At 48.0% G+C, this 208,968-nt stretch carries 217 protein-coding genes and 10 tRNA genes (1 of these 227 cut by a window edge); 94 read left to right on the top strand and 133 right to left on the bottom strand.

All coding sequences use genetic code 11. From position 1 onward, the window contains the following. The first annotated feature begins 4 nt into the window (after positions 1–4). Together ACMHKJ_RS09180 and ACMHKJ_RS09175 are read left to right on the top strand one after the other, a co-directional pair. Positions 5–256 (top strand): excisionase, encoded by a 252-nt coding sequence (locus ACMHKJ_RS09180; RefSeq protein ID WP_413493324.1) that lies wholly within the window; start codon positions 5–7, stop codon positions 254–256. Beyond that, positions 231–1,364 carry a phage integrase Arm DNA-binding domain-containing protein gene (locus ACMHKJ_RS09175; protein WP_413493309.1) on the top strand — a complete coding sequence of 378 codons (1,134 nt, stop codon included), beginning with the start codon at positions 231–233 and terminating at the stop codon, positions 1,362–1,364. Before ACMHKJ_RS09180 ends, ACMHKJ_RS09175 begins: the two co-directional genes overlap by 26 nt. A 121-nt stretch (positions 1,365–1,485) precedes the next feature. Here the strand turns inward: ACMHKJ_RS09175 and icd are convergent, their stop codons facing one another. Beyond that, complete coding sequence (icd, locus tag ACMHKJ_RS09170; protein ID WP_067426547.1) at positions 1,486–2,739, bottom strand: NADP-dependent isocitrate dehydrogenase; 1,254 nt, start codon at positions 2,737–2,739, stop codon at positions 1,486–1,488. A gap of 139 nt (positions 2,740–2,878) precedes the next feature. Here icd and rluE point away from each other — a divergent pair, with 139 nt between their 5' ends. The 8 genes from rluE (at position 2,879) to ACMHKJ_RS09130 (ending at position 10,802) form a co-directional block, all read left to right on the top strand. Then, positions 2,879–3,520: a 23S rRNA pseudouridine(2457) synthase RluE gene (gene rluE, locus ACMHKJ_RS09165; protein WP_067361192.1), complete on the top strand. Its 642-nt coding sequence runs from the start codon at positions 2,879–2,881 to the stop codon at positions 3,518–3,520. After that, positions 3,510–3,971 (top strand): NUDIX domain-containing protein, encoded by a 462-nt coding sequence (locus ACMHKJ_RS09160; protein WP_413493307.1) that lies wholly within the window; start codon positions 3,510–3,512, stop codon positions 3,969–3,971. The genes rluE and ACMHKJ_RS09160 overlap by 11 nt, the downstream gene beginning before the upstream one ends. A gap of 157 nt (positions 3,972–4,128) precedes the next feature. Then, the gene (gene mnmA / locus ACMHKJ_RS09155; RefSeq protein ID WP_413493305.1) at positions 4,129–5,232 is read left to right on the top strand and encodes a tRNA 2-thiouridine(34) synthase MnmA; all 1,104 of its coding nucleotides are present in this window, start codon (positions 4,129–4,131) and stop codon (positions 5,230–5,232) included. Positions 5,233–5,234: 2 nt separating this feature from the next. Beyond that, complete coding sequence (hflD, locus tag ACMHKJ_RS09150; RefSeq protein WP_413493303.1) at positions 5,235–5,864, top strand: high frequency lysogenization protein HflD; 630 nt, start codon at positions 5,235–5,237, stop codon at positions 5,862–5,864. A 21-nt stretch (positions 5,865–5,885) separates the two neighbouring features. After that, a complete protein-coding gene (gene purB / locus ACMHKJ_RS09145) occupies positions 5,886–7,253 on the top strand; it encodes an adenylosuccinate lyase (protein ID WP_413493301.1) in 1,368 nt (455 codons plus the stop codon). 177 nt (positions 7,254–7,430) lie between these two features. After that, complete coding sequence (gene phoP, locus ACMHKJ_RS09140; RefSeq protein ID WP_067361179.1) at positions 7,431–8,105, top strand: two-component system response regulator PhoP; 675 nt, start codon at positions 7,431–7,433, stop codon at positions 8,103–8,105. 23 nt (positions 8,106–8,128) lie between these two features. Further along, positions 8,129–9,595, top strand: a complete 1,467-nt coding sequence (gene phoQ, locus ACMHKJ_RS09135; RefSeq protein ID WP_413493298.1) for a two-component system sensor histidine kinase PhoQ — start codon at positions 8,129–8,131, stop codon at positions 9,593–9,595. 85 nt (positions 9,596–9,680) lie between these two features. After that, positions 9,681–10,802: a ribosomal protein uL16 3-hydroxylase gene (locus ACMHKJ_RS09130; protein ID WP_413493296.1), complete on the top strand. Its 1,122-nt coding sequence runs from the start codon at positions 9,681–9,683 to the stop codon at positions 10,800–10,802. A gap of 75 nt (positions 10,803–10,877) precedes the next feature. Here the strand turns inward: ACMHKJ_RS09130 and ACMHKJ_RS09125 are convergent, their stop codons facing one another. The 9 genes from ACMHKJ_RS09125 to lolC all read right to left on the bottom strand — a co-directional run bounded on the left by ACMHKJ_RS09125 (position 10,878) and on the right by lolC (position 21,294). Continuing rightward, positions 10,878–11,906, bottom strand: a complete 1,029-nt coding sequence (locus ACMHKJ_RS09125) for a fimbrial protein (protein ID WP_413493294.1) — start codon at positions 11,904–11,906, stop codon at positions 10,878–10,880. A 10-nt stretch (positions 11,907–11,916) separates the two neighbouring features. Then, on the bottom strand, positions 11,917–14,340 hold the full coding sequence (locus ACMHKJ_RS09120) for a fimbria/pilus outer membrane usher protein (RefSeq protein ID WP_413493293.1): 2,424 nt from the start codon (positions 14,338–14,340) through the stop codon (positions 11,917–11,919). Positions 14,341–14,388: 48 nt separating this feature from the next. Continuing rightward, entirely contained in the window at positions 14,389–15,057 is a 669-nt protein-coding gene (locus ACMHKJ_RS09115; RefSeq protein ID WP_413493292.1) for a fimbrial biogenesis chaperone, read from the bottom strand. Between the two features lie 46 nt (positions 15,058–15,103). Beyond that, positions 15,104–15,658, bottom strand: coding sequence for a fimbrial protein (locus tag ACMHKJ_RS09110; protein ID WP_413493290.1), 555 nt, complete (start codon positions 15,656–15,658; stop codon positions 15,104–15,106). Between the two features lie 272 nt (positions 15,659–15,930). Continuing rightward, a complete protein-coding gene (gene pepT, locus ACMHKJ_RS09105; RefSeq protein ID WP_413493288.1) occupies positions 15,931–17,166 on the bottom strand; it encodes a peptidase T in 1,236 nt (411 codons plus the stop codon). 51 nt (positions 17,167–17,217) lie between these two features. Beyond that, positions 17,218–18,066, bottom strand: a complete 849-nt coding sequence (cobB, locus tag ACMHKJ_RS09100; RefSeq protein ID WP_413493322.1) for a Sir2 family NAD+-dependent deacetylase — start codon at positions 18,064–18,066, stop codon at positions 17,218–17,220. Between the two features lie 93 nt (positions 18,067–18,159). Then, positions 18,160–19,407: a lipoprotein-releasing ABC transporter permease subunit LolE gene (lolE, locus tag ACMHKJ_RS09095; RefSeq protein WP_413493287.1), complete on the bottom strand. Its 1,248-nt coding sequence runs from the start codon at positions 19,405–19,407 to the stop codon at positions 18,160–18,162. Then, positions 19,404–20,099, bottom strand: a complete 696-nt coding sequence (lolD, locus tag ACMHKJ_RS09090) for a lipoprotein-releasing ABC transporter ATP-binding protein LolD (RefSeq protein ID WP_413493285.1) — start codon at positions 20,097–20,099, stop codon at positions 19,404–19,406. The genes lolE and lolD overlap by 4 nt, the downstream gene beginning before the upstream one ends. Then, entirely contained in the window at positions 20,092–21,294 is a 1,203-nt protein-coding gene (gene lolC, locus ACMHKJ_RS09085) for a lipoprotein-releasing ABC transporter permease subunit LolC (RefSeq protein ID WP_413493283.1), read from the bottom strand. Before lolC ends, lolD begins: the two co-directional genes overlap by 8 nt. A gap of 363 nt (positions 21,295–21,657) precedes the next feature. Here lolC and mfd point away from each other — a divergent pair, with 363 nt between their 5' ends. Both mfd and ACMHKJ_RS09075 read left to right on the top strand, forming a co-directional pair. After that, positions 21,658–25,098, top strand: a complete 3,441-nt coding sequence (gene mfd, locus ACMHKJ_RS09080; protein WP_413493282.1) for a transcription-repair coupling factor — start codon at positions 21,658–21,660, stop codon at positions 25,096–25,098. A 167-nt stretch (positions 25,099–25,265) separates the two neighbouring features. Then, positions 25,266–26,435, top strand: coding sequence for a pyridoxal phosphate-dependent aminotransferase (locus ACMHKJ_RS09075; RefSeq protein ID WP_413493280.1), 1,170 nt, complete (start codon positions 25,266–25,268; stop codon positions 26,433–26,435). 206 nt (positions 26,436–26,641) lie between these two features. Here the strand turns inward: ACMHKJ_RS09075 and ACMHKJ_RS09070 are convergent, their stop codons facing one another. The 20 genes from ACMHKJ_RS09070 to yceD form a co-directional block, all read right to left on the bottom strand. After that, on the bottom strand, positions 26,642–26,983 hold the full coding sequence (locus tag ACMHKJ_RS09070) for a UmoD (protein WP_413493278.1): 342 nt from the start codon (positions 26,981–26,983) through the stop codon (positions 26,642–26,644). A 646-nt stretch (positions 26,984–27,629) separates the two neighbouring features. Further along, entirely contained in the window at positions 27,630–28,934 is a 1,305-nt protein-coding gene (locus ACMHKJ_RS09065; RefSeq protein ID WP_413493277.1) for an NAD(P)/FAD-dependent oxidoreductase, read from the bottom strand. A 472-nt stretch (positions 28,935–29,406) separates the two neighbouring features. Then, positions 29,407–29,955, bottom strand: a complete 549-nt coding sequence (ycfP, locus tag ACMHKJ_RS09060; protein WP_413493276.1) for an alpha/beta hydrolase YcfP — start codon at positions 29,953–29,955, stop codon at positions 29,407–29,409. Next, entirely contained in the window at positions 29,952–30,974 is a 1,023-nt protein-coding gene (nagZ, locus tag ACMHKJ_RS09055) for a beta-N-acetylhexosaminidase (RefSeq protein ID WP_413493275.1), read from the bottom strand. The genes ycfP and nagZ overlap by 4 nt, the downstream gene beginning before the upstream one ends. A 21-nt stretch (positions 30,975–30,995) precedes the next feature. Beyond that, positions 30,996–31,838: a phosphotransferase gene (locus ACMHKJ_RS09050; RefSeq protein WP_413493273.1), complete on the bottom strand. Its 843-nt coding sequence runs from the start codon at positions 31,836–31,838 to the stop codon at positions 30,996–30,998. Then, positions 31,828–32,412 (bottom strand): penicillin-binding protein activator LpoB, encoded by a 585-nt coding sequence (gene lpoB, locus ACMHKJ_RS09045; protein WP_413493320.1) that lies wholly within the window; start codon positions 32,410–32,412, stop codon positions 31,828–31,830. The genes ACMHKJ_RS09050 and lpoB overlap by 11 nt, the downstream gene beginning before the upstream one ends. 22 nt (positions 32,413–32,434) lie before the next feature. Then, positions 32,435–32,785, bottom strand: a complete 351-nt coding sequence (hinT, locus tag ACMHKJ_RS09040) for a purine nucleoside phosphoramidase (RefSeq protein ID WP_413493271.1) — start codon at positions 32,783–32,785, stop codon at positions 32,435–32,437. Between the two features lie 53 nt (positions 32,786–32,838). Next, on the bottom strand, positions 32,839–33,618 hold the full coding sequence (locus ACMHKJ_RS09035) for a metal-dependent hydrolase (RefSeq protein ID WP_413493269.1): 780 nt from the start codon (positions 33,616–33,618) through the stop codon (positions 32,839–32,841). A gap of 7 nt (positions 33,619–33,625) precedes the next feature. Further along, positions 33,626–34,627, bottom strand: a complete 1,002-nt coding sequence (holB, locus tag ACMHKJ_RS09030; protein WP_413493267.1) for a DNA polymerase III subunit delta' — start codon at positions 34,625–34,627, stop codon at positions 33,626–33,628. Then, the gene (tmk, locus tag ACMHKJ_RS09025) at positions 34,627–35,271 is read right to left on the bottom strand and encodes a dTMP kinase (protein WP_413493265.1); all 645 of its coding nucleotides are present in this window, start codon (positions 35,269–35,271) and stop codon (positions 34,627–34,629) included. The genes holB and tmk overlap by 1 nt, the downstream gene beginning before the upstream one ends. Next, positions 35,268–36,290 (bottom strand): endolytic transglycosylase MltG, encoded by a 1,023-nt coding sequence (mltG, locus tag ACMHKJ_RS09020; protein ID WP_413493263.1) that lies wholly within the window; start codon positions 36,288–36,290, stop codon positions 35,268–35,270. The genes tmk and mltG overlap by 4 nt, the downstream gene beginning before the upstream one ends. A gap of 20 nt (positions 36,291–36,310) precedes the next feature. Beyond that, entirely contained in the window at positions 36,311–37,150 is an 840-nt protein-coding gene (pabC, locus tag ACMHKJ_RS09015; protein WP_413493261.1) for an aminodeoxychorismate lyase, read from the bottom strand. Between the two features lie 249 nt (positions 37,151–37,399). Continuing rightward, positions 37,400–38,644 (bottom strand): beta-ketoacyl-ACP synthase II, encoded by a 1,245-nt coding sequence (fabF, locus tag ACMHKJ_RS09010; RefSeq protein ID WP_413493259.1) that lies wholly within the window; start codon positions 38,642–38,644, stop codon positions 37,400–37,402. A gap of 77 nt (positions 38,645–38,721) precedes the next feature. Beyond that, positions 38,722–38,961, bottom strand: a complete 240-nt coding sequence (gene acpP / locus ACMHKJ_RS09005) for an acyl carrier protein (protein ID WP_413493257.1) — start codon at positions 38,959–38,961, stop codon at positions 38,722–38,724. A gap of 155 nt (positions 38,962–39,116) precedes the next feature. Then, entirely contained in the window at positions 39,117–39,851 is a 735-nt protein-coding gene (gene fabG, locus ACMHKJ_RS09000; RefSeq protein ID WP_413493255.1) for a 3-oxoacyl-ACP reductase FabG, read from the bottom strand. Positions 39,852–39,858: 7 nt separating this feature from the next. After that, positions 39,859–40,791 carry an ACP S-malonyltransferase gene (gene fabD / locus ACMHKJ_RS08995; RefSeq protein ID WP_413493253.1) on the bottom strand — a complete coding sequence of 311 codons (933 nt, stop codon included), beginning with the start codon at positions 40,789–40,791 and terminating at the stop codon, positions 39,859–39,861. A 19-nt stretch (positions 40,792–40,810) separates the two neighbouring features. Continuing rightward, positions 40,811–41,764: a beta-ketoacyl-ACP synthase III gene (locus ACMHKJ_RS08990; RefSeq protein ID WP_067361107.1), complete on the bottom strand. Its 954-nt coding sequence runs from the start codon at positions 41,762–41,764 to the stop codon at positions 40,811–40,813. A gap of 5 nt (positions 41,765–41,769) precedes the next feature. Beyond that, complete coding sequence (gene plsX / locus ACMHKJ_RS08985) at positions 41,770–42,816, bottom strand: phosphate acyltransferase PlsX (RefSeq protein WP_413493251.1); 1,047 nt, start codon at positions 42,814–42,816, stop codon at positions 41,770–41,772. A gap of 27 nt (positions 42,817–42,843) precedes the next feature. Beyond that, positions 42,844–43,014, bottom strand: coding sequence for a 50S ribosomal protein L32 (gene rpmF, locus ACMHKJ_RS08980; RefSeq protein WP_074401108.1), 171 nt, complete (start codon positions 43,012–43,014; stop codon positions 42,844–42,846). Between the two features lie 12 nt (positions 43,015–43,026). Continuing rightward, on the bottom strand, positions 43,027–43,551 hold the full coding sequence (yceD, locus tag ACMHKJ_RS08975) for a 23S rRNA accumulation protein YceD (protein WP_067361101.1): 525 nt from the start codon (positions 43,549–43,551) through the stop codon (positions 43,027–43,029). A gap of 156 nt (positions 43,552–43,707) precedes the next feature. Here yceD and ACMHKJ_RS08970 point away from each other — a divergent pair, with 156 nt between their 5' ends. Both ACMHKJ_RS08970 and ACMHKJ_RS08965 read left to right on the top strand, forming a co-directional pair. Beyond that, positions 43,708–44,298, top strand: coding sequence for a Maf family protein (locus ACMHKJ_RS08970; RefSeq protein WP_413493249.1), 591 nt, complete (start codon positions 43,708–43,710; stop codon positions 44,296–44,298). Positions 44,299–44,339: 41 nt separating this feature from the next. After that, positions 44,340–44,675 (top strand): hypothetical protein, encoded by a 336-nt coding sequence (locus ACMHKJ_RS08965; protein ID WP_413493247.1) that lies wholly within the window; start codon positions 44,340–44,342, stop codon positions 44,673–44,675. Positions 44,676–44,789: 114 nt separating this feature from the next. On the opposite strand, the gene rluC is transcribed toward ACMHKJ_RS08965, so the two are convergent. Further along, positions 44,790–45,749: a 23S rRNA pseudouridine(955/2504/2580) synthase RluC gene (gene rluC / locus ACMHKJ_RS08960; RefSeq protein WP_413493245.1), complete on the bottom strand. Its 960-nt coding sequence runs from the start codon at positions 45,747–45,749 to the stop codon at positions 44,790–44,792. A gap of 533 nt (positions 45,750–46,282) precedes the next feature. Here rluC and rne point away from each other — a divergent pair. Further along, positions 46,283–49,486 (top strand): ribonuclease E, encoded by a 3,204-nt coding sequence (rne, locus tag ACMHKJ_RS08955; protein WP_413493242.1) that lies wholly within the window; start codon positions 46,283–46,285, stop codon positions 49,484–49,486. Positions 49,487–49,604: 118 nt separating this feature from the next. Here the strand turns inward: rne and tmaR are convergent, their stop codons facing one another. Next, the gene (gene tmaR, locus ACMHKJ_RS08950; protein ID WP_067361089.1) at positions 49,605–49,931 is read right to left on the bottom strand and encodes a PTS system regulator TmaR; all 327 of its coding nucleotides are present in this window, start codon (positions 49,929–49,931) and stop codon (positions 49,605–49,607) included. A 288-nt stretch (positions 49,932–50,219) separates the two neighbouring features. On the opposite strand from tmaR, the gene sbcB reads away from it, so the two are divergent. Beyond that, positions 50,220–51,638, top strand: coding sequence for an exodeoxyribonuclease I (gene sbcB, locus ACMHKJ_RS08945; RefSeq protein WP_413493240.1), 1,419 nt, complete (start codon positions 50,220–50,222; stop codon positions 51,636–51,638). A gap of 141 nt (positions 51,639–51,779) precedes the next feature. Here sbcB and ACMHKJ_RS08940 read toward each other — a convergent pair whose 3' ends face one another. From ACMHKJ_RS08940 to yieE, 10 genes are all read right to left on the bottom strand, one after another. After that, a complete protein-coding gene (locus tag ACMHKJ_RS08940; RefSeq protein WP_067361083.1) occupies positions 51,780–52,073 on the bottom strand; it encodes a hypothetical protein in 294 nt (97 codons plus the stop codon). Between the two features lie 135 nt (positions 52,074–52,208). Next, the gene (dld, locus tag ACMHKJ_RS08935; protein WP_413493239.1) at positions 52,209–53,954 is read right to left on the bottom strand and encodes a D-lactate dehydrogenase; all 1,746 of its coding nucleotides are present in this window, start codon (positions 53,952–53,954) and stop codon (positions 52,209–52,211) included. 113 nt (positions 53,955–54,067) lie between these two features. Then, a complete protein-coding gene (locus tag ACMHKJ_RS08930; protein ID WP_413493237.1) occupies positions 54,068–54,853 on the bottom strand; it encodes a sulfite exporter TauE/SafE family protein in 786 nt (261 codons plus the stop codon). 181 nt (positions 54,854–55,034) lie between these two features. Then, the gene (locus ACMHKJ_RS08925) at positions 55,035–56,414 is read right to left on the bottom strand and encodes an APC family permease (protein ID WP_413493236.1); all 1,380 of its coding nucleotides are present in this window, start codon (positions 56,412–56,414) and stop codon (positions 55,035–55,037) included. A 660-nt stretch (positions 56,415–57,074) separates the two neighbouring features. Then, positions 57,075–59,048, bottom strand: coding sequence for a ligand-gated channel protein (locus ACMHKJ_RS08920; RefSeq protein WP_413493234.1), 1,974 nt, complete (start codon positions 59,046–59,048; stop codon positions 57,075–57,077). A 393-nt stretch (positions 59,049–59,441) separates the two neighbouring features. Further along, on the bottom strand, positions 59,442–60,257 hold the full coding sequence (locus ACMHKJ_RS08915; protein ID WP_413493232.1) for an ABC transporter ATP-binding protein: 816 nt from the start codon (positions 60,255–60,257) through the stop codon (positions 59,442–59,444). A gap of 1 nt (position 60,258) precedes the next feature. Continuing rightward, positions 60,259–61,356, bottom strand: coding sequence for a FecCD family ABC transporter permease (locus ACMHKJ_RS08910; RefSeq protein WP_413493230.1), 1,098 nt, complete (start codon positions 61,354–61,356; stop codon positions 60,259–60,261). A gap of 27 nt (positions 61,357–61,383) precedes the next feature. Then, entirely contained in the window at positions 61,384–62,508 is a 1,125-nt protein-coding gene (locus tag ACMHKJ_RS08905) for an ABC transporter substrate-binding protein (RefSeq protein ID WP_413493228.1), read from the bottom strand. Positions 62,509–62,800: 292 nt separating this feature from the next. Further along, a complete protein-coding gene (locus tag ACMHKJ_RS08900; protein ID WP_413493226.1) occupies positions 62,801–64,300 on the bottom strand; it encodes an amino acid permease in 1,500 nt (499 codons plus the stop codon). A gap of 174 nt (positions 64,301–64,474) precedes the next feature. Beyond that, positions 64,475–65,341 (bottom strand): DNA-binding transcriptional regulator YeiE, encoded by an 867-nt coding sequence (gene yieE / locus ACMHKJ_RS08895; RefSeq protein ID WP_413493224.1) that lies wholly within the window; start codon positions 65,339–65,341, stop codon positions 64,475–64,477. Between the two features lie 180 nt (positions 65,342–65,521). Here yieE and ACMHKJ_RS08890 point away from each other — a divergent pair, with 180 nt between their 5' ends. Together ACMHKJ_RS08890 and nfo are read left to right on the top strand one after the other, a co-directional pair. Next, the gene (locus ACMHKJ_RS08890; RefSeq protein WP_413493222.1) at positions 65,522–66,610 is read left to right on the top strand and encodes a YeiH family protein; all 1,089 of its coding nucleotides are present in this window, start codon (positions 65,522–65,524) and stop codon (positions 66,608–66,610) included. Between the two features lie 91 nt (positions 66,611–66,701). After that, on the top strand, positions 66,702–67,544 hold the full coding sequence (gene nfo, locus ACMHKJ_RS08885; RefSeq protein WP_413493220.1) for a deoxyribonuclease IV: 843 nt from the start codon (positions 66,702–66,704) through the stop codon (positions 67,542–67,544). A 6-nt stretch (positions 67,545–67,550) separates the two neighbouring features. On the opposite strand, the gene fruK is transcribed toward nfo, so the two are convergent. Further along, on the bottom strand, positions 67,551–68,486 hold the full coding sequence (gene fruK, locus ACMHKJ_RS08880) for a 1-phosphofructokinase (RefSeq protein ID WP_413493219.1): 936 nt from the start codon (positions 68,484–68,486) through the stop codon (positions 67,551–67,553). A gap of 238 nt (positions 68,487–68,724) precedes the next feature. On the opposite strand from fruK, the gene ACMHKJ_RS08875 reads away from it, so the two are divergent. From ACMHKJ_RS08875 to yeiP, 3 genes are all read left to right on the top strand, one after another. Further along, on the top strand, positions 68,725–69,147 hold the full coding sequence (locus tag ACMHKJ_RS08875) for a nucleotide triphosphate diphosphatase NUDT15 (protein WP_413493217.1): 423 nt from the start codon (positions 68,725–68,727) through the stop codon (positions 69,145–69,147). A 176-nt stretch (positions 69,148–69,323) separates the two neighbouring features. Then, a complete protein-coding gene (gene mtr, locus ACMHKJ_RS08870) occupies positions 69,324–70,571 on the top strand; it encodes a tryptophan permease (protein ID WP_413493215.1) in 1,248 nt (415 codons plus the stop codon). Positions 70,572–70,823: 252 nt separating this feature from the next. Further along, positions 70,824–71,396, top strand: a complete 573-nt coding sequence (yeiP, locus tag ACMHKJ_RS08865; protein WP_413493214.1) for an elongation factor P-like protein YeiP — start codon at positions 70,824–70,826, stop codon at positions 71,394–71,396. Between the two features lie 94 nt (positions 71,397–71,490). On the opposite strand, the gene ACMHKJ_RS08860 is transcribed toward yeiP, so the two are convergent. After that, positions 71,491–71,844 (bottom strand): type 1 fimbrial protein, encoded by a 354-nt coding sequence (locus tag ACMHKJ_RS08860; RefSeq protein ID WP_413493212.1) that lies wholly within the window; start codon positions 71,842–71,844, stop codon positions 71,491–71,493. A gap of 165 nt (positions 71,845–72,009) precedes the next feature. Then, entirely contained in the window at positions 72,010–72,339 is a 330-nt protein-coding gene (locus tag ACMHKJ_RS08855) for a type 1 fimbrial protein (RefSeq protein ID WP_413493210.1), read from the bottom strand. A 366-nt stretch (positions 72,340–72,705) separates the two neighbouring features. Between ACMHKJ_RS08855 and ACMHKJ_RS08850 the strand changes: the two genes are divergently transcribed. After that, positions 72,706–73,425, top strand: coding sequence for a phosphatase PAP2 family protein (locus ACMHKJ_RS08850; RefSeq protein WP_413493208.1), 720 nt, complete (start codon positions 72,706–72,708; stop codon positions 73,423–73,425). A gap of 328 nt (positions 73,426–73,753) precedes the next feature. After that, on the top strand, positions 73,754–74,308 hold the full coding sequence (gene mepS / locus ACMHKJ_RS08845) for a bifunctional murein DD-endopeptidase/murein LD-carboxypeptidase (RefSeq protein WP_413493206.1): 555 nt from the start codon (positions 73,754–73,756) through the stop codon (positions 74,306–74,308). A 123-nt stretch (positions 74,309–74,431) separates the two neighbouring features. Here the strand turns inward: mepS and ACMHKJ_RS08840 are convergent, their stop codons facing one another. The 3 genes from ACMHKJ_RS08840 to rsuA all read right to left on the bottom strand — a co-directional run bounded on the left by ACMHKJ_RS08840 (position 74,432) and on the right by rsuA (position 77,265). Then, a complete protein-coding gene (locus ACMHKJ_RS08840) occupies positions 74,432–74,776 on the bottom strand; it encodes a YejG family protein (protein WP_413493204.1) in 345 nt (114 codons plus the stop codon). A gap of 514 nt (positions 74,777–75,290) precedes the next feature. Continuing rightward, positions 75,291–76,475 carry a Bcr/CflA family multidrug efflux MFS transporter gene (locus ACMHKJ_RS08835; RefSeq protein WP_413493202.1) on the bottom strand — a complete coding sequence of 395 codons (1,185 nt, stop codon included), beginning with the start codon at positions 76,473–76,475 and terminating at the stop codon, positions 75,291–75,293. A gap of 94 nt (positions 76,476–76,569) precedes the next feature. Then, complete coding sequence (gene rsuA, locus ACMHKJ_RS08830) at positions 76,570–77,265, bottom strand: 16S rRNA pseudouridine(516) synthase RsuA (protein ID WP_413493200.1); 696 nt, start codon at positions 77,263–77,265, stop codon at positions 76,570–76,572. Positions 77,266–77,478: 213 nt separating this feature from the next. On the opposite strand from rsuA, the gene ACMHKJ_RS08825 reads away from it, so the two are divergent. Together ACMHKJ_RS08825 and rplY are read left to right on the top strand one after the other, a co-directional pair. Continuing rightward, positions 77,479–79,239, top strand: a complete 1,761-nt coding sequence (locus tag ACMHKJ_RS08825) for a DEAD/DEAH box helicase (RefSeq protein ID WP_413493198.1) — start codon at positions 77,479–77,481, stop codon at positions 79,237–79,239. 173 nt (positions 79,240–79,412) lie between these two features. Further along, positions 79,413–79,694, top strand: a complete 282-nt coding sequence (gene rplY / locus ACMHKJ_RS08820) for a 50S ribosomal protein L25 (protein ID WP_413493196.1) — start codon at positions 79,413–79,415, stop codon at positions 79,692–79,694. A 172-nt stretch (positions 79,695–79,866) separates the two neighbouring features. On the opposite strand, the gene ACMHKJ_RS08815 is transcribed toward rplY, so the two are convergent. Together ACMHKJ_RS08815 and ACMHKJ_RS08810 are read right to left on the bottom strand one after the other, a co-directional pair. Continuing rightward, positions 79,867–80,850 carry a phage integrase gene (locus ACMHKJ_RS08815; protein WP_413493194.1) on the bottom strand — a complete coding sequence of 328 codons (984 nt, stop codon included), beginning with the start codon at positions 80,848–80,850 and terminating at the stop codon, positions 79,867–79,869. A gap of 66 nt (positions 80,851–80,916) precedes the next feature. After that, positions 80,917–81,216: a helix-turn-helix transcriptional regulator gene (locus ACMHKJ_RS08810; protein ID WP_413493192.1), complete on the bottom strand. Its 300-nt coding sequence runs from the start codon at positions 81,214–81,216 to the stop codon at positions 80,917–80,919. Positions 81,217–81,318: 102 nt separating this feature from the next. Between ACMHKJ_RS08810 and ACMHKJ_RS08805 the strand changes: the two genes are divergently transcribed. The 10 genes from ACMHKJ_RS08805 (at position 81,319) to ACMHKJ_RS08760 (ending at position 87,311) form a co-directional block, all read left to right on the top strand. Continuing rightward, positions 81,319–81,615, top strand: a complete 297-nt coding sequence (locus ACMHKJ_RS08805; RefSeq protein ID WP_094761787.1) for a Cox family DNA-binding protein — start codon at positions 81,319–81,321, stop codon at positions 81,613–81,615. 8 nt (positions 81,616–81,623) lie between these two features. After that, positions 81,624–81,821 (top strand): hypothetical protein, encoded by a 198-nt coding sequence (locus tag ACMHKJ_RS08800; RefSeq protein WP_413493189.1) that lies wholly within the window; start codon positions 81,624–81,626, stop codon positions 81,819–81,821. Between the two features lie 12 nt (positions 81,822–81,833). Then, positions 81,834–82,229: a DUF5347 family protein gene (locus tag ACMHKJ_RS08795; RefSeq protein WP_413493187.1), complete on the top strand. Its 396-nt coding sequence runs from the start codon at positions 81,834–81,836 to the stop codon at positions 82,227–82,229. 70 nt (positions 82,230–82,299) lie between these two features. After that, positions 82,300–82,521: a hypothetical protein gene (locus ACMHKJ_RS08790; RefSeq protein WP_413493185.1), complete on the top strand. Its 222-nt coding sequence runs from the start codon at positions 82,300–82,302 to the stop codon at positions 82,519–82,521. Next, positions 82,514–82,735 carry a TraR/DksA family transcriptional regulator gene (locus tag ACMHKJ_RS08785; protein ID WP_413493184.1) on the top strand — a complete coding sequence of 74 codons (222 nt, stop codon included), beginning with the start codon at positions 82,514–82,516 and terminating at the stop codon, positions 82,733–82,735. Before ACMHKJ_RS08790 ends, ACMHKJ_RS08785 begins: the two co-directional genes overlap by 8 nt. 147 nt (positions 82,736–82,882) lie before the next feature. Then, positions 82,883–83,701 carry a DNA adenine methylase gene (locus tag ACMHKJ_RS08780; RefSeq protein ID WP_413493183.1) on the top strand — a complete coding sequence of 273 codons (819 nt, stop codon included), beginning with the start codon at positions 82,883–82,885 and terminating at the stop codon, positions 83,699–83,701. Continuing rightward, complete coding sequence (locus ACMHKJ_RS08775; RefSeq protein WP_413493182.1) at positions 83,698–84,018, top strand: DUF5405 family protein; 321 nt, start codon at positions 83,698–83,700, stop codon at positions 84,016–84,018. The genes ACMHKJ_RS08780 and ACMHKJ_RS08775 overlap by 4 nt, the downstream gene beginning before the upstream one ends. Beyond that, positions 84,018–86,330 carry a replication endonuclease gene (locus ACMHKJ_RS08770; RefSeq protein WP_413493180.1) on the top strand — a complete coding sequence of 771 codons (2,313 nt, stop codon included), beginning with the start codon at positions 84,018–84,020 and terminating at the stop codon, positions 86,328–86,330. The genes ACMHKJ_RS08775 and ACMHKJ_RS08770 overlap by 1 nt, the downstream gene beginning before the upstream one ends. Then, positions 86,320–87,000, top strand: coding sequence for a terminase large subunit domain-containing protein (locus ACMHKJ_RS08765; protein WP_413493179.1), 681 nt, complete (start codon positions 86,320–86,322; stop codon positions 86,998–87,000). The genes ACMHKJ_RS08770 and ACMHKJ_RS08765 overlap by 11 nt, the downstream gene beginning before the upstream one ends. Further along, positions 86,997–87,311, top strand: coding sequence for a hypothetical protein (locus ACMHKJ_RS08760; RefSeq protein WP_413493177.1), 315 nt, complete (start codon positions 86,997–86,999; stop codon positions 87,309–87,311). The genes ACMHKJ_RS08765 and ACMHKJ_RS08760 overlap by 4 nt, the downstream gene beginning before the upstream one ends. Before the next feature lie 492 nt (positions 87,312–87,803). On the opposite strand, the gene ACMHKJ_RS08755 is transcribed toward ACMHKJ_RS08760, so the two are convergent. Continuing rightward, the gene (locus tag ACMHKJ_RS08755) at positions 87,804–88,829 is read right to left on the bottom strand and encodes a phage portal protein (RefSeq protein ID WP_413493175.1); all 1,026 of its coding nucleotides are present in this window, start codon (positions 88,827–88,829) and stop codon (positions 87,804–87,806) included. After that, positions 88,829–90,586, bottom strand: a complete 1,758-nt coding sequence (locus ACMHKJ_RS08750; protein ID WP_413493173.1) for a terminase ATPase subunit family protein — start codon at positions 90,584–90,586, stop codon at positions 88,829–88,831. Before ACMHKJ_RS08750 ends, ACMHKJ_RS08755 begins: the two co-directional genes overlap by 1 nt. A 144-nt stretch (positions 90,587–90,730) precedes the next feature. On the opposite strand from ACMHKJ_RS08750, the gene ACMHKJ_RS08745 reads away from it, so the two are divergent. The 16 genes from ACMHKJ_RS08745 (at position 90,731) to ACMHKJ_RS08670 (ending at position 100,809) form a co-directional block, all read left to right on the top strand. Then, positions 90,731–91,570, top strand: coding sequence for a GPO family capsid scaffolding protein (locus ACMHKJ_RS08745; protein WP_413493171.1), 840 nt, complete (start codon positions 90,731–90,733; stop codon positions 91,568–91,570). 30 nt (positions 91,571–91,600) lie between these two features. Continuing rightward, on the top strand, positions 91,601–92,665 hold the full coding sequence (locus ACMHKJ_RS08740) for a phage major capsid protein, P2 family (RefSeq protein ID WP_413493169.1): 1,065 nt from the start codon (positions 91,601–91,603) through the stop codon (positions 92,663–92,665). Then, positions 92,665–93,378: a phage terminase small subunit gene (gene gpM / locus ACMHKJ_RS08735; protein WP_413493167.1), complete on the top strand. Its 714-nt coding sequence runs from the start codon at positions 92,665–92,667 to the stop codon at positions 93,376–93,378. Before ACMHKJ_RS08740 ends, gpM begins: the two co-directional genes overlap by 1 nt. A gap of 46 nt (positions 93,379–93,424) precedes the next feature. Continuing rightward, on the top strand, positions 93,425–93,889 hold the full coding sequence (locus ACMHKJ_RS08730) for a head completion/stabilization protein (RefSeq protein WP_413493165.1): 465 nt from the start codon (positions 93,425–93,427) through the stop codon (positions 93,887–93,889). After that, complete coding sequence (locus ACMHKJ_RS08725) at positions 93,886–94,089, top strand: tail protein X (protein ID WP_413493163.1); 204 nt, start codon at positions 93,886–93,888, stop codon at positions 94,087–94,089. Before ACMHKJ_RS08730 ends, ACMHKJ_RS08725 begins: the two co-directional genes overlap by 4 nt. A gap of 26 nt (positions 94,090–94,115) precedes the next feature. Next, the gene (locus ACMHKJ_RS08720; protein WP_413493161.1) at positions 94,116–94,430 is read left to right on the top strand and encodes a phage holin, lambda family; all 315 of its coding nucleotides are present in this window, start codon (positions 94,116–94,118) and stop codon (positions 94,428–94,430) included. Next, the gene (locus ACMHKJ_RS08715; protein WP_413493159.1) at positions 94,427–94,834 is read left to right on the top strand and encodes a structural protein; all 408 of its coding nucleotides are present in this window, start codon (positions 94,427–94,429) and stop codon (positions 94,832–94,834) included. The genes ACMHKJ_RS08720 and ACMHKJ_RS08715 overlap by 4 nt, the downstream gene beginning before the upstream one ends. Further along, the gene (locus ACMHKJ_RS08710) at positions 94,831–95,379 is read left to right on the top strand and encodes a DUF2570 domain-containing protein (RefSeq protein ID WP_413493157.1); all 549 of its coding nucleotides are present in this window, start codon (positions 94,831–94,833) and stop codon (positions 95,377–95,379) included. Before ACMHKJ_RS08715 ends, ACMHKJ_RS08710 begins: the two co-directional genes overlap by 4 nt. Next, positions 95,357–95,800 (top strand): phage tail protein, encoded by a 444-nt coding sequence (locus ACMHKJ_RS08705; protein ID WP_413493156.1) that lies wholly within the window; start codon positions 95,357–95,359, stop codon positions 95,798–95,800. Before ACMHKJ_RS08710 ends, ACMHKJ_RS08705 begins: the two co-directional genes overlap by 23 nt. Beyond that, on the top strand, positions 95,781–96,398 hold the full coding sequence (locus ACMHKJ_RS08700; RefSeq protein ID WP_413493154.1) for a phage virion morphogenesis protein: 618 nt from the start codon (positions 95,781–95,783) through the stop codon (positions 96,396–96,398). Before ACMHKJ_RS08705 ends, ACMHKJ_RS08700 begins: the two co-directional genes overlap by 20 nt. Before the next feature lie 70 nt (positions 96,399–96,468). Then, complete coding sequence (locus ACMHKJ_RS08695) at positions 96,469–97,107, top strand: phage baseplate assembly protein V (RefSeq protein WP_413493152.1); 639 nt, start codon at positions 96,469–96,471, stop codon at positions 97,105–97,107. Continuing rightward, positions 97,104–97,445 carry a GPW/gp25 family protein gene (locus tag ACMHKJ_RS08690; RefSeq protein ID WP_413493150.1) on the top strand — a complete coding sequence of 114 codons (342 nt, stop codon included), beginning with the start codon at positions 97,104–97,106 and terminating at the stop codon, positions 97,443–97,445. Before ACMHKJ_RS08695 ends, ACMHKJ_RS08690 begins: the two co-directional genes overlap by 4 nt. Before the next feature lie 2 nt (positions 97,446–97,447). Next, a complete protein-coding gene (locus tag ACMHKJ_RS08685; RefSeq protein WP_413493148.1) occupies positions 97,448–98,356 on the top strand; it encodes a baseplate assembly protein in 909 nt (302 codons plus the stop codon). Next, entirely contained in the window at positions 98,349–98,957 is a 609-nt protein-coding gene (locus ACMHKJ_RS08680) for a phage tail protein I (protein ID WP_413493146.1), read from the top strand. Before ACMHKJ_RS08685 ends, ACMHKJ_RS08680 begins: the two co-directional genes overlap by 8 nt. Next, positions 98,954–100,459, top strand: coding sequence for a phage tail protein (locus ACMHKJ_RS08675; RefSeq protein ID WP_413493144.1), 1,506 nt, complete (start codon positions 98,954–98,956; stop codon positions 100,457–100,459). Before ACMHKJ_RS08680 ends, ACMHKJ_RS08675 begins: the two co-directional genes overlap by 4 nt. After that, positions 100,456–100,809 carry a tail fiber assembly protein gene (locus tag ACMHKJ_RS08670; RefSeq protein WP_413493142.1) on the top strand — a complete coding sequence of 118 codons (354 nt, stop codon included), beginning with the start codon at positions 100,456–100,458 and terminating at the stop codon, positions 100,807–100,809. The genes ACMHKJ_RS08675 and ACMHKJ_RS08670 overlap by 4 nt, the downstream gene beginning before the upstream one ends. Here the strand turns inward: ACMHKJ_RS08670 and ACMHKJ_RS08665 are convergent. Together ACMHKJ_RS08665 and ACMHKJ_RS08660 are read right to left on the bottom strand one after the other, a co-directional pair. Next, complete coding sequence (locus tag ACMHKJ_RS08665) at positions 100,793–101,242, bottom strand: tail fiber assembly protein (RefSeq protein ID WP_413493141.1); 450 nt, start codon at positions 101,240–101,242, stop codon at positions 100,793–100,795. The genes ACMHKJ_RS08670 and ACMHKJ_RS08665 overlap by 17 nt on opposite strands. A gap of 2 nt (positions 101,243–101,244) precedes the next feature. Further along, a complete protein-coding gene (locus ACMHKJ_RS08660) occupies positions 101,245–101,997 on the bottom strand; it encodes a hypothetical protein (protein ID WP_413493139.1) in 753 nt (250 codons plus the stop codon). 164 nt (positions 101,998–102,161) lie between these two features. Between ACMHKJ_RS08660 and ACMHKJ_RS08655 the strand changes: the two genes are divergently transcribed. From ACMHKJ_RS08655 to ACMHKJ_RS08615, 9 genes are all read left to right on the top strand, one after another. Beyond that, positions 102,162–102,722, top strand: coding sequence for a recombinase family protein (locus ACMHKJ_RS08655; RefSeq protein WP_413493137.1), 561 nt, complete (start codon positions 102,162–102,164; stop codon positions 102,720–102,722). 149 nt (positions 102,723–102,871) lie between these two features. Next, on the top strand, positions 102,872–104,044 hold the full coding sequence (locus tag ACMHKJ_RS08650) for a phage tail sheath protein (protein ID WP_413493135.1): 1,173 nt from the start codon (positions 102,872–102,874) through the stop codon (positions 104,042–104,044). Between the two features lie 2 nt (positions 104,045–104,046). Beyond that, positions 104,047–104,562, top strand: a complete 516-nt coding sequence (locus ACMHKJ_RS08645) for a phage major tail tube protein (RefSeq protein WP_413493133.1) — start codon at positions 104,047–104,049, stop codon at positions 104,560–104,562. Positions 104,563–104,577: 15 nt separating this feature from the next. Beyond that, complete coding sequence (locus tag ACMHKJ_RS08640) at positions 104,578–104,886, top strand: phage tail assembly protein (RefSeq protein ID WP_413493131.1); 309 nt, start codon at positions 104,578–104,580, stop codon at positions 104,884–104,886. An 11-nt stretch (positions 104,887–104,897) separates the two neighbouring features. Continuing rightward, a complete protein-coding gene (locus ACMHKJ_RS08635; protein WP_413493129.1) occupies positions 104,898–105,020 on the top strand; it encodes a GpE family phage tail protein in 123 nt (40 codons plus the stop codon). Then, positions 105,013–107,868 (top strand): phage tail tape measure protein, encoded by a 2,856-nt coding sequence (locus ACMHKJ_RS08630; protein ID WP_413493127.1) that lies wholly within the window; start codon positions 105,013–105,015, stop codon positions 107,866–107,868. Before ACMHKJ_RS08635 ends, ACMHKJ_RS08630 begins: the two co-directional genes overlap by 8 nt. Before the next feature lie 8 nt (positions 107,869–107,876). Then, entirely contained in the window at positions 107,877–108,359 is a 483-nt protein-coding gene (locus ACMHKJ_RS08625) for a phage tail protein (protein WP_413493319.1), read from the top strand. After that, on the top strand, positions 108,356–109,465 hold the full coding sequence (locus ACMHKJ_RS08620) for a phage late control D family protein (RefSeq protein ID WP_413493126.1): 1,110 nt from the start codon (positions 108,356–108,358) through the stop codon (positions 109,463–109,465). The genes ACMHKJ_RS08625 and ACMHKJ_RS08620 overlap by 4 nt, the downstream gene beginning before the upstream one ends. A gap of 83 nt (positions 109,466–109,548) precedes the next feature. Further along, complete coding sequence (locus ACMHKJ_RS08615) at positions 109,549–109,767, top strand: ogr/Delta-like zinc finger family protein (protein WP_094762059.1); 219 nt, start codon at positions 109,549–109,551, stop codon at positions 109,765–109,767. A 48-nt stretch (positions 109,768–109,815) separates the two neighbouring features. Here ACMHKJ_RS08615 and ACMHKJ_RS08610 read toward each other — a convergent pair whose 3' ends face one another. Together ACMHKJ_RS08610 and yejK are read right to left on the bottom strand one after the other, a co-directional pair. Then, the gene (locus ACMHKJ_RS08610; protein WP_413493124.1) at positions 109,816–110,577 is read right to left on the bottom strand and encodes a hypothetical protein; all 762 of its coding nucleotides are present in this window, start codon (positions 110,575–110,577) and stop codon (positions 109,816–109,818) included. A gap of 217 nt (positions 110,578–110,794) precedes the next feature. Then, positions 110,795–111,799: a nucleoid-associated protein YejK gene (gene yejK, locus ACMHKJ_RS08605; RefSeq protein WP_067402843.1), complete on the bottom strand. Its 1,005-nt coding sequence runs from the start codon at positions 111,797–111,799 to the stop codon at positions 110,795–110,797. Positions 111,800–112,031: 232 nt separating this feature from the next. Here yejK and ACMHKJ_RS08600 point away from each other — a divergent pair, with 232 nt between their 5' ends. After that, the gene (locus ACMHKJ_RS08600; protein WP_067426415.1) at positions 112,032–112,259 is read left to right on the top strand and encodes a YejL family protein; all 228 of its coding nucleotides are present in this window, start codon (positions 112,032–112,034) and stop codon (positions 112,257–112,259) included. A gap of 27 nt (positions 112,260–112,286) precedes the next feature. After that, positions 112,287–114,047, top strand: a complete 1,761-nt coding sequence (gene yejM / locus ACMHKJ_RS08595) for an LPS biosynthesis-modulating metalloenzyme YejM (RefSeq protein ID WP_413493122.1) — start codon at positions 112,287–112,289, stop codon at positions 114,045–114,047. Between the two features lie 180 nt (positions 114,048–114,227). Here yejM and lpxL read toward each other — a convergent pair whose 3' ends face one another. Both lpxL and ACMHKJ_RS08585 read right to left on the bottom strand, forming a co-directional pair. Continuing rightward, positions 114,228–115,157, bottom strand: a complete 930-nt coding sequence (lpxL, locus tag ACMHKJ_RS08590; protein ID WP_413493120.1) for an LpxL/LpxP family Kdo(2)-lipid IV(A) lauroyl/palmitoleoyl acyltransferase — start codon at positions 115,155–115,157, stop codon at positions 114,228–114,230. Positions 115,158–115,363: 206 nt separating this feature from the next. Beyond that, entirely contained in the window at positions 115,364–116,116 is a 753-nt protein-coding gene (locus ACMHKJ_RS08585; protein ID WP_413493118.1) for a TSUP family transporter, read from the bottom strand. A gap of 209 nt (positions 116,117–116,325) precedes the next feature. Between ACMHKJ_RS08585 and ACMHKJ_RS08580 the strand changes: the two genes are divergently transcribed. Continuing rightward, complete coding sequence (locus tag ACMHKJ_RS08580; RefSeq protein ID WP_413493116.1) at positions 116,326–117,003, top strand: DUF1345 domain-containing protein; 678 nt, start codon at positions 116,326–116,328, stop codon at positions 117,001–117,003. 23 nt (positions 117,004–117,026) lie between these two features. Then, positions 117,027–117,581 carry a DedA family protein gene (locus tag ACMHKJ_RS08575; protein ID WP_413493114.1) on the top strand — a complete coding sequence of 185 codons (555 nt, stop codon included), beginning with the start codon at positions 117,027–117,029 and terminating at the stop codon, positions 117,579–117,581. On the opposite strand, the gene ACMHKJ_RS08570 is transcribed toward ACMHKJ_RS08575, so the two are convergent. The 3 genes from ACMHKJ_RS08570 to ACMHKJ_RS08560 form a co-directional block, all read right to left on the bottom strand. Further along, positions 117,578–118,312 carry a class I SAM-dependent methyltransferase gene (locus ACMHKJ_RS08570; protein WP_413493112.1) on the bottom strand — a complete coding sequence of 245 codons (735 nt, stop codon included), beginning with the start codon at positions 118,310–118,312 and terminating at the stop codon, positions 117,578–117,580. The genes ACMHKJ_RS08575 and ACMHKJ_RS08570 overlap by 4 nt on opposite strands. A gap of 103 nt (positions 118,313–118,415) precedes the next feature. Further along, on the bottom strand, positions 118,416–118,628 hold the full coding sequence (cspE, locus tag ACMHKJ_RS08565; RefSeq protein ID WP_067360990.1) for a transcription antiterminator/RNA stability regulator CspE: 213 nt from the start codon (positions 118,626–118,628) through the stop codon (positions 118,416–118,418). A gap of 271 nt (positions 118,629–118,899) precedes the next feature. Further along, complete coding sequence (locus tag ACMHKJ_RS08560) at positions 118,900–119,742, bottom strand: nickel/cobalt efflux protein RcnA (RefSeq protein ID WP_413493110.1); 843 nt, start codon at positions 119,740–119,742, stop codon at positions 118,900–118,902. Positions 119,743–119,883: 141 nt separating this feature from the next. On the opposite strand from ACMHKJ_RS08560, the gene rcnR reads away from it, so the two are divergent. After that, positions 119,884–120,156: a Ni(II)/Co(II)-binding transcriptional repressor RcnR gene (gene rcnR / locus ACMHKJ_RS08555; protein WP_067402867.1), complete on the top strand. Its 273-nt coding sequence runs from the start codon at positions 119,884–119,886 to the stop codon at positions 120,154–120,156. A 223-nt stretch (positions 120,157–120,379) separates the two neighbouring features. Here rcnR and ACMHKJ_RS08550 read toward each other — a convergent pair whose 3' ends face one another. Continuing rightward, positions 120,380–121,039, bottom strand: coding sequence for a hypothetical protein (locus ACMHKJ_RS08550; RefSeq protein WP_413493109.1), 660 nt, complete (start codon positions 121,037–121,039; stop codon positions 120,380–120,382). Positions 121,040–121,413: 374 nt separating this feature from the next. On the opposite strand from ACMHKJ_RS08550, the gene ACMHKJ_RS08545 reads away from it, so the two are divergent. From ACMHKJ_RS08545 to ACMHKJ_RS08525, 5 genes are all read left to right on the top strand, one after another. Next, positions 121,414–121,818, top strand: coding sequence for a RidA family protein (locus ACMHKJ_RS08545; RefSeq protein ID WP_413493108.1), 405 nt, complete (start codon positions 121,414–121,416; stop codon positions 121,816–121,818). A gap of 81 nt (positions 121,819–121,899) precedes the next feature. Continuing rightward, complete coding sequence (ydeE, locus tag ACMHKJ_RS08540) at positions 121,900–123,072, top strand: efflux MFS transporter YdeE (RefSeq protein ID WP_413493317.1); 1,173 nt, start codon at positions 121,900–121,902, stop codon at positions 123,070–123,072. Positions 123,073–123,221: 149 nt separating this feature from the next. Further along, entirely contained in the window at positions 123,222–124,247 is a 1,026-nt protein-coding gene (locus ACMHKJ_RS08535; protein ID WP_413493106.1) for a methyltransferase, read from the top strand. An 83-nt stretch (positions 124,248–124,330) separates the two neighbouring features. Then, positions 124,331–125,677 carry a B12-binding domain-containing radical SAM protein gene (locus ACMHKJ_RS08530; protein WP_413493104.1) on the top strand — a complete coding sequence of 449 codons (1,347 nt, stop codon included), beginning with the start codon at positions 124,331–124,333 and terminating at the stop codon, positions 125,675–125,677. A gap of 38 nt (positions 125,678–125,715) precedes the next feature. Beyond that, entirely contained in the window at positions 125,716–126,597 is an 882-nt protein-coding gene (locus tag ACMHKJ_RS08525; protein ID WP_413493102.1) for a fatty acid desaturase family protein, read from the top strand. 177 nt (positions 126,598–126,774) lie between these two features. Here ACMHKJ_RS08525 and ACMHKJ_RS08520 read toward each other — a convergent pair whose 3' ends face one another. From ACMHKJ_RS08520 to ACMHKJ_RS08480, 9 genes are read right to left on the bottom strand one after another with little or no spacing between them, the layout of a single operon-like run. Then, a complete protein-coding gene (locus tag ACMHKJ_RS08520) occupies positions 126,775–127,404 on the bottom strand; it encodes a YybH family protein (RefSeq protein ID WP_413493100.1) in 630 nt (209 codons plus the stop codon). Then, a complete protein-coding gene (locus ACMHKJ_RS08515; protein WP_413493098.1) occupies positions 127,401–128,015 on the bottom strand; it encodes a phosphatase PAP2 family protein in 615 nt (204 codons plus the stop codon). Before ACMHKJ_RS08515 ends, ACMHKJ_RS08520 begins: the two co-directional genes overlap by 4 nt. An 18-nt stretch (positions 128,016–128,033) precedes the next feature. Next, positions 128,034–129,377, bottom strand: coding sequence for a B12-binding domain-containing radical SAM protein (locus ACMHKJ_RS08510; RefSeq protein WP_413493096.1), 1,344 nt, complete (start codon positions 129,375–129,377; stop codon positions 128,034–128,036). Further along, positions 129,374–130,765 carry a B12-binding domain-containing radical SAM protein gene (locus tag ACMHKJ_RS08505; protein WP_413493094.1) on the bottom strand — a complete coding sequence of 464 codons (1,392 nt, stop codon included), beginning with the start codon at positions 130,763–130,765 and terminating at the stop codon, positions 129,374–129,376. Before ACMHKJ_RS08505 ends, ACMHKJ_RS08510 begins: the two co-directional genes overlap by 4 nt. Then, positions 130,681–131,709 carry a GNAT family protein gene (locus ACMHKJ_RS08500; protein ID WP_413493093.1) on the bottom strand — a complete coding sequence of 343 codons (1,029 nt, stop codon included), beginning with the start codon at positions 131,707–131,709 and terminating at the stop codon, positions 130,681–130,683. The genes ACMHKJ_RS08505 and ACMHKJ_RS08500 overlap by 85 nt, the downstream gene beginning before the upstream one ends. Further along, complete coding sequence (locus ACMHKJ_RS08495) at positions 131,706–133,052, bottom strand: B12-binding domain-containing radical SAM protein (protein ID WP_413493092.1); 1,347 nt, start codon at positions 133,050–133,052, stop codon at positions 131,706–131,708. The genes ACMHKJ_RS08500 and ACMHKJ_RS08495 overlap by 4 nt, the downstream gene beginning before the upstream one ends. Beyond that, positions 133,052–134,446: a B12-binding domain-containing radical SAM protein gene (locus ACMHKJ_RS08490; RefSeq protein ID WP_413493090.1), complete on the bottom strand. Its 1,395-nt coding sequence runs from the start codon at positions 134,444–134,446 to the stop codon at positions 133,052–133,054. The genes ACMHKJ_RS08495 and ACMHKJ_RS08490 overlap by 1 nt, the downstream gene beginning before the upstream one ends. After that, the gene (locus ACMHKJ_RS08485) at positions 134,443–135,993 is read right to left on the bottom strand and encodes a GH3 family acyl-acid amido synthetase (RefSeq protein ID WP_413493088.1); all 1,551 of its coding nucleotides are present in this window, start codon (positions 135,991–135,993) and stop codon (positions 134,443–134,445) included. The genes ACMHKJ_RS08490 and ACMHKJ_RS08485 overlap by 4 nt, the downstream gene beginning before the upstream one ends. Beyond that, positions 135,986–136,705, bottom strand: coding sequence for a hypothetical protein (locus ACMHKJ_RS08480; protein ID WP_413493087.1), 720 nt, complete (start codon positions 136,703–136,705; stop codon positions 135,986–135,988). Before ACMHKJ_RS08480 ends, ACMHKJ_RS08485 begins: the two co-directional genes overlap by 8 nt. A 446-nt stretch (positions 136,706–137,151) precedes the next feature. On the opposite strand from ACMHKJ_RS08480, the gene ACMHKJ_RS08475 reads away from it, so the two are divergent. After that, positions 137,152–139,332 (top strand): hypothetical protein, encoded by a 2,181-nt coding sequence (locus ACMHKJ_RS08475; protein WP_413493085.1) that lies wholly within the window; start codon positions 137,152–137,154, stop codon positions 139,330–139,332. A gap of 163 nt (positions 139,333–139,495) precedes the next feature. Here the strand turns inward: ACMHKJ_RS08475 and cas6f are convergent, their stop codons facing one another. The 8 genes from cas6f to ACMHKJ_RS08435 form a co-directional block, all read right to left on the bottom strand. Next, positions 139,496–140,122 carry a type I-F CRISPR-associated endoribonuclease Cas6/Csy4 gene (gene cas6f / locus ACMHKJ_RS08470; protein ID WP_413493083.1) on the bottom strand — a complete coding sequence of 209 codons (627 nt, stop codon included), beginning with the start codon at positions 140,120–140,122 and terminating at the stop codon, positions 139,496–139,498. 8 nt (positions 140,123–140,130) lie between these two features. Continuing rightward, entirely contained in the window at positions 140,131–141,153 is a 1,023-nt protein-coding gene (gene csy3, locus ACMHKJ_RS08465) for a type I-F CRISPR-associated protein Csy3 (protein ID WP_413493082.1), read from the bottom strand. Further along, a complete protein-coding gene (gene csy2 / locus ACMHKJ_RS08460) occupies positions 141,153–142,064 on the bottom strand; it encodes a type I-F CRISPR-associated protein Csy2 (protein ID WP_413493080.1) in 912 nt (303 codons plus the stop codon). Before csy2 ends, csy3 begins: the two co-directional genes overlap by 1 nt. After that, positions 142,054–142,929: a type I-F CRISPR-associated protein Csy1 gene (locus ACMHKJ_RS08455; protein ID WP_413493078.1), complete on the bottom strand. Its 876-nt coding sequence runs from the start codon at positions 142,927–142,929 to the stop codon at positions 142,054–142,056. The genes csy2 and ACMHKJ_RS08455 overlap by 11 nt, the downstream gene beginning before the upstream one ends. Before the next feature lie 243 nt (positions 142,930–143,172). After that, positions 143,173–143,544, bottom strand: coding sequence for a CopM family metallochaperone (copM, locus tag ACMHKJ_RS08450; RefSeq protein WP_413493315.1), 372 nt, complete (start codon positions 143,542–143,544; stop codon positions 143,173–143,175). A gap of 172 nt (positions 143,545–143,716) precedes the next feature. Then, on the bottom strand, positions 143,717–143,884 hold the full coding sequence (locus ACMHKJ_RS08445) for a hypothetical protein (RefSeq protein ID WP_413493076.1): 168 nt from the start codon (positions 143,882–143,884) through the stop codon (positions 143,717–143,719). Between the two features lie 202 nt (positions 143,885–144,086). Continuing rightward, positions 144,087–144,527 carry a hypothetical protein gene (locus ACMHKJ_RS08440; RefSeq protein ID WP_413493074.1) on the bottom strand — a complete coding sequence of 147 codons (441 nt, stop codon included), beginning with the start codon at positions 144,525–144,527 and terminating at the stop codon, positions 144,087–144,089. A 258-nt stretch (positions 144,528–144,785) separates the two neighbouring features. Next, complete coding sequence (locus tag ACMHKJ_RS08435; RefSeq protein WP_067364521.1) at positions 144,786–145,169, bottom strand: hypothetical protein; 384 nt, start codon at positions 145,167–145,169, stop codon at positions 144,786–144,788. 332 nt (positions 145,170–145,501) lie between these two features. Between ACMHKJ_RS08435 and ACMHKJ_RS08430 the strand changes: the two genes are divergently transcribed. Next, positions 145,502–145,945, top strand: coding sequence for a hypothetical protein (locus ACMHKJ_RS08430; protein ID WP_413493072.1), 444 nt, complete (start codon positions 145,502–145,504; stop codon positions 145,943–145,945). Between the two features lie 250 nt (positions 145,946–146,195). Here the strand turns inward: ACMHKJ_RS08430 and ACMHKJ_RS08425 are convergent, their stop codons facing one another. Further along, a complete protein-coding gene (locus tag ACMHKJ_RS08425; protein WP_413493070.1) occupies positions 146,196–146,639 on the bottom strand; it encodes a universal stress protein in 444 nt (147 codons plus the stop codon). 468 nt (positions 146,640–147,107) lie between these two features. On the opposite strand from ACMHKJ_RS08425, the gene ACMHKJ_RS08420 reads away from it, so the two are divergent. Then, positions 147,108–147,317 (top strand): helix-turn-helix domain-containing protein, encoded by a 210-nt coding sequence (locus ACMHKJ_RS08420; protein WP_413493068.1) that lies wholly within the window; start codon positions 147,108–147,110, stop codon positions 147,315–147,317. 59 nt (positions 147,318–147,376) lie between these two features. Next, on the top strand, positions 147,377–147,520 hold the full coding sequence (locus tag ACMHKJ_RS08415) for a hypothetical protein (protein WP_413493066.1): 144 nt from the start codon (positions 147,377–147,379) through the stop codon (positions 147,518–147,520). A gap of 1,071 nt (positions 147,521–148,591) precedes the next feature. On the opposite strand, the gene ACMHKJ_RS08410 is transcribed toward ACMHKJ_RS08415, so the two are convergent. The 14 genes from ACMHKJ_RS08410 to ACMHKJ_RS08345 form a co-directional block, all read right to left on the bottom strand. Beyond that, positions 148,592–149,764, bottom strand: coding sequence for a hypothetical protein (locus ACMHKJ_RS08410; RefSeq protein ID WP_413493064.1), 1,173 nt, complete (start codon positions 149,762–149,764; stop codon positions 148,592–148,594). A 14-nt stretch (positions 149,765–149,778) separates the two neighbouring features. Further along, the gene (locus ACMHKJ_RS08405; RefSeq protein ID WP_413493063.1) at positions 149,779–150,981 is read right to left on the bottom strand and encodes a nucleoid-associated protein; all 1,203 of its coding nucleotides are present in this window, start codon (positions 150,979–150,981) and stop codon (positions 149,779–149,781) included. Between the two features lie 344 nt (positions 150,982–151,325). After that, a complete protein-coding gene (locus tag ACMHKJ_RS08400; RefSeq protein WP_413493061.1) occupies positions 151,326–151,601 on the bottom strand; it encodes a hypothetical protein in 276 nt (91 codons plus the stop codon). A 94-nt stretch (positions 151,602–151,695) separates the two neighbouring features. Further along, a complete protein-coding gene (locus ACMHKJ_RS08395) occupies positions 151,696–152,271 on the bottom strand; it encodes a hypothetical protein (RefSeq protein WP_413493059.1) in 576 nt (191 codons plus the stop codon). Between the two features lie 302 nt (positions 152,272–152,573). After that, positions 152,574–153,167, bottom strand: coding sequence for a hypothetical protein (locus ACMHKJ_RS08390; protein WP_413493057.1), 594 nt, complete (start codon positions 153,165–153,167; stop codon positions 152,574–152,576). Positions 153,168–153,181: 14 nt separating this feature from the next. Continuing rightward, positions 153,182–153,853 (bottom strand): hypothetical protein, encoded by a 672-nt coding sequence (locus ACMHKJ_RS08385; RefSeq protein ID WP_413493055.1) that lies wholly within the window; start codon positions 153,851–153,853, stop codon positions 153,182–153,184. Between the two features lie 2 nt (positions 153,854–153,855). Next, a complete protein-coding gene (locus tag ACMHKJ_RS08380; RefSeq protein ID WP_413493053.1) occupies positions 153,856–154,020 on the bottom strand; it encodes a hypothetical protein in 165 nt (54 codons plus the stop codon). A 311-nt stretch (positions 154,021–154,331) separates the two neighbouring features. Beyond that, positions 154,332–154,670 carry a hypothetical protein gene (locus ACMHKJ_RS08375; RefSeq protein WP_413493052.1) on the bottom strand — a complete coding sequence of 113 codons (339 nt, stop codon included), beginning with the start codon at positions 154,668–154,670 and terminating at the stop codon, positions 154,332–154,334. Between the two features lie 188 nt (positions 154,671–154,858). Then, positions 154,859–155,176 (bottom strand): hypothetical protein, encoded by a 318-nt coding sequence (locus tag ACMHKJ_RS08370; protein ID WP_413493050.1) that lies wholly within the window; start codon positions 155,174–155,176, stop codon positions 154,859–154,861. A gap of 320 nt (positions 155,177–155,496) precedes the next feature. Continuing rightward, a complete protein-coding gene (locus tag ACMHKJ_RS08365; RefSeq protein ID WP_413493048.1) occupies positions 155,497–158,190 on the bottom strand; it encodes a DUF927 domain-containing protein in 2,694 nt (897 codons plus the stop codon). Beyond that, positions 158,177–158,503 (bottom strand): hypothetical protein, encoded by a 327-nt coding sequence (locus ACMHKJ_RS08360; protein WP_413493047.1) that lies wholly within the window; start codon positions 158,501–158,503, stop codon positions 158,177–158,179. Before ACMHKJ_RS08360 ends, ACMHKJ_RS08365 begins: the two co-directional genes overlap by 14 nt. Positions 158,504–158,505: 2 nt before the next feature. Next, complete coding sequence (locus ACMHKJ_RS08355) at positions 158,506–158,694, bottom strand: hypothetical protein (protein ID WP_413493046.1); 189 nt, start codon at positions 158,692–158,694, stop codon at positions 158,506–158,508. Continuing rightward, the gene (locus ACMHKJ_RS08350) at positions 158,691–158,879 is read right to left on the bottom strand and encodes a hypothetical protein (RefSeq protein WP_413493044.1); all 189 of its coding nucleotides are present in this window, start codon (positions 158,877–158,879) and stop codon (positions 158,691–158,693) included. Before ACMHKJ_RS08350 ends, ACMHKJ_RS08355 begins: the two co-directional genes overlap by 4 nt. After that, the gene (locus ACMHKJ_RS08345) at positions 158,872–159,054 is read right to left on the bottom strand and encodes a host cell division inhibitor Icd-like protein (RefSeq protein ID WP_413493042.1); all 183 of its coding nucleotides are present in this window, start codon (positions 159,052–159,054) and stop codon (positions 158,872–158,874) included. Before ACMHKJ_RS08345 ends, ACMHKJ_RS08350 begins: the two co-directional genes overlap by 8 nt. Positions 159,055–159,235: 181 nt before the next feature. Here ACMHKJ_RS08345 and ACMHKJ_RS08340 point away from each other — a divergent pair, with 181 nt between their 5' ends. Together ACMHKJ_RS08340 and ACMHKJ_RS08335 are read left to right on the top strand one after the other, a co-directional pair. Then, positions 159,236–159,457, top strand: a complete 222-nt coding sequence (locus ACMHKJ_RS08340) for a YlcI/YnfO family protein (RefSeq protein ID WP_413493040.1) — start codon at positions 159,236–159,238, stop codon at positions 159,455–159,457. A 39-nt stretch (positions 159,458–159,496) separates the two neighbouring features. After that, positions 159,497–159,838 (top strand): hypothetical protein, encoded by a 342-nt coding sequence (locus ACMHKJ_RS08335; protein ID WP_413493038.1) that lies wholly within the window; start codon positions 159,497–159,499, stop codon positions 159,836–159,838. Between the two features lie 292 nt (positions 159,839–160,130). Here the strand turns inward: ACMHKJ_RS08335 and ACMHKJ_RS08330 are convergent, their stop codons facing one another. The 14 genes from ACMHKJ_RS08330 to tdcB all read right to left on the bottom strand — a co-directional run bounded on the left by ACMHKJ_RS08330 (position 160,131) and on the right by tdcB (position 171,247). Next, positions 160,131–160,832: a hypothetical protein gene (locus tag ACMHKJ_RS08330; RefSeq protein ID WP_413493036.1), complete on the bottom strand. Its 702-nt coding sequence runs from the start codon at positions 160,830–160,832 to the stop codon at positions 160,131–160,133. A gap of 137 nt (positions 160,833–160,969) precedes the next feature. Beyond that, entirely contained in the window at positions 160,970–161,248 is a 279-nt protein-coding gene (locus ACMHKJ_RS08325; RefSeq protein ID WP_413493034.1) for a helix-turn-helix transcriptional regulator, read from the bottom strand. Further along, entirely contained in the window at positions 161,248–161,466 is a 219-nt protein-coding gene (locus ACMHKJ_RS08320) for a helix-turn-helix transcriptional regulator (RefSeq protein ID WP_413493032.1), read from the bottom strand. Before ACMHKJ_RS08320 ends, ACMHKJ_RS08325 begins: the two co-directional genes overlap by 1 nt. Positions 161,467–161,582: 116 nt before the next feature. Continuing rightward, positions 161,583–162,602 (bottom strand): hypothetical protein, encoded by a 1,020-nt coding sequence (locus ACMHKJ_RS08315; RefSeq protein ID WP_413493031.1) that lies wholly within the window; start codon positions 162,600–162,602, stop codon positions 161,583–161,585. 131 nt (positions 162,603–162,733) lie between these two features. Next, positions 162,734–164,005, bottom strand: a complete 1,272-nt coding sequence (locus ACMHKJ_RS08310; RefSeq protein WP_413493029.1) for a tyrosine-type recombinase/integrase — start codon at positions 164,003–164,005, stop codon at positions 162,734–162,736. Positions 164,006–164,169: 164 nt separating this feature from the next. Then, positions 164,170–164,256, bottom strand: a tRNA-Leu gene (locus ACMHKJ_RS08305). Between the two features lie 5 nt (positions 164,257–164,261). Next, positions 164,262–164,335: transfer RNA gene (locus ACMHKJ_RS08300), tRNA-Cys, on the bottom strand. Positions 164,336–164,365: 30 nt separating this feature from the next. Beyond that, a tRNA-Gly gene (locus ACMHKJ_RS08295) sits at positions 164,366–164,441 on the bottom strand. Between the two features lie 141 nt (positions 164,442–164,582). Beyond that, positions 164,583–165,131: a CDP-diacylglycerol--glycerol-3-phosphate 3-phosphatidyltransferase gene (pgsA, locus tag ACMHKJ_RS08290; RefSeq protein WP_067360922.1), complete on the bottom strand. Its 549-nt coding sequence runs from the start codon at positions 165,129–165,131 to the stop codon at positions 164,583–164,585. A gap of 210 nt (positions 165,132–165,341) precedes the next feature. After that, on the bottom strand, positions 165,342–167,189 hold the full coding sequence (gene uvrC / locus ACMHKJ_RS08285) for an excinuclease ABC subunit UvrC (RefSeq protein ID WP_413493027.1): 1,848 nt from the start codon (positions 167,187–167,189) through the stop codon (positions 165,342–165,344). A gap of 16 nt (positions 167,190–167,205) precedes the next feature. After that, positions 167,206–167,916: a response regulator gene (locus ACMHKJ_RS08280; protein WP_413482878.1), complete on the bottom strand. Its 711-nt coding sequence runs from the start codon at positions 167,914–167,916 to the stop codon at positions 167,206–167,208. A 206-nt stretch (positions 167,917–168,122) separates the two neighbouring features. Further along, positions 168,123–168,743 carry a nitroreductase family protein gene (locus ACMHKJ_RS08275; RefSeq protein WP_413493025.1) on the bottom strand — a complete coding sequence of 207 codons (621 nt, stop codon included), beginning with the start codon at positions 168,741–168,743 and terminating at the stop codon, positions 168,123–168,125. Positions 168,744–168,899: 156 nt separating this feature from the next. Continuing rightward, entirely contained in the window at positions 168,900–170,228 is a 1,329-nt protein-coding gene (gene tdcC / locus ACMHKJ_RS08270) for a threonine/serine transporter TdcC (protein WP_413493023.1), read from the bottom strand. 32 nt (positions 170,229–170,260) lie between these two features. Next, positions 170,261–171,247, bottom strand: coding sequence for a bifunctional threonine ammonia-lyase/L-serine ammonia-lyase TdcB (gene tdcB / locus ACMHKJ_RS08265; protein ID WP_413493021.1), 987 nt, complete (start codon positions 171,245–171,247; stop codon positions 170,261–170,263). Positions 171,248–172,579: 1,332 nt separating this feature from the next. Between tdcB and fabG (ACMHKJ_RS08260) the strand changes: the two genes are divergently transcribed. Continuing rightward, the gene (gene fabG / locus ACMHKJ_RS08260; protein ID WP_413493019.1) at positions 172,580–173,335 is read left to right on the top strand and encodes a 3-oxoacyl-ACP reductase FabG; all 756 of its coding nucleotides are present in this window, start codon (positions 172,580–172,582) and stop codon (positions 173,333–173,335) included. Here the strand turns inward: fabG (ACMHKJ_RS08260) and ACMHKJ_RS08255 are convergent. From ACMHKJ_RS08255 to ACMHKJ_RS08225, 7 genes are all read right to left on the bottom strand, one after another. After that, positions 173,315–174,481 carry an ATP-grasp domain-containing protein gene (locus ACMHKJ_RS08255; protein WP_413493017.1) on the bottom strand — a complete coding sequence of 389 codons (1,167 nt, stop codon included), beginning with the start codon at positions 174,479–174,481 and terminating at the stop codon, positions 173,315–173,317. The two genes, fabG (ACMHKJ_RS08260) and ACMHKJ_RS08255, sit on opposite strands and share 21 nt — an antisense overlap. Continuing rightward, positions 174,478–175,620, bottom strand: a complete 1,143-nt coding sequence (locus ACMHKJ_RS08250) for a hypothetical protein (RefSeq protein ID WP_413493015.1) — start codon at positions 175,618–175,620, stop codon at positions 174,478–174,480. The genes ACMHKJ_RS08255 and ACMHKJ_RS08250 overlap by 4 nt, the downstream gene beginning before the upstream one ends. Positions 175,621–175,635: 15 nt before the next feature. Beyond that, positions 175,636–176,943 carry an iron uptake transporter deferrochelatase/peroxidase subunit gene (gene efeB, locus ACMHKJ_RS08245; protein WP_413493013.1) on the bottom strand — a complete coding sequence of 436 codons (1,308 nt, stop codon included), beginning with the start codon at positions 176,941–176,943 and terminating at the stop codon, positions 175,636–175,638. Beyond that, the gene (locus ACMHKJ_RS08240) at positions 176,940–177,842 is read right to left on the bottom strand and encodes an EfeM/EfeO family lipoprotein (protein WP_413493011.1); all 903 of its coding nucleotides are present in this window, start codon (positions 177,840–177,842) and stop codon (positions 176,940–176,942) included. The genes efeB and ACMHKJ_RS08240 overlap by 4 nt, the downstream gene beginning before the upstream one ends. Continuing rightward, positions 177,832–178,671, bottom strand: coding sequence for an FTR1 family iron permease (locus ACMHKJ_RS08235; protein WP_413493009.1), 840 nt, complete (start codon positions 178,669–178,671; stop codon positions 177,832–177,834). The genes ACMHKJ_RS08240 and ACMHKJ_RS08235 overlap by 11 nt, the downstream gene beginning before the upstream one ends. A gap of 23 nt (positions 178,672–178,694) precedes the next feature. Further along, positions 178,695–179,006, bottom strand: a complete 312-nt coding sequence (locus ACMHKJ_RS08230; RefSeq protein WP_412779013.1) for a cupredoxin domain-containing protein — start codon at positions 179,004–179,006, stop codon at positions 178,695–178,697. Positions 179,007–179,116: 110 nt separating this feature from the next. Further along, positions 179,117–179,671 carry an iron transporter gene (locus ACMHKJ_RS08225; RefSeq protein ID WP_413493007.1) on the bottom strand — a complete coding sequence of 185 codons (555 nt, stop codon included), beginning with the start codon at positions 179,669–179,671 and terminating at the stop codon, positions 179,117–179,119. A gap of 281 nt (positions 179,672–179,952) precedes the next feature. Between ACMHKJ_RS08225 and ACMHKJ_RS08220 the strand changes: the two genes are divergently transcribed. Next, a complete protein-coding gene (locus tag ACMHKJ_RS08220) occupies positions 179,953–180,192 on the top strand; it encodes a hypothetical protein (RefSeq protein ID WP_413493006.1) in 240 nt (79 codons plus the stop codon). A 7-nt stretch (positions 180,193–180,199) separates the two neighbouring features. Here the strand turns inward: ACMHKJ_RS08220 and ACMHKJ_RS08215 are convergent, their stop codons facing one another. Next, positions 180,200–180,718, bottom strand: a complete 519-nt coding sequence (locus tag ACMHKJ_RS08215) for a YgjV family protein (protein WP_413493004.1) — start codon at positions 180,716–180,718, stop codon at positions 180,200–180,202. A gap of 571 nt (positions 180,719–181,289) precedes the next feature. On the opposite strand from ACMHKJ_RS08215, the gene ACMHKJ_RS08210 reads away from it, so the two are divergent. Then, entirely contained in the window at positions 181,290–181,754 is a 465-nt protein-coding gene (locus ACMHKJ_RS08210; RefSeq protein ID WP_413493003.1) for an HIT family protein, read from the top strand. A 60-nt stretch (positions 181,755–181,814) separates the two neighbouring features. Here the strand turns inward: ACMHKJ_RS08210 and ACMHKJ_RS08205 are convergent, their stop codons facing one another. From ACMHKJ_RS08205 to ACMHKJ_RS08180, 6 genes are all read right to left on the bottom strand, one after another. Continuing rightward, positions 181,815–182,921 carry a hypothetical protein gene (locus tag ACMHKJ_RS08205; protein ID WP_413493001.1) on the bottom strand — a complete coding sequence of 369 codons (1,107 nt, stop codon included), beginning with the start codon at positions 182,919–182,921 and terminating at the stop codon, positions 181,815–181,817. A gap of 236 nt (positions 182,922–183,157) precedes the next feature. Beyond that, positions 183,158–183,233: transfer RNA gene (locus ACMHKJ_RS08200), tRNA-Lys, on the bottom strand. Between the two features lie 36 nt (positions 183,234–183,269). Next, a tRNA-Lys gene (locus tag ACMHKJ_RS08195) sits at positions 183,270–183,345 on the bottom strand. Positions 183,346–183,376: 31 nt separating this feature from the next. After that, a tRNA-Val gene (locus tag ACMHKJ_RS08190) sits at positions 183,377–183,452 on the bottom strand. A 46-nt stretch (positions 183,453–183,498) separates the two neighbouring features. After that, positions 183,499–183,574 (bottom strand) — tRNA-Val (locus ACMHKJ_RS08185). 65 nt (positions 183,575–183,639) lie between these two features. Then, positions 183,640–183,715 (bottom strand) — tRNA-Val (locus ACMHKJ_RS08180). A gap of 342 nt (positions 183,716–184,057) precedes the next feature. Here ACMHKJ_RS08180 and gltX point away from each other — a divergent pair. The 3 genes from gltX to ACMHKJ_RS08165 all read left to right on the top strand — a co-directional run bounded on the left by gltX (position 184,058) and on the right by ACMHKJ_RS08165 (position 185,859). Next, positions 184,058–185,473 (top strand): glutamate--tRNA ligase, encoded by a 1,416-nt coding sequence (gene gltX / locus ACMHKJ_RS08175; protein WP_413492999.1) that lies wholly within the window; start codon positions 184,058–184,060, stop codon positions 185,471–185,473. 195 nt (positions 185,474–185,668) lie between these two features. Continuing rightward, positions 185,669–185,744: transfer RNA gene (locus ACMHKJ_RS08170), tRNA-Ala, on the top strand. A 39-nt stretch (positions 185,745–185,783) separates the two neighbouring features. Beyond that, positions 185,784–185,859: transfer RNA gene (locus ACMHKJ_RS08165), tRNA-Ala, on the top strand. Positions 185,860–185,955: 96 nt separating this feature from the next. Here ACMHKJ_RS08165 and ACMHKJ_RS08160 read toward each other — a convergent pair. After that, positions 185,956–186,708 (bottom strand): SDR family NAD(P)-dependent oxidoreductase, encoded by a 753-nt coding sequence (locus ACMHKJ_RS08160; RefSeq protein WP_413492998.1) that lies wholly within the window; start codon positions 186,706–186,708, stop codon positions 185,956–185,958. Positions 186,709–186,831: 123 nt separating this feature from the next. On the opposite strand from ACMHKJ_RS08160, the gene ACMHKJ_RS08155 reads away from it, so the two are divergent. Beyond that, the gene (locus ACMHKJ_RS08155; protein WP_413492996.1) at positions 186,832–187,254 is read left to right on the top strand and encodes a MarR family winged helix-turn-helix transcriptional regulator; all 423 of its coding nucleotides are present in this window, start codon (positions 186,832–186,834) and stop codon (positions 187,252–187,254) included. Here the strand turns inward: ACMHKJ_RS08155 and ACMHKJ_RS08150 are convergent. The 3 genes from ACMHKJ_RS08150 to zipA all read right to left on the bottom strand — a co-directional run bounded on the left by ACMHKJ_RS08150 (position 187,248) and on the right by zipA (position 190,641). Beyond that, on the bottom strand, positions 187,248–187,469 hold the full coding sequence (locus tag ACMHKJ_RS08150) for a DUF3820 family protein (protein WP_067360868.1): 222 nt from the start codon (positions 187,467–187,469) through the stop codon (positions 187,248–187,250). The two genes, ACMHKJ_RS08155 and ACMHKJ_RS08150, sit on opposite strands and share 7 nt — an antisense overlap. Before the next feature lie 73 nt (positions 187,470–187,542). After that, positions 187,543–189,573, bottom strand: a complete 2,031-nt coding sequence (ligA, locus tag ACMHKJ_RS08145; RefSeq protein WP_413492994.1) for an NAD-dependent DNA ligase LigA — start codon at positions 189,571–189,573, stop codon at positions 187,543–187,545. A gap of 99 nt (positions 189,574–189,672) precedes the next feature. Next, positions 189,673–190,641, bottom strand: coding sequence for a cell division protein ZipA (gene zipA, locus ACMHKJ_RS08140; protein WP_413493314.1), 969 nt, complete (start codon positions 190,639–190,641; stop codon positions 189,673–189,675). 233 nt (positions 190,642–190,874) lie between these two features. Between zipA and cysZ the strand changes: the two genes are divergently transcribed. The 7 genes from cysZ (at position 190,875) to uspF (ending at position 197,232) form a co-directional block, all read left to right on the top strand. Next, positions 190,875–191,627 carry a sulfate transporter CysZ gene (gene cysZ / locus ACMHKJ_RS08135; RefSeq protein ID WP_413492992.1) on the top strand — a complete coding sequence of 251 codons (753 nt, stop codon included), beginning with the start codon at positions 190,875–190,877 and terminating at the stop codon, positions 191,625–191,627. A 218-nt stretch (positions 191,628–191,845) separates the two neighbouring features. Beyond that, the gene (gene cysK / locus ACMHKJ_RS08130) at positions 191,846–192,802 is read left to right on the top strand and encodes a cysteine synthase A (protein WP_067360859.1); all 957 of its coding nucleotides are present in this window, start codon (positions 191,846–191,848) and stop codon (positions 192,800–192,802) included. A gap of 283 nt (positions 192,803–193,085) precedes the next feature. After that, the gene (gene ptsH, locus ACMHKJ_RS08125; protein ID WP_067360856.1) at positions 193,086–193,343 is read left to right on the top strand and encodes a phosphocarrier protein Hpr; all 258 of its coding nucleotides are present in this window, start codon (positions 193,086–193,088) and stop codon (positions 193,341–193,343) included. A 123-nt stretch (positions 193,344–193,466) separates the two neighbouring features. Continuing rightward, complete coding sequence (gene ptsI / locus ACMHKJ_RS08120) at positions 193,467–195,191, top strand: phosphoenolpyruvate-protein phosphotransferase PtsI (RefSeq protein WP_413492990.1); 1,725 nt, start codon at positions 193,467–193,469, stop codon at positions 195,189–195,191. A gap of 101 nt (positions 195,192–195,292) precedes the next feature. Continuing rightward, on the top strand, positions 195,293–195,802 hold the full coding sequence (gene crr, locus ACMHKJ_RS08115; RefSeq protein WP_067404936.1) for a PTS glucose transporter subunit IIA: 510 nt from the start codon (positions 195,293–195,295) through the stop codon (positions 195,800–195,802). 354 nt (positions 195,803–196,156) lie between these two features. Next, positions 196,157–196,504 carry a DUF3024 domain-containing protein gene (locus ACMHKJ_RS08110; RefSeq protein WP_413492988.1) on the top strand — a complete coding sequence of 116 codons (348 nt, stop codon included), beginning with the start codon at positions 196,157–196,159 and terminating at the stop codon, positions 196,502–196,504. A 293-nt stretch (positions 196,505–196,797) separates the two neighbouring features. Next, positions 196,798–197,232, top strand: coding sequence for a universal stress protein UspF (uspF, locus tag ACMHKJ_RS08105; protein ID WP_067404930.1), 435 nt, complete (start codon positions 196,798–196,800; stop codon positions 197,230–197,232). Positions 197,233–197,292: 60 nt separating this feature from the next. On the opposite strand, the gene ACMHKJ_RS08100 is transcribed toward uspF, so the two are convergent. The 3 genes from ACMHKJ_RS08100 to ACMHKJ_RS08090 all read right to left on the bottom strand — a co-directional run bounded on the left by ACMHKJ_RS08100 (position 197,293) and on the right by ACMHKJ_RS08090 (position 200,393). Then, the gene (locus tag ACMHKJ_RS08100) at positions 197,293–198,231 is read right to left on the bottom strand and encodes an alpha/beta hydrolase (RefSeq protein WP_413492986.1); all 939 of its coding nucleotides are present in this window, start codon (positions 198,229–198,231) and stop codon (positions 197,293–197,295) included. Positions 198,232–198,359: 128 nt separating this feature from the next. Then, positions 198,360–199,118: a GNAT family N-acetyltransferase gene (locus ACMHKJ_RS08095; protein WP_413492985.1), complete on the bottom strand. Its 759-nt coding sequence runs from the start codon at positions 199,116–199,118 to the stop codon at positions 198,360–198,362. 99 nt (positions 199,119–199,217) lie between these two features. Further along, the gene (locus tag ACMHKJ_RS08090; RefSeq protein WP_413492983.1) at positions 199,218–200,393 is read right to left on the bottom strand and encodes a benzoate/H(+) symporter BenE family transporter; all 1,176 of its coding nucleotides are present in this window, start codon (positions 200,391–200,393) and stop codon (positions 199,218–199,220) included. Between the two features lie 93 nt (positions 200,394–200,486). Between ACMHKJ_RS08090 and ACMHKJ_RS08085 the strand changes: the two genes are divergently transcribed. Then, positions 200,487–201,059 carry a helix-turn-helix domain-containing protein gene (locus tag ACMHKJ_RS08085; protein WP_413492981.1) on the top strand — a complete coding sequence of 191 codons (573 nt, stop codon included), beginning with the start codon at positions 200,487–200,489 and terminating at the stop codon, positions 201,057–201,059. Positions 201,060–201,123: 64 nt separating this feature from the next. On the opposite strand, the gene ACMHKJ_RS08080 is transcribed toward ACMHKJ_RS08085, so the two are convergent. Genes ACMHKJ_RS08080 through ACMHKJ_RS08070 form a run of 3 tightly spaced genes read right to left on the bottom strand, consistent with a single transcriptional unit; the run spans position 201,124 to position 204,997 of the window. Then, complete coding sequence (locus ACMHKJ_RS08080) at positions 201,124–202,719, bottom strand: UxaA family hydrolase (RefSeq protein WP_413492979.1); 1,596 nt, start codon at positions 202,717–202,719, stop codon at positions 201,124–201,126. Positions 202,720–202,768: 49 nt separating this feature from the next. After that, positions 202,769–204,055 carry an MFS transporter gene (locus ACMHKJ_RS08075; RefSeq protein WP_413492977.1) on the bottom strand — a complete coding sequence of 429 codons (1,287 nt, stop codon included), beginning with the start codon at positions 204,053–204,055 and terminating at the stop codon, positions 202,769–202,771. A gap of 39 nt (positions 204,056–204,094) precedes the next feature. Further along, positions 204,095–204,997, bottom strand: coding sequence for a dihydrodipicolinate synthase family protein (locus ACMHKJ_RS08070; RefSeq protein ID WP_413493313.1), 903 nt, complete (start codon positions 204,995–204,997; stop codon positions 204,095–204,097). 319 nt (positions 204,998–205,316) lie between these two features. Between ACMHKJ_RS08070 and ACMHKJ_RS08065 the strand changes: the two genes are divergently transcribed. Continuing rightward, positions 205,317–206,096: an IclR family transcriptional regulator gene (locus ACMHKJ_RS08065; protein WP_413492975.1), complete on the top strand. Its 780-nt coding sequence runs from the start codon at positions 205,317–205,319 to the stop codon at positions 206,094–206,096. 550 nt (positions 206,097–206,646) lie between these two features. On the opposite strand, the gene ACMHKJ_RS08060 is transcribed toward ACMHKJ_RS08065, so the two are convergent. Then, a complete protein-coding gene (locus ACMHKJ_RS08060; RefSeq protein WP_413492973.1) occupies positions 206,647–207,618 on the bottom strand; it encodes an alpha/beta fold hydrolase in 972 nt (323 codons plus the stop codon). Between the two features lie 244 nt (positions 207,619–207,862). Here ACMHKJ_RS08060 and ACMHKJ_RS08055 point away from each other — a divergent pair, with 244 nt between their 5' ends. Beyond that, a complete protein-coding gene (locus tag ACMHKJ_RS08055) occupies positions 207,863–208,471 on the top strand; it encodes a TetR/AcrR family transcriptional regulator (protein WP_413492971.1) in 609 nt (202 codons plus the stop codon). A 31-nt stretch (positions 208,472–208,502) separates the two neighbouring features. Continuing rightward, a protein-coding gene (locus ACMHKJ_RS08050) for an SGNH/GDSL hydrolase family protein (RefSeq protein WP_413492969.1) crosses the window boundary here: on the top strand, positions 208,503–208,968 show its beginning. Its footprint extends 716 nt past the window's final position; only the first 466 of its 1,182 coding nucleotides appear in the window; it begins with the start codon at positions 208,503–208,505; the stop codon falls past the right edge of the window.

Genomic DNA, 208,968 nt, shown 5'->3' with positions numbered 1-208,968 from the left:
GAAAATGTCAAGAATGGTAGATCTTGAAGAGTGGGCAAAACACGAGTTTGGTGATGAGGCACCGAGCAGGCGAACATTACACAAATACGCCAAATCTCACATGATGGTGCCACCTGCATTAAAGGTTGGCAAAAAGTGGATGGTGGATCGTAATGCGCGCTATGTCGGTATTATTTCAATGCCTCAATTGCCGGGCGGATCTAGTGATAAGTTAAGAAGGATTTTGTCCGATGGCTGCAAGACCGCGTTCCCATAATATTATTGTTCCTAACCTTTATTGCAAACTGGATAAACGGAACGATAAGGCTTACTGGCAATATAAGCACCCACTTACAGGAAAATTTCACAGCCTGGGTACCGATGAAAAAGAAGCGAAAGAAGTCGCTATCCAGGCTAATACCATTATTGCAGAACAACAAACAAAGCAAATACTGAGCATTAATGATCGCCTGTCGGGTATTAAAAATGCAAGGCATGGAATTAGTGTAAATATTTGGCTCGATAAGTATATGGATATTCAAAATGAACGGGTTCGCGAAGGTGAATTAAAACAAAACTCACTGAAGCAAAAAAACAAGCCGGTTAATTTATTCAGACAACATTGCGGCATGCTGAAGCTCAAGGATATTACCGCACTTGAAATAGCTGAAATAACAGATCAGGTAAAAGCTGCCGGTCATAACAGAATGGCTCAGGTTGTACGGCTGGTACTTATCGATGTTTTTAAAGAGGCGCAGCATGCCGGGCATGTCCCTCCCGGATGTAACCCTGCGCTGGCAACAAGACAGCCACGAAATCGAATAAAGCGGGAGCGGCTTTCACTGGAAGAATGGCAGTCAATATTTAACCAGGCAGATCAGCACCCGCATTATCTGAAATGCGGAATGTTACTGGCACTTGTCACTGGTCAGCGTATTGGTGATATTTCCAATATGAAATTTTCCGATGTGTGGGATGACATGCTCCACATTGAGCAGGAGAAAACAGGGGCAAGGCTGGCGATCCCCCTTTCATTAAGATGCCATGCTGTAGATATGTCATTGCGTCAGGTTATCGCTTTCTGCCGGGATCGGGTTGTCAGTAAATACATGGTTCATTATCAACACACAACATCGCAGGCACAAAAAGGAGAACAGGTCACAGCTAATACGCTCACCACGACATTCAAGAAAGCCAGAGATAAATGCGGAATAGAATGGAGTGAAGGAACCGCACCGACATTTCATGAGCAACGATCATTATCAGAGCGACTGTATCGGGATCAGGGTATCGATACACAGAAATTACTGGGACATAAATCAAGGAAAATGACAGATAAGTACAATGACGACCGGGGAAAGGACTGGCAAATTATCGCCGTATAATCGCCCAGAATTTAACCGGTTTTGGGGAAGAGTTTTGGGGATGTTTTGGGGAAGAATTTCATTGGTTAAAAAAAGAACGGGAACCAATCAGTTCCCGTTAACTGTTTCACAGCATGCTTAATTACATATGCTTGATAATCGCATCACCAAACTCTGAGCATTTCAGCAGTTTAGCGCCGTCCATCAAGCGTTCAAAATCATAAGTGACGGTCTTGGCCGCAATCGCGCCCTCAGTTCCCTTAATGATTAAGTCAGCCGCTTCGAACCAGCCCATGTGACGCAGCATCATCTCTGCGGAGAGAATAACGGAGCCCGGATTTACTTTATCCTGACCTGCGTATTTCGGCGCAGTGCCGTGAGTTGCTTCAAACAGCGCGCATTCGTCACCGATATTCGCACCCGGTGCGATACCGATACCACCGACCTGAGCTGCCAGGGCATCAGAGATATAGTCACCGTTCAGGTTCATACAGGCGATAACATCATATTCAGCCGGACGCAGCAGGATCTGTTGCAGGAATGCATCTGCGATTACATCCTTAATGACGATTTTTTTGCCGGTTTTCGGGTTTTTCACACTTAACCACGGACCGCCGTCCAGCAATTCTCCGCCGAACTCTTCACGCGCCAGTTCATAACCCCAGTCTTTGAAAGCACCTTCGGTGAACTTCATAATGTTGCCTTTATGAACCAGTGTGACTGAATCACGGTCGTTATCAATCGCGTAATTCATTGCTGCGCGCACCAGGCGTTTTGTGCCGGCTTCAGAGCATGGCTTGATGCCGATACCGCACTCCTGAGGGAAGCGGATTTTCGTCACGCCCATTTCATCCTGCAGGAATTTAATCACTTTATCCGCTTCCGCAGAACCGGCTTTCCACTCAATACCCGCATAGATATCTTCCGCATTTTCGCGGAAAATGACCATATCAGTCAGTTCAGGTTGTTTTACCGGGCTTGGTGTACCTTTATAGTAACGAACCGGACGCAGGCAGACGTAGAGATCCAGAATCTGGCGCAGAGCCACGTTAAGGGAGCGGATGCCGCCACCGACCGGGGTGGTAAGCGGGCCTTTGATAGCCACGCGGTATTCACGGATTAAATCGAGTGTTTCATCCGGCAGCCAGACATCGCTGCCATACAGTTTTGTGGATTTCTCACCGGTGTAGATTTCCATCCAGGAGATTTCACGTTTGCCGCCGTAGGCTTTTTTCACAGCAGCATCAACAACTTTAATCATCACAGGCGTAACATCGACCCCGATTCCGTCCCCTTCAATAAACGGGATAACCGGATTTTCCGGAACGATTAACTTGCCTTTTGCGTCAATGGTAATTTTAGCACCTTTAGCCGGAACAACTACTTTGCTTTCCATCAACCTCTCCTTTATGTAAGCGCAATGTTTTGTTAATTTTTTGTAATAGCACTGTCAATACTACTTGAATAATTGCATCACGCAAATCCTAACTGTTTTAAGCTATAATGTAAGTCTCATTTTTTATAAAAAAGATATCATGGCCGCGAAAACACCTAACACCCGACCTACAGACAAAAAACATTCACATCCGGCGGCACAGCGCCTGCTGAATAAACCTGCCCGCAAACGGGGTCCGCGCAAAATGGTTTTGTTTAACAAACCGTTTGATGTGTTACCTCAGTTTACTGATGAAGCCGGGCGCAGCACACTGAAAGATTATATTCCGATTCAGGATATTTATGCCGCAGGGCGCCTGGACCGTGACAGCGAAGGATTGCTTATCCTGACCAACGACGGCGTATTACAGTCCGGGCTGACAAGACCGGATAGTAAAGCCGTGAAAGTCTATTATGTCCAGGTGGAAGGTGTGCCGGATGCCGCTGCACTGAAAAAACTGCGCGAGGGCGTGACGCTTAATGACGGAAAAACCCTCCCGGCAGGTGCAGAAATTACAGAAGAACCCGCCTGGCTGTGGCCGCGTAATCCGCCCATCCGCGAGCGCAAATCTATCCCCGTCACCTGGCTGAAACTGACACTGAAAGAGGGTCGTAACCGCCAGGTCCGCCGGATGACCGCGCATATAGGACACCCGACACTGCGCCTTATCCGCTGGCAGATTGGCGATTATACCCTTGATACACTCAAACCCGGCGACTGGAGAAGTGTGAATGACATTTAAGCCCCATATTACCGTCGCCTGCATGGTCACCGCAGGTGATAAATTTCTGGTGGTGGAAGAGGCGGTAAAGGGTAAGCCGACCTGGAATCAGCCCGCCGGACATCTGGAAGCCGGTGAATCCCTGCTTGCAGCGGCGCAGCGCGAACTGTATGAAGAGACAGGGATTAGCGCCACACCGGATGCCCTGCTGAAAGTTCATCAGTGGGTTGCACCGGACGGCACGCCGTTTATCCGTTTTCTGTTCCGGGTTCCGCTGGAAACACAACGTGAAACCTGTCCGCAGGACAGGGATATTGATTGCTGTCACTGGGTCAGTGCTGATGAAATTATTAACAGCCCGATCCTGCGCTCGCCGCTGGTTAAAGAGAGTATGTTTGCCTTCTTTGCTGCCGAGCCGCTGCCGTTATCCGTGCTGGCCACGTTCGGTGATATCAGCGAAAGCTATCCGTAAAAATGCCCGGTGAAAAAAACACAGATTGTCCTGACCTGATGATGCGCCGCCCGGCGTATCATGGTAAAGTATGGCGCTTGTTTTTTTCCCCCGGGTACGTCTTTGCACTGCGCCTTTTTGCGTGTGCAGAGCTTCCCAATCGCCGCGAGATCAGCTCATGTCAGATAACAGCCAGAAAAAAGTCATCGTCGGTATGTCCGGTGGTGTGGATTCCTCCGTCTCAGCCTACTTACTGCAACAGCAGGGATATCAGGTGACCGGGCTGTTTATGAAGAACTGGGAAGAGGATGATGATACAGAGTACTGCTCAGCCGCTGCCGACCTTGCCGATGCGCAGGCGGTGTGTGATAAACTGGGTATTGAACTGCTGACTGTCAATTTCGCTGCAGAATACTGGGATAATGTATTTGAGCTTTTCCTGGAAGAGTATAAAGCCGGGCGCACACCAAACCCGGATATTCTCTGTAATAAAGAGATTAAATTCAAAGCTTTCCTGGAATATGCCGCAGAAGATCTTGGTGCCGACTATATCGCCACCGGTCACTATGTCCGCCGCCGTGATATTAACGGCACAACGCAGTTATTACGCGGGCTGGACGGTAACAAAGATCAAAGCTATTTCCTTTATACATTAAGTCATGACCAGGTGGCTCAGAGCCTGTTCCCGGTCGGCGAACTGGAAAAACCGGAAGTCCGCCGTATTGCGGAAGAATTAGATCTTATCACGGCAAAGAAAAAAGACTCCACCGGCATCTGTTTTATCGGGGAGCGCAAATTCCGTGATTTTCTCGCCCGTTATTTACCGGCAAAACCCGGTCCGATTATCACGGTGGACGGGCAGGAAATCGGTCAGCATGACGGACTGATGTACCACACTCTCGGACAGCGCAAAGGGTTACGCATCGGCGGTACGCGTGACGGCTCAGAAGAACCCTGGTATGTCGTTGATAAAGATGTTGAAAACAATTTACTGATTGTTGCCCAGGGTCATGAACACCCGCGTCTGATGTCTGTCGGGCTGATTGCACAACAACTGGACTGGGTATCACGGGAGCCGCTGGTGCAACCGGTGCGCTGTGTTGTCAAAACACGTTACCGCCAGGAAGATATTCCCTGTACTGTTACCCCCCTCGGTGAAGATAAAATCAGTGTCCGGTTTGATATCCCGGTCGCGGCAGTCACACCGGGCCAGTCTGCTGTTTTCTACCAGGATGAAGTCTGCCTGGGCGGCGGGATCATTGAAGCGCGAATTACGGAGTAACTGTGGCTAAAAATTACGATGACATTACCCTCGCTCTGGCGGGTATCTGCCAGGCCGCACGTCTGGTTCAGCAACTGGCGCATGAAGGTCAGGCAGATAATGATGCCGTTGATGTGATGATCCAAAGTATCATCAATAATAATCCGTCATCCGTGGCAGATGTTTACGGTAACAATCCCCAAAACCTGCGGATTGGTCTTGAGGCCTTTGCCGGGATGTTTAATATGACCGGCGCGCAGGGCATAAATACAGAGATGACCCGCTATATGCTGGGAATTATGCTGCTCGAACGCCGCCTGTATAAAACCCCCGGTGCCATGAATGACCTGGGTAAACGTATTGATAATCTTGAACATCAGCGCGACCATTTCGGGCTGTCACAGGAAGCCATGCTTAACACCATTGCCGGTATTTATGTGGATAACATCAGCCCGCTCGGCCCCCGCATTCAGGTTACCGGCTCACCGGAAATCCTGCGCAACAGCCTGGTTCAGGCCAAAGTCCGCTCTCTGTTACTGAGCGGGATCCGCAGCGCGGTACTCTGGCGTCAGACAGGCGGAAACCGCTTACAACTGCTGTTTTCCCGTTCACGTCTCGTGGACACGGCTAAAAAAATTCTCGCTCAACACTAAAATTATCCGGAGTTGCAACCCATGGAATTATCCTCACTTACCGCCGTTTCTCCCGTCGATGGCCGCTACGGTGACAAAACACGCGCCCTGCGCGATATCTTCAGTGAATATGGTTTACTGAAATTCCGTGTACAGGTCGAAGTACGTTGGTTACAAAAACTGGCAGCGTGTGCAGACATTCGTGAAGTTCCGGCTTTTGACCGCGACGCAATCGCTTACCTTGATGAAATTGTCGCAAATTTTAGTGAAAAAGACGCAATGCGCATCAAAGAGATTGAGCGCACCACTAATCACGATGTCAAAGCGGTTGAATATTTTCTGAAAGAAAAAGCGGAAGCAGTGCCTGCGCTGCATGCAGTATCCGAATTTATTCACTTTGCCTGCACATCTGAAGATATTAATAACCTCTCTCACGCCCTGATGCTCAGCACCGCGCGCGAAACTATTCTTCTGCCTGCATGGCGTCAGTTGATTGATACCATTAAAACCATGGCCGCCGGTTACCGTGATTTACCGCTGCTTTCCCGCACCCACGGGCAACCGGCAACACCAAGTACAGTCGGCAAAGAGTTCGCCAATGTCGCTTACCGGATGGAACGCCAGTACCATCAGTTGCAGCAGGTTGAGATCCTCGGGAAACTCAATGGTGCCGTCGGTAACTATAATGCGCACTTATCGGCGTATCCGGATGTGGACTGGCACCGTTTCAGCGAAGCCTTTGTCACCTCGCTGGGCATTCAGTGGAACCCGTACACCACACAAATTGAGCCGCACGACTATATCGCAGAATACTTTGATTGTGTTGCCCGCTTTAACACCATCCTGATCGACTTTAACCGTGATGTCTGGGGCTATGTTGCCCTGAATCACTTTAAGCAGAAAACAATTGCCGGTGAAATCGGCTCTTCCACCATGCCGCATAAAGTCAACCCGATTGATTTTGAAAACTCAGAAGGCAACCTGGGTCTTGCGAATGCGATATTGGGTCACCTGGCAGCAAAACTGCCGGTTTCCCGCTGGCAGCGCGATCTGACTGACTCCACTGTGCTGCGCAACTTAGGCGTGGGCATTGGTTACGCATTAATCGCGTATCAGTCGGCGCAAAAAGGTCTGAGCAAACTGGAAGTTAATGAACAGCACCTGCGCGATGAACTGGATCAAAACTGGGAAGTGCTTGCAGAGCCGATTCAGACAGTGATGCGCCGGTACGGCATTGAAAAACCATATGAAAAACTCAAAGAGCTGACCCGTGGCAAGCGCGTGAATGCGCAGGCGATGCAGGTATTTATCGATGGTCTGGATCTGCCGGATGCAGAAAAGGCGCGCCTGAAAACCATGACGCCGGAAAATTATATCGGGGATGCTACCCGCTTAGTTGATGAGTTATAGTTGGTTAACTAACAACTAATTAAATTACACAAGAGGCAGAGAATATCTGCCTCTTTTTTTATGATTAATCGCATATCCCGCGTATTATTTGGCGTACATATTCCACTTCATTCAGGTAAACTGTTACAATTCACGTCAGTTTTCTATCGGAATATCTGTATTTGTAAGGGATTGTGTATGCGCGTACTTATTGTTGAAGATAACAACTTACTTCGTCATCACCTGATGGTTCAGATCCGTGAACTCGGGCATCAGGTGGACGCTGCGGAAGATTCAAAAGAAGCAGATTATTTCCTTCAGGAAAGTCAGCCGGATATCGCGGTGGTTGATCTCGGGTTGCCCGGTGAAGATGGCATGACCATGATCGCCCGCTGGCGTCAGCAGCAGGTTAAAATCCCGATAATGGTGCTTACCGCCCGCGAAAGCTGGCAGGAGAAAGTCGCTGCCCTCAATGCCGGTGCGGATGATTATGTGACAAAACCCTTTCAGCTTGAAGAAATCGTTGCCCGGATGCAGGCATTAATGCGCCGTAACAGCGGGCTTGCCTCACAGCAACTGGAATTGGGTATTTTTACTATTGATCTCTCCCGTAAAGAATTTCTGGTCGGTGATAATGCGGTCAAACTGACTGCGTTTGAATACACTATTATTGAAACACTGATGCGCGATAATGGTAAAGTGGTCAGTAAAGATTCCCTGATGCGCCAGCTCTACCCGGATGCCGAATTGCGTGAAAGCCACACCATTGATGTCCTGATGGGGCGGCTGCGTAAAAAAATCCTGGTCTTTACCGACGTGGATGCCATCGTCACTGTCCGTGGTCAGGGTTATCGTTTCGACGCCAAAGCATAAATTACGCCACTGAGGTAATTCGCATGACAATGCGAACCAAAAGTCCGTTCTCTCTGCGGACCCGGTTTTTACTGGCAACCTTCGCTGTGATCCTGGCGATGACCCTGTCTTACGGGGCGGTTGCCATTGTCGGTTATCTGGTCAGTTTTGATAAAACCACCTATACCATGCTGCGTAGCCAGAGCAATCTGTTCTACAGCCTGTCACAGTGGGAAGACGGAAAGCTCAATATCCGCTTTCCGCCGAACTTCACTCTCAATTCCCCCTCCGTTGTACTGATTTATGATAAAAATCAGAACCTGCTCTGGCGTCAGCATAAGATTGATGCACTTGAAAAAGCTATCCCGCCCAAATGGCTGACTAAAGAGGGTCTGTATGATCTGAATACCTCTCTTGAAGCCACCAAAGCGATTTTGGTTAATACCCCGCTGTTTTCCACAGCAGATATCCGCATCAATGATCTGGATGAAGATAATGACGGGCGCATGATCCATTCCGTCTCTGTCAGCCGTTACGGCGAAACCAATAATCTGCCGCCGCTGACCATCGTGGTCGTGGATACCATTCCGCAGGATTTACAGAAAACCTTCCAGGTATGGGAATGGTTCGGATATGTGGTTCTCGCTAACCTTTTTTTGCTCACCCCGCTTATCTGGCTGGCGGCACACTGGAGCCTGCGGCCTATTAATGCCCTCAGCGGACAGATAAGCGCACTGGAAAAAGGCGAGCGGGATGATTTGGATGAACAACCGCCCAGCGAACTGCGCGGATTGGTGCGCAACCTGAATCTGCTGCTGCACAACGAACGTGAGCGCTATACGCGCTATCAGCGGACATTGTCCGATCTGACGCACAGCCTGAAAACCCCGCTGGCGGTATTACAGAGCACGCTGCGCTCCCTGCGCAGCGGAAAAGACATGACAATTGATACCGCTGAACCGATTATGCTTGAGCAGATCGGGCGGATTTCACAGCAGGTCGGCTATTATCTGCATCGCGCAAATATCGGCGGTGACAACACGTTGCTGATGCGTGAAATTTCCTCCGTCCCTGCCCTGATTGACAGCCTGGCAAGTGCCTTATCCAAAGTTTATCAGCGCAAAGGTGTTGATATTACTGTCGATATTCCGCCTGATATCACCTGGCTGGGTCAGAAAAATGACTTTATGGAAGTGATGGGCAATATTATGGAGAATGCCTGCAAATATTGCCTTGAATTTGTGGAAGTGACCGCCCAATGGCATCATGATGCAGTGATCCTGATTGTCGATGATGATGGTTTGGGTGTGCCGGAAGATAAGCGGGAGCTGATTTTCCGCCGGGGACAGCGGGCAGATACCCTGCGTCCGGGTCAGGGACTGGGGCTTGCTATCGTAACAGATATTCTGGAGCAATATGACGGCGGTGCGGTCGTGACCGACAGTCCGCTGGGTGGTGCCCGTATTACCATCACATTCCGCCGTCAGGCTCATGATGAGAGTGACGACTGACACCGGTTTTTTGTTCTTTCTTTCACTATAGTTATGCAACATACTCCGTTATCTGGTTGTTTTTTTTCTCATTGAGGGCGTAACCATGGATTATGAACTGAATTTAGATTGGCAGTCCTTTATGGAAAGCCACTGGCAAAAACGCCCTTTACTGATAAAAGGCGGCTTTCGCAACTTCCGTGATACCATTTCTCCGGATGAACTGGCGGGACTTGCGATGGAAGATGATGTCAGCAGCCGCATGGTTACCCGCTTCGATGGAAAATGGGATGTGCGCCACGGCCCGTTTCAGGATTTTGACGACTTAGGCGAAAAAGACTGGTCAATCCTGGTGCAGGCAGTAAATCACTGGCATTTCCCGTCCGCCGCCTTAATGAAACCTTTCCGCTGCCTGTCTGACTGGCGTGCCGATGACCTGATGATCTCTTATTCTGTGCCGGGCGGCGGTGTGGGTCCTCATCTTGATCAGTATGATGTTTTTATTATTCAGGGACAAGGACGCCGCCACTGGCGTGTCGGGGAAAAAATCCCGATGAAACAACACTGTCCGCACCCTGATCTACTCCAGGTAGCTCCATTCGATGCCATTATTGATGATGAAATGGTACCGGGTGATATTCTTTATATTCCGCCGGGATTCCCGCATGAGGGCTATGCGATTGAGGAGTCACTGAACTACTCTGTCGGCTTCCGCGCCCCGAATGCCCGTGAATTATTCAGTGGTTTTGCCGATTATGTGATTGCGAACGATCTCGGCAGCTATCGCTACAGTGATCCGGATCTTTCTTTCCGCGACAATCCGGCGCTTATCCAGCAGGGTGAGTTAACCAAACTTCACCGCATGATGCAGGATTTGCTGGATCAACCCGCTGTTTTCCGTCAGTGGTTCGGGGAATACATCTCCCAGTCCCGCCATGAGCTGGATCTGGCACAACCGGAGCCGCCGTATACGCCGGAAGATATTCAGGCGCTGATGGCTCAGGGCGAATCCCTGTTCCGCCTTAACGGTCTGCGGGTTCTGCGCGTTGGCGACACTTGTTTTGTCAACGGCGAAGAGCTGAAAACACCACATATTGAAGCCGCAGATGTACTCTGTCAGTATGACGAAGTCACCGCAGATATGCTGGGCGATGCCTTACATGATCCGCAGTTTGTTATTTTACTGACTGCGCTGATTAATAGCGGCTACTGGTATTTTGATGACTAATCATTCACATGATTAACTGACCGTAAAACGCCACGATTTCGTGGCGTTTTTTATTACCAATAGCGGTAAAAAATGTTACAGATAGCGGATAGTATAATGAAGAACAGACTCTGCCATGCCGGGCTCGATTATATCCCGGGTCTGCACAAACGCAGCCTGTAACCGGATTTGTGCACTCTGCGCCGTCACCCGGTCAAACGATATCCACTCATTGAATTTCACCGGAGCACCCTGCCGGGTTACCCGGATACCAATACCTTTTGCGCTATTTTTAATCCGGTTAAGTTTCAGTGTACCGGGTACATTCCCTGCATCAAAATGCGCACCAGATAGCATAATATCTGCACCGTACACGTTACTGCACTGTAATCCGATAATCACATCCCTCACGCTTCTCTGTGCGACAGATCCTTTTCCGCTAAAATCTGTCCGCGATACACTGCCCAAATCAACCTCCCGGGTCGTTGCAATATCGATATCACACGCCCGCCTGCGGATCTTAACACCGGAAAAATTGACATAGGGTTCTCTTATCACAGAATACCATTCACCATCCTCCATCAGGGTCAGTTTTGCAATCTGTGCCGCCGGTATTTTACTCCCGGGGATAACACCTGTTTTGTGCAATGTCACCGCCACTCGCCCCCAGTAACGGAGCTCACCTTTTACACGGCGATCGCGGCAAATAATTTTATCTATATCAGTACCCTGGCTATCACGTCCGTCAATATAGAACGTGTCTGCCGGACAGCCCGGGTAGTTAATTTCACCACCCAGACTATAGCCAATCCCTTCTGACAGGTAAAAAACCGAATGCCCCTCCGCTGTTGTTCCGATTTTTTCACCGAATGCAGCGATACCAAATGATACCGCCGTTTCTTCTGTGAAAATACAGTGATAGCCCTGCGCCACTCCCGAATAAAAGGGGCCGGCTATCCGAGCCATTAACGGTAATTGCTCACTGATCTCAGCAAAATGTATATCCGGGGTCAGCATAATTTCAGGCTCGGGTGTGGTACAGGCGGCCTTTGCGTATACGGGGATGATGCTCAGCATCACACAAATAATACCTATTCTTCCGCCATATATAATATCTTTAATCATTCAATAATCCTCACTGACACAGTAACGTCATTGTGACAAGCCACTGGTTTTCAGGGGGTACCGCAATGTCCGATTCACACTGCTGTGCAGGACTATCTCCCCATTTCACCTGCAATAATCCGCTGTCAGGTAAACCGCTCAGATACACTTCCCCGTCATCACCGGCGATCCCGCTTACCGTACTGCCATCGGCTCTTTTTACCTGCACAGAAGCACCGAAAGGTACACTACCGGTTCTTGTTTTCAGGGCATAAATCACACGATGCCCTTTCTGAACATCAAACCGGACCGGGACTATCGCGCCCTTTGACGGAATAATTTGCTGAACCGGCTCTGCTATATCAACATTTTCCGGTAATGTTTCCGGATCAATACGAACCGTATTCTGATTATAATTATTCAGTTGCGGGATAATACTGAATCCGCGACTATCAGTGGATGCCGCGTTAGCATTCATCAAACTGATATTTCCAACACCATCCATATCCACCAGCGCGTTACTTTCCCCCAGCGGCCGCGACAACGTTAGCCCCTTGCGGTGAATGACGACGCCACCCTGAATTCCGCCATTCCAGATATTATGATTGCCATCGCTACTGAAACTACCTTGTAAATCAGCTGTATCATGACGCCAGCGAAGTTCGCCGCCACGACGGTGAGTGCCCGTTTGATGCTGATAGCCATGATGTAATGTATAGCTCAGGCGGTAATCATCACCTGCGGTACCACTTACCGACGTTTGTGTACCGGAACCAGCAGCCTGATGATAATAATAAAAATGGCTGCGCAGGCGCTGTCCGCCAAATTCCAGCGGAACCGAAAATGAGATCGATATGCGGTTATCCGCGCGCTGATAAGCACCACTCTTGCGATACTGGTAATTCACACCGTAACCGACATAGCGAAAATTACCGTAATAACCCGTATCCCATACCCGGTCTGATGCGCGGTAATACTCGCGCTTGCGGGGCTGATAGGGTATCCGCTCACTGTAACGGTAACCAAGAGAAAGACTTCCCCATCCGGCAAGGAACTGCTGAAACTGACCGGACCATTGCCGCCCGGCGGATACCGCGCACAATTCTGAACCATTGCTGTCAGATACCCTGACGGTTTCACCTGCCCGCAGATACAGAGACGATCCCGTCTGCCAAATTGCTTTCTGATAGTTAATACGGTAGCGCTGATAACGAGCCCCTGCCTGCTGATACGTCAGCCAGTCCAGTGAAATTCCGCCCGCTGCTCCCATATTTATGCCCGCGCCCATTGCTCCGCTTACCGCGCGGCGGGCGGCATATCCGCCACCGTACAGTGTCAGAAACGAATTAATACCGTATGCCACGGTTCCCTGCATAAAATACGTATCCGATCCATCTTTGCGCCGGGTGTGTTTTCCGGCATCCAGCGTGTATTTTATCCTGCCTTCACGCAGCATCACAGGTACATAAGCGCCGGGCTGAAAATAGTGCTGAACAGTACCATCAGATTCCTCAATCAGCACTTCAAGATCAGCGCCCTGAAGACCGTCATACAGATTGTTTATCTCAAATTCTCCGCCGGGTAGCGACACCTGACGCAGTACCATATCCTGTTGTTTTATCGTCAGTTGTGCACTGTGCGCAGTTATTCCTCTGATGACAGGCGCATAGCCTTGTCTGTCCTGCGGGTGCATGGCTTCCCGGCTGACAAGGCGAATCCCGGTATAAGCCCTGCTGTCAAATACCGGATCGCTGCTGTACAGTTCACCAAGCTGCAACTCTCCCTTCAGCGGTGCAATAGCGCGATATCCCCAGGTCCGTTGTGACTGCCATGACTGTTTCTCCTTTGTTTTATCCAGGTAGTCCTGATGTCTGAAGCGCCAGGCGCCATGGTTAAAACCACTGCGCAACGACAAAGATTGCCGGGTATCACGATAGTGTCGATCCCGCGTATGAAGTATCCGGTAATCATAATCAAGTAAAAATGCGGTTATACCGTGATCCCACAACGCAGCATCACTGGTCCGCTGAGCCGCTGTCATAAAAAAACGCTGCGGGATAATAATATCCAGTGATTGCTGCGCAGCATCGAATGTGACCTTTAGCGCACTTACCCACTGAGTGATATCATCAATCGGAGCTGAATCATCCGCACGCTCAAATTCAGGTGCGGCATCGGTACGCAATCCCCACATCAACCACTGCTTGCGGGAAACATGCGGTAGTAATTGTTTTTTCACCGGATGATAGCGAAACTCAATCCACAGCCCGGGTTGTGCCTGCCGGTTGACTGATACAGAAACAAAATAGCGTCCTTCCGTCTGAAACTGCCGCTCACTTAACTGCTGAAACTGTGAAATATCGATAAGCGGATCCGTACTGCCGATCCCCAAAGCCGCCGGATTGAAATAGGGTTTACTGACTGCGCTGACAGAATATAGGCAGGACGTAATCATTAATGTAAGACAGCATTTTTTAAAATACATATATTCGCAGTTATTTTTTTATTTACTGAAAATCACCGGCCTGCTGACGATTCCGCCCAGATCACCAATGTAGTTAATAACGATACTATCTTTATCATGAATAATATTAGTTGAAATAATTAGTGTTTCAAAAGGCGGGATCATATCGGATACTGAATATTCCTTTTCATTTATTTCAATACTTTTCACTGTTATATAGTAAGGTGTTTGATTAATTACTTTTATTTCCCTGCCGACTATTTCATATCTTATATGACTGAAATCAGGCTCTGTTAATCCTGTCGGTCGATAAAATAATTTAAACTTAGAGTTAATAATAACCTGTAGTTTATTCTCAGTATCAACCTCCGTAGCAGGAATACCACGAACATTCAGCCAGAACAAGGTTTCTCTGTCAGTCTTGAAATCCGATTTTCTCAGTGAAATACGTAGCAGGCTTTTTCTATTTCCATCAAGCTGAAATATAACGGGTGTGATAATAAACCCTTTTGTTTTATTTATGCCATCCTCATCCTCAACCCGGGACTGAATTAAATAAGGGCGCTTATCATCTGTGTTTTCAACCGGAACGGTGATCATTTGTTTATTCTGAGGATAAATAAACCGGGTTCCGCCAACGACAATTCCGGCATAGGTCTGGCTGCATATCATCCATAACGTAATAACATAAATAATATTTTTTATCATAAAAATCATCTGATATAGCAAGGGGCAAATACCCCCTTGCTGTTGATTAATTATAGGTAACTGTATAATTGACCGTCGCGTTTGCTTTCCCCGGCGTTGCCAGACCGGTTGACTGGTAGTTAGCAGCATAATCCAGGGAATAATCACGGGAATCATGACGTAACGGAATATTGCGGCTACCACCTGCCGGTGTAACGGCTTCGCCATCTTTTGTTTTAATTGCTATGCCAATCTTACCCGCACTTTGATCATCAGCATCCAGTGCAAAAATAGCATTATTTCCTGCATGTGGCGAACCCGCCATTTGGATGGTTAATGCATTCATAGACAGGGAACAATTTTTTATATCAATAGTAAACTCAACAGGTGCTGTGCTGCTGCCATTTTCCTTTAAAACAGCAACGGAATGCGTACCCAATTCGACTTCCTGATCTTTTTGCGTAATATCACAACTTGAGTCCGTGATATTTCCTTTAAAATGAAAATCACCACTGATAACATCCGGTCCTTCGGCCTCCGGAATTATATCATTAACAGCAAATGCATTAGCTGAGAATAAAAATAAAGCTGAAATAATAAACTTACCTTTTAAATCAAACATCAACATTACACCTTATATATTTGGATACGTTATTAATACAAACCGAAGCAATGTACTTTCTGATAGGTTACATTCCGAACAGATTAACAGGCGGCACAATATACCAGTAAAAAATAAACATTTTTAAAACAAAAAAACAATAGTGAGTAATAAAATAAATTACGCTATCAGAAATAATTATAATATTATTAATTTAGAATTAATTTAATAAAAAAACCACCTGATAGCAGGTGGTTTTTTTATTAACGTATTAAATCAAAAATATAATTGATTTATTTATTTTTCATATCCAGAGCGGTTAGTTCTGCAATCCGCATAATAACCGAGACCGCCTGCTCCATACCTTCCAATGAAATAAACTCATGTTTACTGTGGAAATTATAGCCACCGGTAAACAGGTTCGGGCAAGGTAAGCCACGGTAAGAGAGCTGTGCGCCATCAGTACCGCCGCGGATAGGTTTGATATCCGGCTCAATATCACAGTCAATCATTGCCTGCTTGGCAAGCTCAATGACGTGCGGGTGTTTCACCACATGGTCACGCATATTGTAATAGCTGTCGTCAATGGTCAGCTCAATATAGCAGTCCGGATGCAGTCCGTTGCCGATTTTTTCAGCAATGACAATCATGTTATTTTTGCGTTTTTCAAAGTTATTACGATCAAAATCCCGGATGATATAATTCATCTCAGCGCGTTCAACCGTGCCTTTGATACTTTGCAGATGGTAAAACCCTTCATAACCCTCAGTATGCTCAGGGGTTTCTTCCGGCGGTAATTCATTATGAATACGGGTTGCCAGTGAGAGCGCATTGACCATCACCCCTTTCGCACTACCGGGATGAACATTATTCCCCTCAATACGGATAGAGACCGCCGCCGCATTAAAGTTTTCATATTCCAGCTCACCAACACCACCGCCATCCACGGTATATGCCCACTGAGCACCGAATTTTTTCAGATCCACATATTGAGCACCACGCCCGATTTCTTCATCCGGCGTGAAACCAATGCGGATATCACCGTGCGGAATATCACTGTTTTTCAGGCGGACCATTGCGGTGATGATTTCCGCAATACCTGCTTTATCATCTGCGCCGAGCAGGGTTTTACCATCCGTCATGATCAGGGTTTTACCCAGCATGGTGTGCAGAACCGGAAACATCACCGGTGACAGTACTTCATCACCGATACCGAGTGCGATATCACCGCCACGGTAGTTTTCCAGAACCTGAGGATTCACATTGCGCCCGGAGAAATCCGGTGATGTATCAAGGTGGGATATAAAACCGATAACCGGCACCTGCCAGTCAATATTTGATGGTAATGAGGCCATCACACAGCCTTTATCATCCAGTGAGACATCTGATAGTCCCAGCATTTTCAGTTCTTTTTCCAGAGCACGCGCCAACCTGAATTGACCGTCACTGCTTGGTGTCAATTTGCCTGAAGGCTTAGACTGGGTGTCAAACGAGACATACCCGAAAAAGCGCTCTAATAACTTATCCATGAGTTCCCCCGATAACTTTGTTTTCTTATTATCAGGGAAACATAGATTGAGTTATTGAGACAAATCAGATTTAGTGTCGTTAATCCGTGTAATCAGACTGCGGACATACTCATCCACCACCCGGCTTGCCTCTCCGTAATGACATTCTTCAAATTCACTCTGCACCCGGCTCGGCTCCAGGTTCAGCTCCACCGTGTGTGCGCCGCATAACCGGGCTTCATGAACAAAACCGGCTGCGGGATAAACATGCCCGGATGTGCCGACAGCAATAAAAATATCCGCGTCACTCAGCGCCTGATAAATGTCATCCATGCCAAACGGCATTTCACCAAACCAGACAATGTGAGGGCGCAGCGGTGACGGGAACTGGCAGCAGTGGCAACGCTCATCCACCGTGAGGTCACCGGTTCGTGACTGAACCTGTCCGGACATAGTGCAGCGGATTTTCAGCAATTCGCCGTGCATATGGATAACCCGCTCACTGCCTGCGCGTTCATGCAGATTATCAATATTTTGTGTCACCAACAGAAAGTTATCCCCCAGTTCCTGCTCCAGCGCAGCCAGCGCCAGATGTGCGGCATTTGGCGCAATAGCCGGGGACTGCAACTGCCGGCGGCGATCATTATAAAATTGCTGAACCAGACGCGGATCACGGGCATACCCTTCCGGAGTCGCCACATCTTCGATGTTGTGCTCTTCCCACAGCCCGTCTTCTGAGCGGAAAGTACGGATACCGGACTCTGCGGAAATCCCCGCACCGGTCAGTACCACCACTTTCGGTTTAAACCTGCCCATTTCTCCGGCTTTCCATTTATCACGATAGAAAAAGCGTAAGTGAAAACGCAGACGCAACATCCGCCGCTGTTTACGTAACTTTCTTAATCTGTGTGTTCTGCGCATAATCCGGCCTTTGTTCATCAATATCCCTGTTCAGGGTAATCCATTTGTTGTACGGATCCAACGTCATTACTTATTCTGCGGTATTCTGCGGTTTTACTGTCCGCTCAGAATACGGGCAGGCTCCAACCGGCAGGCACGTCGTGCCGGATACCAGCTCGCAATCAGACTCAGCACAATCGTTGTAAATACCACATATACAAGATCCGTCAGTTGCAGTTGTGACGGCAGAAAATCAATAAAATAGACATCCCCGGATAAGAGTTTATGTCCGGTCAGGTATTCCACACCACGGATAATCGGTGTCAGGTTCAGTGCCGCCAATGTACCGAGTATTGCGCCGCTGAGACAGCCGACCATCCCGGTCATCAGTCCGTACCAGAGAAAAATAGCGCGGATCAGACCGTCTTTTGCACCTAACGTGCGCAAAATGGCAATATCACTGCTTTTGTCTTTTACTGCAATAATCAGGGTGGAAACAATATTAAAGCACGCCACGCCGATAACGAGGATCATCGCCAGATACATAATACTGCGAACCATTTGTATATCGCTGTACATATAACCGTATTCATTGATCCAGCTTTTGTAATACACATGTTCGCGGCTGGCTTCAGCGGCCTGTAACACAATCGCATCCGCTTTAAATACATCATTTACCCGGATTTCAATACCCGTGACGCCGTCACCATAATCCAGATATTGCTGTGCATCCTGTAACGGGATCAGTGCCAGGCGGTGATCGAGCATGCCACTGAGACGAAAAATACCCGCAACCTGTAAACGGATACGTTTCGGCTGTAACAGGCGCTCGCTGCTGTCATTATTCGGGATCATGATAGTCAGCCATTCCCCCGGTTTGACACCGAGCGTCTTCGCCGCACCATCACCGAGGATTATCTGATTCTGACCTGCCCTGAAATCCGCCCAGGCATTATCTGCAACAAAATCCGCCAGCCCGCTGACTTTCGGCTGTGTCTGCGGATCAACCCCCATCAGCTGCATTGCCTGAAGTTTTGTGCCTTTTTCAGCAAGCCCGGTAAACTCAATATAGGGACTCGCCGCCACGACGCCCGGGGTCTTTTGTATACGCAATAAGCTTTGCGCCCAGTTGCTAAACGGCTGTTCAACAGTGGAAATCTGCCCCTGCGGCACAACAGACAGCACGCGGTTTTCCAGCTCGCGCTCAAACCCGTTCATCGCGCTCAATCCGATAATCAGTACCGCCACGCCCAGCGTTATTCCGAGGGTCGAAATAACCGAGATAAATGATACCATTCCCGCCCGTTTCCGCCCTTTACTGAAGCGCAGCGCAGTCAGTAATGACAGCGGTAATGCATTCATACCACCGTCTCCGGCTGCGGATTAAGTATCCCGTCACGCATCTCCATCTGCCGTCCCATTTTATGCGCCAGCGCCAGATCGTGTGTGACCACCAAAAACGCAGTTCCGAGGGTTTTATTCAGCCCGGAGAGCAGGTCAAAAATACTTTGCGCATTGCGCTGATCAAGATTACCCGTAGGTTCATCTGCCAGCACCAGAGACGGTTTGTTGACCAGCGCACGCGCGATAGCCACGCGCTGGCGCTCACCACCGGAAAGCTCAGACGGCCGGTGCAGCGCACGCTGCGCCACGCCGGTATTTTCCAGCATTTCATACGCCTGTTTCAGCGCCTTGTCTCTTGCCATACCGCTTATCAGCAGCGGCATTGCCACGTTTTCCTGTGCGGTAAAATCCGGCAGCAGATGATGAAACTGATAAATAAAGCCCATTTCTTCATTGCGCAGTGCCGCCAGCGCATTCTGACTCATTGATGAGAGTGACGTTCCGTTGAAAATCACCTCACCGGACGTCGGTGAATCCAGCCCGCCCAGCAAATGCAACAATGTACTTTTCCCGGAACCGGAACTGCCGACAATCGCCAGCATATCACCACGTTTCAGCTCAAAATCAACCTGTTTCAGGACATCTGTTTCTACCACACCCTCGTGGTAGGATTTGCATAACTGACGACATGCCAGTAATAACTCACTCATAACGTAAAGCCTCCGCGGGTTGTACCGCTGCCGCCCGCCACGCAGGCCAGAGTGTGGATAATAAAGAGATAAGCATTGCCGCCGCGCCAATAGTCACCACGCGCAACGGCTCAATTACCGTCGGCAACGCGATACCTTTCGGGATAAGCCCCATCAGCGGCATCAGAACATTCAGTTGCGAAGAGAGCAGAACTCCCAGAAGCATACCGATTACGGAACCGAGTATCCCCGCACCTGCGCCCTGAATGATAAAAATCAGCATTATTTTACCGCGCGTCATGCCCAGTGTTTTCAGGATCGCAACCTCGGTTTGTTTCTCCATAACCAGCAGCGCCAGTGATGTAACAATATTAAATGCCGCCACGGCGATAATCAGACCGAGCAACAGCCCCATCATATTTTTTTCCATGCGCACCGCCTGGAAAAATTCGCCTTTCTGAACGCGCCAGTCTGTCCAGGTCAGCCCGTCCGGTAAAGTCTGCTGACTGAGCGTGTCGACCATCAGTGGCTGTGACAAATACAGCCGCCAGCCGGTGATCTGCCCCGGCGCATAACGCATCAGGCGTGCGGCATCATCCTGATTCATCAGGATTTGATTTTTATCGGACTCGCTGCCCGAGGAAAAAATCCCCGCCACGGTAAATAACCGCTGGCTGGGAATGCGACCCATCGGCGTCAGTTGTGAGACATTCGGCACCAGAACACGGACAGTATCCCCGCGTTTCAGTCCCATTTTTACCGCCACGCCCTCGCCCAGCACCACATGGTACTGCCCTGCCGCCAGTTCAGACGCCCGGGTGTTGACCAGGTGTGCCATCAGTGGCTCCGTTCCCTGCGGATCAACCCCGGTTACCGTGGCTATTCCGACATTTCCCCTGCTTTGCAGCACGACATCGCCGGTGACAATCGGCGCAGTCTGTACCACATCGCGCAGCCCTGAGAGCTGAGAAACCGGATGCACCTGCGGGTCCAGCGCACCTGACGGGGTGGTTATCACCGCCTGCGGCATAAAATCAAGAATACTTTGTTGCAGTGAACGCTCGAACCCGTTCATCACTGATGTAACGGTGATCAGCGCCGCGACCCCTAATGTGATACCGATTGCGGAAAGCAGAGAGACAAAACGGGCGAAACGATCGCCGCCCCGTCCCCGCATATAACGCAGACCGATTAAAAATGAGACAGACTGAAACATGAAATCTGAACGCCCCTGTTGCCAAAGCGAAGTGTTCAGGGATAATAAAGGCTCCGATAGATGAATGGAACCACCCACGTCCGTTTACAGTGGTTTTTTTTCATTTATACCCTTATTCATTCAAACCGCAGGTTCGTTGGCTGCACTCAGCTAGCCGGGTCACATACTGATGTATGCTCCCCGGCAATCGGAGCTTGCCGCCTTCCTGCATCTTGAATGACGTTGGGTATATGGTCAGCGTGTTGCCGGTGAAAACGCCACAAATAAGGTAATACGGTGGGATTATATTATTCAGAATTATTATCTTTTACAGGGCAGGTATCTGTTGCCTGCCCGGAAAACCGAAGCCTGATGGAAAACTGAATGTCGCTGAAAACACGTTATGAACTTCCGCTCCGTGCCGCAGACACCCGCCAGCTCGGTGAAATGACCGGTGCTGCCTGCGCCGTTGAAAGTGCGGCAATTATTGACCGTCACACAGGGCCCGTTATCCTGATTACCCGCGATATGCAGAATGCACTGCGCCTGCGGGATGAAATCCGCCAGTTTACCGCGCTGCCGGCAGAAACCCTCGCCGACTGGGAAACGCTGCCTTATGACAGTTTTTCTCCGCACCAGGAAATTATCTCCAACCGGCTGTCGACGTTATACCGCCTGCCGACTCTGGAGAAAGGCGCACTTATTCTGCCGGTAAATACCCTGATGCAGAAAGTGTGTCCGCCTGAATTTCTCACCGCCCATGCGCTGGTGATGGCGAAAGGCGAAAAATTATCGCGGGACAAACTGCGCGATGAACTGGTTCAGGGTGGCTACCGCAGTGTAGAGCAGGTGCTGGAGCATGGTGAATTTGCTATCCGTGGCGCATTGCTGGATCTCTTTCCGATGGGCAGCGAGCTGCCGTTCCGGATTGATTTTTTTGATGATGAAATTGACAGCCTGCGCACATTTGATGTCGATACCCAGCGCACGCTGGATGAAGTCGATGCTATTAATCTGCTGCCCGCCCACGAATTTCCGACAGACAAAGAAGCCATTGAGCTGTTCCGCAGCCAGTGGCGGGAAACTTTTGAGGTGCGCCGCGACCCGGAGCATATCTATCAGCAGGTCAGCAAAAATACTCTGCCTGCCGGTATTGAATACTGGCAGCCGCTGTTTTTCAGCACGCCGCTGGTGTCTCTCTTTGATTATCTGCCGGGAAATGCCCTGCTGGTTACACAAGATCTGCAATCTCACGCCGAACGCTTCAGCCTGGATGTAAACCAGCGCTTTGAAAGCCGTGGCGTAGATCCGATGCGCCCGCTGCTGCCACCGGCACAGCTCTGGCTGACAACGGATGAACTGAACCGGCATCTGAAAGCATTCCCGCGCCTGCAACTCAATAATGAAAAATTACCGGCCAAAGCTGCGAATACCAATCTGGGCTATGCACCACTGCCGGATATTAAAGTCAATTCGCAGCTGAAATCCCCTCTTGACCCGCTGCGCCGCTTCCTGGAAACCTTTGAGGGCGCGGTTATTTTTTCCGTGGAAAGTGAAGGCCGCCGGGAAAGTGTTCAGGAACTGCTGGCACGGATCAAAATAAAACCGACAGAAATCCGTCACCTGCAGGATGCCGCAGCTCCCGGTGTTTATGTGATGGTCGGTGCGGCGGAGCATGGCTTTATTGATAATGTCCTGCAACGCGCCCTGATTTGTGAAAGTGACATGCTCGGCGAGCGGGTGGTACGCCGCCGTCAGGATCAGCGCCGTACCATCAATACCGATACCCTGATCCGCAACCTGGCGGAACTGCGTCCCGGTCAGCCGGTGGTGCATCTGGAGCACGGTGTCGGGCGCTATCAGGGCTTAACCACCCTCGAAGCGGGCGGCATCAAAGCGGAATATCTTATCCTTACCTATGCCGGTGAAGACAAACTGTATGTCCCGGTTTCGTCTCTGCATCTTATCAGCCGTTACGCGGGCGGTGCTGATGACAGTGCGCCGCTGCATAAACTCGGCGGGGAAGCCTGGAGCAAAGCCCGCCAGAAAGCCGCAGAAAAAGTACGGGATGTCGCAGCACAGTTGCTGGACATTTATGCTCAACGCGCTATCAAACCCGGTTTTGCCTTTAAGCATGACCGCGAACAATACATCGAATTTTGCCAGGCATTTCCGTTTGAAACCACAGTCGATCAGGAACAGGCGATTAATGCTGTATTGAGTGATATGTGCCAGCCGGTGGCAATGGACAGACTGGTGTGCGGCGATGTCGGCTTCGGTAAAACAGAAGTTGCCATGCGCGCCGCGTTTCTGGCGGTCAATAACCATAAACAGGTCGCCGTTCTGGTGCCGACCACCCTGCTGGCACAACAGCATTATGATAACTTCCGTGACCGCTTTGCCAACTGGCCGGTACGGATTGAAGTGCTCTCCCGGTTCCGCAGCGCCAAAGAGCAGCAACAGGTACTGGAAGCCACACAGGAAGGTAAAGTCGATATTATTATCGGCACTCATAAACTGTTGCAAAGTGATGTGCACTGGCACGACCTCGGATTGCTGGTGGTTGATGAAGAGCACCGCTTTGGTGTCCGCCATAAAGAGCGCATCAAAGCCATGCGTGCCGATGTTGATATTCTGACACTGACCGCCACGCCTATCCCGCGCACGCTGAATATGGCCATGAGCGGTATGCGCGACCTTTCGATTATCGCTACCCCGCCGGCGCGGCGTCTGGCAGTAAAAACCTTTGTCCGCCAGTATGATGAACTGGTTGTGCGTGAAGCTATCCTGCGTGAAGTGCTGCGCGGCGGGCAGGTTTATTATCTCTACAATGATGTGGAGAATATCGAAAAAACCCGTGACCGCCTTGCAGAACTGGTACCGGAAGCCCGCATTGCGGTAGGCCACGGGCAGATGCGTGAGCGCGAGCTGGAACGCGTAATGACCGATTTCCACCACCAGCGTTTTAATGTGCTGGTATGCACCACGATTATTGAAACCGGTATCGATATTCCCAGCGCAAATACCATTATCATTGAACGCGCGGATCATTTCGGGCTGGCGCAATTGCACCAGTTACGCGGCCGGGTCGGGCGCTCACATCACCAGGCCTACGCTTACCTGCTGACGCCACACCCGAAATCAATGACAACGGATGCCCATAAACGCCTTGAAGCTATCGCATCGCTGGAAGATCTCGGCGCCGGGTTTGCGCTCGCCACACATGATCTGGAGATCCGCGGTGCCGGGGAATTACTGGGTGATGACCAGAGCGGGCAGATGGCCAGCATCGGCTTCACACTGTATATGGAGCTGCTGGAAAGCGCAGTTGAATCACTGAAAAACGGGCGCGAGCCGTCACTGGAAGATCTCACCCAAAACCAGACAGATGTTGAACTGCGGATGCCCGCCCTCCTGCCGGATGATTACCTGCCGGATGTGAATATGCGCCTCTCCTTCTATAAGCGAATTGCCAGCGCCCTCAGTGATACCGAGCTGACAGAGCTTAAAATTGAGCTGATTGACCGCTTCGGATTACTGCCGGATGCTGCCCGCAACTTACTGGCGGCGGCACAGTTACGTTTACTGGCACAACAACTGGGTATTAAACGGATTGAGGCTCAGGAGAAAGGTGGCTTTATTGAGTTCAGTGAGAAAAACTATGTTGATCCCGGCTACCTTATCGGATTACTGCAAAATAATCCGAAACAGTACCGGCTGGATGGCCCGGCAAAACTGAAATTTATCTGTGACCTGAGCTCACGCCCAAAACGCATTGAGTTTATCACTGAGTTACTAACTGCCTTTTCTGCTCATACTGCATAAATTTTCTTATAGTAAAATACAGAAAACACCCCTAATACACGCCGGCTTTCCTGCCGGCGTTTTTATAAATGAATAAAAAGTCATTTATTAAGAATAATAATTTGTAAATTAATCATAACATCGGTTAGTATTTGCCTGCACATAATTAAAAAAACAGGGTAAATACTATGGATCGTCGTTTGTTTCTCAAATCAACCGGGATTGTTCTCGGCGGTTTAAGTGCCGCCTCGCTGGTTAGTCACAGCTATGCCACCACAGATGCGGTAAACACGGCAGTGCCTGCGGCTCCGCTCAGTGAAAAAAATCCGCTACTGCTGAACTTTAATGAAAATTCACTGGGTATGTCAGCAAATGCCCGCCGCGCAATTGTTGAGTCACTGCCGACTGCATTCCGTTATCCGGATGCAGCCCGCGAAGCGCTGGTTGAGCAAATTGCTGCACACTACTCTCTGACGCCGGAGCACATCAGTTTAGGAAATGGTTCATCAGAAACCATTCAGGCTGCCGTGCAGATGCTGGTCGCGAATGCACAGAAAAAACAGCAGCAGGTACAATTAATTGTACCTGACCCGACGTTTAATTATGCTGAGCTGTATGCACAACCGCTGGGTGTCAATATTGTTAAAGTTCCGCTGAAAGCCGATCTCTCTTTTGATCTGACCGCGATGCAGGCAATTGCTGATAATTTTGCCGGGCACTCAATCATTTATATCTGTAACCCGAATAACCCGACAGCCATGATAACCCCGGCGTCGGCCTTAGCGGCATGGATCAAAAACGCGCCTTTACAGCAAAATTTTATTATTGATGAAGCCTATGCTGAGTTTGTTTCCGACCCGGAATTTAAAAGTGCGGTAGAATGGGTTTCTGCCGGAAAACCTAATATCATCGTAACCCGGACATTTTCAAAAATATTTGCGCTGGCGGGATTGCGTATCGGATACGGTATTGCCGTACCGGAAGTAACAGAACAGATTAATAACTTCAATTCTATCGATAATACAAATATAGCAGGTACCGTTGCCGCGTTGGCATCAATTAACGACACGTCGTTTATTGACTATAGCCGTAAATCAACAGACGTTTCACGGGAAATTGTTATAGCTGCACTGACTGAATTAAATCTGGCTTACGCGCCTTCACAGGCTAATTTTATCTTTCATCAGGTGAACGGTGATGTAAAAACCTATCAGCAGCGAATGAAAGAGAATCATATTATGGTAGGACGTGAATTCCCGCCTGTGATTGGCAGAAGCCGCCTGACATTAGGTACGCCGGAAGAAATGTTACAGTTTGTTTCTGTATTAAAGCAATTTCGCCTGAAAGGCTGGATTTAATTATAATCTAAATTAAATTAAAAGTGACTTATACCCTTATTCATTCAAACCGCAGGTTTGTTGGCTGCTCTCAGATATCCGGGTCACATAGTTTATCTATGGTTCCCGGATATCTTCCCTTACCGCCTGCCTGCAACTTTAATGACGTTGGGTAAATACCGGTTTATGATATAAACCGGTATTTTCTTTTTTGTTTATTATTCAGTTTATTTCCTGTCGATCAATCCGGGCAAAATGATCAGGCGCCCGGTGTTATCAACCGGCATCGCATCCCCGGGGTTATAATTAATCCTGACTTTACCGACCGTATTATTAATCTTATACACCACGTCGTACCCGACTATCCTGTGCTCATAGGTAAAGGCCTCTGTACAGGAGCGATAAGCCGCGCCGCCGTACAGACGCGGGGGTTTAAGCAGCACTTCATACAGCAGATACGGCGTGCAGGTTTCCGACGTCGGATGAATAATATCCAGATGTTCAGGCTTAAACGGCCCCGGCATCGGTACCAGGTCGCAATATTCATGGCGCACGGGTACCGTCGCCATAATCGCCTCAGAGGACAAGACCTCGGCAATAGCAGGGCGTTTATTTTTAACGGTAGCGGAGAAAATAATCACAACAAAAATGACAATAAGAAGGAATAATCCTCTTACTGTAATCCACGTTACTGATTTTTGTTTATGTTTATTCATTGTCAACGTATATAAATATCTAGCCGTGGTTATTAGGATAATTCCTATATATCAACAGGTCATTCTTCAGCTTTTCAACTATAGTGTTATATTCTCATAGCCCTGCTAAATAAAAGTTAAATAATAATGAAATGATAAAATTTATTGTCTTATTTATTAATTCAATTTAACTCACGGCGCACTGACAATGATCAACAATGATTAATAAATAGTAGTATCTTCTCTATTTTGTCAAATACCACAAGAATTATCTGTTAGTTATTGTGCTAAATAATATCTTCATGCTCAACGGTAAATGTATATTTACCGGTATGCCCTGTAAAAAGGCAAAACTGAATACCCCTTTTTTTAACATGCCTTTAATTATTCTATTTTTCGCCTGTCTGCTGCCTTTCTTATCTGCCGGTCAATTAAATCAGGGTGTGTGATTATTTCAGCGATACACGGTCCGGAAAGGTAAAAATAACGCCCGCAGGCGTTATTTTTCACATAATTAACATTAATGTAATTTAAGTCTCGGACGGATAATCCGGTTTATTCCCCCGACCAGCATCATCAGCCCGGTTTTAATATAGCCGTGTAATGCTATCTGATGCATACGATACAGTGAAATATACATAATGCGGGCAATGCGCCCCTCAATCATCATATTTCCCCGCATCAGGTTCCCCATCAAACTGCCGACAGTACTGAAGCGGGAAAGCGATATCAGCGAGCCGTGATCTTTAAACACATAATCCTTCAGCGGCTTATTATTGAGTACCGCGAGGATATTGTGATAGCAACGGGTCGCCATCTGATGGGCAGACTGAGCGCGCGGTGGCACAAAACCACCCTCTTTTTTCGGACAGGATGAGCAGTCACCGATAGCAAAAATAGCATCATCATGTGTTGTCTGTAATGTCGGCTTCACAACTAACTGATTGATGCGGTTAGTTTCCAGTCCGCCGATATCTTTCAGGAAATCAGGTGCTTTAATACCGGCAGCCCAGACCATCAGACTTGCGGTAATGTGCTCACCCTCTTTGGTATTCAGCCCTGATTCATCCGCACTGGTAACCATCGTCTGCGTCATCACACGGACACCCAGCTTGCTCAGTTCCTGATGCGCGGCACCGGCGATTTTCGGCGGCAGTGCAGGCAGAATACGTTCACCGGCTTCCACCAGCGTCACATTCAGTGCATCGGTATTCAGACCTTTAAACCCGTAGCTGTGCAATTGCTCAACGGCATTGTACAGCTCTGCCGATAACTCAACGCCCGTTGCCCCGCCACCGACAATGGCGATATTCACTTTATCGCCCTCGCCGTGGCTGGCTGAATACTTCAGAAACAGATTCAGCATCTCATTATGGAAGCGTTTCGCTTGTGTCGGGCTGTCCAGGAAAATACAGTTATCCCTTATACCCGGCGTGCCAAAGTCGTTTGAGGTGCTTCCCAGCGCCATAACGAGGATGTCATAGTCCAGGTCGCGCTCAGGCACAAGCAGTTCACCGTTGTTATCACGGATTTCGGCCAGGGTTACCTTTTTATTGTCACGATCAAGGCCTGTCATTGCACCCAGCTGGAAATTAAAATAATGGTTACGGGCATGCGCCAGATAGCTCAGTGCATCCACACCATCGTCCAGAGAGCCGGTCGCGACCTCATGCAGAAGAGGCTTCCATAAATGGCTGCTGTTGCGATCGACTAAGGTGATTTCCGCTTTTTTCTTCTTACCGAGTTTACGGCCGAGCTGTGTTGCCAGTTCCAGGCCGCCCGCGCCACCGCCGATAATCACAATTTTCGTATTAGGTGTAGTCATAACATCCTCTGAAAAATAATCTAACGTTACCTTACGGCTTTCCAAAAAAACCGTAAGATAACATCAGATAAAACTGAATCGTGTCACATCATGGTATAGCACAACCGGTAATTTGGTCATACCAAAATTGATCGTTATCAAATTTTGGGTAATCCGGTGACAAAATGCAAACATTATTTTAAAAACAGCAAGACTATTTTACTTTTGGTTTACCTTTCTGAAAATCGTCAATCAACAGATTAACTATCCCTTGCCGGAAAGATAAACGGGGAGACCAAAAAAGCCTGTAATCTTGCTGATTCAGAAAAAGAACATATTGATGTAACGCAATCATCGTAATGATACGTAAGCCGGAGAGAGGAAACAGTGCAGAAATGAGACGCGGATCGTGTCAGTTAAAGTGCCGGAAATAAAACGATGCGGTCAACGTATCCGCATCGTTTTATGTTGCCGGTTATCAGCCGGCAACGGATCAATTCTTTTTAAACGCCGTTTTAAAGGCTTTTATCTCTTGCAGGTGATGAGAGAGATCCTTGAATTTATGGCTCTGTGTCTCATCCCAGATGACATTATAGAATGGTGAGAGCGTATCAGACGTCCGTTGGTTATCCAGCGCCTCATCATTGCGGGATAAAATCACCAGGCAGTTCTGCTTGTTCAGGTCACGGAAATCTGAAATACACTTCGTCATGATGTCGAGGTACTCTTCCGGTCTGTCGATTTTGCCTTCCATATTTTCATACGGAAACAGATTCGGGTTAATCATCACCTGACGGATACCGCACAAATAACCAACTCGCTCAGCCCAGAAACCTCCCAGTCCCACGCCGGTTATAATGGCGGGACCATTGCTCTGTTTCACGGCTTTATCCACTTCTGTCAGCAGATATTTCATGTCATAACGCGGATGAAGCGTGCTGTAACTGATAAAACGGACATCCGGATCAGCAAATTGCAGCTGCATCACTTTCTCATGATTGCCCGGGCTGGTTGAATCAAATCCATGAAGGTAAATAATCATGCTTGCTCCTGCCATTGTTCATGTAATGCGGATAAGGTTTTGTTTGCCTGCTGCCAGCGATCGCTGCGCTGTAATTCAGTTAAATCATAACCTTTCCCGCGATGATACAACTTATCAATACGTTGTGCCGTGATAACCGGCAAATTATCAAGGATTGATACCGCGCCATTGCGGTTATTACACACCAGGATCATGTCACAGCCCGCATCCAGCGACGCCTGTCCGCGCTCTGCATAACTGCCCATAATCGCCGCCCCTTCCATGGACAAGTCATCTGAGAAAATAACACCATCAAAACCGAGTTGCTGACGCAGGACAGATTTAAGCCAGTACGGCGAGCCGCTGGCCGGGCGGTCATCAATCTGTGTATAAATAACATGCGCGGGCATAACCGCATCCAACAGACCGCGCTGAATAAACTCACGAAAAATCGCCATATCTTTGCCACGGATAAGTACCGGATCTCTGTCATCACGTGGTGTTTCTTTGTGCGAGTCCGCACTGACCGCGCCGTGTCCCGGAAAATGCTTACCGGTACTCGACATTCCTGCATTGCGCATACCGCGTACAAAGCGCTCTGCCATTTGTGCGGCAATTTCACCGTCTTCATGGAACGCCCGCGTACCGATAGCCGCACTGCCGTGCCCCAAATCAAGCACCGGTGCAAAGCTGATATCAATATCCATAGCGATCATTTCTGCTGCCATCAGCCAGCCGGCATCTTCTGCCAGTGCCGCGCCGGTCAGCAGATCATTAAACTGCGCAAAAGATTGTGCCGCAGGCAGATGCGTAAACCCGTCTTTAAAGCGCTGAACACGCCCGCCCTCCTGATCAACTGCAATGACCAGGCGATTGTCACGGGTTGCTTCGCGGATTTGCCGGGTCAGCTCACGCAGTTGCGCGGTATCGTGAAAATTGCGGGCGAACAGAATCAGTCCGCCGACAGAGGGGTGTCGCAGGATCTCACGCTCTTCGCTGTCCAGCTCATACCCTTCAACATCTAACATTACAGGTCCCATGACGATAATACCCCTTTGTATTTATCTGATCCCGAGCGCTGTCATCAGTGGCGCTGAGTGTTGCAGAAACTGCGGATCGCCGGTGTGTGCCCAGCGACCCTCAAACCACATTAACATCATATAATCTGTCCGGCGCTGCCAGCGGCGGGTTTGCAGCAGCACACGCTGCGGACAGTGATAACCTGAATAATAACGCAGAAAAGTGTTAATTAACGTCAATGACCAGTTGTTTGCACGAAAAAGTGTCGCGAGGGACAGACCGATATCCGTATCGGCGGCATACTCCCAGTCAATCAGACTGAGCTTGTTGTCGGAGATAATGAGATTGCCCGGATGGATATCCATGTGCGCAGGCGCAAGTTTCAGCGGATGTGGCTCCGGTAAGTGCATAAATTCGCGGTGAACCGCCCGCCAGCGCGGTGTGAGACGGCGTTTATCCATCTGCTGATAATGGTGCTGCACCTGTGCTTTCAGCGCCAGCCGGTAACCCGTTAACGGCTCTGCATGCAGACGACTGATAAGTGTTGCCAGTTGCGGTATAAAATCAGCGGACACCATACGGTCCGGCGCAAGTGTGTCGCCACCGACCCTGTGCAATAACAACCAGCCATGACTGTAGCCCGCCACATGCGGGACAAATCCGCTGTAACGCAGACGGGAAAGAATACACGCTTCTTTCCGGCGGCTGACGCCCGGACCCGCACTGTGTGCGACCGGCGCGCGCCCGATAAGACGAATACCGGCTTGTTCAATACTGACACTTCCCTGCGTCAGCCCGGTCAGCGGGCGGATAACCCAACCCGCTGCGGGCAGCGCAGGAAAATGATCACGCAGGCACTGCAATAATCCGCAGTTACTGCTCAAGCACCGCGTCCTTACCGGACCAGATAATTTCGCCGCTGACGACAGACATCAGCTGCATTTCCATCTGGCGGGCTTCCCTCGTGCCGGTGACCACGCTGTATAATACATATTGCGCATTCAGATAACGGGCAAGGCCGATAGCTTTACTGCGCAGTGTCAGCGTATCGTTATCATCCATCCCGAGAACAGACATCGCGCTGGTGACGGCACCGGCAGGGATAACCGTCAGTACGCCGGTTTTATTAATACTGTTCATCAGTGCGCCGGTCGCCACATTGGTTTGCAGACTGCTGTTGGTTTTATTACCGATTTTATTGACCAGCAGTGTGCCGCCCTGTGTCAGACCGTCACTTTTCACCATCTGATTAACCAATGGTGTAATACTTTGTTCCCACTCGATTTTTTTCATTTTCGGCGGAACCGGCACAGTATCTGTCGGCGGCGGTGGTGGTGGCGTGGTGTCAACCGGTGGCGGAGTTACCGTATCAACCGGTGCCGGCGGTGTCACCGGCGCAAGAGACGGACACCCGGCAAGCAGCCAGACGGAGGCAATCACACACAAAAGACGCTTCATCACAATTCTCCTGTTTTGCCGGTTATTTCGCTAACATCGGACCCAGGTGCTGACCACCGACCAGGTGCATGTGAATATGATACACTTCCTGCCCGCCGTGGCGGTTACAGTTCATAATCAGGCGGTAGCCGTCATCCGCAATACCTTCCTGCTGTGCAATTTTTGCCGCCACTGTGATCATGTGCCCAAGAACCTGTTCATCCGCTGCCGTAACATCATTCACAGTAGGAATAAGATGGTTGGGAATAATCAGAATATGCGTCGGTGCCTGCGGAGAAATATCACGGAATGCCGTGACGCTGTCATCCTGATAAACAATGTCAGACGGAATTTCATGACGGATAATTTTACTGAAAATGGTTTCTTCGGACATAATCTGCTCCTGTGATAATTGGGCATATAATTCTGCCGCATCAGTATCCGGGTTTAGCGGACAGATACCTGAAACAAACGACAGAAGTTGTCAGTGGTGATTTCAGCAAGCGCTTCAACGCTCACCCCTTTTAATACAGCCATATATTCCGCCACATCGCGTACATAGGCAGGCTGGTTCTCTTTGCCCCGGAACGGAACAGGTGCCAGATAAGGCGAATCTGTTTCCACCAGAATGCGATCCAGCGGGACAATGCGCGCCGCTTCCCGGATTTGTTCTGCATTACGGAAGGTCAGAATACCGGAAAATGAGATGTAAAAACCCTCATCCAGCAGTGCTGTCGCGGTCTCTTTGTCTTCGGTAAAACAGTGTAACACGCCGCCACAATCACCAGCCTGTTCTTCGCGGATAATCGCGAGAGTGTCCTCACGCGCGTCACGGGTATGCACTATCACTGGTTTGTTCAGTTCACGTCCGACGCGGATATGCTCACGGAATACATCGCGCTGCAATGCCGCATTTTCTTTCTGATAGTAATAATCAAGCCCGGTTTCGCCCAGTGCGAGTACACGCGGATCTGCTGCCAGTTCACGCAGCAGGGTGAAATCATACGGCTCATCCAGATTCAGCGGGTGAATACCACAGGAGAACGCGACATTATCGCGCTCACCAATCAGCTCACGCATTTTTGTGTAGCCGGGCAGAGTGGTTGCCACAGCGAGGGCATAATGCACATCACGCAGTGCTGCTTTTTGCAGTACATCATCCACATTTTCATGCAGTTTTTCGTAATCCAGACAATCAAGGTGGCAATGGGAATCGACTAAAAACATAATAAACTCATTGGGTTGATAAAGGTGACGCAGAAAACAGCGTTTCCTGATGTAATAATTGTTCCACCAGCAGCAACTCATGGTTGATGCCGGTAACAGTCAGCAGACGGTGGCGGCAGGTCAGCCAGCTGTCAGCCGCTGCCAGTAAATGCGCACTACTGTAACGCCCCGCCAACAAAGCGATAAGTGTGGATTGATCCTGATTAAGACAGGCGGGAGCCATATTTTGCTGATACTTGACCGCATCCATCAGCAATGTAACCAGCCAGTTGATACGTTTCTCCGGCTCCTGATGGTTAACAGCAGACAGCAGTGATAAAAAATCACCACTGTTTACCGCCTGTAAAAGCTGAGCAAACAGTGTCTGCCGGGCTGCCCAGTCAGGTGTCGTCAGTAAGTCCCGCGCGGCTGCCGGGGCATTGTGACAAAGGTTCAGCGCCGTTTGCCTGTCTGTGGCATCCGACTGCGGCAGTTCCCGTTGCAGCCATTGCAGCCCTGATGCGACCGGCGGCGTTGCCAGATGATACGCAAAACAGCGGCTGCGCAGTGTCGGCAGTAACAGATCATGGCGCGGGCTTTGTAATACAAACCAGGTATTGTCCGTCGGTTCTTCGAGGGTTTTCAGCAGCGCATTGGCAGCCGCTTCTGTCAGCAGCTCCGCCTGCGGAATATGTACCAGTTTTGCGCCGCTCAGTTGTGAACGGTCATACAATTTTTCAGTGATTGTGCGTACCGCATCAACCCCCAGCGAGCTTTTGCCTTTTTCCGGCTGCAACAGATAAAAATCGGGATGTGTGCCCGCCAGCATCAGTTTGCAACTGTGGCATTCCCCGCAGCTTTTGATACCTTCCGGACGCTGACACATACGCAGACGTGTCAGTGCATACGCCAGTTCATCAGTCCCGGTACCCGCAATGCCGTACAGCAACAGCGCATGGTGCCCCTGCCCGGAGAGCCATGCCGTCGCCAGTTGACGGTAAACAGGATTGAGCCACGGATACCAGTTCATTACACCTCTTTTTGCTTCTGCTGTGAGAGCCAGTGCTGTAATGCGCTACGGATAGATTGATGCACGTTATCCATTGATTGCGATGCATCAATCGTCACAATACGCGGATCAGCTGCTGCCAATTCCAGATAACGCGCCCTGGTACGCCGGAAGAAGTCCAGAGACTCCTGCTCGATTCTGTCCAGCTCACCCCGGCTGCGCGCACGCGCCAGACCAATTTCCGGCGGCAGGTCGAGATACAGGGTGAAATCCGGATAAAAATCCCCCAGCACAGTGTCACGCAGTGATGCCATCAGTTTACGGTCAATACCGCGTCCGCCGCCCTGATAGGCCTGAGATGAGAGATCATGACGATCGCCGATAACCCACTGCCCGCGCGCCAGCGCCGGTTTAATGACATTATCAGTCAGTTGAATACGCGCGGCGTATAACATCAGTACTTCCGCTTTGTCCGTAACGGTTTCTCCGTCAATACCCTCTTTAATCAGCGTACGCAGTTTTTCTGCCAGCGGCGTACCGCCCGGTTCGCGGGTATACACCAGGTCCGTAATGCCCTGCTCATGCAAGGTATCCACAATCGCCTGGCGCGCAGTGGTTTTTCCTGCGCCTTCAAGCCCTTCAATTACAATAAATTTGCCCGTCATTGTTTTTTTAGTCCGCTGCGGTAATCAGCAACTGCGCGGTTGTGATCCCGTAATTTTGAAGTAAATACGTGCCCGCCTTTGCCGTCTGCAACAAAGAAGAGGTAATCAGTGGTATCCGGTTTTGCCGCTGCATCCAGTGATGCACTGCCCGGCATGGCAATCGGTGTCGGCGGCATACCATCTATCTGATAGGTGTTATAAGGGGTAACGCGCGTGAGGTCGCTGCGGTAAATCGTTCCCTGATAACGCTCGCCCATACCGTAAATAACCGTCGGATCTGTTTGCAGGCGCATTTTCAGGCGCAGACGGTTCATAAAGACAGACGCCACTTTTTTGCGCTCGCCATCCACCCCTGTCTCTTTTTCAATCAATGAGGCCATGATCAGCATTTCATAAGGCGTAGCGTAGGGTAAATCAGTATTTCGGGTTTTCCAGGCAACAGCCAGCCGGGTGTCCATCTGCTGATGCGCCCGTTTCAGAATGTCCGCATCTTCCGTACCGGCGGTATAGAGGTAGGTATCCGGATAAAAACGCCCTTCCGGATTGCTGCCCGCCGGTAATCCCAGCATATCAGTCAGTTTATCAGCCGGAAGATCCGCCAGGGTTTGTTTAAGATACGGCGCGTCCGCCAGGATTTTCTGCCAGTCTGACAGCTTGCTGCCCTCGACAAAACGGATACTGAACTGGGCTTCTTTACCGCTGACAAACAAACGCAGCATGTCGCGGACGGTCATGTCCGGCGTCAGGCGGTAAGTCCCTGCTTTAATTTTTGCCAGCTCCGGCTCCAGTTGCAGCAACCAGCCGTAATTCGGAGACTCCGGAATAATTGCGTTTTCCGCCAGTTTTTTCTCCAGTGCAACACGTCCGGTTCCGGGAGAAACGGTAAAAATAGTTTCTTCTTTAACTATGATTTTTTGTTCTGAGAAAGCTTCAGTCTGATGATAAAAATAGTACGCCACACCGCCCGCAATTGCGACCAGTGTTAAAAGAGTGACAAGAATAATCCGTGTTTTTTTCATCAGTAATATACTCTGTGTGATCAGGCTGATGCCGCCGTACAATGGGGCTGAAGATATATAAATAATGAACGGGATGTGTAATACCGGTGATTATCACCATCAAAGCGGATATCGTTAACCGGCATAACCGGCATTAATGCATTACACATAATTACTTCGTCGGCACCTGTCAGTACCTGCGGATAACGCGCCGTTTCATAACAACGGTAAGGACTGTCTTTCAGCACCTCTAAAATGTGCGCCCGCATAATCCCCGCCACACCGGCGTTTGCCAGTGACGGTGTAAAAACGTCATCACCACAACGCCAGAACAGATTGGCACTACACCCTTCCGTCAGAATGCCCGACACATCCGTGACAATGGCTTCGTCAGCCTGCTGCTGCGCCACATACTGACGGATAAGCACCTGTTCCAGCCGGTTGAGATGTTTAAAACCGGCAAGATAAGGATTGATGCCAAGCGATACAGGGCTTTTCACCACAGACAGCCCGGTTTCCCGCAGGGTCGGATAATTGTCCGGATACGCCGTGAGGATAAGGATCACAACCGGGGGTGTTTCCGCCCGTAAATAGCCGCGCCCCTGCTCTCCGGCACTGATAATTACTTTGAGTACCGCATCCGCGCAACCTTGAGCCGCCTGCATGACCCATGAGGTCAGAAGCGTATCATCCACATCCGCCAGACCCAGCCTTGCCGTACTCTCGTGCAGACGTTGCAGATGGCGGGCCAGCAACACAGGTTTGCCGTCCGCAATACGCATGGTGGTAAAACAGCCGTCACCGAACTGCACACTGCGATCAGCAATAGCGATAGTGTCGCACGGTACACCATTGACCAGGTATTTTGTCTGTTGTGTCATAGCCAACTTATTGTTTTACCGCTTATTATATAACCGGAACTTTGCATCCGAACAGAACTGTATCATATACCCTTATTCATTCAAACTGCAGGTTCGTTGGCTGTACCCAGATAGCCGCCTGCCTGCATCCTGAATGACGTTGGGTATAGTACAATGGTGGTTTTTGTGCAAAATACCGCTGATATAGTTCAGGCTCTGTGTGACAGGCAAAAAAAAACGCCAACCGGCGCTTTTTTCTGACGGAATATCTTACATCTTACGGAAAATCAGGGAACCGTTGGTGCCGCCGAAACCGAAAGAATTACAGAGTACATATTCCATACCTTCCACTTTGCGGGCTTTACCAGGCACAAAGTCGAGTTTGCAGACTGCATCATCCTGATTATCCAGGTTGATGGTCGGCGGAACAATCTGGTCACGCAGGGACAGAATCGTAAAAATCGACTCAACCGCACCTGCCGCACCCAGTAAATGCCCGGTCATGGATTTGGTGGAGCTGACCAGAACAGATGTTCCTTTGCCAAATACCGCTTCAACGGCACGGGCTTCCGCCACATCACCCGCAGAGGTTGATGTGCCGTGTGCATTAATATAGCCAATCTGGTCTGCGGACAATTTCGCATCCTGCAACGCGTTAGCCATCGCCAGCGCAGCACCTTCACCGTTTTCCGGTGGTGATGTCATGTGATAAGCATCGCTGCTCATCCCGAAACCAACCAGTTCCGCATAAATTTTCGCACCGCGCTTTTTCGCGTGTTCATACTCTTCCAGCACCAGCATTCCGGCACCATCACCCAGTACGAATCCGTCGCGATCTTTGTCCCACGGACGGCTTGCCGTCTGCGGATTGTCATTATTGGTGGACAATGCACGGGCAGCACCAAATCCTGCAACACCTAATGGTGTGCTGGCTTTTTCAGTTCCGCCTGCGACCATCACATCTGCATCACCGTACGCGATAATCCGCGCCGCATGACCGATATTATGAACACCGGACGTACAGGCTGTGGCAATCGAGATACTCGGGCCACGCAGACCATAGATAATGCTCAGATGTCCTGCGACCATATTAATAATCGTCGACGGCACAAAAAACGGGCTGACTTTGCGCGGTCCGCCATGACTAAGAGAATTGCAGTTTTCTTCAATCAGTCCGAGACCACCAATACCAGAACCAATCGCAGCACCGATACGCGTTGCATTGGCTTCTGTTACTTCAATTCCGGAGTCGGTCATTGCCTGAATACCGGCAGCAACACCATATTGAATAAAGAGATCCATTTTCCGTGCATCTTTGCGCGAAATATTGAATTCTTCGTGATTGAAGTCTTTCACCATACCGGCGAACTTTGTCGCATGGTTTGTGGTGTCAAAATGTTCAATCAGGCTGATACCACTCTGTCCGGCACATACAGCATCCCATGATGATTCAACTGTATTACCGACAGGAGATAACATGCCCAGTCCGGTCACGACTACACGACGCTCAGACACGCTGATCCTCCAGGGAGGGAAAATAAAAGGAATAAATAACATAGGCGGTCGGGTGACCGCCTGGATATGAGGTTTGCTTATTTAACTTCGTTATTAGTAACGTAGTCAATAGCAGCCTGTACAGTTGTGATTTTTTCTGCTTCTTCGTCTGGGATTTCGATGTCGAACTCTTCTTCCAGAGCCATCACCAGCTCAACTGTGTCGAGAGAATCAGCGCCTAAGTCATCAACGAATGAAGCTTCGTTTTTTACTTCTTCCTCTTTAACACCCAGTTGTTCAACGGTGATTTTCTTAACACGTTCTTCGATAGCGCTCATACTATTAAATTTCCTATCAAAACTCGCTATATGCGATGGTTTTCGTAGTTTATAAAATACAGGAAAAGATGCAACCCAATCCCGGCTGGTCTGACCAAATAATTACTTATTTTTGTGTATTTCCACACAAAATAAGCAAATGGTCAGCTCAAACATTAAATCATGTACATGCCACCATTGACATGCAATGTCTCGCCTGTAATGTAAGCCGCTTCATCAGAAGCTAAGAAGGCTACAGCACTGGCAATCTCGTTAGCATCACCTAAACGGTTCGCAGGAACCTGAGATAAAATGCCTGCGCGCTGGTCTTCTGTCAATGCACGGGTCATATCAGTTTCGATAAAACCTGGTGCAACAACATTGACGGTGATACCGCGCGACGCGATTTCACGGGCGAGTGATTTGCTAAAACCAATCAGCCCGGCTTTCGCCGCCGCATAGTTAGCCTGTCCCGCGTTCCCCATCGTTCCGACAACAGAACCGATGGTGATAATACGACCATAACGTTTTTTCATCATGGCACGCATAACCGCTTTGGACAGACGGAAGATTGATGAAAGATTAGTGTCCAGGATATCCTGCCACTCATCCTCTTTCATACGCATCAGCAGGTTGTCACGCGTGATACCTGCATTATTAACCAAAATATCGATTTCGCCAAATTCCGCACGAATTTTTTCTAATACCTGGTCAATGGATGCGCTGTCCGTCACGTTCAGGGCAAAACCTTTACCCTTTGCGCCTAAGTATTCACTGATAGCAGCCGCACCGCTTTCGCTGGTTGCTGTACCAATGACTGTTGCACCGAGTGCAACTAATTTTTCCGCGATTGCACGGCCTATTCCGCGGCTTGCACCGGTAACAAGGGCAATTTTTCCTTCAAAGCTCATCTCAGCCTCAGCGATTTTCAAGAGCTGTCGTTAATGATGCCATATCATTGACAGCGGATGATGTTAATGTTTTCACAATACGCTTGGTCAGTCCTGTCAGAACTTTACCCGGGCCTGCTTCCAGCAGATCTTCAACATCCTGTGCGGACATAAACTCAACAGTTTCTGTCCAGCGGACCGGATTGAAAAGCTGACGGACTAATGCATCACGAATTGCGTCGGCGGATGTCTCTATCTTAACATCAACATTGTTCACAACCGAAAAGTTTGGTGAATTAAATGTGATATTTTTTAGCGCAACGGCTAATTTTTCAGCAGCGGGCTGCATTAATGCACAATGTGACGGTACACTGACCGATAATGGCAGCGCACGTTTTGCACCGGCTTCTTTACATAATGCAGCAGCACGTTCAACTGCGTCTTTTTCACCGGCGATAACAACCTGTCCCGGTGAGTTAAAGTTAACCGGGGAAACAACCTGCCCCTGAGCCGCTTCTTCACACGCGCTGGCAATGGCGTCATTATCCAGGCCGATGATCGCGTACATTGCGCCGACCCCGGCCGGGACCGCTTCCTGCATCAGGCGTCCGCGTAATTCGACCAGTTTGATGGCTTCTTTAAAATCAATCACCCCGGCACACACCAGCGCGGAATATTCACCTAAGCTGTGACCCGCCATCAGTGCCGGCATCGCGCCGTTATTTTCCTGCCAGACACGCCAGACAGCAACAGAGGCTGCTAACAGTGCAGGCTGCGTCTGCCAGGTTTTATTCAGTTCATCTTCAGGCCCGTTCTGCACGAGTGCCCATAAATCATAGCCCAGTTCAGCTGATGCTTCGGCAAATGTTGCCTGAACGACCGGAAAGTGTGCAGCCAGTTCAGCCAGCATACCCACAGACTGAGAGCCCTGACCGGGAAATACCATTGCGTATACAGACATGAATTATCTTCCTGAAAAATTAAAAACGAATTAGAGCAGAACCCCAGGCAAAACCGCCGCCGAAGGCCTCAATCAGAATCAGCTGACCGCGTTTAATGCGCCCGTCACGGACGGCTTCATCAAAGGCTGTCGGAACAGAGGCAGCGGATGTGTTTCCGTGACGATCAAGCGTCACAACCACTTTATCCATGCCCATGTTTAATTTTTTCGCGGTCGCCGTAATAATACGCAGATTTGCCTGATGCGGCACCAGCCAGTCTAATTCTGATTTATCAATATTATTAGCTGTCAGTGCTTCTTCCACTACATTCGCCAGTTCGCGAACCGCCACACGGAACACTTCGTTACCTGCCATTGTCAGGTACGCAGGTTTCTCACTATCTTTGCGATCTTTATTCGGTAATGTCAGCAAGTCGCCGTAACGGCCGTCAGCATGTAAATGGGTGGATAAAATGCCCGGCTCTTCTGAGGCTTCCACCACAAATGCACCTGCACCATCACCAAAAAGGATAACCGTTCCGCGATCCTGCGGGTCCAGTGTTTTTGCCAGCACATCTGAGCCAATCACCAGCGCTTTTTTCGCCATACCGGTTTTAATAAACTGATCAACTACGCTGATGGCGTAGCTGAAACCGGCGCAGGCCGCTGCCACATCAAATGAAATGCAGGTATCAATACCCAGCAGATGCTGAATTTCACAGGCCGCACTCGGGAAGCCATGTGTTGATGAAGTGGTGCCCACAACGATAAGATCAATATCATTTACCGGAATTCCGGCCATATCCAGTGCATTCAGCGCGGCCTGGTGACCCATTGTGACAACGGTTTCATCATCGCCGGCCAGACGGCGCTCGCGGATACCTGTACGGGAAACAATCCATTCATCAGATGTGTCGACCATTTTTTCCAGATCTGCATTAGAACGGATCTGCGCAGGAAGATAGCTCCCGGTTCCTAATATTTTTGTATACATAGTAGTTAATTACTCTTGGATGATGCCATAGCGAGACGTGCAGCTATCCGTTCAGGGACTTGCTTTTCAACCGTCTGTACCGCAAGTGCGATAGCTGCGTTGAATGCATTTATATTCGCGGCACCATGACTTTTAATCACAATACCACGTAATCCTAACAGAGAAGCACCGTTATACTGGTCGGGGTTCAGGTGACTGAAACGTTTATTCAGCCATTTGGTGACCACTTTCTTCACGACTTTCTTAACAATTTTATACAACCGGGATGAAGATTTGCCTTCATTCTGCGATTTAAACATAGAAAGGATCACACGTATAACCCCTTCCATTGTTTTGAGGGTAACATTACCCGCGAAGCCGTCACACACCAGAACATCCGTTTTACCGGTCAGCAGTTCATTGCCCTCTGCATAACCAATATAGTTGATTTCCGGCATTTCTTTTAAAACAGCGGCGGCTTCGCGGATAGTGTCCGGCCCTTTGGTCTCTTCTTCCCCGATATTGAGAAGCGCGACCCGCGGGTTTTTGATCCCCGCAATATCTTCAGCCATCACCGATCCCATCACAGCAAACTGTACCAGCATCGCACTGCTGCATTGCGGGTTTGCACCTAAATCCAGCAAAACGGTTTTCGTTTTCAGCTGATTCGGCACAACAGTCATCAGTGCGGGTCGCTCAATACCATCAATGGATTTGAGCATCAGTTTCGCCAGTCCCATCAGCGCACCGGTATTGCCGGCACTGACGCACGCCCCTGCCTCCCCGTCTTTCACCAGTTCAAGCGCAATACGCATTGATGTCCCTTTACTCTGGCGGATAGCCTGAGATGGTTTTGCATCATTTGCGACAGTCTGATAAGCAGGGATCACCCGCAGACGACTGAGTAGCTCAGCATCCTGGTGTGCAAGCAGAGGAGAGATAGAATCAGGGTGCCCGACCAATAGTAAGGTGAGCTGCGGATTAGATGCCAGTGCCTGCAACGAGGCAGGCACTGTGACGCGGGGGCCAATGTCCCCGCCCATGGCATCTAACGCAATGGTTAGATTAGTCAAGATATCAACGTGCCCGAAGGCAGCAGATTACTTGTTGATTACCTTGCGACCACGGTAGTAACCATCAGCGGTCACATGGTGACGAAGATGAGTTTCACCTGAGGTTTTGTCAACAGAAACCAGAGTTACTGACAGAGCGTCATGAGAGCGACGCATACCACGTTTAGAGCGAGTTGGTTTATTTTGTTGTACGGCCATTGACCTTACTCCTTAATTACTTTTCTTTAAGCTGGCTAATGCGGCAAAAGGATTCGGCTTTTCAACTTCCTCTGGAAGTTTACCAAAAACTTTCTCCGCGTCGGACACTTCACAGTGTTCAGATTCATGTACCGGAACCACGGGCAAAGACAGAATTAACTCATCTTCAATCATTGCCAGTAAATCTGTTTCACCAAAATCATTTACGTCAATTGGCTCATACTCTTCCGGTAATGCCTCAGCCTTTTCATCACTGGTGACAGGGCTGAAACAATACGTTGCGTGGACATGAAGCGGGAAGATGTTACCACAACGCTGGCACTCAAGTGAAACATCAACATCTGCTGTTCCCTTAATTACTGCCAGACGCTGAGGATCGATTTCAAACCGCAAATCAACATCAACATCGCTGTCCACACTGGCCACTGATTCCGCTAACCGCGTAACCTGCTCAGGTGTATAACACCCCTGGTAATCCAGTCGCTTCTGCGCGGTACGTTTTGCATCAATGGTCAGAGGTAATTTTATCTTTTGCATAAGGCGCGCATCTTATATTTGTAAGACGATTTAGTCAAAGAAAATATAGAAAGCAAAAAAGGCGATAATCTGCCCTTCCCGCTAAAAATACACTCAATAAGCGGCGCATAGTTTAGAATGAGTCCATTACTTTTACCACGTTTTTCCGGGATATTTATGACATCACTGGTTTTAGCCTCAACATCACCTTACCGCAAAGCCCTGCTGGAGAAGCTCGGCATCCCGTTTGTAACCGGCTCTCCGGACATTGATGAGACACCTGAACCCGGCGAACAGCCACAGGCACTGGTTATGCGCCTTGCCCGTGAAAAAGCCCGCGCGCTGGCGTCAGCACACCCCGACAGTTTAATTATCGGCTCCGACCAGGTGTGCGTACTGGACGGCGAAATAACCGGAAAACCGCATCATTATGACGCGGCCTTTGCACAATTGAGCAAAGCCTCCGGTCAGTGTATTACGTTTTACACCGGGCTTTGCCTGTATAACAGCGCCACCGGCCGCGATCACACATTATGTGAACCTTACTATGTTCATTTCCGTACACTGGATGATGATGAAATCCGGGCTTATCTGCTCGCAGAAACACCTTATCAGTGCGCAGGAAGCTTTAAATCAGAAGGATTAGGAATCGCCTTATTTAAAAAACTACAGGGAGATGACCCTAATACGCTGGTAGGATTACCCTTGATCCGCCTGACGCAATTATTAATACAGGCCGGATCTCACCCATTACGGATCTCCCGGTAAATCCTGTTTCCGGGGTATTCTCTGACTGTTAAGGATTTGACATGAAATGGAAAATGACCGCTGTAGCAACAGCAGCCCTGCTATTCAGTGCCGCCGGTTTTGCTGCATCGCCTTCACTGGCTGACAAAACAACATTTGTTGCTAACTGTTCGAAGGAGGCCATTGCCAATCTGAAAAACCCGGATAACCGCAGTAAAGTTCCGGAAGTATGCGAATGTGTGTACGACAAAGCGGAAGCAAAATTCGGCACCAAAGGACTGACTAAGCTTGATGACCAGATCCGCAAAGGACAGAAACTGTCAGAGCAGGATTCTCAGGTGATTGGTGAGATTGCACAGAGCTGCACAACCGACATCATTGGTGTCCCTGCGCAGTAGACTGTCAGAACCGGAGTTCCGGTTAATACAGCCGCGATAACGGACCGGGACAGGCAACAGCGAATATTTGCCCGCCCGTTATCACGATTCACCGGCAAACACTGCCGGCTGATTTTATTTTTCCTGCTTACCGCGCAGTATTGTCAGGCAATGGCGCAGCTTCGGATCGATTGGCGCCTGAAGGTGCATAGTCTCCCCGGTTGCCGGATGCGTGAACGCGAGTGCTGCTGCATGCAGAAACAGGCGGTTAAGCCCTGTACCTTTCAGTTGCTCATCAAACTGGCTGTCGCCGTAACGGTTATCAAAGGCAATCGGGTGTCCCGTGTGCAGCGTATGTACGCGAATCTGATGTGTCCGCCCCGTAACCGGGCTTGCTTTCACCAATGTCGCATGCTCAAAACGTTCTTCCACCTTAAAGCGGGTTTCTGATGGTTTTCCTTCTGCATTAACTTTCACCACACGTTCACCGCTTTGCAGAATATTTTTGAGCAACGGCGCCTGAACAGACTTAACCGACGACTGCCACTGTCCGCGCACCAGCGCCAGATAATCTTTCTGCATTTGTTTCAGACGCAATTGCTCATGGAGCGCGCGCAATGCGGAGCGCTTCTTCGCAATAAGCAGTATCCCGGAAGTATCGCGGTCAAGACGATGCACCAGTTCCAGGAACCGGGCATCAGGTCGCAGCGCACGCATGGCTTCAATCACACCGAAACTCAGACCACTGCCGCCGTGAACGGCGGTACCTGCCGGTTTGTTGATAACCAGGATATGGTCGTCTTCATAGATAACGCAATCTGCCAGTACCGCGACTTTATCCAGCTTTGCCGACACAGGTGCGACATTTGATTCTGCCACACGCACCGGCGGGATACGGACACTGTCACCTTCCGCCAGTTTATATTCCGGTTTTATCCGGCCCTTGTTCACCCGCACTTCGCCTTTGCGGATAATGCGGTAAATCATGCTTTTCGGCACCCCTTTCAGGCGGGCGAGCAGAAAATTATCAATACGTTGTCCGGCTTCATCATCGGTTACAACAACGAAATGAACGGCTAAATTATCAGTTTTCATGAAACGGGGGGCTATCCTCTGAACTGTTGCACCGTCACCCGGTATTACTCCGGTGAAACAGGCGGCAAATGTGCGTCAATGTTTTACACGGTTATTTTCCCATTTTTTTAAGGAAAAGACCAAAGATTAACGCCATTAACAAATTTCTGCACAATTTTGATTAAAACATGCAATGTCGCCTTGCTATCACCACGTCAGCAATGGAATAATGCATACGCCGATATTGGCAAAACAGAAATTTTATATTTGTCTGACCGATGAAAACGCTGCAATGGCATAAGACGTTATTTCCGGTCAGATAATCAGCGGGCTGCGGGTTGCAGCTTACCGGGCCGGTATCACGTATAGACGTGATTTTCTGCCGGCAAAGAGAATTTCAGAATAAGACTGAACCTCACCGACACAATTTGCACCTCTATACGATCGACAGCCGTGAGGCTGACGGTGCGGTAAAAGCCACGAGGTCATCGGTTCCGGTAGCAACAAGATTGCCCGCAGCGCACTAACTAAATGAAAAAATTGAGTAACTTATAATGAAAAGAATGTTAATCAACGCAACTCAGCAGGAAGAGTTGCGTGTTGCCCTCGTCGACGGGCAACGGCTGTATGATCTGGATATCGAAAGTCCCGGTCACGAACAAAAAAAAGCAAACATCTATAAAGGGAAAATCACCCGTATTGAACCGAGTTTAGAAGCTGCTTTTGTTGACTATGGCGCAGAGCGTCACGGTTTTCTTCCTATCAAAGAAATTGCCCGCGAGTATTTTCCCGCTAATTACCACGCATCCGGTCGTCCTAATATCAAAGATGTCCTGAGAGAAGGTCAGGAAGTCATTGTTCAGGTCGATAAAGAAGAGCGCGGTAATAAAGGTGCAGCACTCACCACCTTTATCAGCCTGGCCGGGAGCTATCTGGTTTTAATGCCGAATAACCCGCGTGCGGGGGGAATTTCCCGCCGCATCGAAGGTGATGATCGTACTGAGCTGAAAGAAGCGCTTTCCGCGCTGGATATTCCTGAAGGTATGGGGCTTATCGTCCGTACTGCCGGTGTGGGTAAATCCGCTGACTCCCTGAGATGGGATCTGGAATACCGCGTCAAGCACTGGGAGGCTATCAAAGCAGTATCCGAAAGCCGTCCGGCGCCTTTCCTTATCCATCAGGAAAGCAATGTTATCGTCCGTGCGTTCCGTGATTATCTGCGCCCGGACATCGGTGAAATCCTCATCGATAATCCTAAAGTTCTGGAACTGGCGCGCAAACACATCACGGCTATCGGTCGTGCTGATTTCGTCAGTAAAATTAAGCTGTACCAGGGCGAAGTACCTCTGTTCAGCCATTACCAGATTGAATCGCAGATTGAATCCGCTTTCCAGCGTGAAGTCCGCCTGCCGTCAGGCGGTGCTATTGTTATCGATACCACCGAAGCCCTGACCGCCATTGATATTAACTCCTCCCGCTCAACGCGCGGTGGTGATATCGAAGAAACTGCCTTTAACACCAACCTCGAAGCAGCGGATGAAATTGCCCGTCAGCTGCGTCTGCGTGACCTCGGCGGTCTGATTGTCATCGATTTTATCGATATGACCCCTGTCCGCAATCAGCGTGAAGTTGAAAACCGGATGCGCGAAGCCGTTCGTCAGGATCGCGCCCGTATTCAGATCGGCCGTATTTCCCGTTTCGGTTTACTGGAAATGTCCCGTCAGCGTCTCAGCCCGTCACTGGGTGAGTCAAGCCATCATGTGTGCCCGCGATGCAGCGGAACCGGAACAGTGCGTGATAATGAATCGCTGGCGCTCTCTATTCTGCGTCTGATTGAAGAAGAAGCACTGAAAGAAAATACCCATCAGGTTCATGCCATCGTGCCGGTTCCGGTTGCCTCTTATCTGCTGAATGAAAAACGTCAGGCAGTCAGTGCGATTGAAACCCGTCAGGCCGGTGTCAGTGTCATTATTGTACCGAACAACCACATGGAAACGCCGCACTTCAGTGTCGTCCGCGTCCGTAATGGCGAAGAAATCGGTACACTGAGCTATCGCTTACCGGAGAAATACGAAGCCGAAGCCGCAGCCGTTGAAGAAGAAGAGACACCTGAGCGCCGTGAGCCGGAACAACCGGCAATCAATGCGTTTGAAATTACCTCTGATGCGCCGGTGCCGACACAGTCAGCCCCTTCCCGTAAACAGGAAATTAAGCGCGATAATCGTCAGGAAGATAAAGCAATTGCATCTTCCGAAGGCGGGTTCTTCAGCCGTTTCTTCAAAAAACTGTTCGGATCTGAACCGGTTGCAGCCGTAGAAGCCCCTGCTCAGAAAGAGACAACACAAGGTAACGATAATAACCGCCGTGGTGGTAACGATCGTAACAAACAGCGTCGTAACCGCCGTGATCGTAATGGTGACCGTCCTGAACGCGGGGAGCGCACTGAACGTGCGGGTAGTCCGGAGCGTACAGAGCGCCCTGACCGTCCGGAACGCGCCGCAGGTGAATCCCGTAACAAGCGTGATCGCGATACGGTAAATGAGCCACGCAAACCGCGCAACCAGAACACGCCGGAAGAAGAACTGACACCGGAAGCACTGGCCGCCCGCGAAGCACAGCAGCAGTTACGCCGTGATCAGCGTGCAGAGCGTCAGCGCCGCCGTCAGGATGAGAAACGCACCCAACCGCAGGATGAAAAAGTACTTCTCGCCCAGCAGGAAGATCAGGATGCACTCAACAGTGACGGCAATACCGAAGATGATGATGCACCGACTCAGGTTCGTACGCGTCGTACACGCCGTCAGTTAACCTGCTCTGTCCGTATCATTGATAGTGTGACATCCGTTGCACCTGTCGCACCTGTTGTTGCTGTAACGCCGGCAGTTATCGATGCTGCACCTGCACCTGTTGTTGCACAGACGGTTGAAACTGAAGCCCCTGTCTCTGCGGATGCTGCCGGTGATGAAGCACACACTGATAATATGCTGCCGCGCCGCTCCCGTCGCTCTCCGCGCCATCTGCGTGTGAGTGGTCAGCGCCGCCGCCGTTACCGCGAAGACCGTCAGCTGACTCAGTCGCCGGTTCCGCTGGAAATGGCTGTGTTCTCCCCTGAGCTTGCATCCGGTAAAGTATGGATCCAATATCCGGTGGTAACACCTGCTGCAGAATTTGTCCCTGTCGAAGATATTCAGGTCGATACCACAGATGCGGTTAATACCACTGCACCTGTGACTGAAACCGCAATCATCGCACCGGTTGTGACTGATATTGTTGCGAATGTGGCAGGAACAACGGTTGTGGCAGAGCAGTTCACACTGACTGTTGCCTCAGAAGCTGTTGTTGCTGAGCAGGTTATTGCCGAACCAGTTATTGCTGAGCCTGTTATCACTGAGCCGGTGGTTACCGAGTCTGTCGCTGTTGCACCGGTGATTGCTGATGTGGCGCAAGTCGTGGTGACGATGGTGAAAGACACCGTTTCTGATGTAACTGAGCACACTGCGGTCGCAGAAACCCACGTTGTGCAGGCAATTGCTGCTGCACCTCAGGTAACTGAAACAGCCGCTGTTGAGGTTGCGGTGCAGGCTGGTCGTCATGCTTCTTCCGGGATGACAAAAGCTCCGGCTCCGGCTGCTGCCGGTGAAGCATTTACCATTGTGGAATATCAGCGTGAAGCGCGTGAAGATTATCAGGCGCATGGCGCCGGTGCTCATGCCGCGACAAATCACGCCTCTTCCGGCGCAACAAAAACAATGCTTTGATTTATTAATCAGACAGTTAAATGGCTCCCCCGGGAGCCATTTTTTTATCCTGATTTTCAGGCAAAAAAAAACCGCGAATATATCATTATTCACGGTTTCCACTATCAGGATTGAGCGATTACTTAATATCTTTAATATCGCCCATCGCTTTCAATTCTTTTGAGATTTCACGACGCTCTCTTGATAAATCAGCATTTTTAATAATGTACTCATCCACGCGATCTTCATAGTCACCCCGCATATTTGCGATGATGGCCTGAATATCGTCAATGGACATTCCCGGCTTAATGTATTCACTCAGGTTATCAAGCAGAAGCACACGTTTCTGGTTATCACGGATTTTCTTTTCGTTGTCAGTTATTTCACGCAGTATCTTATTTTTACGGCGAAACATACGAACGAACTCCAGGACATTGTGAAAGGAAGGCTTGGTTGTGTTGTCCATTATTCTACCCTTAGTCATATCTGAAATGTGATTTATTAAACAATACAGGTTAACCACGGCTGCCGACAAGTGATTCTGCCGATTTTATCCGGTTTTATTCAGTGTAGCGTATTTATCAGCGGAATTGTTTCAGCTGGTGCGATATCCGCAAAATATCCCCTTATTATACGCAATCACGTCTTGTTACCTGCCGGGCTTTAATGCACCATGAACATCTGTTGAAATTGGTAATTTCGCTCTGATTTGCTACCCTGTAGCCCATAATGAATCAGACAGCGGGTGTAAACAGTGTCTTCTGCACAATTTTTCTTCCACGACTATGAAACCTTCGGACAAGATCCCGCCGGTGACCGTCCGGCACAGTTTGCCGGTGTCCGCACTGACAGTGAATTTAATATTATCGCTGAGCCGGTGATTGCTTATTGCGCACCAGCTGATGATTACCTGCCGGATCCGGTTGCCGTCATGATAACCGGGATAACACCACAGGAAGCGCTGCAAAAGGGTGTGAGTGAAGCGCAGTTTGCCAAACTCATCCATGACACGTTCACACAACCCGATACCTGCATTCTGGGTTACAACAGTATTCGTTTTGATGATGAAGTCACCCGTAATATTTTTTACCGCAATTTTTACGATCCCTACGCTTACAGCTGGATGAACCATAATTCCCGCTGGGATCTGATTGATATCACCCGCGCCTGCTATGCCCTGCGTCCGGAAGGGACAAACTGGCCGGAGAATGATGAAGGTTTGCCAAGCTTTAAACTCGAACACCTGACCAAAGCAAACGGCATAGCCCATGAGAACGCGCACGACGCGATGGCAGATGTATATGCCACTATCGCTATGGCAAAACAGCTCAGAGGCGCACAGCCGCGCCTGTTTGATTATTTCCTGGCGCTGCGGGATAAACGCAAACTCTCTGCCCTGATTGATATTCCGGCAATGACCCCGCTGGTGCATGTATCCGGTATGTTTGGTGCAATCCGGTCAAATACCAGCCTGGTCGCACCGCTGGCATGGCATCCGGATAACCGCAACGCAGTGATTATGTGTGACCTCGCCGGTGACCTGACGCCGCTGCTGACACTGGATGCCGCTACACTGCGCGAACGCCTGTATACCCGGCGCGATGAACTGCCACCGGGTGAATCCCCGGTGCCGCTCAAACTTGTTCATATCAATAAGTGTCCGATCCTGGCACCGGAAAATACCCTTCGCCCGCAGGATGCACAGAGAATCGGGCTGGATAAAGACACCTGTGCCCGTAATGCGCAATTGCTTTTACAGCATCCGGAAATCCGGGAAAAAGTGGTTGCCGTATTTGCGGTCGCGCGGGAATACCCGGCAGGAAATGATGTGGATCGTATGATTTATCAGGGATTTTTCAGTGATGCTGATAAAGCCGCTATGACAATTATTCGCGAAACTGATCCGAAAAATCTTCCGGCGCTGGCACTGTCATATCAGGATGCGCGTCTGCCGGAACTGTTATTCCGTTACCGCGCCCGCAATTTTCCGGGAACGCTGGACGAAAGCGAGCAACAGCGCTGGCTGGCACATCGCCGTGAAGTGTTTAATCAGGAGAATTTGACCCGCTATTTTGCACGAATTGGGGAAATGATGCAGGAATATCAGCATGATGAACAGAAAAGTGAGCTGCTGAAAAAACTGGTGCAGTACGCACAGCACCTGGCTGAATAATAAATATACCCTTATTCATTCAAACTGCAGGTTCGTTGGCGGAACGAGGATAGCCGGGTCACATACTTGTGTATGCTCCCCATCTATCTTCCGCCTGCATCCCGAATGACGTTGGGTATAAACAATCCGGCGGTTCAATACTCAGTGTTTTTGCCCGGTATAAAATACCCGGCACAGAGATTCTTTATATTTAGGGCAAACTATCACCGTCCGTGTACGGCTTTCCTGATCCCGTCCGGTTTCTTTCAGCACCCCTTTCGTTATCAGTGAATCCGCACTGCTGTGTTTAATGCCGATGCTGACATTCTCCTCACGGGCATTCAGAATATAAACAATCAGCGCCCGCTCATCAGAACTGAGATTGTGAAGAACCACCGATTTATGGCATTTTACAGGAGCCGTTTTGCCAAACGCATTCTTGAGTCTCTTAAACATAATAACCAATAAACAAGAAGAAAAGCCGATTATAGTGAAATTATACCCACATTAACATTACCGATTTATACGCAGTAGTGACAAAAAATCCGGTCACATAACCGCAACCGGACAGATAGCGCCTGATAAACCCTGTTACGGCTTACTATCCCCGCAGCCGCACCCTTCATGCCCTTCACCCCAGTATTTTAGTTTGCTGGTTTTCCCAAGCCCCGGGTTCATGGTATTGGTCGGGTCCGTTGCTTTATAGAATGCTCTTAATTGTGGTTTGGCTTTATAGATATGACCAACATTGTGCTCTGCCGGGTATTCTGCGCCGCGTGCATTAAGAATTTTAAGCATCTCTTCTTTCAGCGCATGCGGATCAACCCCTTTCTTCACAATATAATCCTGATGAAAAACATGGCATAAAAAGTGTCCGTAATACAATTTATGCACCAGCTTATCTTCAATTTCCGGCGGCAGTTGTTCCAGCCATACGCGGTCATTGCGTCGCAATGCAATATCCAGCGCCAGAATATCTTCCACTTTCTGACTGTTCACCGCGTGATAGCGGATAGCCGCACCGGCTGCCACAAAGCGGTGCAAAAAGGCATCTGCGCCCTCTTTCGCATCACATTCAAAAAAAGCACCGTCTGCTGAATCAAAAAATCCGCTCAGCCACTGACGCGCTTCATCAATGCCATCCCCTGACATTTTCAGCATCAGATGGTGTTCGTATTTCTCATGATACTCTTCCATCCGCCGCGGCAGATGGTTCGGCCACAAGTGGCTCAGTATCTGCATTGCTCTGTCAATAAAGTGCTCAGGTAAGAACGGAATTTTATTACATACCGCATCCATCCGCCCTTTAATGGTAAACAGTTTCGGCATTTTATCTGTACCGAGTTTATCAATCATCAGGAAGCTGTCTTTACCGTACACTTTCGCGATGTCATAACATTCGCGGTGCATATATTCCCCGGCAACCGGCAGATGAGTGAAATCCGCAAGAATATGGCGGCGGATATCTTCCAGCACGTCCGGTGTATTAGTACCGATATAAAACACCTTGCTTTCGCCCTGTGACGGGAACGTATCAAGACGCACAGCAAACACCACCAGCTTCCCGGCACACCCGGAGGCTTCAAACAGGCGCCGCTCATCGGCATTAAAACGTGAAGGTGTATCTGCATCCACATCTCGGATGCGCTGCTGATAATCAGGATCAGATGCCGGTTTATCCGTGCTTTCAATATCATCATCGCCGTACTGCCGGTTTTCCAGGCAGTTTAATATCACCTCCGGTGATGACCCTAATTCAATACCAAGGTGATTAACTAATTCGGCTTTACCGTCTGCACTGACACGTCCGTACAATGCCAGCTCGGTATAAGCGGGTCCGCGCTGAACCAGCGAACCGCCTGAGTTATTGCAAATTCCGCCGACCACAGAAGCCCCGATACAGGAAGAACCAATCACGGAGTGCGGCTCACGCCCCAGCGGTTTCAGTACTTTTTCCAGGTGCCACAATGTGCTGCCCGGCAATGCGACGACCTGCTGCTGTTTTGACAGTACCTGAATTTTATCCAGACGCAGTGTACTGATAATAACAATATCGCGGTCATAATCTTCGCCGCTTGGTGTGGAGCCTTCTGTCAGACCGGTATTCGCGGCCTGCATAATCACAATTTTATCTGCCTCAACGATGGCCTTAAATACCTGCCACAGTTCATATAAAGATCCGGGGAAAACCACTGCCAGCGCACTGCCTTCACCGGAACGAAAGCCTTTACGGTAGCGCTCCGTTTTATGCGGCTCGGTCAGAATGTGCTTGTGACTCACAATATCCGTCATCACCTGAATGAGCTGTTTGTTGTCAGGCTCGCGGCTGTCGTTCATGGTTCTTCCCCTGTCAGATTAATTATTGTACGTTCAGTGATTATGCCTCTTATATCATTTGTAATACAAACGCTATTTTTAACAAATTTAACAGGTTTGCCACTATTTTATTGTCATCTGAACAAATTGATAAGCAGCGTCAGCATCATGATCCCGACCGTCAGGATTAGGATCTTACGGACAATTTCCCCGTTAGTGCGGATAGCATGCTGGCTGCCCAGATGGTTGCCGAGCAGACTCGCCGCGATCATCGGGATGCTGATAAGAAAGGCAATGTGGCCTGCCATAATAAAGGCAACTAATCCGCCGATATTAGAGGCTAAATTAAAGATTTTGGATGTCGCGGAGGATTTCAGTAAATCGAGGTTATTGATCAGAAAGAGGCAGATAATGAAAATACTGCCGGTGCCGGGTCCGAAAAAGCCATCATAAAACCCGACAATAAAACAGGTGAAAAAAACCAGCCAGACAGATTTTCTTACCGCACTGTCCTGCTGCCCGCGCCCGAGCCGGCCTTTAAAGAACGCCGCCAGTAACCCGAGTGGCAACATACAAATGATAATGTAGGTTATCGTTTCAGCGGGCAGGTAAATTATTGCTTTTGCACCGACCCATGCCCCGAGAAATGATGAAACAATCCCCGCCGGAATAATTTGCCAGTAAATCGATTTATTTTTAATAAAATTAGTAATAGCGGCAAGCGTACCAAAAGAACTGACCAGTTTTTCCTGACCCAGCGCCATATGCGGCGGCAGGCCGGTCAGCATAAATGCAGGAATTAAAATCAGCCCGGCACCGCCGGCAATTGAATCAATATAACCGGCAATAAATGACGCGATCACTAACAGCGCCAGCCCCGCATAAAAATAGTCCGCCATAAGACTGTGTTCAATGTACATCTGCATCCCTCTGTTTCTGTTTTTATTCTGTTATTTCAGCATGTTAATCTGTCATATTATACTCTGAATAATTCCGGATACAGCCAGCGAACCTGCAGTTTGAGTAAATAAGGGTATACATAAAAAAACGGCGCACAGAATCACACTGTGCGCCGTTTATACGCAAGGAACAGCTTAAAATTTACTGTTCGGGCATCTGCGGCATCGGACGACGGAAACGGCGGGTCAGCCATAACATATAGACAAGACCCAATGCGCCCCAGCTCAGCCCTAATTCCATCGATTTAGCATCGAGATTGAACCAGAGCACGGTTACTGTCGCAGCACCAATAACCGGCAGGATCAGATAATTAACATGATCAGCCAGCGTTTTATTGCGGCGCTCACGAACCCAGAACTGAGAAATCACAGACAGGTTCACAAAGGTGAATGCCACCAGCGCACCAAAGTTAATCAGCGCGGTCGCCGTGACCAGATCAAACCAGACTGCACTCAGCGCCAGCACGCCGACCAGCAGCACATTCAGTGCCGGTGTCCGCCATTGCGGGTGAACATAGCCGAAGAATTTCTCCGGGAACACGCCATCACGCCCCATTACATACATCAGACGCGATACCCCTGCCTGTGCTGCCATACCGGAAGCCAGTACCGTCACACAAGAGAAAACCAGAATGATGGACTGGAAGAATGCACCGGCAACCATATACATGATTTCAGGCTGTGATTCTTCCGGGTTGGTAAAGCGCGATACATCCGGGAAATAGAGTTGCAGGAAGTATGACACTGCGATAAAGATCAGACCGCCAATCAGCGCAGTCAGGAAAATCGCTTTCGGAATAACTTTACCGGCATTTGGTGTTTCTTCGGACAGGGAACTGATACCGTCAAATCCCAGGAAGGAGAAGCACAGTATCGTCGCCCCGCTTATCATCGGAATAAGCTCGGCATCTATGGAGGCAAACGGACGGAATGAGAGCAGTGAACCTGCACCTTCACCACCGGACACGCCACGGACAAGCAAGCCGACAAAGATGATCATGACCGCAACCTGAACCACAACAATCACGGTGTTGAGGTTTGCCACAACATTAATGCCGCGCAGATTGAATAATGTCATCAGGAAGACCAGTCCGCCGACAAAGACCCATGTCGGGCATTCCGGGAAAATAGCCTGAAGATAAATTTTTGCCAGCAGAATATTGATCATCGGCATGAACAGATAGTCCAGCAGAGATGACCAACCCACCATAAAGCCGATATGCGGACTCATGGATTTCTGGGCATAGGTATACGCAGAGCCTGCGGACGGGAACCGTTTGACCAGTTTGCCGTAACTCAGCGCAGTAAAAAGAATGGCTGTCAGTGCGATAGCATAAGACGTCGCGACATGACCGCTGGTAATTTCTGACACGATCCCGAAAGTATCAAAGATAGTCATCGGCTGCAGATAGGCAAGCCCCATCATGACAACCTGGACGAGAGTCAGTGTTTTTGCGAGTTGAACGCGGTTATTGGCACCAGTACGATTGCGGCCAATATTGAGGGCGATATTATCTGACATGAGCGAATCCCCCCGTAACACCGACAATCATACTGATACTACTATCAGATGGCGTGTTACCGGGAAGACTTCGCATCTGCCTGTAGGCAGTGAAGAAAGAAGGGGTTGGAAGTGCTGTACGGGAGCATTTGGCTCCGTAGTCGTCGTTGCAGCAGCAGCCGGCGCCGATAGGCACAGGTGCAAAAGTAGAAAAGTGCGCCATTTATCGCATCCTCAGATCCGGGGTTTACAACCCGGTAAAATTCGTAATAGTTATCCGGCCTTGCGGCCCCTTTTTGTCAATGACAGTTTTTTAGTGCAAAAAAAAAACCGATGCGGATAAATGCATCAGTTGTTTTTTTGGATGGCGCATTTTGCACCCCCCCGTCATAAATTTCAAGCCTTGATCGCCTTTATCAGGCAATTTTTTTATATAGCGTTTTATTCACAGAATTTCTGTGACGAAACTTTGAAAATTTATAGCAAAAACGTTAAAAAATCCGGTTGATATCGTATTTTTCAGTCATACTGACGCCATAAAAAAACACGGCTCCGCAAGGGAAACCGTGTTGTTGTACTCAGTAATAACTGACAACCCTACCCAACGTCATTCAGGATGCAGGAAGGCGGCTGGCTGAACGCCGCCAACTAACCTGCGGTTTGAATGAATAAGGGTATACATCAGAAATTATAATTCATACCAATATTATAACGACGGCCATCTAAAGTTGCGCCGTAATCATCCATATCAATGCGGCGATCCAGCACGTTATACACGCCCGCCACAAAATTCAGGTCTTTACTCATCTGATAGCTGCCGCCGATATCGACTGTTGCATAAGAACCGGTTCCCGACGCCATATTGGTGCGTGACAGGTAATCAGACGTTTTACCGCGGAAGTTAACCCGGCTCCAGCTTTTCACATCCTGCGTGGTATCCCAGTCAAGTGTCGCATTAGCCATATGTTTAGGGGTTTTGTTCAGCGCTTTACCTTTGAATTTACCGCTTTTTTGCTCGGAATCTGTGAAGGTATAGTTTGCTGATAATGACAGTGTGTCTGTCATTTCCCAGTTCATTATCGCTTCAACGCCGCGCATATTGGCTTTGTCGACATTGATACGGTCACTGACGAAAATGTAAGCATTGCCATCCGGATCTTTTTCGGTACACGTTTTATCCGTTCCTGTACCACAACGGCGGATTTCCGTGATCTTATCTTTAAAGTCAGTGTTAAAGACCGTCAGGCTCATATTGAGGTTATCCTGATTGTTCCACATCACACTGATTTCTTCAGTAACGGTTTTCTCCGGTTTCAGCTCCGGGTTACCAAAGATAACAGCATTCGAGTTACCGCCGCCGGTTGCCTGTCCCCAGGAGGCTGTCGCCTGGCGCAGATCCGGTGAACGGTAGCCCGTTGAGACGCCGCCTTTGACTGACCAGCTTTCATCAAGATGCCAGACGCCGTAAACACGCGGTGTCCAATGCGTGCCGAAGTTTTCATCCTCATCCATACGCAGGCCGCCGGTCAGCGTGAAATCATTGGTCAGCGCCCAGTCATCTTCCGCAAACAGCGCCCAACTGTAACGTTCCAGCTTATTACCCGTCAGCTTATTGCCCTTATCTTTCAGCTCTTCAAAACGATACTGACCGCCGAGGCTTATCATATGGTCACCCAGAGGCACTACTGTCTGATTACGCGCAATGGTGTCGTAATATTCCATATCACGACCGGGGTTTTTGGTTTCGTTGCGCTGAACATAGCTGTTCATACTGCCCCAGTCATACTGACCATCATGGGTCAGCGCGTATTGCATCATTTCATATTTACTGAAGCCGCTGGATTTTTTCTTCTTGCTTGATTCTGAGGCGCTCTTTTCCCAGCGTGAATCGCGGTGCTGGTTATCTTTTTTGAAATCGAAATCAATACTGTTCTGCTCATCCGGTGTCAGTGTCAGCGTACCGCCGCCGCTGGTCATTATCTGGCGGTTAAATCCGTTTGAAAAATTATCTTCACCACGATGGGAATACTGACCATTCACTTTCATGCTCAGCAGGTTATCGATCAGCGGACCAGCGGCGAAAACACTACCCTGCCCGGTATTACCACTGTTTTTGCTTTCTGTAATGGTCGCATCAGTCCGGATACTGGTGTGCCACTCACCCTGTGCTTTACGCGTGATAATATTGATAACCCCGCCCATGGCATCCGAGCCATACAGTGACGACATCGGGCCGCGTACCACTTCAATGCGTTCAATCGCAGTGAGCGGCGGCAACCATCCCTGTTCAATACCGGAGTTATCACTATTAGGACGTGTTTCGCGGCTGGCAACGCGCTTGCCATCAACGAGGATCATGGTGTATTTCGGATCCATCCCGCGAATACTGATGTCAGAAGAGCTCCCGCCACCGGTAACCACCACACCCGGCACATCTTTCAGCGCATCAGTGACATCACGGTAAGCTTTGCCTTCCAGCTCTTCACGTGACACCACGGAAATGGTGGCTGCGGCATCTTCTATTTTCTGCTGAAAGCCGGATGCGGTGGTCACCACAATCACATCCTCTTTAGCGGCTGCCTGTACTGCGGATACCTGTGCAGTGAGTGCTGCGATAACACCTAACGCCACTTTTCGTTTTGAAAAAATAACCATTATTTTTGATTCTCCAAGAAAGAAATATTTATTTATGGACAATCGACATTTGCTCTGAGGGCTTTATACCCTTATTCATTCAAACCGCAGGTTCGTTGGCCGCACTCAGCCAGCCGGGTCACATACTTATGTATGCTCTCCGGCTGTCTTCCCTTGCCGCCTTCCTGCATCTTGAATGACGTTGGGTATATATCCCTTTATTTTAATAATAATTACCCTGCCGTTTCCGACATTAATAATTATTTTATTACCTTTAATAAGGTTAATTATATTTATACAGAAAATAACACAACAATATCAGACCGACACAGTCTGAATAACACCTGAGATTATACTTTCCTGCGAAAATAACTTTCGCAGGAAAAAAGAAAAATTACATTACCATTCGGTTTATTATAACAGTGACGCCTCAGCCCTCGGCACCAGACCATCAATCACCACATGCGGAACAGCCTGTGTGCAGTGCTCTATACGCCCGCGCACACCATAAACCCTTGCCAGACTATCCGGGGTAATAACCGCTTCCGGTTCACCTTCCGCAATTAAATTGCCGTCTTTCAGCATTAATATATGATCACCATGACGCAATGCAATATTAATATCATGAACCACCACAACCGTTATAATATTCCGCCGTTGTGTTTCACGTTTAACTAAATCCATCACATGATATTGATAATTTAAATCCAGCGCACTCAATGGTTCATCCAGTAATAATAATGACGGCTTGCGGATTAAGGATTGTGCCAGCCCGACCAATTGTTTCTGCCCGCCGGATAATTGATCCAGATAATGCAGCGCCAGATGTTCAATACCTAATTGTGACAGCAAAGACATGACATCATTTTCACTGTCACTGTCTGATACCCCGCCGGATGCGCGCTGTGCCACAATCACGGACTCCAGCACATGCAGATGCACACCTGCCGGTAATGTCTGCGGCAGATAAACCACCTGTTTTGCACGCTGTGCAAAATTCATCATGGTCAGGTCATGCCCGTCGAGCAGCAACTCACCGGTGGCTTTATTCAGCCCGGCCATTGCGCGCAGCAGTGTGGATTTACCACTGCCGTTCGGTCCGAGCAGTACGGTGATTTTTCCGCGCGGCAAGGGTGCCACATTCAGGTTTTCAATGATTTTACGTTTAGGATAACCCGCGTAAAAACCATTGATTTGTAATCCATTGGCAGATAGTGCGTTGATATCCATTTTACATGTTCCCTTTATGACGCAGGATCATGCTCAGGAAGAACGGCACACCTACCAGTGATGTAACGATACCGACCGGAATAATGACGCCCGGGATCAGGTTTTTCGAGGCAATCGATGCCATCGATAACACCAGCGCCCCTATTAGCGCACTTGCCGGTAAATAGAAGCGGTGATCTTCACCAAACATCATCCGCGCAATATGGGGAGCGACCAGACCGATAAACGCAATCGGTCCGACAAATGCCACCGCCAGTGCAGTCAGAATACTGATGCGCAATAATGTCCCGAGACGCAGACGGCGCACATTAATACCAAAACTAACCGCGCGATCTTCACCCAGGCGCAGCGCCGTCAGTTTCCAGGAGTTACTCATGGAAATCGGCAGCAATATGGCAAAAGCCAGCACCATCACGCCCAGTTTAATCCAGGTGGCACGCGCCAGGCTGCCCATTGTCCAGAACACCAGTCCCTGTAAGGTATCTTCCGTGGCAATAAATTGCATCATGGACACCAGAGCATTAAAGGTAAAGACCATTGCGATACCAAACAGCACCACACCGGAGGTTGCCACGCGCGTCCAGCGGGTGATGACGTCAAGCATCATTGCAGAGAGCAGTGCAAACACGAAAGCGTTAGCTGAAACCAGCCATTGATCCGGCACGCCCGGAATACCCAGACCGAGGACTATCGCCAGCGCAGCACCAAATGATGCAGCGCTGGATACCCCGAGGGTAAACGGGCTTGCCAGCGGGTTATTGAGAATGGTCTGCATTTCAGCACCGGCAAGACCGAGGGACATACCGACCACCACCGCCATCAGGGCATATGGCAGACGGATATCCCAGACAATCACACGGGTTCCCGCAGAGACACTTTCCGGCGATACCAGAGTCTGCCACAGCGCCTCAAGAGAGAGCCCGGAAGGTCCCATCGTGAAATCCAGCAGCACAGTACAGAGAATAATGACGATGACCGCTGACATCATCATCAGCCGCCTGCGCAGCAAGTTCCGGTAATGTGATTTAACATCACAACTCAAACTACCGTCTGTCTTACCCGGCGTGGTCTGTAACATGGCTTCTGTGGTAACACTCATTCTTCAAATACCTGCTGACACTTAATATTATTTACCGCTGACCCAGTATGTTCCTGTCGGTTCGACTGCCAGGAACTGGCTGTACATCTCATCCATGGTTTTCTTCGGATCTAAATCTTTAAACTGCTCCGGATAGAACCACTTGGCGAACATCTGCGCGGCCAGCACGTTATAAGGGGAGTTATAATAGTTGTGCCAGATGGCATAGTCACGCCCTTCTTTCACCGCCGTCAGAGTATTAATACCCTTGCGCTCTGTTATGGCTTTAAGGCTGGCTTTTGCTTCTGCTTCTGTCGCTTTCGCGCCCAGTTGCACACCGGCATCTGTACTGCCCGGCTCTTTTGCGCCGCTGATCAGATAGATATCCGGGTCAACCGCAATCACTTTTTCCAGGTTCATTGTCCCCAGCGGGGTCGGTAATACCGCTTTAGCGATATTTTTGCCCCCGGCGAGATCAATAAAGTTACCGAGATTACCATCACCGGCAGTACCGCAGCAGTCAGGGAATGACCCGGCACGCAGTTCAATAAAGACAGTGGGTTTTTTATCTTCCGGGATGTTGTCTGTCACATCCGTCACTAATTTCATCTGCTTTTGATAGAAATCTTCAAAAGCTTTGGCTTTCTCTTCACGGTGCAGCACTTTACCCAGCACACGCATGCCCGGCAGCGTATTTTTTAGCGGCTCATTACGGAAATCAACAAACACCACCGGGATACCGGCTTTTTCAAGTTGCCCGACGAGTTCGCTGTTTTTACCCGGTCCGTGACCGGCCAGACCAAAAATAGCCACATCCGGATTAAGCGTTAACACTTTTTCTGAACTGACACTGTCTGATGTGGTGTTACCAATCAGCGGGATATTGTCGATCTCAGGGAATTTAGCTTTATAAACAGCATAAGATTGCGGGTCGAGTTTGCGGAAATCTCCCTGCCACCCGGCAATGCGGGCCAGTGGTTTATCGCCTTCCAGCAGTGCCACAGCGTGGATCATGCGCCCTTCCCCTAACAGGATGCGCTCCACTTTTTCCGGAACCTGAACTGTGCGCCCTGCGGCATCAACCACTGTTTCAGCCCATGCTGTACTGCTCATCAGTACGGTACCTGCCACCAGACTCAGGCTGAGCCCCTTTGCTACAGAAATTAATTTCACGTTGCCGACTCCTGTTATCTGTCAGAAATTGGCGATAACAATAAAGCAAATAAGAACTCTTATCAATACGGAATAATTATCTTCCTCATTACAATCTGTCTATCTTTCCGGTGATAACGATATATCGAAAGATAACGCAACTGTATTTATGAAATTAACAGATAAAACATCTGACTTAATCGATAAAATTAGTTTCAATGTCACTGATACACCAACAGCGTCTGTTACATACAGACAAAAAAAACCTGACTAATAAAGTCAGGTTTTTTATCAATTTACGTAATAAGTCACACTATCCGGCAGAACCCGGTTCTTTATAGCTTCCGGGAAAGTCCATTTCACCATAGCGGACAAAACGGGTGCGTTTGGTAATTTTGTAACCAAACCAGATAGCGAGGAACAGCGGCAGCCCGATATACGTGGCGACCACACCGACCCAGTCAATCTGATCCTGAAGGAATGCTTCATAGTTCTGTCCCAGGGTAATGCCCAGACACAAAACAAAGGCAAAGATAGGGCCTACCGGGAAAAAGCCGGAACGATACGGAAGATCTTTCAGGTCATAGCCCTGGGCAATATAGCCTCTGCGGAACCGGTAATGACTGATGGCAATCCCCAGCCAGGCGATAAAGCCGGTCATCCCCGAGGCATTGAGCAGCCACAGATAAACAGACTGATTACCAAACATAGAAGTTAGGAAACAGAGTGCGGCAACCACGGTTGTGGCAATCAGCGCATTACGCGGCACACCGCCTTTTGATAATTTACCGAATATTTTCGGTGCCTTACCGGATCGCGCCAGGGTATACAACATACGGGTTGATGCATACATACCTGAGTTACCCGCAGACAGGACGGCTGTCAGGATAACCGCATTCATTACCGCCGCAGCGGACAGTAAACCGGCACGTTCAAAGACCAGGGTGAACGGACTGACACTGATATCCGATGTTCCGTTACGCAGCAGGTTCGGGTCGGTATACGGAATAATCAGGCTGATGACTAAAATAGCCAGCACATAAAACAGCAGGATGCGCCAGAACACTTTACGCACAGCTTTCGGGATGTTTTTCGCCGGATCTTTTGATTCACCTGCCGCAATACCAATAAGCTCCGTTCCCTGGAAAGAGAAACCGACTATCATTGCCACCCCGATCATCGCAGCGAATCCGCCTTTAAACGGCGCTTCTCCGATGGTCCAGTTGTGCCAGCCCGCACCTTCACCACCTTTCATAATTCCGCTGATCATCATGACACCCACAATGATAAACAGAATAACGGTAGTAACTTTAATTAATGAGAACCAGTATTCCGTTTCGCCAAACCCTTTAACAGAAATGAAGTTGATAAGGAACATGATCGCAAGGAAAGCGGCACTCCAGACCCAGCCCGGAATTTCTTCAGCCGGGAACCAGTAGGTCATCACCAACTGCGCCGCCACCAGGTCAACAGCGATAGTGACCGCCCAGTTGTACCAGTAGTTCCAGCCCAGCGCGAAGCCAAAGCCTTCATCGACATATTTTGCACCGTAAGTAGCGAAAGAGCCGGAGACCGGCATATATGCTGCCAGTTCGCCCAGGCTGGTCATTAAAAAATAGACCATTAAGCCGATAATCGCGTAGGTTAACAGCGCCCCTGCCGGTCCCGCCTGAGCAACCGTAGCCCCGGATGCAACAAATAACCCGGTTCCGATGGAACCCCCGATGGCAATCATTGCCAGATGGCGCGCTTTTAATTCACGGCGCAGTGTCTGGGGTTGCTCACCCGCAGATTGATTCGCTTGCTGAGACATTACAATCCTGTTTTATGTTGTTCTTTTTGATCCGCTGTGCACGATTGTAGCGAAATCCCGGGGCAGTACCCAGCAAATATGCGGTATTATAAGATACCTGCATAATTGATACGGGATTATAAGCACCCGGCTTATAATTGCCGCCGCTGAACCGGCGGCAGAGAACAGACCACCTCAGCGGCAATATGTCAGGAAGGTATTAAGTGCATTGGAGATATGCTTCTGGCGGTGATAAATACGAAACAGTGTACGGGTCAGGGTAAGCCCGCCGACACGCACTTCCGCCAGCAACCCGTTATGCAGTTGCTCATCTATCACCCTGCGGGACAGGCAACTGACACCGCGCCCGAAACGTACCGCGTGTTTGATAGCCTCGGAATTACCCAGTTCCATTTCCACACGAAAGCCCGGCAGCCGGGTAAACAGGATTTGATCCAGCACTTCTCTTGTACCGGAACCCCGCTCACGCAATATCCAGGACGCTCTCTGCAAATCATCCAGCGTCACAATATTCTTCTGACTCAGCGGATTATCCGGGCTGCAAAAAATCACCAGCTCATCTTCCAGCCAGGGTTCGGTAATCAGTTCAGGGGAGTGACACGCGCCTTCGATAAGCCCCATGTCCACACGAAATTCCAGTACTGATTTGATAACGTCCTCAGTATTGGATATATATAACTCTAACGGGGTGTTTTCATGCACCGCCCGGTACGTGCCCAGGATCTTAGGCAGCATATAGTTACCGATTGTTGTACTGGCGGCGAAACGTAATGCGCCCGCATCGGTTTTAAACAGTTGTTCAATTTCGCCTGCCTGCTCCAGCAGCGCAACGGCTTTGGGGTATAATAAGCGCCCGTGCTCATTAGTGACCAGTCGTTTTCCGACCCTGTCGAATAGCTGAACATTCAGCTGGTTTTCCAGATCAGTCAGCGAGGCGCTCACAGCGGACTGTGAGAGTGACAGTTGGAGGGAAGCTTGTGTCGTCGAACCGGACTTCTGAACTTCTGCAAAAACTTCAAGTTGTCTCAGTGTGATGCGCATGGCAGCGATCCCTTATTTTATCCCGATTTTTATCATCATATTAACATTATACTTATAATTTAACATTGCCATTACCGCTAACCTGATTTTTCGATTGATTATAGAATTATTATCAATTTTTAAAATATTACGCTTTTCGCTATGCTGTTGCCCATCGTTATTTGTTTGTGAGAACCACACATGTCAGAGAGTAAGATGAAAACAGAAAAAACTAAAAACACCGCCACATCAACGTCGCTGAAACTGATTCCGGGCTTTGCCCTCGCGGGGGTTCTGACAACCACCGCCATGTTACTCGGTGAGATGCCGTGGTTTATTAACCTGGGGCTGGGCGCACTGACGCTGGCTATTTTGCTGGGAATTGTGGCGGGTAACACGGTGTATCCGAACGTAAAGCCGCAATGTGAACACGGTGTGGGGTTTGCCAAACACTATTTTTTACGCGCGGGTATTATTTTGTATGGCTTCCGTCTGACCTTTCAGCAAATTGCCGATGTCGGTCTCAGCGGCGTGATTGTCGATGCCGTTATGCTGATAAGCACATTTTTTATCGCAATGTATATCGGGCGTAAATGGTTCGGGCTGGATGAACAAACGGTGATCCTGATCGGTGCCGGCAGCAGTATCTGTGGTGCCGCAGCCGTCATGGCAGCAGAGCCGGTCGTGAAAGCGCCCGCCAGTAAGGTTGCCGTCGCTATCTCAACCGTGGTTATTTTCGGGACACTCGGGATCTTTCTGTATCCGTGGCTGTTTCACCTGAATGCCACCCTCGGCTGGCTGCCGTTTAATGAGATGAGTTTCGGGGTGTATGCGGGGTCTTCCGTGCATGAAGTGGCACAGGTTGTGGCGATTGGTCATGCCATTAGCCCGGATGCGGAAAATGCGGCGGTGATCAGTAAAATGATTCGCGTGATGATGCTCGCGCCGTTCCTGCTTATCCTGTCACAATACCTGAGCCGTCTGAACAACAAAGCCAGCGGTGGTGCGCAGACAAAATCAAAAATCACTATTCCGTGGTTTGCCGTTTTCTTTATCCTTGTGGCAGGATTTAACTCATTCCATCTGATCCCTGAAGTGATTGTTAGCTACATAATCACTCTAGATACTATTTTACTGGCAATGGCAATGGTAGCGCTGGGCTTAACCACACACGTCAGTGCTATCCGTCAGGCGGGAATTAAACCGATGCTGATGGCGCTGGTGCTCTTCGTCTGGCTGATTATCGGCGGCGCGGCAATCAACCTGGTTATACCATCACTCCTGAGCTGAACCGGTTATCCCGGTTGTGCGACCGCGACCACCTGTCACTGCAATCTCCTTTTCCTTGTGCCATAATCGGCACAAAGAAGGAGAATAAAAAATGAAATATGTAGGAGCACATGTCAGCGCCGCAGGCGGTGTTGATCAGGCCGTTTTACGCGCACATGAAATAGGTGCCACAGCATTCGCCCTGTTCACCAAAAATCAGCGCCAGTGGAAAGCGGCTCCCCTGTCGGAAGACGTCATTACGACATTCAAAGCCAACTGCAAAAAATACGGCTACGGCAAAGGTCAGATCCTGCCTCACGACAGCTATCTGATTAACCTCGGACACCCGGAGCAGGAAGCGCTGGATAAATCCCGCGATGCCTTTCTGGATGAATTACAGCGCTGTGAACAGTTAGGGATTGATCGTATCAACTTTCATCCCGGCAGTTTTCTGAATAAAATTGCAGTTGATGATTGCCTGAAACGCATTGCTGAATCCATTAATATTGTGCTGGATAAGACAACCGGTGTGATTGCTGTCATCGAAAACACCGCCGGTCAGGGAACAAATCTCGGGTTCCGTTTTGAACAGCTCGCCGCCATTATTGACGGCGTGGAGGATAAATCACGGGTCGGCGTTTGTATCGATACCTGCCACGCCTTCGCCGCCGGCTATGATTTACGGACGGCTGAAACCTGTAAAGCGACGTTTGATGAATTTGAACGCGTAGTCGGATTTGAGTATCTGAAAGGTATGCACCTTAATGATGCAAAAAGTGAATTCGCCAGCCGCGTTGACCGTCACGACAGTCTGGGTATCGGAAAAATCGGTAATGCACCGTTTGAATTTATTATGAAAGATAAGCGGTTTAACGGCATTCCGATGGTACTGGAAACCGTTAATCCGGATATCTGGCCGCAGGAAATTGCGTGGCTGAAATCTCTGGCGAAATAACCCGGCTCAAACCGGGTTCAATGTAATCCTGGCCATCATGGCAGCCAGTTCAGCGCGGTCACGAACACCGACGCCGGGCTGGCTCACCGCCAGTGCGGAAACCGCTGTCGCCATCCGCAGTGTGTGTTCACTGCTCTGGCTCATCAGCAGACCATACACCAGCCCGCCGACCATCGAATCCCCTGCACCAACTGTGCTTATCACCTCACAGTGCGGTGGTTTGGCAAGCCAGGCACCGGACGCATTAACCCACAACGCGCCCTCCTGCCCTAATGATATCACCACATGAGCAATACCTTTATCCCGCAGCGCATGAGCGGCGGTGATAACATCAGTCAGTTCCGGCAAGGGTTTTCCTGCCCAGATTTCCAACTCATGGCGGTTGGGTTTCACCAGCCACGGAGTGGCTTTCAGCCCCGCCACCAGCGCTTCCCGGCTGCTGTCAAAAATAATGCACGGACATAACTGACGCAGCTTGCTCATCCAGGCAGTAAACCACGCAGGTTCAACGCCTTCAGGCAGACTGCCGCTGACCACCACCATGTCGAACTGCCCGAGCCAGGTAAGCGAATCGGTCATAAATTTCTGCCATTCACTTTCCGCGATGCGAAAACCGGAAAAATTAAGATCAGTCACTGACCCGCTGTTTTCCGTGAGTTTGACATTAATCCGGGTGCGACCGGGGATGACATGGAAGCGGTTTGCCAACCCGTTTTCACTGAAAAAATACTGAAACTCTTCCTGATTTTCTTTTCCCAGAAAACCACTGACGGTGACATCCACGCCAAGATCGCGCAGGACTTTTGCCACATTGATGCCTTTTCCCGCAGGATGTAACCCGACAGTTCTGACACGATTCACCTCGCCCAGCTCAAGGGATGAACACATCCCTACCAGGTCATAGGCCGGATTTAAGGTAATAGTGGCTACTCGACGGGTCATCAGCCGGAGGCTCCCTAAGTTATTATTGGCTAAGCGGCTATAAACATTATTAATATTCAGTGGCGTGACAAATAAGCCACTTTTGAATCGTTTCAGTTATAACACACCCGACAGGATATTCTATGCTCTGAATCATTCAATTTGCAGGAAGACCCTGTCAAAATAAAACACGCTGTCAGCCCGGCGGGCCGCAGTGTAACATAGCACCTGTAATCTGATTAAGAATAAGGACAGAACAATGTCAGTCGTTGTCGGCACCGGTGTCATCATTATCAATAACAAAGGTGAGGTTTTGCTGGGAAAACGCAGCGGAAAACATGCGCCTTACTGGTCAATCTTCGGCGGTCATGTTGATCCCGGGGAAACCTTTGAAGCCTGTGCTATCCGTGAAATTGAGGAAGAGGTTGGTATTACCCTGCACAACCCGCAGGTTATCGGGCTGTGTAATAACCTGCAAACCTATCAGGAAGAGGGAAAACACACAGTGTCTGTTTGTCTGCTGGCAAACTATGACAGTGATACCCTGCCAGCTATTCAGGAGCCGGATAAATTCAGCGCTATTACATGGTGCAGCCCTGATACCCTGCCCGAGCCACACTTTGAAGCCAGCCGTAATGCCATCCATCTGTGGCAGACACAACAATTTTACCTGAAAAAATAACACGCTGAACCTTCCTGCGCTGCTCAGTCAGGTGCGGAAGGTGCTCATTAATTACTCATTCGTATCGTAATTCATGAATTTACCTGTTTATCTGCTTTACAACCTTTAAACACAACCGTATCATCAAGCTAGTACACAGAACTAAAATATACAGAACCAAATAACCGGAGAATTTTATGAGCAGTGATGCAATAACCCAGACCAAACGCCCTTCTGTCCTCGGCGGTGCCATGATTATCGCCGGTACTGCAGTCGGTGCGGGTATGTTTTCCATTCCGGTTATGACGGCGGGTGTCTGGTTCACAGGCTCTGTACTGCTGCTGATTTATACCTGGTTTTGCATGTATATGTCCGGGCTGATGATTCTGGAAGCAAACCTGAATTACCCTACCGGCTCCAGCTTTCACACTATTGCCAAAGATTTACTCGGCAACGGCTGGGCGACAATTAACGGACTGTCTATTGCCTTTGTCCTGTATATTCTGACTTACGCGTATATTTCTGCGGGCGGCTCAATGCTTCAGGAAAACCTGTCTGCGCGGGGATTATCGGTAACACCTGCAATGAGCGGGCTCCTGTTTGCCGCCGTAGTTGCTGTAATAGTCTGGATCTCGACCAAAGCCGTTGATCGCCTGTGTACCATTCTTATCGGCGGTATGGTTATCGCGTTTGTGATGTCCGCCGGCGGAATGGTAACAGAATTTAAACCGGCTATTTTATTTAATACCGCAGACCCGGATGCGCATTATCTGCCTTATGCGCTGGTGGCTCTGCCGTTTCTTCTGACCTCTTTCGGGTTCCACGGAAATGTCCCGGGACTGGTAAAATATTATCAGAAAGATGCCAAATCTGTGGTGCGCAGCCTGTTTATCGGCTCCCTGATTTCTCTGGTTATTTATATTTTATGGCAGTTTGCCGCGCAGGGTAATGTGCCGCGCGCGAACTTTAAACAAGTCATGGCTGAAGGCGGTAATATCACCGCGCTGTTAGGTCAGATGAAAGCTGTGATCCGCAGTGATGTAACGGTCAATCTGCTGAATTTATTTAGTTATATGGCGCTGGCCAGTTCATTTCTGGGGGTATCGCTGGGGTTATTTGATTACCTTGCCGACTTCTTTAAATTTAAAGATAACGGTACCGGCCGCCTTAAATCAGCCCTGTTTACCTTTATTCCGCCGGCAGTACTGGCTGTACTGTATCCGGACGGTTTCCTGTATGCCATCGGCTTTGCCGGACTGGCAGCGACTATCTGGGCGGTCATTGTTCCGGCACTGATGGCAAAAGCCACACGGCGGCGCAATCCGACTGCGGCATACCGGGTCCCGGGCGGCGATGCGATGATTATCTTTATTATTTTGTTCGGCGTCATTAACGCAGTAACCCATATTTTATCGATGATGAATTTACTGCCTGTTTACCGCTGATTACCGACCTGTTAACACCCGCAACCGTAAGGTATGCGGGTGTTTTTCATTCTCAGCACCACGGTTGTAATTTAGACTTGCACATTGGAAAAACTACGCGTAATTTTGTCGCCAATCGGGAGGCTGTTCCGGCTTCTTTTATAATCAATATATGCCCAACGTCATTCAGAATGCAGGCAGGCGGCAAGCTCTGACCGCCAACGAACCTGCAGTTTGAATGAATAAGGGCATCATTAAGTAACAGGACATACTATGGCTAAAGCCAATGAAATTAAACGCGGTAGCGCAATCAGCTATAACGGCAAACTGCTGATCGTCAAAGATGTCGATGTCCAGACACCAAGCGCCCGCGGTGCCAGCACACTGTATAAAATGCGTTTCACCGATGTCCGTACCGGGCAAAAAGTGGAAGAGCGTTTTAAAGGCGATGATATTCTGGATACCATAACACTGTCCCGCCGCGCGGTTCAGCTCTCCTATGTGGATGGCGATGAGTATGTGTTTATGGATGATGAAGATTTCACTCCGTATCCGATGAAAAAAGACCAGATCGAAGACGAACTGCTGTTTATTCCCGAAGAAGGCTTACCGGGAATGCAGGTGCTGACAATGGATGGCCAGGTTCTGGCGCTGGAATTACCTCAGACAGTCGATATGACGATCGTGGAAACCACTCCGGGAATCAAAGGGGCATCAGCCAGCGCACGGACAAAACCGGCAACAATGCCGACCGGACTGGTTGTTCAGGTACCAGAATATATGAGTGCCGGTGAAAAAATCCGTATTCACATCGCGGAACGCCGTTATATGAGCCGCGCAGATTAATTCGCTCAGTCAATAAATAACGGTTTGTTATCCGGGTTACCGGTTTTCTGCCACCTGCGGAAACCGGATAACTCAGGTGCTTTTATCCTTCCGCTCAGAAATAATCCACCCGCAAATAGCCCTCACCGCGCTGTTCACTCAGCACAACATAGGATGTCCGACCCGCCGACTGCGGCAGTCGTCCCCCCGATAATTCACCGTCCGTCATGGTGTCGCGGATATTGTCTGATCTGCCATCACGCAAACAGCGATATTCGAAAGCAGGTAATTGCCTGTGCGGTTGTTTTCCGATCTGTAGGTTGTCCGGTGTCAGTACACGAACCTCACATGCCGCATTCACCACACTGCCTGCCAGCAAAACAGAACCTTCATTCATTGCGGATGCACACGTCACAATTGCGGATAAGCTAAACAGTATACAACTGATAACCGTTTTCAGATGACTCACACAGGCACCCCGCTGTTACTTTCATTCTGACAAACGCCTGTTAACGTTATCTTTGTTATAGCGCGGAAAGTGAAAGAAAAGAAGAGGAAACGGGTGCCGTGGTGCGTTACATCACACGATCACCGGTTTCCTCCGCTTACAGTTGACAATGAGACTTGTTCTGCATCAGAGGTAACTGACAACCACCATTGCCAATGATTTGCTGTCATCTATCCATTGCAGTTTTGCATGCCCGACATTGGCGGGGATCAGATTTGCAAGTGATGTGGTTTTTTTGGTAATCGTTTTTGTATTGAGTTGTTCCTTATTCATCCCTGAGCGGTAACAACGGGAGCTGATATCATTTGTCTGAAAATCCATCATACAAGGACCTTCAACAATAGCTCCGTGGAATATGATAATGCCTGACGATCCACGATTTTTGGTCTCTGAAGCTGATGCAATACTACTGAGTAACATGCCGAAAACAGAGATAAAGAATAATAGCTTTTTCATGGTATACCTCGTTAGGTAGTCTGTTGCGGAGCAGTCCGTTTGCCACCACAATGAAAAAAATTCGCTTATTCTTTATCGACAATATGTCACTAATCTTTACGGTTATATAACATTCAGCCCTGTTTTTTTAATACCCTGTCGGAGCTTTGTCCTGAAACTCCCTTTACTGAGCCTCCGCCCTGTGCATGTTATCCATTTCTTGTTCATCTAACACTATTATAGCGCAGATCTTAAAATTGACACTTTTTACATTAAAATAACATTTTATTTTTTCCCTCTTTTTGCCTACCGGTTTCCATCGTAATTCTGCCAGAGTAGAGACGTAATTTTTTACTCAGTTTCCCGGTATTATCAACGGATTAAAGAATGACCGTGCAACACCTCACCGCCCCCCTGGTCCTCAGTCTGACAGCTGTGTTTCTGTTTATGTCCTGGTACCTGCCTGTCGGCTATAACCTCTGGACATATCCTGACAACGCCGTGTTTCATTTTTTCAACGACCCGCTCACCTCCCGGCATTCTCTGGCCACCTTTATTGCCATTATTAATAACCGGGCATTTGATCTCACCTCATTGCTGATGATGGGAACACTGTATTACGCAATATTTCGCCGCAAAGATACCGCAGGTAAGCGCAGGTTAGTCATGGCAGGCATTGTGATGGTGGTAAGTGCGGTTATTATCAACCAGATTGGTCAGGTGCTCCCTTTTGACCGCCTCAGCCCGACACTGTCAGTTGAGCAGGCGAACCGGATTGGTGATATCACGGGTATTTATACAAAAGATGCATCCAAACACAGTTTTCCCGGCGATCACGGACTGATGCTGATGATTTTTACTGCTTTTGTCTGGCGCTACGGCGGATTTCGTTACGTCCCTGCCGCTGTGCTGATAATGATTATGTTCTCTCTGCCCAGAATTATGGCAGGCGCCCATTGGTTTACTGATGTTATAATAGGCTCATTGTCACTGACACTCATCAGTATGAGCTGGCTGCTTCTGACCCCTCTGAGTGACTTATGTGTTAATTTTTTGGTTCAGCGCATGCCCCGTATTTCCGATATAACAAAGATTATTTCACATTAAATAAACATATTTAGCATTCTTTTCTGATTGTTTTTACTGACAAGTTTAATGTTTTGTAAATAACCGCCTTTACCTATCGCCATTTCAGGTTCCTTTATGTAGTATCAATCCGTTCGATTATTATGAATAGATTAGTTTCATCAATAATACATCATTATCTGATGACGGCTGGTTCTGTGCTAAATAATTGTGCTGAATATAAAATGTGTTGTTCCACACGTTTTTTATATAAACGTATTGCGCACCTCAGTGTATTTAACTAGTGTGAATATGTTTTGTTTATTTCAGTGGCATTTGTCACATAAGGACTGCAAGGGAAAACGCATACATGGTCACATCTCAACCAATTCTGAGATATGTCATCCGGTTAGTTCCGGCTTTGATTATCGCAGCGACGTTATCGGCATGCAGCACATCACCGAATACAGCACGTCAAGTTCAATCTGAAACCCGTACAAATAATTTTGCCTTGCAAGCGTCTCAGGATGAATTCGAACAGTTAGTAAATAATGTTGATGTAAAATCTAAACTGATGTCTCAGTATGCCAGCTGGAAAGGCGTGTCTTACCGCCTCGGTGGCACTACCCGTTCAGGTATTGATTGCTCTGCTTTTGTCCGCCAGACTTTCCGTGACCAGTTTGGTATGGATCTGCCCCGCTCCACAGCAGAACAACAAAGTGCCGGTAAGAGTGTAAAGCGCACAAAATTACAGGCGGGTGATTTGGTCTTATTTAAGACCGGCAAATACCAGCGTCATGTCGGTATCTATGTTGGTAACGATAAATTCGTCCATGCATCCACATCAAATGGTGTAATGGTTTCGAATATGACAGATAAGTACTGGAACAACCGTTATTATGACGGACGTCGTTTAATGAAGTAATGTTGTACTTCCCTTGCAACATAGCTTTATAAATAAAAAAGCTTCCTGAAAAGGAAGCTTTTTTATTTATGTCAGGCTCATTAACTCTGCGTACAACACCCTGAGGGTTCTGTTAATAACAATTCAGAACGGGTAAAGAGCAGATATATTTTCCGCAATCGCAGCACCTGCTGTTTTCAGCGCACACAGTGCCATACCCTCATCACCACTGCGCAAAAATAAACACGGCTCACCTTCCCAGGTGAGGATCACGCTGTCAATCTGTAATCCTTCCAGATGCGCCCGGATAATACAAAGCGCATCATGTGTTGATTTATGGCCATGGCTCAGTAATTTTAAGCCTCTCAGGCTCTCTTCCCCGTATACACGGGTCTCCGGTAAAGCTTCCACCCGCTGTCCGGTATCATGACCGGACAGCCGGTAATGTTGTGGTAAGCGGGTAACAACCGAAAGCGCATTACTATTCACACTATCATCCTGTCATGCTGTGCCGGTGGATTATCTGACATTACTTTTTCCGGTACCATTGCACGGGAAAAACGAACATTAAATGATCAGACAAAGTAAAACACCGGTTATAAACTTCAGACTCAGCCAGCAAACACATTATGTTTTTTAGCTGAATATTAACATCATTAATTCATTTGACCCTACTTGTATACTGTTTTGTTAATTTTCTCAACTGGTTTATTTTATATCATATAGGCTAAATTGAATTTATAAGGATATAATCTCCCGGTGAAAATACGGGTATACGCGTAAATGTAATTTAAAATCAGTTAATTATAAAAACAAGGTATCAATGCGTGGGTTTATGCGCGGTTTTCAACCAGAAAATGCCTTTACATTAGTGTAACTTTTTATGATTAAGATCAACCTGAAACTATGCAGATAATTGAGCCGGATAATCATTCGACAATTACTGATCTTACTCCGGGAACTGCGGCTCAGGTGAATACCCAAGCCGGCAGAGGGAAAATACTCAGGCAAAACGCCGGGCGTACAATACTAATGACGCCGCAAACAGGATACACAATGCCATCGCGCCGACCATCGGCCAGACCGTGGTCATTTCAAACGACGCCACCACCGCACCCACACCGGCACCAATACCAAAGCGCAGTACACCGGCCAGAGATGATGCGGTTCCCGCCATGTGCGGATAGTCATCAAGGATAACCGCCATTGCGTTCGAGGTGATCATGGCGATATTTCCCACATAACAGGCGACACCAATCAGAATGGCAATAAAACCAAGATCAGCAATAGCGGCAAACATCAGCCAGCATCCGGCAATAAGCTGTACCACAAGCCCGGTACGCAACATATTCAGCGCACCAAAGCGCCGGACATAGCGACTGTTAATCGTCGTCATAATAAACAGGAAGACGATATTCAGTGCAAAACAATATCCGAACTCCAGCTCCGTCAGGCCATAAAGCTGGATGTACACAAAAGAACCGGCAGAGATAAACGAAAACATACCTGCAAATGAAAACCCGGAGGCCACCATATAGCAAAGCACCTGTTTCTGACGGAACAGGACAACAAATTGCCCCAGCATCGTGCGCATGCGGAATGGCTGACGCCGCTCTTTCGGCAGAGTTTCGCGGATAAAAAAGAGTACCAGTACGGCAGCGATCAGCGCCGCGACCATAATTGTCCAGAAAATGGCATGCCAGCTGAACCACAACATCAGCAAACCGCCCATAATCGGCGCAATCAGAGGTGCTATTGTCATCACCAGCACAACAAAAGACATACTGCGGGAGAATTCATCTTTCGTGAACATATCCCGCATCAATGCATTGATCACCACACTGGCAGCCGCAGCCGCAAAACCATGCAGCCCGCGCATACCGATAAAGGTATCGATATCCTGCGACAGCGCACATCCCGCAGAAGCCAGCGCAAAAATCAGCGTCCCGCCGAGAATAACCGGTTTTCGTCCGAGAGCATCCGCCATCGGTCCGTAGACCAGTTGCCCGGTTGCAAAGCCAATCAGATAGCTGTTGAGGGTCATCTGAACATCACCCTCAGAGGCACCGAAGTCACGGGCGATGGTCGGCATGCTTGGCAGATACATATCGATTGCCAGTGGCATCAGCATCGATAACAGGCCCAGAATAAAAATCAGGCCGAAATAAGTCGAACGTTGCGATTGCACGCCTGTTACTCCGTATTTAATTCGTTATATACCCTTATTCATTCAAACCGCAGGTTCGTTGGCTGAAGCTTGAATGACGTCGGGTATAAGGTCTTCAGAGGACTGACTGAATTTCCTCATCAGTCAGCGGGCGGTACTCTCCGGGCGCCAGGGCCTCATCCAGAACAATGCCACCGATCCGCTCGCGGTGCAGCGCATTGACATGATTACCGGTCGCCGCAAACATCCGTTTTACCTGATGATAACGCCCTTCTGAGATAGTAAGACGCACATCCTGCGCTGTAATAATCTCAAGTTGGGCCGGTTTGGTCGGATGTTGTTCACCGTTGAGCATCACACCCTGAGTAAACAGAACTGCAGTATTGTCCGCCACCGGCGCATCCAGTGTTACACGGTAGGTTTTTTCACAGTGATGTTTCGGTGAAGTGATACGGTGGGACCACTGACCGTCATCTGTCATCAGCACAAGCCCGGTGGTATCAATATCCAACCGTCCGGCTGCATGTAATTTATGTGCAACCGGCTCATCCACAAAATAGAGGATTGTCGGGTTAATCGGGTCATCCGTAGAGCAGACATAGCCCTCCGGCTTGTTCAGCATAAAATAACGGGGGCCTGTAACGTGCGACATGATATTGCCGTCGTAGGCCACTTCATTGTCCGCATTGATTTGACGTGAACCGCTTTTCACAGTTTCACCATCAACAGTAACCAGCCCTGTGCGCAGTTCTCTGGCAACAAGGGCCCGGCTGATGCCCGTCTGATGGGCAAGAAATTTATCCAATCGCATGATTGTCTCTTAAAATGACGCGCCCGTGAGCGCAACTGGCAGATAGTGTGAAAGATTTATTTTGATAATAACAGCAGAAATAATTATAACAACAAAGCATCAGAATAGCAGCGCCTTTCCCGCAGTTTATCTCCAGGTGCGCAGTCAATTATCACGCCTGAAGTGTGATATGCTTATTACCCTGTTTTCTGTACCAACCCGCCGGAGTTATTCATGGCTTTCACCCTGCGCCCCTATCAGCAGGAGGCTGTCGACGCCACACTGCACTATTTCCGCAAACACACCACACCGGCTGTCATTGTTTTACCGACCGGGGCCGGGAAAAGTCTGGTCATTGCAGAACTGGCAAGGCTTGCGCGCGGACGGGTGCTGGTGCTTGCCCATGTGAAAGAGCTGGTTGAACAAAATCACAGCAAATATCACGCTTATGGATTAAATGCAGGAATTTATTCAGCCGGGCTGGCACAAAAAGAGTCCTCACAAAAAGTGATATTCGGCAGTGTGCAATCTGTCGCGCGTAATACTGACGATTTCGGCGGCGCCTTTTCCCTGCTGATTATAGATGAATGCCACCGCATCAGCCTGAGTGAAGACAGCCAGTATCAGCAGGTCATACAGCATCTGCGCAAAACCAATCCGGGCCTGCGGATACTGGGACTGACCGCCACCCCTTACCGGCTCGGCAGCGGCTGGATCTATCAATATCACTATCATGGCATGATCCGCGGTGAAGACTCGTGTTTTTTCCGCGATTGTATCTATGAACTGCCGCTGCGCTACATGATAAATCATCATTATCTGGTGCCGCCTCAGCGCCTGGATATGCCGGTTCTGCATTATGATTTCAGTCAGGTGCCGGTCAGTTCCCTTGGTATTTTTGATACACAGGCACTGAGCCGGGAACTGAAAAAACAAAAACGTATCACACCACAGATTGTCCGTCAGATTATTGAATACGCCGCACCCCGTCAGGGTTGCATGGTATTTGCCTCCACAGTGGAACACGCGGCTGAGATTGTCACTCTGTTGCCGGCAGGAGAGGCTGCGCTAATCAGCGCCGATACCCCGGCACAGGCGCGTGAAGCGGTGATTCGCGCCTTTAAGGCCCGCGAACTTCACTATCTGGTGAATGTCTCCGTGCTGACAACCGGGTTCGATGCTCCGCATGTGGATGTCATTGCTATTTTACGCCCGACCGAATCAGTCAGTCTTTACCAGCAGATTGCCGGACGCGGATTGCGCCTGTCCCCCGGGAAAACAGAGTGTCTTATCCTCGACTATGCCGGAAACCCGCATGATCTCTTTATGCCGGAAGTAGGGACTCACAAACCAAACAGCAAAAGTCAGCCGGTGCAGGTATTTTGCCCGCTCTGCGGATTCGCTAACCTCTTCTGGGGAATATGTACTGACGACGGGCACATTATTGAGCACTATGGCCGCCGCTGTCAGGGAATTATTGATACCGATGATAATTGCGCCCGCCATCAATGCGATTTCCGTTTCCGTTTCAAGCTTTGCCCGTCCTGCAACGGCGAAAATGATATTGCCGCGCGGCGCTGCTGCCATTGTGATGAAATTCTCAGTGATCCTGATGATATGCTCAAAGCTGCGCTGCGCCTGAAAAATTCACTGGTATTACGCTGCGGCGGCATGACACTCACCCCCGGCGCAGATAATCGCGGTGAATGGTTATCCGTTAATTATTATGACGAGGATGGCACATCCGTCAGTGAGCGTTTCCGTCTGACAACCCCGGCACAGCGCTTTGTGTTTGAAAAACAGTTTCTGGTGCAGCATTTACGTGCGCCGGGTGTTCCGTTTAACTGGCAGGATGCACAATCGGTGATTAACCAGCAAATCCTGCTGCGTTACCCTGATTTTATTGTCGCGCGCAAAAAAGAACCCTATTGGCAAATTCGTGAAAAAATCTTTGATTATCAGGGGCGTTTTCGTAAATCTGATAGTCTGACGTGATCTTATACTCCGCTTTTCCTGTTTTATACCGGGTTTCGTTTGCCGTTTGCCTGCATTTTCGGTAAAATACACGCCGCTTCATCCTCGGTAAATCCGGGCGGAAGCCAAATACCGACTTTGCTGCTGGGTCGCCTGTAGCAGAGATTTTTTTACTCTTTTCAAAGAGAAAAGTCATGATTACTATTATTGCTGAATTACGTAAAGATCAGGGTAAGGGTGCGAGCCGCCGCCTGCGTCGCACAAACAAGTTCCCGGCTATCGTTTACGGTGGCAACCAGGAGCCTGTTTCCATCGAACTTGATCACGATAAACTGATCAACCAAGAAAACAAACCTGGTTTCTACGATGTATTGACTCTGGTTGTCGATGGTAAAGAAACTAAAGTGAAAGTACAGGCAGTGCAACGTCACCCGTTCAAGCCTAAACTGACACATATCGATTTCCTGCGCGCTTAATTTACGCCAACTATCGAGCTTTATCGGGACGCCGAGTAAATAACGCCGCTTTTGCGGCGTTATTTATTTCTGATTTATCAAGGTTCCCAATAAAAACATAGTGTTATCATAGGGGTGCAAGGTGCTACAGGGAGCATAAAACAGCCCATCTGTGGACATCGTGTGGACACTTTCACCTGAGCATGGCCTTACCTTTTAACGGGTTCAGACTTATTGCATCCTGTAGAAAATCAGGAGCAAAGTGTGCATACGTCATCGTTTGAGCTAAATTCGCATGCCCCAGCAACCGTTGTAAAGTCAGAATACTCCCGCCGTTCATCATAAAATGCGTTGCAAACGTATGTCTCAGAACGTGTGTTGCCTGCCCGCTCGGTAACGTTGGTTTAACTTCCTTTAAAATCTTCCGAAAGCGCTGATACGATATATCAGGGAACAACAGTCCGTTTTTCCCTGCACATATCATGTCGGTAACGTCATCAGAAATCGGCACAATTCGGGGTTTGCGGGTTTTGGTAAAGGTGAACCGTATTTTACTCTGAATGACATGTTCACGTTTTAGCCGGGTTGCTTCGCTCCATCGTGCGCCGGTACTGAGGCAGAGAACCGCAATATTATAGTCATCTCCACTGAGATTGGTCAGCAGCCTGCTGATATCTTCGTCCGTCAGATATGACATTTCCGTAGCCTGCTCTTTCAGCTTTTTAAAGCCACTGAAAGGGTGTTCGCCGTGATAGAGACCGGTTTCAATTAAGTAAGTAAAAACACTCCGTACCGCTGTGATTTCACGATTAATTGTCGACGCCTTAACACCGTGGGCTATCCGTAGCTGGCAATACTGCGATATAAAAGATTTGTTCATCTTCGACACTTCAGGGTCTGACATCTCACGGCAAAACATATCAATTCTGTTTTTTTGATCCCTTCCGTGGTCAAGGTGTTTACCCATCAAATCCCACCACTGTTCCGCGATATCCGTTAACTTGCGGTTATCGGTTAACTTCGGCGCCCATTCCTTCGAGTGATTGGCCATCACATACCGTTCATAATTAACGGCTTCAAACTTCTTATCAAATTTCCTTCTGACGCGCTTTCCGTTGCGGCCAGTCGGACGAATGTCCACTTCATAGCGACCATCTTCGAGTTTCTTAATTGACATAAGAAATCCCTCCAAAGGCGCAAAGACTTTGCGAATCAATAAATTCACAAAAATCCTGATGTATTGTTAACCAGTTTTCTTGTCTGAGCGGGGAGATGTTGTTTCGTCTTGCCCACTGTGTGCGAGGGCCGGTACTATCTGACCAGCTTCGGGATTGATTTCATCAAACATAAACCAGTCACGGTATTTTCTAAACAATGGAGTGGAAAATATTTTCACTCCGGACTCGAATGTCATCTTAGATTTATCACTTTCGTAACCGTGGTAGGTCGCGTAGTTCAGACCAGCCATATCAGCTAATTCTCTTTTTGTTATCTGTTCTGAGTTGCGCATAATTCGCAATTTCTCACCTTGAGTTCTTGACATAATGTTGAGTTCTCCATATTGTATGGATTATTAAGCTTCTCCGTCGAGAGCAGCGGAGGTCAATAGAGGGCTGTAAAGAGCCACAACAAGAGAGGTTAACAGATGACAAAGGAAAACGTAAAGGCTGGCGCTGTTTTGCAGACGGGTTCTGTGGATTATGTGACTGAGACCCGGTTTGCAGAAATGATCGGTAAAACGGTACAGGCGGTTTCTGATATGCGTAAAGCCGGGAAGCTACCTTATGTGGAAATGAAAAACCCGAACGCAAGTCGCGGAGAGTATTACATCAGCGTTTCCGCATGGAATGCAGGTCTGGATCTTGCGCGTTCCACCCTGCCGGAAGAAATGCGCAACGGCTGGCTTGTGTGGCTGGGTCTCGGCAAACCGCAGGTTGGTTGAGGATAACCATGGTTACGCAAATAAGCACTCACAGTTCAGGTTATCGCGGGTTTGTTATTGTCACACTGCCGCGTAATGCGCGCCGTAAAATAACGCAATATCACGTCACACTGAGTGACGGAACTGATAGCTGTAATTCGTTTGGCAAGTTTGATGCGCTGGCGCAGGCATTAAGTTTTATTGATTCGTTGTTCAGTAAAAAATAACGGTGGTGACTTATGAGCGCAACAGCTGAATTAATTGATATTACATCACGGTTGCAGAGTGAAGATATTAATCGTTCACTGGCTGACGTGAAGAGTTACAAAAATTGCGGTATCTCTTTTTCTGAGAGAACAGAAAAATTAACTGAGGTTAGTAAATTACGGACAACAGTTTTTTTTAATGACCGGACAGGTAATCCGGATAACCGCGAACTAGCCGGGTTTATTGAATATATGCGGATGTCTGATAAGCGAATGCTGGATATGATTTTCTTTCTTTCCGGGTTAAAGGATAAAGAAAGAAAATATACCGAATTAACGAAAGAGGAACAGCAGCGATTAATTATCGCGATTAATAAGATAAAGTCACTTACGGCATTAATGCCGAAGAATATTTCTTACCCTATTTAAATATTGACCACAAAAAATAATGACCGTAATTGGTCAGGGCTTTTTATTACCCAAATAATGAGGTTCTAAAATGAAAAAGTTTCCAGATCCGATATTCACCCCCGTAGCAGAAAACATAAAAGCCAACCGCGAAGACGAACGCAAAACCTTGCTTGATGGGCTTGCCGGTCGTTTACGTGGCATTTCACAGAAAGCATTAAGCCAGCACCTGACGCCAGAACAAATCTATTTTTTGCTTAACGGCGAGGCTGACCGTATCGAAAACGAGGCAGGAGAGCTGAACCATGTCTGACGAAATCGACCGCGCCAATGACTATGCCGCGCTCATGCTGGAAAGCCAGATAGCCGCCGCCCGTATCAACACAATTCAGGTGTCCGCATTTACATGTGAATGCTGCGGCAAGGCAATTCCGGAGGCTCGCCGCCGGGCTGTTATTGGTTGCGATACGTGTGTTGACTGCCAGGCAGTTAATGAACTGAAAAATAGACATTACCGGAGTGTGTGAGATGAATATTCGCTGCAGCCTCGGACTTCACAAATGGATAGTGTTTTGTAAATCACCTCGGTATCACGCAGTAAAAAGAACACGTTTTGTCGTTTTACATCTTGGCTGTCTGCGTTGCAGCAAAACAAAAATTGTGACGAGGGCTGCGTGATGAATAAAACAATCCTGAAATATGCGGGTTCAAAAATCGGCATTATGGAACAACTGCGCCCGCACCTGCCAAAAACAAAACGCCTCGTAGAGCCGTTCGCCGGCTCCTGTGCTGTCATGATGAATACTGACTATGAGCAATATTTAATTTCTGATGTAAATAAGGATTTAATTAATTTATACAAAATTATCAAGCATTGTGACCCTGCTGTTTTTATAGGTAATGCTGAACCTATCTTCTGGGTATCAAATGAGACCAAAGAATACTATTTAATAAGAAAATTGTTTAACGACCTAAGCAAAGGCATAAACGGTAATTCGCTTACATTAGCTGTGTGGTTTCTATATTTAAACAGGCACGGCTATAACGGACTATGTAGATATAGCAAGAAAACAGGCTTTAACGTTCCGTTTAGTCACCACACAAAAAAATATTTTCCTGAAGCTGAAATCCGCGCTTTTGCCGCAAAAGCAGATAAAGCAAATATTCAGTGTCTGTCATGGCAGGATGCATTATCCCTGGTTGATTTCGGTGACGGTGTGTATTGCGATCCTCCGTATATGGGGGCTAATTTCACGCAGTACCACACTGACGGTTTCACGGATGCCGACAATGAGGAGCTGGCATTTGCGCTGAAAGATTTGAATGATATTCAGGGCAATCCGATCACAGTATCAAATTCGCCGGCGGCGAAAGAATTGTATGCTGACCTTGGCTTTACTATCCACGAAATCGAAGCACCGCGATCCATTTCTGCGAACGGGAATCGTAAAAAAGCACCGGAGATAATAGCTGTGCTCGGGGGTTGCCAATGAGCATCATCGACCCGCGCCACGGTGTTTATATCACCGATACCCGCTACGCCATCACCCGCCGTCTGCCGGAAGAACCAAAGTCACTCCCGCCATACGCACTGATTGAAGCCGATACTAAAAATAACACCTGGTCACTGGTTGCCCGTTACAGCAATCCCGTTGTGATGGTTGCTGATCTGGTTGCAATGCAGGTAATGAGGCAGAAAGACACATCGGTTAAAACGCTGGATGACTATTTATCTTTCAGTGAAACGTTGGTTAAACGCTGTAAAACGGCTCTGACGGTGCTTAAAGAAATGCCCGGCGGTACCCGGTAATGACGAGAAAAGCGATTGATTTCAGCATTCAGCCGCCGCCGGAACCGGCGGTTTTTGTGCATGAGTGGAATAAAAAACAGCATAAAGCTGTTTTAGGTTTTGAGCTGCCGCTGAGTCAGGCGCAGTTACAGCAAAATCAGGCGCTACAGGATGAAATAGAGCGGTTGCCGCGCATGTTGCGGTTCCCGTTCCGTCAGAGATATGAGGCAAAATTAAAAGAAGATGGGCTGTTAGAGGCTCATAAATACCTATATTTCACTTTTTATCAGAAATTCCTTCCGCGAATTAATGCCGTAAATAACCGCTTTTCAGTGCGTCACATGGATCAGTTTAATGCGCTGCCTGAGCTTTCAGAGAAAGCGGTTAAAACCCTGGCAAAACAATTGGCGAAAGTATTTTTTGAACGCTGTCAGTTGCTGATAGATGAAGTTACAGCTATCGGCACAGAGGCTATTTTCAAGTTTAAGTATCTGTATGAGCTTTACGGGAAAATGGCTACTGATGCGAAAGAGCTGCATATCACCCCGTTGCATTACAGCCGGTACAGAAACGGCACAATTACAGAGAAAAATATTCATTCAGCGCTTGCCAGGCTGGTCAATGAAGATTACTGGCTGCGCCGGTTACGTGCGCACCGTGCCCGCTGGCGTGAATCACTGTTGATTGCCGTTATGGCCGTCAATATGAATAAGCGTCCGTATGCCAGCCGCCAGGCAATCAATGACGTCCGCGCCCAGCGTAAAGCGAACGAAGAATATCTGAAACAGATGGATATTGAAGACACTGAGACGGGCGAGCGCTTTGATCTGTTTGAAAAAGTAATGGGCAGTATTTCTAACCCTGAAATCCGCCGCATGGAACTTATGGCGCAGATCGCCGGTATTGAGAGAGTTGCTATGCAACGCGGTGATATCGGAATGTTTGTCACCATCACAACACCATCAAAGTACCATCCGACAAAGGTTACCGGTAAGAAAAACGAGAAAAAAGCCATTGTCAACACTAACTGGTCGAAAGAGGCTTACACGCCAAAGAACGGGCAGGCGTATCTTGTCAGCGTTTGGTCAAAAATACGGACAGCATTCAAAGATTACGGGCTGAAAGTTTACGGTATTCGTGTTGTAGAGCCGCATCATGACGAAACGCCGCACTGGCATTTACTGCTGTTTACCGACAAAGCCAGCCGTGCGCAAGTTATCGATATTATGCGCAAAAAAGCCCTTGCCGTTGATGGTAAAGAACAGGGAGCACAAAAACACCGGTTTAAATGTGAACACATGAACCGGGGCGGGGCTGTCAGTTATATCGCGAAATATATTTCTAAAAATATCGACGGGTACGCACTGGACGGTGAAATCGATAACGACACCGGGAAGCCGCTGAGTGATACCGCCGCAGCGGTGACTGCATGGGCGGCAACGTGGCGCATCCCGCAGTTTCAGTTTTATAACCTGCCATCGAAAGGCGCATACCGTGAATGCCGCAAGCTGCGCGGTGTGTCTATCGCAGAGCAAATCGGTGATGTGGCGGAAAAGGTCAGGTTTGCCGCAGATAAAGGTTTTTTTGATGAATACATTATTTCACAGGGTGGTCCGTGTACCCCGCGTGACTTACAAACAATCCGTGTGGCGAGACGCGCCGCTGAGCAACTGAACCAGTACGAAGAAGAAGTCCCGGAAGTTTTCGGGATCTACTCCCCTATTTTTGGCGGCGATGTCGTCAAAACCCGCGAACGTAAATATCAAATCGTCAAGAAACGCGACAGTCAAAACCCGGCTCCGGTTGCCGTTGGTTTTGATTTTACTCTTTCAAAGGGCGGCATCGCCGACCCTCGGAGTCCTGTCAATAACTGTGGATCGGTGATCTCAGCCGATGGTGATAAATCGCCAGATTTAGCGACAAACTACGGCATGACAGGGGTTTCAACAGAAAGTCAGTGGGGTTTATGCCTGAGTGATAAGGCGGCTGAGAAAGCGGCGCAGCCAGCAGAAACAACACAAATCGGGCGGCGGGTTATCTCCCGCATCCCTTTAACCAGTCAGCAAATTGCGTTTATCCCGGAAATACAAAAATTCACCGCCTCAATGGGTCATGAACTGGCGGCTGACGGGCTGATGATGATGTTTATCAGGGGTATGACTATTGATTATGGCGATCAGGTGCTGATGTTCCGTGATGGGCGGATGCGGCTGGAGCTGGGCGACGAGGTGAAAAAGACAAGAGAACGGCAGCAGGGCGAGAAGAGAGAGCAAAAAGCGGCGTCGATATTGGCGCGTGTTGATAAAATGAGGAAAAAAGATCATGACAATTAAAGTTGAAGTGACAACCGATTTAATTCTGAGCCTGTATAAGCGTTTAGATGATTTATTCCCCTGGCAAAAACGCTGGTATGCACAACGTTTTCAGCGCGGCCGTAGTTTACATAAAGGTCGTCAGATTGGTGCAGATTATTATTTTGCTCTTGAGGCAGTGCTTGATGCCTGTCTTACCGGGCGAAATAAAATATTTATCGAATACGTATCACCAGATCCAGAAGATGATTTTATTTCAAATGTTGCTCAATATATTGGCTTTTTTTTAGGGCGAAATATTGAGACAGGAACCAGGGTAATTACACTGAGCAACGGAGCAGAACTAAGTTTTTTGCCGGATAATAATCTGTTATGGGCTGGTTTATGCGGTGATACTTATTTGTCGGAATGGGCCTATTTCACCAATCCGTGGAACTGTATTCGTTCAGCGTATGCCGTCACTTCTAATGTGAAATGGCGGTTAACATTCTATTCATCAATTGATGATCATGCGGCAGGAAAGGATGTTGATTTAAGCCGTCGGTGGTATCACGATTCAGTGCCATTTCTGCCGCATGAGTGTACTGAGGCGCATTGTGCCAAAGTTAACAGAATGCCGGGGTTTTATACGGATAGTCATTTTCGGCAGGTTGTTCTGTGTCAGTTGCCGGAATGGAGTAGCTCACTATGACAATATTCAGTGAATTGCATCAGTGGTTGCTTGAAGATAAAACAAGATGGTTAATTGTATGGTTTACGGGGGCAGTTATGGTTTTTTTCTTTATTTCAGTTGTGAGTCGTTATGTCGAAACAGAGAAAAAGATTCAGTTTTACAAAACATTAACTGCATCGCTGCTATGGTTGCCGTTTGTGGCGATGTTTATTATTAGTGCAGTATGGTATCTGCTGGAAATTGTTTATAACAGGTTTACCCGGTGGCAGGAAAAACCGACAGTATCAATAACTGTTATTCAGCCAAATCCGCCGCCAAAGAAACCGTAAAACATAAAATCATAACCGCCGAAACCGGCGGTTTTTTCTTACCTCCGGGCTGATGCGTAAATCCATGCAGAAACCACCAAAAACCGCATGAACGGAAAAGGATCACTATACCCGCTCAGCCCTATATCTGGCGGAGTTCGGACGATCTCTTGCGGATGCATGAAAACCGGTGCATTTAGTGGGCAGGCGTGGCGGGGCTACGATTGCGCGGCGGCATGTTTATTCGTTTCCCGGTTCCCGCAAATTTCCCGGGCGTGGTGGCGTTAAAATAAGAAAGACGGGTCATAGCCTATCTTTTTTCAGGTCGTCACACAGGGTGATACAGGCGGCGTAAAGGCGGGTTACAGGGCGGTAAAATCCGGCGGATTCGCATTCTGAGTACTGGTTTAGTATAATATTATGGGGCGCTATTATTATTGAAAGCGCCCTTTTTCATTATGCGGGGGCGAAAAAAAACCGCCTGTGCCGGCGGTTCGTTATACGGGTTACTGATTACTCGCTGTCTGTTCCCAGTGTATACGCCTCAAACCGGATCACCTCCACACCGCACCAGTCATTCAGCTGTTTCATCTTGGCTTGCAACGGTATCAGCTCGTTGCGGACAAATACTTTCGCTGCCTTTTCCACATCGCCAAAGCCGCCGGTGTTCTGCGGCAGGATCCCCATCAGCTGCGGCGGTACCCGGTGAGCGGCAAGCATATCGTCCCGGCTGACATTCTTGATATTAAGAAATTCATCTTTCGCAGCAACCTCACTGAGCGGCATAACCTGAATGCCGTCCTTCTTCCCGTTCGGGGCATACAGAAACAGATTGCGGAAGTTACCGGGGCCTTTACTGCTGCGCACCGCTTTGCGGATGTTGTCGATATCCCCGGGTGATTGTGACGAATCGCTGATATACATGATGTACCCGGCGTGACTGCCGTTCAGATAATAGCGGCGGCGGAACAGGGTCGCGGATTCATTCAGCAGGGTTGACGGCAGCGCCGCCAGATATTCCGGCAGGCCGTACAGTTCCTGATTCACATCCGGCTCAATCAGATGAAACACCGCACCCGGTTCAAACGGGAACGGCTCACTCTCATAACCGTATTTGGCAAACCAGTATTGATCCGCGTCGGTACCGCGCCGGGTGTATTTCGCCGGGGCGTGGTTAAAGCGCAGTAAGCCGCCGAGGCGGTTGTACCGCTTCTCAACATAGGCATTGCCGAACATCAGAAAGTCCAGCGCGAAACTGTCAAAGGTTTTCCGGTCTAACAACGGGTGCGGGATAAAGGTACTGGTCAGAATATTGCGCTTCACATAAATCGCGCTGCTGTGATGCGGTGCCGCGCGGAACGCTTTCGACAGTCCGTTAAAACTGAGCGGCGGCTCATACCAGTGCTCCATGCGGGCGCATTCCAGGTAATCATAAATCTCGCGGCTGTCGAGGACCGATACCGGGTCGCCAAAGGTGAACGCTTCCACGCCGCCATCAATCTGTTGTTTATGCTGTTTATTTTTATTTCTGCGGCTCATTAATAAAGCTCCACGATATTATGATGCTGGGCGTTATTACCCGTGATAGGTTCGTTGTACAGGGCGTGCATGGTCGCCCACGCGAGGTCAGCGTGGCTGGCGTCTTCGCTGCGGCTGGCTTCGTAGGTCGGGCGGTTGCCGCTGGCGGTGGTTGAGCGGCGGATAGCCATAAACGACTGAATGACGTCCCGGTCTCCGGCGTCAAATTCCAGCCGTCCGCTGTTGATGACATCCCACGCTTTCAGCACCAGGGCGTTTTTTATGGCAGGGTTGTAGATAAATTCGCGCACCTGCGGGAAAAATTCCTGTACGGATTTAAAGACACCGTGCCCGATGCCGGTACTGTCCACACCGATATATTCCACGTTATAGCGTTCGGTCAGTTGCTTGATCGCTTCTGCCTGTGCGCGGAAATCCATGCCGCGCCACTGATGGCGCTCAAGAATGCGGAACGCCGCCCCCGGCATCAGCGGCGGTGCGATAACCACGCACCCGGCGCTGTCCCCGCCCTCGGTACCTTTTGCCGGGTCATAACCTATCCACACGGCACGATAGCCATACGGGCGGTACAGTTCCGGCTGAAAGTCTTCCCACACATCCCAGCTGTCAACCAGACACCGCTGCATCAGTTCCAGTGAAAAAATGGACGCGATATCATCCACAAAGTCACACATCAGCAGGTTCTGATATTCGTCCGGGCTGTATTCAAGGCGCAGCTGATCGATATCGAACAGGTCACAGCCACCGCGCACGGCATCTTCAATCGTGACAATCTGCCGCCACTGACCATCCTCACACAACCGCCCGTCACGTAATGCGGCGTGGCTGATATCAATATCCACGCGATCAGCTTTGGCGCGCCCCCGGTTAAACAGTTTACCCGACCAGAACGGATAGGCGCTGTGGGTCAGGCTTGACGGCGTGGAGAAATACGTCTGCCGCCATTTTTTGTGCATCGCCATACCGGAGGCGACTTTGCGCAGCTCCTGAAATTTCGGGATCCAGAAAAATTCATCCAGGTAAAGATTGCCGTGATAGCTTTGTGCGGTGCGGGCATTGGTACCGAGGAAATACAGGGTTGCACCGTTCGCCAGCACAATCGGATCGCCTTTCAGGTCAGCGTCAACCTCGCGGGCGATTTCGATGATGTATTGTTTGAATACGTGCGCCTGCGCCTTGCTGGCTGAGAGAAACACCTGATTGCGTCCGGTCAGCAACGCGTCCATAAAGGCTTCACGGGCAAAATAATACGTTGCCCCGACCTGACGGGATTTCAGAATATCGCGGATGCGGTGTTGCGCCCCGGCGCAGTACCATATTTTCTGGTAATCAAACATGTTACCCATGAAAATCTGTTCCAGCTTTTCGATCTGTTCATCACTGAAGCCATTTTTTTCCGGGGCGCGGCGCTCACCGGCATTACGGTTGGCGAGTTTGGGATTCAGGTCTGTCTCATTACCGCCGTTCTGATATTTGCGGATTTTCGCGGAACGCTCCAGTTGCCGCCCCAACAGGTCAATTTCCTTGTAATCTTTACCCTCTTTGCTCTCTTTGCCGATAAGCTGGCACAGCCGCGCTTCAATGGAAAACTCAACGCGATCATACGGCGTGATGTCATCCCACTGGTCGCGGCGCTTCCAGCTGTGAATGGTTGAGGCTTTCTCACCCAGCGTTTCCGCGATCCGTGCAATACGGTAGCCGCTGAAATACAGGTGCATTGCCTTTTTACGTGAGTCAAATACCGTTATCGTTTCCATGCCGTCAGATTACTGACCGCACTTCCCCCGCGCCCTGCCGTTCTGTTGTATATGACCGGCTTACAACAGTGTTTCATTGTCTCCGTCCCGAAACACCGGAACCATAGCCCCATCATTTCCCGTCCTGACTGATGGAGTCATCACATGACAGTAAAATCAAAGCCGGTGCGCATTTGCGTGGAGGGTGCCACCACTGACGGTCGCATCGTGCAACGCAGCTGGCTGACCGATATCGAAAAAAACTACGACCCGAACGTCTACGGGGCGCGTATTAATCTTGAACATCTGGGTTATGAGTGGATGCCGCGTTTTGGTGATGTTGAATCCGTTCATACTGCAGAAATCCCGGACGGCGCACTGAAAGGCAAATTAGCCCTGTACGCCACGCTGTTACCGACTGACGACCTGATTCAGATGAATAAAAAGCGTCAGAAAGTGTACACATCAGCTGAAATCGCCCCGAAATTCTCTGACACCGGTGAAGCCTATCTTGTCGGTCTGGCTGTCACAGACAGTCCTGCCAGCCTCGGTACGGAAATGCTGCAATTCAGTCAGAAATCAGGCAACAGCCCGCTCTCTGATCGCAAACAGGCAAAAGATAACGTGTTCACCCTTGCGGAAGAAACCGTGATCGAATTTACCGACGACAAGCCGGAAGAGCCGAAAGGCCCGTCTCTGTTTTCCATCGTCACCGGTCTGTTGACCGGCAAAACCAAACAGGATGACGCCCGTTTCGGTGATGTGAACAAAAGCGTTGAGCTGTGCGCGAAAGCTATTGAAGCCATGCAGGGCGATATTGCCGCACTGAAAAAAACCGGGCTGCCTGATCCGCTGCCGGAAGAGGCAACAGAGCTGACTGAGCTGAAAAAAGAACTCAGCGACCTGAAAGCTAAATTAAGCGCACAGGACGGCAGCGGTCCACAGCGCCCGCAATCTTTCGGCAACAACAGCACGCAGCCGGACGAGCTGCTGACTGACTGCTGATCCCGGCTTATCTGATTTGAGAAAGAGAACATGAAAAAAGAGACACGCTTTAAATTTAACGCCTTCCTGCTGCGGCTTGCAGGGCTTTACGACGTGCCGGTTGAGGAAATGACCAGCAAAGTGGAAATCACCCCGTCAGTCGCACAAAATCTGGAAGATAATATTCAGCAGTCTGCGGCGTTCCTCGGCATGATTAACATTGTCCCAGTGGATGAAAAAACCGGTCAGGTGATCGGGCTGGGTGTCGGTTCAACCGTTGCCGGTACCACGGACACCTCCGCCGGAGAGCGCGAACCGACAGACCCGTCAGAAATGACCGATATCAACTATGACTGCCAGCAGACCAACTTTGACACCACGCTGACCTATCAGAAGCTGGATCTGTGGGCGAAGTTTAAAGACTTTCAGCTGCGTATCCGTAACGCGATCATCCGCCGTCAGGCACTTGACCGTATCATGATTGGCTTTAACGGCATCACGCGTGAGAAAACCTCTGACCGCGTTAAAAACAAAATGCTGGAAGACGTCAATATCGGCTGGCTGCAAAAAGTCCGTAGTGACGCCGAAAAGCATGTAATCAGTGATGTGCGGGATCTGGACGGTAAGGTTATTTCGGCGGTGATCCGCGTGGGTAAAGGCGGTGACTTCAATAACCTTGACGCGCTGGTCATGAGTGCGGTCGATGACATTATTGATGAAGAGTACCGCGACGATACCGAACTTGTTGTTATCTGCGGGCGCAAGTTGTTGTCAGACAAATATTTCCCGCTGGTCAATAAAGACCAGGACAACAGTGAAAAACTGGCGGCAGATATGATTATCAGCCAGAAACGCATTGGCGGATTGCAGGCAGTGCGTGCGCCGTACTTCCCTGAAAACGCCCTGTTTATCACCCGTCTGGACAACCTGTCTATCTACTGGCAGAACGAAACCCGCCGCCGCCACATCATCGACAACCCGAAACGTGACCGTATCGAAAATTACGAGTCCGTCAATGAAGCCTATGTTGTTGAGGACTATCGCGGTACCGCGCTTATCGAAAACATCAGCATGTTACCGGCAGAGAAGGCCCCGGCGACAGAGGACGGTAAGTAATGAGCGGCAGCATTTTCCGCCGCCATGTGATGCGGGTCAGTGCTCAACAGGATGCGCAGCAGCGCAATCCGGTGACACAAACCGGCACGGCTTACACCCAGATGACACTGATGATGAACGCAGACCGCCGCCGGTTAAAGCGTATTCAGTCATTTGAGCGCAAAGCCGACATCAAGCGGGAAATGCTGCCGAATTATGCCCCGTGGGTTGCCGGTATTCTGGCGTCAGGCAAAGGGCAGCAGGACGATGTCACTATGCGCGTAATGCTCTGGCGGATTGATACCGGCGACTTTTCCGGTGCGCTGGATATCGCGGACTACGCCCTGAGCCACAACCTGACAATGCCGGAAAAACACTCGCGCACCACCGGTTGTGCGGTTGCCGAAGAGATCGCGGACATGGCTGAAAAAATGTATGCCGCGAAAACACCGGTACCGCCGGATGTACTAACCCGCACGATGGATCTGACCCTTGATGAAGATATGCCTGATCAGGTCCGGGCAAAACTGTATAAGTGGCTGGGTTATGCACAGCGCGACAACGACCAGTTACAGCCTGCCACCTGTTCATGGTTACGGGCACTTGAATTAGACGACCGCGCCGGAGTTAAGCAGGATCTGCGTCAGCTTGAGAAACTCATAGCGAAACAGCAGGAAGAGCGCGACGCGGTACCACAGAACGAGCCACAGCGCCGGGGCGGCACAGCGGAATAACAAGTTGTTACCCGCTGTCCACCGCCCACCTTTTACGGGGTATACCATGGATTTCACCTCTTCACAGTCACATGACGTACCGGACGAAACACTCAGCAGCGGTGAATTTTTTCCGGATATCAGCCTGCGGAATTATCAGCAGTCGATGCTGACAGACGGCAAAGTCACCCCGGAACGCCTGAAACAGGTCGTGACCAACGCCATGATCGAAGTCAACCGCGAGCTGTCGGACTGGCGACAGTCACAGATTGCCGCCGGGTTTGCCTCACTGGATGCGGTGCCGGCAGAGCATATCAACGACGACAGTGAGCTGACGCTGCTTTACCGCCGGGCGGTATACGGGCTGACCAAAGCCAATCTGACCGAGCGTTACCGCGACACCGACACCACGGACAGCGGTGAGAAAAAAGCCGCTGCCCTCGGTGATACGGTGGATGACCTCTGGCGGGATGTGCAGTGGGCTATCCAGCGTATCAAAGGTGAGTCACACAATATCTGTGAACTGATATGAATGTCTTTGCTTTGCAGGGTGAAACCCTTGACGCCCTGTGTTTCCGGGTGCTCGGACAGACTGCCGGTGTGGTTGAACGGGCACTTGAGCTGAATCCCGGCCTTGCCGGTTACGGTGCTGAATTACCCCACGGAACGCCTGTTGAGCTGCCTGATATCACTGAACAGCCACAAAAACCGATGATCCAACTTTGGGATTAACAACACCTCCACCAAGGGGGACAGGTATGAAAACGATGAAAGAACACTGGGCTGACATTCTCGACGCACTGAAAAACGCATGGCCGCAACTTTCCGGCGTTGCCTTTGCCGTTTTTATCCGCTACGCCTGCCTGATTTATGACGGTGACACCCGTAAGAATAAGTGGGCGGAATGCCTGCTGTGCGGCGCGTTGTCATGGGCAATTATCAGCGGTGCGGAATTTATCGGCATCCCGAACGGCGCGTCCGGCATGATTGGCGGCGCGGTCGGGTTTTTAGGTGTTGAGAAGATACGCGAAATCGCACACCGCATGATTAATAAAAAACTGGGGGACAAATGACACGCGGGATCCGAAATAACAATCCGGGCAATATTGACTATCACCAGGCGAATAACTGGAAAGGTCAGCTTGCACACGATAATGCGATTGAATCTCGTTTTTGCCGGTTCAGTGCGCCGGAGTACGGCATTCGCGCCATTATTGCCCTGTTGCGGAATTATCAGCGCAAGTACGGGCTGAATACCGTTGCCGGGCTTATCAGCCGCTGGGCACCGTCCAATGAAAATAATACTAACGCTTACGTCAGCGGGGTATCCAAAGCCCTCGGCGTTACCCCGGGTGCAGTGATCGCCCTATCTGATAAAAACACGGCGATCCTCCTGGCAAAAGCGATTATCCGTCATGAGAACGGCAGTCAGCCTTATCCGGATGCCCTCTTTGAAAAGGCGTACAGTCTGCTATGACAACCAAAGCCCGCCTTATCTCGCTGTTATTCAGTCTGCTGATGGCGGGCTTATTATTATTTGGTCTGAAACATTACTACGACAAATCAGAACGGCTGACAGATGAAAATACCGGACTGAAAAAAGACATCGACCGGCAGGCGGATATTATCACCGCGCAGTCATTTGAATTTAACCGGTTTAACCGGATAGCGCAGGTTGCCACGCAGAATAACATCATGCAGCGTGCCGCCTCGGAGGAGCGCCAGATTGAATACCGCACCATTCTTAAAAACACTCCGACCTGTGGTCTGCCTGTGCCTCGCGCTGTTTCTGACGGCATGTTCCGCGACACGTACAATCTACGTGCCCGCACCATGTCCACCGTTGCCGGACTCACTGACAAAACCGGTGCCGCCGTCCCTGCCGCCCGGGTTCTGACTTACTGCGAACTGCCGTTATGGATTGATTTACTGATAGCCGATCTGGATGAAGCTAATACGCAGCTTGAGGGCATCCGTGCCGCAGAAAAGGCAAGGCAATATGAAAAAACTCAACAGCATTAAAGATACCCTGCTGAAAAAAATACCCTACCTGGGCAAAAACCCGGAAAAACTGTATCTGTTTGTGGACGACGGCGGGATCTTTGCGACCAATGAACCGTCCCTTTCCTACGAATATATTTACAGCCTGAATATTATCCTTGAGGCATTTCCCGGCGATCAGAATGTCGTGTTTGCCGTGGTGGTCGAATGGGTAAAACAGCATCAGCCCGATATTCTTGCCAACCCGGACAAACGCGCCAACGGCATCCGCTTTGAGGCTGATATTCTCAACAGCCAGAGTGCGAATATCAGCATTGACCTGAAACTGACAGAGCGGGTTATCGTCTCGGTACAGGAAGGGAAATACCATGTTGAAGCCGTGCCGGAGCCGGAAAACCCGTCAGACCAATGGGAGTCACTGAATGTCAGAACACGCCCTTGATGCACTGGAACATGAACTTGCCGGACTGCTGGCGCGGGTAAGCCCGGCTGCGCGCAAAAAGCTGTCCCGCGAAATCGTCCGTGACCTGCGCAAAAGCCAGATAAAACGCATCCGTGAGCAGAAAAACCCGGATGGCAGCGCATTTACCCGGCGCAAGGCGCAATTTATTACTGTACAGCGGGAAATGCGGTTTATCTGGCGAGGGCAGCAGCGCAGCCTGAAAAACTGGCAGCAGAATAAACGCATGATAACCGGCTTTGATGTGAACAAAGGCGCGGTGCGCTCATTCCGCAAAGGGGATATCCAGCGGTTTATTGCCGTGAAAAAAGACCGCATAAAAGTTAAAGGCAAAAGCAAACAGACCCGCATGTTTAAACGCCTCGCCACTGCCCGCTATATGCGCGCGTTCTCCAATGAAAATGAAGCAGCGATCTTCTTTGCCCCGGCGGCTGCCAATATTGCGGCAATCCATCAGTACGGGCTGAAAGAAAAGTTGCGCAATCTGGATATACAGTACCCGTCCCGTCAGTTACTCGGCTTTTCTGCCGACGATACCCGCCGTATTGAAGCTGCAATTATCAACTTCCTCGCGTCCTGATGTTGTATTTGCGCCCGATACAACACTGAGCCGGTGCATTCGCCACCGGTTCGGTGGCAGGCTTATCCGCATGAGCGCAAACACCCAAATCGCGGAACTCCTCCGCCTGATCAGAAATATTATCCGCACCGGCACGGTCACGGCGGTTGAGATTGGTCGCGGCTGTCGCGTACAGACCGGCAACCTGCAAACGGACTGGCTTCCGGTGGTCACATTGCGTGCCGGCGCTGCCCGCAGTAGCTGGATGCCGTCTGTCGGTGAACAGGTCGTGATCCTGTCTGTCGGCGGTGAGCTGACCACTGCGGTTGTGCTGCCGGGACTTTTTTCTGATGAATATAATGAACCGACCGACTCCCTGACCGCGAACCATACCACCTACCCGGACGGCGCGGTGATCGAGTACGAACCGGCGACCGGCGCACTGAAAGCGACCGGTATCACCACTGCATTTATTGACGCGGGTGAAAGTATTACCGCCACGTCACCGGTTGTTATCGTCAATGCCAGTGAGAATATCCGGTTTGTCACCCCGGCCGTGATCTGTTCTGACAACCTGACCTGCGCCACGCTGAATGTAATGAAAGGCGGGGAAATGACCGGCAACTTTAATCACACCGGCGGCAGTATCACCTCTAACGGAATTACGGTTCACTCTCACACGCACGGTGGCGTTGATCGTGGCAACAGTAATACGGATGGTCCGCAATGAGATACTACGGATTCAACGCTCTGACCGGGCAGGGCATCACCGATATCGACCATGTGCGCCAGTCAGTGCGGGACATTCTGATCACGCCGGTCGGCTCCCGTATTGCCAGACGAACATACGGCTCCCTGCTGTTCCGTCTAACTGACCAGCCGGATAACAACGCGCTGCGCCTGCAACTGATGGCGGCATGTTACACCGCCCTGCTGCGCTGGGAGCCGCGCATACAGATCCAGCAACTGACTATTTCCGCCCCGGTACCGGCAAGTATTGTGATTGACCTTTCCGGGGTATTTTCGCCAACCGGTCAGCCGTTTTCCTTTTCCGTGCCTGTGAGGTAATCATGCCAACTATCGACATCAGCCAGTTACCGCCGCCGGACGTGATCGAATCACTGGAATATGAATTAATTTTCAGTGAGCGCAAAGCTGCCTTGCTGGCATCCCTGCCGGAAGACTTGCGCGAGCCGGTCGCCCGCGTGCTGCAACTGGAATCCGAACCGCTGACCAAGCTGTTACAGGAAAGTACCTACCGTGAATTGCTGCTGCGCCAGCGGGTTAATGAAGCCGCCCGCGCCTGTATGGTGGCGTTTTCACGCGGTGCGGATTTGGATCAGTTGGGTGAAAACAACAATGTTCCCCGCCTGATTATTCAGGCTGCTGATGAAACCGCGATCCCGCCCATCCCCGCGATTTACGAGTCAGATTCTGATTTCCGGATGCGTATTCCCCAGGCATTTGAGGGAATGAGTGTTGCCGGGCCTGTTGGCGCGTATATCTTTCATGCCCGCAGCGCCTCCGGACAGGTCGCGGACGCCTCGGCAATCAGCCCGGAGCCTGCCTGTGTCACGGTCAGTGTATTATCACGCGAGGGTAACGGCACCGCGCCGGCGGAACTGCTGACGGTAGTCGATAAGGCACTGAATGATGAAAACGTACGCCCAGTGGCTGACCGTGTGACGGTGCAATCAGTTGAAATTGTTGATTATTCAATTAATGCCACGCTTTATTTATTCCCTACGCCGGAATCCGAGCCGATAGAAGCCGCCGCCCGTGAGCGGATAGCACGGTATGTCAAAGAACAACACCGCATCGGGCGTGATATCCGGCTGTCTGCCATTTATGCCGCCCTGCATGTTGAGGGCGTCCAGCGGGTAGAGCTGGCAAGCCCGGCAAAAGATATCGTGATCAGTGATACACAGGCGTCATTCTGCACTGATGTCGTGGTGACGGTCGGGGGATCGGATGAGTAGCCGTTTGCTGCCGACCGGCTCTAGCCCGCTGGAAATCGCCGCCGCCCAAGCCTGCGCTGAAATAGAGCGTGTGCCGGTACCAATAAAAACCCTGGTCAATCCTGATACCTGCCCGCTGCATCTGCTGCCCTATCTGGCGTGGGCGTGGTCGGTTGACAGGTGGGATGCAGCCTGGTCGGAACGGACAAAACGGGACGTTATCAAATCCTCAATGTTTGTTCACAAGCATAAGGGCACTATCGGGGCGCTGCGGCGTGTCGTGGAGCCGTTGGGCTATCTGATCAGTGTCACTGAATGGTGGAAAACCGGCGACCGTAACGGCACGTTCCGCCTGACGGTCGGGGTGTCAGAAAGCGGTATCACCGAAGAAACCTATTTTGAACTTGAGCGCCTGATATTTGATGCTCGTCCGCTCAGCCGCCACCTGTTGGGATTGTCTATTAACCTGAGCACGTCCGGCAGTTTTTACTGCGGTGCTGCCACCAATACCGGCGATACGCTGACGGTTTACCCGTATATCCCGGAGACGGTCCGGGTAGAAAGCGCGGACTATATTGGTGCGGCGCTGATAACCATTGATAAAGTGAGAATAAACCCATGACAGCAAAGTATTTCGCGATCCTGACGAACTACGGCGCGGCACAGCTTGCGAATGCTGTCGCGCTCGGTACGAAACTGAATATTTCAGTGATGGCGGTCGGTGACGGCGGCGGCGTGTTGCCGATCCCTGATCCGGCACAGACAAAACTTATCCGCGAAACCCGACGGGCGGCAGTCAATCAGGTGTCGGTTGATGATAAAAACCCGAATTATATTATTTCTGAACAGGTTATCCCTGAGAACGAGGGCGGTTGGTTCATCCGTGAAATCGGTCTGTTTGATGATAAGGGCGGGCTGATTGCGGTCGGTAACGCCCCGGAAACCTACAAGCCGAATTTACAGGAGGGCAGCGGACGCACGCAGGTTATTCAAATGGTGCTGATGGTCAGCAGCACAGAATCAATCACCCTGAAAGTCGATCCGTCAGTGGTACTGGCAACGCGGGAGTATGTGACAAAAAGCATTGCAGCAGCAATTCAGGAGTCAGAAGCCAGAGCCGCTAAGACTTATCAGCCGAAAGGTGATTATGTTTTGCATCCTTATTTAAAGCTGGAAATGCAGAAAAAGCTGGATAAATCGGACGTTGTTAATCAGTTAGGTAACGATACCAGTAAAGCCGCATCACAGGCTTTAGTGGCTACTGAGCTGGGTAAAAAAGCCCCATTAAATGTTGCAGACGGCAAGCTAGCCAAAGACAAGAACGGCGCGGATATCCCGGACAAACCGAAGTTTATTGAAAACCTTGGTTTGGGAGAAGCGGCTAAAAGCAAAGTATTGCAGACGACAGGCGCATCGAAAACAGATGTGATGAGCCAAAAATCGGTGACAGATGAGTTGAATAACAAGGCTAACCTGGTCTCTGATTCGGAGCAGAGTTTCAACGGTGTCGTGTCAACAAAAAAAGAAGTTGCAGTGCGCCTTGATAACAAGAGAACCCTTTTGCAAGCCGGAGGGGTGATAGCATTCTCTCAGGATAATAAAACGTGGTATGTGGCGACATTTCAGAATAAAACAGGAACCGTTGCATACTCGTCAGACCTGTCAGATTTGGCTGATAAAAACGCAACAGAAGAGCAGGTATTTAATTCAAAGATAGCAGCGAAAGAGTTTAATGCAGTTGATGGGAATAATAGAAACATTCTGAAAGCATCCGGAGTGATAACCCATTCACCAGACCTTTCAACCTGGTATGACCTTGTGTTGCCAAAAAAAACCGGAACCGCAGCCATTACTGCCGATGCAATCGGTAGCGGTGCTCACACATGGTATGACATGACAGCTCAGCGGAAATTAAATGTTATCTATAGCAACACGGCAGGAAAGCCAACTGAGGTAAGTATTTACTGTAAAAGTGTTCATGTATACGTCAACTCAGTAAGGGTGGCCGCGGCAGCTATTGACAGCAGATGCAACATTAGTGTGATTATCCCTGTGGGTGGAAGCATAACGGTAAACTCGCAGGGAGAATCTGGGGAGTTAATTTGGTGGAGTGAATTACGATGAGATATTACAAAGATAGTGAAAATAAAATCTATGCCTTTGAAGATAATATCAATGCGGAGGACTGGCTTAATTTTAAGGTTGCGGAGATAACGGAAAGTAAAGCTGATGAAATTTTAAATCCACCGCTGACGAAAGAGCAACTGATTGAACAGGCGGAAGCCAAAAAGCAGTTTCTGATCGCAGAGGTCAATGCAGAAACAGAAATGCTCCGGGCAAAACTTGCACTCGGTCGCATCAAAGAGGATGAAAAGGCGCTTTTAAACGCCTGGCTGGATTATCTGGACGAACTGGAAGCGGTAGACGTATCCACCGCCCCCGATATCATCTGGCCGGTTAAGCCGGTGGCGTAGGCCATACCACATCAGCCCCGAGGGAAGTATCAACACGGTTGAGCATAACCCGGTATAGTTTCCATTCTTTCAGGGCTGATATTTCTTCCGGTGTGGCGATATCCAGATCAACGGCATCCTGTAGCGGGGCTATTGCTTCTGACGCTTCTGACATCAGCGCCAACTTCCGAATGTCGGCATCAGCCCGTGCCAGTTCGCGATAGTTTTCAACATAGACGAAATCATTGCCTTTCGCGCTCCACGTCTTGTACTTGTCAGTTGTCCACTGAACAAATATCAGCTTGTCCTTGCTGTCTGAAACCAGTGTTTCCCCAGTTTGCTGACGGATAAGCAGCTCATCAATCAGCTCGTCGCTCACTTCAATGTGAACGTTTTTATCCAGCTCCTGAAGGTCGAAATCAACCGAGAGTGTTTTTTTGTTATAGGCTTTCATGTTTACCCCACCAACCAAATTTCTGTGACGCTACCAGCGCCGGTATTATGTGAAAATGTTGCCCTGTCCGGATATACCCCCATGCCAATCGACGTCCCTGACCCAGTTGCAGCGTAAGCTGCATATGACTGCGTAGTAACCAGTGACTGGATTTTCGCCACGCCGTCATGAAACATGATCAGCATTTTCCCTACACCATTTGTGCCGAAACTGAATGACTGGCCTACCGAGGCGCCGGAGCCTGAATAGAGTTTCCTTATCCGTTGTCCGGCAATATCGGCACCAGTGTCAATTTCAGCAAACGGAATACCTACCTGTTTTGTGGTGCCGTTTTTTGCAGTGTGTTTAAACAATAACGAGTTGCGTGTCGGTGATGCGACTATTTCAAATGTATCACCAGAGACACTTTGATTAAGAAAAACCGCTGGGTAATCTGGTGCTGTTACGGAGACTCGCTTATCAGCTGACGGGCTGTCTTTTGCCAAGTAATCGCCTTTCACCTGCTTACCATCCAGGGCATCACTAAGTGTGTCAATTGCTGTTTTTGTCGCTATCAGCTCCCACGGTTTTTTCTCATCACCAAAAATATTCCGGATGTAGGTGCGAGGTTTTTCTGTGGCGTATGTCACTGCAATCTGTGTTTTGTAATGACCTGATGCCGCCATATTGATAATGACAAACCCAACACCTTTCTCCGGGTTATCGTCTGAGCCTGCACCGGACAGATAGAAGCCACTTTCGGTGACGGATGCCATCGCCTTGAGAATGCCACCAAGTCCGAAATCCCCCTTCTTCAGAGCTTCTTTTAAACCAACCTTTTGTGAACAGGGATTTTAATATAAGCAAATTCACCTACTTAAGAGCAAAATCTGATAACCTGATGATAAGAAAAAAGTAAGAGCCGGGAGACGATAGTTTTATGATTATTGGGTATGCGCGGGTATCAAGTAACCACCAGGACACAGAGCTTCAAATGCAGGCACTCAGAGCCGCCGGATGTACACTTATTTTTGAAGAAAAGGCATCAGGGCGTAAAACTAACCGCCCGGTCCTAAAAGAAGTGGTTGATATGTTGGAGCCTGACGATGAATTGGTTATCTGGAAATTAGACCGCATCGGCCGTAATGTCTTGCACGCACTTTTAACCTTCCAAAGCCTCGCTGAACGCCATGTTAATATCCGGTCTATTACTGATGGTGTCGATCTCAGTACAGCCAGTGGCCGCTATAACTTCCGAAATATCCTCTCTGCCGCGCAATATGAGTCTGATTTAAATAGCGAAAGAACATTAGCGGGTCTGGCTGTAGCAAGAGCCAGAGGGCGTATAGGTGGGCGTAAGCCTAAATTTACTAACGAGCATTGGGATCTGTTTAAGCGGGAAATTATGGCGGGTCATTCACATCGTGACGTGGCGATAAAACATGGTGTAAGTCTTTCAACGTTATATAAACATTACCCGGTTCAGGCGGATAGCAGATAACGCGATACGCGCCAATATTTGCACTGTGTAAATATTACCCACACTACAATTGCCCTTTGTTGTACAACGCCCTTATACAACACCAACCGCACGACACCGCGCCATATCAATAACACCATAGAAAGCACCAAAAAGAGGAGCTTCTTTCTATGGCACAAGACTATCACCACGGCGTGCGTGTCGTTGAACTCAATGACGGAACACGCCCTATCCGCACCATCAGCACGGCAATTGTCGGTATGGTTTGTACCGCTGATGATGCAGATGCAAAAGCATTCCCGCTTAACAAGCCCGTCCTGCTGACGGATATCCGTTCCGCACTCGGCAAAGCCGGGGACACCGGCACGCTCGCGCATTCACTGCAAGCCATCAGCGACCAGACAAAACCGGTAACGGTCGTTGTCCGTGTCGAGCAGGGCGAAAGCGAAGCGGAAACCACAACAAACATTATCGGCGGCACGACTGATACCGGACTGAAAACCGGCTTACAGGCGCTGCTGACCGCGAAAAACTATACCGGCGTTAAACCGCGTATTCTCGGCGTACCGGGACACGACAATCAGGCTGTCACATCAAAGCTGGTTACTGTGGCGCAGGCGTTACGCGGGTTCGCTTATGCCAGTGCCTACGGTTGCAAAACCATTCCGGAAGTACTGGACTACCGCAAAAACTTCAGTCAGCGCGAGCTGATGTTGATCCACCCGGATTTTCTGTCATGGGATTCAGTGAAGGACGCCGAAGCAACCGCCTACGCCACCGCCCGTGCGCTGGGTCTGCGTGCCAAAATAGACCAGGACATCGGCTGGCATAAAACCCTGTCAAATATCGGCGTGAATGGTGTGACCGGTATTTCTGCTGATGTGTCGTGGGACTTGCAGGATCCGGCAACTGACGCGGGCCTGCTGAATGAAAACGATATCACCACGCTTATCCGTGAAGATGGATTCCGTTTCTGGGGTTCCCGCACCTGCTCTGACGATCCGCTGTTTGCCTTTGAGAACTATGTCCGTACCGCGCAGGTACTGGCTGACACTATGGCAGAAGCGCACATGTGGGCGGTTGATAAGCCAATGACCCCGACATTGGTTAAAGACATTATCGACGGCATCAACGCCAAAATGCGCAACCTGACCACTAACGGTTATCTGCTTGGCGGTGAATGCTGGTTTGATCCGGATGCTAACGGCAAAGACGAATTAAAAGCCGGAAAGCTGGCGATTGATTATGACTATACACCGGTGCCACCGGCTGAAAATATCACCTTCCGTCAGCGCATCACTGATCGCTACCTGATGGATTTCGCATCGAAAATTAAGGGGTAATCATGGCTTTACCACGCAAACTAAAAAACATGAACCTGTTTTTTGACGGTGATAACTATCAGGGGCTTGCTGAAGAAATCACCCTGCCGAAAATCACCCGCAAAATGGAAGCCTATCGCGGCGGCGGCATGAACGGTGCCGCCCAGATTGATATGGGTCTGGATGATGGCGCACTTGATATGGAAGTCACTCTCGGCGGTATGGAAGCACAAATCTATAAGCACTGGGGTATTGCCGAGATTGACGGCGTACAACTGCGCTTTGCCGGTGCCTATCAGCGCGACGATACCGGCGATGTTATCGCCTGTGAGGTGGTTGTACGCGGACGCTTATCCGAAATAGACCCGGGCAGCGCCAAACAGGGTGATAACACCCAGGTTAAATTCAGCTTTAAACCAACCTACTACAAACTGGTTTGGGACGGCGCGGATCTCATTGAGATTGATGTCGTCAATATGGTTGAAAAAGTCGACGGCAAAGACCGTCTTGCAGAACAACGCGCCGCTATCGGGCTTTAACAGGAAAAAAAGTAAATGACTGAACAAATTCAGAAAACACAGGCAACCGTCACACTGGAAGAACCTGTTAAACGCGGCGAAACAGACATTACCGAAGTGGTTGTCCGCAAGCCCAAAGCGGGCGCATTACGTGGCGTTCGTCTGGTCGCGCTGATGGATATGGATGTAACGTCCATGACCGAAGTGTTACCCCGCATCACAGCACCGGCACTGACAAAACCGGAAATTATGGCGATGGCGCCGGGCGACCTGCTCAATCTGTCGATCGAGGTGGTTAATTTTTTGTTGCCGAAGTCGATGCAGCAGGACTACCAGAACGATTAACTGTAGATGATTTGGTGGCAGATATTGCCACCATTTTTCACTGGCCACCCTCCGCGACTGAGGATATGAGCCTGACCGAATTAATTGAATGGCGTTATCACGCTTACAAACGCAGCGGTAATAGTGATGAGTAGAAATCTACGTTTACAGGTTGTGCTGAACGCCGTCGATAAATTAACAAGACCGTTCCGCAGTGCGCAGGAATCCAATAAACGACTGGCGGGCGCTGTCCGTCAGTCGCGTGATGCATTGAAAGACCTCAACCGGCAAGCCGGGCAAATCGACGGCTTTCGCAAAACAAAACAGCAACTCACCGAAACCCAGCAGGCATATCAGGCAGCAACACAACGCGCCGCCGCCCTCGCCCGCGAAATGACCGCATCCGGAAACCCCACAAGGCAACAAGCTGAAGCCCTGAAACGCGCGCAGCGGGAGGCTGCACAACTGAAAAACCGGTTCGGGGAATTGCAGCAATCCGCACAGCGTCAGCGCTCGGCATTGCAGGCTAACGGGATCTCAACCAATCAGTTGGGGCAGGCACAACGCCGCCTGAACGGCGATATCACCCGTACCACGCAGCAGTTGCAGCGACAGGAACAGCAGCTGCGCCGCAGTGCAGAACAAGAGCGCCGCATGGCAGCAGCCAAAGGCAGCTACCAAAAAACCATGGATGTACGAAATAAAATGGCGGGCACCGGTGCCGCCGCTATGGCAACCGGCGGCGCGTCCTTGTACGCCAGTAAAAAATTTCTGATGCCGGGCTTTGAATTTGAAACCGGTATGTCGAAAGTACAGGCGCTGACCCGCCTTGATAAAGGGTCAAAAGAATATAAAGCCCTGCGCGAACAGGCGCGTGATCTCGGTGCAACCACTGCATTCACCGCGAACGAAGTCGCACAGGGTCAGTCATTTTATGCAATGGCAGGGTTTAAGCCGGAGCAAATACAGAACGCCATGAAAGGTACCCTGTCGATGTCACTTGCCGGTGATGTTGACCTTGCCACCACAGCCGATATCGGGTCAAACATTCTGACCGGCTTTAAGCTGAATTCGGATGAAATGAACCGCGTCAGTGATACCCTCGTTGCCACTTTTACCCGGTCAAATACCAACCTGAACATGTTGGGCGACACCATGAAATACGTCGCGCCGGTTGCCTCCGGGTTGGGCGTTGATCTGGAAACAGCAGCAGTTGCCGCAGGTAAGCTGGGTGATGCCGGTATTCAGGGGTCAATGGCCGGTACCGGATTGCGATCTATCCTCGGTCGTTTGGCGGAGCCGCCTAAACAGGCAGCGGATGCACTTGAGCAACTAAGTATAAAAACCCGTGACGCTAAAGGTAACTTACGCGCCCTGCCGGACATCCTCACGGAGCTGGACAAGAAAACAAAAAAAATGGGTACCGCTGAGCGTGCCGGATTTTTTAAACACATCGCCGGTGAAGAGGCTTTCTCTGCCCTGTCTGTTCTGGTTGAACAAGCCGGTAAAGGCGATCTGCAAAAAATGATAGCCGAAGTTAAAGCGGCAAAAGGTGAGGCGCAGAAAGTAGCGGACACCATGACCGATAACCTTGACGGCGATCTGAAAAACCTGACCTCTGCATGGGAAGATGTCGGGATTCAGATATTCGGCGGCGTTGACAGCCCGCTGCGCGATATCGCGAAATCCATCACTGATATTATCAGCAAGGTCGGCGACTGGACAAAACGTAACCCGGAGCTGACAAACACCCTGACAAAAATTGCACTGGCGCTGGGCGTGATCCTTACTGTAGGCGGTGCGCTGATTCTGATGCTTGCCGCCATGCTTGGACCGATGGCACTGTTGAAACTCAGCCTGTCTGTTTTAGGCATCAAAGGTGCCGGTGCGTTTGGCTTGCTGGCGAAAGGCATAAAGTTTTTTGCCCTCAAGGGTGTCTGGGCGTTTGGTCTGCTGGCCAAAGGACTAAAAATTATTGCTCTCAAAGGTGTAGGGGCGCTTGGCCTGCTGGCCAAAGGGATAAAAATTGTCGGCATGGCGCTGTTTACCGCCGGTAAAGCCCTGCTGACTAACCCAATTTTTCTTGCGGCAGCAGCTATTGCCGCTATTGCTTATGTGATTTATAAGAATTGGGATTCAATCGCCGCATTCTTTACAAAATTATGGACGGACATCGGCAACGCCTGTGATGCAGCGTGGACATGGATAGGAAGCATTATCAGTAAAGCCTGGGTGGGAATAAAAAATTATTTTCTCAATTACACGTTACTTGGAATTATCTATCAGAATTGGGACGGCATAAAAAAATATATGTCGGATCTGTGGGAAGCGGTAAAAACCACCATCCGGACAAAATGGGATGAGATTATCAATTTCATACGTAACCTGCCGGAAACGATGAAAAAAATAGCGTCAGATATGATTGACAGCGTTATCAGCGGGATTGACGCCAAATGGGAAGACCTGAAAAATAAATTTGCCGAAATAAAACAAATGGCAAAAGACGCCCTGACGCCGGACTGGCTGAAAGAAGCGAAACAGGATCAGAAGTTTGTTACAGCGGTCGAAGCCACGCAAAAAACCACTATGTCCGGAGGCATCCGTAACGCTAACTGGAGTATCCCGCCGAAGAAATTTGCCGGTGCGTATGACTCCGGCGGGCATATTCCGCGCGGCCAGTTCGGAATTGTCGGTGAGAACGGACCGGAAGTTATCGACGGACCGGCAAATGTAACCGGCAGGAAAAATACTGCAGCACTGGCAATGCTGGCACTGAGTACCCTGTCGCAGCCGATTGCGGCGCAGCCGGTACAATCCGCCGGCGGATCTCACGGTAACTCATATTCATCACAACAGTATGCCGCGCCGGTCATTAATATTTACCCGACCCCGGCACAGTCCGCACAGGATATCGCCCGTGAAGTTGCCCGCCAGCTTGACGCAATAAACCGCCGTCAGCAGGCAGCAAGCCGCAGCAGTTACCGTGATACGGAGGAGTTTTAATTATGGCAATGGCGGCTTTGGGTTTGTTTGTCTTTGATCTGCGTACCACGCCGTTTCAGGGAATGCAGCGCGAACATCAGTTCCGGTTCGGGTATAACAACCGGATAGGCAAGCGTCCGTCCTGGCAATTTTTAGGTCCGTCAAATGACGGGATCACGCTGTCCGGCACGCTTTACCCTGAGCTGACCGGCGGTAAATTCTCACTGCTGGCGTTGCAGTCTATGGCGGAAACAGGAAAAGCCTGGTCGCTTATTGGTGGCGAGGGAACCATTTACGGGATGTATGTTATTGAGTCACTGAGTGAAAATAAAAGTGACTTTTTCCATGACAGCGCCGCCCGAAAAATAGAATTCACCCTGTCACTGAAACGGGTTGATGAATCATTAGCTGAAATGTTTGGCGATATCAGTGAACAGCTGGATTCAATGACCACAGCGATCAGCGATTTCGGCACTAAAATTTCAGACGGAATCACAGGACTATTATCATGACGGATTTCTTCCTGACGGGTACAGAAAGCGTCCCGGCATATTCCCTATCAGCCGGAACGGTAAACATCAACGAACGCATTCAGGGGCGGCTTATCTCACTGTCGCTCACAGACAACCGCGGATTTGAGTCTGACCAATTGGATCTCGAGATCGATGATGCAGACGGAAAAATGATGCTGCCGAAACGCGGTGAAGTGCTGTCGCTGCACCTTGGCTGGAAAAATGAACCGTTGATTTTTAAAGGTAAATTTACTGTTGATGAAATAGAACACAGCGGCCCGCCTGATAAATTAACCATTCGCGGTCGCAGTGCGGACTTTCGTTCCTCACTGAACGCAAAGCGCGAAATGTCTTACCACGATAAAACCCTCGGCGATATCATCAGCACTATCGCGAAGCGGAACAGCGTGGAGCCGGTGATCGATAAAAAGCTGGCTGAGATTAAGATAGCCCACATCGACCAGACCAATGAGTCAGACGGTTCATTTCTGGCGCGTATCGGTAAGCAGGAAGGCGCAATTGCCGCTATCAAAAACGGCCAGTTGCTGTTTATGCCGCAGGGCAGCGGAAAAACCGCATCCGGAAAACCAATCCCGCCGCTGCTGATAACCCGCTCTGTCGGTGACGGCTACCGCTTCTCACTGGCTGACCGGGGCGCATACACCGGCGTTATCGCGTCATGGCTGAATACCCGCAAGCCGAAGAAAAAAGACGAGGTAAAGGTAAAGCGGAAACGTAAAACCAAGAAAAAAGCCCAGGAGAAAAAGAAAAAACCGGACGAGCCACAGGGCGATTATCTGGTCGGGGACGAGGGAAATATACTGACTCTTTCACACACCTACGCCAATAAGGGTAATGCTGAACGGGCAGCAAAAGCCGCCTGGGAAAAAATGCAGCGCGGTGTTGCTTCCCTTTCGCTTCAGCTGGCAAAAGGCAGGGCTGACGTTTACCCGGAAATGCCGGTGAAAGTTCAGGGATTTAAGCCGGAGATTGACGGAGCAGAGTGGATATTAACCCGCGTATCACACTCACTGAGTGACAGCGGCTTTACCTCTGCGCTTGAATTCGAAGTGAAAATTTCGGACATCGAAATGAGCGACGGATAAATAAGCAAAATAACACTGTAGATATCATCAGTAATTGCTATAATTAACGCAATATCAACATGATGATAAAAGGTAAGTCAATCATGATGAAATGTCCCCTTTGCAGCAGCCTCGCCCGTACCCGCAGTTCAAGAGATGTCACGACCGAAACGAAAGAACGTTATAACCAGTGTACCAATATCAACTGTGGTGCAACGTTCGTCAGTCATGAAACCCTGTCCCGATACATAATTAAACCTCAACTGATTGAGGCTGCAATTCCACACCCGACAAATGAACAACAGGTATCATTTGGGTTCTGATAAAACAAAGCCCCTCAATTGAGGGGCTTCGTACATCTGAATTAAATATTATTCGTAGTCGAAAGAAATAATATCACCGGTGATGATATTTACTTTAGCTACAGCCCGCTGCTTAACCGTAGCGTTATATTGGTTCTTACCGGTAAACGAGATTATAACCGTTGCGACAGGTGGCTTTGTATTGAGATCCATCCTGTAGGTTGTCGATTCGTGGGAATAGCTGGATCTGTCATTCATATCATTTTTAATCTGTTTTTCTAATGGACGGTAAGAACCGTCAAAAGATGAAAATTTTGATACAAAGTTATCCAGATTAACCCGGTCATTCAATGCGCTGGCAGAACGGTCAAAGTCAGCTTTGCACCATCCAAGAACCTCACCTAATTTCAGGTCAGTATTTTTTGTGTAGCTCATTTGACTGAGGCAGCTATAAAAAATATCGAAGTGAGAATCATCGAACGACACACTTTCCAGGTAGTTTTTAACAATATCCTGCCGGGTAGACTGAGCCTCATTGCGGTATTCTTTCAGAGACATTTGCGGGTACTTGAATTCAGGGATCTTAGGTTTGCTGACAACTGTTTCAATAACTTTTTCAGCCTGCTGATCCTGTGGGGCTTGAGGCTCATTTTTTACATCAGGGATAAGCACCACGGTCAGTATCACCATGACTAAGCATACATTAAGATAAAAAATACTCGCTTTCTTTCTGTTTGGCATTTTTACGATCTTTGGTTTTATTAACCCGAGAACAAAAGCCAAAAGGGAAAGGATCGCTAAAATAAGGGAAATAATCGCTAAATATTCCATAGAATCACCACGTTTATTAAGTAAAGTTAAACAATCAAAGTCGGGGTACATTGAACAGGCGGAGGCAAAAAAAGTAAAGCCCCGGAGCCGGGGCTTTGGTGGTCATAATATCGAACGTGGTCGCAATGTGGACATTGCTAGAAACAAGTCCTTTTGTTTCATGTAGATAAGTGGCTATATAAGCGCCGCTTTTGCGGCGTTATTTATTTCTGCCCTGCTATCCTTTATTACCTCTGCGCTGTAACTGATCCCGCAAATTCGGCGGTGTGCCTTTAATCGTCAGCGTATCTGTTGCCGCATCCCAGAAAATCCGCTCACCCAGCAACATCGCGTCAAAATTGATCGTCATTCCGCCGCCGCTGCCGGCAAATTTAGTCAGCTGGCGAAGTGTACTGCGATCCGCCGGAAAGGATTCTTCCAGTCCGTACTCTTTTTCCTGAGTAAATTCAGCAAAGCTCTGTTCGCCCAATGGAGGCAGCTCTGCGGACAACTCAGTCAGCCGGATCTCTTCCCCGCTCTGCAACTGCTCATTACAGTATTCAGAAACCTGTTTGCGGTACGCCTGACGCTCTTGCTTACCGGCCTGCGTCTCTTCACAGTAATCATCCAGCGCCTGTAGCAAACCTTTGTTCTGCACTTTGGCGTTAAACCCTTCCGCAGCACCCAGGAAATCCATGAAGAAATCAGAGACTTTACGTCCGACACGTCCTTTCAGAAAGGTCAGATAACGGACTGATTCAGGGTTTGTTTCCCACTCCGTCAAATCAATACGGGCAATAATATCCGCATGCGGGATATCCAGATAATGCGTACTGTTCAGTTCCAGGCTCTCATTTACCAGCATACTCTGACAACTGTCCAGAACCGCGACCAGCAAATATTCCACCGCCAGGTAGCGATAATGGGCAAATAACACCACCCCGCCCTGAGCAAACGGATATTTTGCCAGTTCATCTTTCAGCCGCACCGTTGCCGCACGGGTAAAGGCGTGAAACTCTTCCTCTCCCTGACGCTGTAAGCGCAGTGAAGCCGATAACTCACTCTCTTCATTAAATACACCGTACGCTTTACTCTTCGCGCTGTAGACCCGGTGCAGTTCTGCCATCATATCTTCAACAATGGCGGTTTTTTCCAGCGGTGTGTCCCGCAGTACCACTTCCAGTGTCTGCTCATCGCGTTTAATCAATTGATGTAACGCAATCTGAATAATATCCAGACTCATTTTTTGCTCCTCAGGCCTCGTTTGCGCGTATTCAAACATCGTTATGATACGCGTGCAAGTCTCATCCGCACCAGAATACGCCACAACATGGCAACCGACTGAATGCAGAATAAAAAAATGTTTTTTCCTGCGTAACCGCATCCATAATTGAAATAATTTTCTGCAAAAAGCAGAAATACGCCCGCTCATCAGTTATGATATAGAGCTTTGTACAATCAGGATATATACGTTTATGCCACAGTCATCCCGCTACAGTGATGAACACGTTGAAAAGTTACTGGCTGAGCTGGTCAGTGTGCTCGAAAAAAACCGGACACCAACCGATCTCTCGCTTATGGTATTAGGAAATATGGTAACCAATCTCATCAATACCAGTGTTGCACCATCGCAGCGCGTGCATATTGCTGACTCCTTTGCCCGTGCACTGAAATCTTCCGTCAGTGAAGATAAAGCGCATTAACCGCACACCGGCTGATAACGAAACACTATGGTAACGTATCGTCCGAAATACGGTGACAAAGTCTCCCAGATGATAAGCTGGGGGCACTGGTTCACCCTGTTTAATATACTGCTGAGCCTTGCACTCAGCAGCCGTTACCTGTTTATTTCTGACTGGCCGGGCACTCTGACCGGTCGCATTTATGCCATCAGCAGCTGGCTTGGTCATTTCAGTTTTCTGGCGTTTGCTCTCTATCTGCTGATTATCTTTCCGCTCACCTTTGTGGTGATGTCGCAGCGTCTGCTCAGATTTCTCTCTGCCGCTATCGGAACTGCCGGGCTGACACTGCTGCTGTTTGATATCGGGATTTATGAACAATTCCGCCTCCACCTGAACCCTGTCGTCTGGGATCTGGTGATAAACCCTGTACAGGGTGAAATGGCGCGGCGCTGGCAATTTATCTTTATTGCTATCCCGGTTATTTTTCTTGTTGAAATGCTGTTCGGCACCTGGAGCTGGCAGAAACTGCGCAGCCTGAACCGGCAAAAATTCGGTAAACCGGTTGCTGTGGTTTTTATCACCGCCTTTATTACCTCTCATATTATGTATATCTGGGCAGATGCCAATTTCTATCGCCCGGTAACGATGCAACGCTACAACCTGCCGGTTTCCTACCCGATGACCGCCCGCAAATTCCTCGAGCGTCACGGGCTGATTGACACCAGCAGTTATGAACAACAACTGCTTCTGCACGGCGATCCGACTGCGCAGGGTGTGGAATATCCGGTCAATAAACTAAGCTACGCGGACAACGGCAGCGGGTATAATTTGCTGCTTGTCACACTCTCTTATCTCGATCAGGACGATATCAGCAAGTCGATGCCAAACCTGGCGCATTTCGCACAGGAAAGCACGCAATTTTCCCGGCACTACAGCAGTGAGATTGATCCGGAAAAAGCCCAGTTCGGGCTGTATTACGGGATCTCCGGCACCTATTATGACGGTATACTGAACGGACGTGTTCCGTCAGCGCTGATGTCCGCGCTCAGCGCACAAAACTATCAGACCGGCTTTTTCTCAACAGAGAACTTTACGTCACCGCTCTATCGCTATGCCCTGCTGGCAGATTACAGCCTGCCGCCACTGCGGGACACCGGAGAAGCCGGTAAGAAAAACAGCAGCATTACTGATGTGGCTTACCGCTGGAGTGCCTGGCTGAAACAAACCCGTCAGGGACAGCCGTGGTTTGCGCTGGTTAACCTGAGCGCCCCGGTACCGCTTAATTCAGATATGACAGATATTGATGATGTCCTGGGCGTACTGGTACAGGATATCCGGGCGCGGGGTGAGTGGGATAAAACCGTCATTATCATTACTGCCGGTGCCAATGACGACGTGAATGAATTAAAGAGCACCTGGGTCACAGACGGAAAATTTAACCGCGGACAGTTGCACGTGCCGTTGCTTATCCACTGGCCTGAAACACCGGCACAGGTTATCACCAAACTGACCGCGCACCCTGATATTATGGCAACGCTGATGCAACGCCTGCTGCACGTCAGCAATCCACAGAGCGAATATACTCAGGGTGAAGACCTGTTCAGCCCGGCGCGCCGTAAACCATGGATATTTACCGGTGATAACAACAACCTGGTGATTATCAAACCTGACTCAGCCTCTGTTCTGACATCTCAGGGGAAATATCAGCGTTTCGATGTAAATAATGAAACAATTAAGCATGCCAAACCGGATATGGCTGAATTATTACAGGTTCTGACTGAGCAAAAACGGTTTATTGATACAGATTAACCGGCAGATTCACTCTGCTACAGAAACAGCATAACTACAGACATAAAAAAACCAACCGCCGGAGTTGGTTTTTTTATATCTGCTAATTTAGAGCATATATATTAATATGTGGTTATTAAGTCTTCTGATACGCAGTTAATATATATTCACATCAATAATATTTATATAATTTTTTATTAATCAATATACTCCGGGCTCGCCTTTCGGCCTTGTTTTAAAGCGCCGGTGCGCCCAAAGATACTGGTCAGGAGCTCTCATTATCTCTGCTTCTATGATTTTATTCATTTTATGAACATCATCCCGCTCATTTCCGCTTGGAAAGCCTTCTATTTCAGGACCAATAATTAAGCTGTAATGCTTATCTGCTGCTTTATTGTCATTTCTGACCAGAGAAACCGTCAGTGAAGGTGACCCGGATAAGCTTGCCAATATCACCGCACCTTTTGATGTGGAGACATTTTCAACAGCAAAGAAAGGCACAAATACTGTTCCTTTTACACCAAAATCCTGGTCGGGTGCGAACCATATCGCCTGACCTTTCTTCAGCTCATTCACCATGAATCTCAGGTTTTTTCGGTCGATCATTCCTTTACCTGAACGGCACCGTGCTTTTGTCTGAATGTATTCCATCGCTTTATTATTATGAGGGCGATACATCGCATTGACCGGAAGGCTTAACCCCATAATCCGGCCGCCAAGCTCCATCAACATCGCGTGCGTACCAATCAGCAAAATGCCTGCATTTTTCTTATTTGCATCAGTAAAATTGGATAACCCACTGATGGAATATAACTTACTGACCCTTCTGTCACTCCAGAACCAGGCAATACCGGTTTCAAATAATGCAATCCCCAGAGAGGCAAGATTATCCATAACCATATCATTAATTTCAGAATTTGTTTTTTCAGGAAAGCATAATTCCAGGTTTCGTCTGATTATAGATACGCGTCTTTTTATAAAAAACCGGGAGAATTTACCTAAGCGCTTACCGATGAAAAGTAACCACACATAAGGCAACTGGACCAATAAGAACAAAACAGAAACGCCAAACCAGGTCAGGAAATATTTCGGATGAAGTAATTTTAACGAGAACGAATTTTTAGAATACACAGACAAGAGTCCTTCAGAGGCTTAAAAGACCTTCCTTTAAGATTTAGTGAAATTAGACTACATTAATCAATAAAAGTCATTTTATAATATTTTTTATTTTCAACAAGTATTTAATGTTCACTAAATTCATACTTTTCCGGTACACAACGCAATTTCGTGGCAGGTTTAGTAAAAAACAGACATTCCCCCGGCAGATAAGCCTTATGTCAATAATACATATCAATCAACATCTTTATACTGATACCTGCTGAGACTAAAATAATCATTGGCCTGATTATTTTTTGGCCTGATGACAACACAACCCCCGCACCCAGTCTGGCGCCAATTACCTGACCGGCAAACATGAGCAGACCTAATGTCCAGATCATTTTCCCGCCTGCAATAAAAAAAATAACCGACGAAGTATTGGATGCCAAATTCAGAAAATTAGAGTGTATTTGTGCTTTATCTATACGATAGCCCAATAACAGCATATAGCTTATTGTATAAAAAGTGCCTGCTCCTGCACCCAAAAAACCATCATAAAACCCGATCCCCCCGCCGCAGATAAATGAAAATAAAAAATAAGAAACACGCTGTTTTTCTTTTGATTTTGTAATATCAGGCGAAAAAATAAAATAAAGCGTCACACCAATAATTAGTATCGGAAGTAATTTCTTTAAGAATGAAGGATCGATGAACTGAACAAAAATAGTACCGGCGGCGGCACCAAAGAATGTAGCAATAAAAACCCATTTATTATTTTTTAAATCAATTCGTCCCTGTCGTAAAAAATAGATTCCGGATGTTAATGAACTGCCCAGTGACTGCATTTTATTTGTAGCAAGTGCGTTAGCAGGAGGTAAACCCGAAATCAGTAATGCGCTGATGGAAAGAAATCCACCTCCACCTGAAACTACATTAATAAAACCAGCGGCAATCGCAACAAAAAACATGATAACAAAAAATGTTATGCTCATGGAGAGTTACTTTTAATATTATGATTTTCACCAGTATAAATATAATTTTGCCGACAAAAAGTGATCTTTACGGAAAATGTCATGAATAAAAAGTGTTTAGTTGTAATCCTGTGCAGGAAGATCCGCATATTCAGCGGATACAAGCCAACTCTGTTAAATATTTGATATGATAGTACACTATGATTAGTTATTTTTGACAGGGCATTGATATGTTACGTTACGGCATCCGCATCACCCATATTGTTCGTCATACTCTTCATTCACGTCCGCGTTTTGTAGTTTCACTGTTTGTGGCTCTGGTCACTTTTTTCGCATTACTTCCCACACAAAGCACGCTGATGTGCCTGATCCTGGGCTGGAATGCATTTTCCTGGGTTTATCTGCTGTTTCTATTTGAGCGGATGATCAATAAAAATGTAAAAGATATCCGCAAACTCACGAAAATTGAGGATGAAAGTGCGCGGATGGTTATCTTTTTTCTGCTGGCCGGTTGCTGTGTAAGTTTGTTAGTTCTGTTCTTTGCATTAGGCGGACACGGAAATCTCACCGGACATGATAAAATTTATCCGTATATACTGACAGCCTCCACGCTTATTTCATCCTGGCTGTTGCTGCCGGCCGGTTTTACAATGCACTATGCTCATCTTTATTATCACAATGCCGAACAAGATAAGCCTTGGTTAATATTTCCGGATAAACCTGCGGAGCCCGGTTATTCTGATTTTATGTATTTTTCCTTTACCATTGCAGTGGCATCACAAACGGCAGACGTTGAAATTGCCTCAACACCAATGCGTCGCGCTGTAATATTACAATCCATTGTCTCTTTTATTTTTAATATGGCTATATTGGGTTTATGCATCAATATTTCAGCCAGCTTATTTTAATGTACTGAGGGTAAACACAGTCAATGACGGAGATACTCACCCACTGGATTACCGAATATGGTTATTGGGCAACTTTTTTCGGCACAATGCTCGAAGGAGAAACGGCGGCATTTCTTTCAGGGATAGCTGCACATAACCAGTTATTATCGTATCCGCAGGTGATGTTATTTGCCGCGCTTGGCGGTATTGTCAGTGACAATATTTTGTTTTTCACCGGCTATTTTGCCGGTGGCCGGATTCTCCCCCGCTTTCATCGCCACACAGATAAAATTATCCGCGTACAACAGATAATTCAGCACAGAGAAAGCCTTATTATTATCGGCATCCGGTTTGCTTACGGATTACGGACAATCGGCCCGATAATTATCGGTGCGGCAAAAGTAGATCCTCTGAAATTTTTTATACTGAATATTATCGGCGGAATGCTGTGGGGAATTATTATTGTGTCTGCCGGTTATTTTGCCAGTGCCGCAGTGCTGGCGTTGCCACTGCATACCTATCTTTCCTGGCTTATTATCATTGCAGCCATCATTTTTCTGATCATTTTATTGCGCAGAAAGAGCGTCTACCGCCATTAATCCGGCTTGCGGGCGCTCAGAAGGAAGATCATCGGACGCTCTTTTTCTTCATCCAGTGCCGGGTTTTCAGCAATTTGTTCTGCTGATGGCCCCCATTCATCCATCGCGACTATTTCAAAGCCAGATGCAATCAGAAGATTTACCCATGTGGATAACTTCCGGTGCTGTTTTTCTACACTATCGGCAAACCAATTACTGATGCGCACGCCTTCCTGCTGATACTGATTTACCGGCCAGGCTCTGTTTCCTTCGCTGTCCGTGCTCCAGGCCTGAACAACCGGTGCAGTATAGATCGGATGTTCTGCTGAGAAAATCAGCATGCCCCCGGGTGTCAGTGCCCGGAACAATGTCGCAAACAGTGCAGGAATATCCCGCAGATAATGAAGTGCAAGAGAGCTGTAAATCACATCGCTTTGTGTGGCAGGTAATGAAAGTGTCTCCAGATCAGCACGATGATATAAAATACCGCTGTCTTGTGTCATGGATGCTGCTTTCATCAACATTTTTTCAGACAGATCAAACCCGCTAACCTGTGAAGCAAGTTGTGTCCGCGCCCAGCGACAAAACCAGCCATAGCCACAACCAAGGTCGATAACTGATTTTCCGGCAAGTGATGGCAAGAGAGCCTGCATTGCACCCCATTCCGGGGCGCCATTCAATCCCTCTACAGACCGGGGCAGCGAGGCATAGCCGTTAAAAAAATCCGGATCATCATAAATATTCTGAGACATGCTTTACACCTTACTTAATAAATGCCCGTGATATTCCTGATCGACAGACATAAAAAAACCCCACCGAAGTGAGGTTCTTAAATCTGCTTAATGGGTGGCTGAATTACAGCGCTACCACATTACCCGCTGCCGGGCCTTTCATACCATTTTCAATGGTGAAAGAAACTTTCTGGCCTTCAGCCAGTGATTTGAAGTTGTCGCTCTGGATTGCAGAGAAGTGAACGAACACGTCTTTGCTACCGTCAGCTGGAGTGATAAAGCCAAAACCTTTATCATCGTTAAACCATTTTACAGTACCAGTGATTGTGTTAGACATTTGTATTTCCTTTAATTTATCTTGTTGCCATAAGGCGTATTTGCGGTTTGATTTCGATTTACTTATGGGAACTATTAGAAGGAATTCGCTATGTTAAGGTATCTAAGATAACACTTAACGCAGAATGACTAACCGGACTGACATAAATAGGTCTGCACTTCCAAACCAGTGGCAGTATTAAACCACACGAATTCCCGTCACGCAAATCATTTTTTGCTTAATTTAATAAAAAAGGGGGAAATATTCCCGGAGACGCCGGGAATATCATTCGTTACCCTGCAAGTCCCATATAGCCGTGGATCCCCATATACAGCCCGACAATTGCGATAAGTACGGCTGAGAAGTAAGGTGCTTTTTTTGCCACCTCACCTAATCCCTGCCAGCGGCGGTTAACCTGCCTGACACCAATTGCCGTCACAACACCTACTGTGACTAATGTCAGCGCAAGTCCGATACTGAAACTCAGCACCATTGTCGCCCCCAGGGTGAACGCTTTCAGTTGCAGACAAATAAGCAGCACTGTTATGGCTGCCGGACAAGGGATCAGCCCGCCGGTCAGACCAAACAGTAAAACCTGGCTGTTTGTCGCGCGACCATCCGTAAAACGATGTTTGATTTCATCCGCATGCGCTTTGGCATGTGCATCAAGATATTCACTGTCATGATGATGGGCGTGATCATGTCCGTGTCCGTGATGAGTATGATCGTGATGAGCATGGTCGTGATGCGCATGATGGTGATGACTATCCCCCTGCATTTGCGCCAGCCAGCCTTTTTCGCCCCGGTAAGTCCGCATAAACATCCAGAACGCGGTGGCTAAAATAACGACAGCGGAAACCATCTGTAACCAGGGCTCAACCGCTTCGGCTGTAAAACGCTTACTTATATACATGCCCCCGAGGGCGATAAGCCAGACAATCAACGTGTGTGATAATGTCGCTGCCAGCCCCAGCAATACAGCCTGCCTGACGGTGCCTTTTACAGCAATTATAAATGCCGCCATCATGGTTTTTGAATGTCCCGGCTCCAGCCCGTGCAATGCACCAAGCGCAATTGCGCCGGGGATAAAAAACCACGCGTTACCCTGCTGTAATAAAGAAGCAAAATCCGTCATACCTGTGCGCCTGTATTTTCAGAAAGAGAAAGAGTGAACGCAGTATACTCCCCCCCAGTATAAATAAACTACCTCTTTGTCTGACTAAAGTGCTACTATTTTACCCGTTAACTTTATATTTCCTTATCTCACAGGGCTGCTATGTCACACACCATCAGGGATAAACAGAAGCTTCAGAACCGGGCCAGCAAAATTCAGGGGCAGGTAAATTCACTGAAAAAAATGCTGGATGAACCTCATGAGTGCGCGGCTGTTCTGCAACAAATTGCAGCTATACGCGGCGCGGTTAACGGGCTAATGCGGGAAGTAATTAAAGGGCACCTGACAGAGCATGTTGTTCATCAGGAAGATGAGGAGAAACGTCAGGATGATTTGGATATCGTGCTGAAAGTGCTGGACTCTTATATTAAATAATTTGTTGCATTGTATTTTATCCGGTTTTCCCGGTTGTTATTTTTACACTACATATACCCAACGTCATTCAGGATGCAGGCAGGCGGCAAGGGAAGATAGACAGGGAGCATACACAAGTATGTGACCCGGCCAGATGAGTACAGCCAACAAACCTGCAGTTTGAATAAATAAAGGTATAAAGGTGATGCGTTTTTATATCACCTTATAATGACATCTGCCACATTCAATAATTAAATTCTTTTATTATTTTCTTATCTGTATCAACAATAACGTTCAGATAAACATCCATAAACTGCCCGTTATAACGATGTTTTTTAATTGTCATCGAATATTTACTCAGTTGCTCACCGGATGCGGCGATTAATACCTCAGTCTGCCTGCCGTTTCTGATAACTTTACTGAGAATATAATCCGGCACATAACGGCTGCGATCACTCATGGCTCTGACGGCCTGCGGCGAATATTTCATTTTTGTCGCCGTTGCACTCAGCGTCAGACGGCTTTTCAGTGACGAGACAATCTGCATACTCAGTTTCACGCCGCCGCTGCTGACAGCCCGGGTGGCACCACCGCGCATCAGCAAAGAGGTTCGTCCGCACAGTTTCGCCACCACACCGCCAACCAGCAGCAGATCCAGCGGGTCAAACAACGGCGACTCCAGCGGCATTTCATACACTGTCTGGTAGTGGCCATTAATATCATAAATATGATAAACCCCGTTCATACCATACAGATAACCAATACACAGCCCTGTCGATTCATCAATAACCGGTGTTACACCTTCAGGTACAGATGACTCAACCGGTAATGCAAAAAAATCCCCTTCATTCAGCGGCGATGTAAACTCATGGAATTGTCCGTCAGTCTTATCAAAATTCGACATTGATATATCCTTAATTTAAAAATAAACTCCCTTCAAAGCATGCGCTGAACAGATATCAGAATAATGCCTGCTTATTTATCGTATTCAACAGACTTACCGCTAAAATTTCACCGGTCGTCACAATATTGCCTGGTTATTATCTCAATGCTACGTGTTTTACGGGAAAGAATATAGAAATATTCTGCCTGACGAGATAATAGAGATAAATATACATATTAATAATTAGGAATTATCTATGGGGTATGTTTGTATTTTATTTTATGATGCTCACCACGGTTAATATTGCGTTAATTTATACTGCAATAAAACATTTTATGATAAAAGCGGTATTTTCTCTTATTTAGTCAACAAAAAAATTCAGCAGAAGGGTCATTATGCATAAAAAACTCATTAATCCGCCCGATCTCTTTAATTCACTGCAATACGGATTCAGTCAGGCGGTGGAAACCACCGGCACCCGTCAGTTGTTTCTGTCCGGTCAGGTCGGTGTTGATCACCGGGAAATAACCGTATCCGGCGGAATGCGGGAGCAAGCGGCGCAATCTGTGGATAATATTGCCCGCGCACTTGCGGCTGCCGGCGGTGACCTCTCTCATGTGGTTATGCTGCGGATTTATATCCGTGCCGGTGCTGATTCACATGATGAACAAATGGCAATTGCGGATGTGCTGAAAGAAAAATTTGCTGCCTCAGCCCCGGCGTCGTCCTGGATTATCGTCAGCGGACTATCCCTGCCGGAATGGCTGATTGAGATAGAAGCGCAGGCGGTGCTGCCATAACCGGAAAGGCGCTGTACAGTGCCTGATTTGCATGATATTGATTATCTGAATATAAAAAATATTATTATTGAGACTGTCACCATGCAAGCCGCCACGCGCTCGACTATTGCTCTGTTAGCCTCTTCATTCTTAATTACCATCGGACGCGGTGCCACCATTCCGTTTATGGCGATTTATCTCAGCCGCCAGTACGGTATGGCAGTCGATCAGGTGGGTATCGCATTAACCGTTGCACTTACTACCGGCGTGCTTTTCAGTCTTGGCTTCGGAATTATTGCGGATAAATTTGATAAAAAACGCTATATGCTGGTTTCAATCCTTGTTTATATCGCAGGATTTATCGCCATTCCACTTACACACAACATTGCCCTTGTGGTTGTTTTTTTCTCTCTGGTTAATTGCGCCTATTCCGTTTTTGCCACCGTCCTGAAAGCCTATTTTGCCGATACACTGCCGCCTGCGCGTAAAACAAAGGTATTTTCCCTGAACTACACCTTTGTCAATATGGGCTGGACAGTCGGCCCGCCTGTCGGCACAGCACTGCTGATGTACAGCGCTAACCTGCCCTTCTGGCTTGCCGCCTGCTCCGCCGCGTTCCCTGTCTTATTTATTCAGCGCTTTGTCCGCAGTGTTCCCCCGTCTGCCGCAACCGGTAGCAGCACAACCTGGCAGCCCTCCGTAATGCTTCATGATAAAGCACTGCTCTGGTTCACATTGTCGGCCTTTATGGGCTCCCTGGTCTTCGGTTCTTTCTCCACCTGTATTTCACAATATGTGCTGACAGTCGCGGACTCGACACTTGCGGAAAAAGTGATTGGTGTGGTTCTGCCGGTCAATGCCGCTGTCGTGGTGTCATTGCAATACATGGTCGGGCGGCGGCTCCGGCAGGAAAACCTGAAAAAACTGATGACGCTCGGCACCCTGTTTTTTATGGGCGGACTTGCCGGGTTTATGATGGCGGGCAGTAATTTAGTATTCTGGGGGCTGGCGGCCTTCGTGTTTACCCTCGGTGAACTGATTTATGCACCGGGTGAATATATGCTGATCGACGGAATTGCCCCGGATGGCATGAAATCGAGCTATTTTTCCGCACAATCCCTCGGCTGGCTGGGCGGCGCATTTAATCCGCTGTTCACCGGCGGTGTTCTGACCAGCTTCCCGCCTGATACCTTGTGGCTGATGCTGATTGGTGTCTCCGCCGGTGCCTGGCTCTGTATGATGCGCGGGTTGCGGATTAGCAATGCATACCGCTGAATCGTGACATCCATACCAAATATTTAATATCCGAATAATTATCTGTAAAATAATTAATAATACTTATGATTTACTGCGGTAATATTTTTTAGCCGGGCTATGCTTCTCCTGATTGTTTAATTTTATTTAACTAAAACAGGAGTCGCTTTATGTCACAAAATATACCAATGACGCCCGCTGAAGAGAAAGCCGCGCTACGTGTTATGGATATCGCGATGAGCTTTACTCTGCCCGGATGTCTGCGCACAGCATCACAACTGCATCTTGCCGATCACCTTGCAAAGGAACCGCTTTCTGTTAATACACTGGCTGAACGGACAAAATCACAGCCGGCTCTGCTGCATAAAGTCTTCCGGATGCTGACTGCTAACGGTATTTTTACCGCTTATGACAATGATCTTTACGGGCTGAATACAGAAGCTGAGTTTCTGAAAGCAGACCATCCCTATTCACAGCGCCATACCATTCTGATGCTGACAGATGAAACACTGTGGAAACCCGTTGGCCGGGTGACTGATGCCATTCAGGGCACACCACCGTTTGAAGACTGTTTCGGTGAATCGTTCTACGAATACCACGAAAAACATCAGGGCGGTGACTACAACTTCCCGTCCGGGATGTCTGCCTTGTCTGAAGTGGAAAACTATTTTGTCGTCAATACCTATGAATTCCCTGAAAACAGCCGTGTAATGGATATCGCCGGTGGTCTGGGCGGGTTATTGCTCCGGATCCTGCGGGCAAATCCGTCACTCCACGGTATATTACTCGATCGCCCGCATGTGCTTTCAGACAACCGGCTGTCGGGACAGGGCATAGATAGCCGGTGGACTGCCGTGTCCGGAAACCTGTTTGAAGCCCTGCCTGAGTCTGATATTTATATCCTGAAAAATATTATGCAGGACTGGCAGGATGAACGAGCGCTGGTGATACTGAACAACTGCCGTGAATCCATGCGAAAAGACAGTAAGCTACTGATTATTGAGCCAATTATCTATCCGGTAAAAAAATTGGACTCCCGTCATGCTATGGATATTCTCTGCCTGACCGCCTTCCCGAACGGCGGCGAGCGGACCATACCTGAATTTGAGGCATTGCTGGCAAAAGCCGGACTGAAAATCAACCGACTGATCCCGACCGGCTGTTATGTCTCCATCCTGGAGGTGGTTAAAGCCTGATAATTGATCAGACACAGTGCGTACACCTGCGCGCTGTGTCATTGTTATCTTACTTATGTCAAATTCAGGAACAGGATACAGCGGTGAATATTTTACTGATTTTGCCGTTTGACAGAACGTACCGTTACAGGAAAAGTGCGTTTTCTGTTGCTATCAGTTATGCCCCGCTAACCCTTATCACACTTGCCGCCCTTGTTCCGCCGCACCTGAACGCGGAACTGACACTGACAGATGAAGGTGTTTCCCCGCCTGTCACCACCGGCAATTTTGATCTGGTGGTTATCACCTCCACTGCCTCTTCTTCTCCGCGTGCTTATGCGCTGTGCCATTATTGGCGACAGCGCGGGGCGTATGTTGCCATGGGTGGCGCACATGTCACTCTGCAACCTGATGAAGCTGCACATTATGCAGATACCGTCATGATCGGCGCAGGTGAACACATCTGGCCGCAATTTTTGCAGGACTTTGCGGACGGACATCCGCTTGCCCGCTATCAGCACACACCGGAGCGGGGTTATCTGCCAATGCCGGTACCGCGCCGTGATCTGCTTCCCCGCCGTACTTATATGAAAATCTCCACGATTATTGCCGATCGTGGCTGTCCGTTGTCCTGTGACTTTTGTTCAATACAACATCAGTGGGGACGAAAAGGGACAGCACGTCCGGTTGAAGAGGTCATTGAAGAGATAAAACTCAGCGGTGAACGGCGCTGGATTTTTCTTGATCCGAACCTGTATGCCGATCGCGGGTACAGTCTCGCACTCTTCCGCGCCCTGATCCCCCTCAAAATCCGCTGGTCCGGACTGGCAACGCTTAATGTGACCGATGACGAAGAGGTATTCCGCGCCCTGTGTAACAGTGGCTGTGAAGGATTATTGATTGGACTCGAAAATCTCAGTCAGCATACGATGACATCTGTCGGAAAGCGCTGTAATCAGGTCAGTGAATACCAGCGCCAGATCCGCCTTCTGCGTCATAATAAAATCGCAGCACTCGGCTGTTTTGTTCTGGGCTTTGATGAAGACACCCCGGAAAGTATCCGGGACACACTCCTCCGGATACCGGCTCTCGGGCTCGATCTGGTACGTTTTTCTGTCCTGACGCCGCTGCCGGGCACCCGGTTGTGGGAAAGAATGAAGCAGGAAGGCCGGTTAATCACACAAGACCTGAGTTTATACGATAACGAACATGTTGTTTTTCAGCCCAAACAGATGTCGCCGGAAGAACTGCACGGGTTGCTGCATGAAGCCTGGCGTGAAACATACCGCCTGTCCGCTATCGGGCGGCGGGTTTTCAGCCATCCCGGAAACCGTCTGATCCGCCTGGTGGCAAACTTCGGTTTCCGTCTTTATGGTCGTCGTTTGCGCCGGGAAAATCCCGCCCTGTTTAGTTCCGCGGTAGTCACTGATAACACAAGGAAGTCTGACTGATGCGCCTTTTGCTTAACACTGTTTTACTGATTTTTTCAATGACAGCAGCAGCTGTGTGCCTGTGGGCGGTCAGTCATCTTTCCTGGTTTTGGGCGCTTCCCGCTCTGATTGGCTTTATGCTGATCAACAATATGCCTTTTGCCATCCTGCATGAGGCGGTTCACGGCGTGGCTGCACATTCTGCAACAGGAAACCGCGTGATTGGTGTGATTGCTGCGTGGGCATTTCCGACCTCTTTTACCCTCCAGCACAGAGCGCATTTAAATCATCACAAAAATAACCGCACTGATAATGAGCTGTATGATTATTATCTGTCTCATCAACCCCGCTGGTTGCGTAATATCTGGCTCTACGCAGGAAATCTGCTGGGGCTTTACTATTTCTGTGTGCTGCTCGGTAACCTTATCTGGTTCTTTGCGCCGGGTGTTTACCGCTCCCGGGTATTTGTCACAAAAATCGCCCCGGCGCTGGGGTTCGGCTCCCAGGTTCCCGAACTGGCGAAACTGCCGCCGCTGACTGTCTGGTGTGAGTTGCTCGGTGCCTTTCTCTGGCAGGTACTGCTGTTCTGGTCGCTGGATTTAAGTGCAGCGGGATATTTTCTCTGCCTGTGGGCATTCGCTCTGCACTGGTCAGCACTGCAATATGTTGATCACGCATGGAGCCGCCGCGATGTGATAAATGGTGCCTGGAACCTGAAAGTTCTGCCGCTTTCCCGCTGGATAGCCCTTAATTATCACTGTCATCTTGCGCACCACCAGCATCCTCATGCACCCTGGTATCAGTTACCGTCTCTGGTGGATGATCAGCCGCGCCCGACATTCTGGCGGATTTATTTCAGTCTGTGGCGCCATGGTGTGCGCCCTGCACCACAAATGGGCGCGCAGGCGGATCTGAACTTTTTATTTCCGCAACAGAAATAAGAGGAAGCGTTCTTTATTAATAACTCTGCCGGTAAGGTGCTACGGCGATAACGGTCAAAGCAACGAAAAGCATCCGCGCCATGGATGGCCCGGCTGAGCTTACACGGACGTATTTACAGTGTCTTTTCGTTTTGCCCGTTATCAGCCGTCCCCGGGTTCAGCGAAGAAACTCCGCTGTTATTTTTTATCCGTTGCCGTTGCCGTTGCCGTTTCCGGTTTACCGGCACATTTGCGGCGGAACAGAAAAATTCCTGCCAGCAGACCAATCACCAGCCCGCCCGCACCGTACATCATGCCATGCAGTGCAGCGGTCGTTTCATTCAGCAACGGATTATCGGTAAAATTTGTCCCGATATGAATAGCACGAATTTTCCACTTGCCATCTTCAGGTGCAACAACGGCTGTCCAGCGGGTCGGGAAATCATATGTGCGCCCGTCGCTCAGCTGATATTTTTCCAGCCCGCTACCGTAAGCGATCCCCCAGGTTTTATCCGCTGACAGCTCGGTCACCACATCAGCATTAAAACTGATATTCAGCTTTTTCAGGAACTTATCCGGACCAAACCAGGACTCAAAATAAGGTTTTATCGCTTCCTTGCCGGAAATAAACTCCTGCGTAATGGGTGTTGCCCGCAGATTGTCACTCATCACCGGCAGCATTTTGTCATACTCCCCGCTGTTGATAGCACCGGCGACCGTGGCGATCACCTGACGCAACTCATCATGAATAGCGCCATCTTCTTCACCGGGCTGCGCGTGGAGTGAGAAACTCAATACCATCAATGCACTGATAATGATCCTTTTCATAATAATTTCCTCATTACAGATGAAACAATTACAGCCAGCAGCAACCCGGTGACAACATCTGCCACATGATGCTGATGAACCAGTAATGTGGAGAGCGCAATCAGCGCCAGCCACAGTAAAAACAGCGCCGTCAGCCCTTTTCCGGTATGACGGATAATTGCCAGTACTGCCGCACACGACCAGGCAACGTGCAGCGACGGCACCAGATTATGCGGCTGATCCAGTTCAAACAGTGTCTTATACATCGCCCGGTAAAGCGGGTTATCCGGCAATTGCCGCACAAAACCAAGCTGCGCCGGAAGCATAAAAAATATCAGTCCGCCAATCAGCGTCACCGCTATAAAGGTGAATGCCAGCTGCCTGTGTTCGCGGCACGGCACAAACCACAATGGCGCAAGAATAATCAGGTAAAACGAGCAATACACCCAGATAAAACCGGGCACAAACGGGATGGTAAGTTCAGCCGGAATCCATAAGGAATACAACGTATCGCGCCCGGCGGTAAACATATTCATCAGCGGATAAAGGGTAAAGAACACCACACTCACCGGGATACACCACAACAGGTAACTAAGTGCCCGCCGCGCAAAAGAGTCAGTTTCTCTGGTCATCTGCCGCCTCCTTTATTGTTATTTCAGCCCGAACCGCATCCGGTGCTTCTTATGTACTTCTTTGCGGAACAATAAGGTATAGCGCCAGAATGTCGCCATGCGTGAAAGAGATTGCAGAGTCAGTCGCAGATCAGAAAAGCGGCGGATAATCGACGGCATACTATTAAACCGGCTACGGGCACTGTGGCACAGCTCTGTCAGGGTTTCAGGGCTCATCTGTGCGGGCTGAAATGCCGCCTGATTAAAACGGTATTCCGGATGCAGCCACCATTTCCCGTCAAATAACAGGCGGTTCTCCTGAGCAAGCTGCTGATAAAGCGGCGTTCCCGGATACGGCATCAGAATATTGTAGGCAGCAAAAGCAAAGCGGTTTTTCAGGGCAAACTCTGTCGTTTGCTCCACACTCTCAGCCGTATCATGATCATAACCGAGGGTAAATGCTGCCCAGGTCTGTAATCCGAAATCACGTAATACAGCAATTTCTTCACGATATTGCGAAAATTCGCGTAAGTTAGGCGATTTTCGTGCATCACGCAGACTGTCCGGATTAATGGACTCAAATCCCATCACATTCCCCCAGCAGCCACTTTGCTGTAGCTTAGTCATCAGCTGGCGGTTGCGGGTGACATCCAGGCTTGCCTGACTTATCCAGTGAATATTCAGAGGCGTAAGCGCACTGCATAATTCACCGAGCGCGCCATGATCAGATGCGATATTGTCATCGACGAAAAAGATAAATTTTGGCTTCTGAGTTTCAATCTCACGCACCACTTCATCAATACGGCGGATATAATGCTGCCGCCCGAAATAGCGGCTGACCGCACAGAAACGGCAGGCAAACCGGCAACCCCGCGTAAACTGCATTAAATTGATCGGGAGATACCCTTTACCTTTGAAAATATCACGCCGGGGCAGACAACCACACTGGTTGTGATCGATTTGTCCGACACCGGCAGGCGCATCATAGCGCGACTTCAGCCGCCCTTTTTGCGCGTCACGGATCATCTCTGCCCAGCGGGTTTCCGCGTCACCGGTAAAGACACTATCGGCATACTGTGCGACTTCATCCGGCAGCAGTGTGGCGTGAATACCGCCCATGACCACCCTCACACCACGGGCGCGGAATTGCGCGGCTATCTCATAAGCGCGCCGGGCAGTAAAGGTTTCAACCGTGATAGCAACAAGATCGGCGGGTTCATCATAAGGAATGCTTTCCATGCGATCGTCATACAGCACAACCTCAACATCCGGAGGGGTAAGTGCGGCAAGAATGCCGAGCATCAGCGGCTCCATCCGCCCTTCATCGACATAAAGACTGTGCTCGCGCCGTCCGATATTGGGTTTGATCAGTATCAGCTTCATGCTTTACCCCCCGGCTGTTTCCCTTGCTTGCGGGCAATCTCCCGGTGGGAAACAATATTGACCAGCCACGCCACCCATAATGTGCGCCAGCGCCGTCGCGGACTCACCCGGCAGAGCCGCCGGATAACAGAGCCGAACCGGTAAAACCGGGTTTTGGTCTGAAAGCAGAGTTCAGTCAGTTGTTCCGTACTCATGCCCACGGGCGTAAACACCGGGTCACCGTAACGGTAATCCGGGTCAATCCACCAGTTCGGTGAAAACAGCCTTCTCTGTGATTTTAGTCTGTCATACAGCGCTGTGCCTGGTGTCGGGTTCAGTAAGTTAAAATTTGCGACTTCCAGCCGGTTTTCCTGTGCAAAACGCAGACACTGCGCAATGGTATCAGGCGTATCGCCGTCGTAACCAAAAATAAAGGTGCCGTAAACGCCGATCCCGCGCCGATGCAGTGCCGCCACAACCGCAGCATACTCACCCGCTGAATGATTCCAGGATTTTCCCATCTGCCGCAAATTTACACTATTCAGACTCTCAAAGCCTATCAGCACAAAACCACAGCCCGCCTGCGCCAACGCATCAAGCATGCTTTCATCACGCGCTATATCAATACTTATCTGACAACCCCAGCACCGTTTCAGCGGCGCAAGCATCTGTAAAAAATCATTCAGCGCACGGCGACCGGAAAAAAGATTGTCATCGACAAACAAAATAAAGCGATTGGCGGGCAGGGAAAGGATCTCTTCACGCACCTGTACTGCAGGACGGGTACGCACACCGCCCGGGTAAAACGCATGAATAGAGCAAAAATCACAGGCAAAACGGCAGCCCCGCGAATACTGCACCAGCGAGATGGGCGCATAACGCTTGCCGGCAAAAATCTGCCGGTCAAGTTTATACTCTGTCAGCGGGCGCGCGTGATCCCCCTGATAGCGGGGGTGTAATGCGCCGCGTTCCGCACCTTTGAGCATCCGCTCCCATGCACCTTCTGCATCACCCAGCAGAATACTGTCTGCGTGATGTGCAGCCTCATCCGGCATAAAGGTAATGTGACAACCGCCCAACACGACTTTCTTTCCCTGCTGACGGAATTTATCCGCCAGTTGGTAACTGCGCCGGGCGGTAAAGGTTTCAACGGATATCGCGATAAGATCCGCGTCCGGCAGAGAATCCGGAATTTCCTCCAGGCGATCATCATAAAATGTCAGGCGGTGTCCCGGTGACAGCGCCGCCAGGATACCTATCGCCAGCGGCGTCATTGCATCTTTCGTGCGGTAATCTCCCATATTCGGGTAGATAAGCACGATGTTCACAACAGAGCCACCTCCGGCCACACAATCCGCCCGTCCCACATTGGTGCCGCCGTGAGATCCACACCATAGATCCGGGTGCAATACACGGATGCACCGGTACGGGCAATCACATCTTTTGTGCAGATATGGCTCGATGGCAGCCCGACCGTCATGATTGGCGTGGTACAAAACAGCATCGCTTCCTCAATCAGATCCGGAAGCAGTGTGTCATCCGTACACGCCAGGAATGAAAGGAAGCTCTGTGGGATAACATCACCAATTGCCGGCATTTGCGGACGCTTTGTCATACCTGCAAACGCGTTATAAACCGGACGCAGCATCTTCATTTTTCCGGAGTAATTCGCGACCACCACCTGTTTGAATGCACGCTGATCCCAGAGCATTCCGCACGCCACCAGTTGTCCGTTCTGATAACTGCCCAGAACCGTGATCCCGACCTGCTGCATAGCCTTGAGATTCAGTGCCGGTGCCAGTTGGCGTGATTCGGCTTCCTGAGCAAAAAAACGGATAACATCCGTATAATCTTCCGGCGGAACCAATTTCCACAGCCCGCGGTTTTTGCCCCGGTTTTTGTTAATCGCCAACGTCGTCATGTTGCTCAGATGGCGGTAAAGCGGCAAGCCTTCCACACCCCGCTCCAGTAACCGGCGTGCCAGCAGATTATTTTCCGCAATACTGGTGTAGCAGTGATCCGGTGTCGGTAACTGCCGCAGATAAGAAAATCCTGCCTGTAACACTTTCAGATGATTGCGGTATTTCGGCACAATACGCAGGCTGCTGAGATACCCCATCTGCGTGTCTTCCCCGTTCACCCAGCCGGTCTGTACAGTGAGTTGGCACATACCCACCAGGGTGTCACCGTCTCTGGCCAGTGCCGGATACACATCCCCGAAATCATCCCGGGGCGAAAAATAGCCCGGGCGACGGGTCATAATCAGTTCCCATTCACCCTGCATGGCGTTCTCTTCAAGGAGCCCGAGTAACTCTGCGATATGCTCCGTTGTCGCGTCAATGACCTCTATCATTTCACCTCTGATAATTTACCTTGCCAATTTTCATCACCAAGCGGATAGCCGTTACGGCTGCTTATTTCCTGGTGATGCAACCAGTTAATCGGGAAGTAATTGCGAAACATAAAAAAATCACCCCGGTTACGCCAGCTGCGCTGAAAAATCGATCGTGAACTATAAAATGCCTTCCGTGCTGAGAGGCATCCCTGCGTGACTGCCTCAGGAGACAGTTGTGCCGGATAAAACGGCAGCTCGTTGTAACGGTAGTTATCATCAAGCCACCATTGTTCATAACGCAGGCGCTTTTCCTGCGCCAGACGTTCATAAAGTGGAGTGCCCGGAAACGGCGTCATGTGATTAAACGCCGCGATATACATACTCTGCTCCCGGGCATAAGCCACGGCTTCACCAAAAGAGTCCGGTGTATCATGATCATAGCCGAACACAAAGGTGCCGTAGACCGCAATACTATGACGGCGCAGGTTTGCCAGCGCCTGACTGAAACCGCCTTTCATGGTATTGAAACCTTTTTTCATCTGCCGCAGATTAGCTTCATTCAGGGATTCAAACCCGATCAAAACACCACGGCAGCCCGCCTGTGACAGTGCGCGGACAAATTCTTCGTCATGGGCGGCATCAATACTCATCTGAGTCACCCAGCGGACACCGGCTTTTGCCAGTTCCGGTAAAACATCACCGCTTTCCCGCAGGCTGCCCGCGAAATTATCATCCACAAAGAAAAACAGATTTTTTGTGCCTTTCAGTTCAGCCAGTTCCCGCAGAACATGGTCAGGATCACGCCGCCGGTAACGTTGCTGATAAAATGCCTGAACCGCGCAGAATTCACAGTGAAAACGGCAACCGCGCCCGGTTTCTATCAGTCCTATCGGCAGATATCGCTTGCCTGCGAATAGACTGCGATCAACACGAACACCCCGGAGATCAGTCTGCTCCCCGTGGTATTCCCGCTGTAACGTGCCGTGCCGCCAGTCATCAATCAGTGTTTCCCAGACAGATTCCGCCTCCCCGGTAACAATCGTATCGGCAAAGCGTTTTACCTCTTCCGGCATCAGCGTGGCATGAAAACCGCCCATCAGCACAGGCACGCCGCGCTTTCTGTACTCACTTGCAATCTGATACGCCCGTTTCGCTGTGTAGGTTTCCACCGAAATGGAAACTAAATCAGTTGGTTCATCAAACGGGATTGTCTCCAGGCGATCATCATAAAAACGGGTGTCGATATCCGCCGGGGTCAGTCCTTTCAGTGTTGCCACCGGCAGCGGCTCCATCTGCCAGGAGCGCAGATATGCCTCACCGCGCCGGTGACCAATCGCCGGATGAATAAATGTCAGCCGCATCAGTTGTTACCCGATTTTGCCGGATGATGCTCTATCGGCCAGTCACAGGTGTAATACTGATGTAGATGATGCGCATAGAAGCGATAACCCAGGTTTGCCGTCAGCGCCAGCGGTTTAAAGTTACGCGCCTGCCACAAGCGCCGCGCAATACTACTGTAGCGGTACACTTTTTTCCAGGCGCGCTCATGACCGAGTTCCAGTTCCCCCGCACTCATCAGTGCCGGACGGAACACCACATGCTGCGCGTCATACAACGACCAGTCCGTGGTTAAGATCCGTTTTTCCTCTTCCAGACGCTTAAACAACGGCGTGCCGGGGAACGGGGTCAGAACAGAAAAACGCGGTAAATCAATTCCGGCATCAATTGCCAAATCTACCGTGCGATCAAACACATCCGTGGTATCGTGATCCAGTCCGAATACAAAACAGCCCTGAATGGCTATCTTTAAACGATGCAAATCACCGATTAATTCTTTGTAATCCACCGAGCCGTTAAATTTCTTTCCTGCATCTTTCAGGCTGCCGTCACTGACGGTTTCCAGTCCCAGCAGTAAGCCTTTGCAGCCACTGCGCGCCATCAGCTCCATCAATTCATGGTTATGAGCAATCAGTACCGTTGATAACCCGAACCACTGAATGTTCAGCGGGATCAGAGCCGTAAACAGCCGTTTGGCGTAGCCGATATCAGACACCAGGTTTAAATCGACAAAAATCACTTTCCGTTTGCCGGTGCGCGCCACATAGCGGCGGATATCTTCCGTTACCCACTCCACCGGATGCTGGAACTGTTTGCGTCCCCAGGCGCTGGGCGCGACACAAAACTCACAGTTGTGCGCACAGGAACGCGTGGCCTCAAACACCCCCTGGGTGAGAAAATGTCGTGCATCAAAACGCTCGCGCTCAGGAAACGGCAAATCAGGTATATCGAGGGTGAAATCCGCACTCTGCCGGTACTCCCGCTGCATTGCGCCCTCCATAAAATCACGGATAAGCTGCGGCCAGCTCTGCTCTGAATAGCCGATACAGACTGAATCTGCATGCTGCAACGCTTCCTGCGGCAGTAAGGTCACATGCGGTCCGCCGAGCACGACCGGGATTTTTTTTGCCCGGAACTGTGCGGTCAGATCATAAGCACGCGGCGCATTCCCTGTGATCACCGTCATCACAACAAGATCGGCGGTGAAATCGTCCGGCAACTCTTCAATGCTTTCATCAATCAGCCGGATAGTCACCGGCAGGGATTTCGGCACTAATGCCGCGAGTGTCGTCAGTGTCAGCGGCTGATAACGCAAAGAACGTTTGAAAATTCCGCCCTGCTTGCGGTACAGCGGCCCTTTAGGCGAGAGCAGCACCAGATCAAGCGGACGCTGTAGCGAATAAATAGTCTGTGTCATCTCGGAAACTCCCTGAGGTCAAACATGGTCCGCCAATCCGGTGTTGTCAGCAGGACCGGAATTTTTATCTCTCCCAACCTTTTCGACTGTTGTAACTGTAAGCGGAAGTAATGCTCCACCGGCTCATGCAGGCGGTAATATGTCAGCGGATTAAGCTGCCCGAGGCGTCTCGCATAAAGGTACTGCGGGTTACTGCACAGATAGTTTTCAACCACGTCACAGCTCTCCTGCGCCTGCTCATCATTCATAGTTGAGTCACTGAGCAGCAGGACATAGCCCGGCGCCTGCGGATCGGCGGCAAGCACGGCAAAATCCTGCAATGCAGACAGCCCGGCACAAACAAACAGTTCAGTCAGTTTTTCTCCGACCAAATCACTGTTGATACCATCACGCCCTATAAAACGCAGCCGCGGGATCCCCTCTTCACTGTGCCCGGTGCATAGCACGCGATCATCTGTCTGATAGCGGTACAGCCCGCTGTTAGTGGTCACAATCACACTGTATGTTTCACCATACTCCAGTTCATCGGCAAGAAAGATATGTCCGGAGCGATGGCTGAATTCATAAAAATTACTGTCAATACTCAGGTGCGGATCACCCGCGACAGACGGAATAGTGATCACCGCTTCGGTGGAAAGCAGCCCTTTTCCCTGAAGTGTCACTGACGGAAAGCGCGCCATCAGTGCACGCGCCAGTGGCCCGGAAGAGGCCTGATCCCAGCAGCTGATCAGTATCAGCTCAGGCCATAACACCGCTGTATTATGGTTGTCCAGATAATCACGGTAACGCGCAAGCGCCGCCTGGTTTGCCGTCAGCGAATGCCCCGCCAGCTTTCCGCCGCTGCACAGCAGCGCAGTAATCTCTGTCCGGCGTGAATCAAGTGCATTGAGCAGTGGAAACAAAAATGCCGGGCTCCAGACCGAAATCAGGCGTAAATCATCACAACATAAAAGATAAACCAGCGTAAGCAACTGCCAGTCTTCCGGGTCTTCCACCCGCCCCAGGCTCAGGGGAACTGCTGATAATGAACTGAATGCAGAGAGATTTTCTTCTCCCAGATACAATGCATCACCGCCACCGACCGGTAATCCGCAGGGGGTCTGAGTCATCCGGGTCACTGCCGGGCTCAGCGCCCAGTAAACCCGTCCGTGAGTCAGATCAAATCTGTCCGCCACATCATGTAACCAGCCAATCACGGCCAGACGGAAATCATTCAGGCCCGCGGCCGTATAAGGCAGCAGTTTACCGCCGCTGTGACTGCCGCCGGTCATTTCAAATGCCAGGGTCGGTGCGTTATAAAGCAGATTTTCCTCACCCTCTGCCACCCGGGTTATCCATGGCGCAAGGTCATGATAAGTGGTCAGAGGGACCGTCTGCTGGTAATCAGACATGGATATTACAGTATCAAAATGATGTAACTGTCCGTAAGCACAGGTTTTATTAGCAGCAAGGCAGGCTGCCAGCCAACGGGACTGGCATTCGCGCAGTGAGTATTTTTCAGTACGGGGAGGTGACCAGCGCCGGAAATGACGCCATGCGTTATCCATGGCGGAACTCAACATCAGGCCGGGTAAAAAGTGACTGAAAGCGTGGATGGATATTGTCCGGTGTGATTTCACACAGGCAAACCAATTCATGACCGCAAACATAGTGCGGGTTTTTATGCAGGAAAAAAGCGACATCCGGCTTGCTGCGCTGCGCATCAGAAACCGCCGCCATAGTCCGGTTCAGATAACCAAACGCCGTCGGGCATTCCACCACACCCCGGGCGGGGTTATACAACACACCGAATTTATCTTTTGCCAGATCCGCGGCTAATTTCGCCAGTTCCGGCTCTTTAATATTACCGTTCCGATGCGGATAAAACGTCAGTGCCAGCGTGCTCATATAACGGTAAGTGCGCACACCCTTGACCAGCAAAAACCAGAATACACGCTCATCCGGATACTCTTCCCGCAGCAGGGCAATACGACGCAACCAGGCACCGTGCAGTGTCTGTTGTTTCCAGTGGGAAGGATGCACGATGGTGTCGCCTGAATAGACAATCCGGTATCCGCGGAACGGATAAAACTGTAACGTGCTGAACCCTACAATTTTCTCACCATACATCAGAAACAGAACTTCCTGTTTATGCGCCAGGTCGGACAAAAATTGTTTGCTGTCACTGCCGGTGTAATACGCAAAATAGAGTGAGGCCATTTTCTGACGCTGCGCCTGCGATAAACTTTTTACAGATTGAAAATATGCGCGATACGTCATTCTGCCGTCTCCTCCGGTATATTTGCCCGCACGACCATCTCCCCTTAAGTGGAATGCTCATCTTAGCTTTCTTCAGGTCAGAAACAATCAGCGATGCCTGAATCTTTGTTTAATATCATGAAAAATAGAACAGGCACCTGAAAAGAAACCCATACCCGACACCAGGGACTAGTTGTTATTACTTAATTTAATATTAAATAACATAAATTTAGGATTAATAAGATTGCCATTATTTTATTATGTAGCATCCTGCGTCAATCAGACTTCACCCATATTTTGCCCTGTACGTTTTGCAGTATGATGGCTAAACAATTCCCTGACCAATGCGGATAAGGGAATGCACTTACCCTGTCAGTCAGGACGATACCGGATAATGACCCGTAATACGGATGGGGTATCCGTTTTAATCACAGTGATAATTCAGATGTTAACAGAGGGAAAGGTTAATGGAGATAACACCCGATCAGAAGCGTGCAATCTGCACAATACTGGTGGAACAGGCCGGACGCCGTGTCCGCAACACAGAATTAACTGCACTGTGTGATGACGATACCATCACCGCAGCTCTGGACTTTCTTACCCGCCTTATTGAGATAAAATACAGCGGAATTGCTGCCACGCAGGCAACCGAATTAGCTGAGCTGCAATCACAAAATCCACAGATGGTGATGGGCAGCCCTCTCAGTGGCAGCACACTCTCCGCCCTGAACAACGAAACCGCAGAGACAGAACCTGCCGTACCGGAAATTGCAGTGAGTGATACTCCGGTTGAAGAGAGTATTGAAGACAATACAGAAGAGACAGAAGATGATATTGCGGCAAAAGTCGCCGACCATATCGCTGCTATTTTTGGTGATAAATCCCTCTTCCCTGAATTTTCAGAGCCGACAGAAACACCGGTTTCACAGAAAAATCACAGCTGGTTATTTGAAGACACGGAGACTGATGATGCGGATCTTCCGCCATTCGGTGTATTTTCAGAACCGGCTGAGCCGGAAGCCGCACTGAAAGAAACAATGGCTGAACCGGTTGAAGACACAGTAACTGAATCTGCCGACAAACCCGCTCAACCAGCAGCGGTCGTGCTTAGTGATATCTTCAGTTTTTCCGGCACGCCTGCTGTGCAACAAAATGAACCGGTGAACTCCCCGGAAATTCAGGAAGCCGCACAAAGTGAATTCTCTGCCGATGCTGTCACAATACCGGCTGAGAGCTATACAGAAGAGACAGCAGAAGATATCGCCGCAAAAGTCGCCGACCATATTGCATCTGTTTTTGGTGATAAATCCCTCTTCCCTGAATTTTCAGAGCCGACAGAAACACCGGTTTCACAGAAAAATCACAGCTGGTTATTTGAAGACACAGAGACTGATGATGCGGATCTTCCGCCATTCGGTGTATTTTCAGAACCGGCTGAGCCGGAAGCCGCACTGAAAGAAACAATGGCTGAACCGGTTGAAGACACAGTAACTGAATCTGCCGACAAACCCGCTCAACCAGCAGCGGTCGTGCTTAGTGATATCTTCAGTTTTTCCGGCACGCCTGCTGTGCCACAAAGTGAACCGGTGAACTCCCCGGAAATTCAGGAAGCCGCACAAAGTGAATTCTCAGCCGATGCTGTCACAATACCGGCTGAGAGCTATACAGAAGAGACAGCAGAAGATACCGCAGCAAAAGTCGCCGACCATATTGCATCTGTTTTTAGTGATAAATCCCTCTTCCCTGAATTTTCAGAGTCGACAGAAACACCGGTTTCACAGAAAAATCACAGCTGGTTATTTGAAGACCTCGATACCGATGACTCAGATATCCCCGTGATCGGCGATCTCTCCGCCAATGGATCGCACACTACGCAGGATACATTGCGCAGTAGCTCATGGTTGTTTGATGAGCCAGATACAGCACAGAACACGGCATCAGCGGAGATCCCCTCAACGCCTGTACAACCGGAGCCGACCGGAACCACGCTGCTCAACAGCCTGCCACCGGCGACAAAACAACAGGACAATAACCTGTTGGCAGAAAACTGGTTGTTTGCAGATGATACAGACGCCGCAGATCCTAAACCCTGGGGACTTGCTGCATTACTTGCAGCGGGAAAGACATCCGGTAAAAATGCAGATAAACCCACAGCAACACCTACCGGTCCGGTTTTTAAAGATGTAACAAAAAACAGCAAATCTGTGACTGAACCGGAAAACGAACCGGGATCAGAACATATCCACCAGCCCCCTGCTGATCCTGCGGATATCATAACGGCCCATAGCGACGTACACGCAGAGCCCCGGATGCCGCTTGCACCACAGGCACCTGCACGGCCGACAATCCGGATCGAAGTCGCACGCGCCCGTCAGAATGAACCATTTAACTCTCCGGTCACAGCAATGTTGCATGACGGCAGACAAGTCCCCGTCCTTGGTATCTATTTTCAAAGCAGCATCGGACTGAATTTTAATGAAAGAACCAGCACGCTGTATGGAAAACCGACCGAAAGTGGTGAATTTTCATTGCGGGTTGTCTGGGAACTGGCACCAAAACGTCGGTTCTCCACTGATGTAACTTTTGTCGTCAGTCCGGATCCTCACTGTCCTCCTCTCCCGGAAATTTACGCCTCGCCGGCTGAATAAATAACAAAAACGTCCTTGTCCCTGCAGGAGATAACAAGGACGTTTTGTTTTTATACCGGCTGTATCAACACATATAACTTAATGAGAATGAGCTGCCTGTATGGCAGTAAATAATCTCTCTATCATAATTATTTCTAAGCTGCCTGCGTGGCAGTAAATATCATCAAAAATGTGGCACAGTCGCAACCGCAGAAAGCACAGCACTCTTATGACTCAGCCCGTAGCAGGTAAATGTCCCCTGCTGCGACGAACTAAAAACCAACCGTCTGATAAATAACGGAAACGGGCGATGTGATATTTGTCCTGAGCACGACTCTGTCCGGATAAACGGCAGCGAAGTGCGGACGCAGGGCATTGATTTTTCCAGTACTGCCAGGCATATATCCAATGGCTGTCCGGTTTGTGCTGCCCACCTCGCTGCTTTTAACTGCATATCTTTGTTAATACGCGCCCATCCTTTAACATGCTCACGGATATAACTGACCGGTGTATTTTGCTCCGGTACAGGTAATACAGGGCTGATTGCAATATAACCGGACATAGCTATTAATCGTCCTGCAATATTCAGTTTGATCAATTCATCATATTTCATTGCCAGCAATCTCAACCGGCCCCCCGGAGTGGGCTCCCGGCTACTATAGTCAGGAAATGCAACCGCAACTGCACAGCTGTTTTCCGCTATTTTATTATCAACCAGCGCAATATGTATCCGCTGCCAGACTTTTTGCCGGATAAATGCCGGAGAGACAGTTGCCTCAGATAATATAGTGATAGTCTGATAATAATTCATATGCTGTTTTATTTATCTCTCTCACCAAATACTCCCCCGCGGATCAATACCGCGACGACATAATGTTCCTCATTTTCCTGTAATAATTCCCCGTACACCCACTTATAAAAAAGGGTATAAAAATCCTGCCCGGAGCCGGGCGGGCGGAAGACCATTCCCAGATGAGTAACCGCACCAAACGGCTCAACCGCAATCGCTCCGGCACTGTTCAGCGGATCAGAATATGCAGGATACCAGGTGTCGACAGAGCGCAGTGCATTACCAATTTTTTGTGAATGCATCGCCGCAGTTCCGTCAATATGATAAAGCACCTTACTTTTAGTCCCTTTTCCTTTATTCAGTATCAGCTCACCACTCGGATATACAGCCTGCCCTTTTCCCAACTGAACACGGACTGAAATTTCAAGCAACAGTGCACCTTTATTACCGCTGAGCGCTTCCGCTATTTTTTCACCCAGTGTGCTGAGGTAAGCATCCCGTTGGTTAAAATCCCGGATACTGTATGTGCATGCGTCAAACAGCCACTGCTGCTCCCGCCCTTTATTAAGGATATTAACCACCACCTCAATATGTTCAGCACCCACCCGGTTACGCCACAGAAAACGGGCATTCGCAATATTGAGTGCATAGCGACGCCCCTGCTCCCTGCACTTTTCCCGGACCAGATAATCCGCTGCTGCTTTTTCATAACGCAGCCTGAATGCAGCATTGTTACACGCCGAGGGATACGGAAGCCCGCCGATCACTTTAAGGGTAAAACGAAACAGCAGCGTGTCCTGCCCCGGCCCCAGCGCACAGGTATCCACTGTTTGCAGGTTGGGTTTGCCCATATACCCGACAGTCTCCGGCAACTGACTTTCTGACCTTTTTTTCTGCCTGAACGACAAGGTTCCCCGAATTGATTTTTCCTGTAATTTCAGTGGGGTAACCAGGCTATTCTCCCGCCAATCTGCACCATAAAAAACACCATCAGATGGCACTAATTTTTTCTCAAATGATAAAACAGACACCACATCCCTGTGTTCATTCATCAATGTTCTCCCCGGCCGGGAAAATAAGAACAAACCTGCTGACACAGATAAAGATTTTTTTCTTTCTGATAAAAACACTCCCACCACATATCGGCAGGATGGCGTAATTTATCAACCCGCCGGAACTCCCCTAATGTCACAACGCTCTCAGCAAAACGATGAAGAACACCCTCTGCCCGCTGATTTTCCGCATTTCCGGGTGGAGAAATACCCTGAAAACCGGTCACAACAGGAATTATCCACCCCGGCGCTTTACGCCGGTTACGCCACTTATATTTTTTTTTCCCTTTGCTGTTTTTCTCTCCGACATACTCCCGGGTGACGGCGATATAATTTAGTAGTGCATCCATTGCATCTTCTCCGCGATTCATCGCATCAGACATCAGGTCACGGCGCTCAAGTAACGCATAACCTGGCATCATTTTGCGCAGCAAACGATTATTGTCACAGTTATCATCCGACAATGTCCCGATAACCGGAGTGGATACAGACAATATATCCCCGCCTGCTATTTTCATAGTCAGTAATAAATCATAAATAACGCCCGGCAACCGACGCTTATCCATATTTTGATTGTTGCAATAAATAAATAATGAAACATTCAAATGACACCTGGCTTCTTCAATAAATGATGCATTTCTGCCATTTTTATTTAATGGCTTTCCTTTCCCGGTAATAAAATAGGTTATATCTTCGGGTGATTTATAAACCTGTAAATTACAGCTGTGACAGACAATACCGGTGTAACTCAACCGGATAAAAGGAAACCCTATATCTGATAGTTTTCTCTCCAGTGCATGTACAAATCCCATCCAGGCAGTGACTGCAGGAAAACCAACAGTGAATGGCCCGGATAACGCATTTGCATTATGAATACGGATATGGGGCAGTAAAAGATAATCAGCGGACACTATTTTGCATCTCCTGACATTTAAATCCCGGAGGAACGGATAATAGCAAACAGGCTTTCCCTGCATTATCATTATTAAATACAGAGATGTTCTGAGGTTTACTTCCGCCAAACCGGATAATAGCGACGCTATCAATAGTTTGGAATGATTCGAGACTTCTATTGTTATTCCTATAATTACTCTGTTCTATCTTATCTCCGGATGACCGCCGGATAAATTCGATACGCCGGCACAGCTCAAACAATATACCGGATGGTGTCAGAACAGAAAGTAAATGGTAATTATCTCCGGCTATATTGTCAAAAACAGGAAAATAAACTTGTTTTACTTTTGAACTGGTCACCGCTGATTTTTTACCGGTTACCACCTGTAGAAAACCTTTGCGCAATACACTGTAATCCCCGTAACTCAAAAGAGATTTTGCCAGAAAACTTTCTTCATCTATATGAGACAATAATGTGCGGTTATCCTGCATTTTCAGCATCAGAAACCTGTATATATCGAGTGCCGCGGCATTACCCAGCGCATCGGGTTCTGTCTGTATATTTCCGGAACGAAGAAAACCGTCATTATCTTGTTTTGCCTGCGCAATAACAGCAGTAACCGTGTTATTACCGGCAATACCACCGGTATTCATGCTATTTTGACGAGCAGAGGGATGCGTAAATGTACACGGATGAGTCGAAAGAGATATCTGACCGGCACGTACTGCCGCACGCGGTAACCACTGAGCCAAAGAAAAAAGCACTTCACTGTATTGCCTTAACGCATCAATATCCGTTTTATTCGTTAACCCTCTCAGTTTTTTTTTCAACCACTCTGTTTTACGTTCTGCAAGAAATGCAGAAATTGCCGGATCTGTCATAGTTCATCCCTTATTATTACACTCAACCATTCCGTTATATGAGTTAATTTTTAATACAGGCTATGTAATACGCAGATGCCTTTTACTTGTCTATAAACTAAGGAGTTCCCGGGCTGATATAATGTTTTTTTGCGATCTGAATAGCACTTTGATACCACGAAAATGGTAAAGATTCAGTATTCTGTAAATAGAAAATCACTGCATAGTAATATATATTATTATGCAGTGATTTTATTGATTATATTATTTTTTAGCAGGCTTATTTTTATCCAGCCAATCCTGCATTTGCTTGATCTCCGGCCCCTGAGCATCTATAATCTGCTGCGCCAGTTTTCTCATTTCTGCATCAGTACCATACTTTAATTCTATTTTCGCCATCTCAACGGCACCTTTATGATGTGCAATCATTCCTTCAGTAAAGGCGATATCAGCATTTTGCTCAGAAAGTGTTTTAGCCATATCATCATGCATACGCATCATTGAATCGCCTAACTCCTTCTGTACAGGTGTGCTGACAACGTGCATATCCCCGCTCAATACCATTGTATTTGATGCCGCAGCACCGAACGTAATAAAACCGGAGAGAAGTGCAGTAATAAGAAGAGTTTTTTTCATCATTAATTCCTTTGTATTTAATATCTGGTTGATGGAATTAACTATAAACGTTGACCTAAGGGAAAGGTCAATCCGGCAGTAACTAACTTTACCTTATTTACACTAAATTAAATTATCTCCACAATGTCTGAACAATGATAATTAATAATTTTAGTTTTTATTTCAGAACAGATCAATTTGGCAACAAAATTAATGCCGGTACTAAAAAGATAATAAAAATAATCGCATACCCAATAACTGCGCCAACCCGGCTTTTCATTCCGACCAGAGAGGGTTTTATCACTCCGACAACTAAAGCAATCAGTGCTAATGCGGCAATCACCATTAAACCATCTTCCATACATCCCTCCGTTTATTTTTATTACAGGTATTTCTGCGTATAACATATAACCCTGTCAACCGCTCAAAGTAAAGTTCTAAAAAATCATAACATTCTGGTCAAATTGCAAGAAGATGATGAGTAAATCAAGGCTGGTGTATGTATGCAATAAAACAGGGCTGAACACCAATGCAAAACATCCGGTGTTCAGCTAAAAAATCAATTATTTTTCAGTTTCACCGACTGATGCACTTTCGGTCATTATTTCCGGTTTCTCTTCTGTCTGCATAGCGAGCGCCAGCTGTTGATCAAAGTGAGCTTTTTCATCCAGCCATCTTAATACATATTTGGCGCTATGCTGTGTGATAAAGCCGCAGTTATCACACGTCAGCCGATAATAATAATTATTTGTACTGTCGACGGGTATCCCCGGCGTATGGTAAAAAAAGGTAACAAATGTGTGCGGCTCTCTATTCTCAAGGCGATCCTGTGCCGTGGTATAATTGGTTTCATCAATAACCTGTTTGCCATTATGTCCGCACATCTGGCACGTTGTTTTAATCTTTTTCTCATTCAGATAACGTAAAAACTGTTGCCCCGAAATTATTTTTAACCGTTCCACAAATTCATTAATCTGAACATTCTGTGACGATACATTATCCATAAAACACCTCTGACCTTATATTTCCATATATGCTAATTAAATTCCGACCAATAATCATACACTAATATCCTATATTATTCTTTTCTTAAATAGGGAACATAATATTTTCATTTTATTTATTAAATTTTTAATATTCATATTTTATAGTGGATAACTCTGGCAAACTTCTTATGTGACATCCTCTCCGACAACACAAATACAGAAAATAACATATACCATAAACACATTACACTGACCGCTGGTTATGCACAGTCGCCACTAGTTTAATTTTCTTATTTCATCAATAGCCGAATATAATTCAGGTACAATCTCATTTTTATAACCGACCTCTAATAACTCGACCGCTTTTTGTCTTGCCGCTTGTTTCATCGGTTCAGAAACTGACTTATCAGCTGATAAATCAGCAACTAACACCTCAATAGCCTCATTCATTTCTTTTTTGCAGGTCGTATATGCATCATCGACAATAACCTGTTTGCTGTCAGCGGTAATAGCTGCCTTCCCGACCGTATAACGTACCAGGCAATTCCCCCATTTATCTGATGCTTTATCTGAAACAGTTTCATTTTCAGATACCTGATCCTTACTCTGGCAACCAGATAAAAACAAAATACCCAAAACAAAAATCAAACTCTTTTTCATTACACTTTCCTTTTTCTGACAATTCTCTATCACTATGCCTGATAATTTTAAGTCTATCAGATAATAATCATCTATATACCGATAATATTTTATCTTAAACAAAAATAACATTTTCAATATTTTATAGTGCAATAAAAAATAAACGACAAACCATAAAGATATATATCCCGTTGATTTACAACCACTCTGTCTGATAACACAATAATGCAGGGAACAGAAGAATCGCCACCTATTAAGAATGCGCCTATCCGGCAAGGCATACGTATCTGTACTCTCGTCAGAAAGAAAAAATCCGCTAATATAGCCACTATTACACCGGAGAGAATCATTTAATGAATACCGAAAAAGAAAAATCAACAGAACTGCATAATGAAATGCTTAAACTAATTTCTGATTTATCAGAAGCCAAAACACCTGATGATGTGAAAGCGGTATATACCCATTTACTGCGTAACGGAATTGCATGCAGAGATAATGCACTGTTACTTGTTCAGTCACTGAATTCACTTGAAGAAAAAGCCATTACATTTGAGTTAAAAGTACACTACCACAATGAATTTAATACCAATGAAGCATATTACGAACCTCTTATACTAAGATCCGGTACTTTAGTTTATGTCAGTAAAGAAAAATCTGATGAAACCTCAAATGAGCACTATTTTTGCCCTTGCTGTTATTCAAAACGACAGATTGCCCCCTTATCTCATATGCTTGCGACTAAATACTCTCCGGAACGATTCATTTGTGGAAATTGCGGAAATGCATTGATTATTTAGCAGGAAACTATCAGATATTAGTGAGTTATGCTCTGTTTCTGAGATTATTCTGCATCTCGCCGCTCTATTATTACTGAATTGCTCCCGCGCTTCTCTTTTCGCGCAGAGAGTGCACCCCGAAAAACACAATCATTATTTACCGACATTCACAGCCTGAACCAGGCAGTAATTTACCGGCATGATTATAAATAATAGCGGGCATCGCACATTGGCGTAAAAGATGAAAAAGCCCGATTTAACGGGCTTGTATTTATCGGACAACAAGCACTGAAATATTTGCGTAGTGAATCAGCGCAGATGCTGTTGAACCAAGAAGACGACTTTTCAGTGTCGGATTTTTTGACCCGATAATGATAAGGTCAGCTTTGATTTTTTCTGCATTTTCAATAATGGCTTCTGCCGGGCTGCCGAGCAGCACTCCGGTGGAAATTTGATTTTTCGGCACATCAAATTTATCAGTCATTGTTTCAAGTTTTTCTAATAAAAGTTTAATGCGCTGGTCTTCAGATTTTGCATTATCCGTCATAATAGGGAATGTCAGCCCATAGTCGAAAAGCTGTTCTGATGGTAAAATCACAGTAACAAAATGGAATTGAATATTTTTATCCCGTGCATAATCATTTACTTCAGAAATTACATTTGGTGATAACGCACCTGTATTCAGGTCAATCGGGATAAGTATCGTCTTGTGCATAACCGCTCCTTTATATCAGATTGATTAATTTACCTGCCTAAAACTGAAACTTAACTTCATTAAATCTTAAAATTAGATATAAACAAGATTTTTTATCCAAAAAATAGATAAGAAACCAAATATTTTATTTAAAATGCCCCGCACAATGCCTGCCGACTCAGGCAAATGGATAAACCCGCAGCATACGGCACATCACTCCGTGAACCGGACACAAAGCCCATCAGGGACGGTTTCTTTCAATTGCGGGCGAAAGCCGGTGATATTGGACGTGCTATCTATGTATATTGATAAGGGAAGCGGATTTTTGTCCTGAAAATCTTTGCAAAAAATACCGCGAAACTCCCTTCATCCATGTTAACTGCTGCTGCACGGCGGTTAGAGGAGATGCTGAACAATGCGTAAAAAATCTATTCCGTGGGCAAACGGCCCGCGAAGACATTTTATCCGACCCGGAAGTTAACGCGATTTATGAAGCAGAACTGCGCGGAACGAATCAGGGAACAGTTGTTGTCATCGCGCTGTTCTGCCGGGCTGACCCGCTCACAGATAGCTATGCGTCAGGGGATCACACCTGCGGCGGTATCACGGACAGAGCGCAATGCTGAAAAAGCGACTGTGGAGACATTAGCCCGCTATGCTGCCGCCTGTGGTGTAAAAAATCCAAAAATAATGTGGTAAGGATCGCTGAAATGAACGCGGGAGACGGTGGTTGAAAGCACACATAGAAGGAGCCTGTTATGTCATACGAACAGAAAACTGAGATGAACGCTAAAATTGACTACGATGCTATCAGGGCACAGAAAAATAAAATGCTTCAGCGTTTCCTGCTGGCTAAGAAAAAAACAGAGCAGTCAGGTCAGGTCGTAGCTAAGCCTATCTGATTGATTAAATAAAAACACATATGTGAGTAATAGCGAAAAAAAAAGCGAAGTGTGATTTCAGACACAAAAAAGCCACCCGTTGGGTGGCTCTTCTTAACTCTAACTCACTGAAAACTCAATGAATTTAAACATGGTGCCAGAGCGGGACTAGCAAACAAACTTAATCCATTGTTATAAAAAGAATTATATAACAAAACCTCAAAGTGTGCCCCTTTATATGCCCCCAAGGATTTATCCTACCTGAACAACAGTTAATTCTTTATTTTTTATGTGGTTACCTAACAATGCATGCTGAGGTACGTTGGGATTTTCAAAACTGAATAAATACAGACCGGCAGTCCGTTAGATCAACTCAAAACGCCTTATAGCATTGACGTTTCGTTGACGTGTAGTTATCAGGGTAATCAAGCTGTGCGCCTTTCCCGTAGCGGTCAGAGTCCTGATAGTTAATCATCCAAAGTTGGATATTAATGTTTTATAAGGGATTTTTTAGTCTCCTTGATATAAAGGAGTCCTGTTTATGAGGGCTTGGATTCAAGCCGTCCTGAAAGCTGGTTGGTACGTTTGGCGCACTGACCACAGAGATAACCCGTTGATATCTTCGGATAACGCCACCGGCGGTTTCCGGAAGGTAAGGTAACTGATTGATAATTTCACAGTTATGTTTTCCTTGATGGCCGTTGTGATACCGCAACAACTGAAAAGGTATGGTCACATGACCACGCCTTGACCATAGATATTTCCTCTGTAGTTGAGATGACCCAGCTTTGGATCATTACTTTTACCTCACTGGGAAGAAAGGGTTATCAGTAATACAGATGGCATAACGCAGATTTGCGTCATGAAAAATATCAATGAGTTATAGTTACTCCGGTAAGCGGGTACCCGTTAAACTATTCATGCTGGCCAGTGGCAGTTACCAGGTTTCCTTTCTGGCAGGTCATCAGTTCCAGAGCCTTCGTATCAAATGCCACCAGCTTTAGCGGTTAGATAGTACATTTTAGATGCCTACCCGTTATCTACTCCGTTCGGGGTCGCATACATATTCAATAACAAAAAATAAGCTTATTCTTATTTATATTGTTCAGCCAGTAAAAATATCCATTTACACCCGAGATATGCGCCACCAATAGCTAACATTAAAATACTCATATTATTAATTTTATCAATTCTCTTTTTTGCATTTTTAATCTGATTTTTTATATCATTTTCAAAATTAGATGCTGCATCCCTTACTTCTGCACCTTCATCAAATTTATAGTACCTACCAACCAACTCCATTAAACTTTTTTGCAATGAGTTATATGATTCTTTTAAAACATCATTAGAAATACGTGTAACCTGATATATAAAAAACAAACCAATAAATATTAATATCGAATCTAAAAAACCACTGGCTTTAGCTAGTCCACCTACCGCTATTAAAGCACCTGGTATAGCAAAAGCCTTATTTTGGCTATTTGATATAAATTCATTTATTTTCGTTGTATACTCCAGATGCTTTTGTTCTAACTCAGATAGTATTTTATTAACAGAGAACCTTTTTGTATAGAGATCAAGCAGGTCATTATATCGGCTATATACCTTATTACCTTTGTCAATTAGTTGAAAAAGATCTTTGTTATCACATTCATTAATCACATCAAATATAGCACTTCTCAAAATTGACACTCTTTCTTTTTGTTGAGCATCTTTTAGAGTTAATACCTTGATAAGCTCTAGTGCCGATAATACCAACTCCTCCGACAAGGAGATTTCTAAAACAGAATTCAAATCATAGTGATTATTTATTATTAATTCCTTCCCTCCATCATTATTCGGTATATACAGTACATATTTACTTTCAATTGTATGATTAGCTGTCAGACTTAATACTTCTTTCCAATTAAGAAAAGCCTCTATCTTCCTAATCTCATCAGACTTTGAAGAAAAAAACATTTTCTCTTTAATGATTATATAATTTCTATTAAATATTCCACTTCTTGAACATTTCCCCCAGAAGCTATCAAGTGATACATATATATTAGAGTCAACTGCAAAGTTACTTACACCTGCCTTAAAAATAATACATCCTTCTTCTTGAGTGATAATTTTGTTAATACCAAATTTTAATAGAAGAACTGAAAAATCATGATTTGAACTGCTATCTAAGTTATTTTTTATGATAACAAGCCCATCATCAATATTAATTGTTGATATACTTATATAATTGACAAGTTTTTCAAGTTCCTCTTTATTCTCCATATAATATCCTTACCTTACTTAGATGGTATTTTTTTCTGCATCTCATCACTACCGGAACGAGCTAATCTAATTATAATTTGCCCATCTTGCCTTTTGTAAATAATTTTTGCATCAGAATTCTCATCTTCGCTAAGAGAACTAACGTCAAAAATAAATTCGTAATCTTTTTCATCATCAATTATTTTTACTTTGCTTACACTTTTACCTGAAAATATACTTGGTTCAAAGTAATCATCAATCATATATCCATTATTATCAACAAACTTGGTAAATTTATTAGCTACCCCTCTTCTTCTCGGTAGTGTTTTTTCAATACAGTTACCTATATCTTCTATAGTTACTTTACGGTCAATGGAATTTTTTGATTTCTCATTAAACAATAACTCTATCGAATCATTTATTTTTATTTTATCTACAATTGTTATCTTTTGGTTGATAATAAAATCATCAACTGCTGCTATTGCCTGTGATACGCTTCTATTATTATCTACCTTAGCATCACATCCAAGCGCTCTTTTAAAAAACTCACTTCTTGACTTTCCTATTATGAAGTGTAAATAAGGCTCACATTCATTTTCAGGATAACCGGCTTTAAATAGTGTCATATCAATTAACACTGCCTGCCGGAGAGCATTTGTATCTATTGATGGTATTTTTTTAGGAATTAGATCTTGATTGAAATCAAATTCACCTTTTCTATCAACCATCAGAATAAGTAATCGACCATCGCTATATTTATCTTGATCAACCTGATAATGAATAAATACAAAAGCTCCTCCAACAATTTTAGACTTATAAGAATTAGCTTCTCTTTTCATTTGCCTCATTATTGAAATTACAAAATCAGAGAATCCTGAACTATTATTCAGGTATTTTAAAAAAACACTTGGTGTATTTAACGGCATATTATCTTTTTTTATAAATCCATGACTTTTTCTTTTTGACATGAATTTTTTATCAGTTCTCGTTATAAATTGAATTACATCGTCTGATAATAAAGACCATTCTTGACCAATCGTACTTTCAAATTTTATTTCATTGCCTTTACCAATCAAATCCAAGGTTGCAGTTAAAGCATGAATTGCAGTGTATCCATCACGTTTTTCTGAATCCTCTAACGATGCCTCATATCCACAATCACATAATTCAGTAGTACTATGCGGGCTTCCACAGGATGGACATTCAATAATATCATTATTTTCAGAGCTATTTGTCATGTTCACAAACCTATCATGGGAATTGTTGATTTATTCTAATAAATAACTCTAGCCAAGGTGAACTGATAATAACACCACTGTTTATTTTAACAGTATCATTTATTCCATTAATGATACAAAAAACTCATAAACACACACCCACTTAATAAACACTCGATCACTTATTTATCACAATTACGTAATAACATGATGAATTTAAAAGTATTTATTTGATAAGATCAAGTGGTAACGATGTTAATATCTCTAGTCGTTGGGCGTCCCAAACATGGACCAATAATACAGACATGACTTTTAAGGGCTATCTGTATGAAAGGACATAACGCAGATTTGCATCATGCAAAATATCAATGAGTTATAGTTACTCCGGTAAGCTGATAACCGTTATACCAACGAGGCCAGCCAGTAGCAGTTATCCTGTTTCCTTTCTGGCAGGTCATCAGCGTCAGCGCACCGTCATCATAGGCTACCAGCGTTAACGGATAGGGGTTACGCAGCTCGCTCTCTGCCTGAATGACCAATGTTGCCATTACCTTCCCAGTCGCTGTCCTGACCCGCTGAGGGGCTTTTGTAATGGTTCCTGATACGGTCACTTTAGCCGTCTGCTGTCTTTTTGGTTTCATCGCATTTTATCCCGGTCATCACCATAAAAAATCCCACCAACCGGCAGGATCGGAAAGTATCTTCGTTAATCAGTCACTGTGCATTGCACTGTGGTCAGGTATCGTCTGCCAGCACATACAGCAATGAGGGCACCACGTCACGCAGGGCGGTATCCTCTGTTTCATCGTCCATCAGGGTCAGGATGTAATCCCGGCATTCAAATATCACTTCATCCGCAGACAGCCCGAACGCGCCCCCGGCGACTATCTGCCCGGTTTCCCACTCAGGTGTTTTCACGATAGCCAGGCGGTAACCGCCAAACGTGACAGGGGGATTGTCCGGTCCCTCACTCAGATACAGCCCGGCAGCCTTTGCCGCCAGTGTTGCCCGTTCATGACCATCCATTCCGGTTACCCGGTCCGCACCGGCGGCAATGTGCTGTTTAATCTCCGCCACACTCAGCGGCACCGGTACATTGTCTGCTGGTAATACAGCTTTAACTGAAGGGGTATTGTTTTTTATCCGGGGGTCACGGCTGTCACGGTAACGGGCCAGATACTTATCACACGCATCCCGGTCAATCTTCCCGTCAATTCTGGCAGGAAATCCCTGTTTGGCTTCCCAGTTGTACAATGCCTGACGGCTCATACCGGCATGTTTGGCGTACTGACTGATGCTCATCAAATTCATTCTGAAAGCTCCCGCTTCTGTCCGGTATCTTGCCGGAGTGTCAATCAAACCGCAGAGTGTCAACCACTTGACACTTTTTCTGTCAACTTGACACTTTTCACCTTGAAAGTGTCAATCAAATGTAAATCAAACTTCTCAGTAGAATTCCGCTAACAAATTGTATTTAAATACTTTTTCCCGCACACTGACAAAATGTGTCAAGTGTAAAGTGTCAATCAAATTCAAAATTTTGTAGCTGGGCGCAGACCACGGCGCGCAATGACCCGTGTTGTAATTATCGCTGGTAAGGACCCAAAAAGTTTTCAGACCCCATACAGTCGCCGGTACTCCTTTCTCTGCCGCTTGCCTTCTTCCTCTGCCTCATACATACGCTGTGCAACACTCTCCGGTGTCTGTAGTTCGTTCTGTCTCTGTGTGGTACGCCGGATTAATGCCTGTAACTCTGCTTCCGTCATCGGCTCAATGTACTGTGCCAGCTTCTCACCCGCTGCCCGCAGTGATTCTGTATACCCGTTACGGTCACTGCTCTGTGTGCTGTAACGGAATGCGGCCATGTTCTTATCGTCATCATCCAGCAGCTCCCAGCCGGGATGCAGGGCTTCCATCTTCCGTGTGGTGTATCTGCTGAGGTGCCGGAGGCTGCCGGTGAGTTGTTCAATGGCTGACTGATGCGGGACATTGCGTTTAATGAGCGTCAGCGCGTATACAGGGTTATTCCGGGCTTCCTGACTCTCAGCGATACAGTGAGCGTCTGAGTGTGCCCTGCTGTGTTCTGTGGCGGATTCATCACTGACTGAGGCTGTGGTGTGGCGATACATGAGACCGCGCCCGGTGTAACCCTGAGCGCGTGGCGTGTCCGGTGACAGGTGAGCAAATGAATACGGATCTGGTTTCATCAGTCTTTCCCCTGTCAGCCCCGCAGATTAACGCCGGTTTCTTTGTAGGTGGCTCTCAGCTTCTCTGCCGCTTTAGCCATATCACGCTGATATTCTTCATCGGCTTTCTGACGGGCTTCGGCATTGTCCGTCGTGTTCGGGTTAGCTGCATTCATCATATCGGCGGTACGTGCAATGAGGGTCTTCAGTTCCTCCTGCGTCAGTGGTTCTTCCATCTTTTTCAGTGCCTGTACTGCCTGATGACGTGCGGTCATGTAGCCGTTGATGTCGCCGTTCTGTGACGATACCTGAAATGCTTTTCTGACCCGTTCCTCATCGTCGAGAAATTCCCAGGTCGGATCGTTGTCTTCCATGTACTTCACGGTGAACTTTGACAGGTACTCAGGTTCATCACGCAGACGGGCACGGATTTTCTTTGAGGACAGGTCTGTCTCACGCAGCAAATGAACCGCCAGTGCCGGACTCTCTGCCGCTTCTTCTGATACCGCCACATTGTGAGCACGGCTGTGTTTCTTCGGTGCTTCCGGCTGGTCGTCTGAAACCATCAGGACAGCGGCGTTCTGTTCCTGCTGATTGTCCGTAGTGTCGCTCTCTGCCTTAACCGTCAGATGCGCAAAATCTCCGGCTGTTGCTTTCTTCGCTTTCTGCTGTCCGCCTCTCAGGGCTGATAAACTGAACATTCCCATAATTATCCCTCTACCTGTTTCAGTGCTTTATCCACCAGCTTCCGGGCAACTTCGTGCAGAGTCGGTTTAATGCCGAGTCCTGACCGGTTGTGTTCTTCCTGCTGGATCTTCCGTAATGCGTCCATTTGCTTCTGTGTCAACAGAATGGCTTTGCTGTCTATTTTCATGCCCGCCTCACTACACTGTGTTTATTTGCATGTTTATTTATACAGTTAATTATATTGCAGTTATTGAAATAATACAAATTAGTGATGCAATTTGTGCAATGATGGTTTTTTACGCAAAAAAGAAAACGGCAGAACCGTTAAGATCTGCCGTTTGAGAGAGGAAATTATGAAAGGTTCCGGAATGGAAAGCCTACTATGCTATGCCCCGGGGAAGAATGAAAGGGGGCTGACCTGCCAGTGAAAGCATGAGAACTGATTATTTACAAAATAGCTACTGAGCCGGTAATTTAAATCAGATATTTTTTATGTTATTACTTCCCGTATTTCCTGATGGTTTTTTGCAGATTATCGACATATTCCTTTATTTCCTTTTCATTATCACACATCCCTTTCCTCAGCAGCTCATTATCCTTGTATTTTCCTTCACAAAGCCCCATTGAAAGACCCTGACCGTAGCTTTGAAAAATAATGATATTTATGCCATCCACACACATTTCATAATGTTCATCACTGATATTTTTATAGGGACCACACAACGTATTTTTTGCATTTTCAATTTGTTTCAGTGCTAAAACATTTTCTGCCGGATCAGCCATCGTAAAAAATGCCAGACATACTCCAGATAATAAAAAACAAGCCCGCTTTATCATAATCGTTTCCTGAATATGAACGTTTATTTAAATTAATCTGCCATAGTGAGAATTTATCGTTAAATGGTCATGCTGTGTAGCGAAATAATGTACCACCGGCAAATTAAAGATATATGGCTGGCACATGCGGATTTCAGGCAGACAAAGCAGATAACCCCTGCTGATTTTTACAAAAACATCCCGGCATATCAGCAGCCGGGACTCCCGCTGATCATCTTCCATGCAAAACAGTAATGCTCATCAGTGCGTGTAAACTTATCATCAGGGAGATACAGCAGCTCACAATACCCCTCATCAGGGTGCAGTGGTGCCATGCCGAACTCCAATGTCAGAACAGGTAATATCTGCGTACATATATCCGCCTGTTTATCAAATTTGACATCGCATAATGCCCACGCTGCCACAGGTGAATACCATTCTGTTTTCATTTCGTCATTATCAATAAATTTAGCCCACCAGCCAACGACAACCGGTGAGATACTTTTGATGGTTAGTTTGTCTTTCATTTTTATTCTTCTCTATATACAGAAAAAATGATTTTTCTCCGGGATAACGGGATAAGTAGTTCTTTTTCATTCTAAATCATAGACCTAAATATCCCAGACCCTATCCTTTCTTATCCCAGACCTGTTTTTTTTGGGATAAGTTTGCTTTTTCATTAACATTTACAACAATTCGCTATCATTTTATCTGGGATAACATGGGATAACCTGGGATAAAAAGACTTAATATAACTAACTAATCTTTATATCTTTTCTCTTTATTATCCCGTTATCCCACTTATCCCGGCGTTTTTAATTCATCACGGGGATTACGTCCCGGCTGGTTAATCGTCCTCACTGTCGACGAGCACAATAAAACGCTGCTGACTTCCGTTTACGCTGATTGTTTTTCCGTCAACCCGTCCCGGTTCCGGCCTGACTAACAGCCCGGCTTCTTCCAGTGCTTCTGCTCCCAGCTTCTTCTGTATTCCCATCAGAATTTCATCCTCAAAGACCGACGGAATAATATGGTATTCATCCTGCCCGTCCTCCCGCCGTCCTGATACCAGATATCCGGCAAGGTCAGATATTCTTCCTGCATGGATTCTGTCCAGATCTCCGTTGCGTTTGCCAAAGGTATAGGGCTGAAAGCGGTTCAGTCCGTAACGCTGGATAAAGTCACGGGCACGTTTCACTACCTGATACTTTTCCCGGCTGCCTGTGCCGTAATTTTCCAGCCACTCATTAAAACTGTTCCGGATAAACCGGTTACATTCAGCCTGGTCCCACCCGGTGATCCCGGCTGATAACTCAGCAGTTGCGTCCAGCATGGCAAAGCGGGTAGCCACACGTTTAACCTGCGGTGATACTTCACCCGGCAACCCCTCCAGCCACTCTTTTTCCTTCTGAATCACCTTCTGGCTGGCGCAGTCCTGATTATTTGCCAGATAGGCTATCCATGCCCGTCCCGCAGCTCCGCAATGCTGTGTTGATACGCGCTTGATCGTCCGTGAGTGCAAATCTCCGTCATCCAGACTGTGAAACTCCACCGTATCAGTAAACGGCACACTGACCAGGCGGACTAACTGCCCGGCTTTCGGAGTGACTCCGTTACGCAGCAGGTAGGTTTCAAAGTCCTCCTCACCGGTTGACAGTGCGACTATCGTCCAGCGCAATACTGCACGGTTTCCGCCGTCTTTATTCCCCTGAATGCGTCCGGTGCCGTTAAACAAGCTGTATGCGCTGCCCGCCACATGCTTAACGTCATTCCCCTGCCCGATTTCATCTATCGGCATAAACCCGTCATTACGGGATGCGGCTTCAATGGTCAGCCCGTATTTGGTAGCATCCCACGTCAATTTCAGTTCATCCGGTACACCATAGATACTGGACGCAGCCTCAACAGTGGTTGTTTTCCCCGCTGAGGACTGTGCAAACAAGTGAATACCGAACGAACTCCCGCCCGCCAGTGAGTTAAGTGGTGCGGCTAGTGCCACCAGTCCGCCCAGAATCATTGACTGATTCCCTGTCATGAGTGAAGCCACATTATCCCGCCAGCTTCCCGCCGTTCCCCTGACGATATAACCGGACACCGCTGAAGTGCCGCCACAAAATGCCACCGGACGGGACGGGGTTCCGATGATGTGTCCGTCCGGCATAACATACGCACCATCATGCCACCCGGCTGTGTGGGTTATCGTCCATTCGTCACGGTTACCCTGCCGCTGAAGATAGACCGCCAGTGAATCAAGATGCCCGCGTTTTGTGGTGATATTCACACCACGGGATCGAAGTCTTCCCCAGCCCTGCGGAGAGCCGATTTCACGGCGGGGAATCGCTTCAAATATCGTTTTACCACTCCCTTCCTGTTTCATCTGAACAACCAGATAACCGTCTTTGCCGTCACTGCCGATCCCTACGGTTTCGATTTCATCCGCAACCCACGTTTCCTGTTCATCAATTTCACCAGTATTGTTATTTTGCTTGCGCTCAACGTAATACAACCCGCCGTGTCGCTTATCAAAAAACGGTTTCAGGTCCGCATTTTTTTCTTTTGCCCGGTGATCATCCAGTTTAATCACGACTGATGATGTCATGTCTGCCTCTCCTGCGTTCACCTGATACAACCCCTTACTGAATGCCTGTTTTGCGGCTTCCGTCCCGTATTGCTGCCGGTAATCGTCCCAGTCAGCTTTATCTTCAGTCGGCGGCAGTGTTACCCAGCCGCGGTGAAAACTTTTTACCGCTTTCTCTGCTGAGATTTTCCCCACATTAGGCTGACCGGGCTTAATATCGTTATCTGCCGCTATGATGATTTTTGCCTCCGGGTAACGACTGGCTGCCCACTCTGTCACCGGTAGTAAATTACCCTCGTCAATTGCCGCCAGAACAAGCCCGTCATGCAGTTGTGCCACGGTAAGCGCGGTTGCATAGCCCTCTGCAATCAATACCGTATCAGTCGTTTCAGGCAACTCAGACACAGGGATATAACTACCCTTTTTCCGTGTGCCGGCAATCAGCCGTTTCTCTCCGTCCGGTCTGATAATCTGCGCCCCGGTCACTTCATCACCGCGCCGGATAACCAGCAGCAGAGAACCATCATCCAGCAGTCTGACGGGGCACGTATGCCCCTTTGCAGTCAGATAGGCAGATTGTCCGGTAGTCGTCTGTGCCACCAGCTTACGGACCTTTTCAGCTATCGGCGGAGCCGCTGATTTCGGAGCCTCCTGTCTGGCCGGTTCCGGTAACGGCAGAGATAACGCCTGTGACACCTCTTTAGCCGCATCGAGAACGGATATCCCCTTCACCTTTGCGATTAAATCCAGCCCGTCACCGTGGTTCGGTGCATCACACTGACGGCAGAACCAGTTACCGTTATGGTGGTCATCAATAAAGTGAAAGCGGTCAGTCCCACCACATACCGGGCAAGCGCCATGTTTACCCCGTTCCGGCACATCAACACCACAGGCGGGCAGCACACTGCCCCAGTGATTCACGGCGCTCCGCTTCACCTCTCGGATTAAATCAATGTTTGTCATTGTTCACCTCCGTGTACGGAAAGCCTTCACGCTGGTAAATTTTGAACTGCGCCTCGTCCTCCGTGAAATGCAGGGCATCAATCAGGCGCGGCAGGTACATCAGAGATTCACCGATACGGCGTAAGTCGTCCTTTGCCTGTTCGTTGGAGTAATCCTCATTGGCACACGCCCAGAATGCACACTCTCCCACGGATTTCAGACCTGACAACAGACCATTGCAGGTATCAGAGGACACACTTCTCAGGCTGCGTAATTCGTCCGTGCTCATTGAGTCCAGATCCATCCGTACAATAAAATCGTAGATATCAGCCATGATTATTTTTCCCCACTCAGAACGGCAGCTAACTGAACCTGAACACTGTCCGCATAGTCCAGTGCGATACTGATCATATTGGCGGTTTCGGTATCTTCTTCCGCATCCAGCCAGGTAGTCAGCAGGGTTTCCGGTTTCCGGATATCCATCATCGGTTTTTCCAGTAATACCGCTAATTCGTTGTTTTTCATGCTGACACCTCATTTTCATCACGTAAGGACTGGCTGATCTGCTGGTTTAAATCACAGGCTATTGAAATCAGGTTGAGTAAATCTGGCGAACACTCACCGGCGGCCTGATCCAGAATCACGCTGTAAAGCGAACCGGCTAACTCTGCTTTGTATTTCGCAGTATCAATACGGATAGCATCAGGCATGGTTCACCCCCTGACGAATACGGGCAGTAAATACCAGCGGGAGATTAGGGAGCTGCGAACGGGCTTCATCTTCGGTATGCGCCGTTACGTGGTGATAGGTGGCTTTATTTTCCTGACATTCAGCAAAACGCCATATAAATTCAGGGTGAGTTTGGGTAGACTTATACATAGCCATACTGTTACTCCGTTTAACATTGTGGTTAGAAGCCCTGTCAATGTTCACAGCACTGACGGGGCTTTGCTTTTTCTTGATGTTAGTCATCAAGGTGTTTAAATACGTTACCTCACTCTGTTTAAACACGTCAAGATATATTTGTTTAAACACTTTCACCTGAAATGTATTTACTGTATTCTTAATGGTGTTAAAACACTTTGACTGGATAATCGCAATGGCAACTGGATACAAAAATAATAAATCACAATACAAAGGGATTCGTTTTCCACATGAATTAATTGAACAAATTAACGAGTGTGTAAAACAACAAAATTCCGCAGGAAATGACTCAAACTTCTCATCCTGGGTTATTGATGCTTGTGAAGTGAAATTGTCCAAGCAAGAATCACAGAAGACAAAATAGCCATGAGTATTCTGTGATAACCCACTTGAGGAAGTTGCTATGAAATTCAAACTACAAGCACTAAGCAGCAACAAAGAAGATGTGTATGATGTTAAAGTTTTTGAAATATCAGGCCAGGTAGGAGTATCCTGTAACTGCCCAGCAAATACATTTTGCAAGCATATTGGTGCGCTGTTTACCGGCAAGACCGGCACTATTTTTCCCGCTGAACTCAATAATGAGAATGAAATCAATTCCTCAGTTAATTTGTTGCAATCCAGTGGGCTGACTAAAAAATACGAATCGTTGATGGCAGAATTAGATGAACTCAAAGTTGAGTACAAAGAGAATACTGCCGCAATTAAAAATAAATTAAATAACCTGTGTGTACCAACCATATAAACCGAGTGAACATCGTTCACATGGTTACTATGTTGAACCGAGTAAATGATATTTACATGGTTCAAATCCCACCCACCATTGGTGGTCAGGAGCACCGGAACCAACCCAATACTGTTGGGTAGCTCTGCAACCAACCCGATATCATCGGGGAGCATCAGATGAGACCGAATGAAGACAGCCTGCACGCTGTCTTTTTTCATTTGTGAGCAACCGGCTGTTACATACAGTTCTTCAGACATCAGACACACACAGCCCAGCCAATGACAGGATTTCTTCTGGCAGGTGATCATTATCAGCCCCCTATCCGGCTGACCGGACTCATCAGCATAGCGAACTGCTCAATACGTTTACTCACCTCACGTAACGCCTGAGTAGCAGTAAGCCCTGAACTAATCGCATCCTGAAATGCCGCCTGTTCAATTTTCTGCATACAGACTAATAAACCTAATTGTTGTTCGTCTGCGCTGGCACGCTCACCAGTGAGTAAACCTGTTAATCGGTTCTCTGCACGGGCTAAATTGATGTAATGATATTTATCCGCGCCTAAGTCTCTGAGTGCGTCCCGGGACTCATGATAATGCGGAAGGTATTCACGCCGGATAGGTTCAGCTGCGCGTTTCTTACTGAATGCTTTGGTTACGTCCAGCTTGAACTGAGTCATTTTTTCGTGATCCCGACCACGGACAATACGACACACAAAATCGAACTGATTTTCATTGAGCAGGTAATAAATCTGAGAACGCCCGCGTTTTGATTTTCCCGATTTCAAATCGGACAATTCTTTTTCACTATGTCTTGGCAATGTACCCAGCTCACGCAAACAGCTAAGGTTCTTTTTAATAATATTCACAAAACTTTCGTGTTGTATTCCGACTCGTTTAGCAAACAGGCGGCTATCAATTCTCGGTTCCGTTCTGTGCTGAATTAAAATAGGTTCTTGGCTGATTTCAGAGTGAGCGAAGCCCTGACCCATTACGGTCATTTTCTTTTTCATAATTTCGTCTCTTTATTTAATTAATAAGAGCTGTCGCGACAACGTATCCAGACTGGACTAAATTTGTCGCAAATTCCCGCAAAACAGAACTGAGAATAAATAAAAGTTGTTTTGCGTGTAATTGCAGACTAATTCTGTTAGTCCGATCTCCGGCTGTGAGGGTTATTAACGTTGTCAACATTCGGCGGATTATGAATCCAGAAAAGCAAATCACTCAGCAACCAGGCACAGGAATTACGACCCAACATTTTACGGGCCGGAAAGCGTTCCTCTTTTTCGAGTGTATATGCTGTAGTTCGGGAAATTGATGTAATGTGTTGACGCTCTTTTTCACGGATCAGGCGGTCATACGGCTCACCGTATCCATTTAATAGAGCAAGACGCTCTTCAGCAGTCGGTGAAATGAATTTATCCATTACACCACCTCCCCAGAGCGGGATTCCGCGATTTTATTCGCTACCCACGCATCAACCTCTGACTCAACAAAGGCGATAGAACGGGAGCCGATTTTTACCTGTTTAGGGAATTGCCCAGCATCAATGAGTTTGTACAGCCACGGCTTAGAGTAGCCTGTGCGCCGGATAACTTCCGGCAGACGGATGAGACTTTCTTTCTGTGTAGTAATTGCTGGCATATAGCCTCCTGTATTATTCCTTTAAATACTGTGAGAGACAGTAGGTTTATGGGAGGCTATAGCTTTATCGCAATAAATAAAATAGATAGTAAGCGCTTGAGGTATACCCCAAGCGCTTACTGTATACCGGAAGCGGTTTTTACTGGTCTGAAGCTCGTATTTCTTAACCAATCTTTAATGGTTTTAGTTTTAGGCGAATCATTGTAAAGAGATTTACATTTGTTATGAACGAATAGGCTTATTTCTTCCAATGACATCTCTGAATTTTCATTCCATTTAATTTCAGCTTCATTTAAACAAAAACTCTTCCTTAAATGTTCTTTACGTCCACCTTTTGACCCCAATCTTTTCGGAGCATTTTGTCCAACTTCATAGGCATGTTCCAGTGATATCATATGATAAAAACATAATTCAGCCAATTCACTTGCAAATGAATATTCTTTATTCTTCAAGTGCAACACCATTTGGTAAAATATTGGTTTAAATACATTTACAGGCAAACCTAATGTATTGACCATATCTATTGTTGACTGTTCTAATTTGGCATAATAACTTTCAAAACCTACTATTGGTTTCTTTTTCAAAAAAGAAACTAGCACCTCATCACTAGGAGGTATTTCTTTTATAAAAAATTTATTAATAACAGACAAAAAATAACCACCACCTTCATTAATGAATTCAGAGTCGAAAGTTTTATATACCAAATTAGCATCATTATATTTTGATGATAGCTCTTTGAAATAATTAACTAGTTCAAATAGTTTATGCTGATCATTTTTAGCTGATTCCACTAATTTTTTAAATTCAGTTATCATCAAATAAAGATTATTATTACCTGACTCTAAAATTTCTTTTTCTGCAAAAGCAGTTACTTTTGAAAAAAGACCAATGACATCACCATTATCATCATCAATGTACTCAATAAATCCCCTAATAAAGAAATAATCCATTTCAGTTGTACTAACCAAAGGGAGTATTTCCTGTAGTATCTCTTTATTTGATTTTTCAGAAACCATATTTTTCAACATAGTAAAAAATTTATAATTATGTCCCACGCAGTCACCCCACACCCTCTTTCGGTAGGAGCTATGCCAGCCAGTAGAGGTGTACTGGTTTTCGGGGATCAGCCTAGGCATAGCTTTATTCTTATTGTCTATGCAAGTCTACTAAAGACTACAACACCTGTCTATTTATCCAGTTCACGTATTGCAGATATAAAAAAACCAGCCCTTTCTCTGGCTGGCTTGGTATGCCGCTGGTAGTAATTTTAATTAATTTTTGTTTTACGGCGTTTCTGTTTGGCAAAATCATACGGTGTTACTGATTTTTCTCTGTTTGCATCCAAAAAATCAGCCCACCATTGGATCATTAGACGGCGCTCTTCTAAGTGCTTGGAAGTATGGATATATGCTGCCCTGACATTTTTCCGTTCTATGTGGCTTAACTGACGCTCTATCGCATCATCATTCCATAAACCGGATTCCCCCAATGCTCCCCGGGCCATTGTTCTGAATCCATGCCCGCAGACTTCAGTTTTAGTATTATATCCCATTACCCGCAAAGCGTTATTAACCGTACTCTCGCTCATTACTTTTTTAGGGTCATGATCGTTAGGAAACATCACATCACAACTGCCACTTAATTCCTGTAATTTTTTAAATAATGAAACAGCCTGATCACTCAGGGGAACAATATGGTCTGTTTTCATTTTCATGCCTCGACCAGAGAACTTCACGCCGTCGATAGGTGCCCTTGTTCCTGGTATTTTCCAGACAGCATTCTTCAAATCGACCTCATCCCAACGCGCAAACCTCAACTCACTGGAGCGAACAAAAGTAAGCAATGTCAGTTCCAGAGCAATTCGTGTAATCAATCGCCCACGATAACGAGAGATACGAGTTAAAAACTCATTTAATCGCTCAGGCGGTAATGCTGGGTGATGGGTAGATTTTACGGTTGATAGCGCGCCGGACATATCATTTGCCGGACTATATTCAATAAGGTCGTTTTGCACAGCAAACCGCATAATGGCAGTAATTCTCTGCTGTAACCGCCTGGCAATATCATGCTTTCCCTCTGCATCAACTGCTTTCACCGGAACTAATAATTGGCTGGTTTTCAGTGAACAGATATCAACAGCACCGATTGCAGGGAAAATATATTGTTCTAAACTACGGATAACTCGTTCAGTATGATCCTCACTCCAACGTTTATTACTGGAATGCCAATTACGGGCCACCTGCTCAAACGAGAATACCGTCTTTGCCTGACTGTCTTTTCGTTCGGCTTTAGGGTCTACTCCCTGCGCTATCAATTTCTTTGCATCGTCGCGCTTTACCCTGGCTTCAGCCAAAGATACCAATGGATAGACACCAAAAGCCAACCGGTCCTCTTTTTTATCTGTTGGGCGCCGGTATTTCATCCGCCAGTATTTTGAGCCTTTGGCGGTAACCTCCAGATACAAACCACCACCATCTGACAGCTTGTAGTTTTTTTCTTTGGGTTTAGCGGTATCAATCTGACGGACGGTGAGTTTCATATAAGGGGCACAATACTTGATAGAATCGGTGTGCCCCAGATTATGCCCCTTGAAGGGTGTAGATTGCAATAGACTTTAGGAGACGTAAAAAGAAAAGACCCGATAAAATCATCAGGTCTTTCTGAGGGTTAGTGTACCTGAGTAGACCTCAGGAAACTATAATATGGTGCCCAGAGCGGGACTTGAACCCGCACAGCCTTACAGCCGAGGGATTTTAAATCCCTTGTGTCTACCGATTTCACCATCTGGGCTAATTTGGAGGCGCGTCCCGGAGTCGAACCGAGGTACGCGGATTTGCAATCCGCTGCATGGCCACTCTGCCAACGCGCCATATTTTCAATTTAATCACTAAGGTTAAATTGGAGCGGGAAACGAGATTCGAACTCGCGACCCCGACCTTGGCAAGGTCGTGCTCTACCAACTGAGCTATTCCCGCCTATCTGAACTAACTGATTTACTTGTTTGTTTTCACAAACTACAGCGCCGTTCGATGCGTTGCATTCTACTGATTTAAGCCCGTGAGTCAACCGCTTAATTCGCGAAAAATGATCGTTAGCTGTTTTTTACACCACATCGATCACGCTTCGCTCAGATCTGCCCATGCGGCGCGCAGATATTGAAACATGGACCAGAAAGTCAGGATCATTGCAATGTAGAAAAGGACGAAAGAGGCCATTTCTATCACGTCATTTGGCCGCCAGATTAGCCCTAATAATGCTGCCATCTGTGCGGTTGTTTTCACCTTACCCATCCAGGAAACGGCAACACTGTTTCGTTTTCCCAGTTCCGCCATCCATTCACGCAGTGAAGAAATAATAATTTCACGGGCAATCATAGTAATGGCAGGTAACGTAATCCACCAGACAGCGTAATACTCCGTCACCAGCACCAGAGCCGTCGCCACCATGACTTTATCTGCGACAGGATCAAGGAAAGCACCAAAACGGGTTGTTTGTTTTAAACGGCGGGCAAGAAAACCATCAAACCAGTCTGTCATTGCGGCAAAAACAAAAATACCCGCACTCATGACAGGCGCCCAACTGAACGGCAGATAAAAGGCGAGCACAAAGAACGGTATCAGTATGACACGAAACAGAGTCAGCCATGTGGGGATATTTAATCGCATAACGGAGCCATTATTTTATAAGTCAGATGAAATAAGCCGTTTGCGCATCTGCCGGTAAATTTTGCTTTGCCGCCCCGGTAACTCAGGGGCGTTGCGTGATTTTCAGGTTCTGCGCAATCCTACCGGATAGAAGTATACTACCACAGTTAAAGATAACTCACCGCTGTTATTGAAAAAATTCTCTTTATGCTCCCACAGATAAATCTGATTTTACTGCTTGAGCGCATGGTGAATTTTTTCCGCTAATGCGTACGAAATTGTCGGCACTTTTGCTATCTCGTCAATACTGGCATTACGCAGAGGTTGTAATCCTCCCATGTATTTAAGCAGCATCTGCCGGCGTTTAGGTCCGATACCTTCAATCGATTCCAGCGCACTGGTATTTTTGACTTTAGCCCGCTGCCGGCGGTGCCCGGTGATAGCATGATTGTGGGATTCATCACGGATATGCTGGATAACATGCAGCGCCGGTGAGTCCGGCGGCAACGACATGCCCTCTCCGCCGGCGATAAAAAACAGCGTTTCCAGCCCGGCCTTGCGGTCACTTCCCTTCGCAACCCCGATAAGTTTTGGTTTTTGCTTATCCCAGTCAACATCCAGGCTCTCAAAGACTTCAATCGCTTTGCCTAACTGCCCTTTCCCGCCATCGATAAAAATAATATCCGGGATTTTTTCACCGTCAATATGTTTACCGTATCGGCGGGCAAGAACCTGATCCATTGCCGCATAGTCATCCCCGGGCGTAATGCCGGTGATATTATAGCGCCGGTATTCTGATTTGACCGGTCCGTTACTGTCAAATACCACGCAGGATGCCACAGTCTGATCCCCCATCGTATGGCTGATATCAAAACATTCCATACGATTGATTTTTTCCAGCCCCACCACCTCCGATAATGCGCTCATCCGTGTTACTATCGTGGATTGCTGCGCCCGTTTTGTCATCAGGGCTGTCACTGCATTTGTATGGGCAAGTTTCAGGTAACGGGCCCGGTCGCCACGCGGTTTAGGCTGGATGAGGATCCGCCGTCCGGCAAACTGAGACAATGTTTCTTCAATAATATTTTTTTCCGGCAGCGGGAAGTCCAGCAGAATATCATCCGGCAGTGAGCGGTTTTCACTGCCCTGTAAATAAAATTGCCCGATAAAGGTCTGTACAACTTCATCCGGCTCTGTACCGGCAGGTACTTTCGGGAAATAACTCCGGCTCCCCTGCACGCGTCCGTTACGGATAAAAAGAACATGAATGCACGCAAGTCCTGAGTCAAAATACACACCCACGACATCAAGATCGTCTCCGGTGCCGGTGACAAATTGTTTTTCTGTCACCGCACGCACCGCCTGAATCTGATCCCGCAAGCGGGCGGCATCTTCAAAATTCAGAGACTGACTCGCCTGTTCCATTTTTCCCACAAGCTCAGTCAGTACCTGCTGGTCTTTTCCTTCAAGAAATAATTTGACCAGATTAACTTCACGACTGTAATCCTCATCACTTACCAGCCCTTTGACACACGGACCCAGACAGCGGCCAATCTGATATTGCAGACAAGGACGGGAACGGTTGCGGTAAACACTGTCTTCACACTGGCGGATCGGAAAAAGTTTTTGCATCAGTGCCAGGGTTTCACGCACCGCATACGCATTCGGGAAAGGCCCGAAATACTCCCCTTTGGCATGTTTTGCACCGCGGTGGATAGCCAGCCGCGGATGTTTGTCATTACTGCTCAGAAAGATATACGGATAGGATTTATCATCCCGCAGCAACACGTTGTAACGCGGCTGATATTTTTTGATGTAGGTATGTTCCAGCAGTAACGCTTCCGTCTCCGTGTGCGTTACAGTGACATCAATCTGTGCAATGTGTTTAACCAGTTGTTCCGTTTTTTTGCCGGAAACCTGAGTCCGGAAATAGCTGGAAAGCCGTTTTTTCAGATCTTTGGCTTTTCCGACATAAATCACTGTTTCATCAATATCATACATCCGGTAAACACCGGGCTGACTGGTCACAGTTTTTAAAAATGCTTTCGCATCAAATTCAGTAACAACCGGTTTTTCCATGCGGGGTACAGGCTCTCTACTCTCTGCTTACAGCGGGAATGTGTTCGTTGTGCCCGCCGCTATCAGCAGATACGGGGGGCACAACACTATCAATATGGATCAATCCGTAACGGAGTGCCAGATGGGTTAGTTTAATATCCCCATCAATATTTAGTTTACTAAATATTCTATATCTATAACTGTTCACCGTCTTGCTGCTTAGACACATTTTATCGGCAATTTGTGTGACTTTTATGCCCTGCGAAATCATCACCATGACCTGACGCTCCTGATGGCTGAGCTTATCCAGCGGATTGCTGTCGTGAGCATGCAACCGGGTATCCAAAATAGTTTGCTGTGCAATGTCAGAGTCAACATAACGCTGACCACGGCTGATGATCCGGATAGCATGCAGTAAATCCATCCGATCACTGCTTTGATAGAGATAGCCGGCAGCACCACTACTCATCACTTTATACGGTGAAATCAAGGCATGTTCATCGGTCAGGATAATAACTTTAGTTTCAGAAGCATAGCGACTGATTTTACGCGCCGCATCCAGTCCGCTCATGGACGGAAATCCGATATCAAGCAGTACAATGTCCGCATGATGATCACGACACCAGCGCACAGCACCGGTACTGTCTTTTACTTCCCCGACAATTTTCATCCCTGTTGTCGCCGAAATAATGGCACCAACACCGGCACGGTAAAACTCATTGATATTTGCCACCAATACTGAAATCACACAGAACTCCTTTCTGAATTTTCAATAAATTTACCGGAAATTATACAAGTCCGGGTTAAACCGTTATTTAATAAAAACGAAATAAACCCGATAACAACATGAATAACAAGCAAATATTATAGAAAAAAAGATAGATTTCAGTGATGCTACACTGGGGTGTGGCTAATTCATTGATGCTGGTAATATCATGACCAAAAAAAACGACTCTATGGCATGTCCGGATGAAAACGATCAATCGTGACCAATTGCTCAAACGGTAGTTTACCAATACGCGGATAAGCATCACCTGCCGATTTACCAATTGCAATCATCAGACATATTTCATAGTTTTCCGGCAAATCAATAACTTCAGCAACAGCATTGAAGTCGAAACCATCCATCGGACAGCTGTCATAACCTTGAGCTTTCGCCAGAAGCATCAGTGTCTGTGCAAAAATACCAGCGCTGCGCATAATTTCATCACGCTGAGTTTCCGGCTTATTGCGATAGTAACTATCAACCGCATTTACCATAAAGTCACGTACCAGTGGATCAGCCTCGTGCCAGATTTCCCGGGTACGGGAGCTCCAGGCTGCCATATCACCGCACAACACGATAAGCATGGACGCATCCGTCATCTGCGGTTGATCCCAACCTACTTTACGAATATTCCGGCGCTGTGCGGGGTCTTCCACCAGCAACGGACGCCAGTGCTGTAAGTTAAACGCACTCGGTGCAGTTTCCATTGCCAGGCTCAGCAACGCTTTTTTTTCATTCAACGGGATAACAAAGTCAGGATCAAACTTTTTGGTTGCACGACGTTGCCGCACAGCATCAATAACATTCATATATGTTCCTATTTTAAATATTCAGCATCTGGATGACTTATCCACACCATACCATTCATTCACGCCTGCCGACTAACGAATATAAAAAAAGCCCGCACTCATCAGAGCGCGGGCTTGTCTGTACTTTTACTTGTATTTCAATGAATAATCAGAGAACTACAGTACCAGTTTAAATACGATGTTACCGATTGTCAGCAGACCGATGATCGTAACAAAGATATTAGAAATCTGACCTTTATATTTTTTCAGAGCCGGTACACGGGCAACTGAATACATTGGCAGTAAGCACAGCAGTGATGCAATGATTGGTGCGCCCATTGCTTCAATCAGGTCAAGGATGTTCGGGTTCAGGTACGCGATGAACCAGGTTGAACCCATGATGAAGACCATGGAGATCAGGTTCAGTTTACCAATGCTGACTTTGCTTTTGTCGCCTTTGTAAGCAAATTTCAGTAACAGACCGTTCATCCCTTCCAGGGTACCCAGATAGTGACCGAAGAAAGATTTGAAGATAGCAACTAACGCAATGATTGGTGCAGCCCAGACCAGAATTGTAGCCAGGGTACCGTTCTCGCCGCCGACGTTATTGAAGTGATACGCCAGGTAAGTCAGAACAGGAACGTTCATGTCTTTTGCTTCAGCCATGTTCGCCGGAGACAGCGCGAACAGGCAGCTGAATGCGAAGAACATAACCACACCCACCATCAGCAGACCGGCACGGGAGATGATTTTGTTAACTTTTTGCTCTGTGAAATCTTTACCACACGCCGCTTCGTACTCTTCACGTTTTGATACAACAAAAGAAGAAACGATTGGTGAGAAGTTAAAGGAAAACACCATGATGGAAATACCCAGCCATACAGTTACCAGGATACCGCTGTGACCGAACAGTTCGAAGCTGTCTGCACTGACGTTATCAAATACTGCAGTATTCCAGTATGGGATCAGTGCCAGAGATAACAGCACCAGACTGGCAATGAACGGGAATACCAGGTAGCTCATCACGCGGACCATCAGATCTTTACCGAAGTAAATAATGATAGCCATCGCTAACAGCAGAACCAGAGAAACCACACCACGGTTCAGCACTGGTAAACCAAGCTGCTGTTCCCAGAATGCCATAAAGGTATTCGTGATGGTTACGCCGTAGATCCACAGCAGCGGACAAATTGCAAAGAAGTACAGGAACGTGATGATAACACCACCGCCTTTACCAAAATGCTCTTCAACTGTTTCTGTGATATCGCCTGACGGGTTGCTGCCGGACAAACATAAACGGGCTAATGCACGGTGGCATAAAAATGCGATTGGGTATGCCAGGACCAGCATGATCAGAATAGGGATCAGACCACCGTAACCTGCACGAATAGGGAAGAATAGTACCCCTGCACCAATAGCAGTTCCGAACAGACCTAGTGTCCAGGTCGTATCCGTCTTACGCCAGCTCTTATACTCAGCCGGAATCTGGGTTTTGTCAGTACTCATGTTGCTTTTCCTTTTAAAAGACAATGCAAATATTATTTTTCGTGGGTACCAATAATTTCAGAGATACGAGTCAGGTCAATGTTCCCGCCGGAAATGAGGCTGACTGTCTTCTTATGCTCAATATATTTTTTGAGTTTTCCGCTCAGAATCGCAGCAGACGCCAATGCACCGGCACCTTCTGTCACGACTTTATTACGCTGGATTAACGCAACCATACTTTCACGGATTTCTTCTTCTGTTACCAGAATGATGTCTGTTACCAGCTCTTTCACGATTTCATACGTGATACTGCCCGGAGTAGACACATCACAACCATCGGCAACTGTACCGTTGACGCGATGAGTGGTGATACTACCAGCACGGTATGATGCTTCCATACCATGAACATTTTCAGATTGGACACCGATCACATTAATAGTTGGATTGATGGATTTCAGTGCAATAGCGATACCTGCAATCAGACCACCGCCGCCAATCGGAACGATGACGTTATCAACGTCATAGAGGTCTTCCAGAATTTCCAGACCGATAGTCCCTGCCCCTGCAATGACTTTTGCGTCATCATAAGGCGGGATAAAGATACGGCCTTCTGCCTCGATGATTTCTCTTGCTTTGCCGATAGTATCGTTGAAGTTATTACCGTACAGAATGACTTCAGCAGAATAGTCTGATGTTGCGGCAATTTTAGATTTAGGTGCACCGGTAGGCATAACAACTTTGCCGTTGATTCCTAACAGGGCACAGGATAATGAAACGCCCTGCGCGTGGTTACCTGCTGAACAGGCAACAATGCCCTGTGCTCTTTCTTCTGGTGTCAGCGAACTTAATTTGTTAAATGCACCACGGAGTTTGAACGACCCTGTACGCTGCATGTTCTCAAATTTTAAGTGGATTGTGCCGTTGCACTTCTCACTTAAATAGTTTGATTTAGGCATCCCGGTTTTATAAACGTGCCCTCTGATGGTTTTCTGAGCATCGATGATATCTTTAATGGTTACTGGAAGATCATATGTAATCATGACAAACCTCGTCCTATCTTTTTATATATATATTAGAATTGAGACTAACTATACCGATAAATTTAAAAACAACTGTATTTCAAATCATATTTTTAAAATATTCCCGAAAAACTTTCTCAACGTGTGATCCAATCCAAACTTCTTCCTGTTTTCTGTCTTTTTTAATGTTTTATATTTCATTTCAAGTTAAATGAAAATGACTTAATGTTATATTTTTGTTAATTACAGGTCGATAAATTAACCATTCGTTATGTTTTTTGATTCATTGCTTTTTTATTGCACCTGATACTGCAAAAATGAAATACAAATGCGACTATATTGATACTGACAATGGGTGTAAACAGTAAAAAAAAGGCGTATTCCCGGCAAAAATTAATCTTACCAAGTACCCATCTCACAGCTAATTATCCTGATATTCTTAACAATACTGAAAATTCAATGTGACATACATCACCAAAAAACACATAACATACTGAATTAATTATAATTGTATATTTTTTAAACTAACTCATCAGTATTTATCGCAGAGCGTAACATGTTCACCGGAGTGGTATGTATTATTCCCGGCATTTCCTGCCTCAGGAATTCGGACAAAAAAACAGCAAATCATTCATTTACATGTTAATAATTCGCATTTATAGACAAAATGTTATTTTTTCACGACATAATTCGTAACGTTTTTCTGCCTTTTAGCCGCCAAAAGTGTTCACTTTAGGAAACAGCTAAATTGCTGTTTTTCTGACCTGAAATGCCTGTTTTTTAAACCGGAAATTAATAGATTATATATTTAAGTTATTATTGTTCTATTTACCCTGGCTATTTAAATGAAAATCAAACGTTATACGAAAATAAATTGACTGATATCTTAATTAATAATTTAAAAAAAATAGTTTATATATATTTTTTATTTTTAAAATAATTAATTTTATTTCTTTATGTTATAAATACCCTATCCTGCAATACGGACATAGTGATTGATAGTTACGTAACTCAACTATGACCAATATGTAAGGTTGATAATTCTTAAATAACGCAATTTTTAAGCGATTATCACTGCGACATAAATACCTTTTCCCTTTCTGCCTGCCACATCAGATCATCGGAGAACCGGATAAAATAGTATTTTACTAAAATCGATTCAGTCATAAGAATGGCTTTCTGCCATTCACACACTATTATGTTTTTTTATTGCGTAATAATCCGGTATCCGCTTTCTTATGTGATAGTCGTCATACTTTATCAATAGCCCCGGCGTTGTCATTGCATTCAGGGCTGGTCATGCTGTAATGATTTACGACTCAAGTGTTAACCTCGGTAAACAGGAGAATGTAAATGTTCGACTTAACAGGTAAGATTGCTGTCGTTTCAGGCGGTGCCAAAGGTATCGGACGCGGTATTGTGACCGCACTGAAAAAAGGCGGCGCCACCGTCATTATCGCCGATATTGATGAAGAAACCGGCAAAAAAACCGCCACAGAACTCGGTACTGACTTTATTGCACTGGATGTTACCTTACAAACTCAGTGTCAGTCGGTCATCCGTACCATCAGTGAAAAGTATGGCCGCCTGGATATTCTCTGCTCTAATACGGGTATATTTCCGCAATGCACAATCAAATCCATGACTGAGCAGGACTGGGACACCATGCAAAAGGTCAATGTCAAAGGGATGTTTTTCCTGGTTCAGGCTGCGCTGAATGTCATGGAAGCACAGAAATACGGGCGGATTGTTATCACATCATCGATTACCGGCCCGGTGACCGGATTTCCGGGATGGAGTCATTACGGGGCAAGTAAAGCTGCACAACTCGGGTTTATGCGCAGTGCGGCACTGGAGTATGCACGCCTTGGTATCACCATTAATGCCGTGCAACCGGGAAATATTCTGACAGAAGGACTTAAAGCGCAGGGAGAAACCTACCTGGAGCAAATGCGGGCATCTATTCCGACCCACACGCTGGGCGAGCCGGAAGATATCGGCTATGCCGCCGCCTTCCTTGCCTCAGATGAAGCCAAATACATTACCGGACAAACCATTATTATCGATGGCGGGCAGATCCTGCCGGAGTCACCGGATGCTCTGCTCTGATTGATCTGTATCTGAGGATCGCACGGGATCCTCTTTTCCCCGCCCGTCATGCCGCTCATCAAATACAATATCCCGCGTCAGCGAATCCGGCACATTCTCCCGCTGCAATACGGCACGAACAACCAACCAGACCGCCAGAAAAGGCAATACCAGAAAGGGTTTCTTATCATCCGTCTGCCAAATCATGTCCCGGCAATGGCGGACAAAACGCAATGTTTTCCGCCAGCGGCGCGGCTGAGTAAGTAACATATAAACCCAGCCGGCTTTCATTGCTGTCCGCCGCTCTCCGCGCAGGCATTCAGGTGTACCGGGTGTGCTTAATGCAGTGACGAGCTGCCCGTCCGTCAGCATTGCAGCACCATGTGTCATCCTCGGATTACATTCAATAAACCAATAGGTTTGCCCGTCGAACAAAAAATCCAGACAAATTGTGCCGCTCAGTGAATGATGACGGATAAAACGCGCTGTCAGGTCATAAACCTGCCGTGATTTATAGGGCAGAAACACCAGGCTCGCTCCGCCGGATACCCCGAAATTAGTTTTATATGCGGCATACGCTTTCATTCCGCCCTCTGTGGCCTGTGCACAGACACAAATCTGTACACCCCGGATACGCTGCTGGCGCACATAGCAATCCGGCGGACGGTTCGGGCTATGTGTTTCACTATCAATCAACTGATTACCAAAGCGGGAGTAGATCGGTTTTAAGATCCAGCGGGAAAAATCAATGTGTTCCCCCTGCCAGCGCCGGGTTTCCGGCACTGCTAATCCTGCATCTGCCGCCATCTGAATATTGTCGGTTTTATGATGCAATGCTGTCAGTTGCGGATGCGCCACAACATCAAAACGTATCCCCGCAGCATGTATTTCATCCTGAAAACGACTGTAATGCAGAATATCTTCATTTACCGGGATAAACAGGGCGGCCGGGTACTGTGCCATGACGGCCAGAGCCTCCTCCCGGAAGCGGTCAAAATCCGTAACGGGTGCGGTTATTTTATGATAGCGGGAGACCGCACGGGAAACGCGACACAGTGTCAGCGTAAGGTGCTCAATAATGATAACCTGCCAGCCAAGCCGGTAAAAAGCACGGGCAAGAACCAGACAAACCGGAGATCGCCCGCCGGCGAGTATGACGCGTTTCAAAATATCCGTTCCCGTCCGTAACGCTCAGCGACCACATTGAGTAACTTGCGCCACAGTGCAAACCCGGCGCGGCTCAGCCGGGGTGCCTTATGTGAATAGCAGTAACTGTATTCAGGATAACATTGTGCGCCGCGCCCCATTTTGAATTTTCCCACCCCGGAGCTGAGATTGACCCAATGCTGTTCATCTGCACACAAATAAGAAGAAAGCCCCGCCAGACGATACAGCCCGTCAGATTGTGGATAATTATCATCATATCCGATACCGGCAGCCGTAGTGACATTGCCGATTGTCATCAATGTGCTGAATGCCACCAGTTTTTCACCATCAAACACACCCGTTACCCGCCAGCCTCCGTGAGAAACCATCTGTTGAAAAAATTCAGCTGTAAATTGCGGATTAAAATCAGAATATTTTTTCAGATAGAGACTCTGATATAAACGTTCAATGGCTCCCGCCCATTGTTCACTCTCTGATGTGATATCCCGTACGGTAAAAGAGGTTTTACGCAGCAACGCCAGATCCCGCATGACACTGCGGTTTTTCTTCAGACTGACAAAACGGCTGCGGGTAAGAAAAACCTGCCGGGAAATAATGGGCTGATAACCCAGTTGCGCCAGTCCGCTCATCAGCGATTGATCCAGCGGAGCGGTCAATGAGCGGAAAACCAGGCGGTGAGCGGCAAAACGGGTGGTAATAAACTGATGTAACCGGGTCAGTTGATCATCACGCCAGGGAAGATGAATGTTGGTCGAGAGAAAAAAATTGCCGACATAAAGGATGTTATCCAGTTTCTGCCGGACAAAAAATCGTTTTATCCCGCTGAGCAGCGGCAACAGACAACGTCCGGAAAAACCCGGCATCATCATCCGGATCTCCGCCATCAGATAATCAAAATAGTGGGTAATAAAAGACGCGGTGTAAGTGCGCCCCGCCTCTCCGTCAACCTGTGCCAGCAGTGTGAGCTGATCATCGACTTGTAGTGCATATAGTGAGGTATTGCGGGGCAGATTCGGGATCAGTGCAGGTAACTCAGAAGAGAGCATAATACGGATCATCTGATAATACGGATGATCCGTTAATGTACAGCGGGCAAAGTTGGTGCTGTCAAAAAGATGAATAGTTCCGTTATTGCCCATGCTGTCCCTGTCAGTTTAGTCTGCCGGTGGTACCGCCTGTGTCCGTGCCGCGTTCATCAGGCTTTCGCCGATATAATTTTGTGCTGATGAGATTCCGGGTAAGACCAGATAATAGCCGCCACCAAACGGTTTGATATAACGCTCAAGCGGTTCGCCGTTCAGGCGTTTTTGCGTGCTGATAAACCCTTTTTTTAAATCATTCTGGAATGAAATAAAAATCAGCCCCATATCAAGTTGCCCTGACGGTGTCAGCCCCAGGGAGTAACTATAACTACGACGGCGCAATTTTGAAACATGTCTTTCTGTAGTCCGGGGTTCAGCACGTCGCATGTGAGAGTCAAAAAGTACCCGGTCACCGTGGGGATCCCGCTGAAACTCAGGGTCGTCATGCTCACGGGCTTTACCCATCGGCGCTCCCGTTGCTTTGTGACGTCCGAAATCATTTTCCTGATCTTCCAGCGGGGTTCTGTCCCAGAACTCCAGTTCAAAACGGATCAGGCGTACTGCCTGATAACTGCCGTTTTCAATCCAGGACGGTTCCGGTTTGGTTATCCAGACCAGATCGTTCATCAGTGCCGCATCACCGGCATCCCCGTTTCCGGTTCCGTCTTTAAAACCAAATAAATTAACCGGAGTTGTCCGGCACTCAATATCGCGCGCAGGCAGGAAACCGTCAATTTTCCACAGTGGCGCCACACTGCCGGAAAGACGGCGCAGCACTTCACGCAATGCATAAATGACCGTCTCGCGACTGTTGGCACAAAACTGCAATAAAATATCGCCGCCGCACCAGTCCGGGTCAAGACGGTCATTCGGAAATGCCGTCATTTCAACAAAGTTCTGTGGTTTAACATGAGAAAAACCGAAGCGGTCATCGAACAGTGAATGGCCTAGTGAAACCGTTACGGTAAGTTCATCTGCAGTGATATACGTACCGAGTATCCCTGATTCTGCCGGCGGCATCCGATCACCGGTTGTTTTTCCGGCTTTCCGGTTACGGGTGAGATCCGCAATGCAGGCGGTCAGCCGTTTGAATACACTATCAACTTCATCCCGGGTTTTTACCATCAGATTCAGTGAGAGAAAAATAGCTTCTTTTTGTTCCGGCGTTATCACACCCGCCTGATGTTTTCCCAGATACGGAATTTCACGCAACCGTGATGTGTTATCACATACGGTATTGTCAGATTTTGCAACAGCAGGAAGGGCAAGCGCCCCGCCGGATAACAGTACGCTTCCCGCGCCCAGCCATTTCAGTGTGCTGCGTTTACTCAGGCTGACTGTTTCATCACCGCCTGCAGGGTATTCTTTTCCGCGTTTCATGGCTCTTTCCGGTATTTGTAATACACATCAATATTCAGTTCAGCGCGCAGTTGTGCAAGCGATTCCGCCAGGATTGTCAGCCCTGCATAAAGCTGTTGTTTATCCGCCACTGTCAGTTTTTCATAAGGCACATAACGCCCCTGCGTATCCCGATAGTGCGCCAGTACCGCATCCGGTTCTGCAAACTGTTGTTTCAGTAGTGTATTTGTTTTTTCTGATAAAAATGGCGACAATGCCGTAGTGATGCGCCGGGCACCTTCAATATTAGCGGCGATATCAGACACATCAGAGCGGCTGTAGCGGTTTTCATCACCGCCGAGTTTAGTGCTTAAAATCAGCTCGATACTGTCATCGGCTGACTGCACCAGCTTTGCCACCGGCAGTGTTTCAACACCAACCCGCTGTTTTAAATCCTGAATATTACGCAGTAAATCCTGAGTGGCAGCCAGCGCTGCAGCCTGATCATTCTCAGCAAACAGTGCATATTCTATGCGATGAAAACCGGTGAATTTAGGGTCACGCTCCCGATCAGTAAAATAACCCGCATGAGGGTTTATCACGCGGTCGGCGTGACCAAATACCACGACTGCCGCGCGGATAACTTCATATTCATAGTGCGCCTGAATATAAGCCTGCTTTGCCGCCGCCATATCCCCTTTATTCAGTGCCTGCTGTAACAGGGCAAGTTGCTGCTCTGTTGCCGCAACCTGCCCGCTCATCATCTTCATGTAGTCCGCAATCATGGGCAGATATTTTTCCGGCGTCGGGATATCGCCTCTGGCAATGACCACGCCACTGCCGGTGTCCGGGTTTCCGGCGCGGTATTTCTCAGCCACCACCGTCCGGCTGAGAAACAGCGCTGAAAGCGCAAGACTTATCAGGAGATAATTACGCCGCATGCTGTTTCTCCCGGCGGCGGAACAGCACAAGAATAATGAGCCAGTACACCACAAACGTAATAACACTCAGCCCGATAGGTTGTGAGCGATAACCAAACAATGTCGCCAGGAAATTACCCGCTGCGCCGGAATCATCAAGCCAGTTACCGGTATCCCACAACGGATAGATAAGAAAATCATTCAGTTCAATATCATGCTCAGTCAGCACATTGACTATCTCTTCGGTACCTTTAAGCAGCAGTGAACAGGCAAGGAACAGAAGGACAATCCCGGTAATACGGAAAAACCATTTCCATGCCATTTTGCGGTAAGTAAACAGAAAGACCCACAATGTCAGTGCCGCAACCGCAATCCCACCCAGAACCTCACCGGTGAATGACCACATTGTTTCTTTAGTCAGACTCATTACAATGCCGGAGAGAAAAACCACAATCTCACTACCTTCACGGGCAATGGCAATGGCAACAATAAATAATGCACCCCACCAGGAGTGCTGCCGTGCGCTATCATCCATTTCCTGCTCAATACCGGATTTCAGAGAGGCGCTGTGCTTTTGCATCCAGTACACCATCTGCACGATCAGCACACAGGCAAAGAGTGACATCCCGATCATAAACCAGGTCTGTCCGCTGTCATCGAGTACATTAAATACGCCGTAAATCAGCAGAGCCAAAAAGAGTGACAACGCAACACCCAGGGCGACACCACCCCAGAGATAGCGGCGTCCGGCTGCAGCATCCGGATGTTGTTTGATCCACGCATAGATAATGCCGACCACGAGCAGCGCTTCAAAACTTTCACGCCATACTACAAAAAGAACCTGTCCCATAATCAATTCCTGTGACCTGACACTTACTCCGCGATGATTTCACCGGCCGGATGCGAAAGGTGAAAATCATCAAAAAAAGTATATTTTCCGGGTTTCAGCGGAGCAATGACCACCACAGAAGATGCGCCGGGCGCCAGCACTTTTTCTTTGCGTAACTGGGTACTCTCAAATTCAACCGGCTCTGTACCGGTATTACGGATTTTAATGCGGACAGGCGTTTTCGCCGGAACATTCAGTACCGGCGGTGTCAGTACGCCGTTATTCATTTCCAGTTCGACAGTGAATTTCTCCGCCGCCGCACTGACGGGAAGAGATGCCAGAGAGAGCACCGTCATGCACAGTGCAATTATAAGGGATTTCATGAGTGACCTCAGCGGGATATTGACGTCCGGTGTCAGAACAGCAGGCACATTTATGCAGCCTGCTGTTTTCCTGAGAAATAAACTTAGTAGCTGCCTTTACGCCCTGTTCCGGCGTAATCGAAGTCCCAGGAGACATCAAACGGCTCAAACCACGGGGCAACACCGGTTTCTTTATCAATATGGCGGCCGAATGCAACATTGTCATTCATGCTCGGCGGTGAAATCCGGTATTCCACACGGTATTTTCCGTAGCCGTCCAGTTTCAGGTTGTCACCATAGTGCGGACCGTCACTGGCAACCATTGCCATAAATGTCCCGGATTGTGTTTTCTTCGGGTCATCCAGCTTGGTTACTTTATAGTCTACTTTCAGATAAGGGATCCAATCCCCTTCAGCGAAACCGTTCGGATTTTCTTCCACGGCGTGAATGTCCGCTTCCAGATGAACGTCTGATTTATCAGCGTCAAGATGATGCATTTCATGCTTACCTTCCACCGCCATGGTGATAGGTTGCAGATAAACACCCTGAATTTCCATTCCGTTTTTGATTACAGGCTGTCCCAGCGGATATTCCAGCGCCATAGCGGACGTTGAAACCACTCCCAGTAATGCTGCTGCCACACTCATCCCGATACGCATGCTGATTCCTCATCGTCATTAGACAAAATACACATTATACAAATAGTGCTGACAATAATAATCATTATCATTTCACTTGCACAAGCAAAAGTTATCGTTTCCGGTCATATTTTTCAATAAAACGGTAATGTATTTTCCTGCTTCAGCCATGAAATAAACCCGGCCCTGTGAATTATCCGGCGCAATAATGCTGTCAACCGACCCTGCGCCGTGTAAAAACTGGACGAAAGGCAACCATTTACGACATAATAATGCTTCTGAAATAAAACCGGCGGGAGTCTATGTTAGAAACTATCGGATTTGTGTTACTGGTCAGTACCTGTGGCAATGATGCCTGTGAGGCACTGCCGGTCACTGAAGATCTTTACACACAAAAAGAGTGTGATATACGCCTGGCATATATCGCCAAACGGCGTCCTAACCTCTATTTTATGTGTAATGAGGTGATGCGCGAAACCGGTTCTGATTCCGCAGATGACTCACGCTCAGATACTCCTGAGAATATTCCCCCCTCCCGCTGACCTGTTCTCAGTTGAACGGGTTTATGCCCTGTTTTATCAGTTTGCGAAAGCGATAAATTGCCCACCCGTTTATCAGTAAAAAAGTGGATTCAATCAATGTGCCACCGATCGTTCCCAGCCAGGCATTATAGACAACCCAACAGGCTGTCGAGCACCAAAGCACATAACGCATGCGGATCCCTGTCAGCAGAAAAAAAGCGAATGTACTCATCAACGTGCCCGCGACCGGCAACACTTCCTGCCAGGCACGGATATTCGGAACAGCCAGAACCAGCGTCAGTGTGACAAACAGATACAGCACCCAACGCTGGCGGTGAGTGATAGAAACATAAGTCCGGATGCTGTTCAGTGTGACACTGATCCCTGCCGGATAAGCGCCGAGCAGAAAAAAGTGAGCGGCCATAATGGCGGTGTAAATAGACAGGCGAATTTTGAGTTTCCGCTCGTTGCGCTGGATAAAAACCGTTATCCCGATAAAAAACGCAACAATCCCGAACCCCTGCCCCACATAATACAGATAATCCATCAGTGCCCTGCCGTGATAATTTTGCTGAATGATTTGATTTATTTTATTGTCAGCATAAACAGGATCGTTGCCGGTTGCGAGCGCATTCCGGTTTATATATCAAAAAAGAGGCCTCAGCCCCTTTTCTTATCGCACTCTGTTTTTATGCAACAGGTACAGTGTGCGTTAACAACACATATAGCCCGGATAGCAGGTCTCAATCCGATGGTAAATCCGGGTGTTTTTTGTCATCCTTAATCACACATATTTTATGTGCAGAACGCAGTGACGGCGGGGGCTTCCCTCATTGTTATGAACGTTCACCTATTACACCAACCTATTGAAAATAATAATGTTTATCATAAGCCACTGATTTACGGCTGTCATCGTGGTATTCCCCGCCCCTATCCTGTATGTTGGATGAGAGCACCTCAGCGAACCTGCAGTCTGAATGAATAAGGGTATATACCCAACGTCATTCAAACTGCAGGCAGGCGGCAAGGGAAGACAGGCGGGGAACATAGATAAACTATGTGACCTGACTGGCTGAATGCAGCCAACGAACCTGCAGTTTTAATGAATAAGGGTATAAATGGCCTGTATATTTTGTGAAATAGTCGCGGGTAACGCCCCCTGCCATAAGGTGTGGGAAGATGAAAAACATCTGGCGTTTCTTTCTGTTTTCCCGAATACCAAAGGCTTTACTGTCGTCATTCCGAAAATACATTACCCAGGTTATGCATTTGATTTAGATGATGATGTATTAGCAGATCTGGTACTGGCGACGAAGAAAACCGCACATGTACTGAAGAGTGCCTTCCCGGATGTAGCCCGCTGCGGCATGTTTTTTGAAGGGTATGGCGTGGATCATGTCCACAGTAAACTCAGCCCGATGCACGGCACCGCTGATATGACGGACTGGCGCCCGATCGAACATAAACAGCCCGTATTTTATGAGCAGTATCCGGGATTTCTCTCTTCACATGATTGTGAACGGGCAGATGATACAGAATTAGCCGCTCTCGCAGCAGAGATCCGCTCAGATCGGGTAAAATAAAACAAAGCCGGAGGTTATAATAACCTCCGGCTTCTGTTTCAGACTTTGCTTTAACCGACCTTAATGCACTTCGCAGCCAACCACAGTTGAATACCCCAGTCCGTCAGTATCCATCATCAGCAGGCATTGCGGGCTGAGTGTTTCTTTCGCTTTAATCAGCATCATCGCCAGAACAAAGACAGCTTCTCTGTCTGCACTGACCTGATTATCAGCAATGTAAATATTATTTTTCAGGAAAGTACGGCGCTGTGCTTTATTACAAAACTGATAAATAACATCCTGCGCCAGCTCATTTTCCCGCATCAGCCAGAAAGATTTCTCTTCTTCTTTATCCAGCAGATTCATTTTTTCCAGCATAGAAATGTCATCAGACAATTGTAATTCATTGATCGGCATAAACCGGGAAAGACTGCCGTTGAACGGAAATGTATTTCGCTCAAAATAGTAACAAGACGTCAGTAAAACAGCACTTGCCATTTCATGATAGGCAGGGATCTGTCCCGCCTGCCAGATATTCAGCCCGACCAGCAACCACATTGCATTATTATTATCCTCATCAAACAAATGTCCGATGTCATCCGGCGTCTGAATGAATTTCGTGTCACATTCCCATATTTTAGTGACACTGCGCTCGATTTCACCATTTTGCAATGTGTTCGGTGTGATGACATAGACCGTTTTAACTTTTGTCTGATAACCTTCGTGCTGTTGGTTCAGTGAGTTATGCAACGCCGTCAGTATGTTATCAACCGAATGGTCATAGCCGGCCAGCGCCTGTTTATCCTCATCTTCCGTGTGCTGTTTTTTCTCCTGCGCCGATACCTGCTTTACCCCTTTCGGCATCAGAAGCGCCACGCCGGTGACCATCAGCTTGCGCTGACACCAGTTTACCCATTCATTGCGCCTGAAATTAATCGAGGCATTCCAGCTCTGACAGGCTATCCGCGACTGCTCATGACGATGCATTGCGTAGGTGAATAAACACATCCACAACAAAATATACGGAAGATAAATAAAAATAAGCACTTCCGTCAGCGGAAGCTTAAAAATATAAAAATCGAGTAAAAAAACAATTGCCAGAACAACGATCAATAGTCCCAGCCACAGCGTAATTCTAGCGCCCGGCACATTACGTTTAACCGGAAATTCAGGAACAGGCCACGCCATCGGAATAATGCTCCATGCTGAAAGAAAAACAGGCGTCCGGCATTGGATTTTCCCAAACCGACGTCATTTCTTGTTATAAAAAGAGAGGTCACCAAAAACCGTGACTAACACAAGGAAATAACGGCAGAATGATTAAAAACTTTAATTAAAATAGTGCGGAATTGATCACGAAACAGAATGGTTTTTATCAAAAAAAACCTTTGGGAGTATAAAACAGAAGAGGTATAACATTAAGATGGTGGGGCGTACAAGATTCGAACTTGTGACCAATTGATTAAAAGTCAACTGCTCTACCGACTGAGCTAACGCCCCATCTTAGGGCACAACAACAACATAATAATACAGGAATGGTGGGGCGTACAAGATTCGAACTTGTGACCAATTGATTAAAAGTCAACTGCTCTACCGACTGAGCTAACGCCCCATACCTGGTGATGCGGAAGAATCATGTGAAGTGGTGGGCGATACCGGGTTCGAACCAGTGACCCCCTCCTTGTAAGGGAGATGCTCTACCAACTGAGCTAATCGCCCACTTCAAAATGACTACAACTTACATCAATACAACGCTCATTATGAATGGTGGGCGATACCGGGCTCGAACCAGTGACCCCCTCCTTGTAAGGGAGATGCTCTACCAACTGAGCTAATCGCCCATTCATAACGCTTTACTGCCTTTACTTCTGCTTCACTATCACAACGTTCACTCTTATAACAAGAGTGGTGGGCGATACCGGGTTCGAACCAGTGACCCCCTCCTTGTAAGGGAGATGCTCTACCAACTGAGCTAATCGCCCGTCGTGATGGAGGTGCATTATAGGGATACCTGAGTTTGAGTCAACGATTTTTCGAAAGAAAATGATCGTTCGTTCTAATTTTAGTCACCCTGATCTAATTATCATCGCCCCCGCACAGATAGTAAGCAAAAACCGGGCAATTCGTGACAGCCTTCAGATCTGGCGCTGTAAAAACAGCCTGTTTTATCATGTATTTTTCGTATTCCGCCGCAGAAAAGGACTTTTTCGACCTTCTTTTGCCCTTTTCATTGAGGAATTATGTCTCAGTGTTAAAATATCCCCAGCATACTTACTACTTCATCATCTACTACGTCTGACACAGACGTTATGAAAGGCATTCCAATGAGTAAAGTAAAAACCCGTTTTGCACCCAGCCCGACCGGCTACCTGCATGTGGGCGGTGCCCGTACCGCTCTTTATTCCTGGCTGTACAGCCGCCACAACCACGGTGAGTTCGTCTTACGTATAGAAGATACCGATCTTGAGCGTTCAACTCAGGAAGCGATCGACGCCATTATGGACGGAATGAACTGGTTAAACCTGGACTGGGATGAAGGTCCGTATTATCAGACCAAACGTTTTGATCGCTACAATGAAGTGATCGATACCATGATCGAAAAAGGAACAGCATATCGCTGCTACTGTTCCAGAGAGCGCCTGGAAACTCTGCGTGAAAACCAGATGGCAAATAATGAAAAGCCGCGTTATGACGGTTGCTGCCGTGGTAACAACCATAATCACAGCGCGGATGAACCGCATGTGGTGCGCTTTGCGAACCCGCAGGAAGGTTCGGTTATTTTTGATGACAAAATCCGCGGGCCGATTGAATTCAGCAACCAGGAACTGGATGATTTAATCATTCGCCGTACTGATGGTTCCCCGACCTACAATTTCTGTGTGGTTGTCGATGACCGTGACATGGAAATCACCCATGTCATCCGTGGTGAAGATCATATCAACAACACTCCGCGCCAAATCAATATCCTTAAAGCGCTCGGTGCACCAATTCCTGTTTATGCACACGTATCCATGATCAACGGTGACGACGGCAAAAAATTATCCAAACGTCACGGCGCTGTCGGTGTGATGCAGTATCGTGATGATGGCTATCTGCCGCACGCGCTGCTGAACTATCTGGTACGCCTCGGCTGGTCACACGGTGACCAGGAAATTTTCAGCATCGAAGAGATGACTGAATTATTTACCCTGGATGCCGTCAGCAAATCCGCCAGTGCCTTTAATACTGAAAAATTACAGTGGCTGAACCATCACTATATTAACAGTATGCCTGCTGAAGAAGTGGCGGTGTATCTGCAATGGCATATCGAACAAGCCGGAATTGATACCCGTAATGGTCCGCAACTGGCTGATTTGGTTCGTCTGCTCGGCGAGCGCTGTAAAACACTGAAAGAAATGGCAGAAACCTGCCACTATTTCTATGAAGATTTTGACAGCTTTGATGCCGATGCGGCGAAAAAGCATCTGCGCCCGGTTGCCCGTCAGGCGCTGGAACTGGTGAGAGCCAAACTGGCTGCGCTGACAACCTGGACACCTGAAGAGGTTCATAACGCCATTCAGACAACGGCTGATGAGCTGGAAATCGGGATGGGTAAAGTCGGGATGCCGCTGCGTGTTGCCGTGACCGGTGCCGGTCAGTCCCCGGGTCTTGATGTCACTGTTCATGCTATCGGACAAGCGCGTTCCCTCGCCCGTATTGACATGGCGCTGGCCTTTATTGCTGAGCGCGAAGCACAGTAATTATCTGCCCTGCTATCCGGTCAGCCATATATAACCGCCCTGCTTTTTGCAGGGCGTTTTCATAACGATAATACGGCTTTTATGTTATTTATCCGGATTGACGCCTTTTTCATCGGTTGCACACGATTTTCATATTAAGCCGTTGACAGCTCAGGGAACGTTGCCTATTATGCGCAGCGTCCGGTTAATTTTATCGGGGCTATAGCTCAGCTGGGAGAGCGCTTGCATGGCATGCAAGAGGTCAGGGGTTCGATCCCCCTTAGCTCCACCAAATTATTTTGGCGGACAATAACAGATAAAACCCGATTTCGGGGCTATAGCTCAGCTGGGAGAGCGCTTGCATGGCATGCAAGAGGTCAGGGGTTCGATCCCCCTTAGCTCCACCAAATTCAAACCCCGGTCTCTGACCGGGGTTTTCGTTTTTGCAAATAGTTTATTCCGTAAGTTATTCCGCTCGTTTTCGCTCAGATACTGTTTTCAGACTATTGTGCCGTATATCCGCCATCAACCGGATAAAATCCGCCGGTACAGAAACGACTGTCGTCTGACAATAAGAATGCAACCATTTTGGCGACATCTTCTCTTGTTGCCATACGCTTCATCGGATGACTTTCAGCCATCATCGTCTGAACGTCCAGTGGTAATGCCAGAATATTCGGGGTCGCCACATAGCCCGGTCCGACCGCATTTACCCGCACGCCCTGCTCTGCATATTCCAGGGCCACCGCGCGGGTCAGTCCAAGTACAGCATGCTTGGCTGCCGTATAAGGTGCAATACCGGCAATCCCCGTAATACCATTACAGGCCGATAAATTGACCACTGCACCGCCACCACTTTTAACAATCGCCGGTATCCCGAATTTCATTCCCAGAAATGTCCCGGTTACATCCGTATTTATCACATCCTGCCAGACCTCAAAATCATAGTCTTCAATTTTGACACCATGCGGACCGGTCACACCTGCGTTGTTCACCAAGCCGTGTAATGCGCCGAATTTATCTAACACAGTAGTCACCATACGCTCACAATCGCTCAAATTACGTACATCTGCTGTGATGGACAGCACGCTATCCCCCTTAGGATCCCACTCATTTATCGCCTTTTTGAGGTTATCCGAATTACGTCCGGTAATCGCAATTTTAGCGCCCCTACTGAGTAATTCACGCGCAATTCCTTCACCAACACCGGTACTGGCACCGGTGATCAGGATAATCTTCTGTTTGAAATCATTCATGCAGTCCCCTTTTAATTAACTTTCTTTAATTAATAGCATAATTAATTAACTTTCGTTAATCAACTTTCTTTTCCTATTTTTGCCTTTCAGCTACACTAAAGGCGACAATAAAAGGGAGGAGTTATGTCATTCAGGGAATTGGAAAATACACTGTCATTGTTACAGTGTACATTAGTAGCACAACGTACTATTTACTCACCGGAAAAGATAACATGGGCACAGTATGATGTGATGGAAATGTTGCGCCTTCAGGGCGACCTGACGCCGTCAGATCTGAGTCAGAAATTGGGAATTTCACGCCAGAATGTCTCTAAATCACTGCGGGCACTGAAAAAGCATCTGTTTGTTTCTCAGTATCAGTCTGAAATGGATAAACGCGAGCTGGTTACTCAATTGACACCGGAAGGTGAGGAATTTCTTTCACATGCGGCGATTGGACGAACCCGTAATGCGGAAAAGGTATTTGCAAGCCTTGATGAAGATGAGCAGCGTCAGTTTCGTATATTGAGCCAGAAGGTTATCGATGCACTGACCCGTGATCAGTGAGACGGTCGTTTGAGCGGTTTTATCAGGCCACTTAAACCTTCAATTTTAATGGTGAGGGTAATTTGCATCAGCTGACCTAAACGCCCTTCGGGAAAACTGTCTTTACGCGCAAACCAAAGCAGATACTCTTCGGGCAGGTCGATTAAACAGCAACCTTTGTACTTACCAAAAGGCATAGCGGTGTTCGCGATGGCCACTAAATCTTCTTTATTCATCATCTCACCTGAGGTGGTTTAAACGGTCTTCCGCAGAAGACCGTTTTTTATTCTGCTACATCCGTTCAGAACATCAGTTCAGCATTGCGATAAATTCATTTTCATCTATCACGCGAACGCCCAGTTCTTCGGCTTTTGCCCGTTTAGAGCCCGCCGCTTCACCGGCAATCACAAGGTCGGTTTTCTTAGACACACTGCCGGTCACTTTTGCCCCCAGCGCAGTCAGACGATCTTTTGCCTCATCACGGGTCAGTATCTGTAATGACCCGGTCAGTACCACGACTTTTCCGGCAAACGGATTATCCAGCGCGGCAGCATCCACAGCCACAACCTCCGGCCAGTGAATGCCGATATTTTGTGTCAGATCGGTAATCACCTCCCGGTTATGCGTTTCCCGCAGGAAATTCACAACATGCTTTGCAACTACGTCTCCCACATCCGGTACTGTTTTCAGTACATCAGTATCTGCGGCCTGTAATGCACCAAGGGTTCTAAAGTGCTCCGCCAGGTTCGCTGCCGTGGACTCTCCGACTTCACGGATCCCCAGTGCATAAAGAAAGCGGGCAAATGTGGTCTGCTTTGAAGCCGCCAGTGCATCAGTTAGTTTTTCCGCCGATTTTGGTCCCATCCGGTCCAGCCCCGTGAGTTTTCCCGGGGTCAGGCGCCATAAATCTGCCGGTGTCTGTACATATTCAGCGTCCACCAACTGATCGATGATTTTATCACCCAGCCCGTCCACATCCATGGCACGGCGGGAGACAAAGTGCTTGAGCGCTTCTTTGCGCTGAGCACCGCAAATCAGCCCGCCGGTACAGCGCGCCACCGCTTCGCCTTCGACCCGCTCAATATCAGACCCGCACACCGGGCAGTGCAGCGGGAAGACTATCTCACGCGCATCAGAGGGACGCTCTGATTCAACCACGCCCACAACCTGCGGAATAACATCACCGGCACGGCGGATAACTACGGTATCGCCGATTTTAAGCCCCAGGCGGCTGATTTCATCTGCATTATGCAGTGAGGCATTACTGACGATGACACCCGCCACCAGAACCGGTTCAAGGCGTGCCACAGGGGTAATTGCCCCTGTCCTGCCGACCTGGAATTCCACATCGCGGACAATCGTCATCTGCTCCTGCGCCGGGAATTTAAACGCGGTTGCCCAGCGCGGTGCGCGGGATACAAAGCCCAGTATTTCCTGCTGCGCGACAGAGTCCACTTTTATGACCACACCGTCGATATCAAAACCCAGTTGCGGACGACTCTCTTCCACCTGATGATAAAAATCCAGTACCGCCTGACTGCCGGTGCAGCGCTGAACCCGGTCACTGACCGGTAATCCCCACTCTTTAAATTGTTGCAGGCGATCATAATGGCTGCCGGGCAACACTGCGCCCTCAGTTACACCAACGCCGTAACAGAAAAAGGTCAGCGGGCGTTTGGCGGTAATACGCGGATCAAGCTGACGCAATGAACCGGCAGCCGCATTACGCGGATTGGCAAATACTTTCCCGCCGGTGCGCCGGGCTTCGTCATTCATCGCCTCAAAACCCTTCAGCGGCATAAAGACTTCCCCGCGGATCTCAATACGATCCGGGATATTATCCCCGCGTAGTTTCAGCGGAATAGCGCGGATAGTCCGGACATTTGCCGTAATATTTTCGCCGGTAGTACCGTCACCCCGGGTCGCCGCCTGAATCAGGCTACCGTTGACATAAAGCAGACTGACCGCCAGACCATCCAGTTTCAGTTCACAGCAAAATGTCAGATCCTGTGCATCTTTCAGGCGATCGCGTACCCGGTTGTCAAATGCCAGATAGCTCTCTTCATCGAACACATTATCGAGTGACAGCATAGGAATTTCATGGCGCACCTGCTCAAATGCACTCAGCGGTGCCGCACCGACACGCTGTGTCGGAGAATCAGGGGTGATCAATGCCGGATTTTCCGCTTCCATCGCTTTCAGGCGCTGCATCAGGCGGTCATATTCCACATCCGGTACCTGCGGGTTATCCAGCACATGATAACAGTACTCGTGATGGCGCAGCGTGGCGCGCAGTTGTTCTATATCGTTTTCGATGTTGTTTTCGTTATTTTTTGGCATGATCGTTATCTGTCAGTCTGTTTTATACCTGATTATACCTGACTACAGCTAAAAAAAACCCCCGGCAAGCGGGGGTTTGATAATGCATTGTTATATCCGTCAGGACTGAGTGCTGACAAGGACTTTCCTGATACGCGCTTTATACACCTCAATTTTTTGTGGTGTTAATATTCTGCGTTCATCATCAAGTACCACGCCGCCCACGTCAGAGGCGATACGCTGTCCGGCCTGCAACATCAGCTTAAAGTTCTGATTCGCGTCGCCGTAAGACGGTACCATCATAAACATCGCCACACCGGGTGTTTCAATGGCGTCCATCTGCTCGGGCACAAAGGTTCCCGGATTCACCATATTTGCCAGACTGAACAGCACAGGTCCGCTGCCCGCAGGATCAACATGGCGGTGATAAATGTTCATAGCTCCGAAACGAAAACCCGCCTGTTCGACAGCAATACGCAATGTCTCACCGGCGATAAGCTGTCCCTGATGCGCAGCAACAAACAACGCCAGCACCAGTTCTTTTTCCGCGCCGCTGTTTTTAGCAGCAGGCTGTTCCTGCTCCTGCGGTGCAGATACGGGCGCAGGTTCATTATCATTATCCTGCGGCGCATCCGGCTCTGCTGTTTCTGCCGCAGTAATCACAGCACCGGTAGTCAGCACTTGCGGAACAGGCTCAGTGTGAGTTTCCTGCTCCATAGCATCAAATAAACCAATCTGTGGCTCAGATTCAGAGGATTTAGCCGGACGGCGTTCAGCAGCCGCTTTCGGCAAAACGGAAGGCACCACCGGCTCTGACGGCGGATACATATTATCACCCGCAGATAACAGAGGATCCTGTGAGTCGGTCTGCACCGGCGTATTTTCCGGCAAAGCAGAATGACGGGAACCCCGCGCCTCTGACTGTTCATCAGCGGCATCATCCTGCGGTTCGTGTTTTCGACGCTTCATGGGACGCGCGCGAAACAGGGATGAGCGCTCTTTGCGGCTCGTCCACAGTCCGTGAAGTAACAAGGCGATGATTGCTACCGCACCCACAACGATTAATATCAGACGCAAATCTTGCATCAGTGCTATCTCTGTTGTTTAAATTAAAGGCCACCATGGCAAAATACTATCATTTGATTACCAGAGTATTTGTCAACGATGTTAAGTTCAAGTCCCGGCACGCATTTCTTGCAATAAAGATCATTTAATTGCTCTTTCTGACTGATTTACATCCTGACATTTCGTTGGCGGTAAGACAAATTTTTTGTTTCGTCTGTTAGTATAACGTTTTCCAATCATAGGAGTGAATAGGAAGTATGATAAATCCTGTCAGGTCGCTCAGCGGCTTTGCGTATGTCGCACAAGGATGGCGGCTGATGATGCGTCCGGGTATCCGGGCCTTTGTTATTTTACCGCTGCTCGCCAATATTATTGTTATGGGCGGTGCGCTCTGGTGGCTGTTCAGCCGGTTCGGCGGCTGGATCTCATGGCTGATGGCAAAAATTCCGGGCTGGCTACAATGGCTGGACTACCTTATATGGCCGGTTGCCGTCCTATCCATTTTATTAGTATTTACCTATTTTTTCAGTACGATAGCTAATATTATTGCCTCTCCGTTTAACGGTTGGCTGGCAGAAAAACTGGAAGCAGAGCTTACCGGACGCCCGGCGCCTGATCAGGGCTATGCGGATTTGGTAAAAGATATTCCGCGTATTCTGAAACGGGAAATGGTCAAATTACTGTATTACATTCCCCGCGCCCTTATTCTTCTGGTTCTGTTTTTCATTCCCGGTATTGGTCAGACGGTAGCCCCGGTGCTCTGGTTTATTTTTGGTGCCTGGATGATGTCGGTTCAGTACGGCGATTTCCCGTTCGATAACCATAAAATCAGTTTTCCGGAGATGAAACAGACGCTGCGCCGCGATAACATGACCAGCCTCCAGTTCGGCTCACTGGTCAGCGTGCTGACTATGATCCCGTTTGTGAACCTGTTTATTATGCCGGCTGCGGTCTGCGGCGCCACTGCGCTGTGGGTGGACCGCTACCGCACACAGTTTGTCCGCGACTGATAACCCGCCATTTCCCCGCGCAGGGCGGTAATTATTCCGCCCTGCCGTTTTTTTTTCGCCTTACCACTTACCATAAGTGTCGATTATATATTCCATTGAGATATAACGAATCTATATAGTTATAAGGTTAGATCGATTATGTATTTCCTTTCCCTCTGCCAGAGGGTAATGTTGATTCATATTTAGTCCGATTATGAATAACCGTTTAAGGAAAACCGATGAGTAAGATATATGAAGATAATTCGTTAACCATTGGTCATACGCCGCTGGTTCGCCTGAAGCATTTCGGCCACGGTAATATTCTGGCGAAAGTCGAGTCCCGTAACCCGAGTTTCAGTGTGAAATGCCGTATCGGTGCCAATATGATCTGGGATGCAGAAAAGCGCGGGATCTTAAAACCGGGTGTGGAACTGGTTGAACCAACCAGTGGTAACACAGGAATTGCGCTGGCTTATGTTGCAGCTGCCCGGGGTTATAAACTGACTCTGACCATGCCCGATACCATGAGTATTGAGCGCCGCAAACTGCTGAAAGCACTGGGTGCTGACCTGGTACTGACCGAAGGTGCAAAGGGCATGAAAGGCGCGATTGAAAAAGCGGATGAAATCAGCGCACGCGACCCGTCCCGCTATATCGTTTTACAACAGTTCAGCAACCCGGCAAACCCGGCTATCCATGAAAAAACCACCGGCCCGGAAATCTGGGAAGACACTGACGGTAATGTTGATGTGATTGTGGCGGGTGTCGGTACCGGCGGAACCATCACCGGTATTGCCCGCTACCTGAAAAACATCAAAGGCAAAAAAGACGTGACAATCGTCGCGGTTGAACCGGAAGATTCACCGGTTATCACCCAGGCGCTGGCCGGTGAAGAAATCAAACCCGGTCCGCACAAAATTCAGGGCATTGGCGCAGGATTTATCCCGGGCAACCTGGATTTATCCCTGATCGACCGTGTCGAGCTGGTCAGTAATGAAGACGCCTTTGCCACCGCCCGCAAACTGATGGAGCGCGAAGGTATTCTCGCCGGTATCTCTTCCGGCGCGGCAGTCATTGCCGCTGAACGTCTGGCAAAAGAAGATAAATTTAAAGGCAAAAATATTGTGGTTATCCTGCCATCTTCCGGTGAGCGTTATCTGAGTACAGCATTATTCGCCGATATTGACGAAAAATAATCGACTGAACGGATTCAGTTCCCGTCCTGTCTGACACCGAAAGCACCCTCTCCGGGTGCTTTTTTTGTGCAACAGATCAAATTTTGACACTCTCCGGGGTGATTTTTGCGCGGTTGTTTAGTATTAAAAATGTAATTATTTCACAGCCCAAAATAATGACACCGATAACGTATGTCGAATCTCCGGGTTGTGCTATTTTATCTGCTCCGGCTATGATTACAGTAATACACACTAAATAACCGCCATAACCGCCGGCAAAAATTACTAACGATGAGGTAACCCTATGTATCAGCAAGAAGTCACCATTACGGCACCTAACGGTCTGCATACACGCCCTGCGGCTCAGTTTGTCAAAGAAGCAAAAACATTCACATCTGACATTACACTGACTTCCGGCGGCAAAAGCGCCAGCGCGAAAAGCCTGTTCAAGCTGCAAACATTAGGTCTGACTCAGGGCACCGTTGTGACTATCGCCGCAGAAGGCGAAGATGAGCAGAAAGCAGTGGAACATCTCGTCAAACTGATGGGTGAGCTGGAGTAATCCGCTAACCGTCCTCCCTGTCAGGATCCCTGAACCTGTTTAACGGGCTCAGGGATTACCCGTTTCCGGGTACGCACACACCCGCTGTGCTGCGCTCCCCCAGTAAGCTGAAAGGTATTTATTATGGTTTCAGGAATCTCTGTTTCACCGGGTATCGCTTTTGGTAAAGCGTTGTTACTCAAAGAAGAACCTATCATTATCAGCCAGAAATCGATTTCTGCTGAACAGATTGATGCTGAAATCCGGCGTTTTACCGACGGTCGCGATAAAGCGTCCGTGCAGCTGAATGCAATCAAAGAAATGGCAGAAAAAAGTCTCGGTGCTGATAAAGCTGATATTTTTGAAGGCCACATCATGCTGCTCGAAGATGAAGAGCTGGAAAATGAAATCGTCGATATCATCAAAAGCAAGAGAACGGCTGATTACGCCGCTAATCATGTGATTGAAGAACAGGCGATTGCCCTTGAAGGTCTGGACGATGAATACCTGAAAGAGCGCGCCGCTGATGTCCGTGATATCGGCAAGCGCCTGCTGAAAAATATTCTCGGTATGCCTATCGTTGACCTGAGCGCCATTTCTGAACAAGTGATTTTAGTCTCCAAAGATCTGACTCCGTCAGAAACCGCGCAGCTCAATCTGAAAAACGTGCTGGGCTTTATTACCGATATCGGCGGACGTACATCTCATACATCAATCATGGCACGCTCGCTGGAAATCCCGGCGATTGTCGGCACAGTGAATGCCACTGAAAATATTAAAAGCGGCGATTATCTGATCCTGGATGCCGTCAATAACCAGATTTATCTTCAGCCATCTGACGATGACATCGAGCGCATGAAAGAGGTGCGTGATGATTATCTGGCTGAAAAAGCAGAACTGGCAAAACTCAAAGATCTCCCTGCTATCACTCTGGACGGACATCAGGTCGAAGTGTGTGCGAATATCGGGACCGTACGCGATATGCCGGGTGCTGAGCGCAACGGTGCAGAAGGCGTCGGTTTATACCGCACCGAGTTCCTGTTTATGGACCGGGATTCCCTGCCGACCGAAGAAGAACAGTTCCGCGCCTATAAAGACGTCGCACAGGCGATGCCGGATGAAGCGATTATTGTCCGCACTATGGACATCGGCGGTGACAAAGACCTGCCGTATATGAATCTGCCGAAAGAGGAAAACCCGTTCCTCGGCTGGCGTGCAATCCGTATCTGTTTTGATCGCCGTGAAATTCTTGATACTCAGTTGCGTGCGATTTTACGTGCCTCTGTTTTCGGAAAATTGCGCATCATGTTCCCGATGGTGATTTCCGTCGAAGAAGTCCGCGAACTCAACAAAATCGTGGCAGAAATGAAACAGCAATTACGTGACGAGCAGAAACCTTTTGATGAAACTATCGAAGTTGGTATCATGGTCGAAACCCCGGCGGCGGCAGTGAATGCACGTCACATTGCAAAAGAAGTTGATTTTTTCAGTATTGGAACCAACGACCTGACGCAGTATACTCTGGCAGTGGATCGCGGAAATGAACTGATTTCCCACCTCTATAACCCGATGTCTCCTGCGGTGCTGAACCTTATCAAACAAGTCATTGATGCTTCCCATGCGGAAGGAAAATGGACAGGTATGTGCGGTGAGCTGGCGGGTGATGAGCGTGCAACATTATTGTTGCTGGGCATGGGTTTAGATGAATTTAGTATGAGTCCGATAGCTATTCCGCGTATCAAAAAGCTGATCCGTAATACCCATTACGAAGATGCGAAAACGCTGGCGGAACTGGCACTGACGCAGCCTACGGCCACAGAACTGATGGCGTTGGTGGAGACATTCACCAAAGAAAAAACGCTGTGCTGAACATCAGATTTGAAAACCGGGTTCTGAGGATCCGGTTTTTGAAAACATTGCACTAAGCCAAATTCACGCCCGGTCCCGTATCAACACTTAGGAGAGTATTCATGGGTCTGTTTGACAAACTGAAATCATTGGTTTCAGACGATAAAAAAGACAGCGGCACGATTGAGATCGTAGCCCCGCTTTCTGGTGAGATTGTGAATATCGAAGATGTGCCTGACGTTGTATTTGCTGAAAAAATTGTTGGTGATGGTATTGCCATCAAACCTTCGGGTAACAAAATTGTCGCACCGGTTGACGGTACTATCGGCAAGATTTTTGAAACCAATCACGCGTTCTCTATTGAGTCGGACAGCGGGATTGAGCTGTTTGTTCACTTTGGTATCGACACCGTTGAACTCAAAGGTGAAGGCTTCAAACGTATTGCGGAAGAAGGTCAGCGCGTACAGAAAGGTGATTTAGTGCTTGAGTTTGACCTGGCACTGCTGGAAGAAAAAGCCAAATCCACACTGACACCGGTGGTTATTTCCAATATGGATGAGATAAAAGAGATGGTCAAAATGACCGGCTCTGTCACTGTCGGTGAGACGGTGATTATTAAAATCAAAAAATAAGCCGATTCTGACCTGCGTCTGAATCCGGTAAAAGGGCGGCTTTCTCAGGAAAGCCGTTTTTTTATGCATTCCCTTACTTTTCTGCCCCTGTCACATGACTATCCCGCCTTTTCCCTCCCCTGTTAGCCGTTCGTTTTCCTTTGATTGATTAATATAGTTGTATAGTTATATGCCCGTTAAAAGGATAGCCCGGAAAAGTATTTCTCAGCCCCGTGAAATGCGCTAACATGATCTCCCGTGGCGGTCCCCGAATCACGCAGATAATGCTCTGCCTGAAATGACCTTATCAATCAGCATAAACCGGTTGATATCGCGGGTTGTTCTAATTTTCGTTCGTCACAAAATGGTAATGCTATGGAATTTAACTCAGTTCAGACACAGCAGATAAAACAAAATATGCGCCTGTTTACCGAGCGCCTCTGGCCGAATGGTCATATCCCTGATGAATTTGATGTTCAGTACCGCACCGATGACAACAACGTACTGATTTATCAGAAACAACTCGTTTGCCCGTGCGGCTCCCCGCAAATCATTGAAAAACAAATTGCCCGGCTGACGTGGTCAGAATCGGAAGATACCTGGCAACTTTTTTATGTGGAAAATAACAAATGGCAGGTCTGGCCGGACAGCACTCCCGGCACACTGACCGCCCAGCTGAAACTGATCCTTGATGATAAATCCGATCGTTTCATTTTTAATTAATTACCACATCACACAATTAAGCCCCGCTAAGGGGTTTAATTGTGAAGTATGATCGTTTTCACGTATAGTGCATCAAACACCGGCTATTATTGCGTTTAAGTATATATCCAACGTCATTCAGGATGCAGGCAGGCGGCAAGCACCGACCGCCGGGGAGCATAGATCAGTATGTGACCCGGCTGTCATCGTTCCGCCAACGAACCTGCTGTTTGAATGAATAAGGGTATAGTTTAGTACACTGGTTTGATTCAGTGACCAGTCAGTTAAACCTGCTTTCAGATTGAGGGGCATGTATGTATAAAACGATTATTGTACCAATCGATATTTCAGAAACCGGGCTTACCCGCGAAGTAATTCCGACGATTCAGACATTAGCCAAATTTGAAAACGCAAAAATTCACTTTATCAGCGTCATTCCGTCGTTCTCACATTTTGCTTCTTTTGGTATCGCTTACGCTGCAACACTGCCGGAAAAAGATGAGATCTTAGACAGCGCAAAAGAGCAACTGGCGAAAATGATCAGTGATTTCGGACTACCACCGGAGCAGGTTGAGCTGCATGTGGTATCCGGTTCACCAAAAGATCAGATCCTGAAGCTGGCTGATACCCTGGAAAGTGACCTGATTGTCATCAGCTCACGCCGCCCGGATATGTCGACTTACCTGCTAGGCTCCAATGCTGCGGCTGTTGTACGTTACGCACACACCTCTGTCCTGGTTGTCCGCTGATTGCCGGTAATGCCTGACTAAACGCCCGTTTTTACGGGCGTTTGTTTTATATACCCAACGTCATTCAGAATACTGTCCGTCATACCAGTCCCCGATAGTCGTCAGAATCTGAGTTATCTGTCGATGCCCTTGTGCATCTTTAAAGTAATGATCCAGGTTATCAAAGGTCTTAAACGTCACCTGCGGATTCACGACGTCTTTCTGCATCTGTTTAAATGACGGAACATTCACATTGGTATCATTCAGCGTCTGAATAACCAAAACAGGTTTTTTCTGATCGTTTAATACCTGCTGTGTATCCACGCTCAAAAACTCACGCCACCAGCGAACACCATGCTGACTGACCAGTAAATCGCCCGGAACTTCATTTTTCTTCACCGCATCCGTAAATTCAACAAAGCCGGTAATATCGTCCTCTGTCAAAGGTGCCGGGCCACGCCGGAAGCTGTACGTGACATCATCAAGGAAATAGCGTCCGCCGCCGTTAACCGCAACCACGGCGCTGACAACCGGGGAAGTCAGTCCCACATGTTCTGCCACTGTGGCGCCTTCACTTCCGCCCAACACCACCACAGAGTCATAATTCCCTTTCAGCCGGTTCAGTACAGTCGTGTAATCACTGACGCGTACAGAAAGCCTATCATTAAACATGGTTTCCACCGGACAATCTTCCCGCACACCCTCGCTGTCATCATACGCCAGCGCATCCGTAATGCCGTATTTCTCCACCAGCAGAATGTCATGACCCGAAAATGTACCGCCGAATGTATCAACCATAAAGCGGTTGTTTTTCGCACTGTTACAGTCGGAGCCCTGAATCAGCACTAATAATTTGCGGGTTGGTTTTGCCTGCTGATGCAAAATATAATAACGGGCTTCACTGCCGTCCTGCCGCGCCAGTGAACCGGACTGAACAGCCCCGGGCGAAATATCAGCCCATCCTGCTGCTGACATAAACATGCAGCCCGTCAGCAGAAAACGGCATATACTCTTATTCATTCAAACTGCAGGTTCGTTGGCTACGCTCAGTCAGCCGGGTCACATACTGATGTATGCTCCCCGGCGGTCGGAGCTTGCCGCCTGCCTGCATCCTGAATGACGTTGGGTATAGTGCTTTCATGATGTATTTACCCTTTAATATAAAAACAGTACTCAAACAGTGTCCGGAAGCCGTGTTTTTTATATAATCCCAGACCTTCAGTGGAGGCTTCCAGGTAGCAATCACTTACTCCCCGTGTACGGCACAGTATCAGTGCGTTATCCAGCAACAATGATGCGAACCCTTTTCCCTGAAAAGCAGGAATAGTCCCCAGATCGTCAATCCGCGCCGCACTATTCAGGACAGAGAGTGTCATGCAACTCACCGGTTCATTATCATATATCAGCACAAAGTGGTGCAGTTCGGTGCCTTTTTCCATAGCACGCTGATGATAACTGATGTAATCGCTGATAATACTGAAATCAGGCGTATCATCTGTCGGAAATGCGGCTTCCAGCGGAGTAGCCCAGAGAGTGAGCTGATCATTTACTTCGCGGACTTCACACCCCTGCGGCAGTACAGATAAAGGCTGCCACTGTGCAATATTCAGGTACATCGCGCTGGTTTCACCATCCGCTTCATAACCGCCTGTCACAATCTGCGGATGCAACCTTTCTGCTACCGTTTTTTCCGCAATCAGACAGTGTGGCTTGCTGCCATTATCAAAAACAGCCTGCGCCTGTGCCAGATCCGTTTTTCCCGCACCGGCCTGTAAATAAATATAATTAAAAACCGGGACCGGCAACGGCGTCAGGTAGCACTGCGCATATTCGCTGATATCAGTATATGACTGCGCAATGTTGCGCCAGAAATGGCGTTCAGTCGCCAGATAACCTTGTAAACTCATGCTTTCTCCGCTTCCGGTAAGACAGGTGTTTAATTGATACAGCCTATAGCATGGCTAATCACATACATTATTTCTATATTAAGGTGATACACAGCCCCTTTACCGCCGGTGCCTGACCAGAAGATAATGTGCCGCAATCCCGCCGAGTAATCCCCAGAATGCAGAGCTTATTCCCAGTAATGTTATTCCGGATGCGGTCAGTAAAAAGCAGATAACCGCGGCATCCCGCCCGTTTTCATCAGCCAGTGACTGATGCAGACTGTTCATCAGGGTTGTCAGCAGGGCAAGCCCTGCAAGCACATGAATGAGCACTGTCGGAAAGCCGTTAAATAACATAAAGATGGCTCCGCCAAAAACACCTGCCAGCAGATAAAACGCTCCCGCCCAGACCGATGCAATATAGCGTTTAGCCGGATCCGGATGAACATCCGGCGCCATACAGACGGCAGCCGTGATCGCGGCGATGCAGATACTGAACCCGCCCCATGGCGCAAGTATCAGCGCCGCCAGAGAGGACCAGGTGAGCAATACTGAGGTATGCGGAGGATAGCCATTCGCCTGTAAAATGGCAATGCCCGGTGCGTTCTGTGAGGCCAGTGAGACAATAAAAAACGGGATCCCGACACTGACAACGGATGTCAGGGTGAATTCCGGCATCACAAATGACGGCAGCGTAAATAGTGCGCCGCTCTGAACGAAATGCAGTTCGCCACGCAACGCGGCAACAGTAATCCCCGTTATCAGTGTGGCAATAATGGCATACAGCGGAAACCGGCCGCGTGTCAGAACATAAGCAGCAAGCATCGCGGCACAGAGAATAAAATTAACCTCAAGTGCATCAAACGCATTCAGTCCGAAACGCAGCAGGATCCCCGCCAGCATCGCTGAAGCAATAGTGCGGGGAATATGCGCCATCAGCCGTGCAAAAATACCGGTGATACCACAAAGAAACATCAGACCGGAGGCAAAAATAAACACACCGACGGCTTCATTTATGGTCACACCGGACAAACTGGTCACCAGCAGGGCTATCCCGGGTGTCGACCATGCGGTCAGAACCGGCATTTTGTACCACAGTGACAACCCGATCGTTGTCACCCCCATACCGATACCCAGCATCATCAGCCAACTACCGGTCTGCGCAGCATCAAGCCCTGCCACATCCAGCGCCTGCAAAATAATCGCCACTGAACTGGCATAGCCGATCAGTACCGCAACCAGCCCTGTCATCATCATTGCTGGTGAAAAGGCACGAAAAAATGTTAACTTACTCATAGGTACACACCATCGGATGTTATAACGGACGACGCGAGCGTATCACCGGATGCTATAACGGACAATGTATTTCAGCAGGAATAAATTTATTTTATGCAGGACATCACACCGACCATTGCCGGAACCTTTAAACAGCTGCGGGCAGAGCGCGGACTGAGCCTCAGTCAGGCGGCACTGCTTACCGGGGTCAGCAAAGCCATGCTCGGACAGATAGAGCGCGGGCAATCCAGCCCGACTGTCGCGACACTCTGGAAAATTGCCACCGGGTTTAATATCGCATTTTCTGTTTTTCTGGAAGGCGCACAACCACAGCCTGAGCCGGAACTGCACCGTTTCGCACAGTTGCCGGTATTCGAACAAACCCGTTCCGGGATGCGCGTAACCCCGCTTGTTCCGTTTGATGATGAATTACGGGTCGATTTATTAAAAATTGATTTACTGCCCGGCGCACTCAGTGAGTCCGGTGCTCATGAAAAAGGCGTCATTGAGCATGTGATTGTGATGGATGGTGTATTGCAATTACGGCTGGGTGATGAGTGGCATGCTGTCAGTGCGGGGGAGTCATTGCGCTTTCATGCCGATATTCCCCACGCTTATGCCAATCCGGGAGAGAGTATTGTGACATTGCATAACCTGATCCACTATCCGCAACCGAAAACTGAATAAACAAAAAAGCGGGGTCAGACTATCCCCGCTTTCAATTATTCCCGGTGTGGCTTTTGTTTTTCTTTTATAAATCGAGTGAGCGTTTCCACAGCATAAAGTCAAACTGTTCCAGGCGATCGGCTTTCACCCTGTACTCCCCTCCGGCTGTTTCAATCACCCGCTCAAATAATCCTTCACTGATAACCGGCAACGGTACACCATCAATAACCGGCCCGCAGTCGTAGTCGATCATGTCAGACAGACGCTGTGCAATCGCACTGTTTGTCGAAATTTTCAGCACCGGTACTATCGGGTTACCTGTCGGTGTTCCGAGTCCGGTTGAAAAAATAACCACATTGCATCCTGCTGCCACAAGCCCGGTGACGGCATCCACATCATTTCCCGGCGTGCAGACCAGCGATAATCCGCTGTCCGGCATCGGCTCTGCATAATCACACACGGCACTGATCGGGGCAGTTCCACCCTTCTTCGCCGCTCCGGTTGATTTTATTGCATCCGTAATTAATCCGTCAGCAATATTGCCGGGGCTTGGGTTATCCGCAATTGTCGTATCAAAGAAATTCGCTGTTTTTTCATACGCAGACATCAGACTGAGAAATTTTTTCTTATCTTCCATGCGGATACAACGTCTGACAATATCCCCTTCCGCACCGCACAATTCCGGAAATTCTGCCAGCCCGGATGCCCCGCCCAGAGTGACCAGCCAGTCAGAGACCAATCCCATCGCCGGGTTACCCGAAATACCTGAAAATCCGTCAGATGCCCCGCATTTTACGCCGAGTTTAAGATATGACAGAGGCACATCCGTGCGCGCCTGCGGTTTTACCGCTTTCATGCATTCATAAGTCTGCTTCAGCGCTGTCTGCATCATCTCTTCTTCGCTGTTCCATTCCTGCTGCCGGAAATAGAGCGCCGGTTTATTAAAATAAGGATTCCGCTCAGTCAGTGACTCTTTGAACATCTTACGCTGTGCTTTTTCACAGCCTAAACTGAACACAGTAATACCGATAACATTCGGATGATCCGCATATGCGGCAAGTACATCACACATGGTTTTACTGTCGGATGTTGCGCCGCCGCAACCACTGGTAACCGTAATGCAGCGCACGCCTTCGATATGCGGAAACAGTTTTGGTTTCACTGACAATATCTGCTCACCGGCGGTTAAATCCAGCGCAAAGCTTTTCAGGCTGTTATTGGTGTAACCGAGTGCATCATTGAGGGCATCGGTCAGTTTGGTGACGTTGCGGTTTTCACAAAATACCAGCGGGAAAATTAACCAGTAATTTGCTGTCCCCACCCGTCCGTCATCACGGACATAGCCTTTAAATGTCCGGTTTTGCCAGGCGGAAACATCCGGCGCGTGCCAGTCAATGGTTCCGGCATCATCGGCAGAAACCGGTGCGGCATAGTGGCGGATGTTATCAACAGTGATAGCTTCTCCTTTGGCAATCGGTTTTGTTGCTTTACCGACAGACGTACCGTACATAGAAACAATTGCGCCTTCTGCGACATCTTCCAGAGCAAATTTATGTTTGGCACGGACATCCGTTACCAGGGTAATCGTTTCATCTCCCCAGTGATACACTTCACCGGCATGCAAATCTTTCAGAGCAACAACTAAATTATCAGTTTCATCAATACGAAGTATCTTTTGCATAACTCACCTTCCGGCAGGTTGCCGTCAATCTGACGGCAACAGATCAGGGTTATTTTTTAGTATTGTTTTTCAGCAATGAAATCAGCAATGCACAACCTGCGGTTATCACCGACAATGTGACAATACCTGCCGAATTGCTGCTCATTAATTTATCCATTTCGACACGGATGATCGGTGCCAGGAATGAGCAGAACGCGCCCATCGTGGTACAAAAACCAATACCGGCGGCCAGAGCCGGCCCGCTTAATAACTGTGGCGGAAACGTCCAGAAAACCGGTTGCACAGATAAGAACCCCACCGCACTCAGGCACAGTGCCGCAATCGCAAAGACCGGGCTTGCAAAGGCTGATACTGCCAGCCCGATAGCCGCCGCCAGCATACATATCACAGAAATAGTCACGCGATGCGCCGGGTTACGGTCAGCCAGGCGAGGAATGTAATACACGCCGAATGCCGAACATGCCCACGGAATAGCCGCCACAAGGGATTGTTTAAAGCCCATGCTTTGTCCCATCAGAGAGGCAACCTGGGATGGCAGGAAAAACATCAGTCCGTAAACAGAAATCTGTATGGTTCCGTAGATCAGTGCAAGGTGCCAGACTCTGATATTTTTCAGTGCTGACCTGACAGATGTTGTTTCCGTTTTCGCATTCTCACAGGCCAGTTGCTCAGTCAGTGCGCGTTTTTCTTCCGGCGTCAGAAAACGTGCTTTTTCCGGGCTGTCATCGAGCCAGAAAAAAGCAAAGATCCCGATAAATACTGCCGGTAATCCTTCAATCACAAACATCCAGAACCAGCCGGGACGTCCCATCCAACCGTGTAATTCAAGCAGTGCGCCGGATAACGGAGACCCTAAAGTCAGCGCCAGCGGAACACCGAGAACAAAAATACCGATGACCGAACCACGGACTTTATTCGGGAAATAAATAGATGCCAGTAATAAAATCCCCGGATAGAAGCCGGCTTCGCCCAGCCCGAGCAAAAAACGCAGAATAATGAACTGAGTCTCATTGGTAACGAACCCGGTCATTGCGGAGAGCACACCCCAGATAATGGTTGTAACACTCAGCCATTTCTGGGCACCAATTTTATTCAGGATCAGGTTTGCCGGGATGCCGAAAAGCGCATACGCGGCAAAGAAAATACCTGCGCCAAACGCAAATGCAGAATCGGATAGCCCGATATCAATCTGCATTGCATCTTTTGCGAAACCTATATTGACACGGTCAATAAATGCCACAAAGTACAAAATAAACATCAGAGGTACTAAACGCTTCCACGATTTTTGTATCGCAGAATTTAAAACCGGATTGTCATAAGCTGTTATTGTCGCCATGATCGTTTTCCCTGTGGGTAAGATGTTCTTTCGTTATTATCAGGAAAGGTCAGCGTGCTTGGTCAGCGGTGCCAGTAGTTGTTTTAATTGTTCAGTCTGTACATCATCCAGAGTGCTGAATGGCGGTGTACAATAATCGGACTCAATAATACCTTTCAGTTGCAGGGCTTTTTTAAACGTCGGGATGAAGGGTGAATTAATACCATAAACAGCCATCAGTTGATCTGCGCGCTGCTGGTGTCTGGCGACAGATACCATATCCCCCTGTGAAAATGCCCGCATCCAGGAAGCAAAAAATTCCGGTACGATATTAGACAATCCGCCGATACAACCACTTCCGCCCGCCAGTACTATGTGTGCGAAATTATTGTCATATCCTGCATAGACTTCAAAATGCGGGATCTCCGCTTTCACTGTCTGAATAACCTGCGATGTATGCAGCGTGTCAGGAATGGTATCTTTCATCCCGATGATATTCGGGTATTTATCCGCAAGACGCAGACATACTTGCGGTGAAACTGAATATCCGGTGCGCTCAGGGAAGTTGTAGATAAAAATTCTGGCGGGTGTCTGTTCCGCTATCGCGCTGTAAAACCGGAAAATACCTTCATCGTCCAGCGGAAAATAATAAGGACTGATGATCATGACACCATCAACGCCCTGTTCATAAGCGTAATTTGCCAGTTCAACCGATTCATTCACATCAGGGCGGCTGGCACCTGCATAGACTTTCATCTCTCCCTTGTTGTACTGCCCGCTCAGCCGGATCAGTGTTTTTGCATTCTCCATATTCAGTGAGAAAAACTCCCCGGTACTGCCCATCACCACAAATCCGGATACATGACCATTCAGTGAGTCATAAAGACGCTGGTTTTGTTCCGTGTCTATCCGGCCTTTGTTATCAAAAATAGTGACTGCCGGTGTAATGTAACAACTTTCCATACCCATATCGTTCATATATACAAACCTCATCAGTAAATAAAAACAACATTAAGTAACCATAAAAACAGGAGGGAGTCAAATTTTGACCAAATAAGGGAAAGCAGGGGTAATAACCTGATTTAGTTACGATATGTGATTATTTTTACGTAAAACTCCGCGTATTTTTTATTATTTATAAGATCAGCATCACAACCCGGCGGTATTAATATCTGTCAGCAGTAATCCGGAATAGTAATAACACAGGCAATCTCCCCGCCATGATTTACTTAGCCGGGCTTTACACCTAAAATGACGGCATAAACAGTCAGGGAGGTTATTCATGTCTACGGAACATATGCCAACAATCAGAGTATTAGAGGTACTTCGTGTTTTGGCGGCAGAAAATACCGGGATTTCACTTACTCAGCTTGCAGGAAAGACCGGAATATTAAAGGGAACTCTTTATCCGATATTAAAGACACTGGCTGATCGTCGTTATATTAATTATGATGAAAATACTCAGCTTTATTATCTGGGTATTGCCTGCTCTATTCTTTCCCGTTCATTTTTTGAGAAGTCGTACTGGCTGAAGATGGTCCACCGGGAAATGAATAACATTGTTCAGGAATGTAATGAAGTCTGTCAGATGGGAATATTAGATGGCGCCGATGTTCTTTATATTGACAAAGTACAATCAGCACAAAAAGTACAGCTGATTTCCAATATCGGCACCCGTTTGCCGGCAGTTTATTCTGCACTGGGAAAAGCAATGATATATAACTACAGTGACGAGGATATTCTCAGACTCTATCCTGACGGATTTTCACCACTGACAAAATACAGTATTCGTACAATGGCTGAACTGCGTCATCAGCTTGATACTGTAAAAAATAACAACTATGCTGTTGATGATAAAGAAATAAATGAAGAAACCCGCTGCTATGCTGTCGCATTACGACAAAGGAATAAGATTATTGCAGCAATCAGTGTCTCCATTCCGACATTTCGTAACAATGATAAAAAAATGACCGATATTATCCGGGTTTTACTCAGTAGCCGTGATCGTATTGAGCAGGAATTGAACACACTTCAGGATGTTGATTTTTATCAAAACCCTTAACTATTATTAATTGATATACAGCAGAGAGGCTGATACCTCTCCGCTGTATTTGTTTCCCGGTGTTAACACTACTTTTTAGTGATAAAAATTAACGTTATAAATATAATATTTATAACTTTCCAGGTGTTGTTTACACTTTTAATTTCAGTGTTTTTATATTATAAACGTTATAATAACATTGGTGTTGTAAATATAACTACAGTTACTACTTTAGGTGTTGTTAAATTTATTGTTTATATTTAATAATTATTATTGTCTTTTTGTTTTGGGTATTACCAAACTGCGGGATGATTATCCTATAATAATATTGAACCGTTCTGAAACGAAATCACAGATCCCGGTTAAATTATAAAAAAAAACCATATTCCGGCAAAGACAGATAGCTTTTAAAAAATAAAATATTATTTAATTTCAATAGATTACCAAGGAATCTGCTACCGGTTAATAAACAAAGCGGCATCAATAAAATCCTGCGTGGTTAATCTGTCCTGAAGAAGATAGTCTGATTGTCTGAATGAATAATACCCCCGTCCTGCTTAAGCCGGTGCATTTATTTATTCAGAAATGGCAACAAGGCCGCCATAAGCTGTTCCGGACACTCTTCAGTGACAAAATGACCGCATTCACTGAGCATCACACCCTGCAAATTCACTGCCCTGCCCTGTAAAGTCTGCTGCGGTGCATCACGGGTCGCGTGATCTGCGCCGATTGCCAGAACCGGCATCATCAGTTTTTTCTCTGCCCGCCGTTTGTTCTGACTGATAGTTTGCGGGATAGCGCGGTAATAGGCAAATCCTGCCCGCAGTCCGCCCGGTGATGAGTAGGCATCTATATAGGTTTGTGCCGCGACCCGGTCGCGACGGTAAGACCAGTGATCAAAAATAAAATTCAGGTATTCCTGCTCTTTTCCGGCTGTCAGCATTTCAGGTAAATCCTGCACCTGATTAAACATAAAGTGCCAGAGAAAAATATTTTCTTCCGGTTCAACAAAGATGGACGGTGCCGGTGCCAGGCCCGGTATTACCGCTTCAGTTAATGCTATTTTTTTAATATTCGCAGGATAATCAGCAGCCAGCGCGTAGCCCACCCACATACCGATATCATGACCGACAACGGAGTATTTAGTATGACCCAGTTGCTTCATCATAGTATGTAACGTGGTTGCCACCGCCCCTGTATCATAGCCACTGTCCGGACGGGCAGAATAACCGGTTCCCGGCGGATCAACAGCTATTGCCATATACCCTTCTGCAGCCAGAGCGGACATCACATAACGCCATGCATACCAGGTTTGCGGCCAGCCAGGGATAAGTAAAACCGGTTCGCCTTTGCCCGCCGTCACATAATGGATCCGCTGACCGGCAACGTCGGCATAGTGATGCTGAAAATCAGCCTCATTAAACTGAGCAGACACGGCGCCGGATGCCACATCCGGATTTTTTACACTTTCCGCTGATGCGGTGCCGTACAGTGCAAACGTCATGGCTGCCGCCAGTAATACCTTACTAAATAATGTATTCATAGTTGTTCCGTTGTATACCCTTATTCATTCAGATTGCAGGTTCGTTGGCTACACTACGCCCGCCTGCAACTTGAATGACGTTGGGTATATTGCGTATGAGGAATAAAACCCAATTGTTTGTCAATCGACAATGAATAGATTAAAACGATCCCCAATTCTTTGTCAATCACCAAAAAATAATTATTTGTTAATCGATAAAGAACTGATAGTATTTATCTGACACTACTCAGGCGGAGAATATGGCATGGCAGGCAGACCAAGAGAATTTGATCGTGAAGAGGCATTACGCAAAGCAAAACAGGTGTTCTGGCAGCGCGGCTATGAAGGTACATCCATATCTGATCTGGTTGCTGTTCTGGGAATTGCCTCTGCGCGGATTTATGCCGCCTTCGGCTCAAAGGAGAACCTGTTCCGTGAAGCGGTTGCCCTTTATCTGTCTGAGGAAGGCGCCTTTGCTGATGCGGCAATGCGCGAGCCGGATACCCGTCAGGCCATAAAGCAGCTCCTTGTCAGGGCAGTTGAAACCTATACCCGTGAGAACCAGCCCCGCGGCTGTATGGTGGTGTTGTCACTGACCAATTACGCCAGTGACAATGAAGCGCTCATGACCTGGCTTGCTGACAATCGCCGGGAACGGACGGCGGGCATCATACAGCGAATTGAGCAAGGTGTTCAGTCTGGTGATTTGCCGGAAAACACGGATATACAGGCTCTCGGCGATTATATCGCAACACTGCTGCACGGGATCTCAATCCAGGCGCGTGATGGTGTCAGCCGGACACGCTTGCTGGCGATGACAGATATCGCTATGCGTACGTTTGATGTCATGACTGCTGCATCGGACACATATTAAGCCTGCTTTTATCTCAGGGAGGATCACTCTGATGCCATCTTCAGTTCCTTTCGCCCCGCCATTGCCTGCTGAGTGGATATGCACATGGCTGTCAACGTCTCAGCCGGCATCGGGCGACGCTTTTCCCTTTCCGCCGGACATTCCGGTAATCACAGGTTACCAGACTCTCCGGCAGACATTGCGGGTAAGCCTCGGCGGGCAAAAGCTGCGTCTGCTTTTTTCCAACCGTTACGGCACACAACCGCTGGTATCGGGAGAGAGTTATATTTCAGTACCCGGCTTGTTCAGTGCTGTTCCTGTCACGTTTAACGGGCAGATCGGCACAACAATTCCTGCCGGGGACGTTCTGTACAGTGATGAGATTCTGCTGAACATTCCGCCGTTATCCGTAATTAGTCTGCGTATCTTTTTACCGGAGCCGGTCGCGGTGAATACTTTCCATTGGGATGCCCGTCATTTTTCTTTACTGGAGGCAGGCAATCAGGCAATCAAAGAAG

Origin of the sequence: Morganella psychrotolerans, assembly GCF_965118875.1 — a bacterium.
Classification (GTDB): domain Bacteria; phylum Pseudomonadota; class Gammaproteobacteria; order Enterobacterales; family Enterobacteriaceae; genus Morganella; species Morganella psychrotolerans_C.
Note: the sequence above shows the minus strand (reverse complement) of the source record. Positions and strands in the feature narration are given on the sequence as shown.

Bases quoted from the DNA above. Each gene is read 5' to 3' on its own strand.
- ACMHKJ_RS08360 (WP_413493047.1), bottom strand. From the start codon at position 158,503: ATGGCTGATATCTACGATTTTATTGTACGGATGGATCTGGACTCAATG.
- ACMHKJ_RS08445 (WP_413493076.1), bottom strand. From the start codon at position 143,884: ATGGAAGATGGTTTAATGGTGATTGCCGCATTAGCACTGATTGCTTTA.
- ACMHKJ_RS08110 (WP_413492988.1), top strand. From the start codon at position 196,157: ATGGAATTTAACTCAGTTCAGACACAGCAGATAAAACAAAATATGCGC.
- ACMHKJ_RS08155 (WP_413492996.1), top strand. From the start codon at position 186,832: ATGTCATTCAGGGAATTGGAAAATACACTGTCATTGTTACAGTGTACA.
- ACMHKJ_RS08400 (WP_413493061.1), bottom strand. From the start codon at position 151,601: ATGAAACCAAAAAGACAGCAGACGGCTAAAGTGACCGTATCAGGAACC.
- ACMHKJ_RS08515 (WP_413493098.1), bottom strand. From the start codon at position 128,015: ATGACCAGAGAAACTGACTCTTTTGCGCGGCGGGCACTTAGTTACCTG.
- ACMHKJ_RS08665 (WP_413493141.1), bottom strand. From the start codon at position 101,242: ATGAAAGCCTATAACAAAAAAACACTCTCGGTTGATTTCGACCTTCAG.
- ACMHKJ_RS08755 (WP_413493175.1), bottom strand. From the start codon at position 88,829: ATGAGCCGCAGAAATAAAAATAAACAGCATAAACAACAGATTGATGGC.
- ACMHKJ_RS09115 (WP_413493292.1), bottom strand. From the start codon at position 15,057: ATGATAAAAAATATTATTTATGTTATTACGTTATGGATGATATGCAGC.
- ACMHKJ_RS08215 (WP_413493004.1), bottom strand. From the start codon at position 180,718: ATGGATTATCTGTATTATGTGGGGCAGGGGTTCGGGATTGTTGCGTTT.
- ACMHKJ_RS08705 (WP_413493156.1), top strand. From the start codon at position 95,357: ATGAAAAAACTCAACAGCATTAAAGATACCCTGCTGAAAAAAATACCC.
- ACMHKJ_RS08380 (WP_413493053.1), bottom strand. From the start codon at position 154,020: ATGAAAATAGACAGCAAAGCCATTCTGTTGACACAGAAGCAAATGGAC.
- ACMHKJ_RS08545 (WP_413493108.1), top strand. From the start codon at position 121,414: ATGCATAAAAAACTCATTAATCCGCCCGATCTCTTTAATTCACTGCAA.
- ACMHKJ_RS08310 (WP_413493029.1), bottom strand. From the start codon at position 164,005: ATGAAACTCACCGTCCGTCAGATTGATACCGCTAAACCCAAAGAAAAA.
- purB (WP_413493301.1), top strand. From the start codon at position 5,886: ATGGAATTATCCTCACTTACCGCCGTTTCTCCCGTCGATGGCCGCTAC.
- ACMHKJ_RS08775 (WP_413493182.1), top strand. From the start codon at position 83,698: ATGAGCATCATCGACCCGCGCCACGGTGTTTATATCACCGATACCCGC.
- ACMHKJ_RS09070 (WP_413493278.1), bottom strand. From the start codon at position 26,983: ATGGCGACGGTACCCGTGCGCCATGAATATTGCGACCTGGTACCGATG.
- yceD (WP_067361101.1), bottom strand. From the start codon at position 43,551: ATGCAAAAGATAAAATTACCTCTGACCATTGATGCAAAACGTACCGCG.
- ACMHKJ_RS08800 (WP_413493189.1), top strand. From the start codon at position 81,624: ATGGTTACGCAAATAAGCACTCACAGTTCAGGTTATCGCGGGTTTGTT.
- tmk (WP_413493265.1), bottom strand. From the start codon at position 35,271: ATGACGGGCAAATTTATTGTAATTGAAGGGCTTGAAGGCGCAGGAAAA.
- uspF (WP_067404930.1), top strand. From the start codon at position 196,798: ATGTATAAAACGATTATTGTACCAATCGATATTTCAGAAACCGGGCTT.
- ACMHKJ_RS08610 (WP_413493124.1), bottom strand. From the start codon at position 110,577: ATGGAATATTTAGCGATTATTTCCCTTATTTTAGCGATCCTTTCCCTT.
- rcnR (WP_067402867.1), top strand. From the start codon at position 119,884: ATGTCACACACCATCAGGGATAAACAGAAGCTTCAGAACCGGGCCAGC.
- ACMHKJ_RS08210 (WP_413493003.1), top strand. From the start codon at position 181,290: ATGGCCTGTATATTTTGTGAAATAGTCGCGGGTAACGCCCCCTGCCAT.
- ACMHKJ_RS09120 (WP_413493293.1), bottom strand. From the start codon at position 14,340: ATGATTACGTCCTGCCTATATTCTGTCAGCGCAGTCAGTAAACCCTAT.
- ACMHKJ_RS08625 (WP_413493319.1), top strand. From the start codon at position 107,877: ATGGCGGCTTTGGGTTTGTTTGTCTTTGATCTGCGTACCACGCCGTTT.
- ACMHKJ_RS08570 (WP_413493112.1), bottom strand. From the start codon at position 118,312: ATGTCTCAGAATATTTATGATGATCCGGATTTTTTTAACGGCTATGCC.
- ACMHKJ_RS08250 (WP_413493015.1), bottom strand. From the start codon at position 175,620: ATGGGCAATAACGGAACTATTCATCTTTTTGACAGCACCAACTTTGCC.
- rluE (WP_067361192.1), top strand. From the start codon at position 2,879: ATGGCCGCGAAAACACCTAACACCCGACCTACAGACAAAAAACATTCA.
- ACMHKJ_RS08370 (WP_413493050.1), bottom strand. From the start codon at position 155,176: ATGAAAGACAAACTAACCATCAAAAGTATCTCACCGGTTGTCGTTGGC.
- fabG (WP_413493255.1), bottom strand. From the start codon at position 39,851: ATGAGCTTTGAAGGAAAAATTGCCCTTGTTACCGGTGCAAGCCGCGGA.
- yeiP (WP_413493214.1), top strand. From the start codon at position 70,824: ATGGCTAAAGCCAATGAAATTAAACGCGGTAGCGCAATCAGCTATAAC.
- ACMHKJ_RS08550 (WP_413493109.1), bottom strand. From the start codon at position 121,039: ATGTCGAATTTTGATAAGACTGACGGACAATTCCATGAGTTTACATCG.
- ACMHKJ_RS08065 (WP_413492975.1), top strand. From the start codon at position 205,317: ATGTCTACGGAACATATGCCAACAATCAGAGTATTAGAGGTACTTCGT.
- ACMHKJ_RS08350 (WP_413493044.1), bottom strand. From the start codon at position 158,879: ATGCCTGATGCTATCCGTATTGATACTGCGAAATACAAAGCAGAGTTA.
- ACMHKJ_RS08585 (WP_413493118.1), bottom strand. From the start codon at position 116,116: ATGAGCATAACATTTTTTGTTATCATGTTTTTTGTTGCGATTGCCGCT.
- ACMHKJ_RS08815 (WP_413493194.1), bottom strand. From the start codon at position 80,850: ATGTCAATTAAGAAACTCGAAGATGGTCGCTATGAAGTGGACATTCGT.
- ACMHKJ_RS08690 (WP_413493150.1), top strand. From the start codon at position 97,104: ATGAGATACTACGGATTCAACGCTCTGACCGGGCAGGGCATCACCGAT.
- ACMHKJ_RS08075 (WP_413492977.1), bottom strand. From the start codon at position 204,055: ATGGCGACAATAACAGCTTATGACAATCCGGTTTTAAATTCTGCGATA.
- ACMHKJ_RS08725 (WP_413493163.1), top strand. From the start codon at position 93,886: ATGAATGTCTTTGCTTTGCAGGGTGAAACCCTTGACGCCCTGTGTTTC.
- pgsA (WP_067360922.1), bottom strand. From the start codon at position 165,131: ATGCGATTAAATATCCCCACATGGCTGACTCTGTTTCGTGTCATACTG.
- ACMHKJ_RS08710 (WP_413493157.1), top strand. From the start codon at position 94,831: ATGACAACCAAAGCCCGCCTTATCTCGCTGTTATTCAGTCTGCTGATG.
- ACMHKJ_RS08500 (WP_413493093.1), bottom strand. From the start codon at position 131,709: ATGATAGAGGTCATTGACGCGACAACGGAGCATATCGCAGAGTTACTC.
- ACMHKJ_RS08340 (WP_413493040.1), top strand. From the start codon at position 159,236: ATGGTGTTAAAACACTTTGACTGGATAATCGCAATGGCAACTGGATAC.
- ACMHKJ_RS08915 (WP_413493232.1), bottom strand. From the start codon at position 60,257: ATGGATATCAACGCACTATCTGCCAATGGATTACAAATCAATGGTTTT.
- ACMHKJ_RS08385 (WP_413493055.1), bottom strand. From the start codon at position 153,853: ATGGGAATGTTCAGTTTATCAGCCCTGAGAGGCGGACAGCAGAAAGCG.
- ACMHKJ_RS08315 (WP_413493031.1), bottom strand. From the start codon at position 162,602: ATGCCTAGGCTGATCCCCGAAAACCAGTACACCTCTACTGGCTGGCAT.
- ACMHKJ_RS08890 (WP_413493222.1), top strand. From the start codon at position 65,522: ATGTCAGAGAGTAAGATGAAAACAGAAAAAACTAAAAACACCGCCACA.
- phoP (WP_067361179.1), top strand. From the start codon at position 7,431: ATGCGCGTACTTATTGTTGAAGATAACAACTTACTTCGTCATCACCTG.
- ACMHKJ_RS09110 (WP_413493290.1), bottom strand. From the start codon at position 15,658: ATGTTTGATTTAAAAGGTAAGTTTATTATTTCAGCTTTATTTTTATTC.
- ACMHKJ_RS08740 (WP_413493169.1), top strand. From the start codon at position 91,601: ATGAAAAAAGAGACACGCTTTAAATTTAACGCCTTCCTGCTGCGGCTT.
- cspE (WP_067360990.1), bottom strand. From the start codon at position 118,628: ATGTCTAACACAATCACTGGTACTGTAAAATGGTTTAACGATGATAAA.
- cysK (WP_067360859.1), top strand. From the start codon at position 191,846: ATGAGTAAGATATATGAAGATAATTCGTTAACCATTGGTCATACGCCG.
- ptsH (WP_067360856.1), top strand. From the start codon at position 193,086: ATGTATCAGCAAGAAGTCACCATTACGGCACCTAACGGTCTGCATACA.
- ACMHKJ_RS08100 (WP_413492986.1), bottom strand. From the start codon at position 198,231: ATGAATAAGAGTATATGCCGTTTTCTGCTGACGGGCTGCATGTTTATG.
- ACMHKJ_RS08425 (WP_413493070.1), bottom strand. From the start codon at position 146,639: ATGCACAAGACGATACTTATCCCGATTGACCTGAATACAGGTGCGTTA.
- ACMHKJ_RS08670 (WP_413493142.1), top strand. From the start codon at position 100,456: ATGAGATATTACAAAGATAGTGAAAATAAAATCTATGCCTTTGAAGAT.
- holB (WP_413493267.1), bottom strand. From the start codon at position 34,627: ATGAACTGGTATCCGTGGCTCAATCCTGTTTACCGTCAACTGGCGACG.
- mepS (WP_413493206.1), top strand. From the start codon at position 73,754: ATGGTCACATCTCAACCAATTCTGAGATATGTCATCCGGTTAGTTCCG.
- csy3 (WP_413493082.1), bottom strand. From the start codon at position 141,153: ATGAATGAACACAGGGATGTGGTGTCTGTTTTATCATTTGAGAAAAAA.
- ACMHKJ_RS08415 (WP_413493066.1), top strand. From the start codon at position 147,377: ATGTCATACGAACAGAAAACTGAGATGAACGCTAAAATTGACTACGAT.
- lolC (WP_413493283.1), bottom strand. From the start codon at position 21,294: ATGTTTCAGTCTGTCTCATTTTTAATCGGTCTGCGTTATATGCGGGGA.
- ACMHKJ_RS09180 (WP_413493324.1), top strand. From the start codon at position 5: ATGTCAAGAATGGTAGATCTTGAAGAGTGGGCAAAACACGAGTTTGGT.
- ACMHKJ_RS08495 (WP_413493092.1), bottom strand. From the start codon at position 133,052: ATGCGGCTGACATTTATTCATCCGGCGATTGGTCACCGGCGCGGTGAG.
- ACMHKJ_RS08630 (WP_413493127.1), top strand. From the start codon at position 105,013: ATGAGTAGAAATCTACGTTTACAGGTTGTGCTGAACGCCGTCGATAAA.
- ACMHKJ_RS08720 (WP_413493161.1), top strand. From the start codon at position 94,116: ATGAAAACGATGAAAGAACACTGGGCTGACATTCTCGACGCACTGAAA.
- ACMHKJ_RS08650 (WP_413493135.1), top strand. From the start codon at position 102,872: ATGGCACAAGACTATCACCACGGCGTGCGTGTCGTTGAACTCAATGAC.
- phoQ (WP_413493298.1), top strand. From the start codon at position 8,129: ATGACAATGCGAACCAAAAGTCCGTTCTCTCTGCGGACCCGGTTTTTA.
- ACMHKJ_RS09035 (WP_413493269.1), bottom strand. From the start codon at position 33,618: ATGTTTTTAGTCGATTCCCATTGCCACCTTGATTGTCTGGATTACGAA.
- ACMHKJ_RS08070 (WP_413493313.1), bottom strand. From the start codon at position 204,997: ATGGAAAGTTGTTACATTACACCGGCAGTCACTATTTTTGATAACAAA.
- ycfP (WP_413493276.1), bottom strand. From the start codon at position 29,955: ATGATTATTTACCTTCATGGATTTGATTCAACCAGCCCGGGCAATCAT.
- ACMHKJ_RS08715 (WP_413493159.1), top strand. From the start codon at position 94,427: ATGACACGCGGGATCCGAAATAACAATCCGGGCAATATTGACTATCAC.
- mtr (WP_413493215.1), top strand. From the start codon at position 69,324: ATGAGCAGTGATGCAATAACCCAGACCAAACGCCCTTCTGTCCTCGGC.
- efeB (WP_413493013.1), bottom strand. From the start codon at position 176,943: ATGAAACGCGGAAAAGAATACCCTGCAGGCGGTGATGAAACAGTCAGC.
- ydeE (WP_413493317.1), top strand. From the start codon at position 121,900: ATGCAAGCCGCCACGCGCTCGACTATTGCTCTGTTAGCCTCTTCATTC.
- ACMHKJ_RS08390 (WP_413493057.1), bottom strand. From the start codon at position 153,167: ATGAAACCAGATCCGTATTCATTTGCTCACCTGTCACCGGACACGCCA.
- yejK (WP_067402843.1), bottom strand. From the start codon at position 111,799: ATGAGTCTGGATATTATTCAGATTGCGTTACATCAATTGATTAAACGC.
- ACMHKJ_RS08700 (WP_413493154.1), top strand. From the start codon at position 95,781: ATGTCAGAACACGCCCTTGATGCACTGGAACATGAACTTGCCGGACTG.
- ACMHKJ_RS08850 (WP_413493208.1), top strand. From the start codon at position 72,706: ATGACCGTGCAACACCTCACCGCCCCCCTGGTCCTCAGTCTGACAGCT.
- ACMHKJ_RS08405 (WP_413493063.1), bottom strand. From the start codon at position 150,981: ATGACAAATAGCTCTGAAAATAATGATATTATTGAATGTCCATCCTGT.
- ACMHKJ_RS08750 (WP_413493173.1), bottom strand. From the start codon at position 90,586: ATGGAAACGATAACGGTATTTGACTCACGTAAAAAGGCAATGCACCTG.
- ACMHKJ_RS08680 (WP_413493146.1), top strand. From the start codon at position 98,349: ATGAGTAGCCGTTTGCTGCCGACCGGCTCTAGCCCGCTGGAAATCGCC.
- fabD (WP_413493253.1), bottom strand. From the start codon at position 40,791: ATGTCTGTATACGCAATGGTATTTCCCGGTCAGGGCTCTCAGTCTGTG.
- ACMHKJ_RS08900 (WP_413493226.1), bottom strand. From the start codon at position 64,300: ATGTCTCAGCAAGCGAATCAATCTGCGGGTGAGCAACCCCAGACACTG.
- tdcC (WP_413493023.1), bottom strand. From the start codon at position 170,228: ATGAGTACTGACAAAACCCAGATTCCGGCTGAGTATAAGAGCTGGCGT.
- ACMHKJ_RS08345 (WP_413493042.1), bottom strand. From the start codon at position 159,054: ATGGCTATGTATAAGTCTACCCAAACTCACCCTGAATTTATATGGCGT.
- pabC (WP_413493261.1), bottom strand. From the start codon at position 37,150: ATGACACAACAGACAAAATACCTGGTCAATGGTGTACCGTGCGACACT.
- copM (WP_413493315.1), bottom strand. From the start codon at position 143,544: ATGAAAAAAACTCTTCTTATTACTGCACTTCTCTCCGGTTTTATTACG.
- ACMHKJ_RS08535 (WP_413493106.1), top strand. From the start codon at position 123,222: ATGTCACAAAATATACCAATGACGCCCGCTGAAGAGAAAGCCGCGCTA.
- hinT (WP_413493271.1), bottom strand. From the start codon at position 32,785: ATGTCCGAAGAAACCATTTTCAGTAAAATTATCCGTCATGAAATTCCG.
- rne (WP_413493242.1), top strand. From the start codon at position 46,283: ATGAAAAGAATGTTAATCAACGCAACTCAGCAGGAAGAGTTGCGTGTT.
- rplY (WP_413493196.1), top strand. From the start codon at position 79,413: ATGATTACTATTATTGCTGAATTACGTAAAGATCAGGGTAAGGGTGCG.
- ACMHKJ_RS08355 (WP_413493046.1), bottom strand. From the start codon at position 158,694: ATGAAAAACAACGAATTAGCGGTATTACTGGAAAAACCGATGATGGAT.
- ACMHKJ_RS08420 (WP_413493068.1), top strand. From the start codon at position 147,108: ATGAAGCAGAACTGCGCGGAACGAATCAGGGAACAGTTGTTGTCATCG.
- ligA (WP_413492994.1), bottom strand. From the start codon at position 189,573: ATGCCAAAAAATAACGAAAACAACATCGAAAACGATATAGAACAACTG.
- ACMHKJ_RS08335 (WP_413493038.1), top strand. From the start codon at position 159,497: ATGAAATTCAAACTACAAGCACTAAGCAGCAACAAAGAAGATGTGTAT.
- ACMHKJ_RS09075 (WP_413493280.1), top strand. From the start codon at position 25,266: ATGGATCGTCGTTTGTTTCTCAAATCAACCGGGATTGTTCTCGGCGGT.
- ACMHKJ_RS08225 (WP_413493007.1), bottom strand. From the start codon at position 179,671: ATGCGTATCGGGATGAGTGTGGCAGCAGCATTACTGGGAGTGGTTTCA.
- tdcB (WP_413493021.1), bottom strand. From the start codon at position 171,247: ATGATTACATATGATCTTCCAGTAACCATTAAAGATATCATCGATGCT.
- ACMHKJ_RS08920 (WP_413493234.1), bottom strand. From the start codon at position 59,048: ATGGTTATTTTTTCAAAACGAAAAGTGGCGTTAGGTGTTATCGCAGCA.
- ACMHKJ_RS08060 (WP_413492973.1), bottom strand. From the start codon at position 207,618: ATGAATACATTATTTAGTAAGGTATTACTGGCGGCAGCCATGACGTTT.
- dld (WP_413493239.1), bottom strand. From the start codon at position 53,954: ATGAACGACAGCCGCGAGCCTGACAACAAACAGCTCATTCAGGTGATG.
- cysZ (WP_413492992.1), top strand. From the start codon at position 190,875: ATGATAAATCCTGTCAGGTCGCTCAGCGGCTTTGCGTATGTCGCACAA.
- ACMHKJ_RS08770 (WP_413493180.1), top strand. From the start codon at position 84,018: ATGACGAGAAAAGCGATTGATTTCAGCATTCAGCCGCCGCCGGAACCG.
- ACMHKJ_RS08620 (WP_413493126.1), top strand. From the start codon at position 108,356: ATGACGGATTTCTTCCTGACGGGTACAGAAAGCGTCCCGGCATATTCC.
- lolD (WP_413493285.1), bottom strand. From the start codon at position 20,099: ATGAGTGAGTTATTACTGGCATGTCGTCAGTTATGCAAATCCTACCAC.
- ACMHKJ_RS08395 (WP_413493059.1), bottom strand. From the start codon at position 152,271: ATGAATTTGATGAGCATCAGTCAGTACGCCAAACATGCCGGTATGAGC.
- ACMHKJ_RS08330 (WP_413493036.1), bottom strand. From the start codon at position 160,832: ATGAAAAAGAAAATGACCGTAATGGGTCAGGGCTTCGCTCACTCTGAA.
- ACMHKJ_RS08940 (WP_067361083.1), bottom strand. From the start codon at position 52,073: ATGTTTAAGAGACTCAAGAATGCGTTTGGCAAAACGGCTCCTGTAAAA.
- ACMHKJ_RS08055 (WP_413492971.1), top strand. From the start codon at position 207,863: ATGGCAGGCAGACCAAGAGAATTTGATCGTGAAGAGGCATTACGCAAA.
- ACMHKJ_RS08430 (WP_413493072.1), top strand. From the start codon at position 145,502: ATGAATACCGAAAAAGAAAAATCAACAGAACTGCATAATGAAATGCTT.
- ACMHKJ_RS08615 (WP_094762059.1), top strand. From the start codon at position 109,549: ATGATGAAATGTCCCCTTTGCAGCAGCCTCGCCCGTACCCGCAGTTCA.
- ACMHKJ_RS08090 (WP_413492983.1), bottom strand. From the start codon at position 200,393: ATGAGTAAGTTAACATTTTTTCGTGCCTTTTCACCAGCAATGATGATG.
- ACMHKJ_RS09065 (WP_413493277.1), bottom strand. From the start codon at position 28,934: ATGACTACACCTAATACGAAAATTGTGATTATCGGCGGTGGCGCGGGC.
- ACMHKJ_RS08520 (WP_413493100.1), bottom strand. From the start codon at position 127,404: ATGAAAAGGATCATTATCAGTGCATTGATGGTATTGAGTTTCTCACTC.
- ACMHKJ_RS08855 (WP_413493210.1), bottom strand. From the start codon at position 72,339: ATGAAAAAGCTATTATTCTTTATCTCTGTTTTCGGCATGTTACTCAGT.
- ACMHKJ_RS08095 (WP_413492985.1), bottom strand. From the start codon at position 199,118: ATGAGTTTACAAGGTTATCTGGCGACTGAACGCCATTTCTGGCGCAAC.
- ACMHKJ_RS08440 (WP_413493074.1), bottom strand. From the start codon at position 144,527: ATGGATAATGTATCGTCACAGAATGTTCAGATTAATGAATTTGTGGAA.
- ACMHKJ_RS08230 (WP_412779013.1), bottom strand. From the start codon at position 179,006: ATGACGGTGCTCTCTCTGGCATCTCTTCCCGTCAGTGCGGCGGCGGAG.
- ACMHKJ_RS08645 (WP_413493133.1), top strand. From the start codon at position 104,047: ATGGCTTTACCACGCAAACTAAAAAACATGAACCTGTTTTTTGACGGT.
- ACMHKJ_RS08675 (WP_413493144.1), top strand. From the start codon at position 98,954: ATGACAGCAAAGTATTTCGCGATCCTGACGAACTACGGCGCGGCACAG.
- ACMHKJ_RS08765 (WP_413493179.1), top strand. From the start codon at position 86,320: ATGACAATTAAAGTTGAAGTGACAACCGATTTAATTCTGAGCCTGTAT.
- ACMHKJ_RS08910 (WP_413493230.1), bottom strand. From the start codon at position 61,356: ATGAGTGTTACCACAGAAGCCATGTTACAGACCACGCCGGGTAAGACA.
- ACMHKJ_RS08275 (WP_413493025.1), bottom strand. From the start codon at position 168,743: ATGAATGTTATTGATGCTGTGCGGCAACGTCGTGCAACCAAAAAGTTT.
- ACMHKJ_RS08655 (WP_413493137.1), top strand. From the start codon at position 102,162: ATGATTATTGGGTATGCGCGGGTATCAAGTAACCACCAGGACACAGAG.
- ACMHKJ_RS08410 (WP_413493064.1), bottom strand. From the start codon at position 149,764: ATGGAGAATAAAGAGGAACTTGAAAAACTTGTCAATTATATAAGTATA.
- ACMHKJ_RS08580 (WP_413493116.1), top strand. From the start codon at position 116,326: ATGTTACGTTACGGCATCCGCATCACCCATATTGTTCGTCATACTCTT.
- ACMHKJ_RS08965 (WP_413493247.1), top strand. From the start codon at position 44,340: ATGAAATGGAAAATGACCGCTGTAGCAACAGCAGCCCTGCTATTCAGT.
- ACMHKJ_RS08660 (WP_413493139.1), bottom strand. From the start codon at position 101,997: ATGGCATCCGTCACCGAAAGTGGCTTCTATCTGTCCGGTGCAGGCTCA.
- tmaR (WP_067361089.1), bottom strand. From the start codon at position 49,931: ATGGACAACACAACCAAGCCTTCCTTTCACAATGTCCTGGAGTTCGTT.
- lpoB (WP_413493320.1), bottom strand. From the start codon at position 32,412: ATGAAGCGTCTTTTGTGTGTGATTGCCTCCGTCTGGCTGCTTGCCGGG.
- ACMHKJ_RS09125 (WP_413493294.1), bottom strand. From the start codon at position 11,906: ATGATTAAAGATATTATATATGGCGGAAGAATAGGTATTATTTGTGTG.
- ACMHKJ_RS08080 (WP_413492979.1), bottom strand. From the start codon at position 202,719: ATGCAAAAGATACTTCGTATTGATGAAACTGATAATTTAGTTGTTGCT.
- rpmF (WP_074401108.1), bottom strand. From the start codon at position 43,014: ATGGCCGTACAACAAAATAAACCAACTCGCTCTAAACGTGGTATGCGT.
- ACMHKJ_RS08990 (WP_067361107.1), bottom strand. From the start codon at position 41,764: ATGTATACAAAAATATTAGGAACCGGGAGCTATCTTCCTGCGCAGATC.
- yejM (WP_413493122.1), top strand. From the start codon at position 112,287: ATGGTAACGTATCGTCCGAAATACGGTGACAAAGTCTCCCAGATGATA.
- cobB (WP_413493322.1), bottom strand. From the start codon at position 18,066: ATGCGCAGAACACACAGATTAAGAAAGTTACGTAAACAGCGGCGGATG.
- ACMHKJ_RS08925 (WP_413493236.1), bottom strand. From the start codon at position 56,414: ATGTCAGATAATATCGCCCTCAATATTGGCCGCAATCGTACTGGTGCC.
- ACMHKJ_RS08825 (WP_413493198.1), top strand. From the start codon at position 77,479: ATGGCTTTCACCCTGCGCCCCTATCAGCAGGAGGCTGTCGACGCCACA.
- ptsI (WP_413492990.1), top strand. From the start codon at position 193,467: ATGGTTTCAGGAATCTCTGTTTCACCGGGTATCGCTTTTGGTAAAGCG.
- acpP (WP_413493257.1), bottom strand. From the start codon at position 38,961: ATGAGCGCTATCGAAGAACGTGTTAAGAAAATCACCGTTGAACAACTG.
- rsuA (WP_413493200.1), bottom strand. From the start codon at position 77,265: ATGCGATTGGATAAATTTCTTGCCCATCAGACGGGCATCAGCCGGGCC.
- ACMHKJ_RS08365 (WP_413493048.1), bottom strand. From the start codon at position 158,190: ATGACAAACATTGATTTAATCCGAGAGGTGAAGCGGAGCGCCGTGAAT.
- rluC (WP_413493245.1), bottom strand. From the start codon at position 45,749: ATGAAAACTGATAATTTAGCCGTTCATTTCGTTGTTGTAACCGATGAT.
- ACMHKJ_RS08485 (WP_413493088.1), bottom strand. From the start codon at position 135,993: ATGGATAACGCATGGCGTCATTTCCGGCGCTGGTCACCTCCCCGTACT.
- ACMHKJ_RS08795 (WP_413493187.1), top strand. From the start codon at position 81,834: ATGAGCGCAACAGCTGAATTAATTGATATTACATCACGGTTGCAGAGT.
- ACMHKJ_RS08695 (WP_413493152.1), top strand. From the start codon at position 96,469: ATGAGCGCAAACACCCAAATCGCGGAACTCCTCCGCCTGATCAGAAAT.
- ACMHKJ_RS08455 (WP_413493078.1), bottom strand. From the start codon at position 142,929: ATGACAGATCCGGCAATTTCTGCATTTCTTGCAGAACGTAAAACAGAG.
- nfo (WP_413493220.1), top strand. From the start codon at position 66,702: ATGAAATATGTAGGAGCACATGTCAGCGCCGCAGGCGGTGTTGATCAG.
- ACMHKJ_RS08475 (WP_413493085.1), top strand. From the start codon at position 137,152: ATGGAGATAACACCCGATCAGAAGCGTGCAATCTGCACAATACTGGTG.
- yieE (WP_413493224.1), bottom strand. From the start codon at position 65,341: ATGCGCATCACACTGAGACAACTTGAAGTTTTTGCAGAAGTTCAGAAG.
- ACMHKJ_RS08785 (WP_413493184.1), top strand. From the start codon at position 82,514: ATGTCTGACGAAATCGACCGCGCCAATGACTATGCCGCGCTCATGCTG.
- ACMHKJ_RS08160 (WP_413492998.1), bottom strand. From the start codon at position 186,708: ATGAATGATTTCAAACAGAAGATTATCCTGATCACCGGTGCCAGTACC.
- fruK (WP_413493219.1), bottom strand. From the start codon at position 68,486: ATGACCCGTCGAGTAGCCACTATTACCTTAAATCCGGCCTATGACCTG.
- ACMHKJ_RS08760 (WP_413493177.1), top strand. From the start codon at position 86,997: ATGACAATATTCAGTGAATTGCATCAGTGGTTGCTTGAAGATAAAACA.
- uvrC (WP_413493027.1), bottom strand. From the start codon at position 167,189: ATGGAAAAACCGGTTGTTACTGAATTTGATGCGAAAGCATTTTTAAAA.
- ACMHKJ_RS08240 (WP_413493011.1), bottom strand. From the start codon at position 177,842: ATGCGGCGTAATTATCTCCTGATAAGTCTTGCGCTTTCAGCGCTGTTT.
- ACMHKJ_RS08810 (WP_413493192.1), bottom strand. From the start codon at position 81,216: ATGTCAAGAACTCAAGGTGAGAAATTGCGAATTATGCGCAACTCAGAA.
- mnmA (WP_413493305.1), top strand. From the start codon at position 4,129: ATGTCAGATAACAGCCAGAAAAAAGTCATCGTCGGTATGTCCGGTGGT.
- gltX (WP_413492999.1), top strand. From the start codon at position 184,058: ATGAGTAAAGTAAAAACCCGTTTTGCACCCAGCCCGACCGGCTACCTG.
- crr (WP_067404936.1), top strand. From the start codon at position 195,293: ATGGGTCTGTTTGACAAACTGAAATCATTGGTTTCAGACGATAAAAAA.
- ACMHKJ_RS08435 (WP_067364521.1), bottom strand. From the start codon at position 145,169: ATGAAAAAGAGTTTGATTTTTGTTTTGGGTATTTTGTTTTTATCTGGT.
- ACMHKJ_RS08640 (WP_413493131.1), top strand. From the start codon at position 104,578: ATGACTGAACAAATTCAGAAAACACAGGCAACCGTCACACTGGAAGAA.
- ACMHKJ_RS08205 (WP_413493001.1), bottom strand. From the start codon at position 182,921: ATGGCGTGGCCTGTTCCTGAATTTCCGGTTAAACGTAATGTGCCGGGC.
- gpM (WP_413493167.1), top strand. From the start codon at position 92,665: ATGAGCGGCAGCATTTTCCGCCGCCATGTGATGCGGGTCAGTGCTCAA.
- ACMHKJ_RS08490 (WP_413493090.1), bottom strand. From the start codon at position 134,446: ATGACACAGACTATTTATTCGCTACAGCGTCCGCTTGATCTGGTGCTG.
- mfd (WP_413493282.1), top strand. From the start codon at position 21,658: ATGTCGCTGAAAACACGTTATGAACTTCCGCTCCGTGCCGCAGACACC.
- ACMHKJ_RS08790 (WP_413493185.1), top strand. From the start codon at position 82,300: ATGAAAAAGTTTCCAGATCCGATATTCACCCCCGTAGCAGAAAACATA.
- lolE (WP_413493287.1), bottom strand. From the start codon at position 19,407: ATGAATGCATTACCGCTGTCATTACTGACTGCGCTGCGCTTCAGTAAA.
- mltG (WP_413493263.1), bottom strand. From the start codon at position 36,290: ATGAAAAAAACACGGATTATTCTTGTCACTCTTTTAACACTGGTCGCA.
- cas6f (WP_413493083.1), bottom strand. From the start codon at position 140,122: ATGAATTATTATCAGACTATCACTATATTATCTGAGGCAACTGTCTCT.
- ACMHKJ_RS08560 (WP_413493110.1), bottom strand. From the start codon at position 119,742: ATGACGGATTTTGCTTCTTTATTACAGCAGGGTAACGCGTGGTTTTTT.
- ACMHKJ_RS08685 (WP_413493148.1), top strand. From the start codon at position 97,448: ATGCCAACTATCGACATCAGCCAGTTACCGCCGCCGGACGTGATCGAA.
- nagZ (WP_413493275.1), bottom strand. From the start codon at position 30,974: ATGGGACCTGTAATGTTAGATGTTGAAGGGTATGAGCTGGACAGCGAA.
- ACMHKJ_RS08875 (WP_413493217.1), top strand. From the start codon at position 68,725: ATGTCAGTCGTTGTCGGCACCGGTGTCATCATTATCAATAACAAAGGT.
- ACMHKJ_RS08930 (WP_413493237.1), bottom strand. From the start codon at position 54,853: ATGTACATTGAACACAGTCTTATGGCGGACTATTTTTATGCGGGGCTG.
- ACMHKJ_RS08085 (WP_413492981.1), top strand. From the start codon at position 200,487: ATGCAGGACATCACACCGACCATTGCCGGAACCTTTAAACAGCTGCGG.
- ACMHKJ_RS09130 (WP_413493296.1), top strand. From the start codon at position 9,681: ATGGATTATGAACTGAATTTAGATTGGCAGTCCTTTATGGAAAGCCAC.
- ACMHKJ_RS08510 (WP_413493096.1), bottom strand. From the start codon at position 129,377: ATGAAGCTGATACTGATCAAACCCAATATCGGACGGCGCGAGCACAGT.
- ACMHKJ_RS08730 (WP_413493165.1), top strand. From the start codon at position 93,425: ATGGATTTCACCTCTTCACAGTCACATGACGTACCGGACGAAACACTC.
- ACMHKJ_RS08375 (WP_413493052.1), bottom strand. From the start codon at position 154,670: ATGATAAAGCGGGCTTGTTTTTTATTATCTGGAGTATGTCTGGCATTT.
- ACMHKJ_RS08480 (WP_413493087.1), bottom strand. From the start codon at position 136,705: ATGACGTATCGCGCATATTTTCAATCTGTAAAAAGTTTATCGCAGGCG.
- ACMHKJ_RS08600 (WP_067426415.1), top strand. From the start codon at position 112,032: ATGCCACAGTCATCCCGCTACAGTGATGAACACGTTGAAAAGTTACTG.
- ACMHKJ_RS09160 (WP_413493307.1), top strand. From the start codon at position 3,510: ATGACATTTAAGCCCCATATTACCGTCGCCTGCATGGTCACCGCAGGT.
- ACMHKJ_RS08745 (WP_413493171.1), top strand. From the start codon at position 90,731: ATGACAGTAAAATCAAAGCCGGTGCGCATTTGCGTGGAGGGTGCCACC.
- fabG (WP_413493019.1), top strand. From the start codon at position 172,580: ATGTTCGACTTAACAGGTAAGATTGCTGTCGTTTCAGGCGGTGCCAAA.
- ACMHKJ_RS08970 (WP_413493249.1), top strand. From the start codon at position 43,708: ATGACATCACTGGTTTTAGCCTCAACATCACCTTACCGCAAAGCCCTG.
- ACMHKJ_RS08320 (WP_413493032.1), bottom strand. From the start codon at position 161,466: ATGCCAGCAATTACTACACAGAAAGAAAGTCTCATCCGTCTGCCGGAA.
- ACMHKJ_RS08525 (WP_413493102.1), top strand. From the start codon at position 125,716: ATGACAGCAGCAGCTGTGTGCCTGTGGGCGGTCAGTCATCTTTCCTGG.
- ACMHKJ_RS08235 (WP_413493009.1), bottom strand. From the start codon at position 178,671: ATGGGACAGGTTCTTTTTGTAGTATGGCGTGAAAGTTTTGAAGCGCTG.
- ACMHKJ_RS09175 (WP_413493309.1), top strand. From the start codon at position 231: ATGGCTGCAAGACCGCGTTCCCATAATATTATTGTTCCTAACCTTTAT.
- pepT (WP_413493288.1), bottom strand. From the start codon at position 17,166: ATGGATAAGTTATTAGAGCGCTTTTTCGGGTATGTCTCGTTTGACACC.
- icd (WP_067426547.1), bottom strand. From the start codon at position 2,739: ATGGAAAGCAAAGTAGTTGTTCCGGCTAAAGGTGCTAAAATTACCATT.
- ACMHKJ_RS08150 (WP_067360868.1), bottom strand. From the start codon at position 187,469: ATGAATAAAGAAGATTTAGTGGCCATCGCGAACACCGCTATGCCTTTT.
- ACMHKJ_RS08805 (WP_094761787.1), top strand. From the start codon at position 81,319: ATGACAAAGGAAAACGTAAAGGCTGGCGCTGTTTTGCAGACGGGTTCT.
- ACMHKJ_RS08220 (WP_413493006.1), top strand. From the start codon at position 179,953: ATGTTAGAAACTATCGGATTTGTGTTACTGGTCAGTACCTGTGGCAAT.
- ACMHKJ_RS08575 (WP_413493114.1), top strand. From the start codon at position 117,027: ATGACGGAGATACTCACCCACTGGATTACCGAATATGGTTATTGGGCA.
- ACMHKJ_RS08325 (WP_413493034.1), bottom strand. From the start codon at position 161,248: ATGGATAAATTCATTTCACCGACTGCTGAAGAGCGTCTTGCTCTATTA.